Below are 230,686 nucleotides of genomic sequence, written 5' to 3'. Positions count from 1 at the left end.
ACTCTCTGATGGTCTGGAAAACGACTGAACCCATACCGCCACCGAAGTAACTATTGAAGAGGGCAATCTTCCCGATCATGGCCGGATCATAGGGGCCTTCGTTACGGAACCAACGGATTTCAGACTGTACCATGTCGTAATCTGCAAAAAGCACCTGATTGGAGGCTGTATTGGTGTATGTGTACTTTTCTGCAGGGGCCTCAGGCGTAAAGGCAGAAGGCAGTGTATGTAACTTCGCAATGTTCTGCTCGAACTTCACCAGCGGCTGGGGGCCGTAGTAGGTTATTGCATGTTTATAGTTGAAGATGTTATGAATAATATACATCAGCTCAGCAGAGGTAATCTTGTTCACTTCTTCATTGCTAAGCACATTATTCAGGGGGTTTTTCGGTCCATATTGTGCATAGGCAACCAGGCCACCCAGAATCGCGGATTTGTTCATCTTGGTGTTCTGTCTGTTCTTCAGAATGCTCTTTTTCAACTCTTCCAGAGCCGCTTCATTTGGCTTCGAATTCAGAAAGATATGTTCCACCAGACTAACAGCCTTGTCAAAGTTTTCCTGCAGACCGCTGATGTTAATGGTTACAAGTTCATTACCCACATTCATGCTGTAACTACAAGCGATGTTGTAGAACTGCTTACTGATTTCCTCGGCGGTGTATTTATCTGTACCCAGGAAGTTCAGGTATTGTGCCGCATAGGGTAGCAACTTATAGTTGTAAGTGCCCATATCAAAGCGGTAAGACATTTTGAAGATATCATTCTCCACATTCTGAACGCTTACCACTTCTGCGATACCCGATTTACCAAAATTCAGGTCTTTCTTGTAATCCAGGAATTTAGGTGCAACAGGTTTCACCGGCATGTCGACAATGCTTTTGGTAAAGGCTGAAGTTGCATTTGCATTTGGATTGATCGGCGTAATGAGTGGTTTTTCTACTTTAGGTTGATTTTTGTCTTCACCTTTGTATTTGAAGCCAACAATATAATTTTCGCCAAAGAACTGATTTGCAAAACGTACAAGTTCCTGTTTGGAGATCTTGCCCATGGCATCTGCACGCTCCAGGGTTTTATTCCAATCGGTACCCCGGTTCATGATGAACTCATTACTTGCCGCCTCTGCACGATAGCTGTTGCTGTCAAAAGCCTGCAAGAGGCTGAGCTTAGTGTTGGCTACGGTGGCATTGATCAATGACTCGTCAAACTCACCTTTTTTAAGCAGTTCTACTTGTTCCATCAACAGTGCCTTTGCTTCCTGAAGCGTCTGTGCTGCTTTTGGCTGTACACTGAAATAGAACATGCCGTAATCTTTCATCTGCTGATAGCCAGCGGTAGATTTCAGTACCTTTTGCTGTTTGTTCAGGTTGATGTCCAGCAAACCCGCTTTGCCATTCGCGAAGATCCTGGAGATCAGGTGCAGCATCAGACTTTCCTTGCTGTGCTGTGCATAACCGCGATAGTAAAGGTCTACATTCTCTGCACTCGGTCCATAAATTTCAACTGTTTGAACCGCTGTAAGTGGTTTTTCCGGTGCCGGATTATAAAGCTCCAGCGGCTTAGCTTTCATGTATTCAAAAGCTTGGTCAATCTTTTTAACCATTTCATCCGGATTGAAATCGCCGGACATGATCACCGCCATATTATTCGGTACATAATACTTCTGGTAATATTTCCGGATCTCCAGCAGTGAAGGGTTTTTCAGGTGTTCAATAGTACCAATGGTGGTCTGCTGGCCATAGTTGTGGGTAGGGAACAACAAGCTTGACATGGCTTCATCCAGTTTATTGCCGTCACTATCCAGACTGCGGTTCTTTTCTTCGTATACCGCTTCAAGCTCGGTATGGAAAATACGCAGGATAGGATTACGGAAACGTTCTGCCTGTAAGGCTAAAAATTTGTCTGTGGCGTTAGAAGGGAAATCTTCATTGTAAACGGTTTCTTCGTACCAGGTATGGGCATTGGTCGATTGTCCGCCGATACTCATCATCATCTTATCGTATTCATTTGCGATGGAGATGTTGGACGCTTCGTTAGAGGTTTTATCGATCTCCCGGTAAATTGCTTTACGGGCAGCTGAATCTTTGGTCAGGTTGTACTTTTCATACAGTGCATCGATCTTGTCCAAATAAGGCTTCTCCTTGGCGAAATCTGTGGTTCCGAACTTGTCGGTACCTTTAAATAACATGTGCTCCAGGTAGTGTGCCAGTCCGGTGTTGGTACGCGGATCAGTGTTACTGCCCGCGCGGACTGCCATGCGGTACTCAATATTAGGCTCTTTCGTGTTTGGCGAGAGGATTACGGTGAGTCCGTTTTTAAGCGTGTAAAATCTGGTTTTAATTGGGTCGTTGGTTACATACTTAAAGGTATAGCCAGCGGAAGAAGCAGTTTTCCATTGGTACCCGCTTTGTGCCATCAGGCTTGAGCCGGTAAACAGTAGTCCTGCTAAGAGGATTATTTTATGTTTCATTAATATAAGTTATAACCAAATATAACCTCATTCCACATTAATGCTTACACATTGCATTGAATTCTTGTACTTTTGGAGCAACAATAACCATATAACCCTATTACTTTGAAAAAACAAGCCAACAGACCCAATATACTTGTTGTAAATGATGACGGAATTACCGCACCAGGCATCAAAAACCTGATTGAAGTGGCGCAGGAAATCGGAAACGTCGTGGTGGTTGCACCAGATGGACCGCAATCTGGAATGGGCCATGCCATTACCATCGGCAAACCATTGCGCTTTGATAAGGTAGACCTTTACCCGGGTGTAGAGATGTACAAGTGTTCCGGTACCCCGGTAGATTGTGTAAAGCTTGCGGTGAACAAGATCTTCAAAGGCAAAAAGCCTGATCTTTGTGTGTCGGGCATTAACCATGGATTGAACAATTCCATCAATGTGATCTATTCCGGTACCATGTCTGCAGCAGTAGAAGGTGCTATTGAGTCGATCCCTTCCATCGGTTTTTCTCTGGATGACTTTTCGCAGGAAGCTGATTTCAGCCATGCTAAGAAATTCATCAAAGTGATCTGTGAAGAAGTGTTGGCTAATGGCTTGCCGCCTGCAACCTTACTGAACGTAAATTTCCCTAAAGGTGCAGACCTGAAAGGTATTAAAGTATGTCGCCAGGCGAATGCCAAATGGGCGGAGGAGTTTGACGAGCGTAATGACCCTTATCAGCGTCCTTACTACTGGTTAACTGGTGTGTTCCAGAATTTCGACAAAGGGGAAGATACTGATGTCTGGGCGCTGGAGCATAATTATGTGTCCGTTGTTCCGGTGCAGTTTGACCTGACCGCGCATCATGCAATACCAGTACTTAATACCTGGAATTTTAATGTTTAAAGAATTTAAAGATACGGTCTGGACTGGATTTGGCATCGGTATTCTGGCACCTGGAATACTGATCGGTATCACCTGGTACATTATGCACAAGGTTTCCTTCCTTGCCAAAGCAGACCTGCTCCTAATTGGCTGTATCGCTGTGAATGCCGTGATGCTGAAGATTGTGTTCCGGCAAAACAAAGATAATTTCGGCCGTGGCCTCATCAGTGCAACCTTTCTCTGGGCCATGGCGTTCTTTTATTATAAAGTATCCAAAGCATGAAATACTACCTTGTAGCTGGTGAAGCATCCGGAGATTTACACGGCGCCAATCTTATGCGCGCGCTGACAGCGGCAGATCCGGATGCCTCATTCAGGTACTTTGGTGGTGATAAGATGCAGCAGGAGGGTGGAACGTTGGTGAAACACTATGCCGACATGGCTTTTATGGGCTTCACCGAAGTGGTGATGAACCTAAACACCATTCTTCGAAACATGAAGAGCTGCAAGCAGGATCTGCTGGAATATCAGCCAGATATCCTGATCCTGATCGATTTTCCTGGATTTAACCTGAAGATTGCGGAATTTGCAAAGAACAAGGGCATCAAAGTGTGCTACTACATTTCGCCTAAGGTGTGGGCATGGAACCAGAAGCGGGTGTTGAAGATTAAGAAGATTGTGGATAAGATGTTCTGTATCCTGCCTTTTGAAGTGGCGTTCTACAAAGGTTGGGACATGGAGATCGACTATGTCGGCAATCCACTGCTGGATGAAATTGCCCAGTTTAATCCTGATCCAGCGTTTCGGGAAAAACATCAGCTTAGCGGGAAAAAGATCATTGCACTGCTTCCTGGAAGTCGTAAGCAGGAGATCGAGCGATTGCTGCCTGTGATGCTAAGCGCAAAAAGTCAATTTCCGGACTACCAGTTCGTCATTGCTGGTGCACCCAGTTTTGCGCCCGACTATTATGCGCAGTTCAGCGGCGGACATGAGGTGGCCCTTGTATTTGGCCAAACCTATAACCTGTTACACCAGGCGCACGCCGCAATCGTGGCCTCTGGTACGGCAACGCTGGAAACGGCATTGTTCAAGGTGCCCCAAGTGGTGGTTTATAAAGGTGGTGCCATTTCGATCGCCATCGCCCGGATGGTGGTCAAGATAAAATTCATATCCCTGGTTAACTTGATCATGGATAAAAAGGTTGTTACAGAGCTCATTCAGGAAGACTGCAACCCCAAACTGTTGGCCTCCACATTGGGAGGTATCCTGGATGGTCCGGTACGTGAAAGCATGTTGTTGGATTACAAGGCACTGGCAGAAGTTATGGGTACTCCGGGCGCCTCAGAACGAACTGCAGCATTGATCCTAGATTTCCTTAAAAATCCATTGAAAGGCTAAGTAACCTGTTAGTTACGCATGATTTTTTTTGGCTTAATAGGTAATATATTTACATGTACGCAATCAATCTGCCTCCCGCATTGTCCGATTCTTTTACTTTGAAGTAAACCAAGGGTATTGCCTTGTAATATAGGTTTATAAGTGTAAATACTGCCTGATGTTGGAGGCAAAATTGCTGCGATAAATTAACAATCGAACATTCGCAAAGATAACCCTCAATGAAAAGATCTATTCAGCTCGCTTTACTGGTCATTACAGGTGCCCTAATCAGCTCTTGTGGCGGTAAAGATGAAAAGGCTGCAAAGGCCGCTGCTGCGGCAAATCAAGTTAAGGCCTACAAGGTTTTACAAATCCAACAAACAGATGCCACGCTAAATACCGATTTCCCTGCAAGTATCCAGGGTCAGCAGAACATAGAAATTCGTCCTCGCGTAGACGGCTATATCGAACAGATCTATGTGGATGAAGGTGCCGTGGTAAAAGCCGGTCAGCTCTTATTTAAGATCAACGCACCACAGTACGAACAGGAAGTACGCACCGCAACGGCTAGTATTAAAAGCGCTGAAGCTGAAGTTAGCACCGCAAAGATGGCGGTTACTAAAGTTAAACCCCTGGTGGAAAAAGACATCATCAGCAAATACGAGCTTGAATCTGCAACGTATAATTACCAGGCTGCACTGGCCACCCTGGCACAGGCACAGGCTGCACTGGCTAACGCCAGGACAAACCTTGGCTATACTGCGGTAAGAAGCCCGGTTGATGGCGTGGTAGGCTCCATTCCTTTTCGCTTAGGTAGTCTGGTTAGTGGCTCGAATGCAGAACCGCTCACAACGGTTTCCAGCATTGGAAATGTGTATGCCTATTTTGCTTTCAATGAGAAGATGCTGTTGGAATTCAACAAGGATACAAAGGGTTCTTTTGCGGAGCGAATCAAGCAATTGCCTCCAGTTTCACTGGTGCTTGCAGACGGCAGCCTTTATGAACCTAAAGGACGTATTCAGACGGTAAACGGGCTGATCAATACGGCTACTGGTTCGGTGAATGTCCGTGCAAGCTTTCCAAATCCAAATGGCCTGATCCGTAGTGGCAGCAGTGCCACGGTGCGTATCCCTACCCAGGTTAAGAATGGCATACTTGTACCACAAAGTGCAACATTTGAACTGCAGGATAAGCGTTTTGCAGCGGTAGTTGGACCCGATAGCATCACCAGGAATGTTCAGATTACGATCCGTCAGAATACCGCAGGACTTTTCTTTGTGGTGGATAAAGGCTTAAAACCGGGTGACCGGATCGTGCTGGAAGGCGTGTCAAACCTCAAGGATGGGACAAAGATCAAACCAGTAGCCGCCCCTGCGGAGAAGATTTATGCAGATCTAAATAAATAGAGAATGTTTAAGAAATTCATAGAACGCCCGGTATTATCAACGGTAATATCTGTTATCATCGTAATTCTTGGTTTATTAGGGCTCATCGCTTTACCCATCTCCCAATATCCGGATATTGCCCCACCAACCGTGCAGGTAAGTGCCAGCTATTCGGGTGCAAATGCCGATGTAGTGCTGAAGAGCGTGGTTGTTCCCCTGGAAGAGCAGATCAACGGGGTGGAAAACATGACGTATATGACGTCTTCAGCCACCAACGAAGGTACTGCGACGATCAGTATATTTTTCAAGGTGGGTACAGATCCCGATCTTGCTGCAGTAAACGTGCAGAACAGGGTTTCCCGTGCAACAAGTTTACTTCCGCAGGAGGTTACCCGCGCGGGGGTGACCGTAACCAAGAGTCAGAGCACCAACCTGCTTGTATTCTCCATTTACAGCAAGGTGCCTGCATACGACCAGACCTTTCTGCAGAACTATGCCAAGATCAACATCATTCCGCAAATTCAGCGGGTTACCGGTGTGGGCGAGGCAAGAGCCTTCGGTTCGCGGGATTATTCCATGCGCATTTGGCTGAAGCCGGATGTGATGGCCCAATATGGGCTGATTCCTGAAGATGTTTCAGCTGCGCTTGCAGAGCAAAATATTGAAGCTGCGCCAGGTAAATTCGGGGAAAGTGGTGAACAGGCATTTCAGTATGTGATCAAATACAAAGGACGTTTAACGACGGAGCAGGAGTTCCAGAACATCGTCGTTAAAGCTGCGCCAAACGGACAGCTTTTAAGGCTTAAAGACATCGCCCGTGTGGAACTGGGCTCACTGGATTATACGTCCAGTAATACCACCAACGGCTTGCCATCGGTGGGGATTGCGGTTAGTCAGACGCCGGGTTCAAACGCCCGTGATGTGATCAACGAATCTAAGAAGTTGATTGAAGCTGCTGCAAAGAACTTCCCGGCAGGGGTGGAATATACCACACTGGTGGATATCAATGAAAACCTGGATGCCTCTATTGAAAAAGTGGTACATACCCTGGTCGAAGCCTTTATCCTGGTATTCGTTGTGGTGTTCATCTTTCTTCAGGATTTCCGTTCCACGCTGATCCCGGCGATCTCTGTGCCTGTGGCCATCGTCGGAACCTTCTTCTTCCTCAACCTTTTCGGTTTTACCATCAACCTGCTGACGCTGTTTGCGCTAGTCCTTGCTATCGGGATTGTGGTCGATGATGCCATCGTGGTTGTCGAAGCGGTACATGCAAAGCTGGACCATGGGTATAAGTCGGCCAGAAGAGCCACCATTGATGCGATGGATGAAATTTCAGGTGCCATCATCTCCATCACCCTAGTGATGTCGGCCGTGTTCATACCGGTGACTTTCATTACCGGCTCTACCGGAGTTTTCTATAAGCAGTTCGGTATCACCCTGGCTGTGGCGATCATCCTTTCAGCGATCAACGCGTTAACCCTCAGTCCGGCGCTTTGTGCACTACTGCTGAAGCCACATGCCGCGGATGAAAAACATAAAAACTTTCTGGACCGCTTTTACACCGCCTTCAATGTTGGTTTTACAAGAATGACCAACCGGTATAAACGTATGGTACTTTTTCTTACGATTAAAAAGTGGATTGCTGTAGTTTCCATCCTGGTTTTTACCGGAGGATTGTATTATATGATGCAGACTACGCCGACCTCTTTTGTGCCCAAAGAAGATCTTGGAAGTTTATATGCGCACATCAGTCTGCCTCCGGCATCATCCATGGAACGAACCACCATTGTAGCCAATCAGGTGGACAGCATTGCCCATACCTTACCTGAAGTGCGCAATACCTTGCGCATTGTAGGACAAAATCACCTTGCGGGCGCAGGTAGTGCTTATAGTATGGTTATTATCAAGCTTAAACACTGGGATGACCGGAAAGGAAGTGTAGATAAGGTGATCAGTGATCTGACGGAGAAAACCCGCGGCTTCCGGGATGCATCCATCGTTTTCGTCGCACCGCCGACCATCTCCGGATTCGGGCGCAGTGGCGGTTTTGAAGTTCAACTGCAGGATCAGACAGCCCATACCACGGAAGAGTTCTTCGGCGTGAACAACAGGTTCCTGGAGGTTCTCACGAAACGCCCTGAAATACAATTTGCCACTACTTCTTTTAACCCGAACTTTCCCCAGTACATGATGAATGTAAACCTGGAGAAATGCAAGGAGGCGGGTGTAAGTGTGAGCTCCTTGCTGAGCACCATGCAAGGCTATTTTGGTGGTGTTTATGCTTCCAACTATAACCAGTTTGGTAAGCAGTACCGGGTTATGGTACAAGCGGATGCAAAGTTCCGCGCCAACCCGGAGAGTTTAAACAAGATCTTTGTTCGCACGAACAACGGGCAGATGGCGCCGATCACCACGTTTATCCGGATGGATCGTGTTTATGGTCCGGAATCTATTTCCCGCTTTAACCTTTTTAGCTCCATCGGTATTACTGGGAATCCAAATGATGGCTATAGCTCTGGTGATGCGATCAAGGCCATTCAGGAGGTTGCAGCCGAGACCCTGCCGACAGGATATGGTTATGATTTCTCCGGTTTGACCCGGGAAGAACTGCTTTCCGGCGGGCAGACCGTTTTCATATTTATCCTTTGTCTGGTATTCGTTTACTTCCTGTTGAGTGGACAGTATGAAAGTTATATCCTGCCTTTTGCCGTGATTCTTTCCCTGCCATTCGGACTTGCCGGGGCATATTTCTTCTCGATCATCTTTGGTTTGAACAGCAATATTTATCTGCAGATCTCTTTGATCATGCTGATCGGTTTGCTGGCGAAGAACGGTATCTTGATTGTAGAATTTGCCTTGGAAAGAAGGCGTAATGGTTTGCCGATCGTGAAATCGGCAATTGAAGGTGCTGTAGCTCGTTTCAGGCCCATCTTAATGACCTCTTTTGCTTTCATCTTTGGTTTACTGCCCTTAATGTTCTCCAGTGGAGCAGGTGCAGTGGGTAACAGGTCTATAGGCACAGGTGCAGTTGGCGGTATGCTCATTGGAACGGTGCTCGGTGTATTCATCATTCCGGTACTATTCGTGATCTTCCAGACGCTGCAGGAGCGGATCAGTGGTCCGGCCAAAAACCACTATGAAGAAGACGATGAACTTGAAACGGATCGGACAACCTAATACATAACGGAAGCTTTTGTTTAAAGAAGAAATGAATAAAATAAGATATCGCGGTTATAAAAAAGGAGTGTTCGCTGCAGCAGCGGTGCTTACCTTATTTAGCGCCTGCAAGGTTAGCCAGACCTATGAGCGTCCTGATCTGATCAAGGATGGCCTATACAGAAATCAGCAGGGTACAGACAGCTTGAATATGGCGACACGAACCTGGCAAAGCATGTTTAATGATCCTGTGCTAAAAGGTTTCATTCAGGAGGGCTTGCAAAATAATCTGGATCTTAAAAATGCGATCGAGAATATCGTTCAGGCGGAAGCGATCCTGCGGCAACGTCGCTTGGCCTTATTGCCTACGCTGGATGCCAATGCGAGCGTCACGGAGACAAAGACTTCCGAAGCCAGTTTGAACTTTCGCAATGGTGTGAATATCCGGACCATGACCACTACCCACAGGCTGCAGCTCAGTACTTCCTGGGAGGCAGACATCTGGGGAAAACTGAGCAGCGCAAAACGTGCCGCATTAAATAGCTACCTGCAGAGTGATGCAGCCAGACGTGCTGTGCAAACGCAACTCATTGCTGATCTTGCAAATACCTACTATATGTTGGTGGCGCTGGATAGACAGCTTGAGATTACCGAACTCACCCTGAAGAAACGTATCGAGAGTGTGGAAACGCTGCGGGAACTGAAGGAGGGCGCCGTAGTTACCGGTGCTGCGGTTGTACAGGCCGAAGCAAACCGCTATGCAGCTGAGGTGACCATTCCCGACCTTAAATTGAATATCCGGCAGACAGAGAACGCACTATCCGTGCTGCTTGGCAGGGCGCCTGGGACGATAAAACGCAACAAGCTTTCAGACCAGCAGCCTTTCAGCAATATCAGCATTGGTTTACCGGCACAGTTGCTGCAGAACCGGCCTGATGTGCAGGCTGCGGAATATGCCTTGCGTGCTTCGCTGGAAGATGTTAATGTGGCAAGATCATTCTTCTATCCCGCCTTAACACTTACCGCTTCAGGTGGATTCTCAAACCTCAGCTTGCAGGATTTCTTTAAAAATTCTCTTTTTTACAATGTCGTAGGTGGCCTTACACAGCCCATCTTTGCACAAGGGGCGAACAAAGCGCGCTTAACCCGCGCCCAGTCCATACAGGCACAGTCATTAAATAATTTCCAATTTGCGTTGCTTAATGCAGGGCAGGAAGTTTCAAACGCTTTATACGCCTATCAGGCGGCAGGAGAAAAGGAGCTTTCCAGAATTCGTCAGATTGAAGCCCTGCAAAAGTCTGTTTCTTTCACCGAAGAGCTGTTACGTTATAGTTCTGCGACCAATTACACGGATGTGCTGACTTCAGAGCAGGCGCTGCTCCAGGCGGAGCTAAGTGGTGTAAGTGACCGCCTGCAGAAACTACAGGCGGTTGTGGATTTGTATCGTGCTTTGGGAGGCGGCTGGCAGTAATTATTTGCCTGCCTTGATCCAGGTTGAAAGATCATTGATGAAGGTTTCCGCAACGTTAGCCGGATTCTTGTACTGATCGGCGGTCCCTTTCTCGGTTTGTGGCGTCAGCAGGTGGTTCAGCTCAGGATAGAACTTCAGATTAACATTAGATTTCTTAGCTAAAGCAGTGCTCCAAAGCTTATAATCTGCTTCAGACACCTGGAAGTCCATGCCGCCCTGGATGATCATGATCCGCTGAGAGAGCTTCTTCGCGGTTGCGACCTGATCATAGGTGTTCAGATCAACCCAGTAAGATGCTGGTAAACTCAGGATCAGTGAGTCAGGTTTGATGTTGCCCAGTTTGTTCAGTCGGGTAGTCTCAATCATGGCAAGGCCTTTATCGAACCTTTCCTTTGTGGCTTGCGTGGTGTCATTTGCAAGACCGAACATGTATTTGTTCTGATCGATGATCAGATCTGTAAACTTCCTAGCCGGTGCTGCAGCGAGGATGATGCCTTTAAGGTCCGGTGCCAGCGTTGCGATACGCGGCGCAAGCATACCACCAAGGCTTAGGCCGAAGACATAGATCTGCTTTTTATTAATTTCGGGGATGGTCTTAGACAAGTTAATTGCGGCAAGGACATCATTGGTTACTTCTTCTTTTACGGTGAATGCACCAGTATATTCCTGTGGAAAAACCAAAGTGCGCTTCACGTAGCGGATGCTGGCAATGCCTTTAGCTGCAAGGCCAAGCGCAATATCTTTAAAGGGTTTTACTGCGCCGACACTCTGGTCCATGTCGCCGGGGCCTGAGCCATGCACCAGGATCACCACCGGGAAGTTGCTGCCGGTTTTAGGTGTGGTAAGCATGCCAACCAGGTCATTTTTAGTTCCTTTGATTTTAACTTCTGTTTGTTTGATGTTTGCAGTGTCTGCATATGCAGGCAAGGTGTATGCCGTAGCGGCTGCTTTAGGCTGCAGGTAGAAGCCGACCATCTTTTCAGCCTTGTTAAAAGCGAGGACAAAGCGCTGGGTATCTTTTTCGAATTTGCCTTCTACGACAACAACAAAGAACTCGCCTTCGGTTTTACTTTGAATGATCTCTGCAGATTCGTACTTGCCCATTTGGGCGTTTAGCTTTTCCCACAACCCTTGCAGGTGTTCAGCTTTCACTTGTGCCTGCAAGCTAGGGTCGAAAAAGGTTGTTGCAGCTTCGAACTTGCCAGCAGTTAAAGTATCAAAAAAGTCTCCCGAGCGGTTCATCAAAGCAACTACGCCTTGAGCGAAGGCAGCGAATGTAAACAGCAGGAGGGTAAACATTAAAATTAATTTCTTCATGTATGCTTATTGGTATTAGGTTAGTAACTAACCAAAGTTAACATAATTTGAATTCCACGATTATTAATTTCAACTTTGCCCAACAAATGGCCGCCATCAAAAAACTCCCTTCACCGATAACCATCCTGATGTTGGTTATCATCATCGCTGCTACAGCAACCTGGTTAATTCCAGCAGGAAAATATCATACCCTATCTTACCAGGAGGGCTCGACGAGCTTTACGTATAGCAGTCCGGAAGGGGAGCAGCCTTTGCCGCTTACGCAGGAAACGCTGAACGCGATGGAGATTAAGATTTCGCTCGACAAGTTCAAAGATGGCAGCATCCGTAAGCCAGTGTCTATACCTGGTACTTATGAGCGGATTGAGGCGAATAGGGAAGGCCCCGTAGAAATCTTAACGGCACCCATAAAAGGTATCTACGATACCATAGACATTATACTTTTCATTTTGGTTACCGGAGGCTTTATCAGCGTATTTTACGCTACAGGGGCTATGGAAGCCGGGCTGCGAAATCTCTCTGCAAGGATGCATGGACGCGAAGCCTGGTTGATCGTCATTCTTGGATTTCTGTTCTCCTTTGGAGGTGCCTCCTTCGGAATGGCGGAGGAAGCACTCGCGTTCTATCCCATCATGGTGCCTTTGTTTTTAGCTGCAGGTTACGACTTGCTGGTTCCGGTAGCTGTTTTATTTGGAGGTACGCAGCTGGGAACATTATCTTCTTTCAGCAATCCATTTTCGACGATTATCGCTTCGAATGCGGCAGGCATCAACTGGACCGACGGGATCTACGGCAGGCTTGCCATGTTCGTTTTTTCTACAGGATTGTTCATCTGGTATGTGGTGCGGTATGCACAGCGGGTGAAGCTTAACCCACAAGCATCCTATGTTTTTCAATGTGATGGCTTGGTGCAGAGCCCCTTTGCAACGATGAAAGTTGAAGAGGAGGAACAAAGCAAGGCTAGCGGTAAAACCAACTTGCTGCTGCTGATCTTCCTTAGTACTTTTCTGGTGTTGATTGCCGGTGTGGTGTTATTCAACTGGTGGCTTCCAGAGATGTCGGCCTTGTTTCTGGCTTCATCTATTCTGGTGGCGGTGATCACCCGTATGGGCGAGAAGAAGTTCATCAGCCTTTTTATAAAAGGTGCCGAGGAACTGCTTTCTGTCGCCTTTATTATCGGAACCGCGAGAGGCGTGACCATCATGCTGAATGAAGGGAATATCAGCGACAGTATTCTATACTACGCTGCCAACATGGTGGATCAACTGCCGCCGTCTTTGTTTATCGTGATCATGCTTTTTGTTTACATGATCTTCACGCTTTTTATTGCGAGCACTTCCGGCATGGCGGTTGTGACCATGCCGATTATGGGCTCTTTAGCCGTGATCGCTGGGGTGCCAGGTCGCGAGATTGTGAACAGCTATCTTTTCGGCATGGGTATCATGGGCATGGTTACACCAACAGGCTTGTTGCTGCCATCACTGGCGCTGGTAAACGTGAGTCCCAAAGCCTGGTGGAAGTTTATACGTCCGCTGCTGCTGATGTTGCTGCTGCTGTGTATCGTCTTCCTCATTGTTAGTGTGAACTTTAGCTAACGCAGCTTAGAAGTTCGTCAGAATTCTGAACTGTACCAGATCGCGTTCTATATCGCCGGTTCTTCTACGCTGTTGCAAGCGCATGTAACCCATTTCGGCATCCACATGCTTGTTGAAACGGTATCCCAATGCGACTAAGGGTCTATGCTGATCGAAGAAGCTGTCGTTAATGCGTTCCTTGTGCTGTACATTGAACATCACTTCTGATTGTAGCAGCGAATACATCCCCTTGCTGAATTGCTCATTCGCAATGAGCGGAATAACGGCGCCGAGCTGCAGGCGCAGGCGTTGCGAAAAATCTGCATCAGGCCCGCGGAAACGTTGTTCAAAGCGCATGCGGAAGTTCAGGCGAAGTCTTTCTACCACATTTTTATAGATGTACTGCTGAAATAAGCGGTGTTCCAGTGTGCTGATCCTTTCTTCATTGATCATTTCCCAATCTGTGATGTTGCCATAACCCAATGCTACGGAGTGCTGTTTATTGAGATTGTAACTGAATGCACCACGTAGGAGGCGGGTACCTAGATAGTCGAAGTTATTGGCTGACCGGAACTGGAAATCGGTAAGCAGGTCGAACTTAGGAGATAGCTTCTGGGTGTGTGTGAGGTTTAGCCAACCACCGTTTCCAATCTGGGCAAGGGCAATATTAGCAAAGAGCATTAAACTTGTAAATAGGACAGCGTGTCGGATAATGAAATGGATCATGTTGTGAATTAAGTTTAAAATAGCCCTAAGGTATCCAAATTCTGCTACTAAAAGCAGGTTTGGAAGGAGAAAAAGACCAGCAGCTTACATAAACATCCATCTAATGAGAATGGAGGTTTTAGTGATCATCATAATTGTCGCGCTGTTTTCTTAAAAAGAACACGTTTTTATTCTCATGAAATCAATTAGCTAGTGTATGGTTTAGCTTGTAATGTCCAAACCCAAAAGCATGATCAAAATATAGCGTATTTATTCCATCTACCGTGGTGTAAATACCCAGTTCGTAGCGATTTTGCCTTAGGTCTTTTGGGTATTAAAATCCATCACTCGAATTTAAACCCCCTGATAATCAGACGGGAACGTGAAAAAATGTGAAATATTGTGTACTTTTTTCTTTTTGGTCGGGTGCATCAGTCTTTTAATATATAGCTTTGTATCAGTTTGATAGACCTCTATTTGGCACAGATTAGATTTACAAATATGCCTCATGTGAGAAAAATTATCGCTTTAGTTACTGTTTGCCGTTTCTTCCTATGAGACATTGCCCATCCTTTTACGCCTCATCCGACCACAATTTATAGAATACCAATCATGAATAATTTACCAAAGCATTTAGTCATACTGATCTCAATGCTGTTTATGTTTGAAGCCAAAGCTCAAGTGGGTATTGGCACAAATGCTCCAGATGCCAGTGCACAGCTCGAAATCTTATCTACTTCTAAGGGTTTACTAATTCCCAGACTTTCGATCAGTCAAAGAGATGCAATTCCAAATCCGGCAAATGGATTGTTGATTTACCAGGTGGTTAATTCTCCAGGATTTTATTACTACAACAATGGACAATGGATAAAGCTTGTAAATAGCACCGATCTGACTGGTACGGGCACCGGAGGCACGGTAAACACGATACTTAATGGTACGGTTAGCCCTTCTTCGAATTTGGGTAATAATGGTGATTTTTACTTAAACACTGCGAATAACACGCTTTACGGACCGAAAAACGGGGGAAGCTGGCCTTCAACGGGTGTTTTGTTAGTAGGTCCTCAGGGCGTGCCGGGCACCTCCGGGGGAAGTGCTGAACTTCCAAAGTTAAGCTTTGATGCAAACTATAACTTATCCATCTTGGGCAGCAATATGGTAAGTCTTGCAGATCTTAACCAATCTTTAAGCCTTGCAGACGGTATACTATCTATTTCAGGTCCAAGGAACAGTAAGGTAGATCTTAAAGGGCTTTTGGGAACAGGAACTGGAACTGGAACTGGAGGTCTGAGTTCACTATCATTTCTCGGAGGAAACGGATTTTTAGGTACGGTTACAAGTCCAACAACTAACCCGGTGTTATCACTTGGTACTTCCGTGCAAGGTATCCTAGCAGGTAATGCCGGTGCCCTTACTGCAGCTCCAACTACGGGTAGTGGGGCAGTTGTGATGTCTAATTCACCAACACTAATCACACCTGATATTGGGAATGCAAAAGGTAATATTACAGGAACCGCTGGAAATGTGACCGGAATTGTAGCCTTAGCTAACGGTGGTACTGGTGCAAACAATGCTGAAACCGCCAGGATAAACCTTGGTATAGGGAATGTTAATAACACAAGCGATTTAGAAAAACCGGTAAGTAAGGCTACACAAGCTGCTATCGATGCGCTACAGGCGAAAACTGTTCCTGATGCGACAACATCCGAAAAAGGCAAGCTTATGCTTGCCGGGGATCTCAGTGGTACAGCAAGCGCACCTCTAATCGCGAACAATGCAGTTACTTCAGCGAAAATTGCTGATGGAACGATTACAGATTCAGATTTAAATAAGACAGCAATTCCACTTAGTGGTTTTGGAAAGCCAGTTGCAAACATTGCAATGGCGGGAAATAAAATTACAAACCTTAAAGATCCTACGAACAACCAAGATGCGGCGACTAAAAAATATGTAGATGATAAGCTTCTTGGTGTAGGTGGCGGAAGTGCTGAACTTCCAAAATTAAGCTTCGATGCAAATTATAACCTATCCATCCTGGGTAGTAATTTAGTAAGTCTTGCAGATCTTAATCAATCATTAAGCCTCGCAGACGGTATCCTATCCATTTCAGGACCGAGGAACAGTAAGGTAGATCTTAAAGGGCTTTTAGGAACAGGCACTGGAACTGGCTCCGGAGTTGTAGCTCATGACGCCACGCTTACGGGTTCAGGAACAACAGGAAGCCCACTAGGTTTAGCAAACACTAGTGTTCAACCCGGGACCTATACCTCAGCCAATATTACAGTTGATGCTACGGGTAGAATTACTGCAGCTACAAACGGTGCGTCCGGCGGTGGATCCGGGGGTGTAACTGGAGTGATCGGGGTTGCTAACGGCGGTACTGGTGCGAACAATGCGGAAGACGCCAGGCTTAATTTGGGTTTAGGCAACGTTGATAATACCAGCGACGCTATGAAACCTGTAAGTGCAGCGACGCAGACTGCGCTGAACTCAAAAGAAGATAAATCCAATAAAAGTACTAATCTGGTTGCCGACGCCAATTCGGATGAGAAATATCCTTCAGTAAAGGCCGTAAAAACATACATCGATTTACAAAATGGTGTGGAGGATGCAACAACCAGCTCAAAAGGTAAGATTAAGTTGTCAGGCGATTTAGGCGGTACAGCAGACCTTCCCGTGGTGTTAACGGTTGGTGGCGTGACGGTCGAATCAGATAACATTTTAGGAACAATCGTAAAGAGAGATGGCAGCGGTAATATTGCTGTTAACAAAGTGACCGGTGACTTGCTTGGAAATGCAACAACGGCCACCACTGCGGGAACTGTAACCGGAACGGTGATGGTTCCAAACGGCGGAACGGGTATCACGTCTTATACCCCTGGAAACTTCATTAAAGCAGCTACAGAATCTACGCTGCAGCAAATTACACCGACTGAAGTTAAACAGGACCTTGGGCTAAACCTTGTAAATAACACCAGTGATTTAGATAAGCCAATTAGTACGCTTACACAAAATGCTTTAGATAAGAAAGAAGACAAAATCAATAAAAGTACTGACGGGACATTCACCACCAATTCTGATGAGAAATTCCCAACTGAAAAAGCTACAAAAACTTATGTCGATGAAAAAGTAAGAACCGCCGTAATTGCTGCTGGGGGTGTTCCAGATGCAACAGCAACGATCTTGGGTAAGATACAGCTTGCAGGAGATCTGGGTGGAATCGCATCAGCACCAACGGTACCTGGTTTACTCTTGAAAGAAAACCTCATTACAGTACTACCGGTGAGTAAGGGCGGAACGGGAATAGATAAATATACCGCTGGCAGCTTTTTAACCGCATTAAATGCGAACAATTTGCAACAAAGAACCCCAGCCCAGGTGAAGGAAGATTTGGGTCTAAACAACGTTAATAACACGAGCGATTTAGATAAGCCGGTTAGTACAGCTACCCAAACTGCGTTAAACGACAAGATTAGCAAGAGCGAAAAAGCGGCTAATAACGGTGTAGCGACCCTGGATGCCAATGGTAAAATTCCATCCAATCAGATCCCTGCGATATCATTCGCATCAGTTAACGTGGTGAACAGTCAGGCAGCTATGCTTGCCTTAGCAAACCCGCAGGTTGGAAGTACGGTTATCAGATCAGATGAGAATAGAAGTTATGTGTTAGCAGCTACCCCGGGTTCAGATCTCAATAATTGGAAGGAAATTTTAACTCCTGGAAGTGGTGTCCAATCCGTAAATGGGCAGACAGGTATAGTTTCGCTTACCAAGACCGACTTGCAACTGTCGAATGTTGACAATACTTCTGATGCAAACAAGCCGGTAAGTACGTTGACAGCAGCAGCATTAGCCTTGAAGGAAGACAAAGCCAATAAGAGTACAAATGTTTCTGCCGACGCAAATTCGGATTTGAAATATCCAACCGTAAAAGCCATTAAGTCTTATGTGGACAATCTGACATCTTCCGGAGCACCAGATGCGACAACCGCGAATAAAGGTCTTGTACAACTTGCAAATGACCTTGGTGGTACAGCCGCTGCACCAACGGTGATTACAGTCGGGGGATTACCAGCAGCACAGATTAGCGCGGGAGCAAAGCTCGCAAATGAAGCGACAACAGCAAGTACGCCAAACACGATCGTTAAAAGGGATGCCGCAGGTAATATCGTTGGAAATCTGATCGGTAATGCCTCTACAGCAACCTCGATCAGCGGAACGATTAGTCCTGCAAATGGTGGAACTGGTTTAAACAGCTATACACCATTGAACTACCTGCGGGCAGCTTCCGCCACTACTTTAGAACAACGTACTCCTACACAAGTAAGGGCAGACATTGGTTTAGGGAATGTAGATAACACGAGCGATGCTGCAAAGCCGCTTAGTACAGCTACTACCACGGCATTGGCTGGTAAAGAAGATAAGACCAATAAAACCAAAGACATCGCAATCGACGCAGCATCAGACGACAAATATCCAACTGCAAAAGCGGTGAAAACATATGTAGACGCTACGGTAACGCAGGGCGCACCTTTAGCAACAACAACAGCTAGAGGAATTTTAAAGCTTGCAGGTGACTTAGGCGGTACCGCGGATTTACCTGTCGTGAACTCGGTCGGTGGGGTGACCGCGGCAAATATCGCCACGGGAATTGCAACAGCAAATAGCGGTACGAGCGCTAATACAGCAAATACTTTAGTGAAGAGAGACGCTTCGGGTAATTTCTCTGCTGGAACCATTACGGGTACTCTGGCTGGGAACGCAACTTCTGCAACTAAGCTCGCAACAGCAAGAACAATCAACGGCGTAGCATTCGACGGTTCTGCTAACATTACAATTCCTGGTCAGCCAATTACAGGAAGTAATGGTATCACCGTAACGAATGGGTCTGGTAACACTGCGATTGCATTATCGAACACGGCGGTTACTCCAGGTACCTATAGTGCTGCAAACATTACGGTAGATGCTACAGGTAGAATCACATCAGCTTCTAACGGAACCGCCGGAGGTGGGGGAGGTGGTACTGCTACTGATCTAGGATATACAGGAGCTGCTGCGCAGGGTACAATAACTTCGAGCACTGGTGCTGCTGCGGTTATCCCTGGTGCAACAAGCACCGTGGCAGGTTTGATGTCGACAACAGATAAGGTAAAACTGAATAAGATTGGTGATTTCACAACGGCAGACGCCAATAAGGTCTTAACCGTGAATGCTGCGGGTACCGAAGCTGCCTGGGTTACCCCAGCTCCCGCTGCTGGAGGAGGAGGAGGTGGAGCGCTCATGGGCTATCACCCTGGAGGCAATAAAAGCTTTTTTGTAAGGGCAACAGGTCCTGGTGTAACTGCTTCCATTTCTGATGGTCATACTTTAACTGTGAACATCCCTCTTGGCGTTGAACTCAACTACTTCAAGGTATCCACCAGTTATGCAGCTTTGGGAAGTCAAAACTTCTTAGACATCAAAATCATTGACGCGAATAAGAAGTGGAATAACAGTATTGAAGATGTTGTTGTTCCAGATGTCAAGATTGTAGATGTGAACGTCGTAAACCCTGTGATTAATACTATTCATAGCCCCGCAACAACCAATTTCTTGCTCAACGTGACGGGATACTCGAACGGAACCATCTCACTCCAAACAAATAGTTTGGGTAATCATTCTGGAACTAATGGATTTTATATCACGATAAGACCTTAGTAATGGGAAAATACCTTTTCTACGTTCTCAGCTTGGCTTTAGTCCTACTTACAACGATATCAAGTGGGCAAAGTTTGAAACAATTCAATGGCCAGTTCACGATATCCTATATCAATGCAAATGGCGGGACGAATTATGACATTAATGGTACGTTTTCTGACGGGGCAAACACATTTAATGCGAATCAGGTCAAAGTTGGGGATCGTATTATTGATCCTGCTGGAAATACCTTTGAGATATTGACTGTAAGCGTAAATGGAAGTCTGATCAGCACAACCTCCAAGGGGTTCGATCCAACACCTCCAGGCATTGGTATGGGCGTAATATACAGGCCGACGGCAAACGGATTTCCACTTACAACGGTAAACACACCTCCGACGGTCTTAACGACTGCGTTGAATACCGCAATGATTAACATTAACTCGACCATGCCATCTTATGGTTCGGGATCATCGCTCCCTAGTTCTGCAGGGTCGATTGGAGATGTTGTTTTCAATACTGGAGATAACCAAATCTATAAGTTAACAGGTTCAGGCTGGATATCTGTAGCTGCTGGAACTTTACCGACCGACTATTCAAGTCCAGTCACATCAGCACCTCCAGGTACAAAAGGAGATATGCTCCTTTCGTATTGGGACGACAAGGTTTATGTTTTCGATGGATCTACTTGGACTGCTCCACCCAATGTGTCCGCCTTACCAACATCCGCAAAATTTGGCGACGTCTTTTTTGTAACCGGAGAGAAAAAGTTGTACATGATGGGGGATGACTCGAAATGGGCACCCATCAGTTCTGCATCCATTCCGGGCGGCCCAACTACGGAGCTCCCAACATCATCAAAGCCCGGCGATGTATTTTTCAATACCGATGAGAACAAGTTGTATGTCTATAATAACGACCTCAAATGGGTAGAGATTTCAACCAATGGTTCTACCCCTCAGGGCGCTGTAAACCCGGATCCAGCTTCCGAAAAGCTCCTGGAAGGATCGCTATTTTACAACACTTCAGATCATAAATTATACGTTTACAATGGGACCACCTGGATTCCTGTTGAAAATTCACTTCGCAGCGGGAATATCTTTGTAGGGAATCCCTCCAATATAGCGGTTTCTGTGCCGTTATCCGGAGACGCGATCATTTCCAATACTGGAGCCTTAACGATTCAGCCGCTTAAGATCACTGAAGAAAAGCTAGACAAGGCGAACATTACTTTAAATGGGTTTGCGAACCCGAATGACCATGTTTCTTTTGGAGACGGGGTTAACAATTTCAAGATCATAAATCTTGCGAACCCCTCTGCACCTTCCGATGCTACGACCAAAAGTTATGTGGACGCCATGTTTTCAAATCCCGCGGGACTAAGCTTATCAAATAACAGCTTGTTTGTTGGAAATGCTTCGAATAAGGCCGTGGGTATTGCTAAAAATCTAATTCCAATAAGCGGTTTCGACAAAGCCAACGCGAACATCTCTATGGGAACGGGATTGGCCGGTGGAAATTACAAGATAATCAACATGGCGGATCCGGTGGCAGCCCAAGATGCTGCAACCAAGAACTACGTCGACACCAGGGTCGTAAGTGCAGGGAACCTGTCGTTACCTACCGGAAACTTTCTTATTGGTAACACGATCGGGACTGCTGCTCCAATTTTGAAGAATGCTATTCCGCTTAGTGGCTTTGGTCCGGCTACAGCTGATCTTTCTTTCGGCGGCTTCAAATTAAATAACCTCGGAGATCCGGTAACGGACCAGGATGCAGTAACCAAGAAGTATGTAGATACCAAGGTGATTAGTGCAGCAAATATTGCCCTTTCGAAAGGCAACTTGATTATCGGAGATGCTGAGGGTAAGGCTGCAGACGCTACAAAGAACAGTATACCGCTCAGTGGTTTCGCGGCGGCGGCCGAAAACATCTCTATGGGTGGTTTTCAGATCAACCAACTCGCAGCACCTACAACTGATGGGGACGCTTCGACAAAAAAATATGTAGATGATCTTTTTAAAAGTCCTTCAAACGCTTTGACTTTACCTAAAGGCAGCCTGTTTGTTGGAAACACTTCCGGCACTGCGGAGGCTTTAGCAAAGAACCTTATTCCGCTCAGTGGATTTGGGAAGGCTACTGATAACTTGTATTTGGGCGATGCAACAACACAATACAACATCAGCTTTTTAGCGGATCCTTTATTCCCTCAAGACGCAGCCACTAAAAACTACGTCGACAACAAACTTTCAACCCCTGAATCGCTAACCTTGCCAACCGATCACCTGTTGGTTGGCGACCCGCAGAACAAAGCTTATGCTGTAGCCAAAAACGCGCTTTCACTGAGTGATTTCGGGGCTGCAAAGGCGGCGATAGCTTTGGGTGATGGTACCACAAACTTTCCGATTAACAACCTTGCAGATCCAGTAAACGAGCAGGATGCCGCTACAAAGAAATATGTAGATTCAAAATCATCAAAAACACCAACGGGGACCACGGCACCTGCAAACCCAAATGCTGGAGACACTTACTTTAACACTTCGGAAAACCGTCTGTACGTATACAATGGGACAAGCTGGGTACCGCTAGACAACAAACTTTCGGATGGCCATTTGTACATCGGCAATAACGCCAATGTTGCAGTTTCTACCCCAAAAAACGTTGTCCCACTAAGCGGATTCGGATCTGCACAGGCTGATGTTTCCATGGGCAATTTTAAGCTGATCAACCTTTCTGATCCCACTTCGGGACAAGAGGCAGCAACAAAAAACTATGTTGATTTAGGCTTGGCAACGGCAACTGCCGCTGGCAAGGATAACCTTGGTAATCATCAGGCAGATGCAAATCTTAAAATGTCTACTTATTCCATAAGTAATGATGGCCTCGCAGGGAAAGGTCTAAGCTTTGGCCTATCTGGAAATGCGAGTTTCGCTCAGGACGTGACCATCAATGGCAACTTCTATACACCATCAGACTACCGTCTAAAAACCCGGATTGCTACGTTAAGCGGGGTGCTTGAAAAAATCAATCAGATCAGGGGCGTGAAGTTTACGTACAAAGACGAGCACAAATATGCCTCCGGATTAAAGATCGGTGTGATCGCTCAGGAGTTGCAAAAGGTATATCCAGAAATGGTTACCACTGGCAAAGATGGCTATCTGAAAGTTGATTACACGCAGCTTACCGGAATGCTTATTCAGGCAGTAAAAGAACAGCAGGAAGAGCTCGCAGAAATTAAATTGCAGTTGAAAAAGCAACAGGAACAGATCGATGGTATCCTTAGAAAAATGCAGTAAAAACAGTCAATACTGATGAAAAAAATATCACTTTACCTTTTACTAACCATTCTCCTTTTCAATGTCCAGGAATCCAGCGGACAAATGAAGGTTGGTTCAGAAGGGATCTTTATTCAAAAAGAAACCGTGTTTTTCACGGAAGGGCTTATGCTTGTTCCTGCTGATAATTGGGCCATGTCAAACCTGACCATATCGAGAGATTATTCTACCGTGATTTGGCCAAAGTATAACAGTATCCTTCGAAAGTATAGATTCAGCAGCCCTGTAGAATTTCAAGGTGAATTGTCCATAAATTACATGAACACGGAATTAAATGGGAACGAGCCGGAGAAGCTAACCTTAGCATATTCTAAAGCCACAAGCAATAAATATCAGGATTTCCTTTTGATGAAGGAAAGTGTCGCTGATCCAAACCTCAGATTTGTTGGTCAATTCCTTACAAGTCCCCTTACGATTGCTGATCTAACTGCTGTTACCCCCGAGGTAACTCCCGATATCTACAAGGAGTTGGAGATAAACAACATGATTACGCCCAATGGAGACGGAGTAAACGATACCTGGTTGGTGAAAAACATTCATTTGTACAACAATAATGAAGTGAAGATTTATGACCGTGATGGTAGACTGGTCTTTTCTATGATCGGTTACGACAACTCCTGGGACGGCAAACACAACGGCAATCCCCTGCCTGAAGACACCTACTATTACATATTAACCTTCGACTCCGGGAAGTTGGTGAAAAAGGGTTTTATAACCATCGTGAAAGAGCAATAACATATCAAGACAATGACAACATTACCATCCAGGCGTTGTATCCTGCAATACGCGCTTACCATATTCTACATTCTTATCGGACATAGTGTAAGTGCTCAGATAAGATCCGCAGGTATGCAATATTACGACAATCAGTACCTCAGCAATCCCGCTTTCGCAGGCGCCTCCGAAGGCTTTATCTTCAATATGAATTATAGAAACAGATGGCGTTCAATCCCAGGTTCACCTGTTACTGTATCTGCAACTGGCGACTACCGGTATGAAAACATTGGCTTGGGGTTAAATATCTATAATGAAAAAGCTGGCCTGATCGGACGTACACGTATCGTTGGAACATACGCTTACCACTTAACCCTTGATGATTTTGGCCGCAGTTTACACTTCGGTATTTCATTTGGAGCAATGAATCAGAAACTGGATAATGCAAGCATTATTGCAGATCCAACTGATGTGCTTCCCGAGCGGTTCAACGCCCGCAAAACATTTCTTGATGGCGACTTTGGTGTTGCTTTTATAAGTAATGGTTTAACGTTACAGGGTGCCTTGCCTAACCTGAAAAAATTCTTTCAAAAGGACGAGCAAAACACGATCGACGGCTCTACATACTTTGCGGCAATGAGCTATAAGCTGGGCGCAGCAAACGACATGTTTGCTTTCGAGCCTAAAATAAGTGTCAGAGGTGCTAAAGATATCAAGAGCATTGTAGACATTGGAACAAATCTAAGGACCTTCGACAATATTCTCTCCGTGATGGGTATGTACCACAGCGATAAGAGCTCTACACTTGGATTGGGGATTAATGTTGAAAAATATCAATTGAATTTATTTTACACCAGCGAGATGGGAGGTAAACTTCAGTCTACAGGAACAGATATCGAATTGAATTTGAAAATCAACCTGTCCAATACTTACAGACGTAAGCCTACGCTACTCTAAAAGGAAACCTTTAGCCTGATTATTTGTTTTTAGTGTTCATTCAAACTAAAAACGATGTCAGCAGAAGCAAAGAAAAAGACCGTTGTTGTTACCGGAGCAAGCTCTGGTATTGGACAAGGTATCGCCATAGCATTTGGGCAGCAAGGTGCCAATGTGGTCGTCAACTACCATAGCGACGAAGAAGGTGCAAATGAAACCCTGGACCGCATCAAACAAGGTGGTGGCTCAGGGTTTATTCATAAAGCAGACGTTAGTGATGAAGCCGAGGTAGAGGAAATGTACCGCAAGGCAGAAGAAAGCTTCGGGCAAATCCACATTCTGATCAACAATGCTGGTATACAGCAGGACAGCAGCTTTTCGGACATGAGCCTTGAACAATGGAACAAAGTCATACATACCAACCTCACTGGGCAGTTCCTTTGCGCCCGTGCAGCCATCCGGCATTTCGAACAGCAGGCTCAGCCGGGACCAGAGGAAATGGCTAAGGGCAATATCATCTTCATGAGTTCCGTACACGATATCATCCCTTGGGCAGGGCACGTGAATTATGCTTCTTCCAAAGGTGGAATTCTGATGCTCATGAAATCCCTTGCACTCGAAGTAGCGCCCAAAAAGATCCGCGTAAATGCAATATCGCCAGGAGCGATTGCAACAGACATCAATGAGGAAGTCTGGAGCGATGAGGAACAACGGAAAGCATTGCTCAAGCTAATCCCTTACAAAAGGATCGGGAAGCCGGAAGATATTGCCAAGGCTGCACTTTGGCTAGGCTCCGATGATAGTGACTACGTTACCGGAACCACGATCTACGTAGATGGCGGCATGACCTTATATCCCGGTTTTGTAGATAATGGCTAACAGATAAACCAAACATGAACAACATATGGAACAAATGATAATTGATCAGGCGGCAATTCTAGACATTGATTTTACCGCCGCTGATGTAGATAGAACCTTAAAGACCCTGCAACCCGTGGTATTCCAGGAAGGGGAACAGTTTTGCTGTCACCTGGGCCCTAACATGGAGCAGGGCATCCTCGGAAAAGGCGACACGCCTGAAGCCGCCATTGAAGCCTGGAAAGCAGCTTTAAAACAAAGGGTACAAACTGCGACTGAAGATGATGAACTTGCAACTTTCGTTAAAGACTCCCTAAACTTCACTAAAAATGATGTGTGGTAAGTAATGACCTGTACAACAGTGCATTTGCTCGTTTTTGCAGGTAATTAACATCAAAGACAAAGCTAAATACATCAAAATGCCCGAAAAGCCCTTGCGTTAAAATTGCAGGGGCTTTCCTTTTTGCAGGTTTTTATACGGCAACTGCAACTTTTTAAAACCTTCGCTGGTAACTATCTGTAATTTAGGAGATTGTTGGTATAACCCTTGCGGTATTCTCCGAAGGTAATACAACAAATACAGGAGTTTTAGCACGCATATATGTTCGATTATCTGATAGTAGGCGCAGGTTTTTCCGGGAGTGTTTTAGCGGAGCGTATTGCTTCCCAATACAACAAAAAGGTGTTGATTGTAGATAAACGCAATCACATTGGCGGCAATGCCTACGATTATCATAACGAAAATGGCATTTTAATTCATCAGTATGGCCCACATTGGTTCCATACCAACGACCAGAAAGTATTTGATTACCTCTCCAGATTCACCGAATGGCGGTACCATTATCATCGCGTAAGATCCTATGTAGACGGGATGCTGGTACCCATACCGATCAACCGGGATACCTTAAACCTGCTGTATGGACTGGAACTCAATGAACCAGCAGCTGTACAACGCTACTACGACAGTGTGAAAGCCGATATTCCAAATCCAGCAAATGCCGAAGAAATGGTGATCAGCCAGGTAGGTGAGGAGTTGTACAACAAGTTTTTCAAAGGTTATACCCTCAAACAATGGGAGATCCATCCACGTGATCTGGCAGCGAGTGTGACTGCCAGGATACCGGTAAGAACCAACCGCGACGACCGTTACTTTACCGACACTTATCAGGGTATTCCGAAACAGGGCTATACAGCACTTTTTAAGAAGATGCTTGATCATCCAAACATCTCCATCATGCTGCAGACCGACTATCGTTCAATCCTGGATACCGTGTCCTACCGTAAAATGATCTATACCGGGCCAATAGATTCCTTTTTTGATTACAAGTTTGGAAAACTTCCCTACCGCTCACTCCGGTTTGAACATGAAACCTTAGATCAGGAATTCTACCAGCCCTATCAGCAGGTTAATTACCCGAATGAATACGACTTTACGCGCATCGTGGAATGGAAACATGCAACAGGGCAGAAAAGTCACCTGACGACCATTACCCGCGAGTATTCCGTAGCGGCAGGAGCGAATCAGGAAAAGTACTATCCCATTCCACGGGAGGTAAACCATGAGTTGTTCAAAAGATATAAACAGGAAGCTGATCAGCTTGAAGACGTAATCTTCTGCGGGCGGCTTGCAGATTACAAATATTACAATATGGATCAGGTCATTGCCAGAGCCCTGATGATCTCCGAGAAAGAAATTAAAGATTAAAGATTTACCCCTATGCGCGCATCCTTCGTCATCGTAAACTACAACAGAAAAGCTGAGCTGCTGATCACCATCTCCAAAACAAAAGCGCTCATTAAGAACAGTCCCGACTTTGAACTCGTCATTGTCGATAATGCCTCCACAGATGGCAGTGCCGAGGCCGTGAAGGTACATTACCCAGATGTTGTGCTCATTGAAAATCCTGTAAACACGGGAGCACCTGCCTGGAACCTGGGGTTTAAACAAGCCAAAGGCGATTATTTCATCATCCTGGATGATGACAGTCATATCGACTTTGGCTTGGAAGCAGCATTGGAACACCTGGACCGGCACCCCAACATCGGTATTCTCGCCTTGAACGTCGTATCCGGACCTTATACCAGCGAAGGCTGGAAATGGAAAGACGGACAAGAGATCGTGGGTTTTATCGGCTGTGGCGCCATTTTCAGAAAGGCAGCATATGACAAAGTGGGAGGCTATGCAGATTGGATGTTCCTTTATGTTAACGAATGGGATCTTGGCCTGCGAGTTGTTGATGCGGGCTATCAGGTGCAGTATTTCGCCGGCTGTGAGGTTACCCACCGCGTCAGTGCACTGCACCGCAGCAGCAAAAGATTGCGGGTATTTGTAACCCGCCATGAGCTGTCTATCGTCTATAAGTACCTGGCTAAAGATCGCAGTAAGTACCTCTGGCGGGTGGCACTAAATAACCTCAAAGGCATCCGGCAGTTACATTTCAAAGATACCTGGTACAATATCATAGGGATGAAAGAATTCTATAAGCACAGAAAAACACTACGCTACACACCAGTATCACCTTATACGCAGCAGCTGTTCCTGGAACTTTTTGAAGCCACCAGACCAGTCTTCGCCTTCCTGAAAAGAGACCTTTCTAATCTTACCCGCTTATTCAAAAAACCTGCTCAAAGCAGCAGGACAAACTTAAATAAACCTAAACCTGTAGTCAAAAATGAAAATCTCGTTTGTGATCCTGAACTATAACCGGGAAAAAGAACTACTGATCACCATCGCAAAAACCCTGGATCTTATGGCTGGGCGCAGTGACTATGAGATCATTGTGGTAGACAATGCTTCGTCAGACCAGTCGGTCGCATCTGTAAGTACAACTTTTCCGCAGGTCAGCCTCATTCAGCGTAGCAAAAACAACGGCATTGCGGGTTGGAACGATGGCTTTGCAGTAGCTAATGGCGAGTATATGGTGGTGCTTGATGATGACAGCAACATTGTAAGCGGGCTGGATAAGGCCATTGCTGTGCTGGATGACGATCCTAAAATTGGCATTCTGGCGCTCAACGTTACGGGTGGTGCGTTCCCGACAGATTACCTGATCCATATGGAAGACAACATCGACTTCATTGGCTGTGGTGCCATCATCCGAAAAACGTTGTTCGACAAGATCGGTGGCTTCGCCGAATGGTTGTTTATATACACCCACGAATGGGAATATGCCATCCGTTGCCTGGATGCCGGCTACCGGATCCGTTACTTCGCAAACTGCTTTGTAGACCACCGTACCAGTGTGATCAACCGGAGTTCACGAAGATTAAAGGTCTTTTCCGTACGCAATGAGATGGCGATCGTGTACAAGTTTTTCGACAAAAAAGATCGTACAAAGTATGTTGCACGGGTGTACTTGAATAACCTTAAAGGTGTTTACCGGCTCGGCTTAAGGTCCTTACCCTGGTATTTTCAGGCATTAACCGAGTTCTTTAAATTGCGCAAACAACTGGTGCATACGCCTGTTCGGCCGGAAGTGCAGGATTTCTACAGCAAAAGCTGCTGGTCTACCCGACGTTTTCTTAAAATTATATAAAAGCCGTAACTTAAGACCTACCTAACTGTCCAGCCTATATGATGCACGAATCCGATAAGTACTGGGAGATCAAACCGCACACTTCATTGCTTGACGTCAAACTAAAGGAAAACTATGAGTATCGCGATCTACTCTGGCTGTTGGTTAAGCGGGACTTTATATCTTTCTATAAACAGACCATCCTGGGGCCGGTATGGTTCTTTATTCAGCCCATCTTTACGGTACTGATCTATTCGCTCATTTTTGGCAATGTGGCGGGCATCTCAACCGATGGGCTGCCAAAACCCCTGTTTTATCTCGCAGGTGTTGTGACCTGGAACTATTTCTCCGATTGTTTCATCAAAACCTCTTCGGTGTTCAGGGATAATGCTTACATCTTCGGAAAGGTTTATTTTCCCAGGCTGATCATGCCTTTAAGCATCGTTTTCTCCAACCTGGTGAAATTCGGTGTACAGCTGCTGCTCTTCTTTGGCATGATGATCTTTTATGCGCTGAAAGGTGATTACTTTGAGCTTACCTGGTATGTGTTGCTGTTTCCCTTTTTAATGCTGCTGATGGCCTGTCTTGGTCTTGGCTTAGGCATGGTGGTCTCCGCACTAACCACCAAATACCGCGATCTCGCTTTTCTGGTCACCTTTGGTGTGCCTTTGTTGATGTATGCCACCACGGTCGTGTTCCCCTTGTCGGCAGCACCCGAGCGCTTTGTAAATCTTATTAAGTTCAACCCTATGACGCCCATCATTGAAACCTTCCGCAAAGGCTTTCTTGGCACCGGAACCTTTAGCTGGGAAATGCTGGGCTACACCACGTTGGTCACGGTTATTGTCCTGTTCTTCGGCGTGATCATTTTCAATAAGGTACAAAAAAGCTTTGTAGATACCGTTTAAATGGAACTTATGCGTTAATAAACAGGAAGTCCTGTGTCTTTGGATTGTAGTTCTTTTGGCTTACCTCCTTGAAGCCGAATGGAGCAAGAGCTTCTGTAATAGGTTGTAAGCCCATGTGTGCTTCTCCGATGATCACATCCACGCGCTCCAGGAAGGCAGGAAGCGTATTCGTGAGATCCCCCAGGATATCATATTCCGCACCTTCCACATCGATCTTCAGCACAATGCGTTGCGCCGGGTCCATGCCCTCTAAAATCCCTTGCAGCACAGTGCTGACTTTCCGGATGCTGATGGCCTTTTTCACCACCTTATCCAGTTCCTCGGGGGCATAATCTTTAAGGAAATCGTATGACGTTGTGCAGATCCCATCGCGGTGGGGTAGGTAGTAGCATTCCAGCTGTTCGTCTTTGTTGCCCAAACCATAGTTGTAAAGCGAAATATTGCTTGCAAGCTTGGGGTTTAGCTCAACATTCTCCTGGGCCAGTGCAAAGGTATATTCATTCAATTCAAAACCATGAACGGCTTTACACCAGCTTTGTGACGCAAAATAGAGGCTTGCATAACCCCGGTTCATGCCGAAGTCGAACACCACATATTCCTGTGTTTTCAGGTACTTCGGATGGATGAAGTAAATGTGCTGTGCAAAAACCTCTCTTAAGATCCAGGGATAATCCGGCGTGCTGCAGAAACAAAGACCATCTTTCTGTAAATACACCAGGTTAGCGCCGGCGTCATAGTTCAGGATCTCAATATTGTGGCATAGCAGTGTCGGATAGATCCTGCTGAAAGCTGTTCCGCTGAGTTCCGGATAATCTTCAATGTAAAACCTGCCCATCCTGCGGTATAGTGCTTCAAAGACCTTTGTGCTTACACGAGCTTTGATGTTGGTTAACATTTTAGAAAACAGCATCCTCTTTAGCTTTATATGTTAATGATCAGCTTATTAATAATTGTAAAATCTGTAAACAATAGATTAGAATATCCGGTTCCTTTAAATAAACCTTTTTTGTTACAGTTAGTTTTAACGATATTTAAACAATTAGAAAACAAGCATTTAACCTGATTTTATAGAAGGGGAGGATGTTTGCTGCCCCTTATTTTCAGATGCTATGAAGAATATTGGAGTAATACTAGCCGGCGGAGTTGGAAGTAGATTGGGTTTGGAACTGCCCAAACAGTTTTTTAAGGTCGCCGGTAAGACCGTGCTGGAACATACGCTGTGTACCTTTCAGAAGAACGTTAATATTGATGAGATCGCAATCGTCAGCCTGGCCGCTTACATTCCAAGGATTGAAGACAGCGTAAATGAGAATGGTTTCAGTAAGGTAAAAAAGATCCTTGCTGGTGGTGCAGAACGTTACCTTTCCAGCTGGACCGCCATAAAGGCCTATGAAGATCTGGGCGACTGTAACCTGATCTTTCACGATGCTGTTCGGCCCCTGGTTTCCGACCGGATCATTGATGAAGTGATTGCCAATCTCCAGGGGCGCTACCGGGCGATTGATGTGGCCGTGCCGGCTACCGATACCATCATTGCTGTAGATGCCTCAAAGAACGAGATCAGCTCGATCCCTAACCGAGCAGCACTCATGCGCGGACAAACGCCACAAGGCTTCAGGCTGTCGCTGATCCGGGAAGCCTACCTCATCGCTTTTGATGATCCGGACTTTAAATCCACTGACGATTGTGGCGTTGTTAAAAAATACCTGCCGGAAGAACCGATCTTCATCGTCAGGGGGGAGGAAGCAAACATGAAGCTCACCTACAAGGAGGACCTTTACCTGCTGGATAAACTTTTCCAACTGCGCTCTGCTGAAATGAAAGGCAAACGCTCCGCTAACCGGGAAGCCCTACATGGGAAAGTCATGGTGGTTTTTGGCGGCAGCTATGGCATTGGGGAGAGCATTATCGAGCTGGCAATCAGGTATGGGATGAAGGCATATAGCTTCTCCAGGAGCAGCGGCATTGACATTTGTTGCCGGGAACAAGTTGCTGTGGCTATGCAAAGCGTAGCCAGTGTGGAAGGCTCGATAGATTACATCATCAACACCGCGGCGATCTTAAAGAAGGAACCATTGGTCAATATGGAAGCTGCAGATATCGAAGAAAGTATCCGTACTAACTACATAGGTGTCATCAACATTGCGCTGGAGAGCTTTCAGTACCTTAAAGAAAGCCAGGGGCACCTCATTTTTTTCACCTCCAGTTCTTACACCCGCGGCAGAGCCTTTTACAGTCTTTATTCGTCATCCAAGGCTGCAGTGGTCAACTTCGTTCAGGCGATAGCCCAGGAATGGGATAAGTTCGACATCAAGGTAAACTGTATCAACCCGGAACGGACGCGAACGCCTATGCGCAGCCGCAACTTCGGAAACGAAGAAGCGTCAACCTTGTTGAAATCTGAAGAAGTCGCGGAAGTAACACTCTCCACGTTGCAGGCCAGGTTCTCCGGCCAGGTTATCGATGTAAAACTTAACGATCATGGTTTAACCAATCTCTTTGAGGCTTAGCTTATGCGTCAACAGATAAAACTTTGCTTAAACTATCTCTTATACGTCCTCTCTTTTCTTTTCCCACGCAATAAGCGCAAGTGGGTATTTGGAAATTATATCATCGATCAATTTGGTGATAATCCAAAATACCTGTTTCTATATGTACAAAGATACCATCCCGATCTCCGTGCCATTTGGATTACCCAGGATAACCGGATCTATGAGGAACTTCGGCAAAAAGGAATGGAAGTACACAGGAAATGCAGCATCCGCGGATTTTACCATTGCCTCACAGCAGGTGTATATATCTATAATACTTTCCCGCAAGACATCAATTATTTCAGCTCAGGAGGCGCATTGCTGCTTAATATGTGGCACGGGGTGGGCCTCAAAACCATCGAATTCAGCATTACCCGTGGGCTTCTTGCCGCTTGCTATAAAGAAAAAAAGCTGAGCTATCGCCTGCACATGCCATGGCGCTTCAAACGGCCAGATTACCTGCTTTCCTCAAGTCCTTTCCAATCCCTTCCTTTCGCCAAAGCCTTCCGTATCCCTGTAGAACGTTGTCTGAACATTGGATATCCTCGTAATGATGTCATGCTGATGCCCGAGGAGGTACGACTGCAGCTAATCCGCAAATACGAACATCCGGATACGATACCTTATATCGATAAACTGCGTAAGTTCGATCAGGTATATCTTTATATGCCTACCTGGAGGGATTCGCCAACGTTCCTGACTGATCTTGGACTTGAAGTTGCACGGATTAACCAGCTCATGCAAGCTAAGAATGCTGTAATGATTCTGAAAATGCATGTCAATACGGCGAACATTCCCGCAGAAGGCTTGTCTAACGTCTGGATTTTGCCCTGGTGCCTGGATGTTTATACCATCTTTCCCTACACGCACACGCTGATCACAGATTATTCCTCCGTGTTGTACGACTACATACTTCTACCCGCTAAATCAGTCATCCTGTTTGTCTATGATATGGAGAGATATCTGTCTGAACGCGAATTCAACTATCCCTTCCTGCCAAATGTAGCAGGACATCTGGTGAAAGATCTTGAAGCATTTTATGCCGCACTGGCTTCCAGCGAAGCGCTGGACAGTATCAACGATATGGAAGAGATCCGGGAGCGTTTCTGGGGAAATTACAATGGACATGCTGCGAAGGATCTGACGGTCTTTTTGAAGAAAAAACTAGGACTACCTGAATCTGGATTTGAGGAAGTACCGTTAAAACAAATTGACAGTAAATCAGGTATATAGTACATTTAGCAGCAGCCCTTTCCATGAGCAATATTGTAATTAAAGCCGAGAATATATCGAAAGCCTATGAGTTGGGAGAGTTTAGTACTGGCACGATCAGTCGTGATCTGGAACGCTGGTGGGCGCTGATGCGGGGCAAAGAGGATCCCTTCTTAAAGATCGGTGAGGTAAATGACCGAACTAAAAAGTCAGACAGCAAGCTGGTATGGAGTCTTAAAGACATCAATTTTGAAGTGGAAGAAGGTTCTGCGGTAGGCATCATCGGCAGAAACGGCGCTGGCAAGAGTACCCTGTTGAAACTACTCAGCCGTGTAACCTCACCAACCTCGGGCATCATCAAAGGTCGTGGCCGCATTGCCAGCTTGCTGGAGGTCGGTACTGGTTTTCATCCGGAACTTACTGGCCGGGAAAACATCTTCATCAACGGAGCCATCCTGGGCATGCGTAAAGCCGAGATCAAAAAGCGCTTTGATGAGATCGTAGATTTTGCAGGCGTGGAGCGCTATATTGATACCCCGGTGAAAAGGTACAGCTCTGGCATGTATGTACGCCTCGCTTTTGCTGTTGCGGCGCATCTGGAAGCAGAAATATTGATCGTAGACGAGGTGCTCGCGGTGGGAGATGCAGAGTTTCAGAAGAAGTGTATGGGTAAAATGGGGCAGGTGACCAAAGAAAATGGACGCACCGTGCTTTTCGTAAGTCACAACCTGGAATCCGTAAAGGCGCTTTGCAACACCGCAATTTTGCTGGTAAACGGAAGGATGCACGAATGCCGGGATCTCTCGGAAGCTATAAACATTTATTTGCAACAGCGCCAGGGCGATGAAGGTGGCAGGTTTACGAACCGTAACCTAAGTGGTAATAAAGAGGTTTTTCTGGCTTCAGCACATCTGAAGCAAAAAGGGCTGGAGACAAATCATCTATTTAATGATTCAGCGATCGACATACATTGCAGCTTAAAGTGCAATTTTCCAATCAAGATATCGTTAGAAGCGAAGATCAGGAACCAGAATGGCTTGCCTATTCTCTTCGGTCCTGTAGGACTAATGCATAATCGGGAGCATGAACTGGAGGTCGTCGGCACACACAACCTGGTGATCCGCCTGGATCCACCATATCTCGCAAAAGGAAGTTACTTCGTTGATCTGGTTGTTGCCGAAACGGGGAAACGCATTATTGATCTTCACGAAAGTTGTCTATCCTTTGAAATTGAATCCAGTTTTATCGCAAAAACAGGCTATTCCTTTCAGCAAGACAGGGGCGGAGGGGCAATATTGTTGAATGCTTATACCTATTTGGAAGAAGAACTACCATTTGCCCATTGATCGGTGTTTTTGATACCCAATGCTTCCGCATCGAATACCGGATCTTTGCCGGCACGGCGTTGTTCCTGGTAGTCTTTCAGTGCCCTTAACGCCGGTTTACGCAGTAGAAGAATTGCGATTACGTTCAGCCAGGCCATTACACCAACGCCAATGTCTCCCAGCATCCATGCTGCTTCGGCCGTTTTTACGGCACCGAAAATCGTTGCCGCCAGCATCACTACACGCAACAAGTTCAACAGCCATTTATTGCCTTTTTTATCCAGATAACTGAGGTTAGTTTCAGCGATATAGTAGTAAGCCATGATCGTTGTAAACGCAAAGAACAATAAGGATACTGCGACGAAACCACTTCCTATGGAAGGAAAGTGCGCACTCACGGCCAACTGGGTATATTCAGCACCAAGTTTCGCACCAGGCAGATTTTCAACCAAAAAGCCACCTTCCGGGTTCACCACATTATATTGGCCGGTGAACAAGATCATGAAAGCTGTTGCTGTACACACAAACAAGGTATCGATGTAAACGGAAAAGGCTTGTACCAATCCTTGTTTAACCGGGTGGGAAACCTCTGCTGCTGCGGCAGCATGTGGCGCCGTTCCTTGTCCTGCTTCATTGGAGTAAATACCGCGTTTCACGCCCCAGGCGATCGCCATGCCGAATACACCTGCAAATGCGGGCTCCAGATTGAAGGCTGATTTTATGATCAATGAAATCACAGACGGAATCTCAGTAATGTTTAAGGCCATGATGATGATGGCCATTAAGATATAAGCGCCAGCCATAAAAGGGACAACAATTTCAGCGACTTTACCAATGCGTTTAACACCACCAAAAATGATTAAACCCAGAAGGATCGCAACACCTATTCCGGAATAAACAACGGGTACATGAAAAGCATTTTGCATGCTCAATGCAATACTGTTGCTCTGCGTTCCTGGTAACAAAAAAGCCATGCTGATGATGGTTGCTATTGAAAACAGGGTCGCATACCATTTAATGCCTAAACCTTTTTCAATATAATAAGCGGGCCCGCCTCTATATTGTCCATTGTTTACCTGCTTATAGATCTGGCCCAATGTTGCCTCGATGAAGGCAGATGCACTACCTAAAAAGGCGATCAGCCACATCCAGAAAATAGCACCCGGACCACCCATCGCAATGGCAGTAGCTACACCGGCAATGTTACCCGTTCCTACACGACCGGAAATGGCAATGGCAAACGCCTGGAAAGAACTTACACCTTGTTCAGAACTTTTGCCGTCGAAGAGTAATCGCCACATTTCCTTGATGTACCGGATCTGAAGAAACCGTGTGACCACGGAAAAGTAGATCCCTGCTGCCATACATAAAAAAACCAGTGCGTTACTCCAAACGATGTCATTGATTCCCGAAATTATACTTTCCATTATTGCGTTTTAGGTATGAATTGAGCTCCGAAAAGCCTGAAAAAAATGCAATAATAAGGAATTAAAAAAGAAGGAGTGGGTAACAGGCCAGGCTGCTTTAGTAAAAATATCAGTACAACAGGAGCACTATGGCTTTGGGAAGTGTTGGAGGTATTCGTTCCAGGCGGTTATTTTACCGTTGGAAAGTCTGATGTCATTGAAAACTTTTACGCTGTCTTTCTTGCCTTTCCTGTCCTCCCAATACTGGCTGAACCAGACACTTACCCATTCCTCAGACTTGTCTTTGTTGATTACACTTCGCCAATCCTGGGGCACGACTTTAAGGGTTTTTAGGCTGGCAAAAAAGTCCTTATTCAGCTGCATGATCTCTTCACGCGTACCGTTAAATTTCACACCATCTATATTAGATTCGATGCTGTCGGCCGTGTATTTGCCTATGGTTTCATGATCCAGACTTTCCATGGCTTTAAAGACGTTTAATACGATTACCTCATTATTCTTGTCCGGGTTAAACTGCCAGTCGTACTTTGCATTTTTCGTGTAAGGGAGTGATGCTTTGGAAGCGTTGTTGTTGTCGCTGGTAGCGGAAGTGTTGTTGCAGGCTGTGCCAAGGGTGGCAACGAAACCTAAAAGAAGCATAGTGCTAAAGGTTTTCATGAGGTTGGTTCCGGTTTTTTAGTAATTTGGTATGTAGTTGTAAGTTAGTAAATTAACTGAGAAGTAAAATGAAAAAAATCACGTTATTCATTCTTTATAGCTTGATATCGTCCATCAGCATATTTGCAAAAGAGCAAGTACCCGCGGCACTTCTGGGAAACTGGCTTGTTCCGGAAACGAATGCCTGGAAATTTGGTATTACGGAGCACTACGTAGTGGCAGAAGGAGCTTTTTGGGAATATGAAGTATTAAGTAACAAGCCAGACTTGCTCGTGCTGTCCATGTCTGATGGAACCCAGAAAAAAATTTTATATATCACGCCGGCAGGTCCAAAAACCGCACTGATCGGGTATAGCCAAAACACGCGGGCCTTGTTTACAACAACAGTTAACGGCAATCCCAAATACGGAGGAAGTGATCTTGGCTTTGCTAAACCGGTTCTAAAAACCGGAGCGGTACAGCTAAAAGGTGTGTTAAATGGTTATGATCCAAAGCGGACTGGCTACGGATACATCATGATCCTGTATAATCAGTTACTGGCAGATGTACAAAAAATAATTACGGTGAAGGTCGACAGTCTAGGTCGGTTTGAAACAAACTTTCCCCTGTTAAACCCTCAGGAGGTCATGATCAGGTTTGGGGACGAGTTGACAGAACTGCACTTGGGCCCAGGGCAAAAGCTGATGGTAAGTATAGATCTGTTGACCAATCCGCGGGATGATGTAGAACAGCAGCAGTACATGATCACCAAACAAAATCGACTGTACATGGGAGATCAGGCATTGTTTAACACTGCCTTCAATGACTTTCAGTACCGGTTAAGAAGCATGCAGTTTTTGGGCGGTGACAAAGATCCGAAGCAGACGGAGCAGTTCGCGTATAAAAAGAACAAACTAAAGATCATGAATCAGATGCTGGATACTCTGAAAAGTTATAATCATCACCATCATCCAGGCAAAAAGTTTAGTCAATATTTCAACGCCTTTATCAGATATCAGTCGGCTAAAGAATTGTTAAGTTACCGGTGGGCGAATGGCAAACAACAGCTCAAACCTGAATATTTTGATTTTTTGAAAGCATTGCCATTGAACGATGAAGTTAGCCTGGTAACCACTGCATACTCATCAGTGTTAAAGGATCTGGGTAGCGGTTTGTTTGCTGAAGATCTGGTACTTCAGGCACCAACAATTGACTCGGTTATCAAGCTTGCGAAATCCCAAGGAGAAAGCTTTACGCCCGAGCAGGAAGCCATGCTGCGAGATAATGTTGTACTTTTTGTTCATGGGCCGGAATCAATGGGGCACAGCCACAATGCCGACGTGGAGATCAATGATGCAAATGCCATTGAAAGTATGTACGTGGGTTTTAGAAAGCACATCGAGCTGCAGGAGGCAGACTATATGAAGCCTGTTCTTAAACGGTTGGGTGTAATTCCCGGCACCCTAGTGTTTGAACTCATTGCCGCAAGGAAAGCTTTGGTTGAAATCGAGTCTGCAGGTGGCTTTTCCGAAAGTAAGATGAGGGAACTCAAGATCACATTGAAAAATCCAATACTTTATCATTGGCTGGAGCAGTATAATGAGAATCTACAAGTTAATTCAGATGGGACATTGGCTAAGGCCATCTAGCTTCCTGAGCATGTTCATTTAGAAGATATAAAACACGTGGATAGTCTCTGAGGGAGAACCTCAAATGCGACGTCATCGTTGATGATCGCCTGGCGTATTATTACCTGTAAAGGCTCAGCAGGAATAATCAAAATTTACAGTAATATTTCAAGTTCAATGCGCGACAAGTACAGGTATACTGCGTCGGGGAAGCTGCGGGATTTTTTCGCCTCAGCAAGGGACCTTAGACACACCTGATCCAGACCTCGCCCACACCTCACCCACATCGTACACACGAAATGTGTGTGTATGGTCTTTGTCAGGTGTGATTTACTTGTGGCTTGGATCTGGTTGTTTTCCGAGTCTACTTGTAGTGGAAGTATCGGTTTGGCTGAAGCACTTTTTAACTGGTTTCTGACCTTACTTCCTTTTGCTGGGGTAATGGCCTTTGAAAGTCTTTAAGGCTCAAGAACCGAGATTGCGTGTAGAGTGGAAATGAGAAGACCTTAGCTTTCCAGCATGAGGTTAAGAATGCAGATCATGGGGTTAAATAAAAAGGCTTTCAGCATGATGCTAAAAGCCTTTTTTCTATTGGTGGAGAATTGTCGGTGTTTTCATGAACTATCCGATTGAGAACGATAAATCTTGGTCAACGTCCTTACTTAGCAAGTTTATATCTAAAACCACCAAGAGAAATGTCATATGGAGGATTTAGCGTAGGTGCTGAAAAACCTGTTCCAAAGGTGATGGTAATCTCATCAAAAGGTGTTTGACTCTCGCTAGCTCGCAGTGTAGCTCCTCCTGTCATTCCGATCAGTGGCTTAGTAACTGAGCTTTCAGTTAAGTAACTAGTGTAAGATGGTCGTAATTGTTTATTAAGCTTTGAATTCCGAAAAGCCGTAGTTATCCCATATCCAAAACCTTTAAATGGAGAATTAAATTCGAAGCCAAAAGCGGTCACCATTTTTGAAAACTTGATGGTCATGGTGTTTCCCATACTTAACGTGATAATAGGCGCGAACTCATCAGCTACAACTGGTTTATTTCCCCATTTAACTTCTTTATTGTGAGTTTTTCGGGCTTTACTTTCAAACCGAAGTGCTAGATCTTTATTGCAGACGGAATCCAGTAGTTCGCCATTCTTGTATTTCGCCAAGCTTAGCGGTTTGAAAGCAAGATATTTTCTGTTTTCAGCTTGACCGAAACTTGTTACTGAATCTCTGTAATAATAAAGCTCACCATCTTCACTAGGGATATATCCGAAGCCATTCGGATCTAATGGGTTGTATGGGGGCAAGTCATCATTTAGACTTGTCTGTAAGATGTTTTTCTCTTTCGGTTGGATTTCGTCATCTTTGGTACAGGAGTTTAATGTTGTGATCAGACCTACTGCGACAAGAGCTTTAAGGAAATGTTTTTTCATGTTTATATTGGTTTTTGATTCAGCGAAAGTAGGAGATAATCATGTGAGTGATATCAAGGCGTAAATTATTGTTACGTTGCTTGTTACCTGTGAAAATAACTGTGAAAATTATCGTGGAACCACTGCGAGGTGCTGGAACTTACTTTGCCAGCTTGTATCTGAAGTTTGCAAGAGCAATACCTCTTTCCGGAATATCCTACGTTTGAGGATCACCCAGGGTAACCATAACCATAGTAAAAGGCTTTGTTGCTTTTACTGCGATCAGTTGAGCCCCATTCGGACTTCTAGAAACTACTCAAGACCCCCTTCGCATTATCAAACAACCAATCTCCATATTGCGCCGTAATTTCGTGATCGCTGTTTTTGCGATTTGGTGCAACTTCGAAACCAAATTCCGTTGATTAATCGTGTCTGTAAATTATTGTTGCATTGAACGTTACTTTTGGTTGATAGCGAGAAAGATATCGTGAAAGCTTGCGGTTTGCTCTTGGTCCTGGTCGGAAGATACCAGCAATGGTTTCGACTCCTTTAAACACCTAATAGAGTTCAAAGCATGGTATCAGCATTGCCTTGAGCTTAGAGACTCTCGGTTGATCGCTGCAGAAAATGACGAACAATCCTAGGAGAGGTCCCGTTTTCAATCTTGACTGACTAGGACTAATAAAAATAATTTGTGTGTTAAAGTACGTGCAAACGAAAAAAGCACCTACATGTTTAAATGTAAGTGCTTCATAATCAGAGTGGAGAATAGCGGAGTCGAACCGCTGACCTCTTGCCTGCCAGGCAAGCGCTCTAGCCAGCTGAGCTAATCCCCCGATCGGTCGCAAAAGTAGTTAAATTTGGAAGAGTTGCAAATTTATTATGAAAAAGCCGTTGGGAGTTCTTTAAAGATTCTTCAACTCTCCTAAAATATTCGTTAACTGTACGCCAGCGGTAAAGCGATCCATAGCCTCTCACTAACTGAATTCAGGTCAAAAAAAAACCTGCTATTCAGCAGGTTCTTCAATGGTGTACTTCAATTACAATAACAGAAGTACTATATACTTTCCTTATTTGAAGTGCGTAAGATGTTTCCATACATCACGGACGTATTATCTAAGCTTGGTTGATCTTGTAAAATAGCATTTCCGTTTTCTGCAACCTCTAAATAAAATATTCTTTTTTCTTTATTCTTACCAACCTTATACTTCAAGAGCCAGCGGTTATCTTTTTTCTTTGTGGATACCAGTTTGTAGTCTTCCATGGTGTAGGCATGTAGTTCCTCAGACCCGATGTTGAAGAAATTATATTGATCTTCTGCTCCTTTCAGTAACAATTCATCAGGTTGTTGAACCAGAAATATGGAACTTTTAACTTCTTTAGCCCTCGGGTTGTATTCATTTTGTCTGATATTATAAGCTTCGAAATAGCTTCCGCTTCCGAAAGCTAAGCGATAGTATTGATTCAGGAAATATGAACTTACCGGCGCATCAGTTGTCAGCCGTTTACTCGTTTCAATACTTGCCGTACTCGGGTTGATCAGCTCGAAATTAGCAGAATTTGCAAAAGCAGATGTTCCTCTAAATCCTGGCTTGTTTTCCACCTTGGTGACTACAAAGGCAAACTTTCTGGATTTAATAAGATCAGAAATCAGATCTTTTTCTTGAGCGAGGGTGCTGTTTAACAATCCAATCGTTAAACAAGCAATGAGGAAGCGTGTTTTCATGTGTTAACATTTATGTTAGTTCAATATAATTAATTAAATCAATAGATTAATTTTTTAATCTTGAAATTTCGTGTTTGACGACTGTATTTAAGTGCCACCTGCTTGTGATCGAAGTGCTAAAAAGTCGAGTGTTAAACTATGATCCTGTATGCAATAACAGAAAAAGTGATTGACATGTTTCAGCTACAAAAACCAGGAGATATACCTTAAAGCCAGGAGAGATTGTGTGTCCGAGAATAAATCAGCATTCGGAATACGACAAATACCTTTGATAAAGTACCTGCTACATTAAAATCTATAAAAGAAAGTGTACTTGTTGATGGTCAGCAAGAGCAATTTGAGCTCATTGATTTTTGGAGATGGAGCGTCTCAGATCTTCTTAGTAATGAGTTTGCAGGTAGCGAATTGTCGTTTTACATAGCTTTTCCAGTACATCCAGGTTAAGGTCAGCCAACTTCTTGAAGTAAATACAGGCTTTGCCCATCTTATATTTCCCTAATTCATTAAGTAGTTTTTTGTCCTCAGCTTCCGGTGCATACACATATAGTGAAAATTCAGCTTTCCGGGGTGAGAAGCCAATGAGCGGTGCATCACCTTCATGGCCACTAGCGTACTTGTAATGGTAAGTTCCAAAACCCACTATCGTTGAGCCGTACATTCTCGGCTTGAAACCGGACCATTTTTCCATTAGTTCAATGAGCTGCAAGCTATCCTGCTTCTTCTGATCATTATCGACGTAAGCATCTATAAAATCAATAACGCTTAGTTCATTATAGACCGTTTTGTTCTTTGTTGCCATACTACAATCCTCCTTGTGCCACAATCGATCCGGCAAAAACCACTATAGGTAGTTATTGATGGACCCGTGTGTCTTACCTAATTTACTTGCTTAAATTGGAAGGAGCAAATCTGATGAAAAAGCTTATCTACCTGGCGATCTTTTACTTTGCTGCAATTACCAGCTGTGCAAAAAACGATCATGAGTTAGTTCAAACGGATATCAAAACTGCGGCAGTAGAAATCGCTGCAGCAGTTTTGACCATACCTGATGTTCCAGGGTACACCCCTAAACCGGGGATAGAGCCGGGTAATCCGATTCCTTTTCCACCTCCGAAAACTCCGACGGATTTTGATGGATATGCTGTAAGTTGGGGAGGTCCGAGTTCAGATTACATAGATGGTACCTGTTTATTGAAAATCTCTCATTTAGAAGAAGGAAGTACCTATCATCAAATCAATAATAAAAACATCAACATGGCTTTTTATAGTGGCGACGGCGATCATGAGCCCATGTTTATTCGACGCCTGAAGCCGACAACTCCAGCGCCCTATGGTTGGACACCTATTTGGAATACGTTGCCCCTGGTGGAAAATGAGCATCCAGAGGTGCTCTTTACATCTAGATTTGAAAAGTCTATAATTATTGTCTTGTCTAAACCATGTATCAAATTCGGCTTTGAGCTGTCGCCCAACTTGCAAAATGAGGTGCTAAATTGTGTAGTTTACTGGGGGCAATTTGCAGGAGATGGTTCTAGAGGGGCGTTCGACCACCCTGTACAGTCTCCTGACGGCGCAGTGCTCTATAGTTTGCAGCCAATAGGGAAAAATGCTTCCTTTAACGTTGTCACCATCAGTTTTTATCCTAGAGGTGAAGGGAATCCATTGATTAATCCTGAAGGAATAGCCTTAGCAAATATCCGGTACCAACTTGCAGAATAAGTAGTTGTGAAAGGAGCCTGCCATGCTTTAATTCTCCTGAGGGTAATATTAATGGGCTGAAAAAATCCATCCACCTTTATTTCGAAACTGAAGATTCAATAAACAATTCAGAGGGTTTGGCAAGCTCAAACATCAGGTATAAACCGGCTATGATCGTTCATTTAGATATTCTGATAAGTCAAGAAAGGAAAAGCAAGTTGCACATTTCAACGGGTGTGAATCGTAAAAATAATATAGACTTTAATATGAAGTTAACATAGAACCTTCATATTTGCAGCCCTATTTATTTACATCATCCCTCATGAAAAAATTATTACTTTTCTGCAACCTCCTGGTTGTACTTGCCGGCTGTTCAAAGAAAACCACTCAGGATCTTGAACCTGGGCTGCCCCCGGTTACTTATACCATCGTTGAAGATTTTGAAAATTCCGCCGCCAAAACCAGTTATGTTGCAGCTGATGTGAGCATGCCAACGGGAACCTGGAATCTTGACGATGCGCTGGTCGGTAACTTAGATACGGACCTGAAAAACGGGCTAAAGAGTGTAAGACTTAGAGCTGGTAAGCTAACCATGAACTTTGACGTAACTGGTGTCAATATGCTGTATATTAAACATGGTAAGTTTGGAAAAGATGCGAACTCAACCTGGCAATTGTTAATGTCTACCGATGGTGGATCAACCTTCACTCAGGTGGGGTCTGACATTGTTGAAGACAACAGCTCCTTAAAGCTGGATTCATTTAAGGTCTCCACGGATGCGAAAGTTCGCTTTCAGATCAGAAAGGCTGGAACAACAAGGATCAATATCGATGATATTACCTTCAAGGGCACCGGTGATCCTGGAATTTCATTTGAGACACCAACGCCAGCCCCCATAGACTCTACGTCAACGGGTGGAACGCCAAGCGCTGCAAGGGGAATCAATGCAGGGCCAGATGCGCAGCCGGTTGCTGGCGATAATAGCAATTCCTTGTTTGGTAATCCATCCAATGCTACAACACTTACTCCGGAGAATTATCTGCTGGACCAGCGCTATTATGTGGAATCCTATAGCACTTCCCGCAGCACGCCCAACTGGGTTAGCTGGCATTTAGATGCTACTACGATCACAGGCGCCGCTAAACGTCAAGATAACTTTGCAGCTTTTTCAGGTCTTCCATCAGCTGCCTTCGCTGTTCAAAGTACGAGTTATCAGAATTCTGGCTTTGACAGAGGACACAACGTGCCTTCAGGCGATCGTACCAGTTCTACCGAGGCCAATAGTGCGACCTTCTTGATGACAAACATGATTCCTCAGGCACCTCAAAATAATCAGGGTCCTTGGGAACAGTTAGAATCTTATCTGCGTACGAAAGTGCTGGAAGGGAACGAAGTGTATGTGATCATGGGCAGCTATGGATCTGGCGGTGTAGGAAACAACGGCAGTGCTGCAACTATTGCGGGTGGTAAAATTGCGGTGCCGTCAAATATCTGGAAGATTGCCGTAATTATACCTGCAGGTGATGCCGATCTGAGCAGGATCACTTCTACAACCACAGTGGTCGCTATCAACACGCCGAACATCAATGCCGTAGATAAAGATTGGAAAAGATACCGCGTATCGGTTCGTGATATCGAAAAAGCAACTGGATACAACCTGCTTTCTAATCTGCCGCAGTCGGTTCAGGATGTCATTGAAACAAAGGTCGATGCCTTAAATTAAATTATAAACTCAAGGTATAATGCTGCCTACTGACTATTCAGGGGCAGCATCAACTCAGGTTTATTATTGATTACACCTTTAACTGCCGCAGCATTAACGGCAGTACTTACCTGATAGGCATCCATATTTTCGTCGGGATAAGGAACACACAAGCTCAGCAGATCAGCAGGGGAGATGTCTTTAGAAAGCCAAGCCGATTCCGTGTGTTTAGGCAGAATTACAGGCATCCGGTTTTTAGGGTCATGAACCTTGCCAACAGTTTTATTCGCGGCGGTAGTCATGATGGTAAAGGAGCGGTAAACAACTAAGCCGTCAGCACTTTTCCATTGACTCCATAACCCTGCAAATGCAAACACAGGTCTGTCTTTCACAATAAAACGATAGGGGAGAGACTTGCCCGATTTTCTGTCCCATTCATAAAATCCATCGGCAAGGACCAGGCAAGTTTTATGGTTATGGATTAGCGGACGGTAGGTATTCTTTTCCAGAACTTCCTCGCTTTTAGCATTCAAGGTGCTGATGTTGAGTTTGGTGCTTTCAGCCCAGTAAGGCACCAGTCCAAAGTGCATCTTTTGTGCGATACCCGGCTCATCTGCGGTAATCACCAATCCCTCTTGAGTGGGGGCAAGGTTGAAATTCGGTGCAAAGCCCTCTTTTAGCTGTACTTTATACAGCTTCTGAATTTCTTTTTCAGCTCTGGTTAGTGTATATCTTGCGCACATTTCGACAAATTACAAGTTTAAGGCTTTTTAGTTTTGGGATGTTGAAGATAATATAGCTGAATAGATTTATTCGTAGGAAACTCTAGTGGAACGTAAAAATCCTGCGTAAAGTACGTGATATACTCATATTTATTGCGGTCGATGTCATTAGTGTTGAGTTAATTACTAGGAAAAACCCCATATTTGCAGTAAATTACATAAGGCTTACTTGTTGAGCCGGCTACGTATTGAAGATGATAATGCTCAAAATACCCTTACTGTTTACTTCAGAAGTTTACATAAATGCTTTGAATCTCACAGTTGATGCTGAAGATGATGTATCAAAAAAGAATGCTGTCCTGATGATCTAGTCCACCTATGTTGAGTTGTATGCCTCGTACGCTCAATCTTAATCACCTGTATTTACTCTATATAAGACCATCCCAGTAGTCTTGCTGCACCTCTTTTTGAAACATGATCCGAATTTTTCTCAACTGCTTTTTCACACTTCTAATTTTTATTTTTTCTGCTGCCTTCAGCACTCAGGCTCAAACCAGGTATTATGTAAATGCTTCTGCATCGGGGTCTGGCACTGGTACAAGCTGGCAGGATGCTTTTACGTCGCTGACTGATGCGATCACCAAATCTGTAAGCGGCAATGAAATTTGGGTTGCGAAAGGGACCTATGTTTCCGCGGCTACAACTTCCGGAACCTTTACCCTTAAAACAGGTGTTAAGATCTACGGAGGCTTTGCAGGGAATGAAAGTCTACTGAGCCAACGCCTTGTTGCGGGGAACGATCTGTTCACGGTGAATGAAAGTATATTACATGGGCAAGGTGTAAATTATCATGTGGTTACTTCTGCAAACACCAACACTACCTTACTTGACGGATTTACTATAACTGGCGGGCAAACACTTGGTGGAACTACAACGTCTCTCGGCACATCTTATATCGGCGCCGGGATCTATGTGTCCAGTGGTGCGGCAGTATTCCAGAATATCTGGCTCAAAGAAAATACGGCCTTAAACGCCGGAGGGGCAATTTACAATGGAGGAACCTCCGCAGCATTTAAGAATTTACTTGTCGAGAATAACAATCTTCAGCGCCTAAGTGCAGGAGCGGGCATTTACAATGTGGCGGCGGGAGCAACTTTCGAGAAACTTGTTTTTAGAAACAATAAAGGTGCCTCTTTGGGGGGGGGATTTTACAACACAGCCAACAATGTCACACTTACCGATGTCACGTTCGAAAATCATAGTGTTACTACCAACGGAGGAGGGGTATATAACAGTGGCAGTACCTTCACCATGAACCGGGCATCGTTTATTGGCAATGTGGCCGGCCAGCGCGGTGCAGGTATATACAGTGTAACAGGAACCGGGATTATCGTAAGTAACAGTGTGTTTAGCCAGAATGTGATTAGCGTTGTAAATGCTGGCTACCTCGGAGCGGGAATACATTTTGCTTCGGGTACAGGAAATGTATATAATTCAACTTTCAGCAACAACTCCATCGCCTATGCAGTAGACAATGAAACTTCCTACGGCGCTGCGCTCTATTCCGCCGTTACGACCTTTAATGTTTATAACAGCATTTTCTGGAATAATAAACGCGGTGCTGAGGTGCTCGATCAAATTAATGTTTCGACAAGACTGGGCTTATACAATAATATCATTCAAGGCGGAATGGCAAATTCGGAAAATACAATCGACGCTGATCCGGAATTTGAAGATGCCCTGAATCATGATTTTCGTCTTAAAAATGGATCTATAGCGATTGATGCCGGCACAAATGCCCAGGTTAAATTTGCCGAGGATGTCACTGGTGCGACCAGGACGATCAATGGTGTAGTGGATCTTGGCGCCTATGAACACCCGATCGGGGGCCCGGCGTCCATCATACTCGAACCGAAGGCTATCGGTAATATCAGCCGGGGAATACCCTATCATCTACAGCTAACAACAACGGGGACTGGGACAGCAACCTACCAGCGAATCAATGGGAACTTGCCTCCGGGAATCGAATTTAATAGCCAGACAGGGGTGTTAAGTGGAATTCCGATGGTAAGCGGCGACTATACCTTTGTGCTGCGTGCAACAAAATCGGGGCAAACAACCAGTCGGCAGTACACCATGAATGTAATTGCTGCTCCGGCCAGGTTACACGTGTGGGCCGCTTCTACTTCCGGGACAAACACGGGTACGGGATGGGCAAACGCATACCTCAGATTGCAGTCTGCCCTGGAGCTCGCAAAAAGTGGTGATGAGATTTGGGTTGCCAAAGGCACCTACGCGCCTTTTCAGCACCTGGATTCTACCTTTAATATGGTTTCCGGCGTAAAAATCTACGGGGGCTTCGCTGGTACAGAAACCGAGTTAAGTCAACGCGTTGCGGATGCAAAGGGAAGATATACCATCAATGAATCCATTCTGAGTGGTAGTAATGTAAATGCCCACGTGGTGTCCAGCACCCTTGCCCTAACTGTAGAATCAACATTGGATGGCTTTACGATCACAGCTGGATCCGCTAGTTCAACCAGCACCCGCGGATATGGTGCTGGTGTTTATATTGCCGCCGCCGCTGCGAATGGAACGTATAGCAATCTTATAATCAAGAATAATAACGCTAACATTTATGGGGCAGGTATGTATAATGCTTCTGCCGGCATTCGCCTCCGGAATCTGTTGTTTGAAAATAACATAATCGTCACATCTAGCAGAAGTGGTGGCGGACTTTATAATACCGGCGCTAATTTGGACCTGCAGGAGGTGACTTTTAAGGGGAACCAAGCCGTAAACGGTGGCGGGATGTGGAACAATGCTGCTGGTGTCACCATGACCAAAGCTCTTTTTGAAGAGAATGCTGCAACAACAGGAGGTGGACTGTATTCTACTGGTGCAATCAGCATTAACCAGACATCATTCATTAATAACAGTACGATCAGTCATGGTGCTGGTATTTATGGTTCGGGTAATATAACGATCAATAATTCTGTATTTAGTTCAAACCGCATAACAGCTGCATCATCTGGCACGGTAACAAACGGCGCCGGGATGTACTTCAATGGAACTGCAACTATTACCAACTGTACGTTCAGCGATAACAAGATGAACTACATTGTGGCTCCCGGTTCAGCAACGGTTGGTGCGGGCTTATATGCAACGCCAGCTGCGGTCGGGATCTACAACAATATTTTTTGGGGCAACAAACGAGGCAACGACGTCGCCGATCAAATTGGAGGAACGGCAACCAACCTGTCCAATAACCTTATTCAAGATGGTTATGTTTATGGTTCGGACAATCTCATCGGTGACCCTGAATTCGAAAATCCACTAACGCATGATCTCCGTTTGAAAAATGGTTCCGTAGCCATTGATGCCGGGAACAACGCTTATGTCGGTACACAGCATGACCTAGGGGGAAATATCCGGATTATTAATGGCGTTGTTGATCTTGGTGCTCACGAAAATTTAAATGCCAGCGGCGAATCTTTGGCAATATTGCCAATCGCACTGCCTGTATCCCGTCGGGGTGCAGCTTACACCCAACAGCTTAGTACCTCGGCAAACACTGGCGCCATTACCTGGGAGCATACTGCAGGAACAATCCCACTGGGATTGCTCTTTGACAAGCAAACCGGAAAACTTAGCGGCGTGCCAATGCAGTCGGGCGCTTTTTCCTTTGTCATCAAAGCCGTTCAGAATGGAACGATGGCAACAAGACAATATAATCTTCAGGTGAATGAAGGCGCTGCTCGCTGGCATGTTAAAGGTGATGCCGCTGGCGCAAACAATGGTGCCAGCTGGGCCCATGGTTTAACGAAATTGCAATCAGCGCTTGGCATGGCCAGAGATGGTGATGAAATCTGGGTAGCAAAAGGAGTCTATACGCCCGGGCTTCATGCGGATTCTACCTTTAACATGGTGTCGGGCGTGAAATTATATGGTGGCTTTGCCGGAACAGAGACGGTCCTGTCCCAACGTGTTGCAGATGAAAATGGAAAATTCAGCATCAACGATTCAGAACTTCATGGCTCCCTGATAAACAAACGCGTAGTCTCCAGTACGACCTTGATGTCGGTTGAAACACTACTAGACGGCTTCACCATTTCCGGCGCAAATACTACTCTTACCGGCACCTATGGAGGCGGAATTTACATCCTTGCAGCTGCCGTAAATGGGACCTACAAAAACCTGATCATTAAAAATAATACCGGATCAACCCGGGGTGCCGGAATGTACAATCTAGCGACAGCGATCCGGTTGGAAAATGTCCTTTTTGAAAACAATAACGCTTCGCTTTCTAACCGGTATGGCGGAGGTTTGTTTAATGGCGGTGCAAATGCAGTATTAAATAACGTAACCTTCCGCAATAATCAGGCTGTTCAAGGTGGGGGGATGTACAACTCGGGAGCTAATGTAAGCCTCAACAATGTAACTTTTGAGCGCAATACTGCGACTTCCACGGGCGGTGGTCTGATAAACAACAGCACTGGTCTGATCTTGAATAATGTTGTTTTCGAAAGCAATGAATCTGCTGGACTGGGAGGTGGATTTTCTCACTCAGGTGCAGCGAGCTTAACAGATGTGACCTTCCGGTCTAACCGTGCCGGTACGACGGGTGGTGGTATTTCAAGTACCGGTGCGCTTATTATTGACCGTGGAAGATTCATTGCTAATACTTCGGTACAGCATGGTGGGGGAATCTTTACGGGTGGTAATGTTGCATCTACTTTTACAAACCTGGCTTTCAGTCGCAATGCCGTAAGCTCTACGGCTGCTTATTATGGTGGTGGGATGTACATCGGTACCGGCACCATCAATATCATAAATACGACCTTCAGTAATAACAGTGTATCGCAGATCGCTGCGAATGCTGGTGGCGGTTTATATCGCGCGGCAGGTGTAGTAAATGTGGCTAACAGTATTTTCTGGGGTAACAAACGCGGAAATGCAGTTTCCGACCAGCTGAATACCGGTGTCAACGTTGTTGCAAATAGCACGATTGAAGAGGGTTATGCTACAGGGACCGCCATTCTGGTTGGAGATCCTTTATTCACCGATCCGGACAATGATGTTCTGACGCTAAAAACGGGTTCCCTCGCAATTGATAAAGGTGACAACGGCGCGCTTGGAACCAGTCAGGATCTTGAAGGTAACCCCAGAATTTACAATTCCATTGTGGACCATGGCGCCTATGAAAATCAGGGCGGCGCATCGCTCAAGATTAGCCCGACATCCCTTGGTTCAATCACCAGAGGTGCACTGGTTGATATTCCACTGGCGGTTTCAGGCGGAAAAGCACCTTATACATGGAGTGTTTTATCCGGCGAACTTCCTTTAGGATTAGCCCTTAGTCCAGACGGTCGAATTCAGGGCCGGGTAACAAGAGCTACTCCCGGCGGTGATACTTTCGTGATTGCCGTTTCTGATGCAACACTTATCGGAAGTAAGCAGTACACCATTGATGCCGTACCAGGACCAGTTCGTTTCTATGTTAAGCAAGATGCTGCAGGAGCAGCAACTGGAGCAAGTTGGAAAGATGCTTTTCCGGATTTGCAGCCCGCATTGGCCCTAGCACTAGCGGGTGACGAGATCTGGGTAGCGAAAGGTACATACCTCCCGGGGCCGGATGTGGCCAGCACCTTCAATATGAAGTCGGGCGTAAAATGGTTTGGCGGTTTTGCGGGCACGGAGAATGATTTAGCAGAGCGGGTAGCAGATGCGAATAAGTTGTACGCTCTTAATGAAACCATTCTTTCGGGTAACAATAAGAGCTATCACGTAGTGACTAACCTCGAGCAATCTACAAATCAAACCATTCTGGATGGTTTTACGATTACTGGCGGTAGGACGGCAACAGGATCCTCTGGTATTCTGCACAGTGGGGCAGGTATTTATAATGGTGCTGGTGAAGCTGTATTCAGAAATTTATGGATTAGAAACAATAATGCATACTACCATGGTGCTGGTATCTATAACGCCGGACCATCTACCTTCGAGAATATTCGCTTAGAAAAAAACATCGTTGCTGGTGGCCAGGGCTACGGAGGTGGTCTATATAATCGCAACGCTTTTGCCATAATCCGTAATTCCACTTTTGTGGAAAATGAAGCGGTTTACGGTGGTGGAATGTTCAACGCGATCGCCGATCTGACTACAGAAAATCTCAGCTTTTTGAGAAATAAAGCCAGTACGAGTGGCGGCGGGTTATACCAAAATACTGGTATGCTTAATCTGAAAAGAACTACGTTCGATGGGAATATTTCCGTAGGAACTGGGGGCGGTTTAACGGTCGCGACTGGGCTGAATGCGGAAGATCTGGTGTTCAAAAATAATACCTCGACCTCAACTGGTGCCGGGATGATGAACAGCGGAACACTTACCTTGAACCGGGCTTCTTTTGTGAGCAATACTTCTGCGAACTTAGGAGGAGGTCTTTATAACTCGGGAACCATTAGGCTTGACAATGTTGTATTCAGCCGGAATAAAACGACTTCAAATTCAGCCTCCGGGTACGGAGCGGGCTTGTACCATAATGCAGGTACTTCTGTGATCAGCAATACAACATTTAGTAATAATAGTAGTGCCTATACCCATGCTACAGCCACCGCAGGAGCCGGACTGTACTACCGTACAGGCTCTGTTTCCATAAACAACAGTATTTTCTGGGGTAATACCAGGGGCAATGGTGTGTCCGACCAGATCATGGGCGCGGCAGTGGTTGGCAATAGTATCGTTGAAAATGGCTACGCCACCGGGACGAAAATCTCCATCGGCAATCCAATGTTCACAGATGCTGCAGTAGATAACCTAAAGTTAAAAGCAGGATCTCCAGCGATAGATGTGGGTGACAACGCCGCGAGCGGAACCGCGCTCGATCTGGCGAATTTACCAAGGGTTGTTAATGGAACGGTTGACCTGGGTGCTTATGAAAACCAAGGCGGCGAGAGTTTACAAATTACCCCGGCAACCTTGCCAGGTACAATCCGCGGTACAAATACCAATATACAGTTTAGCGCCACTGGGGGCGGCACGTCTCTGCAATGGAGTGTTACTTCTGGAACCTTGCCAACCGGGCTGAGTCTCGGTCCGGATGGACTGCTTTCAGGGAGGGCCATGTTCCCGGGTAGTTATACCTTTGTGATATCTGTAACAGACGGGGAATTTGCAGGTGCAAAACAATTTAACGTTGTGGTGAGCCCGGCTGCAACGAACATCTATGTACGGGAGGGCGCTTCCACAGGAGGTAAGGATGGCAGCAGCTGGACTAATGCTTTTACGGATTTACAACTGGCAATTGCTCAGGCAACGGCAGGAGATCAGATATGGGTAGCCAAAGGCAGTTATAGTCCAGGGCTACTTGCAACTTCCACCTTCTCCTTGAAGGAAAACGTGAAAATTTACGGTGGTTTTGCGGGCACTGAAGAAAACCTTGCGGCAAGAGATACCAGTCTGATACATACCACCAATAAAAGTATTCTCGATGGTAGCCAGGGTGTATCCAGTTACCATGTGGTTTCCAGTACAACTGCCGTTACTGCAGAAACCATTTTGGATGGTTTTACCATTTCCGGAGGACGTACCTTAACCACCACCAGCACCAGCAATTCCAATGTGGGTGATCTGAGCCCTAACTATTACGGGGCCGGCATTTATACCAGTCTTGGAAGACCAATATTTAATAACCTGGTCATCACCGGGAACACGGCTTTATATGGCGGTGGTGCATTTGTATTGTCTGGCCTGGCAACTTTTACCAACACCAGATTTATTGCAAACAGCACCATTGGCAATCTTGGACGAGGTGCCGGGATCTATAACCATACCGGTGGCATTAACATCGATAGGGTGCTTTTTGAAGGAAATGAAATTTCCGCAGGATCCAGCACTTATGGAGCCGCAATTTTCAACAACGGTACAGCTACAATTAGTTATTCTACTTTTAAGAATAACACCACCAACGGTACAGGTTACGCTTATGGTGGAGCACTCTACAGTAATACTGGCGCGGCAGTAAAGATCTCTAATACCAGTTTCATCGGGAACCAGGCGCTTAATGGCGGCGCAGTTTATATTTATTCGGGCGCACCCGAATTCAGGGATGTTACTTTTCGGTCAAACCGCTCCAGGGCAATTGGTGGCGCGGTAATCTCTGCCGGCACTCCGGTCTTTGAACGGGTATATTTTATTGATAATGAATCGGTGCAACATGCCGGAGCATTGCAGACTACCGGTGTCGCGAAGTTGATTAACGTGGTATTCAGCCGCAATCGTATCGTGTCTGCAGCAACTGCAGCGGCATACGGTGGGGCCATGTATGCTGGTACCTCTGCAACACTGACGAATGTAACCTTTAGCAACAATAGCATTTCCCGTACTGCTGCGGGTGGGGGCGCTTTGTACCGTGCTGCCGGTACAGTTGCGATTAGCAACAGTATATTCTGGGGCAATACCAGGGCAGATGGCGTATCCGATCAAATTCAAGGCGTGGTTACCATCGACCGGAGTATTGTACAAAATGGCTTTGCTACTGGAACGAATATCGCCATCGGCAATCCGCTATTTACGGACGCTTCAACAGACAACCTTCGTTTAAAAGGGGGATCTCCGGGCATTGACATGGGGGACAATGCTAAAGTAACTACATCCGTCGATGTTGAAGGAAATCCGAGGATATATAATGATGTTGTTGACATGGGGGCCTTTGAAAATCAGGGTACCGCCAGTCTGAACATCAGTCCGGCAAGTCTTCAGGACTATAAGCGTGGAGACTTGATTGAGCTGCCGTTTACGGTGCTGCCTGCTGCCGGTGATCTTGTTTGGAATGTTACATCAGGCTTGTTGCCCCCAGGGCTTACCTTGGATTCGGCGGGCGTATTAAAAGGCAGGCCCTTGGAAGCCGGGACATTTACTTTCGTGGTGGGTGTTACCGATGGATCGCTTGTGGGTAGAAAGCAATATACGCTTACCATCGAGGCCGCTGCGACTAAGTTATTCGTGAATGCTGCGGCTGTTTCCGGCAGGAATGATGGCAGCAGCTGGGTTAACGGGTATACGGATTTAAAAACAGCCATCACCAAAGCGCTGGCAGGCGATGAGATCTGGGTCGCGAAAGGTATTTACAGCCCCGGTTTGCTTGCCACAAGCTGGTTCACGATGAAAGAGGGCGTAAAAATGTACGGCGGATTCGCTGGCACCGAAGCAACGCTTGGCGATCGCGATATCCTGGGTATGCACACCCTGAATGAGACCGTACTTGATGGTAGTCAAGGTGTGGCCAGCAGACACGTAATCTTCAACAATATTGCATTAAGTAATGCCACATTATTAGATGGATTTACCATCAGCGGAGGTCAGGGACTTGCAGGTTCAGACTCTGATAATAACAGGGGTGCGGGTATCTACAATTATGCCTCGGTAAACGCGATCTTCAGCAACCTGAAAGTCGTAAATAATAAAGCGGAAAGAGGTGCGGGTATCTACAACAGGGGTGGAGCTAGCTATGAAAAGATCTTGTTTGAAGGGAACGTGGCAAACACCATTGGAGGTGGTTTCTTTAATCTGAGTGCAAACATCACGATGACTGACGTGACCTTCCGTGGGAATAGTGCTAAAGTAAACTCCGGTGGACTTTCCCAAAATGGGGGTATCATAAACATCGAACGTGCGTCATTTATCGCCAACACTGCTGGTCAGCAGGCAGGAGGAATGTTCAATAGCTCCGGAACAGCGAACCTGGTCAATGTTATCTTCAGCAGAAATGCAGTCACAAGTGCCGGCTCAGGTTATTATGGCGGCGGGATGTATTCGGCAGCTACAACCAACTTGAATAACGTTACTTTCAGCAATAATACAATTGCATTCACACATACAGCTACCATCGGGGGTGCAGGATTATACCGCTCTGCTGGCGTAACCAGCGTAAACAACAGTATTTTCTGGGGTAATACCCGTGCGAACGGCGTACCCGACCAGGTTAACGCTGGTCAGAATGTTCGTAACTCCATCGTTCAGGGTGGATATGCAACAGGCGTTAACATTTTTATTGGTGATCCTTTGTTTACAAATGCGGAACAAGTTGCGCTACAGCTGAAGGGTGGATCACCAGCGATTGATGCCGGTGATAATTCAGGAAATACCGCCAGCATAGATCTGGCTGGAAATCCAAGGATCACCAATGAAGTTATTGATCTTGGAGCATATGAAAGTTTAGGTGGAAATGGACTGAAGATTCAGCCTGGGGTATTCCCAGCTTCTATGCGGGGCCTTGATCCGGACTTCCAAATGACTGTAACCGGCGGTAGTGGAACCTATACCTGGACTTTGCAGTCGGGCGCATTGCCGACAGGTCTGGTGTTAACAGCCGATGGACTAATAACTGGCAGACCTACGGTTCCTGGAGCTTTTACTTTTGTGGTGTCTGTGACAGATGGGACATTTGTCGGCAGTAAGCAGTTCAGTGTAGTGATTACCGATGGGCCATCACGATTGTATGTTCGACAGGGCGCCACAGGGAATAATAATGGTAGCAGCTGGTTGCATGCTTTCAGGGATCTTCAGGTGGCACTAGCGCAGAGCAAAAGTGGAGATGAGATTTGGGTGGCCAAGGGAACCTACTATACTGGTCCGCTGGCAAGTTCTTACTTCACCTTAAAAGAGGGCGTGAAGATGTACGGCGGGTTTTCCGGATCAGAGGAATCCCTAAGCGAAAGGAATGTGGATAATATACGCTCGCTGAATGAGACTATTCTTGATGGTAGTCAAGGTACCCTGAGTTATCACGTGGTGTATAATACCGCGGCACTGACAAGTGCAACCATACTAGATGGTTTCAGTGTTCAAGGTGGAAGGGCGGCCACAAACAGTACCGGAGCCAGCTACTACGGCGGTGGAATCTACAATACCAACGGTGCTGCGATCTTCCGCCAGTTATGGATCAAAAATAACGTGGCAGCCTATGGCGGTGGATTATACCATTCTGGGGATGCAACATATACAGACATCATCTTCAGCAATAACCAGTCGAAAGGAACAAATGCAAGGGGTGCTGCGGTTTACAATGCTAAAGGCTTCAACTTGACCAAGGGTTTATTTCAGCAAAACTCGTTGGTAGAAATCGGCAGTGGTACTGCATATGGCGCAGCCATATTCAACTCAGGCGCATTGACGCTGAACGACGTGAAGTTCGAAAATAACCTGATAAGCAATGGACAGGGTGGCGCAATTTATTCCAATTCGGGTGCGGTAGTCGACATCAGTAAGGCGGAGTTTACCGGTAACAGGGCCACTTCCGGGGCAGCTGTCTATCTGACAAACGGCACCAGCACTTTTACAGATGTCTCGTTCATGGACAATCAGTCTACGGGTACCGCTGGCGCCATGTATGCTGCAGGAGTTGTGAATATCAACAGGGCTTCTTTTATTAACAACACCTCTGGCCAACATGGTGGCGCATTATGGTCTTCCAGCACCCTGAAGATTGACAACTCCATCTTTAGTCGCAACAGCATTACCGCAGTAGCAGCCTATTATGGTGGCGCAATTTACCTGAGTTCCGGGAATGCAGTGATCAATAACACGAGTTTCAGTAACAACAGTATTGGGTATAATAAAGGTTCTGTCAGCTTAAGTTACGGTGCTGCCCTGTATCGATCAGGCGGTACGGCTACGATCAACAATAGTATCTTCTGGGGTAATAAACGCGGTAATGACATTGCGGATCAGCTAAATTCAGGCAATATTGTCGCTAATTCTATAGTTCAGGGTAACTATGCCGAAGGCATGGGAATTATCATTGGAGATCCTTTATTTGAGGATGCAGGAGCAGATAACCTGCGCTTGAAAGCAGGATCATTGGCGATTGATGCAGGTGATAACAATTGGCAGGTGTTCGATAAAGACTTGTCTGGCAATCCCAGGGTCGTTAATGAGAAGGTTGATCTAGGTGCTTACGAGCAAGACGGTACGGGCCGGTTATTAATCAGCCCGGCTACAATCAATCCTATTGCGAGAGGGACGGCCATGGATCTGCAATTACTTGCTACAGGCAATACCGCGCTTGTTAAATGGACCTTGCAGACAGGTAAGCTACCTTCGGGCATATCCTTTTCAGAAGATGGAAGATTGAAAGGCGTTCCTACAGCAGTGGGTACTTATACCTTTGTCATTAATGCTACGGACGGCCTGCTTCTAAGCAGTAAGCAATACACAGTGACAGTTACCAATGGTGCCAGCCGTCTGTTTGTTCAGGCTTCCGCAACAGGTGAAAACAATGGTAGTAACTGGGTGAACGCCTTTACTGATCTACAATATGCTTTAGAACTTGCAGGAGCAGGAGATGAAATCTGGGTTGCAAAAGGCACCTACTATTCGGGACCATTGGCAACTTCAACATTCAGATTAAAAGAAGGTGTAAAGATATTCGGTGGCTTTGCCGGAACAGAAGCGGCGCTTTCCGATAGGAATATCGCGGACTTACGTACGGTGAATGAAACCATACTGGATGGTAGCCAGGGTGTATCGAGCTACCATGTTGTTTCGAACACGCTGGCATTAAGCGATGCTACAGTGCTTGATGGCTTCAGTATTCAGGGTGGTAGTGCAACACTGATGAGCGGCAACAATTATCAGGGTGGCGGTATTTACAATAGCCTGGGTGCAGTGCAGTTCAGGAACTTGTGGATTAAGAACAATATTGGAACCTACGGTGGGGGTATCTATCACAATGGAGATGCGGCATATACAAACCTGTTGTTCAGCAATAACCAGGCGAAAGGAACCAATGCCAGAGGTGCGGCAGTTTACAATGCCAAGGGCTTTAAGTTGGTTAACGGAATTTTTGAAAACAACAAAATTCTGGAGTCCAGTAGTTATCCTGGTTATGGAGCAGGAATCTTTACTACAGGTCTTCTGGATCTTTCTGAGGTTGAATTTAAAAACAACACGATTTTAAATGGACAAGGTGCTGCCATCTATAGCAATTCCAGTGCTATAATTAATATTAAAAAAGGCGCATTTACCGGGAACAAAGCTACAACAGGTGGTGCATTGTTCATCGCTAGTGGAAGTCCGGTACTTGAGGATGTGACTTTCTCAGAAAATACGGCGACTACAGGTGGTGCAATTTACGCAAGTGGTGTATTGATGCTTAACCGGGCATCGTTCATTCATAACACCGCCCTGCAGCATGGTGGAGCGATTTGGTCGAACAGTAACCTGAAGATTGACAACAGTATTTTTAGTCGCAATGAAGTGACTTCCACTGGCGCATATTATGGTGGTGCCATTTACATCAGCTCCAATGACGTGCTGATCAACAACAGCAGTTTTAGCAAGAACAATATTGGCTATGCGAAAGGCACTGTAACGCTAAGCTATGGCGGCGCGCTTTACCGGAACTCAGGTACAGTTACGATACACAACAGTATACTTTGGGGTAACACCAGAATGGGAACCATTGCAGACCAGCTTAATGCCGGGATCGTGGTAGGCAATACCATTGTACAGCATGACTACGCCACCGGAACAGATGTGAAAATTGGAGATCCTTTATTCCTGGATGCTGCGGGGGATAACCTGCAACTTCAGGGCGGTTCATTGGCTATCGATGGCGGCGAGAACAGTTGGCAAGCTTATGACAAGGATTTAGCAGGCAGCGCAAGGATCATCAACAATACGATTGATCTAGGTGCTTATGAAAATGAAAGTACTGATAGACTTGTAATTACTCCGGTTACGATCGAAGCGTTAACCAGAGGAACGGCTGTAGATCTTCCATTCAGCTACACCGGAACAAATCTACCGGTTACCTGGAGCCTTCAGGCAGGGAAACTTCCACCGGGCGTATTAATGTCTGCCGATGGAAAGCTTACCGGTGTTCCCAATCTTGTCGGTACCTATACTTTTGTCGTTGGTGCTACAGATGGAACTTTAAGTGGCAACAGACAGTACAAAGTAACGGTTCAAAATGGGGTCGGCAGGATGTATGTGCGTCAGAACGCAACAGGTGCTGACAATGGTAGCGATTGGGCAAATGCCTTCAAAGACCTGCAGATGGCTTTAGATCTGGCAAGTGCCGGAGACGAAATCTGGGTAGCTAAAGGGACCTATTACACAGGACCACTTGCAACCTCGACGTTCAAACTAAAGGAGGGATTAAAAATGTATGGTGGTTTTGCAGGTACAGAGAGCAGTCTCGAACAGCGGGATACCTCAAAGATCAGGACTACGCAGGAGTCTATTCTGGATGGTAGTCTGGGCGTTGCAAGTTACCATGTGGTGTACAATAATGCCGCTTTATCCAATGCAACCGTACTGGATGGTTTTAGCATTCAAGGTGGAGGATCCGTTGTAAATACTTCAAATAACAGCGTGAACTATTATGGAGGTGGTATCTACAACTCGCTGGGTGCCGTAACATTCCGTAACCTATGGATCAAGAATAACCTTGGTGTATACGGAGCCGGATTGTATCACAGCGGCGACGCTACTTATACCGATATAATTTTTAGTGGTAACCGGTCTACCGGCTATTATGCACGTGGTTCTGCGGTGTATAATGTCAAAGGTTTTAAACTTAACAAAGGCGTATTCCGAAGTAACAGAATTATTGAGAGCTCAAGCTACCCAGGCTATGGGGCGGCGATGTTTAGTACTGGTCTTTCTGAGTTGAACGACGTGATATTTGAAGATAACACCGTCACCAATGGTCAGGGTGGCGCCATCTATGTCAATTCAGGTGCTATCACTAACTTGACTAATGCAAGTTTTGATGGAAGTAAGGCGACAAACGGCGGCGCTTTATACCTTGCAAATGGAACGGCAACATTAACGAATGTTAACTTCAGCGGCAACAGCGCGACCGCTGCAGGTGGAGCAATCTTCGCTGCGGGAACACTAAATATAGATCGCGCCTCCTTCCTCAACAATACCGCGGTACAACACGGTGGTGCCATCAGAAGCAGTGCAACGCTGAATATCAGCAACACCATCTTCAGCCGGAACACCGTCAGCAGCACCTCAGCGTATTATGGAGGCGCCGTGTATGTATACTCGGGAACAGCAACCTTAAGCAACACTACTTTCAGTAAAAATAGTATTGGTTATTATAAAACCGGTACAGTGAATTATGGCGGTGCCTTGTACAGGAACTCCGGAACAGTGCTATTAAACAACAGTATTCTGTGGGGAAATAGCCGTGGAAGCGGAATTGCCGATCAACTTAATTTAAACATCAAGGCAAGTAATACGCTCATTGGCGGAGGCTATCCTACGGGACTGAATATTCTGAATGCAGATCCGGCGTTTGTGGATGCTGACCGAGATAATCTTGCACTTACCAACTGCTCTCCGGCAATAAACACTGGAGATAATAATCTTGTTATTGGCGGGACCTTAGACAGAATTGGAAACACAAGACTTCAGTCTGAGGTGGTCGATCTTGGGGCGATGGAATACCAGGGGCAAGTGATAAGTTTAACGCCTGCCATCCTGCCACAGGTGCCCCGTGGTGCGGCATTTAACCAGCAGCTACAAGGAACTGGCGGAAATGGGAATTACAGCTTCAAAGTGATTTCTGGTAAGCTCCCTGACGGCTTATCGATGGATGCCTCAGGACTCATTACCGGCAATCCAATTGTACTTGGCAGTTACACGTTCGTGCTGAACATATCCGACGGCACCTTATGCGGAAATCGTGTTTACAACATGGATGTCGTTGCAGGTACAGGTGTTGTTCGAATCTTGGTAAATCAAGCAGCAACAGGCGGTCAGAACAATGGTAGTACCTGGGAGAATGCCTACCTCGATTTGCAGAATGCACTTAAGGTTTCCCTGCCAGGAGACCAAATATGGGTGGCAAAAGGCACATACAGTCCGGGAGCGTTGGTAACTTCCTATTTTACCCTTAAGGAGGGCGTTAAACTTTACGGCGGTTTTGCAGCTACCGAGTCGACGCTTAGTGAAAGGGACTCTCTAAAAGTCAGAACGGATAATGAAACGATCCTGACAGGGAACAATAATAGCAGGCACGTGATTTACAATAGTGCTGCACTAACTGCTGCCACGGTACTTGATGGATTTAGTATAAGTGGTGGACGATCAGTTCCTACTGGTACAAGCACTTCAGAAGCTTATATCGGCGCCGGTATTTACAACAGAACGGGTGCGGCAACCTTCAACCAGCTCTGGATCAAGAATAACAACTCCAACACTTATGGAGGTGGTATGTACAACGGGGGAACCGGGCAACTCAGCAATATCATTTTTGAGAACAATGGAACGTTGAGCAGTGCAGGTTCCTACCGGTATGGTGGTGGACTATACAACATTGGTGCAGCCACACTTCGTGGGCTGAAGTTCATCAACAATACCGCGGCTTATGGTGGTGGAATGTATCAAGCCACGGCTGCAGTAACGATGAATGATGTTGTGTTTAAAGATAATAAGGCGACCCTTGGCGGCGGTTTGTACAGTTATTCTGGCAAGGTTACCCTGAATGATGCGGTATTTACTGGAAACACAGCAACGCAGCATGGGGGTGGTTTATACCAGTGGTCATCAACGCTGACGATCAATGGGGCGAAATTCAGCCGTAATAAGGTCACCAGTACGGCTGCCTATTATGGTGGTGCAATGTATCATTATACCGGCACCGCGACCCTGGTGAACGTAACCATGAGCAACAACAGTATTGCTTACGTCAATGCTAGCCAGAACAAGTATGGCGGAGCCATTTACAGAAATGCAGGAACATTGAATCTTCATAACAGTATTGTTTGGGGTAATAACCGTGGCAATGGGGTAGTAGACGAGCTTAACTTGAATATCAAGGCCGTGAATACCCTGATTCGCGGCGGTTATGCAGCAGGAAAGGTGATCTTAGATGCAGACCCAATGTTCAACCTGAGCGATGAAGATGATCTTTCCCTGTCGGCATGTTCTCCGGCAATCAATATGGGTGATAATTCCCTTTCTACAGCGATCCTGAAAGATCTTTCCGGACAGCCGAGGATCAAGGCTGAAATTGTAGATCTGGGTGCTTATGAAAATCAGCAGGATCGCATCATTGTCGGTCCTGCAATATTGCCCGAAGGTTCAAGGGGGGTGATTTATGAACACCAACTGGTGTCTTCGGGTGGTTCCGGGCAATATACTTACGCGGTAAGTTATGGCTCCCTGCCGGACGGACTTCTCCTTAGCCCTTCTGGGCAGTTGACTGGAAGGCCGGTTAATGAAGGTTTGTACACTTTCAATATCACAGCCAGCGATGGTACTTTATGTGGAAACAGACTGTACACCTTTGAAGTGAAAGCTGGAAATGGAAAGGTGAGAATCTACGTAAACCAGGCCGCAACTTCAGGCATGAACAACAGTGCCAGCTGGGCGCATGCCTTCCTGGATCTGCAAAAGGGGCTTAGCTCCGCAAAGGCGGGAGATACGATCTTCGTGGCTAAGGGTACATACCTGCCTGGTTTGAAGGCTAACAACTACTTCAGCTTAAAAGAGGGGGTTAAGATCTACGGCGGTTTTGCAGGTACGGAGAAAGACCTGGCCGACCGGGATTCAACGGCCATCATGACCACTAACGAAACGATTCTTAGTGGTGCGAACCGTAGCTACCACGTGGTGTTTAACAAGCTAGCCTTAACCGCTGAAACGGTATTGGATGGATTTACCATATCAGGAGGTAAAACAGCTGAGGGTAATAGCACAGCAGATATCTATAATGGTGGAGGTATTTATAATGCACTTGGAAAGGTTGCCTTTAAAAACCTTTGGATTAAAAATAATACAGCCTACTATAGCGGCGGTGGAATCTTTAACAGTGGAGCTGCAACTTTCCACAACATCACGCTCGAAAATAATACGGTAACAAGGTCCGGCGGTGGACTATACAACAATGCTGCAGCCGACTTCAGAAATATTAAATTCATCAGTAATAAAGCAAGTCAGGGCGCTGGTATGTACCACATCACCGCTGCAATGCAGATGACAGACGTGGTATTTAGAAACAATATCGCAACGGCCAGCGGAGCTGCATTCTACAATGCTACCAATGGTAAACCTACCATAACGGGTGCATTGTTTGTAGGTAACAGCGCCGCACAACATGGTGGGGCTATTTACCATTACTCTGGTACTTTTAACCTGAGCAATGTGGCATTTAGCCGGAACAGGACGACTACAAATGGCTATTATGCCGGTGCCTATTACCATTACACGGGAACGACAAACCTAATCAATGCAACATTCAGCAACAATAGTTCTAGTTATGTTAACACCTCATCAACCACCAAATACGGCGGGGCCTTATATCGGAATACAGGAACTGTAAACGTTGCGAACAGCATCTTTTGGGGTAACACACGCGGGAATGCAGTTCCGGATCAGCTTAATGCCGGCATTCTGGTTTCAACAAGTACCGTGCAAAACGGGTATGTTACAGGAACGAAGATTGCAACTAAAGATCCTCAACTGGCCAATGCTGCCGCAGATGATCTTTCACTTGCACCTTGCTCACCTGTAATTAACATGGGTGATAACACTAAAATTGCCGGCATTGCAAAGGACCTTGCAGGTAACGACCGGATAAAACACAACTCAGTTGATCTTGGGGCTTATGAGTTCCAGGGTGTATATCTGGAAAATGCAGAACAAGAACTTCCTGCAGCCGATCAGTGGACAAGTTATAGTCATCAGCTAGCGCTGAAAGAATCTGGATCATATACTTATTTCTTGAGCCAGGGTTTACTGCCTGATGGATTAGGCATAAGCAGTACTGGACTGATCTCCGGTGAACCAACGGTTGCTGGCGACTATGAATTTACGTTAGCCGTTCAGGGTGCTGATGTTTGCGGTTCCCTGCAGGTAAAGATGAAAGTAAATCCAAGGTTACCGTACATCATTGAAGTTTTAAAACCATATCCCGTTCCTGTGAAAAAAGACACCGGGACACCTTTCGAGCAGCTAAATCTGGTAACACAGGTAGAAGTGATCATGAGCGATAACAGCCATGCCATGTTCCCGGTGATCTGGCAGCCGGGGAACTATGATGGTAATACGGAAGGAATATATGATCTTACAGGTATAATAACAGTTCCTGATCTGGAAGTAAACAGGAACAATCTCACAGCAACCGCGAAAGTTGCCGTGATTACACCAATTTATCCGTACATCATCGCTGTTGCGCCACTTGCGCCGGTAAAGGTATTGGCTGGAACCTCCTTTGCAGACCTATTGCCATTGTTGCCTAAACAGGCTCAGGTTACCTACGATGATGGAATTACCAAAGAGATGTTAAACCTAACCTGGAACATCGGAAATTACAGTCCGAAGTTAGGGGTATATCGACTCTACGCTACCTTGGGTATCAAGGAGGAACATGCTAATCCTGCAGGATTTGAAGCAAGTGTAGATGTTTATGCTCAACTCAATATTATCGCAGTCGAGGATCTCGCGGATGTTACGGTCGATCTGAATACCCCAGCAGTTAATTTACCTTTACCGACATCAGTCCGGGTAACCTATCATGATCAGACGACAGGATACCTAAACGTGGATTGGGACCGTACGCCTTACATTCAAGACAAAGGTGGGGAATATGAACTGGTAGGATCACTACAGCTCAAGGATCTTATATCCAATACAAACCTGTTGTCTGCAAACAATAAGGTTATCATTCGTAAGAATATCCTTTCTGTACAGGGAACCTATGTGGCCAGTACAGCGTTTGATACGCCTTTTGACGAAGTAGAACTGCCAGAAACGGTAAAGGTGAATTTCGATGATGGAAGCCAGGATACGGTAGGCGTAGCTTGGGAACCCGGAAGCTATAACAAGCAGAAAAGTGGCGACTATATCCTTACAGGAATCCTTCTTCACAACGAGAGCATTGACAATAAGAACAACGTTAAGGCACAGCTGACACTTACGGTACTTCCAAAACCAAGAAACATTGTAGGTATCGCCCTGCCGGATACGGTTAGGGTAAGCTATGGTACCTTGCTGTCTGCAATTCCTGAATTGAGCGCAGCAGTGATCGTCAATTATGACGATGGTAGCACCGGCAGCCTCAAGGTGTCATGGGACACCGAGGGTTATGATTCCACTAGCCCTGATGTTTACACCTTTTCTGGTATTCCGGAACTTATCCCTGGAGTTATAAATAAAGATGCAATAGCAGCGGAAATCAACATACAGGTTGCCAATAAAAAGGTTGTTAAAGTCCAAAACCCCGAAAGTATTTCTGTGAAATATGGGACACCAGCGGAAGACATTCCATTCCCAGAAACTGTACAGGTGACCTACAACGATCAGTCTGCAGGTACCGAAGGTGTTGTCTGGAGTTCTACCACCTACAACGCACAACTTTCGGGAGTGTATGCATTTAAAGGAACACTGGTTAGCGGTGACGATATTGACAACCCGGATAGCTTGACCGCAACGATCAGCGTGACTGTAGGACCGAAACCACTTGAAGTAGTGCGTGTAGAGGAAAGCACAGCGCTTGTGCCTTTCGGTACGAGCTTCAACGCAGCCCAGTCATCGTTGCCGGCTCAGGTAAACGTAACTTTCGATAATGGCACCACAGGTAAGCTGAACGTGATCTGGGAAGAAGGTGATTATATCGATGATCTACCTGGCGTGTATAAATTGCAAGGGGTTTTACAACTTCCTGAAGACATCCTTAACCCGGACGAGGTAGTACCAGTGCTAAATGTAACAGTGGGCAAACACCTTATTGCTAACTACACCAGCCCGGATACCATTACCGTCGTTTTTGGCACGAGTGCTCAAGCTGTTACCCTGCCAGGGCAGCTAAATGCTCAGTTTGAAGATGGCGGCAATGAAGATTTAGAGGTAAGCTGGGATCTCTCTTCTTATAATGGGACCATGCCTGGATCGTATGTGTTAAATGGAAACTTTACCTTAACGGATGAGGTCGAGAACCCTAAGCCAATTAACCCAACGATCGTAGTTGTCGTATCAGCAAGGGAGAAAGTTATTGTTTCTTTAGCTACAGATACCATTAGTGTCCCATTTGGCACTTCAATAGAAAACATAATTTTTCCTTTTATCAGCAAAGCGACACTTGACGATGATACTCAAATGGATATTACTGTACAGGACACTTCCTTCAGGTCTGCGCTTTATAATGGCGATGTAGCGGGTGCTTATCTTTTTGAAGCGGATATCGTCGTGCCTCAAGGCTTATTGAATACCAATGATCTGAAGGCGCAAGTTGTGGTAGTGGTCGCGCGTAAACAAATTGAAAGCATAGAGGCCTTTCCGGGGATCACGGTGGATTACAACACCGATTTTGATGCACTGACCTTACCGGAAGCTATCAAGGTTACTTATAACGATGACTCGGAGGCCCTGCTTTCGGTAACATGGAGTAAAGGCAGCTACGATGGCTCAACCAGCGGATCGTATACCCTTCAAGGAACCATGGTCATTTCTGATGATGCTGATAATCCGAAAGGGTTACAGCCGACGATCAACGTTACAGTCGCAGAGCGGATCAGAAAGCTTATGTCTATCACAAAGGACACCACTGAGGTTAGTTATCGAACGCTCGTGACAGCGCTATCGCTTCCTAACACTGTAACCGGCCTGTTCGATGATGGCAGTACCATGCAGCTCAATATCAGGACTTGGGAGAATGCAGCATATGACCCGACAAACCCAGGTATGTACGAGTTTAATGCTGAAGTCGAAATGCCTGTGTTGACAGAGAATCCTGATTCTTTGAAGGCAATAATTTACGTGAATGTGGCTCAGCGCTATATTGTTGCTGTAGCGGATCCATTTGCTTTAACTGTTCCTTATGGAACTACCTTCGGAACATTGATGTTGCCTGATACTGTTTTGGTGACCTACAACAACAACGAACAGGAGTCTTTACAGGTAGAATGGGATGGGCAGTCGTATAATGGAATGCTTGCGGGAGATTATATACTGCCTGGCCGGTTGATCCCTGGAATGCCGGATGAAAATAAAGATAATAGGTCTACCGCGATTAAAGTTACCGTGCTGCCTAAGCTGCTGGTGTTGGATTCTATTCTGGTGAATACGCCTTTACACTTTCCATATGGTACCACGGAGGCCCAGGTGCTTGCCAAGCTTGGTACATCGCTAAACGCGATTTTCAACGATGGTTCTACAGGCAGCGTCGTTGTAAATTGGGAATCACCACTGTTCGATGGTAAGAATCCTGGAAGTTATAATTTCACAGGACTACTTGACATGGAGGGGAAGGCTGAAAACCCTGATGATATTACCGCGAAAGTAGAGGTGATCATCGATAATAAAAACGTGGTTGCTATAGAGAAACTTGCTGACTTGATAGACGTGTTTGGTAAATCCTTCTCAACACTAGACTTACCGTCAACTGTGATGGTGACCTTTGACGACCAAACCACTGCCAACCTTCCGGTTTTATGGGATGAAGCAGAATACGACGATAGCAGTTTAAGTCCTCAGCTGCTTCATGGAGAAGTTCAGTTGACTGATGATGTAGGAAATGCATTAAACCTGCAGGCGCAGATCCAGGTAACACTTTGGAAAGATCTGCTTACGGTTGAGGAGATCGCACCGGTAACGGTTACCTATGGAACTCCATTTGCGGATCTGAAATTGCCAACTGCAGTACAGGTAACTTATAATGATGGGACAAAGGCGTTTTTAAACATCGACTGGGATCAGGCAGCATATACGGCAGCCCTGATTGGGGAGCTGGATCTTACAGGTGCGCTTGCTTTATCAGAAAACACCTTTAATACCACTGACCAAGTGGCAAAAGTTAAGATCATTATCGAAAAGGCTGCACAGTCCATCACTTTCCCGCCTATAGCGGATAAGAACTACGGTGATGAACCATTTGCCTTGATCGCTACGGTTTCTTCCGGATTGCCCCTGACGTTTGAACTGCTTGATGGCAAGCTCGATCTCAATGGTACCCTTGCGACGATTGAGGGTGCAGGTGATGTCGTGTTAAAGGTCTCACAGGCTGGTAATGCCTTTTTTGCCCCGGTTGAAGTACAACAGACTTTCAAAATCAACAAGGCAATGCTAACCCTTTCGGGAGATACCTTAGCGAGATACTTCGGAAAAGAGAATCCAAAGTTCAGCTACCAGATCAGTGGATTTAAATACGGTGAAACAGATACTACGGAGCGCGCAGCGGGAACTTTGCAGGGGGAACCGGCTTTCACTACAAGTGCAAACTTAAGCAGCCCAGCGGGAGAATATCCGATAGCATTGAGCACTGGGACCTTGCAAGCTGACAACTATGAATTTACCTTTGCACCGGGGCTGCTAAGGGTGAGCAATCTAAACCATACGGTGACCTTTGAAACCATGGGTGGAACGGCTCTGGCTGCAGTGCAAGTGGCCGATGGTACTAAACTGCCAATGGTAAATACAACTAAAGCTGGAATGGTCTTTTATACCTGGTTCAGCGACCAGCGTATGGAAACAGTATTTGATTTCGACCATGCGATCACCGAGTCCATGACACTATATGCGGACTGGACAATACCTTCACTGCCTGACTCGGGCGGGCTTAGCATGCGTACCATAGCGGACTACATGTTAAACTTAAACGAATTGAGTGCCGCAGAACGTGCAGCACCGTTTTCGCTTTCGCTACTAAACAAAAACAGTCATCTTACCAGAAAGACCGCACCATTTAAGCTCAGCGACTGGTATGGGTATGGACCGTTGAAGAAAGCCTTGCTGAACACTGCTGCGGTAACGTTAAAAAATGAAACCGAGGTGAGCATAGGAATAACAATACTCAATAAAGGTGGTGTAGCGATTACAGGAAGTGGCGTTTGCTGGAGCACAGATCCAAATCCATCAATTGCAGATACAAGAGTTAATGTTGCTACCCCGGGTGACAGCCATGTGCTTGTGGGTGGATTGATTGTGGGCGTAGAATACCATGTAAAGGCCTTCGCGATCAATCAAGCTGGGGTAAGCTATGGCAACGAAGTGGTGTTTAGAATTACCGAAGAGGGTTCGGTGGAAATGATTAAGAAATAAAGACATATGATAATCAAACAAAAATGGAGCAGCCATTTAATCAGGTTTATGGTGCTCGCTTTAAGTACCTGGTGCTTTAATCCGACGGATGCTAAAGCCCAGTTTGTTGGGAATCCCTTGATTCCTAAAGAAGGGAAAGTGATCGTTTATACCAATGACGCTAAAGGTGGGCATCATCAGGTAGCAACAATTGCGGAAAGAAATAACATCAGTATTGACCGGCGTCAACCAGGTATGCTGTGTACCGTTATGGACGATGGTACGGGGAAGGCTAAGACCTTCCAGCTGATCTGCAAGGATGTGCCTGCTGAACTGAATGATAATGCAAACTGGGTCGCTTTTTCGTCGGGAACAGCAGCGGGAAATAATCTGATCTATGGCGCCGCAGTCCCTGATGCAAGCACTGGTAAAACAGGCGACTTCTTTGTCCATACCGCGACCCAAACGCTGTATGGTCCAAAACAAGGAGACGACACCTGGCCGGTGTTACTGCTGCAAGCATCACCTACAGGCCCGGCTGCGGGTGACCTTACTGGTACTTTTCCGAATCCATCAATTGCCGAAAAAGCCGTTACTGTTGAAAAAATCAATCCGGGTACTGCCGATCAGGTACTGGCAACCAACGTGGAAGGCCAGGTAACCTGGATCAATAAATCTGATTTGGGTACTGGGTCGGGCGGTACGGTTGGGACCTTCAATGGTAACCGTCCCATAACCGGTGCTTATTACACAAATATTAATCCTGGTACTGACGATCTGGCGAAATGGATCGAGGCGGTATTTTATCCTTCTGTTGGCCCTTCTGCCTCCCTTTCTGCAACACCATCGGGCGTACAAGAGTTCGGATCTGCTGGAACTACGAGCATTACCCTAGCCTGGACTGCAGGAAGAGCTGCGGCAACAGAGCCTATTACCGGGATTACGGTAAATGGGACCAATGTTTTCACAACTACACCGGCGGCAGGTGCCTCAGTAAATGGAACCCTGGCGGCAACAGCAACGAACAATCAGAAAACGACGTTTTCAATGTCCGTTAAGACGGCAGATAATAAAACAGCTGCCTCAAGCACTACCATTGATTTTCAATCAAAACGCTACTGGGGTTTTGCTACTGGCGGCGAAGACGGCGAGACGTTTGCTCCAACAGACGCACAGATCCTGGCGCTGTCGGGCAGTGCATTTGGAACTTCTGCAGCCGTTTCGAATTTGTCAGCCAGCCCGAGCGGCAGGCAAAAGCTAGTGATCGCCTATCCCGCTGCCTGGGGCGGAAACAAGATTATTGTTGGGGTAAACGATTCTACTGGAGCTTTTGAGCGGACAACGCGATCATTTACCAATGCAAGTGGAGGCACAACAACCTATGTAATTTACGTGCAGCGGGACAACACTGCTGCAGGTCTGACTTTCAGTATTCAATAATCAGGTACAGTAATTCATTTCAAAAAGAAACAAATGTCAATTATAAGAGCTATTCAAATGAAGAATATTCTTTCATCTCTATTGTTAATCGTACTAACAGGTTTCAGCTTCAGCCTCTTCGCGCAGGTGAAGGTGATCGGGGCTGTAGAACCGAATGACCTGACCGATAAATATCCGACGCATAATGAAATTTATGGTAAGGGAGGCTTTCGCTCCGTTGCTGATATTGCTGCGCGGAATGGTATTACTCCGGCAAGAAGAAGTGTTGGTATGTTGGTCTATGTAATTTCGGAGGAAAAGCTGTACCAGCTGAAAGGCGGGGTAGCAGATACAAACTGGGCTGAAATTGCTTTCGGCGCCGGGACAGGGGGAAGCACTGGTGGTGTTGTGACCATCGATAAAGGTGGAACCGGTGCTACCACAATAGAGGAAGCAAGGGTTAACCTTGGACTCGGGACAATGGCAATCCAAAACAAAGACGCCGTGGAAATTACAAAAGGAGCGATAGATGGAACGTTAATTGGTAAGTTGGCACCTGCAGAAGGTATGTTTACCATCCTGGATGTAAATTCAGAACTTCGGGTGACTGGCAAAGTGATGGTTTCTGGTGACATCACCGCAACAGGTGATGTTACTGCAAATTCGGATGTACGATTAAAGAAAAATATTGCGACTATCCCGCCAGTATCTGAGAGCCTCAGAAGACTTCATGCCGTGTCCTATGATCGTAAGGATATGAACCTTCATCAGATTGGATTCATTGCCCAGAATGTGCAAGAATACTTTCCATCTTTAATTCGCGTGGACAACGATGCAAACAAGACCTTATCGCTGAACTATCAGACCATGACTGTACCGCTGTTAAAAGGCTGGCAGGAACATGATGAAGAAATTAGCCAGTTGAAGACGGAAGTTCAACAGCTGAAGCGCGAACTTCAGCAGTTGAAAGAACTCCTGTTGCTAAAGACCAAAGAGTAAAAGTTAGTAGATTAAATTTCGGGCAGGCCGATCAGTGTGCAAACTGCTTGAGGATACATAACCAGAGTAGGGCTTATTTTTTATTTTTTGTTTGTTGTGGATTCAGCTGAAAAGCATCCAGCATCTTCAGCATGAATTTATCAAATTCTTCCTGCGCGTGTCGAAGTTCCTCCAGCTTCTTCGCGATCGCGTACTTTGCATAATGAAGGGTGAAGTTGTTATAATCCTGCATACCCAGCTTCTGCACGGAGACCACCTCATCGGATTCCATAAATTCCCTTGGGGTATAAACTTTTTTGGTATCATGCGAAAAGATCACACAGCCTAAATTGAAAGCTTTCATGGCAATCTCACGCTTGATCTTGTATGCTTCACTGTCCTTGTTGTTGCGGCTTCCTGTCATAAATTTCCTTCTCAGTTGCAAAATTGCTAATAATATTAGTAATTACAAGGCTGCATTTACATTATTGAAGAAAGATTATTACCGTTTGGAACGTCGCAATTCCTGATCGAACTTGCCTCGAAGCTAATTATGGGTCCATTGGTTCATCAAAGTAAACTTCTTAGGTCGCCTTGTCTGACTTATGCCTACAAGTTCTATATTTAGGCATGACGCAAAATTTTAGATTTTACAAGGAACTGAATGGACGATGGTATGTGGAGCTTCCCGGATGGAAAGGCCCCAAGGAAGACCTTGAAATGGTGCAAGGTGCCGACACCATGTTAGACCTGATTAGCGGAACTGCCAATGAATGTTTGCTTAAGTTATCTGATGTGCCCTTTGACCATGCGGAGTTGCTGGATTTGGAGCACGCACGCGAGTTGAACCTTGGTGGGGGAGGCGATTACCTGCTTCACAAATACGAAGGCGAAACAACTTTACTGCGTTTGTGGCTTTGCGAAGTAACCAATTTTGTTTTTAAGGGATTACCGGAGCGCATTTATTTCAAAAAAGTTCAATAAGGGCAGGTTGCAGGCTGAAATTGTTGTCCAAAATTAACAAGTAGATTTGTATCTTGATGGTTCCTAGCCATCTAACCGATATAAACTATGTTACAAACCGTTAAATCAGGCATTGTCTTGCCTATTTTATTTACACTTTTTACTGGAATAGACAGCTTTGCCCAGAAGCCTGACCAGCTCCCGGACTGGGCCATGTCAGGGTTTAAACGGGTGGATCAGAACCCGATCATCTCTCCAGATTCGACAACATCATTCTATTCCGTGCTTGACAACAAGAATGTAGCCTGGGAAAGTAATGACACCTTTAATCCAGCTGCAGTTGTGAAAGATGGTAAGATCGTGGTGCTCTACCGCGCAGAGGATAAGTCTGGCGTCGGCATTGGTTATAGAACCTCCAGGATTGGATATGCTGAAAGTACCGATGGGCTGACCATGAAGCGTCGGGATAAACCCGTGTTCTATCCCGGCAATGATGATCAGAAGGAGAATGACTGGCCTGGAGGCTGTGAGGATCCTAGAGTAGCGGTAGCCGCAGATGGCACCTATGTAATGATGTACACCTCCTGGAACCGTAAAGTAGCCAGACTATCTGTAGCAACTTCCAAAGATTTGCTGACCTGGAAAAAGCATGGTCCCGCATTTGAAAAAGCCTATAACGGCCGGTTCCGTGATATCTTCCACAAGTCTGGGTCTATCGTGACTAAACTTGTTGACGACAAAATACAGATCACCAAAATCAATGGCAAGTACTGGATGTATTGGGGTGAAAACCATGTCTACGCTGCCACCTCTACAAACTTGGTGGACTGGGAGCCACTTTTAAATGACAAAGGAGAGTTATTAGAACTGATTTCTCCCAGAAAGGGATATTTCGATAGTGCACTAACCGAATGCGGGCCTCCAGCCTTACTAACCGATAAGGGCATTTTATTATTGTACAACGGTAAAAATGGGGTAGCAGGTGTGGGAGATCCGGAACTTAAACCTGAAACGTATAGCGCGGGACAAGTGCTCTTCGACGCTCAGGATCCCACAAAAGTTAAAGAAAGACTTGATAAACCATTCTTCAAGCCCGAAATGGACTATGAAAAAGCCGGCCAGTATGCTAATGGAACTGTGTTTATCGAAGGCCTGGTCTACTATAAATCGAAGTGGTTCCTGTATTACGGTTGTGCAGATTCCCGGGTAGCTGTTGCTGTAAGTTCTCTGTAATTCAAACAATTTTAGGGGCTTGCGGGTATATAAAACATGCAGGATTCTAACCAACTAAATATAATCGTTATAGGCGCATCTGCGGGTGGGTTTGCAGCGGTATCACGGCTGCTCGCAACCTTTGATGATGACCTGAATGCAGCCATTTTCATCGTCATTCACATCTCCAGAAACTCTGATGCGGATATCGTTGGCAAGATGCTGCAGAAACAGACCAGACTACACTGCCAGGTTGCGGTTGACGGCCAGACTATCGAAAAGCACGCGGTATATATCGCACCTGCGGATCACCACATGATGGTTGATACCGGTAAGATCCTGGTTCAAAAAGGCGCTTACGAAAACCACTATCGACCCTCCATTGATGTGCTCTTTAGATCTGCTGCAGCGGCCTACGGGGCTTGTGTTACTGGAATTATCCTGACCGGCATGCTCGATGATGGCACCTCAGGCATGTACGCCATAAAAAGAAGCGGCGGAATTTGCATCGTTCAAAGTCCGGAGGAAGCGGAGTTCCCGAACATGCCTTTCAGCGTAATTAACAACATGCAAGTGGACCATCAACTCAATGTTAATGAAATGGGCCCGCTGCTGAATAACCTGCTTATGAAAAGATCTTGTAACATGGGTGAAATTCCTGAAGACGTAAAAATAGAGGCTGAAATCACGAGAAGAATGAGCAGTAGCCCGGAAGACCTTCAGAAACTTGGACCTGCAGTAGACCTGACCTGTCCGGATTGTGGTGGTACGCTACATCAGATTGAACACGATGTGATACCGCGCTTCCGCTGTTTCACAGGGCATGCCTTCACCGCGGCTTGTCTGGAAGATCTTCAGATAAAAAGCCTTGAAGAATCGTTGTGGACAGCCATTCGCATGATGGAAGAGCGACGCAACTTATTAGTGTCAATTCATGATAGCAGTGGACGAAAAACCGAAAGGGCGGAGCAGTTGGAAGTGCATGTAAAACGGCTCAAAGCAATGCTGAAAAACCTCAATCAAGGCGAATAAACTACTATACCGCAGTTTTTTCTAAAACTGCGGTACTTCAAAGCAGAAGATCGTTCCGCCATCAGATTTGCCCTCAAACCATATTTTGCCATCCAAACGGGTGATGATCTGCTTGGAAATATACAAACCAATGCCTATCCCCTGAAATCCTGAATGTTTGTCGTCGATAACCCGGTAAAAGCGCTCAAAAATTTGAGATTCTTTTTCTTTGGGAATACCGATACCGAAATCCTCTACACAGCAGCGTATACACTTCCCATTTAGTTCAAGACTAACCAAAACCTGGTCGGCATTAGGTGAGTATTTTATTGCATTTGTAAGCATGTTTATAATAACCTGACGGATGCGTTCCTTGTCACTGAAACTCTGGATGGTGGCACATTGCTGTAATACAATCTGATGGGTGTTGGTGGTGCGCTGAACATCTGAGATCACCTCTTCAAGCAGTTCATTGAACAAAAAATGATGCTTATTCAACTGGAGTTTACCACCCTCAATTAAGCTGGCATCAAGCAGGTCATGAATTAGATTGGTTAGCCGCTTGATTTGGTTAACGAGTTTATGGATCAGGTCGATAGTGATGCGGTCGCCAAGCGGCTCGAATTTTCGCTCCAGCAGTTGTGCTATGGCTTTAATCGAGGTCACAGGCGTTTTTAATTCATGGCTAACAGTGCTGAGTAACTCATCCTTACGCTGTTCCAGTTCTTTCCGGTCGGTGATGTCCAATGTTGTGCCCACAACACGGATGGGCTGCTCGTTTTCGTCCTTGAGAATGTTTCCGGTCAGCTGAATCCAATGCAGGGATTTGTCTGTCCACACTGCCCGTAAAACCGTGCTGAAATGTGTGTCGGGCCCATTAAGTGCATCATCTAGCTTTTTCCGGTCTTCAGGAATCAGGTGTTCGAGGAATTCGTCAAGCTGGTAAACCGACCGCTCCATTGGAAAACCTGCAATCCAGATGTGGCTTGAAGAGAATACACCCCGTGTTCTCAAATCCAAATCCCAGATACCTAAGCCGGCGGATTCAACCGCTATTTTCATGATCAGCTCGCTTTTCTCCAGCTCCTTTCGCAAGGTAACCTGCTGGGTAGCATCTATACTGACGCCTAGTACGCCCGACATGCTGCCATCGGGTTCATAGTAGGGTACAATGCCAAAGTTCACATACGACCTTTGTATATGCCCGTTTTTGGGGAGGTCCACCGCCAGTTCTACACCGGTGTAAGGCTGCCCGCTTTCCAAAACACTTGTCATAATGGTTTCCCAAAGCAGTTTGGATTCTGGAAAGGTTTCAAATATGGGTTTGCCGATTAAAGAGGCACTGTCACGTTGGTAGAACCGGGCCAAGGCCGGATTGATCATCCGGGTAATAAAGCTGGGTCCCTCCCAAATTCCAATGCCTACAGGAGATTGCATAAACACCGATTCGTAGAAGTCACGCTGAATCTTTGCCGCCCGCTCGAGCTTCATGCCACGATTAAATAGTTCCTGCTTTTCAGTAACATCAACCGGAACGCAAAGCAGGTACTCCACCTTACCTTTTACATTTACGATCGGTGTAGTTGTGATGTTCCAGTATCTACGTGCTGCCGTTCCCGAGTCGGCTACTTTAATGTCCAGTATCAAGGTCCCATGATCTACAGCAAGGCCGGTGTCTAGCGCCTGATGAAAGTAACTGCTCAGTTGCGCTCTGCTATCCCTTGTTTCAGCATCCTCGGGATTACAAAACAGGACATCAAAAAAACCACATCCGATGTAGTTGTCTTTCGGCCACTTCAGAAGATTTGTAAATTGTTTATTAACATCGACAATTGTAAACCTTGGTTGGTCTGGCTTTAGCAGAATACAAGCAGCTGGAATCTGATAAAATACGGCCTTATAGGTATTTAAGGTAGAGGTTGTTTCCATGATGTACCAGATGATTTGGAGGCTAAAAATGTGCGGGGCCGGCAGAGTAGAAAGGGAGAAGCTATTGTATTAAGATAAGATTAAATTCACAATCATTGTTTTATTTTTTTTCTCGTCTAAATACAGGAAAACTTACCAGTAAGATGGATGTTTGTTATGATGGTTGGAGACTAAGCGTTTGTCTTTGAGATACTTTAATTGAAATTATGCTTGCGTTGTAATTTCAATTGTTTAAATTTAAGTAAACCAAAATGTGAAGCGTATGGAACTTATAGCGAAAATCCAAAGATGGGGTGATCGTCATCACCCGAAGTGGCTTGATTATTTTAGGATTCTTCTTGGCCTGATCCTGATGTGGAAAGGAATTCAGTTTGCCACGAATTTAGATGCATTTACCGCATTAATGAAAGATGCCAGCCTCGGTAAAGCTGCAACCATCAGTTTACTGGCACATGTCATCATCGTACTACACATTCTCGGGGGGCTGATGATTGCTGTTGGTACCCAAACCAGAATCGTCTGTCTACTGAACTTGTTGATTCTATTCGGCGCAGTATTCTTTGTCAACTTACGTGAAGATATTGCAAGGCCATATTCAGAAATCTGGCTGTCCAGTTTTGTCTTAATTGGGTTATTATGTTTTCTTATTGAAGGTGATGGCGTAATTTCCATAGAATACTCGAAGCAAGGAGCGGCACAGCACTAAAAGAAAAAAGGCATCTTATTTAGATGCCTTTTTTGATGATTTACCATGTCCTGCAGAAAGATCTGGTGCCTGGTGTACGGACAGGATAGTCTCGATTGTAGACTTGTTAATCTGGTAATCGTTTGAGATCTTTTCCCAGTGGTCTAGCTGCTCCTGCAAGGCCTGAATCTCGTTTCTAATGCTTTCGATTTTTTTCGCAATAGTATCCTCTATTGTTGGTGGGGGTGTTGCTTTAGGACGTGCCATAATTCTTGATTAATGAAACAAAGTTAGTATTTAAACAGGAGGATGCGTTTTAGATTACAAGGTAATTTACTACAAATTAATCAGCTTTTTTTAAATTTATACGTTCAGCAGTTCAACCTCAATATTATTCCTGGTCGCATTGGAATAAGGACAAACCTGATGTGCCTTTTCGGTCAGTGATTTAGCTTGTTCTGGTGTAACGCCTGGTATTGAAACTTCCAGGATTACAGACAATCCAAAGCCACCCTGGCTGTTTTTACCAATGCTGACTTTTGCAGTCACTTTAGTTTCACCTGCGGGTATTTTTTCGGTACGAATAACTAAACTTAAAGCACTGTCGAAACAAGCTGCGTAACCTGCTGCGAAAAGCTGCTCGGGGTTCGTATACGCCCCTCCGCTGCCGCCCAATTCACGTGGCGTTCTTACGTCCAGATCCAACACACCATCTGACGATTTAACATGTCCGTTTCTCCCTCCGGTAGCACTTGCCGTTGCCGTATATAGCTTTTCAATTTTTTCCATTTGTATTTTCTTTAGCAGTTATTCAATCTTCATTCTGCCAGGTAAAAAATACCTGGCTTCTGCTTTTTGTATTCTGATTAAATTCGTTAATATTATAAACGTAAATAAAAACACTTTGTGTTAAATCTTAAAAACTATTCAGGAAACCTGACAAAATCGAATTCATTTGTAACGATATATCTTTTGCAATGTCATAGGTAAACGGATTTAAAGCCATCAAAATCTCAAACTTTTATTATTAATTGGAATTATGAATAAAAACCTACACTTATTTCCTGCACTGGCTGCTGCAATGCTTGTGCTCGGTTCCTGTAACAGCAACAAAACCGCTGATAAACTCGGATCCGGAATCTACCTGAGCAATATGGACACCACCGCCAATCCAGGTGACAATTTCATGCAATATGTGAATGGAAACTGGATTAAGAATACAAAAATTCCAGCAGATAAATCTGCATTCGGAGCGGCCTATATTCTGCATGAAAAAGCACAGGATGATGTTCGTGCAATCATTGAGAATGCGGCCAAAGCACAGGCAAAAGATGGTTCAGACGAACAAAAGATCGGCGATTATTATGCATCATACCTGAACCAGAAAAGCCGCGATTCTATTGGTCTTGCGCCGCTTCAGGAGGAGTTCAAAAAGATTGACGCAATTGCGAATGCAACTGATCTGGCTGCTTATTTTGCCCGCGCTAATAAGCTCGGGTTCAGTGTGCCCTTCAGCCTATCTGTATCTGAGGATTTTAAAGATCCAAAAAACTATATGTTAGGCACCTGGCAGGGCGGCCTGGGCTTACCTGAACGTGAATATTATATGTTGAAGGACGCTAAGTCTGCGGAAATCAGAAGTAAATATCTGACCCATGTAGAAAACATGCTTGGACTTGCAGGTATACCGGATGCAAAGGCCAAAGCTGCCAGGATTATGTCCTTGGAAACAGCACTGGCTTCTAAACACATGAAAAAAGAAGATACCAGGAATATAGTCGCCTTGTACAATAAGTATGCGGTGAATAAACTCAATACTTTAATGCCTGATTTTGATTGGAAAGTGATGCTTGATGAAGCAGGTGTAGGCAAGGCAGACAGCTTGGTGGTAACACAAGTTCAATATACCAAAGATCTGAATGCCATTATCAAAAACACAGCGCTTGAAGATTGGAAAACCTATCTGAAATGGGCTGCTTTAAATGGATCCGCAACATTGCTAACATCGGCTTTGGACAAAGAACATTTTAATTTTTACAGCAAAACACTTAACGGTGTAGAAGAGCAGATGCCGCAATGGCGCCGCGCGGTAAACAGTGTAAATGGTGCATTAGGAGAAATGGTTGGAAAACTTTACGTTGAAAAACATTTCCCGCCTGAAGCAAAAGAAAGAATGCTTGCTCTGGTTGATAATTTATTGAAAGCATATGAGTCCAGCATCAAAGAACTGGATTGGATGAGCCCGGACACTAAAAAGCAAGCCTTAGATAAGATCAGCAAGTTTACGCCTAAAATTGGGTATCCTGATAAATGGAGGGATTACGGCAAACTAGAGGTGAAAAAAAATGACCTGTTCGGAAATGCCATGCGTGCAACGGAGTTTGAGTACAAACGTAACATTGACAAACTTGGTAAACCTGTAGACCGCTCGGAATGGGGCATGACACCACAGACGGTGAATGCCTACTACAATCCACCGATGAATGAAATCGTATTCCCGGCGGCCATTCTTCAACCGCCATTCTTTGATTTAAAAGCGGAAGATGCGGTAAATTATGGTGGTATCGGTGCGGTAATTGGTCATGAGATCGGACATGGTTTTGATGACCAAGGCAGTACTTTCGACGGAAACGGCGTGATGCGTAATTGGTGGACGGAAAAAGACCAATCGGAGTTTAAAAAGCGTACGAATGCACTTGTCGCACAATACAGTTCCTTCAAAGTATTTCCAGATCTAAATGTAAACGGTGCCTTTACCTTGGGAGAAAACATCGGTGACCTTGGTGGTTTAAGCATTGCGCTGAAAGCGTATAAGGCGAGTCTAAATGGAAAACCTGCACCAACGCTTGATGGCTTCACTGGGGAGCAAAGGGTGCTGATCGGATGGGGACAAGTTTGGCAACACAAGGCACGTGCAGAGGCATTGAGAAATCAGGTAAGCACAGATCCACATTCACCGGCAACTTTCCGCGTGAATGGCGTGGTACGTAACGTGCCGGAGTTCTATGCTGCTTTCAATGTTAAGCAAGGTGACTCCCTATATCTTGCACCTGAAAAACGTGTTAAAATCTGGTAATCTGCATGTAGATTGCTGATCAATAGATCACATTTGAAAAAGACCTGCTTAATAAGCGGGTCTTTTCTTTTTAGTGCTTTTTTTGAAATGGATAGTTGTGCAATAAAGACCAGGGACCACTTAAATATTCCCAAACTGCGATCCCTTCCGCCTCAATGGTAAATGGCACAAAGTCTTCCTTTAACTGTGCTGTCAAGCTATTTGCCAGCACAGCTGGAACTTTATTTTGGATGGTGATATGGGGCCAGAGGCGTTGTTGATCCTGGGGGATGAGCAAAGGTTTAAATCTGACCTGCAATTTTGCGTGTAACGCCATTAAAGTGTCACTCTGAATTTTAAATGCAACGCCATTCCCAATGGAACGAACTTCAGAAACTTCCATGGTAAAGCCTTGCTGGTTGCCACAAAACGCCTTAACGGATTCATACACCTCCTTATCTTCGGGCAGGTTATGAAACAAGGTAAGGTGCGCCCGAAGGTAATTTAGATGTTGCGGAAAATGCAGATTTCGCAATGTTGTGAAATATTCATCTGCTTCTTTGTTTATTATCAGCGTTAAAATTAAAGTTTTGGACATAATTGCTTTGCTAAGTAGCCGATTCGGTTTAAGTCGGGTGTAAATTCCGCTCTTTTATAGCAGATAAGAGTCAAATTTGTTTTTTGTTCTGTATTCCCTCCTTAAACTGATAACTTTATTGGCATGAAGCAATTATTAAAGGTCGGCTTAGATTCCGCAGCACCCTTTCCAATGCATACAGATTATCAATCCGAAGTTTTTGAAGGCTTTGAAGTTGATCTGTTGAGAATAATTGCCAAAAGTCTTGATCTGGAGGTTCAGTATGAAGTGTCACTTTGGAAAGATATACTGGAGCAATTGTACAAAGGAGAATTGGACCTGATCTGTTCGGCTGTTTCAGTTACGCCAACCCGGATGCGCATTCTGGAATTTAGCGATCCTTACCTTCAGTTCCGGCTATGTGCCGTGATCAACCAGCGGGATCATCTGGATGATCTGAGCAGACTTAAAAACAAGGTTATTGGTGTAAGGGCTGCGGCAGAAGCAGAGAAATACATGATGAAGCATTATCCTGCTTATACACTTAAGCATTTAGACACCAACCGTGAAATGTACGATGCCCTGCTTGCTGGCGACATTGATCTGCTCATCGATGATTCTCCAATTGCCGGAGGTTTCCTTAAAAAGCACAAAACACTGAAAATTGGAACCTTCCTACCGGAAACAGATACACAGTATGCGATCGCCATGAAGAAAGGGGATCTGAAGTTGAAAAGCAAAATCAATGCAGTACTACATAACATTCGTAAAAACGGGGTCTATCAGCAACTATTTGCAAAATGGTTTGCCCAAATACAACTCTAGCAAGCGACCCTCGCCAGTTCCAACTAGCCAATGATAATCTTCGTGTTATTCGCTGTCGGATGCCCGGTGCAAAGTAACACACGCCCGTTTGCGATCTCCTCATCAGTGAGCACCTCATTGTAGTCCATACGAACACCACCCGACACACAGGTCGAGGTACAAGTGCTACAGATCCCGCCAGTGCAGCTGTATGGAATGTTGATGTTCTGATCTAATGCGACCTCCAGGATTCGTTTATAATAGGGAACCTCTATTTCATACGTGTTTTTGTTCCAGTCCAGGATGACTTTATAGGTGTTTTTATCGGCGATCTTTTTTTCTGTAGTATCATCTTCGTCCAGCTCATCTTCCGGAATATAATAGGTTTCGCGTTTGATCTGGTCAATGCTGTATTTCAAGGATAGCAGCACGATACGGCAATTTACCATGTAGTCGATCGGGCCGCAGGTGTAGAATAGTGCCTGCTGCGGATCATACTCCATATGCTCTACAACGATTTGTTCAATCATGAACTTGTTGAGCCTTGCTTTCATGATATTTTTTGCGTCACTAAAGAAGTAAATGACCTTCAATCGCTCAGGATAGCGGGCCGCCCAGTCCTGAATTTCCTCATAAAACAACGTATCATTTATAGATCGATTACTGTACACAAGGACGATCTTGCTGTCGTTTTCTTCGAGCAGGGCCGTCTTCATGATGGAGAATATCGGGGTGATCCCTACGCCAGCGGCAAAAAGAAACACCGTGCGCTTAATGTTCTGATAAGGAACGTAAGTGAAAATTCCGTTTGGCTCCACCGCGGTCAGCACGTCACCAACACTGGTTTTATGGTGAAGGTGCCTGGAGATCTCTCCATTTTCCACCAGTTTCACCGCAATGCTAAGTGGCTCATCCGTCCCTGGGCTGCTAAATAAGGAGTAAGACCGCCTGATTTCTTTGTCTTTGATGTTGAAAATGAATGTCAGAAACTGCCCGGCCAGATAGTCAATTTTTTCGGCTGTCTTTTCAAATTTCATGACCAGGTTATCTCCTGGCTGCTGGCTGATTTCTGCAATCTTTAACGACAAGTATTTCATCAAGGCAATTTTAGGGAATAAACACAATTATCAACTTAGATTTCTAAAAATAGTTTCCTTGTTAATACAATTTGCGATGGATATCAAGAGATTATTTTTTCAGGCGCCGCTGCTAACCCTTTCATATAAAGCCGTATGTTTGCCTGGTATGGCCAAATTGAAGATTCCTCTTATCCTCTTTTGTATTCTGCTCAACTATATCGCTGCGCAGTCACAAACCCGATTTACAATCAGTGGTTTAGTTAAAGATGCTGCTACCGGCGAAACATTGATCGGCGCTTCGGTTAAACTGGGGGAGGGCAGGGCAAATGGCACCACGACCAATTCCTACGGATTTTACTCCCTTAGTGCTCCGGCAGGTAAATACACCCTGCAGGTTGGCTATGTAGGTTTTGAAACCTTCAGCACGGAGATAGATCTTTCCCAGAACCGGCAGCTTACGGTTTCACTTAAAGGGGGCAATAACTTGGAGGAGGTTGTAATTACTGCAGGCGGTCGTCGTGATGAGAATGTAAGCAGTCCACAAATGGGCCTGGAGAAGTTAAACATGGCTCAGATCAATAGTGTTCCGGTATTATTTGGCGAGAAGGACATGGTGAAAACCTTACAGCTTTTACCAGGGGTGAAAACTGCTGGCGAAGGCAACACTGGCTTTTATGTACGTGGTGGCTCCTCCGATCAGAACCTCATCCTCCTGGATGAAGCGGTGGTTTATAATGCCTCACACTTGTTTGGCTTCTTTTCAACCTTTAATTCAGACGCCATCAAAGATGTTAATTTATACAAAGGTGGCATGCCTGCACAATATGGTGGCCGATTGTCCTCCACGCTGGACATCAGTATGTTAGATGGGAATGCAAAAGACTACACTGTGCAGGGCGGGATTGGTTTAATTGCCTCCCGGTTGAAGGTCGAAGGGCCCATAGATTCGGGAAAAGGATCATTCATGGTCAGCGGCCGGAGAACCTATGCGGACGCTTTTTTAAAGCTTTCATCAGACACCTCTTTGAAGCAGGCATCGCTGTACTTCTATGACCTCAATGCAAAAGTAAATTACCACTTCAACGATAAGAACACCTTGTATTTTTCGGGATATCTTGGAAAGGATGTACTCGGGCTGAAGAACCTGTTCGGTACCAACTGGGGCAACACCACAGCAACATTAAGATTTAACCACATCTTCAACAGTCGTTTATTTTCTAATACCTCGCTGATCTATAGCGATTACGATTATACCGTGCAGAGCTATGATGTGGGAAATGATTTCCGGGTGCTATCCAGGATTCGCGACTTCAATTTCAAGGAAGATCTGCAATACTACATCAGCAGCAATCATACCTTGCGCTTCGGTGTCAACGCTATTCAGCATACCATCACGCCAGGCCGCATCTCCGCTACATCGAACTCAAGCTTCAATCCGAAGGTCCTGGAAGACCGGAAGGGGCTCGAGTCGGCCGCTTATATCTCTGACGAGTGGCGTATTGGAGAAAAGCTAAACTTGCTCTATGGCCTTCGTTTAAGCCGCTTCGACCTGTTCGGTCCTGGAACCTTCAATACCTACAATGCCGCAGGCGATGTTACCAGTTCCAGAACTTACGAATCGGGCAAGGTTGTAAAATCATACATGTACCTGGAGCCTCGGATCTCCGCCAGTTATGTCTTCAATCCCGAAAATTCCGTCAAAGCCTCCTATGGGCGTAACACGCAGAATATACACCTGCTTTCCAACTCCACGGCAAGTTCGCCTTCCGATCTTTACATCATGAGCAGCAACAACCTTAAACCGGAAATTGCGGATCAGGTGTCGGCAGGATATTTCAGGAACTTTAAAGACAATGCATTCGAGTTATCCGTAGAGCTCTATTACAAGTGGCTACAGAACCAAATTGATTATAAGAACGGCGCTCAGCTTTTGGCTAATGAGAACGTAGAATCTCAATTGGTGTATGGTAGCGGTCGCGCGTATGGCATGGAGTTGTTCCTGAAAAAGAAATACGGCCAGTTTAATGGCTGGATCGGCTATACGCTTTCCAGAACTGAAAGGAAGTTCGCTGAAATCAACGAGGGCCGGTACTTTCCATCAAGACAGGATCGCACGCACGACATCTCCCTGGTGGGGATCTACAAGCTTAACGACCGATGGAGTTTCTCCGGTACGTTCATCTATGGCACCGGAAACGCAATTACCTTCCCAACCGGCAAGTACCAGTTGGATGGAGTCACCCGTTTTTATTATTCTGATCGCAATGGCTCCCGGATGCCTGCCACCCACCGCCTGGATATTGGCGCAACGCTTGAAGGCAAGAAACGCAAACGTTATCAGTCCAGCTGGAACTTTGGCCTATATAACGCCTACAACCACAAAAACCCTTATGTAATAAATTTCCGGGATGCTGAAAATGATCCCACCAGAACGGTAGCCGAACAAACGGCGCTATTTGGTATCATCCCATCGGTAACCTACAATTTCAAATTCTAATCACATGAAAAGATTCAGTGCATTTATTCCTGTAATGCTTATCCTGTGCCTCGCGGTTTGCTCCTCTTGTAAGAAAATTCTTGATCTGGACCTGGAAGAGGCAGAGCCACAGCTGGTCATTGAAGGAAATCTTACCAACATCACGGGTGTGCAAACGGTTAAGATTTCCAGAACGGTACCTTTCGACGCTTCTAATGAATTCCCGGCGGTATCCGGTGCCACCGTTAGCCTGCAGGACAGCAAGGGGAATGTAATCTTCTTTACAGAAGCCGGGCCGGGTATTTACGAGGCCTATGATTTAGCAGGGGCAGCAGGGGAGCGGTACACGCTGAAGGTCGCCATTGAAGCACAGGAATATACAGCCAGCTCAACCATGCCCGCCAATGTCCCCTTAGACTCGCTTTCCGCTACAGAACAAACCTTCGGCAGCGAGGTGCGAAAAACTATTGCGGTAAACTTTCAGGATCCCCCACAAGTGAAGAACTTTTACCTTTTCAAGATGGTGCTCAATGGTAAAAAAGTAGGGCAGATCTTTTCAGACAGTGATTTCTTTACCGACGGCCGGTACGTAAAACGGGATCTGTTTCTTTCGGGCTATGAAGATCTGGAGATCGAAAGCGGAGATGCGGTTACTGTAGAAATGCAAAGTATTGATGAACCAATCTACACTTACTGGCGAACTTTGGAACAACAGTATGCCTCAGGTAACCCTAATGATGTTACTACCCCTTCCAATCCGCCAAGCAATTGGAACAACCGTGCGCTGGGTTACTTCAGCGCTCACACGGTGCAAGCAGAAGATGTGGTTGTACGATAAGACCTCCTGAACGACATAAAACATAAAAGCCCGGATCATCAGATCCGGGCTTTTATGTTAAACGGCATTTGGTTCTACATGCCATGTAAGTCTGTGGTGTTTGGCGCATAGTCCTGTTTTGCCTTGTTGGCGAACTGCATCGCTTTATCTTTCCATCCTGGGATGTTTTCCTGGATGTCGTCTAAAAATGACTTTCCATCTTCAACTCTTTTTTTCGTTGCATACTTATACCCAGCTACTACTGCCGCGCCAACAATAATCGTTTTTAATAATCCCATTTTTATAGTTCTTTAGGTTAACATTGTTTTCATACTCAATGCAATAGTTGTTCCAATTTTAGCCTGGCTCATGGTTGCAGAACATCATGGTTTTTTTATATTTGGCTTCAAAAAGTATAACTCTATTATGTCAGAACAGAAAAAAGAAATATTTGACAGCATTGCACAGCGCTTGAATAGCGAAGGGTTCAATGTGGTTAACGTGGATGATACCCGCCCTTGGGGAGGATTTTTTGTCATTGATGAAGCCCAGGCTCAACAGTTCGCCAATGTTTACTTTGATGGCCTAAATGTCGAGGACCTTAAAATCGGTGGTAAGCTTAGCCCGAAAATCCTGGTTGTGGCGCCTAATAAGCGTTTGTCCTGGCAATATCACCACCGTCGTGCAGAAATCTGGCAGGTGGTAAGCGGTACCGTTGGTGTAATAACCAGCCCAAGCGATGAACAAGGTGATATTCAACAACTGAACACTGGAAGCAAGATCAAATTGCAACAAGGTGAAAGACACCGTCTGATCGGTCTTGATGACTGGGGTGTAATCTCTGAGATCTGGCAACATACCGATGCTGCAAACCCTTCTGATGAATCTGATATCGTGCGCGTACAGGACGATTTTGGAAGATAAAGATATCAAAATGACTTAATTTACCGGGGATGTTAGTACTTTTATAATTCGGCACCCTTTTGGATGTCCGATATTTTACAGTACTAACACCCTTTATGATTATTTTATTTTTCTTTTTAGCCCACTGGTTTCTCTCTCTATTTTCACAAACGTTCTTCTTGCACCGATACGCATCCCATAAAATGTTCAAGATGAACATCTTTTGGGAACGGTTCTTCTATACGCTAACTTTTTTGGCGCAGGGATCCTCTTTTCTTAATCCACGTGCTTACGCCATCTTGCATCGTATGCACCATGCCTATAGCGACACCGAAAAAGATCCGCATTCTCCACACTTTGTGAAGGATGTATGGGGCATGATGATCCAAACCAAAAACATCTATTTAAATTATGCCAAGTATAATATAGAGCCTGAAGAACAATTCAGGGACCGTTATCCTTCATGGCCCATCATTGATAAGATTGGCGACTCCTGGATCACGCGCATGGTATTCATAGGCTTTTACATCTGGTTTTATGCAACCTTCGCTACACAATGGTGGATGTTCCTGCTGTTGCCGATTCACTTCCTTATGGGACCCTTACACGGCGCTATTGTGAACTGGTGTGGTCATAAGTATGGCTACTCCAACCATGACAATGATGACCATAGCAAGAACTCACTTCCATTAGACTTCCTGATGCTTGGCGAGTTGTTCCAGAACAATCACCATAAAAAGCCAAACAGCCCGAATTTCGCGAGCAGATGGTTTGAATTTGATCCAACCTATCCGGTTATGAAAGTGCTGCACTGGATGCGCATTATTCGAATCCGGAAAGTTTAAAACCTATAGCTACACCTTAGCTCATGAAAAAAGGCCGTTCATCAGATTGATGACACGGCCTTTTTTCATGAGCAGCAAATGCTGCTATGATGTTTTTTGAATTGATTAAGCTTTTCTTGCAGGTTTTGGACTTCTTTTAGCACCGCTAAGATTAGGTTCACGATCAACTTTACGTTGACCACCATTGCGGTTACCACCGCTTCTTCCGCCAGCACCACCGCGACCTTTAGATTTCGCAGGTGCAGCTGCTTTAGCCATCAGGCCTTGCCAGCTCATTGCGTAAGGGTTATCTTCAGCTACTGGAATCTTCAATGCAATTAATTTCTCGATATCCGCCAGGAACTCACGCTCCTCAGCATCACAGAAAGAATATGCGGTACCACTTAGTCCTGCGCGACCCGTACGGCCAATACGGTGTACATACGTCTCTGGAATGTTTGGCAATTCATAGTTGATCACATGTGCAAGCTCATCCACATCAATACCTCTGGCCGCGATATCCGTTGCTACAAGTACTCTGGTTTCTTTGGATTTGAAGTTCGTTAATGCGCGCTGACGTGCATTCTGGCTTTTATTACCGTGAATAGCTTCCGCTTTGATACGCACTTTAAGTAATTCCTTAACCACCCGGTCTGCACCATGTTTAGTACGTGTAAATACCAAGGCAGTTTCAATGGACTTATCCTGTAACAGGTGAATTAATAGATCCTTTTTATTGTTCTTTTCCACAAAATAGATTGCCTGTTGAATCTTTTCCGCTGTGGAGGATACTGGGGTAACTTCAACCTTCGTCGGGTTGGTTAAGATGGTGTTCGCCAGCTTCTGAATTTCACCAGGCATGGTTGCCGAGAAAAACAGCGTTTGTCTTTTTGCTGGTAGCTTCGCAATAACTTTCTTAACATCATGGATGAAACCCATGTCGAGCATGCGGTCAGCTTCATCCAATACAAAGATTTCAATGTCGCGAAGGTTAACGAAGCCCTGGTTCATCAGATCCAGAAGGCGACCCGGGGTAGCAACAAGAATATCTACACCACGGTGTAGAGCATCTGTCTGCGCTTTTTGACCCACACCACCAAAAATCACCAGGTGGCGTAAGGGCAGGTTCCTGCCGTAAGCTTTGAAGCTTTCTTCGATCTGTATCGCCAGCTCACGCGTAGGTGTAAGTACCAGTGCGCGGATGGGCGTTTTTGGTCCTTTTGCATTCGCGTGCGGATTGTGCAACAACTGCAACATCGGGATCGCAAAAGCTGCGGTTTTTCCGGTGCCAGTTTGTGCACAGCCCAAAAGGTCTTTGCTTTGTAGTATGGTTGGTATAGATTGTTCTTGTATGGGTGTTGGCTGTGTGTAGCCTTCTGTTTGCAGCGCTTTTAGAATTGGCTCAATCAGATTTAATTCGTCGAATAACAATATGTAATGGTTTAAGTATGAAAATGGATAGGCGGGTGCCTGTTCCGCTGCAAATGTACGTATTAGTTTTGGCTTTCAGGTAAGGCCTTCAAAATGACCCAAGTAGCTGACCAATATGTTAATAAGTTGACAGTTTATGTTTGTTGTAGCCGGTAATTGCGCTAAATTTGCGATTATACACACAATACAATATGGCAGAACCGAATTATAATGAAGACAGTATCCGGTCCTTAGACTGGAAAGAACACATCCGACTGCGCCCGGGCATGTATATCGGGAAACTTGGGGATGGTTCGGCACAGGACGACGGTATCTATGTCTTACTGAAGGAGATCTTCGATAATTCTATTGATGAATTTGTGATGGGTTCTGGTAGAACCATCGAGATCAGCGTATCTGAACATAAAGTTAACATCCGTGATTACGGCCGTGGTATTCCATTGGGTAAAGTGATCGACTGTGTATCCAAAATCAATACCGGTGGTAAGTACGACAGCAATGCTTTCCAGAAATCCGTAGGTCTGAATGGGGTCGGTACCAAAGCAGTAAACGCTTTGTCAACCACCTTCATCGTACAATCTTACCGCGACGGTAAAACCAAAAAAGTAGAGTTTTCAAAAGGGGAGATCGTAACTGATCATCCGATTATTGATACCACACAAAGGAATGGTACGGCAATCACTTTCTATCCGGATGAAAGTATCTTCAGAAACTACCACTACATTTCGGAGTTCGTAGAAAGCATGATCTGGAATTATGTGTTCCTCAACACTGGTCTTACCGTTAACTACAACGGCCAGAAGTATTTCTCTGAACGCGGCCTTTATGACCTGTTGAATAAGGTTGCCGATGTAGAACATATACGCTACCCGATTATCCACCTCAAAGGGAACGATATTGAGATCGCGATGACCCATGGCCAGCAGTATGGTGAAGATTACCACTCTTTTGTAAACGGCCAGCATACTACACAGGGGGGTACCCATCAAGCCGCTTTCCGCGAAGCTGTTGTAAAAACAATCCGGGAGTTTTATAAAAAAGAATACGAAGCTTCAGATATCCGCGCGTCTATCATCGCCGCGATTTCCGTACGTGTACAGGAACCCGTATTTGAGTCGCAGACAAAAACAAAACTAGGCTCGCAGAACATGGGTCCCGAAGGACCAACTGTTAGAACCTTCATCAACGATTTCGTAAAGAAAGAACTTGATGATTACCTGCATAAACACCCTGATGTAGCCGAAGCACTTTTAAAGCGTATCCTCCAATCGGAACGTGAGCGTAAAGATATTGCGGGAATCAAAAAACTTGCGAATGACCGTGCTAAAAAGGCCTCGCTACACAATAAAAAACTACGTGACTGCAAAGTCCACTTTAATTCTCCACATGAACGCCGGTATGAAACCACCTTGTTCATTACGGAGGGTGATTCGGCCTCGGGTTCCATCACCAAGTCCAGAGATGTAGAAACGCAAGCTGTATTCAGCTTAAAGGGAAAACCGTTAAACTGCTTTGAACTCACCAAAAAGGTGGTTTATGAAAATGAAGAATTTAATCTGCTGCAACATGCGCTGAACATTGAAGATGGTCTGGAAGGTTTGCATTACAATAATATTGTGATTGCTACCGATGCCGATGTCGATGGTATGCACATCCGCCTGCTGATGATGACTTTCTTCCTGCAGTTCTTCCCGGACCTGGTGCGGGCGGGGCATGTTTATATCCTGCAAACGCCATTGTTCCGCGTGCGTAATAAAAGAGAAACCATTTACTGCTACAGTGATGAGGAGCGTAAGAAAGCCATTGAAAAGCTCGGTACCCGGCCAGAAATTACCCGATTTAAAGGATTGGGTGAAATTTCTCCAGATGAGTTTGGCTTGTTCATCGGTAAAGACATCAGACTCGACCCGGTGATCCTGAAGGAGCAAACCATCAAAAACCTGTTGGAATATTACATGGGCAAAAACACGCCAGACAGGCAAAAACACATCATCAAAAATCTTAGAATAGAAAAAGATACCATTGAAGAACTGATCTCGGCCGATCTTGATGCAGCCACTGCTGCGGTAACCGAGGATATTGTCGAATTAAGCGCTTAGGTTCTTAAGAGCATCCAACAAAAAAGGCTTAGCAAATCGTTGCTAAGCCTTTTCTATGCGGGTCTATTTTGCTTCTTCTTCCTCTTCCGGACTGTCCGTAGTCTCCTCCGGGTGTTGCGCTGGAAGGACGGCTACATCCTTTTCAATCACTACTGTTTTCGTATGCACCGCATACGGTGTTGGTTGAATACCATGATCATACTTTTCGGCATATGCCTGGGTGAATTCCGCACCGAAATAAAGGATGATTGAAGTATAGTAGATCCATACCAAAATCACGATGATGGAACCTGCTGCGCCAAAAGCAGAACCTGGATCACCTTTTTCAATATATATTCCAATCAGGTACTTGCCGATGCTAAACAGTACAGCGGTGAACAATGCACCTACAATCGCGGTACGCCATTTTAAAATCACATCCGGCAGCACTTTGAAAATAATGGTGAAAATTCCCGTCACGACGGCGAGTGTTAAGGCATTTGTTAGCACAAGCACCAACAGCGACGATACTTCCGGAACATAATCTTCCAACCGGTTACCTAAGGCTACAACAATACTGTTGATCACCAATGATACCAGCAGCAGAAATCCCATGGAGGCGATCAAAGAGAAGGACAACAAACGGTTGGTAAGCATTTTAAGCCAGCCTTTTTTAGGTACGGCTTTAACTTTCCAGATGAGGTTGATGCTGTCTTGAATCTCGGTAAAGATGGCCGTAGCACCCACAACAAGCGAAATGATACCAATTGCCAGGGCAATATTACTTTTCCCCGAAAGGCTTGCATGTGCAACAAAATCCTGGATCTGCTTAGCCGCTTCCACACCAACAAACTCATTTATCTCTGCGAACAATTTGTCTTCTGTTGCATCATTCCCCCAAATGATACTGGTTAAAGAGATCAGGATAATGATCAGGGGTGTTATGGAAAATATGGTATAATAAGCCAGCGCTGCGCTTAACTTTGTGACGCGGTCTTCCGCGAAACCTTTACCAGCCGCGACAAACAGCTTACCAAAGCTCTTAAAAAAACGGATAGATTTTTTTACTATACTCATGCGCGCTTTAAAAAGGATAACCTATCCCGATGTTGTAAATGATGTTCTCTTTTCTCCAGGCTTTGTTACCGAAGTTGATCTCGTCAAACACCCAGCGATCACCAGGTGCCAGCCAAGGCTTACGTACCGGGAAGGCCACATCCAGGCGAACCACGAAGATGGAAGCATCAACACGAAGGCCCGCTCCCGCACCCACAGCAAGCTCGCTTAAAGCATTTTTAAACCGGAACCCGGAGCCTGGCCGGCCTGGTATTGCAGGCCGATCTGCTGTAGCTGGCATTCCAACATCCTCTTTACGTAACCACACGTTACCGGCATCTGCAAATAGCGCCCCATGTAAAATACTCACCAGTTTAAAGCGCAGTTCCGAGTTCAGCATGATCTTGATATCTCCTGCCTGGTCAGCAAACCTCGCTGTATCTATCCGGTAAGTTCCCGGACCTAATGATCGTGCTGGAAAAGCTCGGATGTCATTACTACCACCGGCGAAGAATTGTCTTACGAAAGGCAATGATGTGCTGTTGCCATAAGCATGACCATAGCCTACATTGAAACGGTTTGCCCAGGTTACATTTCTAGTAAGTTTATAATAATTCCGCAAATCAGCTTCAAGCCTAACGAACTGTGTTAATGGTGTTTTGAAGATGGTGCGTTCGCCAGCATCATTTTTATCCACAAACAATCCCCAGAGATTACCACCAGTTTCAACGCTACCATAAAAGAACATGTTATTCTTTCTTTCGGTTTCCATCTGGTTGGTGTAGGTGAAATTGTACCTGCTACCAATAATGAACTGCCTTTCTAAAGTGCTTCTTAATCCTGGAATGGAGTCAAACAGACGTTCACGTCTTAAGGAATCAACTGTAGGTCTTACATAGGTTATCGAAATCGGGTTGAAGTTGTGTTCCTTGTACTGATTTTCCTTCCAATTGTAACCAAATTCACCAGTAAAGGAGTTTAGACCGTATAAGGAACCTCTCTGTAAAAGCTGATACTGCAACCTCGCAATGGTTTTCGGAATGAATGCATTGGTGCTGTTAAACTTGAAAAAAGGTGTAATGAATTGTGGAAAGGTTAACTTACCTTCTGCAGTTAGGGAGTAGGAGTTAAGCCCTTTAGAAACGCCACTCACCTGCGTTTCGAAACCACCACTCACACTCACATCGAGCTGTTCCGCACCGCGGAAAACGTTCCGGGTCGTTTGCGTTAAGGTTACCTCCGAACCAACGAAGTTGTTGGATTTACTGGTACCGGTCACTGAAAAAGATAAGGAGTTTTTACGCAGTGGGGTTAGGAATATATTAAGATCCAGCTGGTTGCTTTTCATACTGTCGATGGGTACAAATTCAGCACGAACATCCTGGAAAGCACCAATATTAACCATCCGGTTTAAGGACTGGTTATGATCTCTTCTGTTATATAATTCATCCGGCTTGAAAAATACTAGCCTGTCGAATACCCTTGGTTTAAAGGTATTGCGGTCATCATAAATGTTCATGCCGTTGTATTCCAGCGGTTGCAGCCTTCTTAAGGTGCTGTCACGACGTAAACTGTAGTTTGGATAAACATTAATCTTGTTGATGGTGAAAGGTTTCAGCGCTGCATCTGGTGCCACGTCTTTAACCTTCACCCGAACATCCACCTGACTCTTACCTATGGTGCTGTCTACCTGCAATAACAAGTAATCAGGGTTGAAGTAGAAGAAGCCATTTTCCTTCAGGTCATTATCGATCCGTACCCGTTCGTTCTTGAAAGCGTCCAGATCATAATACTTGCCGGCTTCAAGTAAGGACTTGTCCTTGTTCTGATCGATGATGCTGGTTAAGAAATCTACATCCTCGGGGAACTTTACACTGGCCATTTTGTAGCGGTCGCCAGTATTGGCGGTGTAAATCGCTTCGCCTTTCTTATCCTTGATCACCGTATCACCAGTAACAATAGATTGCAGGTAGCCTTGACTAATCAGGTGGCTGGTTAATACGTCGCTGTTATGCTGTAGGTTTACCTGACTCAGCAGCACAGGCGGTTCGCCCACTTTATTGCGCAGCCAATTGCGAATACCCTTAGGTTTCTTTGGCTCTCCTGCTACATTATAGATCCAGAGTTTAGGTTTCAGGCCGAGAATAGATTTGTTTGGCTTCGGTCTGGTTTTAGTTTCCAGAGCAGACTTAACACCTTTTTGATCCTCTATCTTCTTCGCGGAGTCCGGGTTAACTTCTACTTCTGCGCCAGTGTATAGGATCTGTCCTGGTTTAAGGTACTTTGTATTGCTACAAGCCGACCATACCAGGCAAATCAGGATAAATAAAAAGGGTCTAATTAGTTGTTTCATTTTGTTCGCTCTGTTCTTGTATTCTTGTTCTTTTCTTTCTGCTTTGGAAAATCTGTTTGAATTTATTGTAGTCCACAACTAATGCGAATCCTAAACCAGTCTCCACGATCTGTCCTTCCACAATTGCCTCTGTCTGATTCCGGCGATAGGCCCTCAACCTATATCTACCATCGGCAGACAATGCATACTCCACGTTGACGTTGCCGGCGATATTGCTGGAGTTGGAGCTTTGTGTTTGCGGTCCTTCCAGCCCAAAGGAGCTACCTACCGTAACCGTTAGCCTGTCATTCAGCAGTCGCTTGGATAGGCCAACTTCCAGATCAGTTTTTTGTTCCAGTGAACCGGTCGAGTAATCTTCCGAGGTATTTACGCCGAAGTTCAGTTCCACACCCTGTATCAGGTCAGAGGCAAGGTTGTTCAGCTGTTCGGTAAGCAACTTGCTCACACTCGAGCGTGCCATGGTAGATACCCCACCGCCACCTCCGGCAAGACTCTGGAATGGATTGTTGGCGATGAACCTGTTCAGTGCCAGCAACGCAAATACCTGCTTATTGAGTTCGCTTTCGTCACGATTCACCTGTTGCAGTCTGGTGTACACCGTACCATTTAAGGCACCTCTTTCATTCTCCGGAAGATCCAGACGGAAGGAAATATCTGGTTTCATCAGCTCATTATCCATCATCAGAAAAACCTGAAATGGTAACTTCGTTTTTGCCTGGAAGTTTGAAGCATCACCCAGTAAATCGATCGGCGCTGCATTAACTTCATACAATGCCGTCAGATCAACATTCGCCGACATTGGATCCCCGGTCCATACAATGGTACTTCCTTTAACAAAGGAGAATTGTTTTTGTCCAAGCGGACCAACAGTAAGGTTGTAGGAACCATCAGCTACTTCGTACTTTCCGGTTAAGCTGATCTTACCACTAGGGTCCATCGTTGCGTTTAAGTCAGCCTCACCTTTGATCATCAGGGCGTCGCCATTCGATGGATCAACAATCACGTTGAACTCGGCTTCAGGGTCTACCTTTACCGCGGCGGTGAGATTGATGCCTGTAACCGGCGCCTTCTGAACGCTGTCTGTCGCTAATGCGGTCTGACCATTATACGGTGCGGCATCGGCATCAATAAACTGCACAATACCTTCCTGATCTATAATGGATGGATCTGCTGTAGGCAAGGCAAAAAAGAAGCGGGTGTCCTTTAATATACTAACATCCATGTTAACATCCGGCTGATTCAAGTCGCCTCGAACCTTGATGTTGCTGGTCAGGAACATGGTACCGTACATCATCTCGTTATCCAGAGCCGTTGAATTCATCACGCGGAAGTTGTCTGTACGAATATCCATGTTGAATCTGAAATTGCTGTAATCCGTAGTCAAAACGCCGCCACTTATGGTCGCTTTCCGGTTTAGCGAATCGATGATGGTGAAGTTGTTGAAGTCTACACCACGCTCGGTAAAGCTGATGCGCTCATTAGGCATCCTGAAATAGGAATTCACATAGGTTGCATTGAAGGCAACCTGGTTAAAATTGATGTCACCAAGTACCCTTGGTGCAGCCGGCGTTCCCTTGATACTCAATGCACCGGTAACGGTTCCGGAGCCTCGTCTGATCTGACCCATGGAAAGGCTTTCCAGTGCGGCAAGGTCAATTTTGTCGATGTTTAATGTCAGGTCCATGGCGCTGGTCGGGCCAGTATAGTAAAACCCATTGACACGGAACTCGTGAACGCCTGCTAAGGCTACGTTTACATCAAAGGCATTCTCTGTATTGTTGTTTACCGCAACCCTTAAGGTGCCCAGATTATCTTTCTGGTAGCGTAAGTCGCTGATCGTTAAATTCGCCTCAAACTTTGCTGTAGAAGCCAGGTCCTTCACATCTACCGTTCCATTGATGGAACCTCCTGCAAGTGAACTGTCCTGTTCGGCGAATTTGGTCAATGTCTCAATTCTGAAATCTTTGAACTGCACCTGTAAAGGTGAATTTGGTGTGCTGCTCGTGCTGTTAATGCCAAGCAACTGCGTGCCCTGACTTAAGTTAAAGTTATTAGCCAGAATTCCTGAATTGCCGAACTGGATATAGTTGTCCTGTGCTACCGTCCATTTATCATAGTTCAGCAAAAGTTTAGCAGGATCCATGCTAAAACGGAAGTCCTTATTGATGGACTGGAAGGTTCCTCCCAAAACATACTTGTCGCGGAGTTTACTATCCCGAAGATAGATGTTCAGCCCAAGCAGGTTGTTTGCTGCATCGCCTTTAATCTCGGTATTAAACAGAGAAATAGAAGGGCTTTGAATAGCTTTTACATAAAGGCCATAGTTCAGCTTCGCCTCATTATTATCAACGTTGATCCGGGTGCTGTCTACTTTAAAGTCGCCATATACCACCTGCGGTGCAGCAACCGTCATCAACAGGCTATCTTTCTGCGTGTCTAATAAGCCATACATTCTTGCACCCGAGAAGGTCGTGAGTGTTGGTACAAACTGTTGTAGTAATTTAGAGTTGTAAATGTTCATGGCAAAGCGGAAACGCTGATCGGGGATCTTTGTCACTTCACCAAACTGATAATACTTGTTGATCTGGTTGATCATGGCAGGAGCGATGTTGGTAAGTTGATACTTGCCATCTACCCTGGCACTTAAAACCTCGGAGCGTAAGGTTAAGAGATTCCGTTCTTCAGTAGCCTCAGCATGAACAATGATGCTGTCTACGTTGATCAATGTGCCTTGCTGTGCCAGTTGGAGTCCGGTGACAGCGATGTCCCCATTCAGGTAATCCGGGTCTGCGGTAGGCACATCGGCTTTGATCAGCCCCGCAACGCTAAACGCCGTAGGGCTGAAGTTCAGACGTTGCAGGTCAAGTTTCTTCAGGTTCAGATCCGCTTTAATCGAAGGATATTTTCCGGCAATATTCACCAGTGCTGCCATGTCAAAGTTGGCATTACTATCCGGCATGTTGCCTTTTATATCAAGAGACTGATTCGCAAATGCACCGTTAACGTTGAGGTTCCGGTAAGTATATTTATTGTACGTTGCACTTAGTAGCTTAGCATTGAACCTCGCTTTTGCGGTTTTTGGCTCCAGGCCGGTACCAGCAACATCGGCACGTACCGAGATCTTCCCGATTTGATCCTGTTGTTTTAGCAAGCGGCCCACATTGAAGTTGATCAACTCCACGTGACCAGTATAACTTTCCCTGCCTTTTGCACCTTTCATGCCGGCGAGTAATTTCGCAGAGCCCATGTCGGTATTCACGTTGAAGTTGGTGTTGAAGTTGGTCATGGAGCCTTTGAACTTACCCGTTGCCTGAATACGGTTTGGCAGTTCTATACTGGCGGGCAAAGCTGATTTTGGAATCACTGCAAGCAGGTCGCCCTTGCCCAGCGAAAATTGTTTGATGTTCAGATCGATCACAGCCTTTTCTGCATCCGGCAAGCCTTTCACATTGCCATTAATGTCGATGCGGGTACTTTTCAACCCGGTGATCTGAAAACGTGGGATATTCAGGTTGCTCATGTAACCATTTACATTTGCATTTACGGTAAATTTTTCGTTCCGGTAAGCGGCAGGTATGGCAGGACTGAAGTAGCTTCCATCTCTTAAGCCGATCGTAGTGTTCTTGATGACCATATTCATCTTCACACGCTCCGGATGTTTGGTCAGATCCTCCAAGGAGGTATAGGTAAGCAGCGTATTGTTTTCAATAGAGGTATTCGGAGTCTTAATAACCAGGTTATTTACCTTAATCGCCTTATCAGAGTAAGCCACATCACCTTTTAGGGTGTTCAAGGTAAAGCCACTCTTTTCCCGCATGTTTCCGCTTTGTACTTTAACCTTGATGCCCGCATCGCTATAGGCCAGGGAGTCGGCAACCAGCCCAAGGTTGGAAATTTTCAGGTGATTGAAGTCCATGCCAGCTACCGGCTTCTCCGCAAGGTTGTCAAATTGTATGTTGTTCTCCGCAAGCGAAAGATTATTCGCCAGAAATGCCATTCCCGCCGCCGCCGTCGTATCTGCAGTTTTAGTATCCTCTTTTGCAGGCGCTGCCGCAGGTTTGAAGGCGAAGCGGATATCCGACTTATTCAATGCCGCTTTATCCACCTGGTACTTGCCTTTGTTCAGGTCCGCAAGCAATTTGGTTATCGAAAACTCATTGATGTTTACATTCGCCCTGGTACTTGTGGCGACCTGATTGAAGATGATCCTGGTATTATTGATCTTTGCTTCTTCCGCTTTGTAATTTCCATTGGTAAGGTCCACAAACAGGTCCTCAATATTCAGGTTGTTGAGGTTTACCAAGGCATCCATGCCGGATACTTTATCATTAAAATCGATCTTGATGTTGTTAAAGTTGAAGTCCTGGATTTCCACCAGCGGCAGTTTGCCGGATTCCGTCTTCGTGCTGTCCACCGACGCTTCAATATGATTCGCCAGCTGTGTTAAAGGCTTCTGCTGAAGGTACTTCAACGAAGTGTTCTTCATGCTAAGCTCCTTAATCACATAATGCTGATTCGCCAGATCAAAATCTTTGATCCTCGATTTAAATTCACCCAGGTAGAACACCACATCGTTCCCTGCAACATCATCACGATATTTGATGCCAATATCCTCCAGGCTAATTTTATCCATCGAAAACTTCAGGGTAGAGGTGGTATCTTTCTCCACTTCTTCCTCTGGTTTCGCCTGTTCAGACATGAATGCGTCCATCAGGAAAGAAAAGTTAAAGGTCGTATCCGGATCAATCCGGTGCACATTGGCACGGATGTTTTCCAGTTCAATGTTGTTGATCTCCACTTTATTGTTGATGAGTTTAAGCAAACTGATGTCTACCGCAAGTCGTTGTGCATATAGCAAGGTGTCTTTGTTCAGATCCTCCATATAAAACTTGTTCAACACCACATCTTTTGGAAAAGCGATCTTAATACTCTCCAATCGCACTTCCGTGTGCGTCTTATTCTTTAAGAAGGTGATCGCCTTATCTTTTACAAAATTCTGAACAGCGGGAATGTTCAAAGACAAGGCTACCAGTACAACAAGCATGATTATGCTCGCGATGACCCAAAGAATAACTTTTAAACTCTTGCGTATATATGTATTCAATTGCTTGGTTTGTTTGGTGGATAATGCTGTAAATAAACCAATATCATGCCACTAGCGATGGCACAAGGCTTTGTACTCCTTATTACATAAAATATTGCAAATTGTTTAGTGCAATCTGTTAAATTTTACCGTTCTTGCGAGCCCTTTATTTTTTTAGATAACAATTTATGGTAGAATTAAACTTCAACATCAAATATACCCGTTACGAAAACCTTGATGAGTTGAATGCGCAGGATCGACAGCTTTGTGAGCAGTCCGTAAAAGCGCTGGAGACTTCCTACTCACCGTATTCCAAGTTTAAAGTCGGTACTGCCGTGTTGCTGGACAACGATGAAGTTGTACTCGGCAGCAATCAGGAGAACGTGGCGTATCCGTCCGGACTATGTGCAGAACGCGTGGCTTTATTCTCTATTGGTGTTTCCCGTCCGACGGCTAAAATCAAAAGTATGGCCATCACGGCGAAAACAGACCTTTTCGAAATAACCAAGCCGGTCACCTCTTGTGGAGGCTGTTTGCAGGTGATGGCGGAGGTAGAACAAAAGCAAGGTACGGAGATCGCTGTGCTGTTCTACTGCCTTGGTGGCGAAATCCTTAAGGTTGAAGGCATTCAAAGCCTGCTGCCATTCGTTTTCGTGGAAGACAGACTACTTGGAGCATCGTAAGAACTACATTAAAACGATCGAAATATTTTTTTAAAACCTTATCTTTACGGGATTTAAACCCCTTTTGATGAGTGAAGAAACTGAAGCACAATTAAACGAAGAAAATAAGCATACCGTAATTCCTATTACTGGCCTTTACGAAAACTGGTTCCTCGATTATGCTTCTTATGTGATCCTGGACCGTGCGGTGCCCCATATTAATGATGGGCTTAAACCTGTTCAGCGTAGAATACTGCATTCGCTGAAAGAAATGGACGACGGCCGCTTTAACAAGGCTGCAAATGTTATTGGTAATACCATGAAGTATCACCCGCACGGGGATGCTTCCATCGGTGATGCCATGGTACAGATCGGCCAGAAAGATCTCCTGATCGACTGTCAGGGAAACTGGGGAGATCCAATTACCGGCGACAGCGCTGCTGCGGCCCGGTATATTGAGGCGCGCCTGTCTAAATTCGCAAACGATGTGGTTTTCAATCCTGATACCACAACCTGGCAATTGAGCTACGATGGCCGGAATAATGAACCTTTAACCTTACCCGTAAAATTTCCTTTATTGCTGGCGCAAGGTGCCGAAGGTATTGCTGTAGGTCTTGCTACCAAGGTAATGCCGCACAACTTTGTGGAGTTGCTTGATGCTTCCATCGAAGCACTAAAAGGTATCCGGCCGAACATCCTGCCGGATTTCTTTACCGGTGGTATGGCCGACTTCTCTGCTTACAATGAAGGTATGCGTGGCGGTAAGATCCGCGTGCGCGCTAAGATCACCGAGAAGGATAAAAAGACTTTGGTTATTACGGAAATCCCTTACGGTACCACTACGGGATCTGTGATCGACAGTATCTTATCTGCAAATGAGAAGGGTAAGATCAAAATCAAGAAAATCGAAGACAATACCGCCCAGAACGTGGAGATTGTCATTCAACTTGCACCCGGTATCTCTCCGGATGTCACCATAGATGCGCTGTATGCTTTCACCTCCTGCGAGGTGTCCATATCGCCAAACACCTGTATCATTAAAGATGATAAGCCGCAGTTTCTGAGTGTTAACGATATCCTTATTGAGAATACCAATAACACGAAAGCCTTGCTTAAGCAAGAGCTGGAAATTCGCTTGCATGACTTACAGGAAAAGATCTTCTTCAGTTCGCTGTTAAAGATCTTCATTCAGGAAGGTATGTATAAACATCCTGAATATGAGAACTCGAGTAACTTCGATATGGTTGTACAGGTACTCCATGGATTATTCGATCCTTTTAAACCGCAACTCTACCGGGAAATCCTGCCGGAAGATTTTAAAAAGCTGATCGATAAACCGATGAGCAGTATCACCCGCTTTGATGTGAAGAAAGCGGATGAACAGATGAAGTCGCTTGCGGAAGAGATCAAGGTCGTGAAGAACCACCTGCGTCACCTTACTGATTATGCGATCGCCTGGTTCCAGAAATTAAAGGACAAATATGGCAAAGGCCGCGAACGTAAAACGGAAATCCGTTTGTTTGATAGGGTGGAGGCTTCTAAAGTGGCGCTTGCCAACGTGAAGCTTTACATGAACCGTATCGACGGCTTTATCGGTACCGGTCTGAAAAAAGATGAATACATCACCGACTGCTCCGACCTGGATGAGATCATTGTTTTTCGTGAGGATGGTAAGTGTATCATCACCAAAGTTGCTGACAAGACCTTTGTCGGCAAAGGCATCATCCATGCTGCCGTATTCAAGAAAAACGACGAGCGTACCATTTATAACATGATCTATAAAGATGGTGCAAGCGGTATCGCTTACATCAAACGTTTTGCGGTGATGGGGGTTACCCGTGACAAGGAATATGACCTGACTAAAGGTACCAAGGGCTCTAAGATGCTCTACTTTACTGCTAATCCAAATGGAGAGGCAGAGATTATCAGTGTACAGCTGAAGCCACATTCTAAGCTGAAGAAGGTAAACTTCGACGTTGACTTTGCAGAAACCAGCATTAAGGGTAGAGGCTCACAAGGTAATATCTTATCGAAATACCCGGTTAAAAAAATCGTGCTGAAGAGCAAGGGTGTTTCCACACTATCAGGGTTGAAAATCTGGTATGATGATCTCCTCAGACGATTGAACGTAGATGGCAGGGGAAAATACCTCGGTGAATTTGATGGGGACGATAAGATCCTCCAGGTACACCGGGAGGGCTGGTATGAACTCAGCACTTTTGAGCTCAGCAATCACTTCGATGCAGACCTGATCATCATTCAAAAATATGATCCTGAAAAGCCTTTCGCTGTCGTGCATTACGATGGTAAAGCAAAGAACCAGTTTATCAAACGTTTCGTGTTTGAGCCAATTGCGGTAGGTAAAAAGCAGTCGTTGATCAGCGAGGAGCCTGGATCGAAACTGATCTGTATCACCAGCAATCCGGATGCGAAGCTGGTTGTAGATGTGCTGAAGGGCAAAACGCAGATCCCGGAAACACTGGAAATTGTACTCGCTGAATTTATTGATCTAAAAGGCATCAAAGCGCTTGGCAATCGTATGACACCGCACGAGGTGCAAAACATTGAGATTGTAGATGCAGAAGAAATTGAGCCTGTGATTGAAGAGGCCGCAGAAACAAACGAACCTGTGGAAGGGGAGTTGCCCGCTGGCGTATTGCCCCTCGTGATCCCGCTGAAAGAAGTTTCAAAGGCGGAAGAAGCACCAGCTCCGGAAGTACAAGAAACCGAAGCGCCGGAACTGGAGGAAATGCCTGTTGATGCTGCGCCTGAGCCTTCGGAAGAAGAACCAGAAGAACATCAGACGGAACCGGAAGCCCCAGAGCTTGCGTCAGCAGCGCCTATTGATGCGGTGCCGGAAGTTAGCCCTGATGCTCCTGTGGAAACCGTTGCTGCGCCCGAAGCCTCCAGCAATACAGCGGATGAAGCGCCAAAAAAGCCTAAGGTCAAAAAGCCTTGGGGTAAAAAGAAGATAGATCTGGAAATTACCAATCCGGAGGATATTGATATTGACGACACCGGACAACTGGGCTTGTTTTAGAACAAGCCTGGAATCCTTTCTGCGGCCATCATGAACGAGATACCAAAGATTGCTGCAGAAAGGAAAAACGTCCAATCCCACTTTTTGACCTTCACAATGTTGATTAGAATAAATGCCAGGAGTAGCGTGGCAATTACAATAATCAGCTGACCAAATTCAAGTCCTACATTAAAAGCAAAGAGCTCAGCGACAATGCTGCTGCTCTTACCCAACAGACTTTTCAGGTAATTCGAGAAGCCCATTCCATGTACTAAACCAAAGAACAAAGCGAGCCAGTACTTAAATTGTACACCTTTGGGCTTGCTTTTTTTATTAAACAGGTTTGCTATTGCGGTGATCAATATGGTTACTGGAATTAAAAATTCGATCAGCGCGCTGTTGATCTTGAGGATATCGAGTACACTCAAAGCCAGCGTAATACTATGTCCGATCGTAAAAGCGGTAACTAAAATGAGGACTTTTTTCCATTCGGAAATGGTGTAAGTGCCACAAAGAACCATCACAAACAGGATATGATCATATCCTTGAAAATCTAAAATGTGTTGCCAGCCTAGCTGGAAATAAAGTGGGAAATCTTGCATTTCGGCTCAAAATCGTAATTAAACTTAGAAAATCAAAATGCCCCTTGGTAAGCCCTGAGGTTCAGGCCTGCATTGGATTTGCAAGGTACTTGTGACGTAGTTGCCAGGTGCTTGCTCCGTACTTCGTACGTATGGAGACGTAGCAAACCCCTATCAACTTCGTCTCCACTATGATGCAATACTCGAGTAAATTCTAGGCTGATCGGGAATTTTATGTGTTGCCTAGCCTTGTGGAAAGCCCGATGTACAGGCAAAAAAAAGCAGCCACTTTGGGCTGCTTATAAAAGGATGGTGAATTCTTATTGATACTGAATATAGATCGGTGCCGGTTTAAGTTTAAGCAACTCTTCCGGCGTCATCAAGCGGTTTGGCGCTTGTTTAAGATCATTCTTGTAGAACAGTTTGAATCCGGTGAATTGTACAGGTTCACTTTCGATGAAGTGTCTGTAGGTGCCTTTCTTAAGCTCTGGGCCACCCCAGCCGTCCATATGCATGACCAGTTGCACTTCTGGTCTGAGTTTAATGTTCTTATAGTTCGTTACCATTTTTCTGGTAAACCGGTGTATGGTAAATACTTTTGGCGGCAAGTCATGTTTCTTCACCAGGTCTGCCAGGTAAGTCGAACAGTAGTTGATGTCGGCAGCGTCATAAGTACCGATTCTGCTTCCAGGTCTTGAGCCATCTTTCATGCTAAACTCCGGATCAATACCCAGGTGAACATTTGGCAAGGCCAGGTATTTTTCAATTCGAGGCAGTTCGTCTTTGATGTTACTCAGGGCAACCTGGAGATCAAGAAATACGATGGCATCGTGCATTTTAGCGATTTTCATCACCGAATCGATCTGATTGTTTCCCATGCGGTTGATGTATTTGCCGTCTTTACCAGGAGTACCGCTGGCAACGGCAGCAATATAATGCACGCCTGGCTGTACTGGTGTCGCGGGGTCTGCTTTCTCCCAACGTTTAACTTCCGCATTCAGGCGGCTCCACATCTCTTTGGGTGGATATTCGCCCAGGGCGCCCATTCTCTTAGAATGCAGATTACCATAATAAACCACGATCCGTTTAAAGGGTAGGATTGCACCTGCCAGTGGATAGGGCTGGTTCTTTACCGGCCACTTTCCAGTCGTATCCCCGTTGGCAAGTTTTGTAATCAGTTCATCGTATTTTGCAGTATCCACCGGCGTTCTTTCCACTTCCGGTTCGGCTTCGGTTATTGCCGCAGCATTTGTGACCTTTGCATTTGTGTTGCCATTTGCAGTTGCTTTCTGCTCCGCCGAGCCGCAGGAAGACATTAGCCCAAGGGCCGTCAAACCGAGAAAGAATGACCCGGTCAGGTGAGATTTAATCATATGGGATACATTAGGTGTTAAACTAAACTTACACATCGGTTGCTTTTTAAACGCAGCCGATGTGTTACAAGTATAAGCTTTAATTAGGATTGAAACTTGTTGAATTTACCAAACACGCCAAGTGGCAGCTTAATACCAGAGGTTGCCTGAAGAAACAGTTCGCCAGTTTCCAGGTTTTGAACCTGTGGGAAAGATGTTTTAACGAGGTTTTCTACGATAACGGAAGAAAAACCAAGAGAGTAGGTATTCAGGATCAGGAAGTGTTCTTTTTCATCCAGCAGTTGCACTACTTCCTGCATCATTTCCTGGATATGGTCTTCCAGTTTCCACTTTTCGCCATTTGGACCGTGGCCAAATGCCGGTGGATCTAAGATGATACCGTTGTATTTTTTACCGCGTTTAAGTTCACGTTTAACAAATTTAAGTGCATCTTCGACTACCCAGCGTACATCTTTTAAGTTGGAAAGTTCCTGGTTTTCATTTGCCCAGTTTACCACTTGTTTGATGGAATCTACGTGCGTCGTATCTGCACCCGCAGCTTTAGCGATCAATGAAGCGGCGCCGGTATAAGCAAACAGGTTTAATACTTTCGGATTCGGGGTTTTAAACTTCTTCACGCTGGAAGAAATATAGTCCCAGTTCACAGCTTGCTCAGGAAACACCCCTACATGTTTAAATGACGTTAAGCCAAGTCTCAGGTTGATGGTAACTTCATCATTGGTATAGGAAATATTCCAACGATCCGGAATTTGCGAAGCAGTTTTGATCCACTCTCCGGAAGTCGCTGAACGGCCTTTGAATCGGATATGGGTTTGTTTTTTCCATTCTTGCTCAGAAAGTGTTTTCTTCCAAACAGCCTGTGGCTCTGGTCTTGACAGGATCAGGTTTCCAAAGCGTTCAAGTTTTTCAAAATCCCCGCAATCTATCAGCTCATAATCTTTCCAATGAGTGGGACTTAATAGGCTAATCATAATTATTTTATAAGTGTGTATTAAAAATTCTTCTTTGCGGCTTTCATAAAGCGGCTGGCAAAGACGAAATCGTTTAGTTCTTCGATGTCTGTATGGGCAATTTCCTTATTCGAGCCCTCCCAGAACTTTTTACCCTGGTGCAGGAATAAGATGTAGTCGCCGATACCCATTACAGAGTTCATATCGTGCGTCACCACAATGGTTGTGGTATTATATTCTTCCGTAAGCTCTTTGATCAGTTCATCGATAACGATGGATGTTTTTGGATCTAATCCAGAGTTGGGCTCATCCACAAAAAGGTATTTCGGGTTCATGGCAATGGCACGTGCAATACCAACACGTTTCTTCATACCGCCGGATAGTTCCGCAGGGAAAAGTTTGTTTTTGCCTTCGAGGTTCACACGTTCAAGACAAAAGTTTACACGGTCCATCTTTTCAGATTTAGGTTGATCGGTAAACATGTTTAAGGGGAACATGATGTTTTCCTCAACGGTCATGGAATCAAAGAGGGCAGAACCCTGAAAGAGCATACCAATTTCCTTACGGATCTCGATCCGTTCTTCAAAGCTCATGTTCGTGAATTCCCTGCCGTCGTAGAGTACGCTGCCTTCTTCAGGTTTGTGCAGCCCGATCATACACTTCAGCAAGGTGGTTTTTCCCGAGCCGGACCCCCCGATGATCAGGTTGGTTACCCCTGGTTTAAATGTGCCTGATATGCCCTGGAGCACTTTATTTGGCCCGAAGGACTTGTGAATGTCTTTAACTTCAATCATAATAGCAATTGGGTTACAATATAATCACAGGCGAGGATTGAAATACAGCTTACCACAACAGCTCTTGTACTGGCCTGTGCAACTTCCAGAGCGCCACCCTGCACATAAAAACCTTCGTAGGCGGGCACCGAGGTGATGATAAATCCAAATACAAAGGCCTTAACTAAAGCTACCGTAATGGTATAAGGAATAAAGTCTGTGGTGATCCCCTGAATGTAGTCTGCCGCCGATATCGCTCCTGATAGTGTTCCACCGAAAAAGCCGCCAATGATGCTTAACATCATGGCATAGATTACCAACAGTGGTACCATAGTAATACCCGCCAGAATCTTCGGCAGGATCAGGTATCCGGGCGAGTTTATGCCCATGATCTCCAGGGCATCGATCTGCTCGGTTACCCGCATGGTGCCGATTTCAGAGGATATTGCAGAACCTATTTTTCCGGCAAGTACAATGGCGCTGATGGTTGGACTAAGTTCCAGAATACTCGAGTCGCGGGTTACGGAACCAATAATTGTACGTGGTATAAAGTCGCTAACCAACTGAAAGGCAATCTGCAGCGTCATTACTGCACCGATGAAAGTTGAGATGATGGAGATCAGACCCAGGGAGCCGACGCCGATGAAGTTCATCTGCTGAAAAATCGCTTTCATATAAATAGAGAACTTTTCAGGCCTTCTGAAAACAGCCTTTAACAGCAGAATGTATTTACCAAAGTTTGTAAAATTCATTTAATAGGTTAGCTAAGTACAATTAATATGAATACTACAAAGAAACAATAAAAATTGTTGCATGGTTGGGTAATTTATTAAAAAACAATCATGGTAGCAGTGTGTTTAATTGCAAAAGCACTTTATGGATTCCTTCAATATCACCATTACAATACAAGATCAGCCGATATCGCTAACCCTGCAGCCGGAAAGCCCGGAAGCCTACAAAGTTATTTACCATGATATGTTGGTAGGGGAAATCGTGAAGTCGAAAGATACCGGGAACTGGGAGGAGCTCCCAATAGATCAGGTGAGCCCTGGCATATATAAGATGTATGAACATCATGATAGCAACACGGCTAAAGTGCTGCTTGATGAAAAAACCATCTCCGAAATTGGGACCGAAATTGAACGCCAACAAGCCTCGTAAAAAGGTATTTTTGTTTTTTTATTATAAAAAACATGAATGCGATAATTACGGGTGCTACAAAAGGAATAGGGCGGGCCATTGCTATTAAGCTGGCTGAGGAAGGTTACAATCTTGCGATTTGTGCCAGAAATGAGGCTGAACTCAGCGCCTTGGCTTCAACGTTAGCAGCTTTCGATGTCAAGGTACATTACCGCGCGACAGACTGCGCGAGCAAGTCTTCTGTTTATGAATTTTGCGATTTCTGTTCGACCGTGTTTGAGCAGGTAGACCTGCTGGTAAATAACGCCGGGGTGTTCATTCCTGGGAGTTTCCTGGATGAAGATGATGACAGTTTCGAGCAGCAGCTGCAAATAAATCTCAGCAGCGCCTATTACCTCAGTAAATATATAGGTAGGCAGATGCGTACACAGGCTTCCGGCCATATTATAAACATCTGTTCTACAGCGAGTAAGCAAATTAAGGAAAATGCCGGTAGTTATGCTGTAACTAAATCAGCCTTGCTCAGTCTTAATAATGTATTGAGAGATGAATTGGCAAAACACAATGTAAAGGTTACTGCAATTCTTCCCGGTTCTACGCTCACCGCTTCCTGGGACGGCACGGAGATTCCGAGAGAAAAGTTTGTTCAGCCTGAAGACATTGCCGAAAGCATCAGTCAGCTCCTAAAATTAAGCACTGGAGCGAACGTAGATGAGCTGATCATCAGACCAATAAATTTTTAGGAAAAGGAGGCCCATATTATGGAAAAGCGCTTATATCGAAACGACTTTGAGAAAGTCATCGCTGGTGTATCATCCGGCATTGCAGATTACATGGAGGTAGATGTTACCATTATCAGGCTTCTGTTTGTTTTGTCCACCGTCTTTCTGGTTGGAACCGGGGTACTGGTTTATCTGGTGATGTGGATCGTGGTACCGGTAAACCGGAACCCTGCAGCGAAGTACAACAAGTTTAATGATTTTTTCAGGCAGCAGGGACCCACTACCGGTTACACTGCACCGGAATGGCAAGCACCGGTAGAGCCCGTTGAACCTGCACAACCTGCAGATCCATTTGGCACCACAAATCCGTTTGCTTCAGGTCCAAACTGGACCAGGCCGCAGGACTTCAAAAGCTTTAGCAAGCCGAATGATACCGGCCGGACCGTGGGCGGATTGTTTCTTCTGGTCATCGGCCTTTACTTTCTGATGAACGAATTCGACATTATCCCATATTGGTTTAAGCTGCATAAACTCTGGCCATTGGTGTTTGTTGCAATCGGTCTAAGCTTCATCATGAAATCAAAACGTAATGACAGCTTTCAGGACTGGAAAGATGAGACCCTGAACCAACAGGCGCAGGAGAAAAATGAAACTGATAACACCAAAACTTTGTAGCCATGAAACTAGATAGAATATTATGGGGCATTATCCTGCTGTTTGTAGGTCTGGTACTCCTGCTCGAAAACTTTAATGTCATAGAATTTTACTGGAGAAATGTATGGGGCTTCTGGCCGGTGTTCCTGATCATTGCTGGTGTAAACATACTTTTTAACAAAAATAAGTCGCAGACTGGCAGCATGATCTCAATCGGTGTGCTGGTAATTACGCTAGGATTCCTGTTTTATCGTGGACAACAGCCGCCGGAGCACCGCGGTTTGTTCGGGGGTAACTTTGACAAGGACATTAACATTGACATAGACGATGAGGTGGATGACACTGCTCATATGGAGCGTTTGACCTTCGCAGAGCCCTTTCATCCCGACAGCTCAAAGAAGGTGGTATTGAACATCTCCGGTGGTGGCACATCTTTCAGGCTGGATGGTCCAACAGACAGTCTGATCAATGCAGTTGTCGAAAAATCCAGAGGTACCTTTACCCTGCAGAAGGAGTTTGTTGACTCTGTACAAAAACTGACCTTCAGAATGCAGGAGAAAAAGGGAAAGTGGAACATGGGCGACGGCGGTAATGATGTCGATTTTAAACTGAACACCCAGCCGGAGTGGGAGGTAAATATGAATATGGGTGCGGGGGAGGTAGATTTTGACCTGTCCGCCTACAAGATCAGGACCTTCAAGTTTGAAGGTGGTGCGGCTGCACTGGACATTAAGATGGGTGATTTACTGCCTATTGCAGATGTTGTCGTAAAGACAGGTGTTGCTGATGTAAAAATTAAAGTTCCAACTGGCGCAGGCTGTCGCATCAAGAGCAGTACTGGCCTGTCTGCCAAAGATTTCACGGGATTCACCAAGCTGAACGACGGCTCGTATGAGACGCCAAATTATGCCGGTTCAACCAAAAAGATCTTTATCACACTTGATGGTGGATTAAGTAACTTTGAAGTATCCCGTTACTAAGACGAGAATTACGAAGATGGCAGATTCTGGATCGGTGCAGTACACGGTTGTGATCAACGGCAAGCCGCAGGGCCCGTATCAACTAGCCGAGTTAAAAGGCCTGAATATCAAGTCAGGCACCTTTATCCGTAAACCAGGTATGAATGATTATAAAGAAGCTCAGGAGTTCCCTGAACTGCGTGAGCTTCTTGGTTTCAGATACCAGCAAACCGCGCCCCAATATTTTGCTTCCTTTGATCAGCGTTTACTGGCATCTGTCGTAGACTACTTCTTGATCCTGATGTTCTATGTGTTTGCCTTGCTGCTGAGTTTTCTGATTATTCAGGAGAAAACCATGCGGATCTCGGTGGGCATAACAATGTTGCCAGCGATACCGGTAATTAAGTTTATCTATGGTGTATTTGCTGAAAGTTCCAGGGCCCAGGGTACCCTGGGTAAAAAACTGCTAAATATTAAGGTTACTGATATGTGGGGCAACCGGATAGATTTGATCACGGCCTTTGGTCGTAATGCCGCGAAGATCCTGTCTGTATTGCCGTTCTTTTTTGGATACCTCTATAGTTTTCTCAACAAAAAGCAACAATGCTTTCACGACATGGCTGCAAATACGCTAGTTATTAAAGATCGATTGATATAATCTTTATCTTTGTAACGCATGGAAAACGTAACAACGCCGCAGGTACTTGGCGGCATATATTGCAACAGCTTAACTGATTATTCAAGATTTATAACCCGGGAAGTGTATATCGGTGATGTGCCTATGGGTGGAAACAACCCAATCCGGATTCAGTCTATGACAACCACTGATACCATGAACACCATGGCGACGGTGGAGCAAACCATAAAAATGGTGAATTCTGGTTGTGAATATGTACGGATTACGGCGCCAAGCATGAAAGAGGCGGAAAACCTGGCGAACATCAAAAGGGAGTTGCGAAGTCGTGGCTACAATGTTCCGCTGGTGGCGGATATTCACTTTACGCCGAATGCTGCCGAAGCGGCGGCAAGGATTGTGGAGAAGGTTCGCGTGAATCCGGGAAACTATGCCGATAAGAAACGATTTGAGAATATAGAATATACACAACTTGCCTATCAGGCGGAGCTTGAGCGCATTTACAAGAAGTTTAAGCCCTTGGTGAACATCTGTAAGGAATATGGTACCGCCATGCGTATTGGAACCAATCACGGTTCGCTATCCGACCGGATCATGAGCCACTATGGCGATACACCGAGAGGAATGGTGGAGTCTGCAATGGAGTTTATCCGCATGTGCGAAGATCTGAACTACTATAACCTGGTGATTTCTATGAAAGCCAGTAACACCCAGGTGATGGTACAAGCCTACCGTTTGCTGGTGGAGACCATGGTGAAAGAAGGGATGAACTATCCGCTGCATCTTGGTGTGACAGAAGCAGGTGATGGGGAAGATGGGCGTATTAAGTCGGCGGTAGGTATTGGAACCCTGCTTGAAGACGGCCTTGGTGACACGATCCGTGTGTCACTAACCGAGGATCCGGAATTTGAAGCGCCTGTTGCAAGAAGCCTGGCGGACCGCTATGCTAAGCGCTCAGTGGGCAAGGCTGCTGTGCAGGTTATTGATCCTGGAAATTTAACGTATAGTCCTTTCGAATATAACAGACGACAAACTTCCGTGGTGCAAAACATCGGTGGGCATCATCATCCTGTGGTGATGCTGGATGTGCGTGCGGAGAACCTGAAAGATCCTTATTTTCTAAATGCAGCAGGGTACCGTTACCATGCAGGCTTAGATAAGTATAACCTGGCAGATCAGGCTGCCGATCTTGTCTTCCTAGGTGACGAGCTGCCATCATTCGCCTTTCCTGGAAACCTTCGTCAGGTTTATAACTATAATACCTGGTTGTCGCTTAAAGACAGGACCAACTGTTATCCATTGTTTCTGGCAACTGACTTTATCCAGGCAGAAGTAAAAGACCCTTCCATAAATTTTCTGCTGATTAATGCCCTGCATTTTGATGAGGCTTTTATAAGGTCTTTAGGAGATCATGTGGTGTTGGTGTTAGAAACATCTGCGGAACATGGCATGGCTGAGCAACGCGCGTTCTTCAATAAAATGCAGCAAGCAGGTATTAGCCTGCCGGTAATTATCAGACGCAGCTATAAAGGGATCAGCAATGATGATCTGATGCTTTATGCTGCGACAGACCTTGGTGCTTTGTTAACCGATGGATTTGGTGATGGTATCTGGCTGGTCAAAGAAGAGGATCAGGATCTTGGCCTGGTAAACAGCACAAGCTTCGGGATTCTGCAGGCTACACGCACCAGGATCTCGAAAACAGAATACATTTCCTGCCCGAGTTGCGGCAGAACACTTTTTGATCTGCAGGAAACAACTCAGTTGATCCGCTCCAGGACAGATCATCTTAAAGGGATCAAAATTGGTATTATGGGCTGCATCGTTAACGGTCCGGGCGAAATGGCGGATGCGGATTATGGTTACGTGGGTACTGGTCCGGGTAAGATCACCCTTTATCGTGGCAAGCAGGTGGTGAAGAAAAACGTGAATACAGAACGTGCTTTGGATGACCTGATTGAGCTCATCAAAGAAGACGGAAACTGGGCTGAAAGTGGCCGATAAAATAGAACCTTTCTAAATTATTGTTAATTACAGCCTAATGACAGTGGTACAGCATCCGCTTGTTACTTTTGTTACCTAGAAAATAACACCAGAACCTACCTTGGAATATTTAAAGATTATTGCTTTCACTCACAAACAAATTGATCTAAAAGCTTTAGGTAAATTGGTGATTTGCGAGCAAACACTTGATGACCGACTTAAAAAAATTCAGGATGAATTGAACATAAAGGAGATCTTTTATGTCGGCACTTGTAACAGAGTTGAGTTTATTTTTACGACACCCGAGAAGGTTGACCGTGATTTTACGGTTAAGTTTCTGACAGTTTTGGATATGGGGCTTCCGGAAGAATACATGGAAGCATTTGTGGATAAAGTATCTGTTTACGAGAAGGTGGAGGCCTTCAATCATTTGTTAAGGACATCTTGCTCTTTAGAAAGTCTGGTAGTAGGTGAGAAGGAGATTCTTGCACAGATCAGAAAAGCCTATGAGAACTGCAGGCTGGGCGGCTTTACCGGTGATGGTCTTCGTACCATTATGGACCGTGTAGTGAAAACCGCTAAAGAAGTTTATACCAATACGAACATTTCTAAAAATCCGGTATCTGTTGTTTCTCTTGCTTACCGGAAACTTCGTGATCTAAGTATGTGCGCCAACTCGAGGCTGCTGATCATTGGATCCGGAGAAACCAACAAAAACTTAGCACAGTACCTCAAAAAACATAAATACTCCAATTTTTCTATTTTCAACAGGACCGTGGAGAATGCGGCCTCTATGGCTGCTGACCTTAATGCGCAAGCTTATCCACTTACAGAACTGGAGAACTTTAAAGGCGGCTTTGATGTGATCATTACCTGTACTGGTGCTACAGAGCCAATCATCACAGAGGAGCTTTATAAAAAGCTGCTGAATGGCGAGAGCGACAAGAAGGTTATTGTTGACCTCGCTATCCCCAATGACACCGCAGTGGAAGTGATCAAAAACTATCCTGTCCACTACATCGAAGTGGAATCTCTAAAGGAAATTGCCCGCAAAAACATCCAGGAACGTTACGACGAACTGGTAAACGCGGAAACCATCATTGAGCAGAACATCAAAGAATTTGATCTGGTATTACGTCAGCGCAAAATAGAAATTGCGATGAGCAGTGTACCGAAGAAGATCAAAGAGATCAAGAATACTGCAATCAATGGCGTGTTTGCTGACGAGATCAGCACCATGGACGAAAACTCCAAGCTTATTCTGGAAAGGGTAATGAACTATATGGAGAAAAAATGCATCAGTGTTCCGATGGTTATGGCCAAAGAGATCCTGGTGAATAGTAACGAAATCTAAGCTTCGTCAAGGCAATTACATTATTTCTATAATATTTAAGACTATAACTCTTTTAGGTTAAATTTGTCCTCGATCAGCATGGCAGCGGCATCATCTGGTGCGCATAGATCCATGTTGTTAATGCGTTATATCATATTAAATCTGAATGAAAAGACTTATTATCGGCACTAGAGGTAGTGACCTGGCTTTGTGGCAGGCCAATTATATCAAGGATAGACTTTCTGGTATTGGTGTCGAAGCTGAACTGAAAATAATTAAGACGCAGGGGGACAAGATCTTAAATTTAAGGTTGGATAAACTGGAAGGAAAAGGTTTCTTCACCAAAGAGCTCGAAGAAGAGTTGTTAAGTGGTAAGATTGATCTTGCGGTGCATTCGCATAAGGATCTTCCAACGGTACACCCCGCCGGCTTAGTTATCGCTGCTGTTCCAGAACGGGAAGACCCGTCAGAGCTTCTGCTCATCCTTAAAGATTGTGTCGATGTAACGCAAAAGCTGTCGCTTAAAACCGGCGCGATGGTTGGTACATCATCCAACCGCCGAAAAGCACAGATCCTGGCGGTTAGAACGGATTTAAACATCGAAGATTTACGCGGAAATGTTCCTACCCGGATCCAAAAACTCCGTGATGAAAACTACGATGCCATTCTACTGGCAAAAGCTGGTGTGAACAGGTTAAAGATTGACCTTAGCGAATTTCATGTTGAGGTGATCGAACCAACGGAGTTGATACCTGCACCGGCGCAAGGTGCCTTAGCCATTCAGATCAGAGAAAGTGATACCGCGCTTTATGAGCTCCTGCAACAGATTCATGATCCGGAAACGGCAAGTCAGATTGCGGTAGAACGGAAGGTGCTGAATATGTTTGAGGGTGGCTGCCATATGCCTTTAGGTTGCTACTGTAAAAAAGAAAACGGTAAGTATGAGATCTGGACCTCGAAAGCAGACGATAGTGATGCTTTCCCGGATCGCGTTTTCTTTAGAACGGAAAGCCTTGACGGTATGGCCGAGAAGATTGTAAGTAAATACAACCCCGCCCGTAAAAAGCCAGGGAAGGTGTTTATTTCAAGAGAAATCGGCCCACATAGTTATTTCAGACGTGCTTTAGATAAGCACAACATTCAAATAGAGGACCGCTCATTGATCCGGACATTTCCGATCGTGAACATTCTTGATCCTTTTTACCTGAAAAACATCGACTGGATATTCTTCAGCAGCCGTAATGGTGTCGAATTCTTTTTTAAGCTGAAGCCTGCTTTATCTAAGAAAGTCAAGTTTGGTGTTGTGGGCCGCGGCTCCGAAGATGCCCTGCGCCGTCATGGCCACCTTGCTGATTATGTTGGGGAAAGTGGCGATGTGCAGGATGTAGCTGTGGAATTTGCCGCATTGGTTAAAGGTGAAACGGTGTTGTTCCCAAGGGCACAGGACTCGTTGCTGACGATTCCGAAAGCTTTATCTGCCGACACGAAGGTTGTAGATCTGCCGATCTATGAAACGGTGATCGCTGATGAGACGGACAAGACCTTTGCTGATGTGCTCATATTTACTAGCCCTTCGAATGTGGAGGCATATTTTAAGAATAATTTACTGGATCCGGGACAGAAAGTAATTGCTATCGGCAGTTCAACAGGGAAGAAGCTTGATGAGATGGGTGTTTCCTACATCCTTCCGTTCTCACCTGATGAATTGGGACTTGCCGAAGCTGTGTTTGGATTAGAAATTTAAAAAAGAGAGGTCACAAATGTTAAGCCGTCCTAGAAGATTAAGAAAAAACCCTATTGTCAGAGAAATGGTTGCCGAAACCAGGCTGTCGAAAGATATGTTCATCTATCCTTACTTTATTGTACCGGGAACAGGTGTGAAACATGCGATTGATGCTATGCCTGGTGTTCACCATTTTTCTATCGACACCCTGATCAAGGATGTTGAAAATGGGTTGAAATACGGTATCAACAAAATAATGCTGTTTGGTGTAGGCGATGAGAAAAGTGAAGACGCACGTTCTGCTTATCACGACCATTCGCTGGTACCTACAGCGGTAAGAGCATTGAAAAAACAGTTTGGTGACGATTTGTATGTCGTAACCGACGTATGTGTTTGTTCTTATACAACACACGGGCACTGTGGTATAATGCATGACGATTACGTTCAGAATGATGCAACGGTAGAGTTGATTGCAAAAATGTCGCTTACCCATGCACAAGCTGGTGCAGATTTGCTTGCGCCATCGGATATGATGGACGGGCGCATTTTAGCTATTCGTAATTTACTGGACAGCAATGGCTATGTAAATACCGGTATTATGTCTCACGCTACGAAGTTCGCTTCGGCGTACTATGGTCCTTTCCGCGAAGCCGCAGATTGTGCACCAAGCAAAGGTGACCGTAAAGCCTACCAGATGGACTTCCGGAATGGAAAAGAAGCGGTCAGAGAAGCGTTAATTGATGAAAGTGAAGGTGCTGATATCTTGATGGTAAAGCCAGCATTGGCTTATCTGGATGTTATTGCAGACTTAAAGCAGCAATGTGATGTTCCAATAGCGTGTTATAACGTGTCGGGTGAATTTGCGATGATTAAAGCTGCCGCTGAGAAAGGCTGGATCGATGAGCAGAAGGTCGTAATGGAAACCATGTATGCTTTTGCCAGAGCAGGCGCAAGTGTGATCACCACCTACCATATTAAAGATATTGTTGAAAATAACTGGTTATAATGTTAGAATCCTTTAAGAAAATGTTTTCCGGGAATGAAGGTGATCTGCCTGTAAATACTGGAACAAAGCCAGATATTTCAAGAGAGAAATCGGCTGAGCTGTATGAAAAAGCAAAAACCTACTTCCCTGGTGGGGTAAACTCACCGGTACGTGCATTCAAATCGGTATACGGCACACCATTATTCATTCAAAAGGGTGATGGTTGTTACGTATGGGATGCTGACGGCAACCAGTTTATCGACTTTTGTGCAAGCTGGGGTCCTTTGATCCTGGGGCACAACAATCCGAAAGTTCGTGAGAAGGTGATGGAGGTGATGCAGCATGGCATGAGCTTCGGCGCACCTACGGCCCTGGAGAATGAACTTGCGGAGCTGATTATCAAGAACAACCGTTTTGTAGAGAAGATCCGTTTTACGAGCTCGGGTACCGAAGCGGTAATGTCGGCGATCCGACTTGCAAGGGGGTATACCGGCAGAGATAAGATCCTGAAGTTTGAAGGTTGCTACCATGGGCACAGTGACTCACTGCTGGTAAAAGCCGGCTCTGGTCTGGTAACCTTTGGAGAAACATCTTCCAAAGGGGTACCACATTCATTCGCCCTGGAAACGATCGTTATTCCATTGAATGATGAGCATGCCGTTACGGAGGCTTTAGAACAATTTAAGAACCAGATTGCAGCAGTGATCATTGAAGGTATCCCTGCAAATAATGGTTTGTTAATGCAGGAGAAATCCTTTGTGCAGTTTCTGGAGAAAACCTGCCATGAGCACAAAGCCTTGTTGATTTTTGATGAGGTGATCACCGGATTCAGAATTGGATTCGAAGGTGCTGCAGCATACTATGACGTTAAGCCGGATATCGTGACCTATGGAAAGATCATCGGTGGAGGGTTACCAGTGGGAATGTACGGTGCTTCAGCGGAAATTATGGGGCACATTTCACCCGATGGTGGTGTGTACCAGGCAGGAACACTGTCCGGGAATCCAGTTGCCATGGCTGCAGGTATCGCCCAGCTAACAGAGCTGCTTCGTTCCGGTTTTTACAAGGAGTTGAATGCGAAGACTGCAGAGTTTGCGGAGAGCATACAACGGTTTGCATCTGCAAGGAGCTATAAACTGAAAGTTTTCCATGTAGGTTCCATTTTCTGGTTTGCCTTCACAGATAAAGATAAAATTCAGACTGCCGAGGATATTGATGTGGCCAGCATGGACAAGTTCAAGCAATTCCACCGTGAGTTGCTGAACCGTGGTATCTACATCGGACCATCAGGTTACGAGGTTGGATTTGTTTCGGCAGCACATACCAAGATCGAGCTTGAAAAAGCCAAAAGAGCTATTCTGGACGCCCTGGATATAGTTTTTAGAAATAAGTAAATTAAGTGGTACATTCGTCAGGAAAATAGGTCATCCGTATTGAAAAAGTCGATCATCATATTTTATTTCATGCTGCTGTATGCCTTAGTACAGCTGATCTCCTGGGGTGCCCTGGTTATTAAACTACAGCCTTCCAGAATGGCCATGGTAGTGGGTGAGGGGGCTGTATTCGTGTTCCTGCTTGGCATTGGTGCTTATTTCCTGCACCGTTCCATCCGTAAGGAAGAAAACCTGCATGAACAACAGACGAACTTCCTGCTTTCGGTAACGCATGAGCTCAAATCGCCTTTGGCGGCCATAAAGCTATCGTTGCAGACCATTGTTAAACGTGACCTGGATAAAGCGAGACAAACCATTCTGCTCAGCAATTCTTTAAAGGATATTGAGCGTCTGGATGATCTGGTGGAAAACATGCTGCTGGCAACCAAGATTGAGAATAGATCTTATTCTTTTCCAAAGGAGCAGTTTAGCCTTTCGGATCTTGTTGTAAAGATCACTGACCGTTTACAGATACATTCCTGCGGTTCTGCGCAGATGATCAAAACAAACATTCAACCGGATGTTAAGGTAGTTGGGGACCCATTTGCCTTGTCATCTGTAGTGACCAACCTGATTGAAAATGCAATTAAGTATTCTGGTCCTTGTGCCGAGGTTTCGGTAAACCTCGGGGTCGAGAATGGTAGTCCTTTCTTAAGGGTTGCCGACAAAGGGCCAGGTATTCCCGATAATGAGAAGATGTTGATCTTCGATAAATTTTACCGTGTGGGTGATGAAAGTGTGCGCAAAACCAAGGGTACCGGGCTTGGTTTATTTATAGTTAAAGAAGTTTTGCAAAACCATGACGCTGACATTAGCGTTAAAGATAACGTACCGCAGGGTGCCATTTTTGAAGTAACATTTAGTTAAAGCATATGCCACAGAAATTAAGAATATTATTGGTTGAAGATGAAGACCATTTATTAGATGCAATAAAATTGAACCTTGAACTGGAAGGCTATAAGGTTCATGCAGTAAAAGATGGCAAGACTGCACTAAAGGTTTTCAAAGAGGAGCGTTTTAATCTGATCATCCTGGACGTAATGCTTCCGGAAATGGATGGCTTCCAGGTATGTGAGACCATCAGACTGGAGAATTCAGAAGTTCCAATTTTATTCCTGACAGCGAAAAACACCAGTGAAGATCGTGTGATGGGTTTGAAAAAAGGTGCTGATGATTACTTGGTGAAGCCCTTTAATCTGGAAGAGCTTATCTTAAGGGTTGGTATTCTTGTTAAACGCAGCATGAAGTCTGATGATCTAAAAGAACTGAACTCTTACAAGATCGGTGACAAAACTATTTATTTCAACTCTTTTGAATTAAAGCAGGACGATGGGCATATTGTTCCTTTAACCAAGAAGGAGACGATGTTGTTGAAGCTACTTATTGAGCGTAAGAACGAAGCAGTTTCCAGGGAGCAGATCCTGGAGACAGTTTGGAACTACGATGTATATCCAAGTACCCGCACCATTGACAACTTCATTTTAACTTTCCGTAAGTACTTTGAGCCTGATCAAAAAAATCCGGTTTACTTTCACTCGATCCGCGGGGTTGGCTATAAATTCACAGACAATCAGAATTAATGTATAACGCAAAAGGCAGGTATATCCTGATGGCAGTGTTTTTAATTGCCTCAGCGATATGCCTGGTGTATAAACAAGAAGAACTTGCCGCTGTTGGAGCAATGTTCTTTGGCTTTGTATTGTGGAGCCATTTCAAACAGAGCTCCATCTTGCTTGCTGCGAAGTATTATCATAAGGGAGATTATGATCATGCCGAACGTGTGCTGGCCGAAGTGCCAAATCCGGATAGGCTAGCCAGAAAGCGCAGGGGGTATTACGAGTTTATGATGGGGAATATTGTCCTTAAAAAAGGCATGTTCGACGATGCCGAGCGACATTTCCAGATCGCCAGCCGGTTTCCACTTGGCGGGAAGAACGACAAAGCTTTTGTAATGATCCACCTGGCAAATCTTGCACTCCGGAAAAAAGATAAAGAACGTATGATCGCCTATATTGAGCACGCGAAAACACTCGCCGTTACGCCAAAAGCGCAAGAGATCATTCAAAAATTAGACATAGAAGCAAACAAATTATAAAAACACACAGATTGATGAACACGTTATTTTTAGATGCCGCATTTTCCAAACCTACCGAGCGTCCGCCAGTATGGATGATGCGCCAGGCAGGGAGGTTTATGCCTGAATATTGGGAGATTAAGAACAAATATTCCTTCCTTGAAATGTGCAAAACTCCGGAGCTTGCTGCCGATGTAACGATGTTACCTGTAGATCTGTTGGACATTGACGCCGCCATCTTGTTTTCAGACATCCTGGTTACCGGCGAAGCAATGGGTGGTGACTTGAGTTTTACGCAAGGCGTAGGACCGAAGTTTGCAAACCCTGTTCGTACCGCTCAGGATATTGATAACCTAAATGTAGATTGTTTAGACAACCTGCAATATGTTGCTGATGCGATCAAAGTTATTCAGCAGCGCCTGAATGGTCGTATTCCATTGATTGGTTTTGCGGGCGCACCGTTCACCGTAATGAGCTATCTTGTGGAAGGCGGTTCTTCAAAAGATTTCAAGTTAACTAAACTTCTGATCCATAACCATCCTGAGCTTGCACACCGCTTGTTGGCGAAGATTGCGAAGGTTACTGCCGACTACCTAAACCTGCAAATTGCAGCGGGTGTAAATGCACTTCAGATCTTTGATAGCTGGGCGCTTGCTTTATCCTGGAACGATTACCAGGAATTCTCTCACCGGTACATCCAGGAGATTATTGCCAATCTGAACAGAAAAGATATTCCTGTGATTTCTTTCTGCAAGGGCAGTTCTGTATTCGCGCCGATCATGGCAGAAGCAAAACCTGATGTGGTATCCATTGACTGGAATGCAGATCTGTTGAATATCAAAAAGGCACTACCTGCTGGGATTGCTGTTCAGGGAAATCTTGATCCACATATTTTATATGCGGATAAGCCGGTGATCAAGAAACACATCCTGGCATTGTTTGAGCGTATGCGTGGCGAGGATGGATTTATCTTCAATCTTGGTCACGGTATTATGCCCGACATTCCTTTTGACAACGTTAAGTTTGCGATAGAAACAGTTAAAGCCTTCAAATACTAATGTCAGCATACCTGTCTGTTCAATCTGTTCACATCATATTTGTGGTTAGCTGGATGGCAGGCCTGTTTTACAGTGTCCGCTTGTTTATTTATCATACGGAAGCGAATGAGAAGCCAGCGCTGGAGCGCGACATTCTGCAGCGGGAGTATGAGAAAATTGAGCGCAGACTCTGGAATATTATTACAACACCGGCAATGGTACTCACTGTACTTGCCGGTGTTACCATGCTTATTATGAGGCCAGCTTTGCTTCAGGCACCATGGATGCATGTTAAACTGGCCTTCGTAGCTGGTTTAATTGCTTATCACTTCATTTGCCAAGGTATTATGAATCAGCTTAAAGCTGGTATCTTCAAGCTGAGCTCCTTTAAACTTCGTCTCTGGAATGAAGTTGCTACCATTTTCCTGGTTGCCATTGTGTTTACAGTAGTGCTGAAAAGTGCCGTAAACTGGATCTATGGCCTTGCGGGCTTAATCATTTTTGCAGTCCTGATCATGACAGCTGTGAAATGGTACAAGCGCTATCGCGCAAAACATCAAAAATAATTTCGGTTGCGTGCAACCATCTGCTGGCTTTCATCATCTTTGTGTTATAAGAGATCATGAAGTTGACGCGAACCTATACCATAACCGAATTGATGGAAGGCTGTAAAGCCGGTAATCGTAAGATGCAGGAACTGCTTTATAAGCAGACTGCCTCGAAGATGCTGGCCGTTTGTATGCGTTATGCCAAAGACCGGATGGAAGCTGAGGACTCCCTGCAGCTGGGTTATATTAAGATCTTTCAAAAGGTTACTGAATACCGGGGTGATGGATCGTTTGAAGGTTGGATGCGTCGCATTATGGTAAATACAGCGATTGAAAGTTATCGCCGAAACATCAAGTCGATGAATGTTGTACCTATCGACGATGCGTATGAACAACCAGCTACGGGTTTCGACTTCCATAGACTGGGCATGCAGGATCTGATGAAGCTGATACAGAACCTGGCTGATGGCTACAGACTCGTGTTCAACATGTATGCGATTGAGGGTTATTCGCACAAAGAAATCAGCGAAATGCTTGGAATTTCGGAGGGTGCAAGTAAGTCGCAACTATCAAGAGCCAGAGCAATTTTGAAACAAGAGATTATTAAAATGGAGGGCATAAATTATGCAACATATACCGGATAATGAATTTGATCGCTTATTCAAGGATCGTTTAATGGATGCGGAAGTGCAACCTGGCAATGATCTATGGGAGCGTATCGCACCAGAGCTAAAAACAAAGAAAAAGCGTAACCCCTCTGTATACTGGGCTGCTGCGGCCATGGTGCTGGTAGCACTTTCTGCCGGTTTGCTGTTTAAGCCACAAGAAAAAATCGCCTTACATGCACCTCAGGTATCAGTGCCGGTTGAAGCACCAGCGACAGCTGCTAGTCCGGTTGTGTCCGCAGATCAGCACGCGAATGTTGAAACCCAAATCGCTGCGCCTGAAGATCAGTCCGGTTCTACTGAGGAGATCAATCATGCTTCCCTTGGTGAAAAGGTTGATGTTGCGTCCAACGATTTAATCGAAGAAGAAAAAAGTTTAGTTGCCATGCAACCAGTTCAGGAAGATCTTCATCATACTATTAAAGCGGCTGAGGAACCTGCTTCTGCGATCACAACGGAAGTGGAAACAGCAATCACGGAAACTGCCCTGGCTAATAACAGTAAGCCGGTGGATACGGGACCTGAAATAAGCTCGGCGATTAACGAAACCGCGGAAGTGGAGCAACAGACAAAGCCAAGGATCAGAAATGCAGGGGATCTGGTAAACTTTGTCGTTGATAAACTTGACAAACGTGAACAGAAGTTTGTGGAGTTTAGAACAGACGACGATGAAGGGACCTCGCTTGTAGCGATCAACATTGGACCGCTAAAGATCAACCAAAGAAGAAGTAGATAAAGAAATACACAAATAGACCAACACAAAATGAAACGACTTATTTTAACTGCATTGATGGTAAGCGGACTTGCCGGTGCAATTGCCCAGAATGTTCAGGCACAGCAGGATTCTACAGAAAAGAAGCAACAGGACACCACAGAAAAGAAACGATACAAATTTAGCGTGCAGTTTGGTGATGATGAAAGGCCTGGCCGTCGGAGCAACAGAGATACCATCAGGCACCAGGATGAAACAAAAGGGCGCTTTATGGGCGGTATCACTTTGACCAGGATTGACCTGGGCTTTTCTAAGCTGATCGATGATGGAAGTTTTAGCTTATCGCCGACGAATGATTTTCTGGATTATAAACCAGGTAAGACCAGTACCGTTTCCTTTGATGTACTGCAGTTCGGATACCGTTTCAATCAGAACTTTAAGGTGTATCTAGCAGGTGGTTTCGACTGGACACTGATCCGTTTGAAAAAGGATATTACCTTACAGAATGAACCACAAAACCTTACCTATATCAACGAGGATATCCATTTCGATAAAAACCGTTTTTCTAGCAGCTACGTACATATTCCTTTGAACTTTGAATTACGTACCAAAGAGAACGATAATGGTAAGCGCTTCTACTTTGTTTTTGGCCCGGAGATCGGCTTTTTGTTAAATGGAAAGATCAAGCAGATCAGCGATGAGCGCGGTAAGCAGAAGGTAAAAGATGATTATCACCTGCAGCCCTTCCGTTACGGTGGTACGGTACGCTTAGGTTATGGCAGTCTGGGCGTATTTGCAAAATACTACATGAATGATATGTTCGACAGTCCTGCACAGAAAAACCTTCGCAACATGTCGTTCGGCGTAACTCTTGGCTTAAATTAAGAAACAATAGAACACACAAATACCCTGTAACTCCCGCTGCCTAACGCACAGCGGGATTTTTTATGCTAAAAGCTTATCTTTGTGTAGTGAATACAAGCATTCTTAGCGTAAGAAACATTTCCAAACAATATCAAACCGAACAGCTTTCAGGTATCAGCGATATCAGTTTCGACATTGATGAAGGGGAGATCGTCGCCATTATTGGCGAGAGTGGCAGTGGTAAATCCACCTTGCTGAAGTCAATCTATGGATTACTATCCCTGGATCAGGGGGAAGTCCTTTTTAATGGTAGGCGGGTGCTTGGGCCTGATGAACAACTCATTCCGGGCCACAAGGGCATGAAGATGGTTACCCAGGACTTTTCATTGAACATCTATGCCAAGGTGTATGATAACATCGCCTCCATGCTGTCTAACACCGACGTGAGATCAAAGCATGACAAGACCGTAGAGATGATGAAGCACCTTCACATTGAACATCTCCGGGACAAGCGGATCACCGAACTTAGCGGTGGTGAACAGCAGCGGGTGGCCATTGCAAAAGCGCTGGTAAGTGATACCAGAATGCTGCTACTGGATGAGCCATTTAGCCAGGTGGACGCATTGTTGAAAAACCAGCTGCGTGCGGACTTAAAACGTATTGCCACGGAGACGGGAGTTACGGTTATATTGGTCTCCCATGATCCTGCAGACGGACTTTTCCTTGCCGACAAGCTCTTGTTGGTAAAAGACGGTCAGCTGCTACAACAGGGAAAACCCCATGAACTGTACAATACGCCTGAACATATTTATACCGCAAAGTTGTTGGGCAATGCCAATGTGCTCAGCGCAGCTGAGGCGTTAAAGTTGGGTATTGATACCGAAGGTAAGCAGCTGGTGTTTTACCCGGAATGGGTTGAGCTTGGTACTGGGTCGTTAACTTTTGAAGTTAAAGACGTTTATTACAAAGGGTTCTATGAAGAACTTCAGCTCGAAGCCATGGGCATTAAGCTGCGGAGCATTCAGCTGGCTACAGATTTTGGGCACAAAAAAAACGACCAGGTTCTGTTGAACATTGGCCGTTTTCTTAGTATCGATTAATGTTATTACGTGATGTCAACTGATGGAATAAGTACCACCTTAACCCGAATTGGAACGGTAGGTCGTCCCGGGTTCTGCGTAGAAAATTCTGAACGCTGAATATCTATCGCTATCCCACCATTAAAGTGTTCAAAGGAATAGCTGTTACCGCTGTAAGTGTAAGGTAAGGCGATGTAGCCATTTTCATTTACCGGATGATCCAGATATACCAGAATACCTTCTACATCAACATTAAACTGATCAATTTCGGGAATCTCAAGATCCGTCGTAATGGTCCTTCCTTCATTAGCGATTACCCACTGGTTCGGCTGAATAGTTAGAATAATAGTCCTGTTTGGGGTGTCCTGGATGTAGGTGTCCTTTTTGCAAGATGCCAAGCCAAGCGAAGCAATACATAGCAAGAGTAAAAGTTTGATTTTCATTGGTGTTGGATTTATAAAGGCCTAGCAATTCTTCAGCCATAAACAATTTTATAGTTCCCGGATCCAAATATTTCTGAAACTGATCGGCTCACTTTTATCTCCATGTGATTGTAATTTGATTGGAGATGGACCATGTGCTTTACGGTATGCCGCTTTCCCGATGTACTGCGTAGGACCTTGAAGTTCAAAGTTGTTTTGTACCAGTACGCCGTTAAAAAATACCGTAACTCTAGCTGGTGTTTTCATTGTGCTATCAGCATTGAAAGTCGGCGCAGTCCAGATCACATCATAGGTTTGCCATTCACCTGGTTTTTTACCTGGGTTAACCAAAGGAGTAGTCTGTTTGTAAATACTTCCTGCCTGTCCGTTGGTGTAAGTCTTGTTGTTGTGTGGATCCAGGATCTGTAGTTCGTAGCCGTCATCACCTTTTCCGATGGAAGCCAGAAACAGTCCGCTATTTCCACGCGCTTGTCCTTCACCTGTGATATTTGCAGGAATTTGCCATTCCAGGTGAAGTTGGTAGTTGCCGAATGACTTCTTTGTCTCGATGTTACCTTCACTTTTCACAACGGTAAAGGTGCCATTTGATACCTTCCATTTAGCTGGTTTACTACGGTCGTTCGTAGATACCCATTGAGAAAGGTCCTTACCATCAAACAGAATGGTTGCGTCTGAAGGGGCATCTGTATTGGTTTTTCCGGGCGTAACAGTCGCTGGTACAGGAGTATAGAACTCAGTATCCTGAGGTTTCGCTTTTTCCTGTGCAAAGGTCGTACCCAGGGCAGCAATCATTAAAGAAGTAGTGATAAAAGCGGTTTTGATGTTAAATTGGTTCATAGTTAAATCTTCAATTTGGTTAATGGTCTAAGTTATGATATTTTTTAATTGTGCATTGTAACAATGTTTACTGTACGACTGTGCAAAAGGCAAAAGGTTTATTGCGCTACACGACTGCGTTTTTGAGCACAAGGGCAACAATTAGCCGTTTCTTAAAATGTTTTTAATAATTTAGCAAGACGGGTTTGGTTAAGCGATGTTCGTGTTTATTGCCCGGGAATTTTTCATGAGAGATCAATTATCAGAGCAGGTTTATAAAAATTTATTCTACTCCAGTACATCGGCGCAGCTTATGGTGGGTGTTGACGCACCTATATTTACTATACTGGACGTCAACAATGCTTACCTGAATACAACAAATACAAAGCGTGAGTTAATCATCGGGAGACCTGTTTTTGAGGCTTTTCCGGATAATCCGGACGAGGCTGCTTCTGCAAATGTCGAACGCTCAGCGTATTCGTTTTCACAAGCCATTAAGAACAAGCTGCCACATACCATCAGCAATTATCGGTATGACCTTCCTATTCCGGGAACCGACCGCTTTGAGGAACGCTATTGGACCACCACAAACACGCCGATTTTAGATGATGCCGGAGAGGTAATCCTGATTCTTCATACGCCGGTGGATGTTACCGAAATGGTGAAACTTGTAGGGCGTGATAAAGCCAATCTTCGGGCGCTGAAAGAACAGCGCAAGCAGCTGTACTCTATTTTTATGCAGGCGCCGGTAGGCATAGGTATCTTCAAAGGCAGCGACAATATTGTAGAAATGATCAATCCACAGCTGGCGGAAATCTATGGTACGCCTCAGGAACTTTTAATCGGTCGCCCGGTATTTAGTGTGCTCATCCATGCAAAGGGTCACGGCTTCGAAGAGAAGATGGATCGTGTACGGCGGACCGGGCAGGCATTTAAAGGTCATGAAGTTGCGGTACCGCTTGTTCGGAATGGGGTGCAGGAAGATGTATACATTGATTTGGTATATGAACCTTTCCGCGAAGAAGATGGATCAATATCCGGAGTGATTGCAATTGCACGCGAAATTACAGAGCAGGTGCAGTCCAAACGCAAGCTAGAGGAAGCCGAAGAACGGGCGCGGCTGGCGGTAGATTCGGTCGGGATGGGGACTTTCGACCTGAACCTGATTACCGGTGAAATGGTGACATCGGAAACCTTTGCACGGATTCATGGCTTCGACGGACCGGTGAGCCGCGCTGAGTACGTAGCGTTGTTCCATAAAAATGACCTGGATGCCAGAGCAAAAGCCATAAATGAGTCATTGAAAACTGGGATCTTGTTCTATGAAGCCCGTATAAATCGAAAAGATGGCTCTTTACATTGGGTGCGGGTGGAAGGAAAGGTGTATTTTGAATACGGTGTCGCGGTAAGGATTTTGGGCATCACGCTCGATATCACAGATCAAAAGCAATCACGAGGGGAGCAGACAAAACTGCTATCGCTGGTTGCTAACAGTGTGGATATGATGTCTATTCTTAACCTGAATGGACGGCATTCCTACATCAATGATGCGGGACGCAGGTTATTAGGCTTTACGAATGATGAACAGGTGCGGAATACCCATGTGAAAGCGCTTTACACCCCGGAAGATTACAAGATGATGAAGCTTGAGGTGATGCCGGCGGTAATTCGTGATGGCCGATGGTCAGGGAAGATGTCGATCAGGAACGTGATGACGGGCGAATCTTTTGAAGTTTTTAACAACAGCATACGAATTGATGACCCAGAATCTGGAAGTCCTATAGCTATTGGCGCGGTGGTCAGAGATCTGCGCCCGGAGCATGCATCCAAGCAGGCACTCGAAAAAAGCGAAGCGCTATTAAGAAGTATCACCACTGCTGCGCCGACAGGTCTTTGGCAATCGGATGTAGAAGGCAATATTATCTATGTAAATCAGACCTGGATAGACTGGACCGGTATCCCTTTTGAGGCACAGCTAGGGGAAGGTTGGTTGAAGGCCGTGGTTGAAGAAGACCTGTTACGCTTGGAAAAACACTTTCAGGCGATATTTCAGACCCATGATTCTTTTGAAATCGAATATCGCATTCACCACACCGACGGCACCATACATTGGTGCGTAGCCACCGGCCGTCCGCAATATAATGGAGAGGGTATTTTCGAGGGCTATATTGGTGCTGGCATGGACATCACTGAACAGAAGTTCCTGCAGCAGCAAAAAGATAACTTCATCGGTATTGCAAGCCATGAGCTTAAGACACCTGTAACCAGTATAAAGGCATACACACAGGTGTTGGAGCGTATGCTCCGGAAGAACGGCTCCATGAAAGAAGCGCAGATGATCTCGAAAATGGACGGACAGCTAAACCGATTAACGAGTCTTATTGGCGATTTGCTCGATGTGACTAAGATCAATTCCGGCCGCCTGCAGTTCAATGACCGAACCTTCGAATTCAACTCGCTCGTAGCGGAACTGGTGGAAGACCTTCAACGGACCACTCAAAATCACCTGCTAGCGGTCACATATTCGGATCCAGTCGAAGTCTTCGGGGATGAAGAGCGCATTGGCCAGGTGATTACCAACCTGATTACGAATGCAATTAAATATTCGCCCGGCACAGGCAAGATAGACATCTCTACAACGCGTGTAGCGGATGGCGTTCAGTTCTGTGTGAAGGACTACGGCATCGGCATTGCAAAAGAAAACCTGGACAAGGTGTTTGAGCAGTTCTACCGCGTGACCGGCGATATGCAACATACCTTCCCCGGCTTGGGCCTCGGACTATACATCTCAGCGGAGATCATCAAAAGAGCTGGCGGGGAAATATGGGTTAACAGCATCGAAGGGCAGGGGGCTACCTTCTGCTTTAAACTGCCTTTGCGGAAAGCTACCCAATAAAAAAGGGCCTTCTGGGCCCTTTCTGATAATTTATTTTACGCTGATCGCAAATCCACCTCCAGGTGCCATTTGCTGTTTTATCACCGTCTTAGCATTAACTTTGATTTTTCTAATGGTATAGCTTTGCGGATTTTTGTCAAAGCTCGCATCCTTGCCGTCGGCGTAGATGGTCGCTGTAAAGCTCTTTCCTTTTGGCAGGTACTTAAAGGTTACTGTTGAAGTACGAGCGTTCTCATCGGTGATACCACCGATATACCATTCATCTTTTCCTTTTGCTTTACGTGCAATCGTGATGTAATCGCCAGGCTCTGCTTCCAGAACGTAAGACTCATCCCAGTCTACCGCAACGTCCTTGATAAACTGGAAGGCATCCATAAACTTGTTGTAGGTTTCTGGGAAATCTGCCGCCATTTGCAAAGGACTGTACATGGTAACATATAAAGCCAATTGTTTAGTCAGGGTAGTACGTACATAGGAGTTATTGTCCGGGTTATAAGCGCTGATTTTGGTCTGGAAAATTCCAGGCGTGTAGTCCATCGGTCCACCAACCAAACGGGTGAAAGGAAGGATCGTGGTATGATCCGGGTTGTTTCCACCGAAAGATTCGTATTCGGTTCCTCTGGCAGATTCATTACCGATCAGGTTTGGATAGGTACGGTTTAAACCCGTTGGCCTAACAGCTTCATGCGCATTAACCATAATCTTGTAATCCGCAGCTTTCTTGATGGCATACAGATAATGGTTGTTTAGCCACTGTCCATAATGATACTCGCCACGGGGAATCATGTTACCTACATAGCCACTTTTCACGGAGTTATAGCCATGCTCAACCATGAACTTGTATGCCGTATCCAGATGACGCTCGTAGTTACGAACTGAACCGGAGGTCTCATGGTGCATCATCATTTTTACACCTTTCTCAGCAGCATAACGCTGAAGTTCTTTCACATCGAAATCCGGATAAGGCGTTACAAAATCGAAAACATAGTCCTTGGTTTTTCCAAACCAGTCTTCCCAGCCTTCATTCCAGCCCTCAACGAGTACTGCATCAAATCCATGCTTCGAAGCGAAGTCGATATATTCTTTTACATGAGCGGTGTTTGCGCCATGTTTACCATTGGGCTTGGTTTTCTTGTAATCCGTTACGCCAAATTGGATCTTCTCATCTGTATAAGCCCAGCTGCTTTTTCCGGTAATCATTTCCCACCATACACCAACGTATTTCACCGGCTTAATCCAGGAAACATCTTTGTATTTGGTTGGTTCGTTTAAGTTAAGCACCAGCTTGGATGACAGGATGTCTCCTGCTTTATCACTTACGATAACTGTTCTCCATGGTGTTTGTGTAGGTGCCTGAAGGTAACCCTTGTCGCCGATTGCATCAGGAGTAAGGTGCGATTCAAAGACCATCGTCTTATCATTCAGCTCCAAGGACATGGTTGAGTAATCAACCAATGCTGCCTCGTGAAGGTTGATGTATAAGCCATCGTTACTTTTCAGCATCAATGGTGTTTGAACACCAGTGTCGGAAAATGGAGTTTGGGAAGAGTTTGGAGTAACTGCTGATTTCATCAGTCCTCTGATCTCAGACAGTTTGGAAGTTACCGTGCTGTATTCCTGCGTGTCGTAATCCCCCGGAAGCCAAAAAGCTTTGTGATCTCCAGCCATGGCGAACTCGGTTCTTTCTTCCTTGATGATGAAGTAATTCAGGTTATCCTGTTCCGGGAATTCATACCGGAATCCAAGACCATCATCAAAAAGGCGGAAACGTAACCTGATATAACGATCTTTTTCAGCCTTTTGGCTCAAGGTGACCAAAAGCTCATTGTAGTGATTACGGATGGTTTTCTGCTCACCCCAAACTGGGTTCCAGGATTCGTCAGCAGTTACCTTCTCCGTTTTTACAACCGTAAAGCCGGTTAAAAACGAGGGTACATCTTTGGTTTCAATACCAAGCTTGCTCGTTTTTATAACATCTTTTTTCTTGTATTTAAGCTGATAAGTGGGAGTACCCGAGGCATTTAGTTCAAATTTCAAACTTAAATTTTTGTCGGGCGAACTGATTTCCTGTGCCTGGACCATCCATCCGGAGCCTAGCACTAAAAGGAAAAGTAGTAATGTTTTACGCATGTTTTATTTCATTTATATGCTCCAAAGCTAAGCTAAGTGCCCGGCAAAGCGAAATAAAACCCCAAACAGGTACTATTAATTACATTTTTGTGCAATTCTGGTTATACCAGATATTCAAACAAGGTTTGATCTTTATTCAACTCGATGGTCTCGAACTTAAACTCGGCCATGCGTTGCAAGAGCAAGGGATAGTCACCGCTTTCTTTGAGCTCAATACCCACCAATGCAGGTCCGCTTTCTTTGTTTGTCTTTTTGATAAACTCAAACCTGGTAATGTCATCGTGTGGGCCCAGCACATTATTTACAAACAACTTCAGTGCACCCGGGCGTTGTGGAAAGCGCACAATGAAGTAGTGTTTTAAGCCTTCGTAAAGCAAGGACTTTTCTTTAATCTCCTGCATGCGCTCAATGTCGTTGTTTCCGCCGCTGATGATACAAACGACCTTTTTCCCTTTAATCTCCGCAGCGACCTGATCCAATGCAGCTACCGACAAGGCGCCAGCTGGTTCTACTACAATCGCATCTTCGTTATATAGTTTCAGGATGGTGGTACAGATCTTCCCTTCGGGGACAAGCAGCATGTCGTCTAAGAGTTCACTGCAATACTGATAGTTTAGTGTTCCGACGCGTTTTACGGAGGCGCCGTCTACAAAGCGGTCTACCTGCTCCAGGGTTACTGGCCCGCCATGCTGTAGTGCATGTTTCATCGATGGCGCGCCTTCTGGCTCCACGCCAATCAGCTGAACAGCCGGTGCAATGTTCCTTAGGTAACTGCTTACACCAGAAGCGAGTCCGCCGCCACCAATCGGCATAACCACGTAGTCCACGTCCGGTAGTTCTTCGAACAGTTCTACCCCAACGGTGCCCTGGCCTTCAATGATCTTCGGATTGTCAAAAGGAGGGATGAAGGTCATGCCATGACTTTGTGTATAAACCAAAGCCTCGCGCATACAATCATCGAAGGTATCACCAACGAGTACGATCTCGATGTGGTCACCGCCGAACATCTCCGTTTGTTTTACCTTTTGCTTAGGGGTAATCTCTGGCATAAAGATCACCCCTTTGATGTTCAGCTTCTTACAGGAATAGGCAACGCCCTGGGCGTGGTTGCCGGCGCTGGCGCAAACAACCCCCCTTGAACGTTGATCATCCGCAAGTGTTGATATCATGTTAAATGCGCCCCGCAACTTGTAGGAGCGCACAATTTGTAAATCTTCTCTCTTCAGGTAGACCTCAGCCTGGTATTTAAGCGATAGTCCGGCATTATATTCCAATGGTGTACGGCGTACGGTGCCATGTATCCTGGCTGCAGCAGCCTGGAAATCCAGTGCTATGTTTTTGGTCTTGTTCATGATTATAGGAATTTGTTTACGGCATCCAGGTAAGCATTTGCCGATGCCTGCACGATATCGGTGTTGAAACCGTAGCCCAGGTAAGACTTGCCGTTGTATGAAATACGCATGTTTACTTTGCTCACGTCGTCACTGCCGCCGTGCATGGCTTGTATATTAAACTCTTTCAACTCTACAGCTTTGCCGATGATGCTTTCTATAGCCTTGATCGTGGCATTCACCGGGCCATTGCCACGGGCAAGTGCTTCATGTTCCTGACCTTCGTATTCTAACTTCACCGTCGCAGTTGGACTTAAAGGGTCTCCACACAGTACCTGTAGTAGTTTCAACTTGTAACCGTTTTTAAACGGGTCTTCTTTTCCGTCACTCATCAAGAGCAGCAAGTCATCATCGCTGATATGCTTTTTCTCATCGGCCATCGTAAGGAAAGTCTCATAAACCTGATCCAGCTTGATGCGTTCAATTTCATAACCCAAACGCTCCAGGTGGTGCTTCAAGGCATGGCGACCGCTTCTTGCCGTTAGGATGATATCGGATTTATCGATGCCTACATCCTCAGGGTTAATGATCTCATAGTTCTCCCGGTGTTTCAAAAATCCATCCTGGTGAATACCCGAGCTGTGTGCAAAAGCATTCTGGCCGATAATCGCTTTATTAGGTTGTACCGGCATGCGCATCATGCGGCTAACCATATTGCTGATCTCCGAAAAATGTTTGCTGTTGATGTTCGTATGGAGGTTAAGCGCATGGTGTGTTTTCAGGATCATGGTCACCTCCTCCAGGGCCGTATTTCCTGCACGTTCGCCGATACCATTGATCGTACATTCTACCTGCCTTGCACCATTCACAATACCTGCAAGGGTATTTGCAGTCGCAAGTCCGAGGTCATTGTGGCAATGCACGGAAATGATCGCCTGATCAATATTAGACACATGTTCTTTCAGGTACTTGATCTTTGCGCCATACTGATCCGGAAGGCAGTAGCCATTCGTATCCGGAATATTCACCACGGTTGCACCGGCAGCAATGACGGCTTCAACCATTCGGGCCAGGTATTCATTATCGGCACGGCCGGCATCTTCTGCATAGAACTCGATATCTTCCACAAAACCTTTCGCGTATTTCACCGCTTCCACGGCACGCTCCAGGATCTCCTCACGGGTGCTGTTGAATTTATACTTGATGTGCATGTCGGAAGAGCCGATGCCGGTATGGATTCTTGGCCGTTTGGCATATTGAAGCGAAGCAACTGCAGCGTCGATATCCTTTTTATTTGCGCGGGTAAGTGCACAGATGATGGGCTCGGATACGGCCTTTGATAGTTCAACAACACTCTGGAAGTCGCCCGGACTGGAGATCGGGAATCCCGCCTCAATCACATCAACGCCCAGCGCCTCCAGTGCTTTCGCAATTTCTACCTTTTCTGCGGTGGCAAGCTGACAGCCTGGAACCTGTTCTCCATCTCTAAGGGTGGTGTCAAAAACGTATACTCTGTTCGGATCGTGTAACATAAAATGATGTGATTAAGAAAGTGTGTGTTGATCGATGAATTTTAAAATAAATTTGCCCATGTCCTGTGTACCGAGCACCTTATAAGGGTTGGTGCTGCCATCAGCGATGTCATTGGTCCTGAAACCATCGGCAAGCACCTGCTTTACCACATCTATGATGAGCTTGGATTCGGATTTAAGTCCAAAGGAGATGTCGAGCATCAATGCCACCGAAAGGATGGAGGCCAGTGGATTCGCCAGATCCTTACCTGCAATGTCATGTGCAGAACCGTGGATCGGCTCGAAAAATCCGGTACCATCGCCAACGGAAGCCGAAGCCAGCATACCCATCGAGCCTGCGATCTGCGAAGCTTCATCGGTAAGGATATCGCCAAAAAGATTTGCGGTAAGCACCACATCAAAACGCTTTGGATCTTTGATCAGCTGCATGGCTGCATTGTCGATAAACATGTGTTCGGTTTCTACCTCAGGATACGCTTTGCTTACCTGCTGTACCGTTTCCCGCCATAGTCTGGAGCTCTCCAGTACATTGGCCTTATCCACAGAACACAATCGCTTGCTGCGGGTCATTGCAGCTTCAAAGGCTTTGTGGGCAATACGTTCAATTTCATAGCGCTGATATATCATCAGGTCAGATGCGGTATGGCCATCTTCTGAACGCTTTTTCTCTCCGAAATAAACGTCGCCGGTGAGTTCCCTGAAGAACAGGATATCCGTGCCTTTTAAGATGCTTGGCTTAATGCTTGAAGCATCTAGTAGCTCGTCAAAAAGTAAGATTGGTCTCAGGTTGGCATAGAGCCCCAGTTCTTTTCTAATCTTCAGCAGGCCTTGCTCCGGGCGAACTTTCGCCGAAGGATCGTTGTCATATTTCGCATGCCCAACAGCGCCAAATAAAATGGCGTCGCTCTGTTGTGCTTTTTGTAGTGTCTCGTCAGGAAGTGGATTTCCAGTTGCTTCAATGGCAACATGGCCCATCAATGCTTCCTGGAAACTGAATTCATGGCCATACACTTCAGCGATCTTTTCTAAAACTGCTTTGCCCCAAGTGGTAACCTCAGGACCAATCCCATCTCCGGGTATGACCAATATATTTTTTTTCATGTGTATTCTTTTTCTAAAATGGGTTTATTACGAATTGCAATACCTTGTTCAAGCATCAGCTCATGACTAAGAAAATCAGGCAAGGCATGGTCGAAATGATTCACATAGATCAGGCTGCGATTCGTGTTACATAATAATTCCACCACCTGATTGAACATACTTGTTTGGGCTTCATCCAAGCCCTGACAAGGCTCGTCCAATATGAGTAATGGTGGGTTTTTAATGATCGAACGGGCTAAAAGTGCCAGGCGCTGTTTGCCTAGCGGAAGCTGTGTTAGTAGATCATTTGCTTCGGTGTGCAAACCAAATAGCTTCAGTAGTTCATTTGTCTTTTCTTCTTGCTGCAGACTCAGTTTCCTGAACAATCCGCTGGTGTCGAACAATCCGGAAGCAACCGCCTGAAAAACGGTAGAACCTGGTTCAAAATACCATTGCAGTTCAGGCGAGATAAAACCAATTTGCTTTTTGATGTCCCAGATGCTTTCACCAGTACCGCGCTTTCGGCCGAACAGCTGTATTTCCTGTCCGTAAGCCTGAGGGTTATCTCCGGTCAGCAGGCTGATCAGGGTCGACTTGCCCGAGCCATTATGGCCGTTCAAAAGCCACTTTTCACCTGCTTTGACGCACCAGTTCAAATCTTTCAGAATCTGTTTTTCGCCATAGCGGATGTTCACGTTTCTCATAGAAACGAGTTCCTCTACCGCTAAAACTGGAGCTTGCTGCAGGAAGTAAGGAAGCTGATAATCAAGGTTCGTCTGCTGCTTTACCGCTATTGGTTCGTTACTGGTCACCAGTTTACCATCTAGGAGCGAAGCAAAGCGGTTGATGCATCCAGGTATGGCTGCATCATTACTTACAATTAACAACTGCATACCTCCAGCACAGGCAATTTCTAGCTGTTCATTCAGGCAGGTTCTGGTCTGCACATCCAGTCCGGTATATGGATTGTCCAATATCATGAATTGTGGGCGGTAGAGTAATGCTTTGATCAGCTGCAATTTTTTGTGTTCACCGCTGGAAAGTTGAATGATCGGTGCATCTTTTCTGCTCCAAAGGCCAAAGGTCTCTAAAAGCAGCTGTGCTTTCGCCTCAGAACGATGTATCCTTGTTGCATATTCAAGCAGGCTCTCCCAAACGGTAATGGTATTTTCCGCATCAGCACTATTGAAGCGCTGTTGAAAGTAAAAACTGGAACTGCCTTGTTTATCCTTGAACTGCAACCATTGTGGAACGTACAATGTGGAGGCAGGCAGGGTAGAACCGGCGACATAATGAACCTTAATTTGTCCGCTCACTCGTCCAAGACCAGCTATAGCTTTTGCCAGCATGGTTTTGCCACTTCCACTTGCGCCATTTAAGAGCCATTGCTCTCCTTTAGCAATTTGCCAGGACAGATCAGCCAGGATAACCCGGTTTCTGATTTTTAAGTTTACATGCTCAATCCCGACAAATACTTCCATTAGACGACGGCTTTCTGGTGTTCAAAATGTTCTATTGCCTGACGCTGATTTAAAATGAAATCAATGTCATCATAACCATTAATCAGGCAAGACTTTTTATAAGGGTTTATTTCGAAATCCTCGTACTCCTTGGTGGTTTCAATGGTCACAGTTTGGGCTTCCAAGTCTACCGTAACTTTCGCTTGAGGGTCAGTTTCCACAGCAAGAAAGATCCGCTGTACAAAGCCATCTGAAAGTTGTATTGGCAACAAGCCATTATTCAAGGCATTGCCTTTAAAGATATCCGCAAAGAAACTGCTGATCACCACATCAAATCCATAGTCCTGCAGCGCCCAGGCGGCATGCTCCCTGCTGCTTCCACAGCCGAAGTTTTTGCCTGCTACCAGCACCTTACCGCTATGGGCTGGATTGTTCAGTACGAATTCCGGGCGCGGATTTCTGGAAGCATCGTAACGCCAGTCGCAGAACAGGTTCTCACCAAAACCTTCACGGGTCGTGGCTTTCAAAAATCTCGCTGGTATGATCTGGTCGGTATCCACGTTCTCCATTGGAAGTGGCACCACCGAGGAAGTTAAAGTTGTAAATTTCTTCATCTTAGGCGTAAATATTTTCGGTAAGCATGGAACGTACATCGGTAATGCGACCGGTGATTGCAGCAGCTGCGGCAGTCAGCGGACTAGCCAGGAAAGTTCTGGAGTTCGGGCCCTGACGGCCTTCGAAGTTCCGGTTCGATGTAGACACGCAGTATTTTCCTGCAGGGATCTTATCTTCATTCATACCCAGGCATGCACTGCATCCCGGTTCACGCAATTGGAAACCAGCGGCTTCAAACACTTTGTCCAGCCCTTCCGCAATCGCTTGTTGCTCAATTTGCTTAGAGCCTGGTACAATCCACACGGTAACATTGGGTGCTTTCTGCCGGCCTTTAACAAATTCCGCTACAGCGCGCAAGTCCTCCATTCTGGAGTTGGTGCAGCTTCCAATAAAGACGTAGTCAATCTCTTTCCCGAGCAGCGAAGCATCATCGCCAATGCCCATGTAGTTCAATGCTTTCTCATACGATGGACGCTCAGACAACTCCTGGCTGGCTGTTGTAGGTATCTGCTGACTGATGCCTACACCCATTCCCGGGTTAGTACCATAGGTGATCATCGGTTCAATATCAGCCGCATCAAAGTGCAATTCGGCATCAAAAGCAGCATCAGCATCGCTGTAAAGTGTTTTCCAATAGGCCAGCGCTTTGTCCCATGCAGCACCTTTAGGCGCAAACTCACGACCATTAACATAGTCGAAGGTAATGTCGTCAGGTGCAATCAATCCACCTCTGGCACCCATTTCAATGCTCATGTTGCAGATGGTCATCCTGGCTTCCATGCTCAAGCTACGGATCGTGGAGCCGGCATATTCGATAAAATAGCCTGTTCCTCCGGCCGCTGAGATCTTTGCGATGATGTACAAGATAATGTCCTTTGCACTAACCCCGGTACCGAGCTCACCATCCACGGTAATGCGCATGGTTTTCGGAGGTTGTTGTAATAAACATTGTGTAGCCAATACCTGCTCCACCTGAGAAGTACCGATACCAAATGCAATGGCACCGAAGGCTCCGTGCGTGGAAGTATGACTATCGCCACAAACAATGGTAGAACCTGGTAGGGTAATACCCAGCTCTGGCCCGATTACATGCACTATACCCTGGTAAGGGTGTCCTAAGCCGTAAAGTTCTACGCCAAATTCCGCGCAGTTCTTGGTCAGCATATCTACCTGATAACGTGACAGGGTCTCCTGAATCGGCAGATGCTGGTTCAATGTGGGCACATTATGATCTGCCGTTGCAATGGTTTGTGCAGGGCGAAATACAGGCAAGCCTCTTTTACGAAGTCCGTCAAATGCCTGAGGACTGGTTACCTCATGTATAAAATGCGTATCGATATACAAAATATCAGGAAAGCCCGCGTCGCGTTTTACGACGTGAGCATCCCAGATTTTTTCTACTAAAGTCTTTCCCATGTGGGTATATTTTTATGCTTCTAATTCTTTCTCTGCTGGTTGATTTTCAGGGCGTAAACTGCGCACAGTTTTACCTGCCTGCCATAATTCACTGTCCCTTAATTCTGCCAGTTCAGCGTTTAACTTTTCACGGTAGTCCGGCTGACTGTTACTGTCAATAGATCTTTGTGATTCCTGACCGGAAGCAACGCTTGCATATAGCTCTTCAAATACGGGTTTTGTTGCATCGCGGAACTTCTTCCACCAGTCCAAGGCACCACGTTGTGCGGTAGTGGAACAGTTTGCATACATCCAGTCCATGCCATTTTCTGCTACCAACGGCATTAAGCTTTGGGTAAGCTCCTCAACGGTCTCGTTGAAAGCTTCAGAAGGAGAGTGGCCATTGGCACGTAACACATCATATTGTGCTGCGAAGATGCCCTGGATACAACCCATCAAGGTTCCACGTTCACCAGTCAAATCGCTATATACCTCTTTCTTGAAATCCGTTTCAAACAGGTAACCGCTACCTACAGCGATACCTAAGGCAACCACTCTTTCATAAGCTTTGCCCGTTGCATCCTGGAAAATGGCATAACTTGAGTTCAGTCCACGCCCTTGTAAGAACATCCGGCGTAGGGAAGTACCAGAGCCTTTTGGTGCTACAAGGAACACATCAACGTCTGCAGGTGGTACGATGCCGGTCTGCTCATTGAAGGTAATTCCAAAGCCGTGCGAGAAGTACAATGCCTTACCTGGTGTAAGGTGCTTTTTAACCGTAGGCCATAGTTCAATTTGAGCGGCGTCACTCAACAGGTAGCAAATGATGGTTCCACGCTCCAGCGCTTCTTCAATTTCAAACAGGGTTTCTCCAGGAACAAATCCGTCGGCAATGGCCTTATCCCAGGTTTTTGATTCTTTACGTTGGCCAACAATAACATTGATGCCATTGTCTTTTTGATTAAGCGCCTGTCCTGGACCTTGTACGCCATAACCGATAATTGCTACGGTTTCATTTTTCAGGACCTCCTGTGCTCTTTCCAATGGAAATTCATCACGTGTTACTACATTTTCGTCTTTACCGCCGAAATTTAATACTGCCATAATTTTGGTTTTATAAGTTTTGGTTAATCTATGTTTTAGTCTGTTTAGTTATTTAGCGACCAGCACTACATGGTGAACACATCTTTCTTGGTGTCGGAGTGTTCGAGTTCCACAACATCCTGCCCAGGCTCCTCACGTTCAAACTCCCGGAGTTTCTTGTTGAAGCCCTGGCTGTTTTTGATGATCGCTACTCTGGCACTTCGAACAAATTCAATCAGGCCATAAGGTTGAAGTACTTCAATGAGCTTATCCGTTTCTTCACGATGGCCGGTAGTTTCGAACACCGTGTAGTCTTTCCGGATCACGACCGCTCTTGCCCCATTTTCGCGGAGTAAGCGTTCCACGTACACCTTCTCGGCAATCACATCCGTCGGTACTTTATACAGGGCCATTTCCTGCCAGATGATGTCGTCGTTGGTGTTGAAATATACCTTCAATACTTCAACCTGCTTTTCAATCTGTCTGGCAACTTTGCGAACCGTATCCGGTGTTTCGTTAACAACAATGTTAAAGCGGTGAATATGCTGGATCTCCGAAGGCGATACATTCAAACTTTCGATGTTGATCTTTCTTCTGGAGAAGATTATCGCAATGCGGTTTAACAAACCCACCTGGTTCTCTGTATAAACCGAGATGGTGTATTCCTGCTTTTTATCTATGAATTCTGCGTCTTTCATGTCCATTTATTTAAGTCTGATTTCACTTACGCTGCAACCTTGCGGTACCATCGGAAATACATTAAGTTCTTTTTCAACCATCACTTCCAGCACGAAGGATCCTTGATGCTCAAGCATCTGTGTTAGTGCCGGGATCAACTCCTCGCGTGCAGTAACTTTCTTCCCAGGGATATAATAAGATTCTGCAAGCTTGATAAAGTCAGGACTGGTGATGTCTACAAAAGAGTATCGCTTTTCGTTGAACAGTTGCTGCCATTGGCGCACCATGCCCAGGAACTGATTGTTTAAAATCATAATCTTGACGTCCACACCGCTTTGCATGATGGTTCCAAGCTCCTGCAAGGTCATCTGGAAACCGCCATCGCCAATTACAGCGACTACCGTGCGATCTGGTCTGCCGAATTTAGCACCAATCGCAGCTGGAAGACCAAAGCCCATGGTACCCAATCCACCACTGGTAACGTTGCTGCGGGTATGGTTCAGTTTAGCATAACGGCAGGCAACCATCTGGTGCTGGCCTACATCACTTACAATAATGGCTTCACCTTTGGTAAGCTGATTTAACTGGTGGATCACTTCACCCATGGTCAATTCGCCGCTTTCTGGCTCAAGCTCTTTTTGGATCAGCTCTTCCCGTTCAATCTTATCAAAAACTTTAAACTCAGCAAGCCAATCGGTGTGTGTACGTTCTTCGATAAGCGCTGTCAACAGTGGAAGCGTGTCTTTACAATCACCCCAAACCGGAACATCTGCTTTCACGTTCTTATCGATCTCTGCCGGATCAATGTCCAGGTGAACTACCTTAGCCTGGGTAGCGTATTTATCTAACCTGCCAGTTACGCGGTCATCAAAGCGCATTCCTATAGCAATGAGCACGTCGCAGGAGTTGGTCTGTACGTTAGGACCATAATTTCCGTGCATACCCAGCATACCAACATTTTGCGGGTGATCTGAAGGGATAGCGCCGGCACCTAAAATGGTCCATGCTGCAGGAATACCACTTTTCTCTACAAAGGCCTGGAATTCTTTTTCTGCGCTACCGAGTAGCACACCTTGCCCGAAAAGGATGAAAGGTTTCTTCGCTGCATTGATCATCGCTGCCGCCTGCTCAATATATTCCGTACGGATATTCGGCTTTGGACGATAGCTGCGGATGTGATTACAAGGCGTATAACCTTCGTAAGCGATCTTCTGGATCTGCGCATCCTTGGTGATGTCAATCAGTACCGGACCTGGGCGACCGCTTTTAGCAATGTAAAAGGCTTTTGCCAATACTGCAGGGATCTCATTGGCATCAGTTACCTGATAATTCCATTTGGTTACCGGTGTGGTAATATTGATCACATCTGTTTCCTGGAAGGCATCGGTGCCAAGAAGATGACTGAATACCTGACCCGTAATACACACCAATGGGGTACTATCAATTTGTGCATCAGCGAGGCCAGTGACCAGGTTTGTTGCGCCCGGGCCGCTGGTGGCGAACACCACGCCAACTTTCCCAGATGTTCTTGCAAAGCCTTGCGCCGCATGTGTTGCACCCTGCTCATGACGCACCAGGATATGCTGAAGTCGCTCTTTGAAGTCATATAAGGCGTCATAAATTGGCATGATTGCTCCACCTGGGTAACCAAAGACCACTTCGGTTCCTTCGGTAATTAATCCCTCCAATAATGCCACAGAGCCGCTAACTGTCTTAAGTTCTTTCGGCGCTGCCGGTCTGATTGTTTCTTCAATTGATAATTCCATTTTCTAAGGTATTATGTGCAGATTAATCGGTATACGCATCGGTAACGCAGCCTTCACTGGCATTGCTTACCTGTTTCAAATATTTATAAAGTACACCGCCTTTTACTGGTGGTGGTAACTGCTTCCAGTTTGCGCGGCGCGCCGCAAGTTCTTCATCGGAGATCAGGACGTCGATGGTGTTATTCACCGCATCAATCCGGATGATGTCATTGTCTTGTACTAGTCCGATGTTGCCACCTGACCAGGCTTCTGGCGTGATGTGTCCCACCACAAACCCGTGGGTCCCACCAGAGAAGCGGCCATCGGTTATCAGCGCCACCGACTTACCCAAGCCCGCACCGATGATGGCAGAGGTTGGTTTAAGCATTTCTGGCATTCCAGGTGCGCCCTTCGGACCAACCTGACGGATCACCACCACGTCACCCTGATGAACTCTGCCGCTGGAGATACCTTCAATCAGCTGTTTCTCCCCATCAAATACCCTTGCAGGGCCTTCAAATCTTTCCCCTTCTTTACCACTGATCTTAGCAACAGCACCGAGCTGTGCCAGGTTACCATAAAGCATTTGCAAATGGCCTGTTGCTTTAATTGGGTTTTCTATCGGTAGGATCACCTTCTGCTTTTCAAAATCCAGGTCAACAGCATCAGCTACGTTTTCAGCTAAGGTTTTGCCAGTCACGGTCAGACAATCACCGTGGATCAACCCAACTTTTAACAAATACTTCAATACTGCTGGTATACCGCCAATCGTATGTACATCTTCCATCAGGTACTGACCGCTTGGCTTCAAGTCTGCCAATACCGGGGTATTGTCGCTGATGTGCTGGAAATCTTTAAGCTCCAAGTTCAGACCCACGGACTTCGCCATGGCAATCAGGTGCAGAACCGCATTGGTACTTCCGCCAAGAACCATTACCGTTACTATCGCATTGTGAAATGCTTTCTCAGTCATGATATGAGAGGGCAGGATGTTCTTTTCGAGCAATACTTTGATCGCTTCACCCGCGCTTAAGCATTCTGCTTTTTTCTCCTCGCTAAGGGCAGGGTAGGAGGAACTGTAAGGCAAGCTCATGCCCAATGCCTCGATTGCTGAAGCCATGGTATTTGCGGTGTACATACCACCGCATGCACCTGCACCCGGACAGGTATGTCTGATGATGCCTTGATAATCTTCTTCCGAAATTTTGCCGGCAATCTTCTCACCAAGCGCTTCAAAGGCAGAAACCATGTTCAATGATTTCCCTTTGTAGTTACCCGAGTGGATACTTCCACCGTAAACCATGATGGATGGGCGGTTTAAACGACCCATTGCCATAATGGATCCCGGCATATTTTTATCGCAGCCCGGTAATGCGATCACCGCATCATAATATTGTCCGCCGCAAATGGTTTCTATAGAGTCGGCGATAACGTCCCTGGAAATCAAGGAATATCGCATCCCGTCGGTACCATTAGACATTCCATCACTCACGCCAATGGTGTTGAAGGTTAAGCCTACCATATCATTCTTCCAAACACCCTCTTTCACCAACTTGGCTAAGTCGTTCAGGTGCATGTTGCAGGTGTTGCCATCATAGCCCATGCTGGCTATGCCTACCTGTGCTTTCTGCATATCTGCAGTAGTAAGGCCTATCCCATAAAGCATGGCCTGTGCACCAGCCTGGGTTGGATCCTGTGTAAAAGTTTTACTGTATCTGTTTAATTCTAAAGTATCTGACATGTTGCGGTTCGGAATAATCACTTATATAAAAACTTCGTAGTTCTGTTTCTCTAATACCAGGCATTTGTAGGTGCGCTGTAGGGTGGAACCCAGGCTGTCTGACCATTTAAGCGGGAAGGTGGTCTCATCAATGGATTTCATGCCGATGATTTCTGCTGCGGTACCACATAGAAACGCACTGTCTGCCTGTTTCAGTTCTCTGGCGGTGATCTGCGTTTCAATACATTCGATATCAAGGCTCTTACATAATTGAAGCACCGTTTCACGGGTAATTCCAGGAAGGATATGCCCTAAAGAAGGGGTGTAAAGTTTACCTGATTTTTCAATGAAAATATTGGCACCCGGTGCTTCTGCTACAAACTCATTTTGATCTAATAATACCGCCTCATCGTAACCACGCCCCTTAGCTTCTGTGGTTGCAAGGATGGAGTTTACGTAATGACCGCTTACTTTCGCTTCCATAGGGGTAGACTTCGGATTTGGGCGCTGATAGGATGAAATGCACACCCGTACCTGCTTATCGCCAAGGTATGCTCCCCATTCCCAGGCACAGATCATGATGTTTACGCTTGCCGGTTCAGAAAGTGTCATGTTGGGGCTGCAATACACTAAAGGACGGATGTACGCGTCCCTTAGGTTGTTCAACTCCAGCAACTTATACGTTTGTCGTACCAGGTCGTCTACGTTCCATTCAAATGGAATATGTACCAATTCACACGAACGTTTTAAACGTTCATAATGACGTTTGGCTTTGAAAATCCTGGTGCCATTATGGGTGTTATATGCCCGGATTCCTTCGAATACGGCATAACCATAATGTAGTGACTGACTGTAAAGGTCAGTACTGGCATCCTTTGCGGGAACAAACTCGCCGTTTAAGTAAAGCTGGGTAGATGAATTGTAGTATTGCATGGTTTAGGTTGGGATTTCAAAAAGCTGGTTATTAAAAAAGCGCCTCTTTGCTGGGGCGCTTGTAAATATTCTGGTTTAAATTCTCGTTTACAGCGCCTCGGTCTTCTGAATAATCAGCAGAAGGATATTGTTAATCAGGTTGTTGACGTTGTTGAGAATTGTGGTATTCATGTCCTTTTTATTATCTCTTGTTTCTTGAAATACAATTTAGATTTTGAGGAACGCAACGGCAATAGCAAATGAAAATAAATTGAAAAAAAATTTATAACGTATAATTGATAGACAATCAAAATAAAAATTGGTATAAAAGGGTTTTATGGTACAAATCGCTAGTGTGAGTATACCAAAAGTGTTTTCGGTATTCGGTCTACATACTATGCTTGCATTATAAAAAATGGGAAATTCTGCGTGAAATGCTGGTAAGTCTAAGAAAATGTGTCAAAATCAGGTAGAAATTTCGCGTATAAACCTGTACAACTTTCGTGGATTTAGGTGTGGCATTTGCTGCCTGCAGATTCCAGTAAAGACAGTGCAAAAAAAATCCCCCGAACTTCTTCGGGGGATTTCTAAATCGTTATGGGTTATTTAAAGGGCAACGCCTTCTGCAAGCACCACAATTTTATTTTTCAAAACTTCTACAACGCCACCTTTGATGTTAAAGGTTTGTTCATCTGTTTTGTTTTTAATGATAACCGGACCATCTTCTAAAGTTGAGATGATAGGGGCATGGTCTCTCAGGATCTGAAAAGAACCCATTGTTCCCGGTACAGTAACCGCAGTTACTTCTCCTTCAAAAACTTTTTTATCTGGGGTTAATATTTCTAATGTCATAATTATGCGTTTGCTTCGGCAAGGATTTTCTTACCTTTTTCGATAGCATCATCAATATTACCAACTAAGTTGAAAGCAGCTTCTGGATACTCATCAACTTCACCGTCCATAATCATGTTGAATGCTTTGATGGTGTCTTTAATGTCTACCAATACACCTTTAAGACCAGTAAACTGTTCCGCTACGTGGAAAGGCTGAGAAAGGAAACGCTGAACCCGACGTGCACGGTGAACAACCAATTTATCCTCTTCAGAAAGCTCGTCCATACCAAGGATGGCGATAATATCCTGAAGCTCTTTATAACGTTGAAGAATTTCTTTTACACGTTGAGCGGTGTTATAGTGCTCATCACCTAATACTGCCGGAGATAAGATCCTTGAAGTAGAATCCAATGGATCCACAGCAGGGTAGATACCTAGCTCAGAAATTTTACGTGAAAGTACTGTTGTTGCATCTAAGTGGGCAAACGTAGTCGCCGGAGCCGGGTCAGTTAAATCATCCGCAGGAACGTAAACGGCCTGTACTGAAGTAATTGAACCACGTTTGGTTGAAGTAATACGCTCTTGCATTAAACCCATCTCGGTAGCAAGGGTTGGTTGGTAACCTACCGCTGAAGGCATACGACCTAAAAGTGCCGATACCTCAGAACCAGCCTGCGTGAAACGGAAGATGTTATCAACGAAGAAAAGGATATCTTTTCCAGCGCCTTCACCTTCACCGTCACGGAAGTATTCCGCTACAGTAAGACCAGATAATGCCACACGTGCACGTGCACCAGGAGGCTCGTTCATCTGACCGAATACCAGGGTTGCTTTAGATTCTTTTAATTTCTCTACATCTACCTTGCTCAAATCCCAGCCACCTTTTTCCATGGAGTGAAGGAACTCATCACCATAGTTGATTACACCAGATTCGATAAACTCACGTAAAAGGTCATTACCTTCACGAGTACGCTCACCTACACCGGCAAATACAGAAAGACCTGCATAAGCTTTAGCGATGTTGTTTACCAATTCCATGATAAGAACGGTTTTACCTACACCCGCACCACCGAATAATCCGATTTTACCACCTTTTGCATAAGGCTCTAAAAGGTCGATTACTTTGATACCGGTGAAAAGAACTTCTGTTTCGGTAGAAAGCTCATCAAAACGGGGAGGAGCACTGTGAATTGGCTTGCCGGCAGTTTTATCAATAGCATTGATACCGTCGATGGCTTCACCAACAACATTGAATAAACGACCTTTGATTTGATCACCAACAGGCATTTTAATAGGCGCACCAGTATCTAATGCTTTCATTCCACGAACTAAACCATCTGTAGAGTCCATGGCAATTGCACGAACGCGATCTTCACCTAAGTGTTGTTGAACTTCTAAAATGATCTTCTGTCCGTTTTCTTTTTCAATCTCTAATGCAGAGAAAATCTGAGGTAAATGAGCATCGTCAGCAAAACTCACGTCAACTACCGGTCCTATAATCTGCGCTATTTTTCCAATGTTAGGCATATATTGTTTTGGGTAAATTTATAAATATCAAATTGTTAAAGTCCGGATTTATGGTCCTCAATTCAGTCCGCAAAGTTAAGTTTTTTCTCTTAAAATTCTATATATAAATAAAATGATTTTCCACAAGATTTTAGTAATAAATTCGCTGGTATGAAAACCGTATTAGTGACCGGGAGCAATGGACTACTGGGACAGAAAATTACCGAAAATATATTGTTAAACAAGCAGTATCATTTAATAGCAACCTCAAAGGGCTCAAATCGTTACCCGATCAAAGAGGGTTATGTGTATGCCGAAATGGATATTCTTGATCCCGGACAGGTACGGAACGTTGTAGCACAATACAAGCCCGACGCCATCATCCATACTGCAGCGATGACGAACGTTGATACCTGTCAGGTGGAAAAAAAACTCGCGCATGCACTGAATGTGGAGGCTGTGAAAACCCTGGTGGCCGTATGTGAAACCATGAACATACAACTTATCCATTTATCTACTGATTTCGTTTTCGACGGGGAACAAGGGCCCTATGAAGAATCTGCTGAACCTAATCCACTGAGTTACTACGGGCAGACGAAAGTGGAAGCCGAGGAACTGGTTAAGAATTCCCATTGTCGCTGGTCCATCATCCGGACCATTCTTGTTTACGGTATTGTCAAAGACATGAGCCGGAGCAATATTGTGCTTTGGGCCAAAAATGCGCTCGAAAAGGCTGCACCGCTGAACGTGGTCAATGATCAATGGCGTATGCCGACACTTGCCGAAGACCTCGCCTCGGCATGTCTGGCCGCGGTTGAAAAGGAAGTAACCGGGATCTACCATATTTCCGGAATGGATATGATGAGTGTGTCGGAACTGGTGGGTAGGGTAGCGGACTATTTCAATTTAGATAAAAGTTTGATCACTGAAGTTAGCTCTTCAACTTTAAACCAGTCGGCCGCAAGGCCAAAGCGAACCGGATTTATCCTGGACAAGGCTATACGGGATCTAAACTATCAACCACACAGCTTTGAAGAGGGTATCGAAATATTAGAGCAGCAAATGGCAAATGCTTCACGATAAGCCAATATATTTACATTTCACGATTAAACTTATATTAATTTATGGCATTACAGGTAGGCGATCAAGCCCCAGATTTCAAACTATTCAGTTCAGACCTTAAAGAAGTATCCTTAAAAGCTTTTGCAGGACGTAAAGTGGTGATTCAGTTTTTCCCAATGGCGTTTACCGGAACATGTACCACCCAACTTTGTACGATGCGCGATAGCTTTGGATATTATGAAGGCATCAATGCTGCTGTTCTCGGCATTTCGGTAGATTCTCCATTTACCCTGGCAAAGTTTAAAGAAGATCAATCTTATCAATTTCCTTTATTATCAGATTTCAACAAAGAGGTGTCCCAAGCTTATGGTGCTTTTTACGACGAATTCGTATTTAATCTAAAAGGGGTATCGAAAAGAGCAGCTTTTGTAATCGATGAGACAGGAAAAATCAGCTATGCAGAGGTTCTTGAAAATGCTGGAGACTTGCCTGATTTCGAAGCAATTAAGCAGGTTTTAGGCGCCTAATGCAGGATTGGCGCTGGAATAATTATTAAATTATTTCAAAAAAAGTTGGGAAATATCAAGTGAAGTGCTACTTTTGCAGTCCAATCACACGGAAATGCATTCGTAGCTTAATTGGATAGAGCACCTGACTACGGATCAGGAGGTTAGGGGTTCGACTCCCTTCGAGTGCACGGAAAGCCTTAGAGAAATCTAAGGCTTTTTTTATTGCCTTGATTTTTGAGGGCTGTCCTGAGCAACATTATTTGATGGGTTGTGCTTACAGCAGCAGAATTACAGTGCTTACATGGAAAAACTTAATAAGTAATGCAGATAACGGATTAAAAGTCGGAGATCAACTGCTTACATAAGAAGAGAACATCTTATAGATCGGGGTAAAACCCGTATTTCGAATAGATTTCCACAATCCTCCTTGCAGATCGTTCAATTAGAATGATTTTAGACCGTTTAAGCTGGGCAATTTCTTCCTGGCTCGGATGCTCGTCTTCCATGGCAACAAGGATAAGGTTGTCGATAAACTCCATACGATGCTGGTACCAGGCCTTGAATTCTATCAGGTCAATATGTAAGTTCGAATTCATGGTTTGCCATTTGACCTATTAACACCAAGTTAGCAAATTAGTTTCACAGTTTTTTTCACACATTTCAGCTAAAAGACGCAGCCATTTGGCAACAAATTGTAAAGCTTCACATCCAAGCGATGCCGAGGTGATGTTGTTCATCCAATTCCCAATTTTCTGCACGCTTTTAGGCAAAAGTCACAATTTCGGTAACAGTTGATTACGAGAGGTAATATTCAGGCAGTCAGCGATTATTTTAGTAGTAGAAACCAATGTAAATCTATGAATAGAAAGAATATTTATGTTGCGATTTTAGCTGTAGTCGCAACTGTGACTGCAAGCTGTTCCAAGGACGAAATCATCACTGAAAAAACTGATCAAGTAGCTCAAACATCATCGTCATTTGAGTACCAGGATCTTATTTTGCCGGAGAATACTGAAGCGCCCGCAGGTACAGATGCAACTGGTGGATTGAATTACCCGACCGCGCCACACCTGCAATTTCCCAACGGACCAGATGAAGAACTTCCATATTACCCCTTCGAGGTTGTAAAAAGCCCAACGGCTTCTTATCTGACTGAAACATGTCTGTTTGACGTTTCAAAACTAGAGAACAATAAAACCTATCATAAGTTGCAAAACGGAAGTCTAAGAATAGGCTTCTTTTCCGCCGGTTTTGAGGAACTTAGAATGCTTAAATTGGCCTCCTCAAGTCCAAGTGGCTGGAATGCCCAATGGGGATTTCCGCCAGCAGTTGAAAACGAAAAACCGGATGTATTCTATGCCCACCTTTGGAACTTTCAGTCCATGATCATCTACTTATCAAAGCCGTGTACGGAGTTTGGCTTCGAAATCGCGCCTAATAACAAGATCGGAACCCACCGGTTTTATGTTGATTATGGGGATTGGCTAAATGATGATACCAAAGGCAGTGTAAGCGTTGAAACTCATAGCCCTTCAGGCGCAAGTCTGGTAGCAGTTAAGGCGTCAAAACCGTTCAGACTAATTAGAATACTCAGTACCGGTAGTCCTACACTCCCCGTAGCTGATGGTTTGGCAATCGCGAACATTCGTTACCGTTTGGCCGGTAAGTAGCAGGAGCAGGCAAAAAGCGCTCTAATCCGAAGTTACATACTGCCGCAAGCGCTCCAGGTTCTGGATGGCGCTACCCATCGTGTTATTGAAATAGACATATACGGTCTTGCCTTCTTCAAGCCAGTCTTTAATGTAAGAAGCGTATTCCGCAAGAAATGCTTCGTCGTAACTGCCGCGGTAATTTCCCCCAGGGCCATGAAATCTGAGGTAGATGAAATCCTTGGCCGATTCGGTAAGCGCAGTACCTTCCTGAAGCTTATCATGCAGCACCAGGCCCATGTCCAAAGCATCCAGCATATCATAGGTGTCTGTCTGATACCAGCTCTGATGACGGAATTCTACAGCCACTTCCCAGGCTTGTTCCGGATCTGCCTGCCGGACTTGCAACAGCAACTGTTCCAGTTCCCGCAGGTGTACGGGTTTAATACTCCCGGGAAATTGTATCAGCAAGCTACCTTTTTTATCCCCTGCCGCCGCGATACGTTCAAAAAAATGATGGATATGCTCAGACTGAAATGCCAGCCCTTTGCTATGGGTGATCTCTCTCCAGAGCTTAAAAGTAAACTTGAAGTTTTCAGGGGTATCTGCAGCCCATTTAGCCACGGTAGATGCCATAGGAACTTTATAAAAGGAGCTGTTAATTTCTATGCTGTTAAACAACGAACCATAGTAACAAAGACGGCTTTTGGATTTAAATTCCTCAGGGTAGTATTCCTTATTCGGCACGGGAAGCAATAAGCCGCTTGTGCCAGTATAAAAATTTGATTCATTCATGCTTGTCCATAAACAGCTAGCACACCAAAAAGTTGTGTTTTACAAGTGCGTACTCAGTTAGGGGCTTGATTAAACAGACTCATTCTCCAAATGCTATCCAAAAAGCGACTTCAACAATCAACACCGAGGTTACCGATTACGTCCAGCTTACGATGTCTATGTGCGTAACTAAACGTTGCCAGGCTCATCTTTATCGTTTGTAGCCTCGATCCGCTGCACCTCTTTAATGACGAGCTTATCAATGGTGAGTGTACCAATTCTAAGGTCTTTGACTATGGCCCTTTTCACAATTAATCCGGCGATTGCGACTGCGCCAATCGCAACCGCACCTATGGCGAATGCGCCCAATGCGGAAGCTCCGATTGCGGTCGCGCCAACCGCCGATGCACCAATGGCCTTTGCGCCGGTCGCTACGGCGGCTTCCGCTTTTGCTCCAGTAAGCTTACTTAATGAACTACTCAGTATTTTCATGTCAAATTCGTTTGTATCAGAAAAGCAAAAATGAAACCAAAGCAGGCTTGGGCCAGAAACCCGCCACATGCTTGAAGGCTTCTATGGAAGACGATAACAATCAAAGACTATACGCAAATAAAACGCAGGTGAAACGCACCTGTGATGTGCCTTTGATGTGCGTTTCATGTGGGTCTGATGTGGGTTTGATGTGCGTTTGATCCGAAGCTGTCCTATCCTTGTCCTATCCTAATATAGCTATACGTGTTTAGCTGTTAATACTAAACTGCTTATACACCTGGAATTCTTATTCCTTGTCTGCCTACACACTAAACACCGATTTACGTGTTTTCTAAAAAAACCGCTTGGCCTGCAAGGTGCTTCGTCAAAATTTTGATGCCAGAGGTTTATAAATCTGTGCTTCAAACCCTTATATTGCAACTGTAAAGCATTATTCCGCTTAATTAACCAAATATATTTATGGGGATAAAAAAGCTCATGTTCTTCTTGTTAATCATTGGCCATGCTGCCATCGCTCAAGACAGGGATCCCGCACTGCATGCCTCTGCTAAATATGAGACCATTCTAGACTCAACTTCTTTCGGCAGCGCCAAAGCTTTTGAACAGCATTGGAATAACTTCTATCCCTGGGGAACCGATCATACGGTTCCGCCAGGATGTATAAAAAGCAAATCATTTTGAAAGACGGTGTCCTGGAACTTAAAGCAACCAGGCTGCGTAAAAACGAAGGTAAAAGTAAGCTCGATCCCTATTTGCCGATCAACTACCACGCTGGGGCGGTGCATGCCAAACATCAAATCGCCATAACGAAGGCGTATCCGGAGTACATTGTTTCCGGTGAGTTTAAAGCGCCGATTGCCGCAGGGACATGGCCGGCCTTCTGGTTAACCGCGGTTAATGGCTGGCCACCAGAAACCGACATCCTGGAGTTTAAAGGTGATCAGGTGAACTGGCAGAATACTTTCATAACGCCCAAAGACGTCACCACCATCAAAAAAAGCATTCCCGACGCTGATCAGCAATGGCATTCCTATGCGGCTGTGCTACAGCGTTTAGATGAAGAAAAGACGTTGATCACTTACTACATTGATGGTGAAAAGATGGGCGCGCACGACAGCAATTTTACAAACAAGCCGCTTTGGCTTATCGTTAACTTACAAATGGAAGGATCTTCCGGGCCAAATGGGCCGGAACAGGAAACGAGTTATTACGCTAGAAAAATCACGGTCAAACGTGTAAAGGCAGCACAATAGCGCCGGCGCCAATACTGAAAACCATATCAATTTAGAATTAAAACCTACCTGGAATTTATATATGCGGATGAAAATGAAGTACCTGTTCATGCTCCTTGCGGCTGCTAATCTGATCTCTTGTGCAGATCCTAAAAAAGAGGAGAAAGCTGATAATCTCGACCAGAAAGTTGAGGCCGGCCTTAAACTTGGGGCGATCCAGTATGCATATTTAGGCAGTAGAACGCCAAGCGGCCGTTACCCAAAGACCTACCATGAAAAAACGGACTCCCTGGAAACCAGTGATTCCGGGTGGTGGTGCAGCGGTTTCTACCCGGGTACATTGTTATATCTTAATGAAGCAGCCCCTAACCCGGAACTCAAACAACAGGCTAATGTGGCGCTCGGCGGGCTGGAGAATGAGCAGTTTAATAAGTCAACGCATGACCTGGGATTTATGATGTTCTGTAGCTTCGGTAATGCGAACCGTCTGGAACCAAAACCTGAGTACGACACCATCCTGTTAAACAGCGCAAAGTCTTTGTCCACACGCTATAACGCTAAAGCTAAGAGTATCCAATCCTGGGACAGTGCACCATGGAACAAGGCAGGAGCCAATGAGATGCCGGTGATCATAGACAATATGATGAACCTGGAGCTGCTCTTCTGGGCTACCAAATTTAGTGGGGACAGCAGTTTTTATAAGATTGCCGTTGACCATGCGAACACAACCATGAAGAACCATTTCCGGAAGGATTACAGCTCTTTCCATGTGGTCATTTACGACAAAAACAGCGGCGCGGTAGTTAAACAGATTACCAATCAGGGTGCTGCAGACAGCTCTGCCTGGGCGAGAGGCCAGGCATGGGGGCTATATGGCTATGTGGTGATGTATCGTGAAACTAAAGACAAAAAGTATCTCCAGCAGGCACAACATATTGCCGATTTCCTGCTCAACCATCCCAACTTGCCGGAAGATAAAATTCCTTACTGGGATTTCAATGCACCCAATATCCCGAATGCCTTGCACGATTCCTCGGCCGCTGCCATCATTGCCTCGGCATTGTTTGAACTGAGTACACTTGCTTCGGATGCAAAGGCTGCAGGTTATCGAAAAGACGCAGAATTTATGTTGAACAACTTACTTACGCCTCATTATCTGGCCTCACCGAAAACCAACGGTGGCTTCCTTTTGATGCATGGTGTTGGCAACATGCCGAATCAGACAGAAGTGGATACGCCTTTGAGTTATGGTGATTATTACCTTGTGGAAGCCATGTTACGGTATAAAAAGATGCAGAACAGATGAATAAAGTAAAGCCAGGTATTTTGTTGTTAAGTATGTTTGCCACCCTGCTGTTTTCGTGTAAAACCATGAAGCAACAAACGGAGGTCAGCGTGACGAATGCACTTGATTTCCCAAGAAAAGAAATCACTTCCATCAAGAAAGAACAACTCCCTACTAACCTGAGAAAAAGCGGGGAGCAGGATATCCGGGTTAAAGACAAACGTTCCGGTAAACTTCTGCCGCTGCAGTGGGTAGATAACGATCAGAATGGCACCGTCGACGAGCTGTTGTTTCCTTCGGAGCTTAATGCCAGATCAATTTCTAAATACATCATTTTTTTAGGCGCTGAACTTCCGGTTCCGGTTAGCAAAAGCAGCACCTATTCCCGTTTTGTGCCGGAACGTACCGACGATTATACCTGGGAGAACGATAGGGTTGCTTTCCGCGTTTATGGACCAGATGCGCAACAGCGAACAGAACAAAATCGGGAGAATGGTACACTATCCAGTGGGGTAGATCTCTGGCTGAAAAGAACCGACCAGCCGATCATCAATAAATGGTACAAAGGCTACCTTAGTGATCCTTCCTTTTACCATACCGACCGAGGAGAAGGTTATGACCCCTATCACGTAGGTGCAAGCAGAGGCGTTGGTGGCTCAGGGATCTGGTTGGACGATAGTCTGCATGTTTCCAAGAACTACATCAGCTACAAAACCATAGCCGTCGGGCCCTTGCGAACTGTATTTGAACTGGTTTATGCACCATGGAGCAAGTATGGTCTTCGGGAAACCAAAAGAATCTCGCTCGACCTGGGCAGCAACTTCTCGAAGTTTGAAGTTATGCTCCAGGCGGATCAGCAAATACCAAATTACACGCTCGGCATAACCTTGCACAAGAACGAAGGTGAGGCACAGCTGAATGAGCAGGCAGGTTATTTCCGGCATCAGGAGCTGATCGATGGCGTTTTTCTCGGGGAGGGCATTGTCCTTGATCCCGCAACCATCGAGCGCGCATTTGCACATCAATCTAAAACACCGGATCAAAGTAATCTCTTGATTGTGACCCGTCCGGCTAAGCAGATCACCTATTATGCAGGTTTCGCCTGGGAGAAAAGTGGCCAGGTACGCTCCGGCGCCGACTGGGACGGGATGCTCAGCAAACAGGCGCAAATTGTTGCACATCCTTTAGTTGTTACCATTAAATAAATCCTTACAACCTTCAATCGAAGCTTATGACCAAATCAGAAATCCGGTATGCACATCATCCATCAGACGTAAAAAACTATACGACAGAAGCACTGCGTGCGCATTTCCTGATCCCGACCTTGTTCGAATATGATACCATAAATCTTGTTTATACCATGTACGACAGGTTAATTGTAGGTGGCGTGCTTCCGGTGAGTAAGTCTTTGAATCTGGAGAGCATTGATGAACTGAAAGCTGCGAACTTCCTGGACCGGAGGGAGCTGGGGATCATCAACGTGGGTGGCGCGGGAGCGGTGAGGGTAGATGGAACCGTTTATGAACTGGCAAAAAAAGAGGCACTCTATGTTGGAAGGGGCGCAAAGGAAGTGGTCTTTGAGCGTTCAGGTGAGGAACAACCTTATTTCTACATCAATTCGGCACCTGCACATCATGCTTATCCTACAAAGAAAATTGGAAAGGCAGACGCTGAAGTGATCCAATTGGGTGATCAGCAATATGCGAACCGGCGTACATTGAACAAACTTATAGTGAACAGCATCGTCGAGACTTGTCAGCTGCAGATGGGTTTAACGGAACTACATCCAGGTAATGTCTGGAATACCATGCCTGCGCATACACACAATCGCCGGATGGAAGCATATTTCTATTTTGATCTGGAAGCGGGACAGACCATCAGTCATTTCATGGGTCAGCCGGATGAAACCAGACACCTGTTCATGCAAAACCATCAGGCCATAATTTCGCCCGAATGGTCGATACATTCGGGCGTAGGTACAAGTAATTACAGCTTTATCTGGGGCATGGCCGGCGAAAATCTCGACTATGGGGATATGGATGGTGTTAGTCCGGCTGAGCTGCGGTAAACTGTTTGATCATATCGTCCAGAACAGTCTTCCCTAAGCCTACACGATTTGCATATTCCAGGCAAAGCGCATACTCCTTGTCGTGGATCTCACCGTCTTGTGTCATCATCTGCACCAGGGTTTGCAGCTCCAGGGTCTTCTGCAGGCCGTCTTCGGGAATAACGAAAGTTAAAACCCCGAGGTTATCTGCCATTGGCATAACCTGATCTGAAGTAAGACCAAGGCGGTTTCCGATCGACAATAGGAGGTCGCTCTCGTCTTTTTCCAGGACCCTGTCTGCTGCGGCGATTAACACCAGGTTTTGATAGAAGGCAAGCTTCTTTTGTGGTGTATTCAGCACCTCCTCTAATGATTTTATATTTTGCATAGGAATGTTCGTTGATGTAAGGCCTGCGTATCAAATTCCTTACCATAAAAGCTTTTTCTGGTGTTTGCAAGGCGGGCTTAAGCGGCGGAGAGCGCATAGGAGGGGCTATATTCCATTAAATACAACACAGTTGTGTAAAAGTTACACTTAGGTTTCTTACCTGTAACCGGTGTAGGTTGCTGGTGTGTAAGGTGTTGTAAATGAGTGTGCAAGATGAGAATTGTAATTCTTGTAAATAGCCTGCGCATGTGGTGCCACTTTCAAAAAAATAAGGTTAATAAATTTTTAATTATATATTTGCAAGCGTTGCTGGATCGTGCAATGATGTGCTTATTAATGCATTAAGGCGTTCCATCAGAATACATTGAACAAGCCTTGCTAGAATGGCAAAAAAGGCAATTAAATTTAAAAGACAACCCGAATGCTAAATTTTGTTCTCTTTGGCCCACCGGGTGCAGGTAAAGGCACCCAATCAGAAAAATTGATCGAAAAATATCAATTGATTCACATCTCCACAGGCGATCTTTTCAGATCACACATCAAAAATCAAACGGCTTTAGGACAAAAGGTAAGCGCATTGATCGCAGAAGGTCAGCTGGTTCCAGATGGCATCACCATTGACATGCTGGAAGAAGAAGTGAACAAAACTCCGGACGCTAAAGGTTTTATTTTCGATGGTTTTCCGCGTACCATTCCACAAGCGGTTGCTTTGGATGAGTTTCTGGCGAAAAAAGGCACTTCAATTGCAGCAGTAATTGCCCTTGATGTGGATCAGGAGGAGCTCAAGAAGCGGGTTGCACAACGTCAGAAGGAATCTGGCAGGGTAGATGACCAGGCGGATAAGATTCAAAAACGTATTGAAGAGTATTTCACCAAGATCGTTCATGTACTGCCTTATTACGACGAGCAGAAAAAACTAACAAAAATCAATGGTATTGGCAGCATCGAAGGTATCTTCAATGAAATCAGTGCGGTTGTAGATCAATACTAATAACAAAATACCTTTAAATAGCGGGATAGATTTAATTCGTCCCGCTATTTGCATTTCTTATCTTTGCGCAAATATGCATTAGCGCATGTTGTTACGGCTTTTATTCAAAAGCCATCATTTCCATTAAATATCAAAAAATATGTCACAGGGTTCCAATTTCGTAGATTATGTAAAAATATGCTGCCGTTCAGGTAAAGGTGGACCGGGCTCGGCACATTTGCACCGCGATAAGATGACCTCCACAGGAGGGCCTGATGGTGGTGATGGTGGCCGCGGCGGACACATTATCCTGAAAGGAAATCCACAGTTCTGGACCTTGTTACACTTAAAATACCGTAAGCACATCATCGCTGAAGATGGTATGAGCGGATCCAGCTCAACTTCTACCGGTAAATCTGGGAAAGATGAGGTGCTTGAAGTGCCCCTGGGAACCATTGCCAAAGATGCTGAAACTGGTGAAGTGCTTATCGAGATCACCACAGAAGGGGAGACCAAGATCCTTACCCCTGGTGGACGAGGAGGACTGGGGAACTGGCACTTCAAGTCTTCGACGCTGCAGACGCCACGTTTTGCACAGCCAGGTGAAGCCGGCATTGAACGTTGGGTGGTGCTGGAACTGAAAGTTCTTGCAGATGTCGGTTTGGTAGGTTTTCCAAATGCGGGTAAGTCGACCTTATTATCCGTAGTGTCTGCGGCGAAGCCGGAGATCGCGGACTATGCTTTTACTACATTGGTTCCAAACTTAGGCATTGTCTCTTATCGTGGCGATAAGTCCTTCGTGATGGCAGACATTCCTGGAATTATTGAAGGGGCTTCTAAAGGTAAAGGTTTGGGATACCGCTTCCTGCGTCACATTGAGCGAAACTCCGTGTTGTTGTTCATGGTGCCTGCCGATACAAATAGAAGCATCACAGAAGAATATGAAATCCTGAAAAGGGAACTTAAGGCGTATAATCCGGAGTTGATGCAGAAGCCGCATATCCTTGCGGTGACAAAATCTGACATGCTGGACGAGGAGTTGATGAATGAAATGAAAGCGGATTTACCAGCAAACATTCCATCCATTTTCATCTCTTCTGTAGCACAAAAGGGGCTTACAGAACTGAAAGATATGCTCTGGAGAGCCATTGAAGGTTAATCTAGCTGATCTAGCGCCTCAAGGATAATTATACACACCTTCCTGATCTCAGCCGCTGTAATTACTAAAGGCGGTGCGATGCGCATCGCCGTTTCACAGTGCAGGAACCAGTCGATCACCACACCTTCATGACCGCATAGCTGACTAACTTTCTCGACCTGCTGAAAGCTGTCGAGCTGCATGCCTAACATCAATCCCATACCCCGGATTTCCTTGATCTTCGGATGTACCAGTAGTTCCCGGAACAGCGCCTCTTTCTCGAATACGGTGGCGACCAGTTGCTCTTCCAGGATCACTTCTAAATTGGCAAGCCCTGCTGCGCAGGATACCGGATGACCACCAAAGGTGGTAATATGGCCAAGGATTGGATTTTCCGCAAGTACGCTCATCACCTTTTTATCTGCGATAAATGCACCGATCGGCATACCGCCGCCTAATGCTTTGGCAACAAGCAGCACATCAGGCACGATGCCGTAATGCTCGAAAGCAAAGAGCTTTCCGGTACGTCCAAATGCCGCCTGTATCTCATCTAAGATGAGCAATGCACCCATTTCATCGCAGCGCTGACGAAGCTTTTGCATATACGCCAGATCGGCAACGCGAATACCTGCTTCGCCCTGTAAGGTTTCCATGATCACACAGGCGGTCTCTTCCGTGATTTGCTTCAGGTCTGCTTCGTTATTGAAGTTTATGAAGCTTATATCAGGCAATAAAGGGCGGTATTTCTGTTTAAATTCTTCATTACCCATTACGCTTAAAGCGCCGTGGGTACTACCGTGGTAAGCGTTTTTGCAGGAGATGATCTTAGTCCTGCCGGTATAACGTTTCGCTAGTTTTAAGGCGCCTTCGGTAGCTTCCGCACCGGAGTTTACAAAATACACGTTGTTCAGGCTGGAGGGTAGTACAGAAACGAGCTTCTCCGCAAATTTAACCATCGGCGTTTGCACGTACTCGCCATACACGGTTAGGTGCAGGTATTTGTTGAGCTGCGCCTGAATGGCCTCAAGTACGCGTGGATGGCGGTGCCCGATATTACTTACCGCAAAGCCTGACACCAGGTCGATGTAAGCTTTGCCATTGAAATCATACAGGTAAATGCCCTCGGCACGCTCTATTTCAAGCATTTTGGGCGTGGTAGAGGTTTGTGCGGTATTTAGTAAAAAGAGCTGTTTGTTACTGATCATGGGTATGGAATAGGGCTACAAAATTAGGAAACTATTTAAACTATGGTTTGTTATCCGCATAGATTAAACTTTGCCCAATGTCAAAATTCAATGAACTTATAAAATCCGAGAAACCTGTACTGGTTGATTTTTCTGCGGAATGGTGCGGCCCCTGCAAGATGATGGCACCAATACTACAGCAATTGAAGGGAATGATTGGCGATAGCGCAACCATATTGAAGGTGGATGTGGACCGCAACCCGGACGTATCCAACCTGTACCGTATTCAGGGTGTGCCTACATTGATCTTGTTTAAGAACGGGGAAATTAAATGGCGGCAGTCTGGTGTTGTACAGGCCAGCCAGCTGAAGTCCGTCATTGACGCTGCACTTTGATATTGCTGCTATTTCTGGAACAGAATATCGATTTGGGGCGGCAGAGGAAGCTTAACCAGCCTGTAAAACCTCAGGTAAGTGGAGTAATTAACTTGTTTGTATGGCTTGTTTCTGCCTGTCAAGATCTCTTAACCGGTTTTCCTTCTTGGCAAGCTCAGCTTGAGCATCAGCGAGTTTCTTTTGTGCATCTTCAAGCTTTTGGTTTGCCTCTTTCGCATCTTCTGCGTCATCCTGTGCATCGTCAGCTTTGGATTCTGCTTTTCGGATTTGCTTTAGATTGCCACTGGTGGCTGTAGATGCCTGTCTTCTGCTCTCTTCGAGTGATTCCCTTGATTTCGCTTCCGCCTTTTGCGCTTTAGCCTCGAGAACAGGAATATCGCTTCGTAACTTGTTGATGTCCCCCTGAAGGTTAACAACCTCACGCAAGAGCACCCGGTATTCCTTGTTCAGGTTTACGGTATCTGCGGCCGTAGTGTACGTTTTTGGGGAGCAACTGTAAAAGAATGCACTCAAGAATAGTGCGACAGGTAATAGGTAGATGATTTTCTTCATACCCCTATAAACCAATAACCATGCCTTTTTGAATGAAAGGCATGGTTATAATGGTGTTACATATTTCTGCGGTACTGTCCGCCGACCTCATAGAGGGCATGTGAGATCTGGCCTAGCGAGCAGTATTTACATACTTCCATCAACGCTTCGAAGATGTTCTTTCCCGCAATGGCGCTAAGTTGTAGTTCACGAAGAAGCGTTGCAGCCTGTTCCGCATTACGCGCCTGGAAGTTTTCCAATGCGGCAATCTGGAACTGCTTTTCCGATTCTGTAGCACGGATAACTTCTGCGGGTACAATGGTCGGTGAGCCATTCTTGTTCAGAAAGGTATTTACGCCCACAATAGGGTAGTCGCCATTGTGTTTCAATGTTTCATAATGCAGGCTTTCTTCCTGGATCTTACCACGTTGATACATGGTTTCCATCGCGCCAAGCACGCCGCCACGGTCGTTGATCCGCTTGAATTCCATCAACACGGCTTCTTCAACAAGGTCTGTTAATTCCTCTATGATGAATGCACCTTGTAATGGATTCTCGTTTTTAGCGAGGCCAAGCTCCCGGTTGATGATCAGCTGGATGGCCATCGCTCTTCTTACAGATTCTTCGGTAGGGGTGGTGATGGCTTCATCATAGGCATTGGTATGCAGCGAATTACAGTTGTCATAAATAGCATACAAAGCTTGTAGCGTCGTACGGATATCGTTGAAATCAATTTCCTGCGCATGCAGCGACCGCCCTGAGGTTTGGATGTGGTACTTTAACTTCTGTGAGCGATCATTACCCTTGTATTTGTTTTTGATGGCTTTAGCCCAGATCCTTCTTGCTACCCGGCCAATCACCGCATATTCCGGATCGGTGCCATTAGAGAAGAAGAAGGACAAGTTTGGAGCAAAATCATCAATATGCATACCACGGCTCAGGTAATATTCCACGAAGGTAAAGCCATTGCTCAAGGTAAAGGCAAGCTGTGAGATCGGGTTTGCGCCGGCCTCGGCGATGTGGTAACCAGAGATGGAGACGGAATAGAAATTACGCACCTGCTCATCGATGAAGTACTTTTGAATATCGCCCATCATCCTTAAAGCGAATTCGGTAGAAAAGATGCAGGTGTTCTGCGCCTGATCTTCTTTCAGAATATCCGCCTGTACCGTACCGCGTACAGTGCTGATGGCGTAAGCCTTAATCTTTGCATATACATCTGCAGGCAACACCTGATCACCGGTAACGCCAAGGAGCATCAGTCCAAGTCCGTCATTACCTTTAGGCAGTTCACCCTGGTAAACCGGGCGTTGCATGTTTTTGGCTGCATAGATCTCCTTGATTTTGGCTTCAACTTCTGCTTCCAGGCCATTTTCTTTGATGTATTTTTCGCATTGCTGATCAATTGCGGCATTCATGAAGAAGCCGAGCAACATTGGTGCAGGCCCATTGATGGTCATGGATACTGATGTAGAGGCCTTACAAAGGTCGAAACCGGAGTAGAGCTTCTTCGCATCATCAAGCGTCGCGATACTTACGCCCGAGTTACCGATCTTGCCGTAGATATCCGGGCGGATATGCGGATCTTCCCCGTACAAGGTAACCGAGTCGAAGGCTGTGGACAAGCGGTGTGCAGGTTGACCTAAAGACACGTAGTGGAAGCGCTTATTGGTTCGCTCCGGACCACCTTCACCGGCAAACATACGCGTTGGGTCTTCACCCTCACGTTTCAACGGGAACACGCCAGCCGCATAAGGGAATGCGCCAGGTACATTCTCGGTAAGTAACCATCGCAGTATATCTCCCCAGTCGTTGTACCTTGGTAAGGAAACCTTCGGTACTTTGATGTTTGAAAGCGAGGTGTAAAACAGCGGCTGTTTGATCTCTTTATCACGAACTTTGTAGATGAAGTCATCCTGCTTATACTGCAGCTGCATCTCCGGCCATTCGCGAAGCAACCTTTTGCAGCTGCCATCAAGTTGTTCTTCCAGGTGGTTGTAGACGTCCTGTAGCCCCGCACTCAGATTGTCACTGCCTGCGGGCATGTCTTCGGCAGATAGATCCATTACCCCTTTTAACTGGTACAGTTTTCTGGCGATGTCGCTCTGCTGTTGTACCCATTCATTGTATGCGGCACTGGCTTCGGCAATCTCCGCCAGGTAACGGGTACGGTCTGGTGGGATGATGTAAATCTTCTCCGACTGTGCGGAGGTCGTCAGGTTCTGAGCTTCGTAATCTATTCCGGTGACGGATTTGATCTTCTCCATGAGTGCGCTGAACAGGTTGTTCATGCCTGGATCATTGTACTGCGAGGCCATCGTGCCAAACACCGGGATGCTTTCATCCGCTGCATCAAAGAGGTTGTGGTTACGTTTGTATTGCTTACGAACATCGCGCAAAGCATCCAATGCGCCTCTTTTATCGAACTTGTTGATTGCGACTAAGTCTGCGAAGTCCAGCATGTCAATTTTTTCCAGCTGCGTCGCCGCACCAAACTCCGGTGTCATCACATACAAGGACACATCGCAGTGTTCTGTGATCTCCGTATCTGACTGCCCAATTCCGGAGGTTTCCACGATGATCAGGTCATAACCAGCAGCTTTACAAATGTCAATGCTCTCCTGAACATTTCTGGAAAGCGCCAGGTTTGCCTGCCGGGTTGCAAGAGAACGCATGTATACGCGTGGGTTGTTAATCGCATTCATGCGAATCCGGTCGCCCAGCAATGCGCCGCCAGTCTTTCTCTTGGAAGGGTCGACAGAGATGATGGCGATGGTTTTATCTTTTACTTCCAGCAGGAATCTTCTCACCAGCTCATCTACCAGCGATGATTTACCGGAGCCACCCGTACCGGTAATGCCCAACACAGGTGCTTGTTTAGCGGCACTTAGCTTTTTAAGTTCATCCACGAAGGCTTGTGTGGCTTCAGGGTCATTCTCGGCAATGGTAATTGCTGTGGCGATGCTTTTCACATCTTTGCTTTGTACGCCCTGCAGTTCGTTAGAGATCGTTTTTGCAGTGACAAAGTCCGTTTCCTGGAGCATGTGGTTGATCATTCCCTGCAGGCCCATTTTACGGCCATCATCTGGAGAATAAATCTTGGTAATTCCATATTGCTCCAGTTCAGCAATCTCCTGGGGCAGGATCACACCGCCGCCGCCGCCAAAGATCTTGATGTGTGTGGCACCGCGTTCCTGCAAAAGATCATACATGTATTTGAAGTATTCAAGGTGTCCACCCTGGTAGGAGGTCATGGCAATACCCTGGACATCTTCCTGGATGGCGCAGTTAACAACTTCATCTACGGAGCGGTTGTGACCAAGGTGAATCACTTCGGCTCCAGAGGACTGCAGTATGCGGCGCATGATGTTGATCGTCGCATCGTGCCCGTCGAATAAAGCAGCTGCAGTTACAAAGCGTATCTTATTTTGTGGTTTATAAATTTGAGTTTGTTCCATAAAGGAGATTTATATTTGGCCAGTAAAGTTAATAAAAAAATAAAGCCGCAGATTCTGCGGCTTTATGCTTGATGCGATATTTACCTTATCGTTTTCTGAAGAGACTAATGGTCTGTAAGTTCAGTAATTGCCTGCCCCACCGTGCCATTTGGCATCTGAATTTGCAGCATTGCTGCAATGGTAGGTGCAATATCCGTCATATGATGAGGTTTGTTTGTCTTGCCTGGTTTAACCTTCCAACCCATGAATACCGCCGGGATATGCGCATCATACGGATTCCATGAGCCGTGTGTGGTTCCAGTGCTTCCACCGTCAAACCAGTTTGGGTTTAAAATGAAGTAGATGTCGCCACTGCGGCGTGCATTGTAGCCATTTGCGATACGCTCTTTAAGCAGCGCCGGCAAAGTGGCTTCAGTCAGTTCCGTGATATCAACGGCGTTTAAAATACCCGTTTGTTGCTTAAGGAACTTGATGGTGGTTCTCTTCATATCTTCAAAGTCCAGCTCAGCTTTCTCAATTTCGGGTTTGTTGAAGATTACCTGATTGTTCATCACCGTCAAAACACTTCTCTGAATTTTGAACTCCTGTTCCAATAGTTTATTCAGGCCTGCAGCCAATTGCCGGTTACTAACCACGCCAGCTGGTAACTTGTTTGCTTCCATGAATTTAGGAACGTGCGCTGCGCCATGATCGGCAGAAAGGAAGAAAAGGTAATTTCCTTTACCCAGCGTTTTATCCAGGTAATTGAAAAAAGCTTCTAAGTCCTTGTCCAACCGCAGGTAGGTATCTTCTGCTTCGATTGAGTTTGGTCCAAACTGGTGGCCCACGTAATCTGTTGAGGAACAGCTCACGGCAAGGAAGTCTGTGTTACCCGCCTGACCCAGCTTCTCATGTTCAATTGCCAGCTTTGCCATATCCAGGGTCATCGTATTACCGAAAGGTGTACTTCTTACCAGGTCGTAGTTTTTATTTATGGCGTCTGTTAGCTTATGCGGAAAGGTAGAATTGGCTTCCCCTTTATAGCGGCCCTCAAAGGCATTATCATCTGAAGTACTCTGGGTATAGGTCTCTATCGGGTATAAAGTCTCCCAGTTTTTTTCGTAGAACCTGTTCTGGTGTTTCGCATTGTTATAGGCTTCTACCCAGGCAGGCAACTGCTGCATATAGTAGGTGCTGGTGATGAAATTTCCATTGGAGCCATCGTACCAGTACGCTGCATTTGCCGAATGGCCAGCCGGTAGGATGGAGCCACGATCTTTCATCGAGATACCAATAACTTTACTTTTGAAATTGGTCGCCAACCTGAGTTCATCCGCAATGGTGGTGGTCAGCATGTTCTTTGGCGACATCTCACCAGCATTTGAGGTAGTACCTACAGATTTTACAGACTTATCTTCTGCGCAATAAACATCACGTTGTAGTTCCGGGTCGTACCAGTTATTTCCGATGATGCCGTTAATTGCAGGCACAGATCCGGTGTAGATGGAGGCATGTCCACATGCAGTATAGGTGGGTAGATAAGGGATCATGGTGTTTTCGGCAGAGAAACCTTCGTTTACCAGTCTCTTGAATCCGCCCTTGGTATAACGGTCATAATACCTGTAGAGATAATCCCAGCGCATTTGATCTACGACCAGTCCGACAACTAACTTCGGTCTTTCGATTACCGTACTGCCCGTTTTCTTTCCTGTGGCACTAGCATGCTTTTTCTGCGCATACACTGCTGGATTAAGCAATAGCAGCGCGGTTAATATCAGGTATACCTTTCTCATCATATATAAATTAGGATGCCTAAAGGTATAAACTATGCAGACCTAATAACAGCTATGGAATGTAAAGAATTTATAAAACTTCGGCGACTACAAAGGTACTTCCACCAACAAATACAAGATCATCGGCAGCTGCATGCTGTTTTGCCGCACTTAAAGCTTCGGTAACTGTTTGGAACGCGCTGCCATGCAGCCCATGTGCCTGTGCCTGATCCTGTAAAGCAGCAACAGGAAGCGCACGCTCCAGTTTCGGTTGGCTGAAATAATAGCTTGCTTCTTTTGGAAGCAGCCCAAGGATTTTGGAGATGTCTTTATCTTTCACCATGCCGATCACGAAATGTAACCGCGCGTGCGGCGTCGCTTGGATATTCTTCAGCACCTCGGTGATTCCGCCCACATTATGCCCCGTATCACAGATCACCCGTGGATTAAAACTCAAAGTCTGCCACCTGCCTTGCAAGCCTGTAAGCTTTTTGACCTGCGACAAAGCATCATAAACATGCTCAGGTTCAATTTTAAAGCCCCGGGCATTCAGCTGGTCTACGGCAGCGAGCACTGCTGGGATGTTGTATTGCTGGTAGCTGCCATTCAGATCCAGCGCAAGGTCTTTATACTGAAGTTTCCCGTTTTTCTGAACGGAAAACACAAGTCTATTGTCTTTGCTGCACAGGCCCTCAACCTGGTATTCGCGTGATGCAAACTGCAGGCTTGTACCCACTTCAGCAGCTTTATCGACAAATACAGCCCTGGTTTCCGCTGCTTCTTCACCAACAATCGCGGGCACACCAGCTTTAATGATCCCTGCCTTTTCAAAAGCGATCTTCGGAAGGGTATCGCCAAGGATGTTGATGTGATCAAGACTGATATTGGTAATAAGCGATAGTTCCGGCTGAATAATATTGGTAGAGTCGAGCCTGCCACCCAAACCAACCTCAACTACCGCAACGTCAACCTCTTCAATCGCGAAGTATGAAAATGCCATGGCTACAGTAACTTCAAAGAATGATGGCTGCACGCGTTCAATCACCTTCATTTGTTGTTTTACAAAGGCGGTGACGAAAGCTTTCGGCGCCATCTTCCCATTGATGCGGATACGCTCGCGGAAATCTTTAAGGTGAGGGGAGGTGTATAAGCCGGTTTTATAGCCGGCTTTTTGTAGAATTGCAGCAAGCATGTGTGAGGTCGAACCTTTGCCGTTCGTACCAGCAACATGTATGCTTTTGAAAGTATCCTGAGGGTTCCCCAGACTTTCACAAAGTGCAAGGGTATTGGTTAAATCTTTTTTAAGCGCTGCCTCTCCAATCCTGGTAAACATCGGAAGTTTACTGTATAGGAAATCCAGTGTCTCTGAGTAGTTCATGAAATTATTAATGATGAAGCAAAAAGCCTATTTCACCTTGAAATTAAATATCACCACGCCCACCTGAACGTCCGGTGCATTTTCACTTTGATTAAGGCGTGCACCCATTACCGCTTCTTTACACTTCTGCCAAAGCTCACGGTCGTTCAAGGTGGTGCCTTTCACTCCCGGAACAGCGTTGATGACAATACCTTCACGGTTAATGGAAATCCGTACAGCGATTTTGCCGGTCTTCTGACCATCATCCTGGGGCGTTACCAGGTTGGTAAAACGTCTTAATGCAATTGGCGTTTCGCCGAAGCCTGAACCACCTTCGCCGTAGTTGTTGGATAGTGGGTCGCCATTGATGCTTCCCTGATTACCCGGCGTACTACCAGTACCATCACCTTTGCCGGTTCCGGTGCTCTTCTTGCCTTTGTATAAGGCATTCTGGTTGATGGTTGGCGTGGCAGGCTTTTCTTCAGCAGCAGCCGTAGGCGCTTGTGTGCTGGTTGATTTTTTGGTATTTACCGCAACCGCTTCTTCCGTAGATTGTGTCTGGATGTCTTTTGCACTGGATTCCACCACACTCTTGGTTGGCTCCTGCGGTACCGGAACAACCTTATCCGGGAGTTCATTATTTGCATCAGGATCAGCTGAAGGCTCTTCAAGGCTCGTATAGTCCGTACCCATACCTTCAACAGAGGTACCGTAGTTTACAACAATACCACCCATTCCAGCTTCCACCGGAGGCTCGAAGGTCCCTATCGCTATGAAATAGCTTAATACCAGGAAAAGCGCCATAATCCCGGTAGAGATGGCCAGCGCTTTTGGGTAATTATTTTCTTCCTCGTGGTAAATCATTATTTTTTAGGTTCTACAGCTAAAACAACTTTCAGCTTTAATTGATTTGCAACATCAAAAACCTGCATGGTGTTCTCAATAGAAACACCTCGTGCTACATATAAAACGATGGTTAAGTCTGGCGAAGCCTGTTGGTAGCTTTCTACTGCGGCCTGTAAACCCTCCAGATTAACCTGCTTCTTCTCCACAAAATACTCCAGGTTCTCACTGATCGACACCGTTATGGTCTTTTGTGCGTTCGACTGCTGGCCCGACTCCGATCTTGGCAGCAGCAGTTTCACCACTTGCGGGTTAACCACCGCCGAAGCAAGCAGGAAGAACAACAGCAAGAAGAACATGATGTCATTCAGCGCAGAAGTATGAACTTCAACCGTGGCTTTATTTCTCTTACGTAAATTCATTATTTACCTGGCTCTTCTAATAAGTCAATAAACTCGATGGAATCAGTTTCCATACGCAGGATAATACGTTCCACCATCATGTTCAGGATGTGGTACAACACGTAAGCTACGATACCGATCACCAAACCGCTGGCTGAAGTGATCATCTTAACGTATAAACCGCCTGAAATGGTACCAATCTCAATAGCTCCTTTGATGGAAACATCATGGAAGATCTGGATTACCCCGATGATCGTTCCAACGAATCCAAGCATCGGCGCAATACCAGCAACGATACCAAGGATGTTGATGTTCTTCTCCATTTTGGAAACCTCAAGTTTACCCACGTTCTCAATTGCACCTTCAATCTCTTTAATCGGACGACCGATTCTTCTTAGCCCTTTTTCAAGCATTCTGCTTAAAGGAGAACGATTATTTCTGCATACTGTTATGGCGTGATCTAACTTTCCTTCATGGATATATTGTTTGATCTGCAGCATCAGGTTCGCCTCACTTTTGGAAGCATTTCTGATGGTGATGTAACGTTCAATAAAAATTACCAATCCTAAAAATGCAAGCAATGCAAGTGGGATCATTACCCATCCACCCTGAAATAGCAGGTCAATGAAATGTATCTCCTGAGGCGGTGTTGCAACCACCTGATTGGTCAGGCTTGTGGTATCAGTTAGTTGTGTTGCTGTGTCTACGGTACCTTGTAGCAATGTGATCATATTATTGTGGTTTGTTTTTGTAAATGTATAAGCCTTTGATTTTCAATTTTTCACCCAATCTATCGCGTGCCTCTTTAGCGCTTTGCTCGTCCTTTAACGTGGCGATACTCATTTTTAGTCTCTTACCAGGTGCGTTATGAACCACTTTAGCTTTGATGCCGCTCCTTTTCATCGTCTCGATAAACCAGCTCGCTTCCTTTTCATTCAAAACGGAAGCGCCAATAACCTCATAGGTAACCACGGTATCTGCAGCAGCCTTGGCTACCGGTTGAACCGTTTTCAGGCTATCAACTGAAGGCGCTTTTTCCATTTTCAAGCGCGCTGCAGCAAGGCTGTCGGCCTGTGCCGTGGAGTCTACGATGCTTTGATCCCTTGCAATACGCGCCAGGCTGTCAGCCCTAAGCTTTTCCACCGTAGCGTTCGGAACAGTAGGTTCTTCCGTAAAAGAGCTGGATATTCTTGGATACAGGTAATAGGCGGCAACGCTGAGCAACAAAATCGCCAGCAATATCACCGCAACCTTGGTAAGCAAGGAGCCGCTTTCAGCAGGCGGTTCTTCTTTAATGGTATAGTTGATGCGGTTCTCAATGATCGGGCGCCTGATTTCGTTCAGGATCTCTTCATTGGTTTCCTTGCCTGGATTTTCCTCTTCCAGTAAATTCTCCGTAACGATGGCTTCCTGTTTGGTCATAGGTTCTGCAACAGGTTCCTGCGCTTGTTCCTTTGCAGGTGCTTCTTCCTCCACAACCGTGCTTACTGGAATGGTTACCGGAATAACAGGCGTAACCGGAATAACAGTAACAGCTTCTTCAGGTTGTTTAACCTCTGGCTCCTGCTTTAGAGGCTCCTGAGCCACTGGTTCCTGCGCTACAGGCTCTTCAATCTTTGGCAAACCGAAGAACTCGCGGCCTGGTTTAAAGTCTGCATGCTGTTCCAGTACGGTTTGTCCGTTCACCTGGCGAAGCACCCCGATAGGTCCAAAGTCCGCATAACCCTGATCGGCCAGCTGCTGGCTCAGCAGTATGGCAAACCGGCTGATTGCATCTGCTGCAACCTCCCGGCTTACGTTTTCTTTGGCCACCAGCTCGTTGATTAACAAACTGGAGTCACTGATTTCCTTTTTAAAAGCTGTAGTAGATCCGGGAGGCAGAAAAGAGCGGCTAACGCTGTCGTATCTGCCTGGAGATTTCTTTTTATAAATGGTTCCAAAGCCATCAATTCCGACTTCTTTATGAAACTGAATTAACTCAGCTACGTACTTTACTATCTCCATCGGGGTAAAAATAAATTATAATTCTATAGTAAGCAATTAATAAGCGAAATGCACTAGAATGAGTAGGTGATACCTCCAAATACGTTCAGACCAATGTTGTCATAGTACAAAAAGCGGCGGTTGTTCGAATTCATCAGGTTATTAACCTTCAGGAAAGCACCAAATTGCTTATTGATCTTATAGTCGGCACCCAGACCAAGATCTACAAAACCTTTCATGGTTACGATGTTCTCAATGGAAGGATCAGGAACCGAGTATGGAAGAACTGGCTGTGCGGTATAAACCTTGGCCTTGGTTTCTCCCTGCATATAAACGGCTGCGTTAAAGCTTAGCTGTTCATTGACGTTCAACAGCAAGTTAGAGCTTAAACGTGCCTGAGGCTTAAACCAGCTTTCACTTTCTGAAGCAGGTTTGTACTGTTCCATCGTTAAGCCACCGGTCCAACGTAAGGCATCGCTCACTTGTACGGTAATCTCACCGTTGATCCCGGTCAGCTTCATGTTGCCAAAATCGTAGATCACGTCAAATCTGTTTACTGCGCCAAAGTTGTTTACATACAATGGCATATCGGTGATCTTCTTGTGGTATGCTTTGATCTTGTAACCGAAACCAGGACCACCTGTTCCCTTAATTCCAGCAGTGATACTCATTTTCTCAATAGTATTCTGAATACGGATATCGCTGTTCAGGAAGGGATTTTCATCGGTAAAAGCTTTCATGCTGTTACGGTTTACGTCACCTTTAAGTTCTCCAAAGATCTGCAGGTAATCTGGTACCAGTGTGAAATCTGCCGTAACCAAAGGGAAAATCCTGGTGGTAGAGAATTCGCCAAATTCCTGTACGAAGTTAATCCCCGCATTGATTTTAACGCCACTCGCCTGTAAACGGATGTATGGGTTTAAACGTAAAAGGTTGTTCGAAATCTTAGTCGTTATACTTTTGGTCGATCCAAAATCAAGTCCTGCGGCAAGCCCAAGGTTGAAGCTTTGAATACGTTTATTCAGGTAACCATTAATGGTGATCGCATTTTCCCTGGCGTCATATTTATCACCCCAAAGGTAGCCATTGATTTTAGCCGCATAACTTAAAGCATTCTCATCCGTGCTGTAGCGATTTACCACTTCACCTTCTGCCTCGATAAAGTTAAAAGCCTGCTTTGCAGGATCAAGGTTGAAGTCCGGTTGTGAAGGATCTTGTCCGTAGAAACGAAGACCATTGCGCTGATAGTTTACACGGCCACTAAACGTTGCAAGGTCCGTGATACTTCTTCCAAATACGCTAAGTTCCTGCTGGTTGAATTTCTGTCCTGGTAGTTTACCTTCCTGACCGAAATGCCTGAAGTAACCACCTGCCTGCAAAGCTTCATCCTTGCCGGTGTTAATGTACGCTTCCAGTAGGGTGGTGGTTGCACTGCCAAAGCCGCCTTTTGCATAATTGTTGATGAGCTCTTCTTCTCGAGCGGCTGCAAGCTGTTGTGCCTGCAGTTTATTGATGTCGGAGTTTAACTCCAGCTTTTTATCCGTTAGTGAATAGTTGAACTTAGCTTTATAATCCACTACATCATTCAAATCCGGGCTTCTTCTTAGTTTAACAGCTTCCGCCAGGATGGGCTTATAAGGTCTTACAACTTCAATTTCCTCTGCTATGGTCTTATCGTCTGTTTTCTCGGTATTCTCCGTTTTCTTTACGTCCTGAGCTTGAGCAGCCAAGCCGGCAGAACCAACTAGAACAAGGGTTGTATATATAAATTTGTTGAATTTCATCTTCGCTGTGCTTATTTAATTTTTGCCAATTTCTCTTTTGCCGTAGGTACAATCTCATCGTCACCCTCATAGTTGTCGATCAAACTTAACAGGGTACTTTTTGCCTGCAGGTTGTCTTTCGTTGCCACATAGTTGTCGGCAAGTAAAAGGAAGGATTTTGCAACCCAGTAGTCGTACGATGGCATGTTGTTGATCAGGTCAAAGCAAGTCTTCAATGAAGTCTTGTAGTCACCTTTGGCATATTGAATCGCTGCCAGGTTGTATTTAGATTCTGCGGCAGCAATGGTCTTGGTTTTGGCTACCACGTTGCTGAATGCTTTTACAGCCGAAGTGGTATCCGCTTTTGCTAAATAAGCCTTTCCTGCATACAGGTCTGCACTGTTTTTCTCTTCTTCAGAAGACTTATCAGATTCCTTGATCAGCTGTACATATTTCACGATATCATCTGGCATGTTCAAAGCACTGTATGCTTTAAGCAGATTGTTGATGGCGTAGGTATAATGTGCTTTGTAATCTGCGGTTGTTTCAAGTCGTTTCAAATAAACGATTGCCTCGTTGTATTTTTTCTCTTTCAGGTACAACTCAGAAATACTAATTAAAGAACGCTCCGTGTAATCGCTGGTCCAGTCGTTCAGGATGTATTCATAATCCGGAATAGCATCTGCACTTCTGCCGATCTTCACAAGGGACTCGGCGCGGATAAAGCGTCCTTCTTTATCGTGGATTGGTTTAGGGAACTTATCAAAGTAAGCATTTACAGCCTCAACAGTTCCTTGTGCATCACCTTTCAGGTATCTAACGTTTGCCGCCTGGAATGCGATGTTATCCTGTTCTGCAACGGTGTAATTTCCAATTGGCGTGGTCGCTGCATAGTCTATAAAACCCTGTGAATCACCTTTGTCGATATAGATGTTCTTGATTGATTCTAAGGATTGTTTTGCTTCTTCCGTACTGCCATATTCATTGATGACCTTCTTGAAAGTCTCCGCGGCAGCCTGATCCTGATTTTGGTTGTATTGAACCAATCCAATGGTCACTAATGCTCGTGGAATATAACTGCTGTTTGGATATTTGCTGATTAAAGCAGTTAAGTCGTTCTTGGATTTATCCAGCTCACCTTTGTTAAAATAGGTGTAAGCCATTTCGAATCCGGCATCATCTGCATAGTTCGACCCTGGAAATTGCGTAAGCAAACTCTGCATCGTTGCAATTTTAGCATCATCCTGGCCTTGTAAACCCTGGATCATACCACGCTGAAACAAGGCGTAATCTTCACCGGTGTTCTTCTCAGCGATAATACGGTTGTAGTTTGCCAATGCATTTTCATAGCTTTTACTTACAAAATAAGCATCAGCCAATCTGATCCTGGCATCATTCACCGTTTTCGGATCCTTATCATTACCATTCAGGAAACGTTCGAAGTAGGTAGCTGCTTTGCTGTATTTTTCATCTTCAAATGCCGCATAAGCAAGCGCGTAATTCGCGTAGTTGTACACTTTGGTCTTACTCGCTGCAGGCATCCCAAGGAACTTTTCAAAGTTTCTTACCGATTCACCGAACTTCCGAAGCTCATAACCCGCTTCTGCCATCCAGTATGCCGTTAAAGCGGTGATCTCCGGATCTTCATTAAAGTTCTGCGACCTTAAGAACATCGATAAGGCATTTGGAAATGCACGTTCGTTGTAAAACTCCAGACCTCTGAAATAGGTAACTTTCTGGTAAGCTTCCCTGGCTTCCTGTGTTTTGTTAGGAATAGGTTCCAGGATATCTATTGCAGCCTGATAGTTCTTGCTACTTAGCAGGATTTCACCAAGCAAGGTCTTAGCCTCATTGATGCGTCTTGATTTTGGAAACTGTTTCAGGAAGCTTTGCGTGGATTCCATCGCCTGAGAGTTAAAAGTCAGCTCATAACTCAACTTGGCATAATTTAGCCAGGCATCTTCCTGTACCACTTTGTCAAACTCCAGTCGCGAAGCCCTGAAGAAAGCACTTCTCGCTTTTTCTTTGTTGCCTTGTTCAATAAACAGCTGACCAAGGGTGTACATACCATTCTGCAGGTAAACATCATCTTTGGTAAGCTTCTCCAGCACCGAGATCGCTTCCTTACTTTTCTTTAGTTTGTAAAGCGTGTAGCCATACTGATAGATGAACAAGTTGTTCTGAACGCCATTGGTATTTTTCGCATAGAAATCACGGAAGTAGATCTCTGCGTTCTTGTAGTCATTTTTAGCGAAATACGATGCCGCGATTAAGCTCAGCATCTCTGTTTCATATTCCTGCTTGGTCGACTTCAGAATTGGAACTGCATAAGAAATTACATCATCATATCTTTCATCAAGATAATACATGGAGGTAATGTAGTATGGGTAACTGGACTCATACGTTGGCGAGCCCCTTAGTTTTTCAAAGTTGGCGAGTGCGGTTTTATATTCCTTATTCAGGTAGTTGATGTACGCAAAATAATAGGTCGCACTTTCCTGAAAAGGAGAATCCTCTTTCTTAACAGCTTCAAAAAGTGGCTCTGCACGTTCAATGTCGTTCAGCTGGAAGTAAGCGTATCCCTGTTTAAACTGGTACTCCAATCGCTGTTTCGCAGAAAGCGTTGAAGGATCGGTCTTCTCAAACCATTCCAATGCTTTTTGATATTCCTTCTGATCGAAATAAGACTTACCAACATGGAAGTAGGCAAGCTTCGTGTTCGGATTCAAAGGGTAGTCCTTAATGAAATTCTGGAACAAGGCTTCTGCATCGCCATTGCCCAGCTCCAGTGCACAAACGGCAGCATAAAACTTGGCATTTTCACGAAGCAGGGAGAGCTCCGCATTGCTTTCCTGTTGGGTACCAGGTTTCTGCCTGATCTGTTCAACCAACCTGAATTGTTGGGCGGCAGCAACGTATTTCTCGTTATTAAGCAGCTCTAAGCCAGTCTGGTAATTTTTATTGAGGTTTACTATATTACTGATTTGCGCATATCCGGCGGAAAGGTTTCCAGCCAGTAATAGCGGAATAAAGAGGTATTTCTTCTGCATTGGGGTCAAATATGGTTGCTGCGAATATAGTTATATCTAATAAGTTTGTTAACATTTGTAATAAACATATGTTGATAACTTGTTAAACGGCAAAGTTGCAATTCATGGTATTGCAAGAAAACAGGTAATTATTAATCACGCTGAGCAGCAAGCAGATACAGTACAGCCATACGAACTGCTACACCGTTTTCCACCTGATCAAGAATGATCGACTGCTTACTGTCGGCTACATCACTGGTAATTTCCACACCGCGGTTGATAGGTCCGGGGTGCATTACGATAATTTCTTTGTCCAGGCTGTCGAGAATTTGTTTGTTCAAGCCGTACATCATGGCGTACTCGCGTTGAGAGGGGAAGTATTTAATGTCCTGTCTTTCCAGCTGAATGCGCAACATGTTGGCCACATCACACCAGTTCAAAGCTTTCATCAGGTTATGTTCCACTTTTACACCCAGTTCGTGGATGTGTCTTGGAATTAAGGTCGTTGGTCCACATACCATTACTTCTGCGCCCAGCATCTGTAAGCACAGGATATTGGAGATTGCCACCCGGGAGTGCAGGATGTCACCTACAATCACAACCTTCTTGCCTGCAACGTCGCCCAGTTTCTCGCGGATGGAGAAAGCATCAAGCAGCGCTTGTGTTGGGTGTTCATGGGCGCCATCACCGGCGTTGACGATCTGTGCGTTAATGTGCCTGCTCAGGAATACGCCGGCACCGGCATAAGGATGACGCATTACTACCATGTCCACTTTCATGGCCAGGATGTTGTTTACGGTATCGATCAATGTTTCGCCCTTGCTAACGGAAGAAGAGGATGCTGCGAAGTTCAATACATCAGCAGAAAGCCTTTTCTCAGCAAGTTCAAAGGAAAGTTTGGTTCGGGTAGAGTTTTCAAAAAAGATGTTGGCGATGGTAATGTCACGCAGCGAAGGCACTTTCTTGATGGGGCGATTAATTACCCCTTTAAAATTATCTGCAGTTTCGAAAATGAGTTCAATATCATTCCGGTTAATATCTTTAATACCTAAAAGATGCCGGGTTGATAGTCTGTCTGCTGCCATTTCTTATTTGTTTCTGTCTGATAATAAAATTACTTTGTCCTCTCCGTCTGTCTCTTTCCAGGTTACCCTTACAAGCTGAGAATCTACGCTGTCTACCTGCTGACCGGTATAGTCGGCTTCTACAGGCACATGCCTTGAAAACCTGCGGTCTATAAGCACCATAAGTTCCACTTTCGCGGGCCGTCCAAAAGCAAGTAAGGCATCAAGTGCCGCCCGGATGGTACGTCCGGTCCAGAGCACATCATCGATCAGCACCACATTCTTGCCTTCAATAATGAAGTTGATGGTATTTGAACTTGCATTCACCAGGCCATCTTTCCTTCTGAAGTCATCCCGAAAGAAGGTGATATCCAGATTTCCTTTCAGAATTTTACTGTCCGGTAGGATGGTCGAAAGCTCCTGTTGTACCCGGTCGGCGAAATAACTGCCCCGGGGTTGGATGCCTATTAATACGGTATTTGAAAAGTCGGTGTGGTTCTCAATAAGCTGATGGCACAACCTTTTGATTGTGATCTGAAACTTAGGGCCGTCTAGCAGTGTTCTTTTTTGCATGGACTTAGGGTTGCGCAAATATAAAAAAATTGGATGAAGCACAAAGCGCGCTGCCCAAATATCGGTCATTTAGTACATTTGCGTATGGCACATCCGGTGATATTTTTCGATGGTGTTTGTAACCTCTGCAATGCCGCAGTGCAGTTTATCCTGAAGCACGACAAAGCAGCGGTGTTTAAGCTGGCGGCGCTTCAGAGTGATGCAGCACGCCAGTTGCTCGCAGATCAGCCTGTTAATGCAGCGGCTTCCAACAGCATCCTGCTGCTCGAAGATGGACGGGTCTATAGCCGCTCCACTGCTGCGCTGCGTATAGCGAAACGGCTCAGTGGTGCCTGGCGATTATTGTACGTCTTCATTATAGTACCTGCATTTATTCGGGACTTTCTCTATGACCTGGTGGCAAGGAACCGTTACCGGGTATGGGGTAAGCAGGACAGCTGCATGATCCCGGCACCGGAGCTGCAGGAAAGATTCCTCTGAAATGCTTCCTGACGACCTGTTGAACCCCGGTATAAGCGGGGTCTAAGCGCCCTTGATCCGGCCAGGGGCGAGTCAACCCCGCTTCGAGGGCGGCTCAAGGCCGGGTTGAGGCCGTATTGACCCCCCGGCAGGTGCATAACCGTCCAAAATTGAACAGCTTTGTTGCATAAACGTTGCCGGATTATTTGCTAAATTGTGCTAAGCCTGAAGGGCTATATACCTAACCAAATAAAACCTATATGTTTAACAGAAGATCATTTTTAAAAGCCAGCGGGACGTTGGCGGGCATGGGACTGCTATCTGCTTCCGGATGTTCAAAGCACATTTTTTCAGCTGCCAAATCAAGGTATCCGCCTATAGGTCTGCAGACCTACACCTTGAATTTTCTTTTTAATGCCAAGGCTGCAAACACCGCTGAGGTGTTAAAGCAAATTGCTGCAATCGGGGTAAAGGAACTTGAAACGGCGACTGGCACACCCGACAGTCTTTACTATGGTCACAAACCAAAAGAATTCGCGAAAATGGTGAATGATCATGGACTGAAATGGATCGGGAACCATTATCAGGGCTTGCCGCGCCAGACCGCGAGTACCGGAACAGCGAACCGGCGCATAAACCTTCGTGATGATCTGCAGCAGATTGTTGATGATTCTGCCGCAGGCGGTTGTTCCTGGGTAATATGCTCCAGCTCGGCAGAATCGAATATGGATGAGATTAAACGAACTACGGAGATCTTCGCCCAAGCAGGGGAACTGTCTGCCGCGCAAAAGATGAAGTTTGCTTACCATAATCACCAGTCAGAATTTGACAAAATCGATGGCGTTAGTGCATACGATTATATATTGGGTCAGACCAATAAGGAACAGGTGTTTATGGAAGTGGATCTGGCCTGGGCGACCGAAGCGGGAATGGATCCGGTAGAGATGTTCAAACAATATCCCGGCAGATTTCCTTTATGGCATGTAAAAGATATCGATCGCAGCAGCAAAAAGCCATGTCCCGTGGGCCAGGGTAAGGTAGATTTTAAACGCATATTCGAGCAATCGGCACTTTCAGGTGTACAACATACTTTCATTGAACAGGATGGAGCCAAAACCATTGACGATCCCGCATCAAGCGTAAAGTGGATGCAAGCAAATCTGGTATAATTACCTGAGCCGATAAGTTGATCATTATGCTATCTTTGCGCATTAAATAATTTAAATGGGAGCAAATTTCATTGAGATTCTAAGAAAATCTCACAGTGTTATACTAGAAAAGTGGGTTGATAGCCAGTCAAATATCATGACTTACAATGATGATTTGATTAGTAGTCAGGAGATTAGGGAGCAAGCTGAAGAATTGTTGTCAGCCTTCCTGAAAAACTTAAATGTGGACAATGCCGGTAATGGCGACGCCCCAGAATTCGATGAAGTGGTTGAGGCTTTATCAGATCTTTCCATCAGCCGTGCAAAGCTAGGTTTCAGTCCTAAAGAAACTGGTGTTTTTGTAAATGGTATGAAAAATGCCATTATGGAGGTTCTTGAAGCTGAATTGATTGCAGATCCCGCAACATTATATGCTGCAAGCAAACAGCTGCATACGCTTTTCGACAGCTTCAATATTGTAACCTTTGAAACTTTCATTCGTGGACGTGAAGAGGTGATCATCAGACAGACAGATGAGATCTCAGAAATTTCTACCCCGGTAATCCGCGTATGGGAAGGTATCCTTGCCTTGCCGATCATCGGTACGTTAGACAGTGCCAGAACACAGGTTGTAATGGAAAACCTGTTAGAGGCAATTGTTGAAACCGGAAGTAGTATTGCTATTCTGGATATTTCAGGTGTCCCTGCAGTAGATTCACTGGTGGCACAACACTTGATGAAAACCGTTGCTGCAACGCGTTTGATGGGTGCGGAGTGCGTGATCAGTGGTATACGCCCGGAAATTGCACAAACAATTGTCCACCTGGGTATTGATTTGTCAAACATCATCACCAAAGCTTCTCTTGCCCACGCTTTAAGGTTCTCCTTTCAGTCGCTGAAGCTGGAAGTTAAAAAAGTACAAATTCCGGCAAACCGATAATACCCTATGGAGAAAATTCCAATTTTAAGAATGGGACCATTTCTATTGGTCACCATTCAAGTGGATCTTTATGACCGTCTGGCGTTAAATCTGGAGGCCGACTTAATCAAAACGATCAGCGACACCAACGCAAAGGGTGTGCTGATCGATATCTCTGTTGTTTCTATTGTCGACTCTTTCATGGGCCGTATTATTGGCAACATCGCAAGTATGTCGAAGATTCTAGATGCAGAAACTGTAGTGGTGGGTATGCAGCCGGCAGTAGCAATCACGCTTATTGAGCTTGGTTTGCCACTGACCGGTGTACATACGGCATTAAATGTTGAACGTGGAATGGAACTGCTGAAGTCAAAAGTAGATCTAAGTGACTATTCATCGAACGAAGATGAGGATGAGTATGAGCCAGATGATCAGCGTGATTACTAAACAATCGATGTTGATCCAGCAGGATCACGATGTTGTGCCTTTTCGAAACCGTGTTAAGGAATGTGCCGTAAAGCTAAAAATGGGCTTGGTCAATCAGACCAAACTCATTACTGCGGCGAGTGAACTGGTGCGTAACATGCTCAAGTATGGTCGTGGTGGTCAGGTGTTGATTGAAGGGGTTTCCAAAAGGAACCAATTCGGGGTGCGCCTGGTGTTTATCGACAAAGGCCCGGGTATTCCTGATATCGCGCTTGCCATGAAAGATGGTTACTCCACTGGTAAAAGCCTTGGACTGGGACTTCCCGGAACCAAGCGGCTTGTAAATGAATTTGAAATCGAATCGACAGTTGGCGTAGGCACCAAAGTGTCTATCATTAAATGGTGTAATGGTTAACAAGAACTATACACGTTATGAAGCTTCCGACCGGAGTTATTATGCGCTGCTAAGAAAAGGTATCCATAAACAGGCAGTACAGGCTGATTTTTCCGAGATTAAGATTGCGCACCTGGATCTTATTGTTGCCGAGATTACCTCCAACCTGGACAAATACACCAACGGTGGAGAGGTGCTCTGTGCCGTTCAGGGGCTGGGGAATGACCAATATATGGAGATCATCGCTTTGGACAGCGGACCGGGGTTCAATGACCTGGCCCTTATGATGGGTGATGGTATATCTTCAGGCAGTACTCTGGGCCATGGATTGGGCAGTATCAAAAGGATGTCTGACTTTTTCAGCATCTATTCCCTGAAAGGCTGGGGGACGATCCTAGTATCCAGGCTCTATAAAACAGATGCGCGTACTGAAAACCGCCGGATTGTGGTTCGGGGTATCGTGGTGCCAAAACCGCCGGAGAAAGTTAGCGGTGATGGTTTTACGTATAAGTTTTCAGAACGCTATTTTAAGCTGATGCTGATGGATGGGCTGGGACACGGACCTGAAGCCAACAAAGCTGTAGAAGAAGCATTCAGTGCATTTAAACTTTGTCCTTTACATGATCCTGCAGATATTGTCCGGTACATGCATCCACCACTGAAGAAAACCAGAGGGGGGGTAGGCACTGTATTGGTGTACGATGGACAGAAGGATGTTTATAGCATTCTTGGTGTTGGGAATATTGCATCAAAGATCGTCGGCAATACAGAGTGTAAAAATATTATGCCTTATAACGGTATCATCGGCCATAACATTCCAAACACCATGACCAGCCATGAGATACCAGCTAAGGACTACAAGTTTATTGTGATGTGTTCAGACGGAATTAAAACTCGCTGGGATATTACGAAGTATCCACACATACAGCGTTACGATCCGATCATCATCGCAGCAGCTATTTATAAAGATTTTGCCCGGCATACGGATGATATGTCGGTTGTAATTATAAAAATAAATAAGGTATGATCAAGTTAGCAGAGGTTACCTTAGAAAACGAGATGGATGTGGTATTATCTGGTCAGAAGTTTCTGAAAATAACAGAGCTGCTACACCTTAATTTGTCGACCCGCAGCACCTTTGCGAGTGCGGTTTCGGAGGTTGTACGGGTGATGACCGAACACACCGACCATGGTGTGTTACAGCTTGGGATTGTGGAGCAGGATCGCCGTCAGAAGCTGATATGTAAAATATGTTACCCAGCAGATGAACCGCCTATAGATCCCGACCTGTTCATGTATGCTAAAAAGCTGGTGCCTTTCTTTGATACCCATAAAACTGCCGAAAAAATTATTGTTGAATTTTCGATCGGCTTACCTAAATCATTGAACCTTAACAGGCTTAAAATTCAGCAGATTGCGGAAGCGCTTGAGCAAAACGGTCCGGTGTCACCTTATGAAGTGCTGAAGATCAGTAAGAATGAACTTACGGCGAAGGCTGAACTTCAGGAGGCCGAACTTCGTGCTTCCAAGGTGATGAATGAACTTAAATCAGAGTTCATTTCCATGGCCAGCCATGAGCTTAAAACCCCGATTACCATATTGAAAGCATATGGACAGTTGGCGCTTTCGCCCAAAGTGAAAACAGTAGAGCAAGCACAGTCGATCGTAGCAAAAATGAATGCACAGTGTGTCAAGTTATCTACGCTTGCCTTGCAGTTGCTGGACTCCGCCAAAATTGAAATCGGTCAGTTGGAATACAAAATGACGCCAGTGGATTTTGTGAGCTATCTTCATCAAACCATTGAAGATCTGCGGCACTTGATTCCGCACCATACACTTGTGGTCGATTGTGCTGATACCTATACCATACGGATTGACCAGCTACGTATGGAGCAGGTGCTGAGTAACTTACTCAGCAATGCTGGCAAGTACTCTGAATCCGGTACGAGCATACATCTTTGTACCAAAAATGATTATGAGAACAAACTGTTGATCTTCTCTATCAAAGATGAGGGTATCGGCATTTCGCCGGACGGCATCACGAAGATCTTCCAGAAATTTCACCGTGAACCAGAAGTGCTAAGCAAACATTCCGGACTTGGAATGGGTATGTATATCGCAGCTAAAATTGTGGACGCACATGGTGGTGATATTTGGGTAGAAAGTACCACAGGTGAAGGATCTACCTTCCATATTTCGTTACCTTTCGCATAAAAGACCTTAGAGAAGCGCTGATCTCCCACCGATAAAACACTTAAAAAAGGGCCGCCAGGCCCTTTTTTGCTGTATCCTACGATGTTGATAAATTTTTTGTGGTAGAAAGTGGTAAAAAGTGGTAGAAGTCGTTAATTTTACCCTACATTAAAGGTGTAAATATTATAATGGTTCAACTGCTGGGAGAGTATGATTGTAAATTGGATGCGAAGGGTCGCCTGATGGTGCCTTCCGGTCTGAAGAAGCAATTGCCAAATGTTGACCAAGAGGGACTTGTCATCAACCGTGGGTTCGAAAAGCATCTGGTTATTTATCCGAAGAAAGTTTGGGAACAGAAGATTGAAGAGTTGAGCAAACTTAATCAATACGAAGAAAAACACCGGATCTTTATTCGACTATTTACCCGGGGTGCGACCGAATTGCTGATGGATGCTACTGGAAGGATTAATCTTCCAAAATCGTTGATGGAAGCTGTTGGGATTTCCAGCAACTCAGAACTGGTTTTAGCATGTCAGCTGGATAAGATCGAAGTTTGGAACAAAGGGGCTTACGAAGCTTTGTTTGACGAGGATCCGAAGAGCTTTGCACTTTTAGCGGAAGAAGTAATGGGAAATAAAAACAAGGGGGAGCATGGAAACTAATTACCACGTACCAGTATTGTTGCAGGCCTGTATTGATGGTTTAAACATTAAACCCGATGGTGTTTATGTTGATGTAACCTTCGGTGGGGGCGGCCATTCCCGTGAGATCTTAAAACACCTGGGCGATAAAGGTGTCCTGATTGCTTTTGATCAGGATCCTGATGCACAGCGTAACAAGATTGATGATCCAAGATTCCGTTTCGTAGATCAAAACTTCGCTTTTCTTAAAAACAACCTTCGTTTATTGGGATTTAAAAAAGTAGATGGCATCCTGGCTGATCTAGGCGTGTCCTCACACCAATTTAATGAGCCTGAACGTGGGTTCTCCACACGCTTCGAGTCTACACTGGATATGCGTATGGATAAGCAAGGTGAATTAACTGCAGCGACAGTTTTAAACACCTATTCTGAAGAGCAATTACATCGCATCTTCGGCATTTACGGTGAAGTTAAGAATGCTAAATCACTGGCGAAAGCAGTTGTTACTGCACGTGTGTCGCAGCCGATCAACACGCTTGCCGAGTTTAAGTCCGCAATTGCTTCGCATATCCCAAAGGGTAAAGAACACAAGTATATGGCGCAGGTTTTTCAGGCGCTTCGTATTGAAGTGAACAAGGAGATTGAAGTGTTGGAGCGCTTCCTGGAGCAAACAGCAGAGGTGTTGAATCCGGGTGGTCGCCTCGTGGTGATGTCCTATCACTCGCTGGAAGACAGGCCTGTAAAGAATTTCATTGCCAAAGGCAAGGTCCGCGGAGAAGTAGATAAAGATTTCTATGGTAATCAGCTGAAGCCTTTTAATGTGGTAACGCGAAAGGCTGTTGTCGCTGATGAAAATGAACTGGTGGATAACAGTCGTTCAAGAAGTGCAAAATTAAGGATTGGAGAAAAGATATGAGTAACCAATTCAGAACATATGAGGTCGACGAGCCGGAAATGATGGCTGAACCGATCGTTAAGGTAAAGAAAGCAAAGCCTGTAAAAGATGTGCCTGAAGCCAAAATGGGCGCCAAGACATTTTTTAAGAAGCTTTTTAGTGAGGGTGGTGTGAGTAAGGAAGCTGCAACGGAGATGTTGCCGTTTTTGTTGTTTTTATCCTTTCTGGGGATGTTATACATTGGAAACAGTCACATCGCGATGCAGAACATCAGGAATATTGACAAACTGCAGAAAGAAGTAAAAGAATTAAGTTGGGAATACAAGTCGCTTAAGGCTGACTTGATGTTCAAGAGTAAATTGACCGAAGTTGCAAAGAAGGTAGACACTTTGGGTGTAAAGACTTTAACCGAACCGCCAAAGAAAATTATTGTGAAGAACAATGAACATTAGAGCGAACATATTACTACGTGTTTATCTGGCTTTCGGCCTGATTGTACTGCTTGCCGTGGCGGTATTAATCAGACTTTGCGATGTACAGTTTGTAGAGGGGAGTAAATGGCGTGCCATGGCCGATAGCCTCTCTACAAAGTATGTCAATATAGAGCCTGCGCGTGGAAATATTTATTCTAACGATGGAAGCCTGCTGGCGACTTCGGTTCCGGAGTATGAACTCCGTATTGATATGTTTGCTGGTGGCATCAGTGATAACGAGGTTTTCTACAGCAAGGTAGATTCCCTGGCGATTCGTTTGTCGGGCTTCTTCAGGGATAAGAGTCCTAAGGAATACGCGCGAATGCTGCGCCGTGCCAGACAGGATTCCTCGCGCTATGTGTTGCTTAAACGTAAGGTTAATTACCAGGACCTTAAAGTTGTGCGAAGCTTCCCGCTGTTCAATATCGGGAAATACTCCGGCGGCTTAATTGCCATTCAAAAGAATAAACGCATTCTTCCTTTCCAATTTTTAGCTCAACGTACTATTGGTTACAAGAATGTAAACGTGCAGAATGGGGTAGGTCTGGAAGGTGCCTACGGTAAATATATCGATGGTGAAAGTGGTAAGCGTTTAGTGCAGCGTACGGCGGGTGGTGTTTGGATGCCGGTGAATGAAGAAGCGGAGATCGCTTCTAAAGAAGGGGCGGATATCATTTCCACGATCGATATTAATATGCAGGACCTTTGTCAGAGTGCCTTGGAGAAGCAGCTTATTGCAAGTGATGCACACCATGGTACGGTGATCCTGATGGAAGTTAAAACCGGTGAGGTTCGTGCTATTGCCAACTACACCAAGGTTGCCAAAGGAGAATATAAAGAAACGTTCAACTACGCCATTGCAGGTAACCAGGATCCTGGATCAACATTCAAAGTTGCTTCTTACATGGCGCTGCTGGAAGATGGTCTGGTTGATACAAATACATTGGTTTCAACGGAAAATTACAGAGTGCCAGGGAAGACAATCAAAGATTCGCATGGTAGCATCGGTGTTGTAACCGTGAAGAAAGCTTTTACAGAATCTTCCAATGCTGCGATTGCACAAATGGTAAATACCCATTACCGTAATGATCAGTCCAGGTTCACGGATCATCTGTATCGTTGGGGATTGAATGAGAAACTTGACCTGCAGATCCCAGGTGAAGCACAGCCGGTAGTTAAAAATCCAAAGAATAAAAGCTGGAATAAGAACCTGACTTTACCGCAGATGGCATATGGCTATGAGATGCAGTTAACGCCTTTACACATGCTATCTTTCTATAATGCCATTGCAAACGATGGTAAATTGATCGCACCCATCTTTGTTAAGGAGATCCGTAAATTAGGCAACCCAATAGAGCAATTTGAGGCAAGGGTAATCAACGAGAAAATTGCTTCCGATGAAACCATCGATAAGATGCAGGATCTGCTGGAAGGTGTATTCACACAGGGTACAGGAAAATCGCTGGCTTCTAAATATTTCAAGATCGCCGGAAAGACGGGTACTGCACAGGTAGCGGATGGGAACAAGGGATACCGCGCTAAACGTCAGTATCAAAGTTCCTTCTGTGGCTATTTTCCTGCAGACAATCCAAAATATTCCCTAATTGTGGTGATCAACGATCCTAAAGGTGCTTATTACGCGGCGCTGGTAGCAGGCCCGCCATTCAAAGAAATCGCAGACCGCATTTACGCCTCTGATATGTCCCTGGCCAAAAACTACACCGAACATCTGGTGGGAAATACCAAAGCACCTGAAGCAAAAGCAGGTAAAAGCAAAGCCGTGAAAACCGTTTATCAGTCTTTAGGTATCAAAACATTATATGCTGCCAAAGGTGATTACTTCAACAGCATTGATACCAGCAATGGCCTGGTTTACCAGGAATATACTTCCGTAAAGGGCGTGATGCCGAATGTTACCGGCATGGGCTTAAAGGATGCATTATACCTTTTGGGGAATGCAGGCCTTAAAGCGAAAGTAACAGGTAGTGGAAAAGTAGTAAAACAGTCGATAGCGCCGGGCTCAAAGATCAGCAAGGGCTTAGGCGTACAAATAGAATTGAAATAATATGCAGCTGCAGGATATCCTATATGGCGTAACGATACAGATGCTTGTTGGTGTAACAAACAGGGAGGTTGCCGCACTGGAATTTGATTCCAGAAAAGTTCAGCCTGAAACCGTATTTTTTGCCATTAAAGGCACCTTGGCCGATGGGCATCAGTACATCGGGCAGACCATTGCTGCAGGTGCATCGGTGATTGTCTGTGAAGATATGCCGGAAGTACAGTCGCCGGAGGTGACCTACATCCAGGTGGAAAACGCCCATGTAGCGCTCGGGATTATGGCTGCCAATTTCTATGGCAATCCATCTTCCAAGCTGAAACTCGTTGGGATTACCGGAACAAACGGCAAAACGACCATTGCAACCTTATTATTCAAGCTCTTTACGGAACTTGGATATGCTGTTGGTCTGATCTCAACTGTAGAGAACCAGATTAAAGAAACGGTTATTCCATCTACGCACACCACACCAAACCCGGTTGCACTAAACTTGCTATTAAAGCAAATGGTTGATGCCGGCTGTGTCTATTGCTTTATGGAGGTAAGTTCACATGCGGTGGTGCAACACCGGATTGAAGGATTACACTTCGCAGGGGCGGTGTTCTCTAATATTACACACGATCACCTGGATTTCCATAAAACCTTCGACAACTACATCAAAGCAAAGAAAGCGTTTTTTGATGGTTTGCCAAAGGCAGCCTTCGCCTTGACCAATGCAGACGATAAAAACGGTATGGTGATGCTGCAGAACACGAAAGCGACCAAGAAGAGCTATGCACTTAAACAGATGGCCGACTTCAAAGCCAAGATTATTGAAAACAGCTTCAGTGGCCTGAACCTTGAGATCGATCAGCTTGAAGTGTACTTCAAACTTGTGGGTTCATTTAACGCTTATAACTTACTGGCGGTATATGGAACAGCCATACTACTGGGTGAAGACAAGATGCAGGTGCTTACGGTGCTTAGTGAGCTTAGTGGCGCGGAAGGTCGCTTTGACTATGTTGCAAATAACCAAAAAATCATCGGTATTGTAGATTATGCGCATACACCAGATGCCGTGCAGAATGTATTAAGCACGATCGCGAATATCCGCAAGGGCACAGAGCAAGTGATTACTGTAATTGGCTGCGGCGGTGATCGTGACACCTCAAAACGTCCGGTGATGGCACAGGTAGCCTGCGACTGGAGTGATAAGGTGATCCTGACGTCCGACAATCCAAGGACCGAGGATCCAAACGCCATACTGCGCGATATGGAGGCTGGTGTTTCACCCAGCAATAAACGTAAAACATTAACCATAACAGATAGGAAGGAAGCAATTAAAACAGCATGTCATCTGGCAAAGCCTGGAGACATCATTTTAGTTGCTGGAAAGGGACATGAAAAATATCAGGAGATCAGTGGGGTGAGGTATCATTTTGATGATAAGGAAATTTTAACGGAACAATTAAACTTAATCAGCTAATGTTATATTATCTATTTGATTACCTCCGAGAACATTATGACTTTCCTGGATTAAGATTGTTCCAGTACATCACCTTCCGTACCTCCCTGGCGATCATCATTTCTTTGATCATCACGACTGTTTTCGGACATAACATCATCAGCTATCTGCGAAAAATGCAGGTTGGCGAAACCGTTCGTAATCTTGGGCTCGAAGGCCAGATGCAAAAACAGGGTACACCAACGATGGGTGGTATTATGATCCTGCTTGGTATTCTGGTGCCAACCTTATTGCTGGCAAATTTGTCGAACATCTATGTCATTCTGATGATTGTAACCACCGTTTGGATGGGGGCAGTTGGCTTTTTAGATGATTACATCAAAGTTTTTAAGAAAAATAAAGAAGGCCTTGCTGGTCGTTTCAAAATTGTAGGTCAGGTAGGTCTTGGACTGATCATTGGCTATACCATGTACTTTCACCCGAACATTGTAGCACGTCAGAAAGTTGATGAGGCCAACATCACGAAATCTAAAGCACCGATGGTGTTAAGGCAAAAAGGTGAAACCTACTACTATACACAGGACATCAAGACTACGATTACGAATGTTCCTTTTTACAAGAACAATGAGTTTGATTACGCCAAGGTGCTGAAATTCATTGGTCCAGGATATGAGAAGTATGCTTTCCTGGTGTTTATGGTTTTTGTTGTAGTGATCATCACCGCCGTTTCCAACGGCGCAAACATCACCGATGGGATCGATGGGCTCGCCACGGGTACCTCAGCCATCATCGGGATCACGCTGGGCATTCTGGCTTACGTCTCTGGTAATACCGTCATTGCCGACTACCTCAATATCATGTACATTCCAAATTCTGGAGAGCTGATGATTTTTGCGGGCGCTTTTGTGGGTGCATGTGTCGGCTTCTTATGGTACAACTCTTATCCCGCACAGGTTTTTATGGGCGATACCGGCAGTCTTGCGATCGGTGGAATCATTGCAGCCTTTGCGATCATGATCAGGAAGGAACTGTTAATTCCAATACTTTGTGGCGTGTTCCTGGTAGAGATACTTTCGGTTATGCTGCAGGTTTCTTATTTCAAATACACTAAGAAACGCTTTGGTGAGGGACGGCGTATTTTACTGATGTCTCCCTTACATCACCATTATCAGAAAAAAGGCTACCATGAAGCGAAGATCGTTGTTCGCTTTTGGGTAATTGGAATACTGCTGGCCATCATTACAATCATCACCTTAAAAGTAAGATAATGGAAAAGGGCAGGATTGTAATACTAGGTGCTGGTGAAAGCGGATACGGTGCAGCATTGCTGGCGCAGAAGCAGGGCTTTGAGGTCTTTGTTTCAGACGCGGGCAAGATAGCACCCGGCTATAAAGAGAAATTAACCGCATTGAATGTGCCTTTTGAAGAAGGTCAGCATACCAGTGACTTGATCACCAATGCGACAGAAGTGATTAAGAGTCCTGGTATCCCCGAGACTGCAGCTATGGTGAAGACCTTGCTGGCTGCAAATGTGCCGGTGATTTCGGAAATCGAATTCGCTAAACGTTATACCAAAGCAAAAACGATCTGTATTACAGGTTCAAATGGGAAGACAACGACTTCAACACTGATCTACCATCTGCTGAAAAAAGCAGGTATCAATGCTTCACTGGCAGGAAATATCGGAAAAAGCTTTGCTGCACAGGTCGCTGAAGATCAATACGACTGGTATGTGCTTGAAATTTCAAGTTTCATGCTGGACAACATGTTCGAATTTAAGGCAGATATCGCGGTACTGTTAAACATAACACCGGATCATCTGGACCGCTATGATTACAAAATGGCAAATTATGCAGCATCAAAAATGCGCATTACACAAAATCAAACAGCAGCGGATTATTTCGTTTACTGTGCTGATGATGCCGAAACCATGAAAATGCTGCAGACCATGAAGCTGCAGGCCAGGCAATTTCCATTTTCAATCCTCCATCACGTAGATGAAGGTGCCTGGGTAGAAGACGACCTAATCCACATAAATATAAACTCAAAAGATCAATTTACTATGTCTATAGCAGAGTTAGCCTTACAAGGCAAGCACAATATCTACAATTCAATGGCCTCGGGTATTGTTGCCAAAGTGCTGGATATCCGTAACGCGACCATTCGTGAAGGGATGGGAGATATAAAGAATATTGAACACCGCATGGAGTTTGTTGCCAAGATCTCGGGTGTAACTTACATCAATGATTCTAAAGCGACCAATGTGAATTCAACCTGGTATGCACTGGAGAGTGTAAGTACAGACGTGGTGCTGATCATGGGCGGGGTAGACAAAGGAAACGATTATGAAATGCTTAAGGACCTGGTGAAAGACAAGGTAAAAGCGATCGTTTGCCTGGGTAAAAACAACAAGCGCATTCATGAGGCTTTTGAAGATGATGTGGACATCATTGTAAACACCTTTTCGGCAGATGAAGCGGTACAGGTTGCTTATCATCTGGCAAAGAAAGGTGATACCGTGTTACTTTCACCTGCATGTGCAAGTTTTGACCTTTTCACCAGCTACGAAGACCGTGGCCTCCAGTTTAAAAAAGCTGTAAAAGAACTATAGATATGTCGGTAAGTGCGCTATTGGAAAAAACAAGGGGAGATCGCTGGATATGGCTGATCATTATCCTGTTGTCGTTAATTTCGATCCTTGCAGTATACAGTGCAACGGGCACACTTGCCTATAAACAAGGGAAAGCCGTAGAAAAGATCCTGCTCACCAAGCACATCATCTTTGTGGTGATGGGTATTGCCATGATCTACATCTCGCATTTGCTGGATTATAAGTATTATGCGGGTATTTCGAAGGTGCTGATGATCATCACGGTGCCACTGCTGGTTTATACCCTGGTGTTTGGAACCAGTTTGAACGACGCCTCGCGTTGGGTTAAGATTCCATTTATTGGTTTAACCTTCCAGACATCCGATTTGGCGAAGCTTGCGCTGATCACTTTCCTCGCACGTATGCTGACCAGGAAACAGGAAAATATCAAGGATGTAAAAAAGGCCTTTGTGCCAATTATGGGTTCAGTATGTGTGGTGTTTATCCTTATTGCATTGGCGAACTTGTCTACAGCGCTGATGCTTTTTGGCGTGAGTATTCTGTTGTTAATTATCGGCAGGATCAGCATTAAGCAGATTGGAATAGTTTGTGCAGGTGGGGCGATATTACTGCTCTTTGTGGTGTTCCTTGGACCAAGAAGGGAGACCTATAAATCTAGGATCCAGTCTTTCCTGCATCCCGAGTTGCAGCATTCCGATAAGACCTATCAGGCAGACCACGCGAAGATGGCCCTTGCTAAAGGTGGCGTGTTCGGTACAGGGCCTGGAAACAGCATTGAGCGCAATTTCTTGCCGCACCCGTATTCGGATTTTATCTTTGCAATTATTGTAGAAGAGTATGGTTTTTTTGGTGGCTTGATCATCATTATACTCTATCTTGTGTTGCTCTATCGATGTGTCCGGATCGTAACGCAGAGTCCAAAAGCATTTGGCGCTTTGCTTGCTGCCGGACTAAGTTTTAGTTTAACCATCCAGGCTTTTGCAAACATGGCCGTAGCTGTAGGTTTAGGCCCGGTTACTGGTGTGCCTTTACCATTGGTGAGCATGGGTGGAACCTCGATGATCTTTACCAGTATTGCGTTTGGTATCATTCTGAGTGTAAGTAGAGACGTAGAAGAAAATAATAAGAAAGTTGTCGTTGGTGAAATTCCAGCAATGGCATAAAGTTATAACAATGAGACCAACAAGAATTATCATATCAGGAGGCGGTACCGGCGGACACATATTTCCGGCGATATCCATTGCCAATGCTTTAAAGCGTTTGGAGCCGGGTTGTGAGATCCTGTTTGTTGGTGCATTGGGCAGGATGGAGATGGACATGATCCCTGCCGCCGGGTACAAGATCATTGGGCTGAACATCGCTGGTATCCAGCGGGGTTCCATCGTAAAGAACCTGGCGCTGCCCTATAAAATGTTCGACAGCATGCGTAAGGCATTGAAGCTGATCACGGACTTCAAGCCAGACGCCGCAGTGGGTGTAGGTGGTTACGCTTCGGGGCCGCTGTTACTTGCAGCATCCTGGAAGAATGTGCCGTACCTGATTCAGGAGCAAAACTCGTATGCTGGTGTCACCAATAAAAGGCTGGGCAAGAAAGCTGCGAAGATCTGTGTTGCTTTTGACGGGATGGATCAGTTTTTTCCGGCAGCACGCATCCTGAAGACGGGTAACCCGGTACGCAAGGATGTTGTGGATATCGAGAACAAACACTTTGCTGGTGCAGAGCTGCTGAAACTTGATCCGCTGAAGAAAACGATCCTGGTAACAGGAGGTAGTTTGGGTGCAGGCACGCTGAACAAAAGCCTGGAAAAACATTTAAAAGATATTACAGACCAGGATGTGCAGTTGATCTGGCAAACTGGTAAATACTATTATAAGGGTATCATTGAACGTTTAGGTGCGGAGCCGCATCCAAATGTGCGCATTCTGGAGTTCTTAAACCGGATGGACCTGGCATATGCTGCTGCTGACGTCATTATTTCACGTGCAGGAGCGGGGACCATTGCGGAGCTTTGCCTGATTAAAAAGCCAGTGATCCTGGTGCCTTCCCCGAATGTTGCTGAAGACCACCAAACTAAAAATGCACTGGCCCTGGTGAAGAACCATGCGGCTTTAATGATCGCTGACCGTTCGGCAGAGGACACGCTGGTGAAAGCTGCGCTGGATCTTTTAAACGACAAGTCGAGATGCGAAGCTTTTTCAGAAAATATCGGAAAAATGGCGCTTCCGAATGCGGATGAGATCATCGCCAACGAAGTTTTAAAATTAACCAGGAGGGCATTATAGATGGAGTTGCAGGCAATTAGACGTGTTTACTTTGTAGGTGTTGGCGGCATTGGAATGAGTGCCCTGGCCCGCTACTTTGTGATGCGTGGTTGTTTGGTAAACGGGTACGATAAAACCCGTACACCGCTTTGTGAGGCGCTTGAAGCTGAGGGAATATCCATCAGCTATCAGGACCGTGCAGAAAGTATTGCTCCGGAATTCGTTGCGCCATCTGAAAGTACGCTTGTTGTATATACGCCAGCTATTCCGGCGGATAGTGCCATTTTGCATTACTTCAGACATGCAGGCATTAAGCTGTACAAACGTTCTGAAGTATTGGGTATTATCAGTGCAGGACAGTTTTGCATTGCCGTTGCGGGAACGCATGGAAAAACAACGACTTCTGCAATGATCGCGCATATACTGAAAGCAACAGGCCATGATTGTACGGCCTTCCTTGGTGGCATCGCCAGCAACTATAACAGCAATTTCATTGCGGGCGAGAACAACGTTGTTGTCGTGGAGGCAGATGAATATGACAGATCTTTTTTAACACTTCATCCCGACATTGCAGTGATCACGTCCATGGATGCTGATCACCTGGATATTTATGGTGATGCAACACAATTGGAGGAATCATTCAGGTTATTTGCTGGTCAACTGAAATCTGGGGGAACCTTGTATGTGAAAGCAGGACTACCATTGACAGCTTTGGATACTTATGGCATCGGGCATGAGGGCGGCATTTCGGCGACAAATATCCGCGTAGAAGCAGGCCACTTCGTATTTGACTACGAAAATGGATCTGCATCGATATCGGGCATCCGGATGTTACTTCCCGGGCGGCATAATATTGAGAACGCATTGGCCGCGATCAGTGTGGCATTAAAAGTAGGCGTAGCGGGAGATCAGATTAAGAAAGCACTGGAACTTTTCACAGGGGTTAAACGCCGCTTTGAGTACGTGGTACGGAATGCGGAACAGGTGTATATCGATGATTATGCCCATCATCCTGAGGAGCTGAAAGCATGTTTCAGCGCGGTGCGCGAGCTTTTTCCAGGCAGGAAACTGACCGTGATTTTCCAGCCACATCTATTTACACGCACTCGTGATTTCGCGGAAGCGTTTGCACAAGTGTTGAGTACTGTAGATGATCTGGTGTTACTGGATATCTATCCTGCACGGGAGTTGCCAATTGCAGGCATCAACGCGGAGTACCTGTTGGATAAAGTTACGATACAGGATAAGAAGATCCTGAACAAAACCCAGGTACTGGGTTATATAGAAGCAAAAAATCCTGCCTTGCTGGTAACCGTAGGTGCAGGCGACATCGATACCTTGGTTGAACCTTTAAAAGCCATTTACCATGCTTAAGAGGATTCGCTGGAAACTGGTATTTAAAACAACAGCATGGGTGGTTTCTATGGTGGGTATTGTGATGCTGATGAGTTTCGTGGAGACGAAAAAACAGACCATGAAGTGTTCTAATGTGAAGATCCTCATTCCTGGTGCGGACAACTTCATTGAGCGTGAAGAGATCGATGACATTCTAAAGAAGAACCAAGGCATCCTGATTGGGAAGTCCATGGAGCAGATTAACCTGGATGACATTGAGCGAAATATCAAATCCAATCCATACATCGCATCGGCGAAGGTTTTTGGTGATATGAATGGTGTAATCCATATTGAAATTGAACAGCGGGAGCCCGTGTTGCGTATTATCAACGCAGGTGGACAGGATTTTTATGTAGACCGTGAGGGTTTGAAAATGCCGGTCTCGTCGAACTTCACGGCGAATGTTCTTGTGGCAAACGGAAACATTTCGGAGTTCTTCAACGGACGGCTGGATACCCTGCGCAATCCGCTTGCAAATGATCTGTATGAAACGGCGTTGTTTATCCGTGCAGATACGCTGTGGGACGCGCAAATTGAGCAGCTGTATGTTGCAGAAAATAAAGACATTGAGCTGATTCCGAGAGTTGGAAATCAGCGTATAATACTTGGTGACGCAGATTCACTGAACGTGAAAATGCGAAACCTCCGGGAGTTCTATAAGCAAGCCATGCCGACAGTTGGCTGGGACGCTTACAAAACGATCAACATCAAATACACCAACCAGGTGGTTTGTGAAAGAAACAAGGTTGATTCCGTTTATAGAGCCGCACCGGTAGTGGTTAAAAGCCCGGTAGACAGTATTAAAAGCAATCGGAAGGTTGTGGATTCTATTGTCAAGGATGAGATCCTTAAACAGATCAGAAATAATTAACAGATACCAGAAAAACAAACAAAATACAAAACGCAGCAAATTGATATAGTTATGGGCAAAGAAAAATTTACGGTTCAATCACCTATTGTTGTTGGATTAGATATTGGTACCACTAAGATCTGTGTCATTGTTGGACGCAGAACGCAACACAACAAAATAGAAGTACTCGGCATTGGCAAAGCAGAGTCGGCGGGGGTTACCCGTGGTGTAGTATCCAATATTCAGAAAACCGTCCAGGGCATTCAGCAGGCCGTGGAAATTGCCAGTGGACAGTCGAACGTAGAAGTTCGGGTTGTTAATGTTGGTATTGCGGGCCAGCACATTAAAAGCCTGCAGCACCGTGGGATTTTGACCAGAAGGGAGCTAAACAACGAGATTTCGAAGAAGGATATTGACAAATTAATAGATGATATGTTCAAACTGGTTATGCCCCCAGGAGAAGAAATCATCCATGTGTTGCCTCAGGAATTCACCGTAGACAGCGAGCCAGGAATCAAAGACCCGATTGGTATGGCTGGTGTACGTCTTGAAGCGAATTTCCACATTATCTCCGGACAGGTTACCGCTGTAAAAAACATTATGCGTTGTGTAAGCAATGCAGGACTACAAACACAAGAGTTAATTCTTGAGCCGCTGGCTTCCTCTGAATCGGTTTTAAGTGAGGAAGAAAAAGAAGCCGGTATTGCCTTGGTTGATATTGGTGGTGGTACAACCGATATTGCTATTTTCCACGAAGGAATTATCCGTCACACTGCTGTGATTCCGTTTGGCGGTAACAGCGTGACAGAAGATATCCGTGAAGGTTGTTCTGTAATGCGCAACCAGGCGGAGTTATTGAAGACAAGATTCGGTTCTGCCCTGGCCGAAGAAAATAAAGAGAACGAGATCATTTGCGTACCTGGATTGAGAGGTCGTGAGCCGAAAGAGATATCTGTGAAAAACCTGGCCTATGTAATTCAGGCGAGGATGGAAGAAATCATCGAGCACATCTACTATGAAATTAAATCTTCCGGTTATGAGAAAAAACTGATCGGCGGTATTGTGATCACTGGTGGTGGTTCTTTATTGAAACATCTGCCACAGTTGGTAGAATATGTAACCGGATTGGACTGCAGGGTAGGGTATCCTAATGAGCACCTAGCGAAGTATGAGGATATGCCCAAGTCTATTTACGACGATTTGAAGAGTCCGATGTATGCAACCAGTGTTGGTTTGTTGATTAAGGGAATTCAAAAAGCAGAAGAGCTGGTTGAGGAAATGAAGCAGCCTGGTGTGTTTGTGGAAAAGCCTAAGGAAAGCAAGGAAAAAGCAAAGAAAAGTGGAAGTGGTTTGTTTGATAAATTACTTGCAAAAACAAAAGATTTCATCAAAGACGATATGAACGTAAGTGATGAGGATTACATAAAACCTTAATAATTTTCAACATGTAAATAGTTTTCCACATTATTAACACATGTGGAAAACGTATGTTAAAAAGTGTTAATATTACATTTGGAGATGAACAGGTATAACCTATTTTTAATCTACTGATTCTGAAAGATATGCAATTCGAAATGTTAAAAGATAAATCGTCGATCATCAAGGTTATTGGTGTTGGCGGTGGTGGTGGTAATGCGGTAAACCATATGTACCGTCAGGGGATAACAGGTGTTGATTTCATCATCTGTAATACAGATGCACAAGCCTTGGAGTCAAGTCCGATCCCGAACAAGGTGCAACTGGGTGCGAGCTTAACAGAAGGAATGGGCGCAGGTTCAATTCCGGAGGTAGGAAAGAACTCTGCCATTGAGAATATAGAAGATATTAAAGTTATGCTCGGTAACACAACAAAGATGTTGTTTATCACTGCCGGTATGGGTGGTGGTACCGGAACCGGAGCAAGTCCCATTATAGCGCAAGCTGCAAAAGAGCTTGATATCTTAACCGTAGCGATCATTACAACGCCTTTCTCCTTCGAAGGAAAGCGCAGGAAGATGCAAGCTGAAGATGGTTTGGATGAGCTGAAGAAATATGTAGACTCTTACCTGGTAATTTCGAATGACAGGTTGAGAGAAATTTTTGGTAACCTGACCCTTGGTTCTGCATTTGCGCAGGCCGATGATATTTTAACCACCGCGGCAAAAGGAATTGCAGAGATCATCACCGTACCTGGTTATATCAACGTAGACTTTAAAGATGTACGCACCGTGATGAAAGACAGCGGTGTTTCTATTATGGGTAGCTATTCGGCGAGTGGTGAAAACCGTGCCTTGGTTGCCGTTGAAGGCGCACTAGCTTCTCCATTGTTGAAAGATAACGAGATTGAAGGTGCAAGGTACATCTTGTTAAACATCAGCTCTGGTGTGAACGAGGTTACCATGGATGAAGTTGCTATTATTACAGACTACATTCAGGACAAAGCAGGTTTATCTGCAGACTTGATCTGGGGTAACTGTATCGATGAGAACCTGGAAGATCGCCTTTCTGTAACGATCATTGCAACTGGCTTTCAGACCACGGAACAACGGGCGCAGGACAGAAAGAACGTTAAGAAGATCTCTTTGTTGACGCCTGAAGAAGCACCTTTAGTAAAACCGATTGAGCCTGTAAATACCTTTATGGCACCAAAGCCACAGGTACATAGCAGCACTGAGCCGGTAATGAAAGCAAAGGAAGCACAATCTGATATGTTTGGCGACATGATGAATGCACCAAAAAACAGAAGAGCAGATGATCAGGACTCTAATGTGATCAAACACACCTTAATTGAGGAGGAAATCTATCCTAATGAGGCACAGCCTGAGCCCGGCTTCGAATTCGAAGTGAAAGTTGCTGAAACAGACTTCACCTTTGAAAAGCCTGTCGCAGACTTTAATTCAAACCAGCAACAAACCAGCAGACCTGAAGTTGAGCCGGCAGGAGCTGATGACAATAAGACCGATGAGTCGATGGAAGATCAGCTTAGAAAATCCAAAGAAAGGATTTTAAGGTTAAAGGACCTGAGCATGAAACTTCGTACCGCTAACGGTTTACAGGAACTGGAAAATGAGCCTGCATATAAAAGAAAACAAATGCAATTGCAGCAGGTACAGCATTCTTCGGAGTCTCAAGTATCCAGATTTACGCTAAGCAGCGATGAAGATGGATCGACAGAAATTCGCCCGAATAATTCATTCTTGCACGACAATGTGGATTAAATAATTGTTAACATCATTAAAAGCCTTAAGGAATAAACCCTTTAAGGCTTTTTTGCTGAAATATAATGCTGATCGTACTGACGCTCTTGAAAGTACATAGTTGTAAATAAGGCTTATAAACCTTAAATTTGCGACAATAGAATAACCTTAAAAACATAATACATTGGATATTTTTGAAAAGATTACAAAACATATGGGGCCGCTTGGCCAGCACCAGAAATGGTCTCATGGATATTTCTCCTTCCCCAAATTAGAAGGAGAATTAGGGCCTCATATGACTTTCCGTGGTAAGGAGCACCTGGTTTGGAGCTTGAACAATTACCTAGGATTGGCTAACCACCCGGAAGTTAGGGCTGCTGACTTACAGGGTGCTTCAGATTTCGGTATGGCATACCCAATGGGTGCCAGAATGATGTCTGGAAACACCAAGTATCATGAGCAGCTGGAACGTGAGCTTGCTGCCTTTGTAGGTAAGCCTGATGCATTCCTGCTTAACTATGGTTACCAGGGGATGGTATCAATCATTGATGCCTTGGTAGACCGGAATGATGTGATCGTATATGATGGTGAATCGCATGCCTGCATTATCGATGGCTTGAGATTACATATGGGTAAACGCTTTGTTTACCAGCACAATGATATTGATAGCGCCGCTAAACAACTTGCACGTGCTTCAAAGTTGGTTGAGCAGAGTGGTGGTGGTATCCTGCTTATCACCGAAGGTGTATTCGGTATGTCTGGTGCACAAGGTAAACTGAAAGAACTGATTGAACTTAAAAAGCAATTTAACTTCCGTTTACTGATTGATGACGCACATGGTTTCGGTACAATGGGTCCTACCGGTGCGGGAACGCACGAAGCGCAGGACTGCATTGAAGGTGTGGATGTTTATTTCGGTACCTTTGCGAAATCCATGGCTGGCATTGGTGCTTTTGTGGCCTCTACTGAGGAAATCACCAACTTCCTGCGTTACAACATGCGTTCACAAACATTCGCGAAAGCGCTTCCTATGCCAATGGTAATTGGTTTGCTTAAACGTCTGGAGCTTCTTAAGAACAACGATGAGCTAAGAGAGAACCTTTGGAATATTGCGACAAATCTTCAGAATGGATTAAGGGCAAGAGGATTTGATCTTGGTCTAACCAATACCATGGTAACCCCTGTATTCCTGAAAGGTGAATTACAGGAAGCAACAGCTTTAACCATGGACCTTCGTGAGAATTACGGTATATTCTGTTCAATCGTTGTTTATCCAGTAATTCCTAAGGGTCTGATCGAGCTTCGATTGATTCCTACTGCGGTTCATACGCTTGAAGACGTTCAGCGTACGCTGGATGCTTTCAGTGAAGTGTCGGATAAACTGAAAAGTGGTTACTACAAAGACAATAAATTTGTAGAAGCATAATATAATTAAACATAAAAAAGGCCCTTCAGATTAGCTGAAGGGCCTTTTTTATGTTTAATGCTTTTCAGCAATGCCGCTTGTGGTCTGTAGACTTAAGCGCGTATGCCGGCAATCTGTGCAGCAATTTTTTGCGCCAGATCTGCAGATGCAGGTACCAGTGGTAAACGAACCGCATCGCCACAGATGCCCAGGTGTTTCAAGGCAGCTTTAATACCTGCTGGATTTCCCTCGGCGAAAATCAAGCGGGTAAATTCAATCAGACTGAAATGCATTGGCAGCGCCTTTTTAAATTCGCCTTTTAGCGACAGCCGGATCATCTCAGACAGTTCTGCAGGTAATGCATTACCGACAACGGATATTACCCCAACTGCTCCAAGGGAAATCATCGGCAGCGCAACAGGATCATCTCCGGAGATTAACATGAAATCTGTGGGTTTATCTCTCAGGATCTGATTGAACTGATCAAAACTTCCGGAAGCTTCTTTGGTGCCAATGATGTTCTTGAAATCGTGTGCCAGCCTGCAGGTGGTTTCAGGACTCATGTTGCTTGCTGTTCTGCCCGGAACGTTGTAAAGCAGTATAGGAAGCTGCGCAGCTTCACTGATGGCTTTATAATGCTGATAAATACCTTCCTGAGTAGGTTTGTTGTAATTTGGACTTGCTGAAAGAATGGCATCGTAACCTTCGTGTGCAAAAGCTTTAATGCTTTCGATCACCGCCGCGGTATCGTTACCACCAATGCCCGCAACCAAAGGTAATCTGCCATTATTTACCTCAGCGGTAAACGACCAAACTTCTGATTTTTCCTTTTTATTTAAGGTCGACGATTCGCCGGTAGTACCCAGGGAAACCAGGTAATCCACGCCGCCATCTACCATGTGATTGATGAGCCTCCTCAGGCCCTCAAAATCAACCGATCCATCTTCTTTAAATGGTGTAACCAGTGCTACACCCGTGCCATGAAATTTTTCCATTATTTTTACTTCAACATCTCTAGTAGTTCCTGCTGACTGATCATCGGAATTTTTAATTTTTGTGCTTTTTCCAGTTTGGAAGGACCCATATTGTCGCCTGCGACAAGGAAGTTCAATTTCGCAGAGATGCTGCTTAGAATTTTACCACCATTACCTTCAATAAGATCTTTCAACTCGTCTCTGCTAATACCCTCAAAGACGCCCGAAATTACAAATGTTTTTCCAGTTAATTTATCGCTCTGCAGCTTTATTGTTGTTTCTGCGGCTTCAAACTGCAATCCATGAGATCGCAGCAGTGCGATTTGCCGCATATGTTCCGGTTTACGGAAATAGTCTACGATGCTTTCTGCGATGCGCAAGCCTATTTCATCAATCGCCGTGAGTTCCTCGAGGCTGGCGTTGATCAGCCGGTCTATGTTCTTAATTGCGTAGGCAAGTTTACGGGCAACGGTTTCGCCTACATAGCGGATTCCAAGTCCGAAGAGTACTTTCTCGAAGGGCATTTCCTTCGACTTCTCAATGCCGTTCAGCATGTTTACAATGGACTTTTCTCCGAATCGATCCAGGTTTTTAAGTTCGCTTGCACGGTCTTTTAGCGTGTATAGATCACTGATGTGACGAACAAGACCCTGGCGATAGAAGGTTTCTATCGTTTCATCGCCCAGGCCATCGATGTTCATGGCTTTGCGCCCAATGAAGTGCTGCATTTTACCAACGATCTGGGGAGGGCATCCCTCATCATTTGGGCAGTAAAAAGCCACTTCACCGGCATTACGGATCAAGGGGATTCCGCATTCCGGGCAGGCTGTAGGGTAGATGATTCGTTGTGCATCCTGGGAACGTTTTTCAAGATTCACATTGATGATCTTCGGGATGATCTCGCCGCCTTTTTCCACAAACACCGTATCGCCTTCATGTAAGTCAAGGCGTTCAATCTCATTTGCATTATGCAGGGTAGCACGTTTAACGGTTGTCCCAGCTAGCTGCACCGGTTTGAGGTTGGCAACGGGGGTTACGGCGCCGGTTCTGCCGACCTGATAAGTAACTTTCTGCAGTATCGTCTCTACTTCCTGGGCCTTGTACTTGTATGATATTGCCCAACGTGGAGATTTTGCGGTAAAGCCGAGCTCCTGTTGTTGCCCATAACTGTTTACCTTGATGACAATACCATCAATGTCGTAGCCAATTTTAAACCGCTCCTGTTCCCAGTATTTGATAAATTCGAGGACCTCATTCATATTCGAGGCAAGTCTGGAATGTTCACTGACATGGAAGCCCCAGGATTTTATCGCCTGTAGGCTTTCCCAATGGGTTTGGAAGATTGTTCTATCTGTGTTCAGGGAATAGAAGAAAGCGTCCAAAGGCCTTTTAGCGACCTCTGCAGAGTCCTGCATTTTTATGGTGCCTGCTGCAAAATTTCTCGGATTGGCGTATGTTACTTCGCCAAGTTCCTCCCGTTCCTTATTAAGCCGTTCGAAAGCAGCACGGTGCATGAAGATCTCGCCACGGATTTCGAAGACCTCTGGATTATCGGTGCTTTTAAGGTGGTGTGGTATATTCCTGATGGTCTTTACGTTGGTGGTCACATCATCACCTTGCGTGCCGTCCCCACGCGTAACGGCCCTTACAAGTTGATTATGCTCGTAAGTGAGACTTATGGAAAGACCATCGAACTTCAGTTCACATACATATTGGAAATCGTCGCCCAAGGCTTTCCTGATGCGATCATCGAAATCACGCAGGTCCTGCTCGTTATAGGTATTTCCAAGCGAGAGCATTGGCCACTTGTGTTTGACGGTAACGAAGTTCTTCGTAAGGTCACCACCTACACGTTTGGTAGGTGAATTGGGGTCTGCAAATTCTGGATGTTCTTTTTCGAGCTTTGCCAGTGTTTCCAGCTTTTTATCGAATTCATAGTCAGCAATGGTGGGCATTGCCAGGACATAGTAGTTGTAAGTGTGCTGATTAAGTTCCTTAACCAGTTCATCCATGGTATTTTTAATGCTCGCTGTGGACATGCAACGAAGATACAAATACTATTTAAAATGCGCTTATAGCCGGATTTTGTTCCAGTTCGTTAAAGATGGTTATAAACCTTGACTCGAGTTCAGGGCAGTATTCATCAAGTTTATGCGTGAGTAAATCGAGCTGTGCTTCTGTGAATGGATTATTCCAAACGCGCATACAGATCCGGTTTAATGCATAGCTGATACTTGCGAGCTTTTGATAGCTGAAAAGGTAGCGACTATCGAGAAAGTCATGGAGAAAAGCATCGAATATGGCATGGTCAGGAAGTTCCGCTTTTCTTAAAAATGTCTCCAGCTGGGCGGTATTTGCCTGTTGCAGTTGTTGGTAGAAGGTTTCGATATTGATCATGCCGGAGTGCAAAAGCAGATGGTCAAGCATGAGCTCCAAACCGATATGTGCGAGGAAGAACGGCTTTACCGGACCGGCAGTGACACAAGGAAGGATGATCTTCTTCAGATTTGCCGTTTCAGTTTTGAAAAATTCGGAAGTGTGGAAGTAGTTATCCACCTCAAGGTGTTTTTGCCAGCCCCGAAGAATGGATTGAAGCGCTGTTTTATCCTGGTATAAGTCAGGCGTTTTCTGTGGATGAATGTTCCAGTACTTGTCCGCATTTTTGACCAGATCGGGCAGCACGACACCCATGACCACATAATGGTCGGGGTTATTGCGCTCGAAGTAGTAATGGGAGAGGAAGTTCATCCCCTAAAAGTAGAAAATTTTTAAGCAGGCTTTTCCTATATTTGCCGCAAAAGTTATGATAATGACCAATTTTGTAGAAGAATTACGCTGGAGGGGTATGCTGCATGACATCATGCCGAATACTGAAGAGAAATTGAATGAAGGCATGTGTGCCGGTTATATCGGCTTCGATCCGACAGCAGATTCGCTCCATGTTGGCCATTTAACACAGATTATGACGCTGATTCATTTTCAGCGTGCGGGGCATAAACCTTATGCATTGGTTGGCGGTGCTACCGGAATGGTGGGCGATCCTTCGGGCAAATCTGCCGAGCGCAACCTGCTTACCGAAGAAAGTCTTGAACATAACCTCAATGGGATTAAAGCACAGTTGAGCAAATTTCTTGTATTTGGCGAGGAGAGCAATGATGCGGTAATGGTGAACAATGCCGATTGGTTCAAGAACTTTAGCTTTCTGGATTTCATCCGTGACGTAGGTAAACACATTACGGTTAACTACATGATGGCGAAAGACAGCGTCAAAAAGCGTCTCAATGGCGAAGCTGGTGCCGGTCTTTCCTTTACGGAATTCAGCTACCAGTTGATTCAGGGATACGATTTCTATTACTTGTGGAAGAACCACAATTGTATTCTTCAAATGGGCGGTTCTGACCAGTGGGGAAACATTGTTACTGGCACCGAGTTTATCCGTCGCAAAGACAATGGGACTGCGTATGCCTTGACAACACAGCTGATTAAGAAAGCTGATGGTACCAAATTTGGAAAGACTGAAAGTGGTGCTGTGTGGTTGGATGCCTCGAAAACGTCGCCTTACCGTTTTTACCAGTTCTGGTTAAATGCTTCTGATGAGGATGTTAAGAAATGGATTCGCATTTTCACATTAAAATCAAAGGAGGAAATTGAGCGTTTGGAGCAGGAGCACGATCAGGCACCACATATGAGGATTCTTCAAAAAGCTTTAGCCGAAGACATTACCCTGCGTACCCACTCCGAGGCTGCACTTGAGACCGCAATTAAAACTTCAGGCTTTTTATTTGGTAACGGCTCACTTGACTTTTTCGCAACGTTAAATGATGAACAGGTACTGGAAATTTTCGATGGCGTTCCACAATTTAACATTGCTAAGGCTGAGTTGGAGCAAGGGCTAGACCTTGGTACCTTACTCGCAGAGAAAACAAACATATTCCCTTCCAAGGGCGAGGTTAAAAAAACGATTCAGGGTGGTGGCTTAAGCATTAATAAAGCTAAACCAGCCGATGCTGGTCAACAGTATAATACTTCCGATCTGTTGAATGATAAATTTATCATTGTTCAAAAAGGCAAGAAGAACTACTTCCTAATCACAGCGGAGGGTTAATCTTTACCATATATCATAAAAAAACGCAGTAATCTACTTACCGCGTTTTTTTTTGTTCTTTGACAGCCCTTGTTATGGTATGTTTGATTTCTTAATGGCTTATTGCACAAGAAGGTTACAACCCCGGATATCGGCATTGTCAAACCGCCCAAGTACTTCGAAAGAGCCATCGGGATGGATTTTGCCCAGATCTTGTGTAGCGATGAAACTGCAGGAGTGCAGGTTAGCCAGGTCAATGACATTGATACCGCCTGTTTGTTTGTTTTTCAGCAAACTAAGTGGGTCATTCGTATCGCGAAGTACAATGCGCATCCAGGCTGGGCAATTAAAGATGCCATGACCAGAGGAATAGCCTTGCGACAACAATTCAGTCATGCCATATTCGCTATGAATAGCAGGGACTCCAAACCCAGAGGTAAGCAGTTCGTGCAGTTCCTCACGTACCATTTCTTTTCGTTTACCTTTCATGCCACCGGTTTCCATGACGATCAATTCGGGGAACTCCAGCTTGTATGCTTCTATGAAATCCAATAAGGCGTAGGTCACGCCAATAAGGATGGTTCGTTGTCCTTGTTGCTTGAGCTCCACCAAAGTTTGATATAAACCTTCATTGTCATGCAGAAAATAGCCACTTTTAGGATGTTGGCTTTGCGCGATCAATGCGTCGACCATATAAATCAATGAAGAGCCTTCGCGTTCCTGATATGATGGTAGCAGCGCAAGAATACAGCTGTTGGCCGGATCACCATAGAAGTGTTGGAAAGCTCGGTTAAAGCTCTCTTCATACAGCGTTAGATCCGTGACGATATGTTTGCTTTGTGTTTGGCCGGTAGTTCCGGAACTGGAGAACACAATTTGTGCTGGTGTTGCCGCGCTTTTTACCTCATGAGATTTAAAAAACGCGATGGGTAAATAAGGGATTTCTGCGGTGCTTGTAACCTGGTCAGGTTGCACTTTCAGATGGTGTAGAAAGGACCTGTAGACTTCGCAATTTGCAGCTTGATACCGGAAGATGGTTAAGGCTGTTTCCTCAAATGCCGCTGGAGTGCTGATGTTGAAAATTTGTTCTTTGATATTCTCCACGGCACAAAAATACGGAACAATTTAACAGATTAACGATTGCTTTTTTCCCGAATCATGGCCTTTCGGAAGTGATAACCACAAAATCCACTAACGCCGGCAACAAACCCGCCGAGTAAAGCGGTAATCAATAAGACCAATAACCAGCTGTCCAAACCAAGCATCTCTGCTACACGCCCCGCCATAAGGTGCTGATTGGGGATGCTGCTATAAAGCGCCATTGCAGTCCATAGTACGAGTATCGCTAAGAAGGGCGACCATAAGGCAATCTTTGCAGTTTTTCCGAGTAGCGCACAGGTTAGGAATGAGATGATGACGATAACCCACCAGGGTAAAATAAGTTGTAGCAGAAATGCGGCTATTAAAACAATAAGGAATACCATTTTATTTCTTTGAGATTTTTAAACGTTTAAGTGCTTTAACAGCAGGATCATCGGTGTTATGCATGAGGTATAAGTCGTACAGCTTACCTTCTGCCCAGGTACTGATCATGTTGTCGTAAAACGGACTCCCAGGATTTCCGGACTGGCCTCCGGGGAATACGCCATGGCCTTTAGGGGTATCACCAAGCTCGACCACCATTCGCCAGGAGGGACCGTTTGACTCGCTCAATGCGTTGATTGTACTTTTTGAGCCGCCGATCATTAAGGTTTTGGAGCCAAAGCCTGGTATTGCGGCAAGGTGTGGTACGTGGCTATGCTTGACATTTGCCCAAGCCCAGTTTTTTCCGATCACTCCATACTTGCGCTCCAGGCTATCGCATGCATATTTGAAGGACTGGTTTACGAGATCTTTAAGGCTTTCTTTTTCAGGGGTGTTCACATTGTCGAACCAGGGTGCGTTAGGCTCTTTGGTGATCATTTGAACGGTACGGTCGCGCGAAGGGTGACGCATAGGTACTTCAGCTACTTCAAACTCATCATCCCAGATCAACTTGTTCAATTTAAACATCCAGAGGTCGAAGATTCCAGGTGCGATCTCCTTTGCATCATAGAACCTGTTCCATTTATGAATGGTGATCAAGGCTTCTTTTTGTGTCGCATTAAGTTCTGCCCGGTTAACCAATGGGAGCAGGGTAGGAAGTACATGCTCCGGGAAAATGCCATAGGAATCACTTTGCATGATACGCATACTATCCGCGGTGATGTTCTCCATGGTAGCTAACTTGTCATTAATGCGTTTTCCACGTTCATAAGGTGAAAATTCCCAGTTGATATAATACGGGTAGCTCGGATCTGTGGAAGATTGATTAGCGGAGCTCACAAAGTGGCGTTCCGGATTTTTCACCGTTGGATTTTGCGCTGCCGGGATCCAGCCTTGCCAGTCATTTTTCGGATCAGTGCCGTCCAGAATGAACTTTCCCTGGTTCTTATATTTAAGCGGGAACTTTCCGTTCGCGGTGATGGCAATGTCGTTATCTGCAGAAGCAAATATGAAGTTCTGTGCAGGTGCGGTGTAATAGGTAAGTGCCTTACGGTAGTCGTCGTAATTTTTTCCCCTGTTCAAATGGTAAAAAGTCATGAGGTCGTTGGAACGTTCATGAGCAATCCACCGCAATGCATTCCCGACCGGAACCGGCTTTGCCAGACTTAGTGCAGGCTTTTGAAAATATACAACCGGACCATGGTGAGTATAGATCACGGTGTCTGTAGTCGTTTTTTCACCGCGTATCTTGATCTGTTCAAGGCGTTTATTGGTGTTCTTCCAGGCATTATCATACCAATATTGTTGATGTGTGTCATCCTTGAATTTAATTTGATAGTAATCAAGTACATCTGCTGCAACGTTGGTTACACCCCAGGCAATCTTTTGGTTGAAACCTATAATTACACTTGGTGAACCCGGCAGTGAAACGCCGTAGACATTGATTCCTGGTGCATGAAGTTGTATCTGATACCAGATGGAAGGCAGGGTTAGATTCAAATGGGGATCATTGGCGAGAATAGGTTTCCCACTTACAGTCTTCTCCCCCGAAACTGCCCAGTTGTTGCTGCCAATACCTTCTACACGACGTGTGGTGTTGATGTTGCTGCTGCTCATCTGATTGAAGCTGCCTGGAGGCAATGGAACAGGTAGCGGCTTAAAGTCCCATTTGGTGCCTTCTGGTATTATGGGATCTTCTTTGTGTGGATAATCGGGGAACAGGTTAGCTGTGACTTCAGGTCCGAACTTGTTTAGGATGTTGGTCATATAGAATTCGTCGGATCCCATGGCCAGGACAGCCGACATTTGTTTGAGCAACAAAGCGCATTTTAATGGTGTCCAGTCTTCGGGTTTAAAATCAAGTATCTTGTATTCTATAGGAAGATCTTTCTGGGAGAGATTATGAATAAAGTCGTTGATACCTTCCGTATAAGCTAGAAGCATCTTTTTAGAAACTGGATCCTCCATCATGCCCTTAAGTGAGTTTTCTGCACCATAGACCATGCCCATACGGCGCTGATAGCGGTCCAGTTCAATGGCTTTTTTTCCAACAACCTCAGACAAACGGCCGGCTGCATACCTGGTTTGAAAATCCATCTGCCACAGTCGATGCATGGCGGTAACATAGCCCTGCGCATAGTAGAGGTCATGTTCATTCTGCGCGAAAATATGTGGGATCATTCGATCATCAAAGATGATATCCACGTCAGCTGTGGTATGTTTAAGCAGGAGCTTTTGCCTGGGGCTGACGCGCATGCTTTCAGCGTTCTGCCAAAAGCCTTTGAATGGATCCAGAAACCTGATAATGGGCGGGAGATCCCCGAATTTCGTATTGAAACAGTAAATCAATAGTATCGGAATGATCAAACAGATCAGGGCTTTAATTTTATTCATCTGCTGAATGATTAAGCTGGTAAGGTGATGGCATAGGTGGCTTGTGCAGCAATTTAAATTATTGTGAGAAGATAACAAAAATCTCTGCCCTGAATTTCGTAAGAATTAAATATTTCAGCTTAATTAATTGTTAAGCCTATTTTGACTGCCAAAGTGCTGGTACATAGATCACTAGTGAATTTGCCCTTTCTGAAGTGGTAGAATATTCCATTAACATAAGCTTGGCGGGAGGAATAGGCTGCGGTAATACATTGTAGCACAGCCGGAAAATACATATTTATTGTGTGAAAGTTTTTTATATTAGATATAAAACCAAATAACCTATTGTATGACGAGGAAAATTACCAGGGCATTCTGTATGCTTTTAATGGTCTTTGGCACAGCTATGCTTGCAAAGGCTCAAGACATTGTGATAAGTGGTACAGTAACGGACAAATCGACGAGGGCTCCACTGGCGGGGGTCAGCATTACTGTTAAAGGTACGGCCAACGGGGCCGCCTCTGTTCAAAACGGGTCATTCTCGCTAAATGTCCGACAGGCGCCGGCAACATTAGTATTCTCGTATGTGGGGTATGGCACAGTAGAGCGGCAGGTTAGCAGCTCGAGTACTAATCTTTCTGTTGAATTGGAGGAGACTACGTTTTTAGGACAGGAAGTTGTGATTTCTGCATCCCGGACACCGGAGCGGATTCTGGAATCTCCAGTTTCTATTGAACGGATCAGTGCATCTGCAGTGCGGGATTTGCCTGCAGCGACATTCTATGATGCCTTGGCCAACTTGAAGGGCGTGGAGATGAGCGCCCAGAGTTTAACCTTTAAATCTGTGAACACAAGAGGTTTTAATTCTAATGGTAACACTAGATTTAACCAGTTTGTTGATGGAATGGACAATCAGGCACCAGGATTAAACTTCTCTGTAGGCAACATTGTAGGACTTTCCGAACTGGATGTAGACAATGTAGAGCTCCTTCCGGGAGCGGCTTCAGCTTTATATGGGGCTGGCGGAATTAATGGTACGCTATTGATGACTTCCAAAAATCCCTTTGATTATCAAGGAGCAAGCTTTGCTTTCAAGACAGGCGTCAATCACGTGAACGATGATAACGCGGGCACACAGCAGTTCAACCAGCTTGATGTCCGTTTGGCAAAAGCCTGGAACAATAAGTTCGGTATCAAAACGGCTTTTTCATTTTTGCAGGCAAAAGATTGGGGCGCAACAGACACCAGGAACTTTGACAGGACAGCGCGGCAGCTTAAGGGCGGTGACCGGAATACCGATCCCAACTATGATGGGGTGAATGTTTATGGTGATGAGATCAGTCAGAACATGCTCAACGTGGCCCGGAGTGTGGAAAACCAAACCGTGGCAGGTGTGCTGCAAGCTACAGGCGGAACACTAAACATAAAACAGCTCATGGATGCCCGATTACCGCAGAACGCTACACCAGGGCAACAAGCGCAGTTCCTGGGCAGTTTGCCGGAAGCTTTAAGGCCTGCGATTCAAAACTACCTGCCTTTTTACTTTGGATTGAGGAATGACCTGATTCCTAATCAAGCGGTTTCCAGAACCGGTTATGCGGAGCAGGACTTGGTAGACTATGATACCAAATCATTGAAGGCAAACACTTCCTTGCATTACCGTTTCACGGACAAAGTTGAAGCTGTAGCACAGGTAAACTGGGGAACGGGAACATCGGTATATACCGGAACAGACCGGTACTCGTTACGGAATTTCTCTATCGGGCAGTTCAAGCTTGAACTTAAGGGTTCGGACTTCTTTTTGCGTGCATATACGACGCAGGAACGATCTGGGGACGCTTACAATGCAACGATTCTTGGAACGTTCATCAATGAGGCATGGAAGCCTTCCACCACCTGGTTTCCGCAGTACATCGGAAACTATATTGGCGCGATCGCAGCGGGGCAGCCAGATGCTACGGCTCAGCAATTTGCCCGCTCACAGGCTGACGTTGGCCGTTTGATCCCTGGTACACCGGGCTTTGAAAGTGCGAAGATCGCGATCACCGAACGCTCAATAGGTCCTCAAAATGGCGCTAAGTTCAATGATAAGACCAACCTGTACCACTATGAAGGTATGTACAACTTTTCTAACATCTTCAATAATGTGGTGGAATTTCAGGTTGGCGCATCTTACCGGAACTATTTTCTACATTCCGATGGTACCATCTTTGATGATGCCACCCGTGACATCACGATAGAGGAATATGGCGCGTTTGGGCAAATTGGAAAGAAGTTGTTGAATGATAAGCTTAAACTTACTTTCGCTGGCCGGTATGATAAAAGCCAGAACTTCGAAGGACGCTTTACCCCAAGGATTACCGGCGTATTGACGGTTGCACCAAATAATAACATCCGTGCTTCCTACCAAACCGGTTATCGAAACCCAACCACTCAAGACCAGTATATTGACCTTGCTGTGGGTGGGGGAGCGACACGCCTGATTGGTGGATTGCCGGAGCTGCTTAGCAAATATAACCTGATTGGCAACCCTGCAGTAACGTCTGAAAGTTACCGGGCTTTGCTGGCCTCTGCTGCGGCAGGCACACCAAATCCCGGTGTGCTGGAAACGTATACCTTTGATGCCAGGGGGGTACGTCCGGAAAGTGTACAATCCTATGAGTTGGGTTATAAAGGACTTCTAGGTTCTAAGCTGTTGATCGATACCTATGGTTATTATAGCATTTACAGTGATTTCATCAGTGCTGTGGAAATTTACCAGAATCCTTTGGCTACGGCAGTGAAATTCAATGTGCCGGTAAACCTGACTGAAGATGTGAAAACCTACGGTGGCGCGTTCGGGCTGGACTATATTCTAGGAAAATACAATTTGAGCGGTAATGTTTCTTACAACAAGATCAGCGATATTCCGGCTAACTTCATCAACACCTTTAATACACCGGAACTACGATACAATTTTGGATTTGGTAATCGTGAGATCATCAAGAATGTAGGTTTCAACTTACAATACAGATGGCAGGAGAAATTTACCTGGAACTCTACATTCGGCTCGGGCGATGTACCAGCATTTGGTACACTTGACGGGCAGGTTAGCTTTAAAATTCCGTCGATCAACTCTACCCTTAAATTTGGGGGATCGAACCTGCTGAACAAATATTATAGTACATCATTCGGAAACCCATTAGTTGGTGCAGTCTACTACACCTCGATCACCTTTAACCCATAAAAGCTTATTTTATCAACTTTGAAGCCTGGAATTTATTCCGGGCTTTTTTATTTTTAATTATTAGACAAAAACCATCTTACTGATTTTAATGTTGATCTTTAGCTTAGTTCAGCGGGAAACCTGTTCTTCTTAGAAATCAAAAAACCTTCTAGAAGTTTTGGTATACCACTAAACTTGTAATTACACCATAATGGATAGCTCAGAAACTAATATATCTTCCACAAAGACATCCTTCAATCAGGCGCTGCAAGGTGCTGGCGCCAATAACACCGTTTGGGTTCACAGCTTATTTACCGATTTTGATGTGGCTCTGTTTGTTTCAGGCAAGCATTTTCGCTTGTATGAAAAGTTGGGCGCTCAGGTCTTGAAGTTAAATGGCACCGAGGGTACCTACTTTGCGGTCTGGGCACCCAATGCAAAACAGGTGAATGTTGCGGGAACATTTAATGAATGGAGCAAAACTAGTCATCAACTCTACAAACGTTGGGATGCTTCGGGGATCTGGGAGGGTTTTATCCCAGGCGTAAAGCACGGCAGCTTGTATAAGTATGCGATTCATAGCTTTGAGGGAAACTGGCTGGAAAAGGGAGATCCTTTCGCAAGGCGCTGGGAGCTTCCACCTGGAACGGCATCTGTAGTTTGGGATACAAATTATAAGTGGAAGGATAAAAACTGGTTGAAAAAGCGGGTAAAAATCAATGCGCTTGATCAGCCGATTTCGGTCTATGAGGTGCATTTAGGCTCTTGGAAACGCGATCCTTCTGAACCTTCAAGGATTCTGACCTATAAGGAAGTTGCAGATACCCTGGTGTCGTATGTTCTGGAAATGGGATTCACGCATGTCGAGTTGATGCCCGTAATGGAGTATCCATATTTTCCCTCCTGGGGATATCAGATCACAGGTTATTATGCTGCAAGTTCGATGCATGGTACGCCAGAGGAGTTGATGTATTTGATAGAAGCACTGCACAAAGCCAATATCGCAGTGATCATGGATTGGGTACCTTCTCATTTTCCGGGTGATGCCCATGGGCTGTATAAGTTCGACGGTACCCATCTTTATGAACATGCTGACATGCGCAAGGGCTTTCATCCGGATTGGAAATCCTATATTTTCAATTATGATCGTAATGAAGTTCGCTCGTTCCTGATCAGCAATGCGATGTTTTGGATAGATCAGTATCATGCCGACGGGCTGCGGGTGGATGCGGTTGCATCAATGTTGTACTATACGTTTTCGAGAAAGCCGGAAGATGCAGGTACCAACATTCATGGGGGACCCGAAAACCTTGGGGCAATCCAGTTCTTGCAGGATATGAATGAAGCAATTTACTCGAATTTTGAGGGCGTACAAACCATTGCTGAAGAAAGCAGCACCTATCCAGGTGTGACGCGGCCAGTTTCTGAAAATGGCCTTGGCTTCGGCATGAAGTGGATGATGGGCTGGATGAACGATACGCTGAAGTATTTCAAACTCGATCCCATCAATCGAAGCTACCATCACCATAGACTTACGTTTTCCATTACTTATGCCTTCACCGAGCGTTTTATGCTGCCCTTCTCACATGATGAGGTGGTACATGGTAAATCTTCGATGATCTATAAGATGCCAGGTAATGAATGGGAGAAGTTCGCAAACCTGCGTGCATTGTACTTATATATGTTTACCCAGCCAGGTACAAAACTGTTGTTCATGGGGAATGAATTCGCACAAAATAGTGAGTGGAACTTCAAAAAGTCTTTGGATTGGCACCTGCTGCAATATGAATCCCATGCCGGAATGCAGCGTACCGTACAAGCCTTGAATGCCTTTTACAGATCGGAACCGGCGCTATACGAGAAGAGCTTCTCTTATGATGGTTTTGAATGGATCAATGCGGATGATGTACAACATTCGGTGTACATCTATATGCGAAAAGGTAAAAAAGAGAAGGACACCCTTGTTGTTCTAATCAACCTGACACCGGTGCCTAGAAATCATTACAAGATTGGTGTGCCTGGTAAGTCCAAGTGGAAACAGGTGTTTAACACCGATGATGAAACGTTTTTTGGGGCAGGCCGAACGGTGACCACTCCATATGTTCCGACGGCAGATGTCTGCTATGGTCTACCATATTCGATCTATATTGATCTTCCGCCGCTTACAGGGATCGTGCTGAAACAAACGAAATAAAAAAAGGGATGTTCTTACGAGCATCCCTTTTTCATGTTATTAATATTTTAGATGGTTGCATAGTGCTCAACGAATTTAGCTAAAGCAGCAGAATAGCCCATTTCGTTATCATACCATGAAACAACTTTTACAAAGTTTTCATTCAATGCGATACCTGCATCAGCATCAAAAATAGATGCATGCTCATCACCGATGAAATCAGATGAAACAACCTGATCTTCAGTGTAACCAAGAACACCCTTCAAGTAGCCTTCAGAAGCTTCTTTCATTGCATTTTTGATGTCTTCGTAAGTAGCTGGTTTTTCCAAACGTACCGTTAAATCAACAACAGAAACGTCAGCTACAGGAACACGGAAAGCCATACCCGTAAGTTTACCCTTTAATTCAGGGATAACTTTAGTAACAGCTTTAGCTGCGCCAGTTGCAGAAGGAATGATGTTAGAGTAAGCACCACGACCACCTCTCCAGTCTTTAGCAGAAGGTCCGTCAACAGTTTTCTGCGTTGCAGTTACCGCGTGAACTGTGCTCATTAAACCTTCAACAATACCGAACTTATCGTTAAGTACTTTTGCGATTGGGGCAAGACAGTTTGTTGTACAAGATGCGTTGGAAACAATCGTCTGGTCAGCCGTTAATTTATCATGGTTAACGCCCATTACGTAAGTTGGGATAGAATCATCTTTTGCTGGAGCAGAAAGAACAACTTTCTTAGCACCTGCCTGGATGTGTTTCTTAGCATCAGCTTCCGTTAAGAATAAACCAGTTGACTCGATTACTACGTCAACACCAACTTCATCCCATTTAAGGTTTGCAGGATCTTTTTCAGCAGTGATACGGATGGTTTTACCATTTACCACTAAGTGTCCGTTTTCAACCTCAATGGTGCCATCAAAACGGCCGTGTGTTGAATCATATTTCAACATATAAGCCATGTAAGTTGGTTCTACAAGATCGTTTATCGCAACAACATCTAATCCTCTTTTAAGTGCAGCCCTGAAAACCAGTCTGCCAATACGACCAAAGCCGTTTATTCCAATTTTGCTCATTGTACTAATTTGAATAATAGTTTAATAAATTATATATAGGTTCTTTTATAATTGTGGTGATGTTGATGTTATGTTTCTCTGCGACGGTTAGAAGGCGATCTTCAAACTGTCCGGCAACACTACCAATAAAATGTATTTCTTGTTCAGGATATGCCTTTATTGTAGGTAACAAGTAGGTCTTCATAAATTGATCAAATCCTTGATCGATCATTTCCTGTATTGCAGGATGAGACCTGTGTTCTACAAAAAAGTCGAAGAATGAGCTTAAGAATTGCTCGGGCATCGGCTTTCTATATATTTTTTCAAGAATCAGTGGCCGGTCTAAGTTTGACTTCTGCGTAAAAGCTTTGTGCAGGTCCTTTGGTAGTTTGCCCTGGATAAACTTTTTCAGCAGCGTCTTGCCTAAATGGATCGAGGAGCCCTCGTCACCAAGGATAAAACCTAATCCAAAATTGTTTTGTTTTGGAATAGTTCCATTAAAATAGGCACAATTTGAACCGCTTCCGAGCACCGCTACGATTCCACTGTTGTTATAGCATGCTGCAACTGCAGCACCATACAGATCATCCTTAACGGTGATCTCACTATACTTGAAGAACTTTGAAAGAATCAATGCAAGCTCCCTGCTACGTGCTTCGCTGCTTGCACCAGAAGCAAAGACATAGATCTTCTTGATGCGTTCCGCATTATTTATGAGGATCGATTTTTTATTCAGGGCATCTAAGATCGTCTTCTCATTGTTATGGCATGGATTGATACCGGGCATCGTACATTCTGCAACTGTCTTGCCCTCGCGGGCGATTTTCCAATGTGCAGCTTTCGAGCCACTGTATACCACTGCTACCATATCAGATCGATAATACCTTAGTCATTTCTAACAGATCGTCCTCGAGCTTAAAGGAATGTTCGGTAAGTGCTTCGTCAAGGCTAGTCACTTTTACATCATTACCGCGAAGTCCAACCATCGCTGCGGTCGTTCCTTTGAAGAGTTCATTCACCGCTGCAAAGCCTAATCGACTGCCTAAAATCCGGTCGGCACTGCTCGGGCTACCACCACGTTGTAAGTGGCCAAGGATGGTAACTTTGGTGTCGTAATGATTGAAGCGCTCCTTTACTTTTTTGGCGATATCATAGGCGCCACCAGCTTTATGACCTTCGGCAACGATTACAATACTGGAGGATTTCTTTGTCAAAGCACCAATTTCAAGTTGATTTACCAACTCGTCGATACTGGTTTGTTTTTCAGGAAGTAGTACAGCTTCTGCACCCGAAGCAATGCCGCTTCTTAGTGCAATGCATCCAGAATCACGGCCCATAACTTCAATAAAAAAGAGCCGGTCGTGTGCGTCTGCAGTATCCCGTATCTTATCAATGGCTTCGATCACCGTATTCATAGCGGTGTCGTATCCAAGTGTGAAGTCAGATCCAAATAGGTCATTGTCAATCGTTCCAGGAACACCCATCACCTTTACACCAAATTTTTCAGAGAAAATCTTGGCTCCGGTGAAGGTTCCATCCCCCCCAATTACAACTAATCCGTCGATATTACGTGCTTTTAAGTTATTGTATGCCGTTTGCATGCCTTCTTCTGTCATGAAAGGTTTGCAACGTGCTGTTTTAAGAATTGTGCCACCTAAATGGATGATATTGCTTACGGAACGGGCATCCATTGGAATGATGTTATCATCAATAAGTCCTTGATATCCCTGTTTAACACCAAACATGTTAGCTCCGTTGAATATACCGGTACGAACAACTGCCCTTATACAGGCATTCATACCGGGAGCGTCTCCTCCAGAGGTTAGTACGGCAATATTATTTATATTTTGGTTCATATTTTAATTAAACGAATATAACGTGTATTTACTACACTAAGTAATTTATCTTGTTTTTTTTACATTAACTTGAACTTGCACTTAAAGAATAAATCGTCTGAATTTGGTATTTGCATTTGTGAAATACACTACTATTTATCTCCTGCGTAAATCTATCAGGAGCAAGATGTAAAAAATATTATAAAAACGGGAATAGAGTGGGGATAAATGGAATTCCGGGAAACACTTTTTGTTAGGCAAAGCGCAAAATATATTTACATTTACTGTGTTATTTACACTAACCCTGGTTTATAACGGAAATAATTAACTTTATATATTAACAAACTCAATTAATTTGAATTGCCGGATATAATTTCGGGATTTCAGGTTAAGATCAAACTTATTTATTTTGAAAGAAGAACTACCTCAATTTAATTCTACCTTTTCGATTGACTGCGTGATTTTCGGATTTGATGGTGGTGAACTGAAAATACTGTTAATTGAGCGTAATGAAGAGCCCTTTAAAGATTGGTGGGCACTACCTGGAAACCTGGTAAGAGCAAACGAAAGTCTTGATCAATCAGCATCCCGAATCTTGAACGAACTTACGGGACTGGGTGATATCTACATGGAACAATATTATACTTTCGGTGATCCGGACCGTCACCCGCAAGGTAGGGTGGTTAGTATTGCCTATTACGCATTATTACGCTTAGGTGGTGATAAGGCACTTAAGCCAATCAGCACTTATGCTAAACAGGCCCACTGGGTGAATGTTAAAGATCTTCCCAAACTCGCGTTCGACCACCAACAGATCTTTGATAAAGGATTGGAAAAGATTAAACGCCGGATTAAACATCAGCCGATTGCATTCGAATTGCTGCCCGAAAAGTTCACCCTCACGCAATTGCAAAACGTTTATGAGTTAATCCTCGGAAAAAAGCTTGATAAACGGAACTTCAGGAAGAAAATGTTGAGCTTTGGTGTGCTGAGAGATCTGGAGGAAAAGCAAAAGGGCGTTTCTTTCAGAGCTGCTACCTTATATCGCTTTGACAAGCGAAAGTATGCGAAGCTTTTCGGCAAAGAAATATCGTTTTAGCGAGCTGGTAAGGGCGGCATATAGGCACTTGAGGCAACAGCCTGGTAGCTAAGGAACTTTAAACTCCGTTACTACACGACTTATAACAAAAACGCCGGACATGATTCATGTCCGGCGTTTTTGTTATATCAAATTGCGAATTACAGTTTAGTCATTTTTGACGTTCTTAAATGGTAGTCAACCAAATCATCTATAGGGGAGCGAATGATTTTTCCGATACCCATTTCATATTTGTCTGCAACAACGCTTAAGATATCTCTAAAGCTGTAACCAACAGATCCAATTACGTTTAACTTATAGTCTTTGTAGTTTGGATAGTGAATTACCAGATTTTCAAAAAATGCACTGAATGCGTAGTTAACGGTATTAAATGTATACTCTTCGTAGCTGTCTTTAAAATCGTACAAGAATTTGCTAAAGCTTGCACAAAAACGGTTAGGAAGTGGTTTGTTGTAGATGTTGTCGAATATATCCTCGTTAGTTAATGCGAAATTATCGTAGAAAGCTTCTCTCAATCCTTTTGGCATGTAGCCTTTCATGTAGTCAGCAAGTATTCTTTTGCCGATAAAACATCCGCTACCTTCATCACCTAAGAAGTAGCCAAGCGAATCGATGTTTAAAGAGATGTCTTTACCATCATAAAGGCAGGTGTTTGTTCCTGTACCCAAGATTGCTGCAAATCCTGCTTCGTCACCCAATAGTGCTCTGCAAGAAGCCAACAGATCGTGGCCGATATTGATCTCCGCATTTGGGAAGATTTGTTGCATGGCGTCAGCAACTATTTTTTTGTTCGCGTCTGTTGAACAGCCGGCACCATAATAGTAAACTTCAGTAAGTTTTTCGGTTTCTAAATGGTCAGGTAAACCTACTTTTAGTGAACCTACTATATATTCTGTATTGGAGAAATATGGATTGTACCCTTCTGTATTAAATAGAATTTTTCTTCCGGCTTCGTTAATTAAACACCAATTGGTTTTGGTGGAACCTCCATCTGCAATAACTATCATGTTAATTTAAATTTTTCGGGATAAATGTAGAAATTCTTAATTCGTTGAGATTAGTTTTTTTCATAATTTATTTTTTTCAGTGTTTCTAAAAGTTAGACATTAGGTTAAAAGTAGGTTATGATTTGGTTAAGGGAGGACCAAAAAGTATTAAATAATTGATGGTTCGGCCCTAAAATTACGTTTGTTATTCTCATTTCCAAATTTTACGGGGCGATTGAGACACATTTTGTTACGTTTTATCTCATCTATTGCGCCTGCTTTTAGGTACTATAGCGCTGTAAATAAATCAGGTGTAATACATTGTATGCAGAAATCCGGCACATGCGTGTATGGATCTTCAAAAATTGAAGTGTAAAATTTTAAATGCTTAATGTAATGCAGTGTTACATTTTCAATATTTGTGATAAACCACATCAATTATTTAACAAGTAGACGATATGATCAACAAAATAGATTTCCGAAGTGATACCGTTACCAAGCCGACAGCCGAAATGCGGGAAGCCATGATGCAGGCGAAGGTGGGGGATGATGTTTTTGAGGAAGATGAAACAGTGAATGCGCTAGAAGCTAAACTCAGCCGGATGTTTAATATGGAAGCTGGACTATTCTGTCCCTCAGGCACCATGACCAATCAGATCGCGATCAAATGTTTCACAAATCCAATGGACGAGGTCATTTGCGACCAGACCGCTCACGTGTACCGCTATGAGGGAGGCGGAATTGCCTACAACTCACTTGCTTCCGTACGGCTCCTGCATGGCGAGCGCGGTATACTGACTACTGACCTGATAGAACCTGAAATCAACGAGGAGAATATACACTATCCAAATTCTACATTGGTTGTGCTTGAAAACACGGTGAACAAAGGTGGCGGAGCATGTTATACATTGGATCAGATTGCACCCATACACAACCTTTGTAAGATCAAGGGGCTAAAACTGCACCTGGATGGTGCACGCTTATTTAATGCGTTGATTGCAACTGGCGACAAGGCAGAAGACTATGGGCAGTATTTTGATGGGATATCGATCTGTTTGTCGAAAGGCCTTGGCGCGCCAGTCGGGTCGGTGCTACTTGGCTCAAAGGAGACGATTAATAAAGCAAAGAAAATCCGGAAGGTCTTTGGCGGCGGAATGCGGCAGGCAGGCTTTTTAGCCGCTGCAGGGATTTACGCCCTTGACCATCATGTGCATAGGTTAAAAACCGACCATTCCAGGGCCAAAGCGATCGCGAAAACCTTGTCTGAACTGAGCTGGGTAAATGCTGTCATGCCCGTTGAAACAAACATCATTATTTTTCAGGTTAAGCCCAAGTATGCCGCAATCGACGTGGTGCGTAAACTGACGGAGAAAGGAATCTTGTGCAATACGACGAATAGAGATACCATCCGCTTTGTACTGCATCTTGATATTTCGTCTGAGATGGTTGACCGCGCAATTGAAATCCTGTTACATTTGTATCCATAAACAAGAAACCTGTTCATGAAGAAAATTCTGATTGCCAATAGGGGTGAGATCGCCCTGAGGATCATGCGTTCAGCGAAAGAAATGGGCATCGCCACGGTTGCTGTTTATTCGGAAGCCGATCGGACCGCTTTGCATGTCCAATATGCGGACGAAGCCATCTGTATCGGCCCTGCAGCTTCTAATCAATCGTATCTGCTCAGGCATAAAATTATTGAAGCCTGCAAAGTCAGCGGTGCGGATGCAATCCACCCGGGATATGGATTTCTTTCTGAAAACGCAGAGTTTGCAAGGCAGGTGGTTGCTGCCGGAATAACGTTCATCGGGCCTACACCAGAGGCTATGGAAGTCATGGGTAACAAGTTGTCTGCAAAAGCTGCAGCGTTGAAGTACAACATCCCGATGGTTCCCGGTACGGAGGAAGCAATTACCGATGTGGAAGAAGCCAAAAATCGGGCAGTGGAAGTCGGATTTCCAATTCTGATCAAGGCGGCCGCTGGAGGTGGCGGTAAAGGAATGCGTATAGTCGATAAGGTGGAGGATTTTCTGGAGCAGATGCAGCTTGCAGTCAGTGAAGCTACTTCGGCTTTCGGCGATGGTGCCGTTTTCATAGAGCGTTACGTTTCCTCTCCAAGGCACATTGAAATACAGGTGCTTGGAGATATGCATGGCAACATTGTTCATCTATTTGAACGTGAGTGCTCCGTCCAACGGAGGCATCAGAAGGTCATTGAAGAAGCCCCCTCATCGGTGCTTACGCCTGAAATCCGTGCAAAGATGGGCAAGTGTGCCGTGGATGTTGCCCGGGCGGTCAATTATGTTGGCGCTGGTACAGTGGAATTTATCCTTGATGAAAATCTCGACTTCTTTTTCCTGGAGATGAATACAAGGCTGCAGGTTGAACACCCGGTTACGGAGATGATCACCGGGCTCGATCTTGTTAAAGAACAGATTAAGATCGCCAGGGCCGAAGCACTAAGTTTCACTCAGGAGGATCTGAAGATAAATGGACATGCAATAGAACTTCGGGTGTATGCTGAAGACCCGGCGAATAACTTTTTGCCCGATATTGGTACATTGGCAACGTACAAGACGCCGAAAGGTAATGGTGTTCGTGTTGATGATGGATTTGAACAAGGTATGGAAATACCCATCTACTATGATCCGATGATTGCCAAGCTAATCACCTTTGGCGCCACAAGAACAGAAGCGATCGAGCGGATGGTTCGAGCAATCTCAGAATATGAGATTACCGGGATACAGACTACACTTGGCTTCGGTAAGTTCGTAATGTTACACGAAGCATTTCGTTCGGGAAATTTCGATACACATTTTGTAAGCAAGTACTACCAGCCCAAATCGGAAATAGCCATGGACGAGTATGAAGCCTTGATTGCTGCAGTTATTGCAGTACAAGCATTAAACAAACAAACAGCATCCTCAATTGCAGTTGAAAGCTTATCTGCTAATCATTGGAGAAAAAACAGATTATATAAATAACATGTTTACAGGAATAATCGAAACACTTGGAACCGTCGAGGCCGTGCGAAAGGAACAGGACAATGTACACTTCACCGTAACCTCCGAGATTGGCCAGGAACTGAAAATAGATCAAAGTGTGTCTCACAATGGTGTGTGTCTTACGGTAGTTGCTCTTGATGCTGATACCCATACCGTGACCGCTATTCAAGAGACATTAGATAAAACTAATCTTGGGGAGCTTGAAGTTGGTTCAAGAGTTAACCTGGAACGTTGCATGCAAATGAATGGCCGTTTGGATGGCCATATCGTGCAAGGCCATGTTGATCAGACAGCGGTGTGTGTGAAAAAAGAAGAACTAGAGGGTAGCTGGGAATACCGTTTCAAATATGATGCTGCGGGCGGCAATGTGACGGTTGAAAAAGGTTCCATCTGTGTAAACGGCATTAGCTTAACTGTCGTTAACTCATCAGCTGATGAGTTTTCTGTTTTTATAATCCCTTATACGCATGAACATACCAACCTGAATTCGGTTGAAGTAGGTTCTACGGTGAACCTGGAATTTGATATTATCGGAAAATATGTCGCCCGCCTATTAAATAAGTAGCAGCATTATTTACTTAGTACTTTAATTCTGTCTTTAACATAGCTAATGTTTTCAGTGGATTGCTTTTCATCCAGATTGCCTTCCATGTATTTCTTGTAGTAGCGCAGTGCTGCAGCTTTGTTTTTGATTTTGAAGTCATTAAGCAAGCCCAGGCTATAGTAAACATTGCTGCTTGGACTATATTGAAGGCTTCTTAAATAGGCGCTCTGCGCGGATCTGTAAAATCCGGAACGCTCTTGTAAATACGCCAGCATAGCGTAATAGCTTCCCGTGTTCGGTGAAATAGAAGCTACAATTGTTGCATTCGTATATGCACGGGCATTCTTCAGGTCATTTAACTTTTCGTAGCATATGGCGGTGTAGTATAAACTGGATTCAGTAGCCTCAACTCTTCTTTCCAGTACTTTAAATAGGCTAATTGCCTTTTTGAAGTCCTTTTTTTCCATGGCGAGTTTACCCATGCTATTGATCACGAAGGATGAACTGTCGCCATTTAGCAGCAACATTTCTCCAGCTTCCTGCGCCTCGTCCAATTTCTTTAACGATACACAGAGTGGAAGCCTGGCCTTTAGCAGCAGATAATTGCTCGTGTCTGCCTCCCATGCATGCTTCAGAACCTGATATGCTACGGTTAGTTGCTTTTGTTTGCTCAATTCGGTGGCCAGCTCATAGGCAACATCGCCATCTGTCGGCTTAATTTGATTGGCTTTGGTAAGATATTGCATCTTTTCAATAGGGTCATCTAAACTGTTCGCCAGCAGCTTAAGTGCCCTGAAATTGTTGCTGTCTACAGCCAGCACCTGCCTGTAAAATCCTCTGGCTTTTTCTTCATTTCCTCTCTTGGCGTAAATGCTTGCGAGGCTAAATAGTACAGCTATGTTTTTGGCATCCGCCTGGCTTAGCTTTATATACTGCGCCTCGGCAACCTTGAGGTCACCAGCCATATTACTGGCATAGGCGAGCATTGCAGTTGCTTTTAGGTCCTCGGGATCCGCGCCAAATACATGTTTGAGCAATTTGGCAGCCTCGTCATACCGTTGAGACTGATAATATTCCAGTAATTGTTCCTGCTCGGTAGTTTTCAATGCTTGTGCAATTGAGAAAGAGGAACAAAAAAATAACAGAACAAGCGTGCATATGTATTTCATAGAGCCATATGTTAATTATATAACTAATATATTAGTTATACTTTGAAATACAAAGCGTTTCTGGTCTGAATATTAACGGACGTGTGTCCCGTTGAACATGGCGGCAGGGAAAGCGGCACAATTTATAGCTCACACCCTTTTTGGTATGATTTTTTCTAAGCATGCACAAAAGGGTAGAAGTCCATTTAATCTGAAAATTATCTTAGTTTTACACGCAAACAAAACGTTCATATATGAAGAAAATATTATTATCAGTAGCAGTATTAATCGGAATTAGTTCTGCAGCCTTTAGCCAGGTATTGCCCAGTGTACAGGTGGGTTTGCGCGGTGGTGCTAACCTGTCGAATTTTAGCACAAACAATACTTTCAGCAGTGAAAATACAGCCGGATATTTCATAGGGCTTTATTCAAGATTTGGCGCTGGTGGTATTCATGCGCAACCGGAGATATATGTTGCTGGTAAAAATGCCGATCTCAAGAGTGCCGATGGTACAGAAGTTAATGAGGTTCGCTTTACCAGTATTGATGTTCCCGTTCTGATTGGAACCAAGATCGGCGCGGCAGGTGTTGGTGTACGCCTACAAACCGGACCAATGGTTTCATTTGTGTTGGATCAGTCGCAGTCTGCAAATCAAGCGACAAGTAAGATCTTTAATGGAAATTTCAAAGATCAAAACTTCGCATGGCAATTCGGCCTTGGTCTGGATGTCGGTAAATTAGGTGCCGATCTTCGCTACGAACTAGGCTTGAGCGATGTCGCAAAAGAAGGGTACCAAGACAGTAAAATGAGCTTGTTTACGCTTGGGCTTTCATATAGATTATTTTAAGTTTAATGTACGACACAAAAAAAGAGGCATTTAACAGCCTCTTTTTTTGTGTCTAAACTTTTGCAGGTCTAATTAATTAGATTTTTCAATTTCTTTAAGTTCATAGATAAATGCGCCTTTTATTGGTCTGATTGGTGATTCGTGGGCAATACTCAGTACTCTTACGAAGCATGCCCCAAAGTAAAAGATCATTGATGAGTAGAAAATAAAGAGCATAATTAAAATAACGGAACCGGAGGTCCCATAAATGCTTCCAATATTGCTAAGCGGCAGCATTATTCTCAGGATATACTTGCCGAGCGTAAATAGCACCCCGGTGAGTAGTCCTCCAATCATGGAATCTTTCCAGGTAGGGCGGCCATTCGTTAAAAATCGAAACATTACCGTGAACCAGGTCGACACAATTGCAATGAATACCAGCTGGTTCAATGCCGCATTAAGAACGCGGCTAAAGTTTGGCGAAGAGTCATTCAGGTACGATCCGATGAAGGCCTGGATACCATCTGTAAGCAGACCCACCGTAAAAAGGAAGCCTGCCAGGATGATGATAACCATAGACCGGGCACGCAGCTTCAACTTAAACATAAAACTGGAATGCGGTTTTATTCCAATCGACCATATCTGATCCATGGAGCCTTTAATCACGCTAAAAAGGGTGGTGGCGACAAACAGGAAGAATACAAAACTAATCATCGTTGCGATCCAGTTCTGGTCCACCGCTCTGATGTTTTCAAGCGTATTCCGGATTTGGTCGATGCTACTTTTATCCAGAATGTTTTCCAGCCGTTCAAACAACCGTTGAGCAAAGGTTTTTCGATCCATAAAGAAGCCGAAAAGCCGGATAAGGATAATCAAAATCGGGGGCAGTGCAAAGTTGGCGAAGAAGGCCGTCGCTCCCGCAAGTCGCAGCGGATCATTCTTCTGTAGCAAAGCGAAGGCTGCTTTGAATTGCAATAAAAATGTTCTTACGAAAGTAAACGTCATCTATTTTGGCCAGAATTGTTTTCGAATGTAATTAATTAATTTAAAACGAGCCTAAGATCCTTTTTAATTCCTTTGCATTGTAAACCGCGTGGGTATTGATGTCATTATTGAAATAAACGAAGGCTCGCTTTATATTTTTGGTGCTTAGTAGAATCTTAGAGAAACGCGTTAAAGCTTCATCGGTATAGCTGCTGGCGTAAACTTGTTCATCTCCATGAAAACGATAATATAGTAGGGCTGAGGTGTTAATTAGCTCGGCCGGAAAGTTTGGATGGCTCATGCCGCAGAAGCTTATGTTGTGTGCTTCAAACGCTTCAAATACCTCTTCGTTCCACCAACTCGGATGCCTGAACTCCATCACATTATTCATGCAAGGATCAAGGCTGTTTACAACTCTTTGAAGCTTTTCTCCTGAATACTGAAAATTTGGAGGCATTTGGAAAAGGCAACATGCGCATTTGTCCTGAAGCCCCGCTTTTACTGCGGTATAAAAATCCTGGAGCATCCCTTGGGTGCCAATGAACTTTTTGAACTGCGTGATCGCTCTCGGTGCTTTTACCGCAAATTGGAAGCCTGGTGGGCTTGTGTTGTACCATTGCTGCAAGTTCTCGACTCTGGGAAAGCGATAGAATGTGACGTTAAGTTCCAAGGTGTTGAAATGTTCACAATAGTAGCTGAACCAGTATTTCTGTGCGAGTTTATCGGGGTAGAACGAGCCTCTCCAATGTTTATAGTGGAATCCCGAACAGCCAATATGCGTAATAACCATGGGCATTTTACAGAAAAACAAGAAGCACTGGGCTGATGTTTGCAGTTTCCTAACCTGTTTTAGGAGGAAAATGGCGAATATTGCTTTTCAATATATAGCGAATATGAAAAGTAGTAAAATAAGATTCAGGGCTGCATGTTTGTTCGTTCTTCCGTTGATGTTACTTTCATCGTCGATTTTTGCGCAGGTGGAACGGATTGAGAACAAGTATAGCGCCTCCAGGTTTAAAGACTTCTTCAACCGAAATCATATAGATAGTATCTACAATCTATTTTCGCCGGACATGCAGGCAGCATTACCTAGGGAAAAAGCACATGAATTTCTTGGCGCATTGAAAGCGCAGGCTGGAGTCATCCGGCGTATGGATTTTAAAAGATATGATGGACCATATGCCTCCTATAAAACATCTTTCGGTAAAGGCACTTTTGCCGTGAATATCGCGCTGGATGCTAATCACCGGATAAACGGTTTTTTTGTTAAGCCATATGAAGACGATAGTCTGATTAAACCTGAGCGTACAACAACCTCGCTAAATCTTCCATTTAAGGGAGAATGGACCGTTGTTTGGGGTGGGGACACGAAAGAACTGAACTACCATGTAGAAGATACTGCACAGAAGAACGCCTTCGATTTTGTAATTACTGATGCAAAAGGAAAATCCTTCAAATCAACCGGGAAAACCAATGCGGATTATTATGCATTTGGACAGCCAATTTTTGCGCCTTGTGATGCGGAGGTGATTGATGTTATCGACGGGGTTATAGATAATAAACCTGGAGAGATGAACAAACTTGATATCACCGGAAATACGGTGGTGCTTAGAACCTCGAAGGATGAATACCTCTTCTTTGCGCATTTCAAACAACATTCTATTAAAGTGAAAAAGGGCATGCAAGTTAGCGCAGGTACCCTGCTGGGATTGTGCGGTAATTCTGGACATTCTTCTGAGCCACACCTACACTTCCATATTCAGAATACAAACGATTTGTTTTCTGGTACAGGGATTAAAGCTTATTTCGAATCAATAAAAGTAAATGGATCGGTTAGGAAAGATTACTCGCCGATTCAAAAGGATAAAATTAGCCCCGTAAAGTAACGGGCTGATCTTGAAAATTATGTATATGAATAACGTAGAAATCATTGAATACCAACCTGAATACCAAACAAGCTTTGAGCGTCTGAATAAGGCCTGGCTTGAAATGTATTTTACCCTCGAGCCGATCGACCGCTATGTGCTGGAACAACCTGAAGAAGCTATCCTCAAACCCGGGGGCATCATCTTGCTGGCGCGTTATGATGGCAAGATAATTGGTACTGTGGCCCTGAAGGTTATTGAGCCCGGGGTTTATGAGATGACAAAGATGTCTGTTGATCAAGCATACCAGGGAATTGGCGCAGGAAAGAAGTTATGCGCAGCTGCTATTGACAGAGCAAAGCAAATTAATGCCAAACGTTTGTTGCTTTATACAACAAGTATTCTCGAGACGGCCATCTCCATTTACAGGAAGCAAGGTTTTGTAGACGTACCACTTGAACCAGGTGTCTATGAACGTGCTAATGTAAAAATGGAATATCCACTTCATTAGCAGCGGAAATTAACCACATGGATTTGATGCCGGCTTTATGCCGGCATTTTTTGTGGCCAGTACTTTCAGGCATTGGGTGGAATAGAATTCTCAATTTGTATTATGCGAAAAATCCCCATACCGGAGCAGTATTTTCCCAATTTTCCTCATTTTACGCGTTTTTCACGCAGGATTTAGTTTTGGACAGTGCTAAAATAGGGTTGAAATTCCTTGTTTTTGGCTGTTTTTAGGTCCTTTTCTTAGGCTAGTAAAAATATTTTTAAATTTTTTCCGCTGGATGATAGTGTAGTCCTGCGTTAAACCACATGCGAGTTGGTTGTGATCTCCGCGGCCTTTGATCATGGGGTGTGTAGGTTAATCTATTAATTTTTAGTTAGTTGTGTGATGAATTTGGAGGCTTTTAGTTAAGGGTGCTTAACCATAAGTATTGGTTTTTATGGATGATGTTTGGTTGTTGTGTGCTGCTTTGCGGGGGGCTGTTGGGTGCTTAGTGTATTTTTTAGGGGCCTACTGTATTCAAATACGTAGCCAAAAAGTGTATATACCGTATAAATATTTTCAAATATGGTATAAATCCCAAAATGTTGCGTAATATTGCATTGTCAAACAACAACAAAAACATCACCCTATAAAATCACACAAAATGAGGTCTACCAGCCCAATCACAAACAACAAATTCAAAGCAGCAGCATTAGCATTAGCTTTATTCGCAACCACTTTCACCGCATGTAAGAAATCCGCAGATGAGGATTTTGCACCACAGG

Annotated in this window: 173 protein-coding genes and 2 tRNA genes (1 of these 175 cut by a window edge); 102 read left to right on the top strand and 73 right to left on the bottom strand. The window is 45.1% G+C overall.

Annotation, left to right across the window (positions count from 1 at the left end):
* On the bottom strand, positions 1 to 2,467 hold the 5' portion of the coding sequence (locus ACTHQF_RS14825; protein ID WP_440431325.1) for a M16 family metallopeptidase. The gene continues 467 nt to the left of window position 1, outside the view; the window shows 2,467 of its 2,934 coding nt (coding positions 1-2,467); its start codon is at positions 2,465 to 2,467; its stop codon lies beyond the left edge, outside the window.
* A 105-nt stretch (positions 2,468 to 2,572) separates the two neighbouring features.
* On the opposite strand from ACTHQF_RS14825, the gene surE reads away from it, so the two are divergent.
* From surE to ACTHQF_RS14795, 6 genes are all read left to right on the top strand, one after another.
* Positions 2,573 to 3,352: a 5'/3'-nucleotidase SurE gene (gene surE, locus ACTHQF_RS14820; protein WP_440431323.1), complete on the top strand. Its 780-nt coding sequence runs from the start codon at positions 2,573 to 2,575 to the stop codon at positions 3,350 to 3,352.
* Entirely contained in the window at positions 3,345 to 3,614 is a 270-nt protein-coding gene (locus ACTHQF_RS14815; RefSeq protein WP_440431322.1) for a stationary phase survival protein SurE, read from the top strand. The genes surE and ACTHQF_RS14815 overlap by 8 nt, the downstream gene beginning before the upstream one ends.
* Positions 3,611 to 4,729 carry a lipid-A-disaccharide synthase gene (gene lpxB, locus ACTHQF_RS14810; protein ID WP_440431320.1) on the top strand — a complete coding sequence of 373 codons (1,119 nt, stop codon included), beginning with the start codon at positions 3,611 to 3,613 and terminating at the stop codon, positions 4,727 to 4,729. The genes ACTHQF_RS14815 and lpxB overlap by 4 nt, the downstream gene beginning before the upstream one ends.
* 218 nt (positions 4,730 to 4,947) lie before the next feature.
* Positions 4,948 to 6,114, top strand: coding sequence for an efflux RND transporter periplasmic adaptor subunit (locus ACTHQF_RS14805; protein WP_440431318.1), 1,167 nt, complete (start codon positions 4,948 to 4,950; stop codon positions 6,112 to 6,114).
* Between the two features lie 3 nt (positions 6,115 to 6,117).
* Positions 6,118 to 9,270: an efflux RND transporter permease subunit gene (locus ACTHQF_RS14800; protein WP_440431316.1), complete on the top strand. Its 3,153-nt coding sequence runs from the start codon at positions 6,118 to 6,120 to the stop codon at positions 9,268 to 9,270.
* Between the two features lie 31 nt (positions 9,271 to 9,301).
* Positions 9,302 to 10,720, top strand: a complete 1,419-nt coding sequence (locus ACTHQF_RS14795; RefSeq protein WP_440431314.1) for an efflux transporter outer membrane subunit — start codon at positions 9,302 to 9,304, stop codon at positions 10,718 to 10,720.
* Here the strand turns inward: ACTHQF_RS14795 and ACTHQF_RS14790 are convergent, their stop codons facing one another.
* A complete protein-coding gene (locus ACTHQF_RS14790) occupies positions 10,721 to 12,037 on the bottom strand; it encodes an alpha/beta hydrolase (protein ID WP_440431312.1) in 1,317 nt (438 codons plus the stop codon).
* A 47-nt stretch (positions 12,038 to 12,084) separates the two neighbouring features.
* Here ACTHQF_RS14790 and ACTHQF_RS14785 point away from each other — a divergent pair, with 47 nt between their 5' ends.
* On the top strand, positions 12,085 to 13,632 hold the full coding sequence (locus ACTHQF_RS14785; RefSeq protein ID WP_440431310.1) for a YfcC family protein: 1,548 nt from the start codon (positions 12,085 to 12,087) through the stop codon (positions 13,630 to 13,632).
* 6 nt (positions 13,633 to 13,638) lie between these two features.
* Here ACTHQF_RS14785 and ACTHQF_RS14780 read toward each other — a convergent pair whose 3' ends face one another.
* A complete protein-coding gene (locus tag ACTHQF_RS14780) occupies positions 13,639 to 14,337 on the bottom strand; it encodes a DUF2490 domain-containing protein (protein WP_440431308.1) in 699 nt (232 codons plus the stop codon).
* Positions 14,338 to 14,928: 591 nt separating this feature from the next.
* Here ACTHQF_RS14780 and ACTHQF_RS14775 point away from each other — a divergent pair.
* The 10 genes from ACTHQF_RS14775 to ACTHQF_RS14730 all read left to right on the top strand — a co-directional run bounded on the left by ACTHQF_RS14775 (position 14,929) and on the right by ACTHQF_RS14730 (position 30,258).
* Positions 14,929 to 20,013 carry a beta strand repeat-containing protein gene (locus ACTHQF_RS14775; protein WP_440431306.1) on the top strand — a complete coding sequence of 1,695 codons (5,085 nt, stop codon included), beginning with the start codon at positions 14,929 to 14,931 and terminating at the stop codon, positions 20,011 to 20,013.
* Between the two features lie 74 nt (positions 20,014 to 20,087).
* The gene (locus ACTHQF_RS14770; protein ID WP_440431304.1) at positions 20,088 to 23,288 is read left to right on the top strand and encodes a tail fiber domain-containing protein; all 3,201 of its coding nucleotides are present in this window, start codon (positions 20,088 to 20,090) and stop codon (positions 23,286 to 23,288) included.
* A gap of 15 nt (positions 23,289 to 23,303) precedes the next feature.
* Positions 23,304 to 24,062, top strand: a complete 759-nt coding sequence (locus ACTHQF_RS14765) for a gliding motility-associated C-terminal domain-containing protein (protein WP_440431302.1) — start codon at positions 23,304 to 23,306, stop codon at positions 24,060 to 24,062.
* Positions 24,063 to 24,074: 12 nt separating this feature from the next.
* Positions 24,075 to 24,998 (top strand): PorP/SprF family type IX secretion system membrane protein, encoded by a 924-nt coding sequence (locus tag ACTHQF_RS14760; RefSeq protein ID WP_440431300.1) that lies wholly within the window; start codon positions 24,075 to 24,077, stop codon positions 24,996 to 24,998.
* 54 nt (positions 24,999 to 25,052) lie between these two features.
* The gene (locus tag ACTHQF_RS14755; protein WP_440431298.1) at positions 25,053 to 25,856 is read left to right on the top strand and encodes an SDR family oxidoreductase; all 804 of its coding nucleotides are present in this window, start codon (positions 25,053 to 25,055) and stop codon (positions 25,854 to 25,856) included.
* A gap of 25 nt (positions 25,857 to 25,881) precedes the next feature.
* Entirely contained in the window at positions 25,882 to 26,178 is a 297-nt protein-coding gene (locus tag ACTHQF_RS14750) for a hypothetical protein (RefSeq protein ID WP_440431296.1), read from the top strand.
* Between the two features lie 258 nt (positions 26,179 to 26,436).
* Positions 26,437 to 27,540: a UDP-galactopyranose mutase gene (gene glf, locus ACTHQF_RS14745; RefSeq protein WP_440431294.1), complete on the top strand. Its 1,104-nt coding sequence runs from the start codon at positions 26,437 to 26,439 to the stop codon at positions 27,538 to 27,540.
* 12 nt (positions 27,541 to 27,552) lie between these two features.
* Positions 27,553 to 28,539 carry a glycosyltransferase family 2 protein gene (locus tag ACTHQF_RS14740; protein ID WP_440431292.1) on the top strand — a complete coding sequence of 329 codons (987 nt, stop codon included), beginning with the start codon at positions 27,553 to 27,555 and terminating at the stop codon, positions 28,537 to 28,539.
* Positions 28,508 to 29,371 carry a glycosyltransferase family 2 protein gene (locus ACTHQF_RS14735; protein WP_440431290.1) on the top strand — a complete coding sequence of 288 codons (864 nt, stop codon included), beginning with the start codon at positions 28,508 to 28,510 and terminating at the stop codon, positions 29,369 to 29,371. The genes ACTHQF_RS14740 and ACTHQF_RS14735 overlap by 32 nt, the downstream gene beginning before the upstream one ends.
* A gap of 38 nt (positions 29,372 to 29,409) precedes the next feature.
* Complete coding sequence (locus ACTHQF_RS14730; RefSeq protein ID WP_440431288.1) at positions 29,410 to 30,258, top strand: ABC transporter permease; 849 nt, start codon at positions 29,410 to 29,412, stop codon at positions 30,256 to 30,258.
* Positions 30,259 to 30,265: 7 nt separating this feature from the next.
* Here ACTHQF_RS14730 and ACTHQF_RS14725 read toward each other — a convergent pair whose 3' ends face one another.
* Complete coding sequence (locus ACTHQF_RS14725; protein WP_440431286.1) at positions 30,266 to 31,168, bottom strand: FkbM family methyltransferase; 903 nt, start codon at positions 31,166 to 31,168, stop codon at positions 30,266 to 30,268.
* 199 nt (positions 31,169 to 31,367) lie between these two features.
* Between ACTHQF_RS14725 and ACTHQF_RS14720 the strand changes: the two genes are divergently transcribed.
* The 3 genes from ACTHQF_RS14720 to ACTHQF_RS14710 are packed head-to-tail and all read left to right on the top strand — an operon-like array spanning position 31,368 to position 35,347.
* Positions 31,368 to 32,768 (top strand): SDR family NAD(P)-dependent oxidoreductase, encoded by a 1,401-nt coding sequence (locus tag ACTHQF_RS14720; RefSeq protein ID WP_440431284.1) that lies wholly within the window; start codon positions 31,368 to 31,370, stop codon positions 32,766 to 32,768.
* 3 nt (positions 32,769 to 32,771) lie between these two features.
* A complete protein-coding gene (locus ACTHQF_RS14715; RefSeq protein WP_440431282.1) occupies positions 32,772 to 34,022 on the top strand; it encodes a CDP-glycerol glycerophosphotransferase family protein in 1,251 nt (416 codons plus the stop codon).
* Positions 34,023 to 34,045: 23 nt separating this feature from the next.
* The gene (locus ACTHQF_RS14710) at positions 34,046 to 35,347 is read left to right on the top strand and encodes an ABC transporter ATP-binding protein (protein ID WP_440431280.1); all 1,302 of its coding nucleotides are present in this window, start codon (positions 34,046 to 34,048) and stop codon (positions 35,345 to 35,347) included.
* Here ACTHQF_RS14710 and ACTHQF_RS14705 read toward each other — a convergent pair.
* Positions 35,314 to 36,753 (bottom strand): alanine/glycine:cation symporter family protein, encoded by a 1,440-nt coding sequence (locus ACTHQF_RS14705; protein ID WP_440431278.1) that lies wholly within the window; start codon positions 36,751 to 36,753, stop codon positions 35,314 to 35,316. The two genes, ACTHQF_RS14710 and ACTHQF_RS14705, sit on opposite strands and share 34 nt — an antisense overlap.
* Positions 36,754 to 36,879: 126 nt before the next feature.
* The gene (locus tag ACTHQF_RS14700) at positions 36,880 to 37,410 is read right to left on the bottom strand and encodes a hypothetical protein (RefSeq protein ID WP_440431276.1); all 531 of its coding nucleotides are present in this window, start codon (positions 37,408 to 37,410) and stop codon (positions 36,880 to 36,882) included.
* Between the two features lie 68 nt (positions 37,411 to 37,478).
* On the opposite strand from ACTHQF_RS14700, the gene ACTHQF_RS14695 reads away from it, so the two are divergent.
* A complete protein-coding gene (locus tag ACTHQF_RS14695) occupies positions 37,479 to 39,038 on the top strand; it encodes a hypothetical protein (protein WP_440431274.1) in 1,560 nt (519 codons plus the stop codon).
* 637 nt (positions 39,039 to 39,675) lie between these two features.
* On the opposite strand, the gene ACTHQF_RS14690 is transcribed toward ACTHQF_RS14695, so the two are convergent.
* The 4 genes from ACTHQF_RS14690 to ACTHQF_RS14675 form a co-directional block, all read right to left on the bottom strand.
* Entirely contained in the window at positions 39,676 to 40,440 is a 765-nt protein-coding gene (locus ACTHQF_RS14690; protein ID WP_440431273.1) for a hypothetical protein, read from the bottom strand.
* A 741-nt stretch (positions 40,441 to 41,181) separates the two neighbouring features.
* Positions 41,182 to 41,255: transfer RNA gene (locus ACTHQF_RS14685), tRNA-Ala, on the bottom strand.
* A gap of 221 nt (positions 41,256 to 41,476) precedes the next feature.
* Positions 41,477 to 42,145 (bottom strand): hypothetical protein, encoded by a 669-nt coding sequence (locus tag ACTHQF_RS14680; RefSeq protein WP_440431271.1) that lies wholly within the window; start codon positions 42,143 to 42,145, stop codon positions 41,477 to 41,479.
* A gap of 379 nt (positions 42,146 to 42,524) precedes the next feature.
* Positions 42,525 to 42,944, bottom strand: a complete 420-nt coding sequence (locus tag ACTHQF_RS14675; RefSeq protein WP_440431269.1) for a DUF1801 domain-containing protein — start codon at positions 42,942 to 42,944, stop codon at positions 42,525 to 42,527.
* 113 nt (positions 42,945 to 43,057) lie between these two features.
* On the opposite strand from ACTHQF_RS14675, the gene ACTHQF_RS14670 reads away from it, so the two are divergent.
* Together ACTHQF_RS14670 and ACTHQF_RS14665 are read left to right on the top strand one after the other, a co-directional pair.
* Positions 43,058 to 43,864, top strand: a complete 807-nt coding sequence (locus ACTHQF_RS14670; RefSeq protein WP_440431267.1) for a hypothetical protein — start codon at positions 43,058 to 43,060, stop codon at positions 43,862 to 43,864.
* 301 nt (positions 43,865 to 44,165) lie between these two features.
* Positions 44,166 to 45,566, top strand: a complete 1,401-nt coding sequence (locus ACTHQF_RS14665; RefSeq protein WP_440431265.1) for a DNA/RNA non-specific endonuclease — start codon at positions 44,166 to 44,168, stop codon at positions 45,564 to 45,566.
* Between the two features lie 26 nt (positions 45,567 to 45,592).
* Here the strand turns inward: ACTHQF_RS14665 and ACTHQF_RS14660 are convergent, their stop codons facing one another.
* Positions 45,593 to 46,288, bottom strand: a complete 696-nt coding sequence (locus ACTHQF_RS14660) for an SOS response-associated peptidase (protein ID WP_440431263.1) — start codon at positions 46,286 to 46,288, stop codon at positions 45,593 to 45,595.
* Positions 46,289 to 46,741: 453 nt separating this feature from the next.
* Between ACTHQF_RS14660 and ACTHQF_RS14655 the strand changes: the two genes are divergently transcribed.
* The 3 genes from ACTHQF_RS14655 to ACTHQF_RS14645 are packed head-to-tail and all read left to right on the top strand — an operon-like array spanning position 46,742 to position 72,718.
* The gene (locus ACTHQF_RS14655; protein WP_440431261.1) at positions 46,742 to 70,321 is read left to right on the top strand and encodes an Ig-like domain-containing protein; all 23,580 of its coding nucleotides are present in this window, start codon (positions 46,742 to 46,744) and stop codon (positions 70,319 to 70,321) included.
* Between the two features lie 6 nt (positions 70,322 to 70,327).
* Positions 70,328 to 71,740 carry a hypothetical protein gene (locus tag ACTHQF_RS14650; protein ID WP_440431259.1) on the top strand — a complete coding sequence of 471 codons (1,413 nt, stop codon included), beginning with the start codon at positions 70,328 to 70,330 and terminating at the stop codon, positions 71,738 to 71,740.
* A gap of 33 nt (positions 71,741 to 71,773) precedes the next feature.
* On the top strand, positions 71,774 to 72,718 hold the full coding sequence (locus ACTHQF_RS14645; RefSeq protein ID WP_440431258.1) for a tail fiber domain-containing protein: 945 nt from the start codon (positions 71,774 to 71,776) through the stop codon (positions 72,716 to 72,718).
* Between the two features lie 73 nt (positions 72,719 to 72,791).
* Here the strand turns inward: ACTHQF_RS14645 and ACTHQF_RS14640 are convergent, their stop codons facing one another.
* Positions 72,792 to 73,121 (bottom strand): hypothetical protein, encoded by a 330-nt coding sequence (locus ACTHQF_RS14640; protein WP_440431256.1) that lies wholly within the window; start codon positions 73,119 to 73,121, stop codon positions 72,792 to 72,794.
* Between the two features lie 206 nt (positions 73,122 to 73,327).
* Between ACTHQF_RS14640 and ACTHQF_RS14635 the strand changes: the two genes are divergently transcribed.
* The 3 genes from ACTHQF_RS14635 to ACTHQF_RS14625 all read left to right on the top strand — a co-directional run bounded on the left by ACTHQF_RS14635 (position 73,328) and on the right by ACTHQF_RS14625 (position 75,904).
* Positions 73,328 to 73,681: a DUF6717 family protein gene (locus tag ACTHQF_RS14635; protein ID WP_440431254.1), complete on the top strand. Its 354-nt coding sequence runs from the start codon at positions 73,328 to 73,330 to the stop codon at positions 73,679 to 73,681.
* 87 nt (positions 73,682 to 73,768) lie between these two features.
* Positions 73,769 to 74,893: a glycoside hydrolase family 130 protein gene (locus ACTHQF_RS14630; RefSeq protein ID WP_440431253.1), complete on the top strand. Its 1,125-nt coding sequence runs from the start codon at positions 73,769 to 73,771 to the stop codon at positions 74,891 to 74,893.
* A 36-nt stretch (positions 74,894 to 74,929) separates the two neighbouring features.
* The gene (locus ACTHQF_RS14625; RefSeq protein ID WP_440431251.1) at positions 74,930 to 75,904 is read left to right on the top strand and encodes a chemotaxis protein CheB; all 975 of its coding nucleotides are present in this window, start codon (positions 74,930 to 74,932) and stop codon (positions 75,902 to 75,904) included.
* Positions 75,905 to 75,925: 21 nt separating this feature from the next.
* Here the strand turns inward: ACTHQF_RS14625 and ACTHQF_RS14620 are convergent, their stop codons facing one another.
* Positions 75,926 to 77,812, bottom strand: a complete 1,887-nt coding sequence (locus tag ACTHQF_RS14620) for an ATP-binding protein (protein WP_440431249.1) — start codon at positions 77,810 to 77,812, stop codon at positions 75,926 to 75,928.
* 262 nt (positions 77,813 to 78,074) lie between these two features.
* Here ACTHQF_RS14620 and ACTHQF_RS14615 point away from each other — a divergent pair, with 262 nt between their 5' ends.
* Positions 78,075 to 78,518 carry a DoxX family protein gene (locus tag ACTHQF_RS14615; protein ID WP_440431247.1) on the top strand — a complete coding sequence of 148 codons (444 nt, stop codon included), beginning with the start codon at positions 78,075 to 78,077 and terminating at the stop codon, positions 78,516 to 78,518.
* A gap of 15 nt (positions 78,519 to 78,533) precedes the next feature.
* On the opposite strand, the gene ACTHQF_RS14610 is transcribed toward ACTHQF_RS14615, so the two are convergent.
* Together ACTHQF_RS14610 and ACTHQF_RS14605 are read right to left on the bottom strand one after the other, a co-directional pair.
* Positions 78,534 to 78,764, bottom strand: a complete 231-nt coding sequence (locus tag ACTHQF_RS14610; RefSeq protein ID WP_440431245.1) for a hypothetical protein — start codon at positions 78,762 to 78,764, stop codon at positions 78,534 to 78,536.
* Positions 78,765 to 78,860: 96 nt separating this feature from the next.
* A complete protein-coding gene (locus ACTHQF_RS14605) occupies positions 78,861 to 79,286 on the bottom strand; it encodes an organic hydroperoxide resistance protein (RefSeq protein WP_440431243.1) in 426 nt (141 codons plus the stop codon).
* Between the two features lie 250 nt (positions 79,287 to 79,536).
* Between ACTHQF_RS14605 and ACTHQF_RS14600 the strand changes: the two genes are divergently transcribed.
* The gene (locus tag ACTHQF_RS14600; RefSeq protein ID WP_440431241.1) at positions 79,537 to 81,573 is read left to right on the top strand and encodes a M13 family metallopeptidase; all 2,037 of its coding nucleotides are present in this window, start codon (positions 79,537 to 79,539) and stop codon (positions 81,571 to 81,573) included.
* A gap of 70 nt (positions 81,574 to 81,643) precedes the next feature.
* Here ACTHQF_RS14600 and ACTHQF_RS14595 read toward each other — a convergent pair whose 3' ends face one another.
* Positions 81,644 to 82,150 (bottom strand): 2'-5' RNA ligase family protein, encoded by a 507-nt coding sequence (locus ACTHQF_RS14595; RefSeq protein WP_440431239.1) that lies wholly within the window; start codon positions 82,148 to 82,150, stop codon positions 81,644 to 81,646.
* A gap of 123 nt (positions 82,151 to 82,273) precedes the next feature.
* Here ACTHQF_RS14595 and ACTHQF_RS14590 point away from each other — a divergent pair, with 123 nt between their 5' ends.
* The gene (locus tag ACTHQF_RS14590) at positions 82,274 to 82,954 is read left to right on the top strand and encodes a substrate-binding periplasmic protein (protein WP_440431237.1); all 681 of its coding nucleotides are present in this window, start codon (positions 82,274 to 82,276) and stop codon (positions 82,952 to 82,954) included.
* Positions 82,955 to 82,977: 23 nt separating this feature from the next.
* On the opposite strand, the gene ACTHQF_RS14585 is transcribed toward ACTHQF_RS14590, so the two are convergent.
* The gene (locus tag ACTHQF_RS14585; RefSeq protein ID WP_440431235.1) at positions 82,978 to 84,030 is read right to left on the bottom strand and encodes a 2Fe-2S iron-sulfur cluster-binding protein; all 1,053 of its coding nucleotides are present in this window, start codon (positions 84,028 to 84,030) and stop codon (positions 82,978 to 82,980) included.
* Between the two features lie 148 nt (positions 84,031 to 84,178).
* On the opposite strand from ACTHQF_RS14585, the gene ACTHQF_RS14580 reads away from it, so the two are divergent.
* Together ACTHQF_RS14580 and ACTHQF_RS14575 are read left to right on the top strand one after the other, a co-directional pair.
* Complete coding sequence (locus ACTHQF_RS14580) at positions 84,179 to 86,509, top strand: TonB-dependent receptor (RefSeq protein WP_440431404.1); 2,331 nt, start codon at positions 84,179 to 84,181, stop codon at positions 86,507 to 86,509.
* A 4-nt stretch (positions 86,510 to 86,513) separates the two neighbouring features.
* Positions 86,514 to 87,326, top strand: a complete 813-nt coding sequence (locus ACTHQF_RS14575) for a DUF4249 domain-containing protein (protein ID WP_440431234.1) — start codon at positions 86,514 to 86,516, stop codon at positions 87,324 to 87,326.
* Positions 87,327 to 87,400: 74 nt separating this feature from the next.
* Here ACTHQF_RS14575 and ACTHQF_RS14570 read toward each other — a convergent pair whose 3' ends face one another.
* Positions 87,401 to 87,604 (bottom strand): YtxH domain-containing protein, encoded by a 204-nt coding sequence (locus ACTHQF_RS14570; protein ID WP_440431232.1) that lies wholly within the window; start codon positions 87,602 to 87,604, stop codon positions 87,401 to 87,403.
* 127 nt (positions 87,605 to 87,731) lie between these two features.
* Here ACTHQF_RS14570 and ACTHQF_RS14565 point away from each other — a divergent pair, with 127 nt between their 5' ends.
* Both ACTHQF_RS14565 and ACTHQF_RS14560 read left to right on the top strand, forming a co-directional pair.
* A complete protein-coding gene (locus ACTHQF_RS14565; protein WP_440431230.1) occupies positions 87,732 to 88,229 on the top strand; it encodes a phosphoheptose isomerase in 498 nt (165 codons plus the stop codon).
* Between the two features lie 95 nt (positions 88,230 to 88,324).
* A complete protein-coding gene (locus tag ACTHQF_RS14560) occupies positions 88,325 to 89,053 on the top strand; it encodes an acyl-CoA desaturase (protein ID WP_440431228.1) in 729 nt (242 codons plus the stop codon).
* Between the two features lie 105 nt (positions 89,054 to 89,158).
* Here the strand turns inward: ACTHQF_RS14560 and ACTHQF_RS14555 are convergent, their stop codons facing one another.
* Positions 89,159 to 90,463: a DEAD/DEAH box helicase gene (locus tag ACTHQF_RS14555; protein WP_440431226.1), complete on the bottom strand. Its 1,305-nt coding sequence runs from the start codon at positions 90,461 to 90,463 to the stop codon at positions 89,159 to 89,161.
* A gap of 191 nt (positions 90,464 to 90,654) precedes the next feature.
* Here ACTHQF_RS14555 and ACTHQF_RS14550 point away from each other — a divergent pair, with 191 nt between their 5' ends.
* A complete protein-coding gene (locus ACTHQF_RS14550) occupies positions 90,655 to 92,562 on the top strand; it encodes a DNA topoisomerase IV subunit B (protein WP_440431224.1) in 1,908 nt (635 codons plus the stop codon).
* 63 nt (positions 92,563 to 92,625) lie between these two features.
* On the opposite strand, the gene ACTHQF_RS14545 is transcribed toward ACTHQF_RS14550, so the two are convergent.
* The 3 genes from ACTHQF_RS14545 to ACTHQF_RS14535 are packed head-to-tail and all read right to left on the bottom strand — an operon-like array spanning position 92,626 to position 101,054.
* Positions 92,626 to 93,618: a YihY/virulence factor BrkB family protein gene (locus ACTHQF_RS14545; RefSeq protein ID WP_440431222.1), complete on the bottom strand. Its 993-nt coding sequence runs from the start codon at positions 93,616 to 93,618 to the stop codon at positions 92,626 to 92,628.
* Positions 93,619 to 93,625: 7 nt separating this feature from the next.
* The gene (gene tamL, locus ACTHQF_RS14540; protein ID WP_440431220.1) at positions 93,626 to 95,950 is read right to left on the bottom strand and encodes a translocation and assembly module lipoprotein TamL; all 2,325 of its coding nucleotides are present in this window, start codon (positions 95,948 to 95,950) and stop codon (positions 93,626 to 93,628) included.
* A complete protein-coding gene (locus ACTHQF_RS14535; RefSeq protein ID WP_440431218.1) occupies positions 95,934 to 101,054 on the bottom strand; it encodes a translocation/assembly module TamB domain-containing protein in 5,121 nt (1,706 codons plus the stop codon). Before ACTHQF_RS14535 ends, tamL begins: the two co-directional genes overlap by 17 nt.
* 167 nt (positions 101,055 to 101,221) lie before the next feature.
* On the opposite strand from ACTHQF_RS14535, the gene ACTHQF_RS14530 reads away from it, so the two are divergent.
* Together ACTHQF_RS14530 and ACTHQF_RS14525 are read left to right on the top strand one after the other, a co-directional pair.
* The gene (locus tag ACTHQF_RS14530) at positions 101,222 to 101,716 is read left to right on the top strand and encodes a cytidine deaminase (protein ID WP_440431216.1); all 495 of its coding nucleotides are present in this window, start codon (positions 101,222 to 101,224) and stop codon (positions 101,714 to 101,716) included.
* A 67-nt stretch (positions 101,717 to 101,783) separates the two neighbouring features.
* On the top strand, positions 101,784 to 104,735 hold the full coding sequence (locus ACTHQF_RS14525; RefSeq protein ID WP_440431215.1) for a DNA gyrase/topoisomerase IV subunit A: 2,952 nt from the start codon (positions 101,784 to 101,786) through the stop codon (positions 104,733 to 104,735).
* On the opposite strand, the gene ACTHQF_RS14520 is transcribed toward ACTHQF_RS14525, so the two are convergent.
* From ACTHQF_RS14520 to ACTHQF_RS14500, 5 genes are all read right to left on the bottom strand, one after another.
* Positions 104,732 to 105,316 (bottom strand): HupE/UreJ family protein, encoded by a 585-nt coding sequence (locus ACTHQF_RS14520; protein ID WP_440431213.1) that lies wholly within the window; start codon positions 105,314 to 105,316, stop codon positions 104,732 to 104,734. The genes ACTHQF_RS14525 and ACTHQF_RS14520 overlap by 4 nt on opposite strands.
* A 299-nt stretch (positions 105,317 to 105,615) precedes the next feature.
* The gene (locus ACTHQF_RS14515) at positions 105,616 to 106,668 is read right to left on the bottom strand and encodes a hypothetical protein (RefSeq protein WP_440431211.1); all 1,053 of its coding nucleotides are present in this window, start codon (positions 106,666 to 106,668) and stop codon (positions 105,616 to 105,618) included.
* An 83-nt stretch (positions 106,669 to 106,751) separates the two neighbouring features.
* The gene (locus tag ACTHQF_RS14510; RefSeq protein WP_440431209.1) at positions 106,752 to 107,639 is read right to left on the bottom strand and encodes a class I SAM-dependent methyltransferase; all 888 of its coding nucleotides are present in this window, start codon (positions 107,637 to 107,639) and stop codon (positions 106,752 to 106,754) included.
* Positions 107,640 to 107,659: 20 nt separating this feature from the next.
* Positions 107,660 to 108,412: an ABC transporter ATP-binding protein gene (locus ACTHQF_RS14505; protein WP_440431208.1), complete on the bottom strand. Its 753-nt coding sequence runs from the start codon at positions 108,410 to 108,412 to the stop codon at positions 107,660 to 107,662.
* Positions 108,409 to 109,143: an MlaE family ABC transporter permease gene (locus ACTHQF_RS14500; protein ID WP_440431206.1), complete on the bottom strand. Its 735-nt coding sequence runs from the start codon at positions 109,141 to 109,143 to the stop codon at positions 108,409 to 108,411. Before ACTHQF_RS14500 ends, ACTHQF_RS14505 begins: the two co-directional genes overlap by 4 nt.
* A 124-nt stretch (positions 109,144 to 109,267) precedes the next feature.
* Here ACTHQF_RS14500 and ACTHQF_RS14495 point away from each other — a divergent pair, with 124 nt between their 5' ends.
* From ACTHQF_RS14495 to ACTHQF_RS14405, 19 genes are all read left to right on the top strand, one after another.
* Positions 109,268 to 109,552 carry a hypothetical protein gene (locus ACTHQF_RS14495; protein ID WP_440431204.1) on the top strand — a complete coding sequence of 95 codons (285 nt, stop codon included), beginning with the start codon at positions 109,268 to 109,270 and terminating at the stop codon, positions 109,550 to 109,552.
* Between the two features lie 32 nt (positions 109,553 to 109,584).
* A complete protein-coding gene (locus tag ACTHQF_RS14490) occupies positions 109,585 to 110,274 on the top strand; it encodes an SDR family oxidoreductase (RefSeq protein WP_440431202.1) in 690 nt (229 codons plus the stop codon).
* 18 nt (positions 110,275 to 110,292) lie between these two features.
* Positions 110,293 to 110,928 (top strand): PspC domain-containing protein, encoded by a 636-nt coding sequence (locus ACTHQF_RS14485; protein WP_440431200.1) that lies wholly within the window; start codon positions 110,293 to 110,295, stop codon positions 110,926 to 110,928.
* Between the two features lie 2 nt (positions 110,929 to 110,930).
* Positions 110,931 to 111,887, top strand: coding sequence for a LiaF transmembrane domain-containing protein (locus ACTHQF_RS14480; protein WP_440431198.1), 957 nt, complete (start codon positions 110,931 to 110,933; stop codon positions 111,885 to 111,887).
* Between the two features lie 16 nt (positions 111,888 to 111,903).
* Complete coding sequence (locus tag ACTHQF_RS14475; protein WP_440431196.1) at positions 111,904 to 112,524, top strand: RDD family protein; 621 nt, start codon at positions 111,904 to 111,906, stop codon at positions 112,522 to 112,524.
* Between the two features lie 18 nt (positions 112,525 to 112,542).
* Complete coding sequence (gene ispG / locus ACTHQF_RS14470; protein WP_440431195.1) at positions 112,543 to 114,504, top strand: (E)-4-hydroxy-3-methylbut-2-enyl-diphosphate synthase; 1,962 nt, start codon at positions 112,543 to 112,545, stop codon at positions 114,502 to 114,504.
* 100 nt (positions 114,505 to 114,604) lie between these two features.
* The gene (gene hemA / locus ACTHQF_RS14465) at positions 114,605 to 115,837 is read left to right on the top strand and encodes a glutamyl-tRNA reductase (RefSeq protein ID WP_440431193.1); all 1,233 of its coding nucleotides are present in this window, start codon (positions 114,605 to 114,607) and stop codon (positions 115,835 to 115,837) included.
* 145 nt (positions 115,838 to 115,982) lie between these two features.
* Positions 115,983 to 117,560 (top strand): hydroxymethylbilane synthase, encoded by a 1,578-nt coding sequence (gene hemC, locus ACTHQF_RS14460; protein ID WP_440431191.1) that lies wholly within the window; start codon positions 115,983 to 115,985, stop codon positions 117,558 to 117,560.
* A 16-nt stretch (positions 117,561 to 117,576) separates the two neighbouring features.
* Positions 117,577 to 118,545 (top strand): porphobilinogen synthase, encoded by a 969-nt coding sequence (hemB, locus tag ACTHQF_RS14455; protein ID WP_440431189.1) that lies wholly within the window; start codon positions 117,577 to 117,579, stop codon positions 118,543 to 118,545.
* Positions 118,545 to 119,918, top strand: coding sequence for a glutamate-1-semialdehyde 2,1-aminomutase (gene hemL / locus ACTHQF_RS14450; protein WP_440431188.1), 1,374 nt, complete (start codon positions 118,545 to 118,547; stop codon positions 119,916 to 119,918). Before hemB ends, hemL begins: the two co-directional genes overlap by 1 nt.
* Positions 119,919 to 119,957: 39 nt before the next feature.
* Positions 119,958 to 120,824, top strand: a complete 867-nt coding sequence (locus ACTHQF_RS14445) for a sensor histidine kinase (protein WP_440431186.1) — start codon at positions 119,958 to 119,960, stop codon at positions 120,822 to 120,824.
* Between the two features lie 5 nt (positions 120,825 to 120,829).
* Positions 120,830 to 121,537 carry a response regulator transcription factor gene (locus ACTHQF_RS14440; protein ID WP_440431184.1) on the top strand — a complete coding sequence of 236 codons (708 nt, stop codon included), beginning with the start codon at positions 120,830 to 120,832 and terminating at the stop codon, positions 121,535 to 121,537.
* Entirely contained in the window at positions 121,537 to 122,052 is a 516-nt protein-coding gene (locus ACTHQF_RS14435; RefSeq protein WP_440431182.1) for a hypothetical protein, read from the top strand. The genes ACTHQF_RS14440 and ACTHQF_RS14435 overlap by 1 nt, the downstream gene beginning before the upstream one ends.
* 14 nt (positions 122,053 to 122,066) lie before the next feature.
* On the top strand, positions 122,067 to 123,089 hold the full coding sequence (gene hemE, locus ACTHQF_RS14430) for a uroporphyrinogen decarboxylase (protein ID WP_440431180.1): 1,023 nt from the start codon (positions 122,067 to 122,069) through the stop codon (positions 123,087 to 123,089).
* Positions 123,089 to 123,634: a CopD family protein gene (locus tag ACTHQF_RS14425; protein WP_440431178.1), complete on the top strand. Its 546-nt coding sequence runs from the start codon at positions 123,089 to 123,091 to the stop codon at positions 123,632 to 123,634. The genes hemE and ACTHQF_RS14425 overlap by 1 nt, the downstream gene beginning before the upstream one ends.
* 56 nt (positions 123,635 to 123,690) lie before the next feature.
* Positions 123,691 to 124,260, top strand: coding sequence for an RNA polymerase sigma factor (locus tag ACTHQF_RS14420; protein WP_440431176.1), 570 nt, complete (start codon positions 123,691 to 123,693; stop codon positions 124,258 to 124,260).
* Positions 124,241 to 125,017, top strand: coding sequence for a hypothetical protein (locus tag ACTHQF_RS14415; protein WP_440431174.1), 777 nt, complete (start codon positions 124,241 to 124,243; stop codon positions 125,015 to 125,017). The genes ACTHQF_RS14420 and ACTHQF_RS14415 overlap by 20 nt, the downstream gene beginning before the upstream one ends.
* A gap of 27 nt (positions 125,018 to 125,044) precedes the next feature.
* Positions 125,045 to 125,878: an outer membrane beta-barrel protein gene (locus ACTHQF_RS14410; RefSeq protein WP_440431173.1), complete on the top strand. Its 834-nt coding sequence runs from the start codon at positions 125,045 to 125,047 to the stop codon at positions 125,876 to 125,878.
* A gap of 86 nt (positions 125,879 to 125,964) precedes the next feature.
* On the top strand, positions 125,965 to 126,957 hold the full coding sequence (locus ACTHQF_RS14405) for an ABC transporter ATP-binding protein (RefSeq protein WP_440431171.1): 993 nt from the start codon (positions 125,965 to 125,967) through the stop codon (positions 126,955 to 126,957).
* Positions 126,958 to 126,962: 5 nt separating this feature from the next.
* Here the strand turns inward: ACTHQF_RS14405 and ACTHQF_RS14400 are convergent, their stop codons facing one another.
* Positions 126,963 to 127,379, bottom strand: a complete 417-nt coding sequence (locus ACTHQF_RS14400; protein ID WP_440431169.1) for a hypothetical protein — start codon at positions 127,377 to 127,379, stop codon at positions 126,963 to 126,965.
* A gap of 48 nt (positions 127,380 to 127,427) precedes the next feature.
* Positions 127,428 to 128,216: a 3-keto-disaccharide hydrolase gene (locus ACTHQF_RS14395; RefSeq protein WP_440431167.1), complete on the bottom strand. Its 789-nt coding sequence runs from the start codon at positions 128,214 to 128,216 to the stop codon at positions 127,428 to 127,430.
* 226 nt (positions 128,217 to 128,442) lie between these two features.
* Here ACTHQF_RS14395 and ACTHQF_RS14390 point away from each other — a divergent pair, with 226 nt between their 5' ends.
* Positions 128,443 to 131,091: a PAS domain S-box protein gene (locus ACTHQF_RS14390; RefSeq protein WP_440431165.1), complete on the top strand. Its 2,649-nt coding sequence runs from the start codon at positions 128,443 to 128,445 to the stop codon at positions 131,089 to 131,091.
* 30 nt (positions 131,092 to 131,121) lie between these two features.
* On the opposite strand, the gene ACTHQF_RS14385 is transcribed toward ACTHQF_RS14390, so the two are convergent.
* The 14 genes from ACTHQF_RS14385 to atpD form a co-directional block, all read right to left on the bottom strand.
* On the bottom strand, positions 131,122 to 133,221 hold the full coding sequence (locus ACTHQF_RS14385) for a glycoside hydrolase family 97 protein (protein ID WP_440431163.1): 2,100 nt from the start codon (positions 133,219 to 133,221) through the stop codon (positions 131,122 to 131,124).
* 101 nt (positions 133,222 to 133,322) lie between these two features.
* Positions 133,323 to 134,573, bottom strand: coding sequence for a threonine ammonia-lyase IlvA (gene ilvA / locus ACTHQF_RS14380; protein ID WP_440431162.1), 1,251 nt, complete (start codon positions 134,571 to 134,573; stop codon positions 133,323 to 133,325).
* 2 nt (positions 134,574 to 134,575) lie between these two features.
* A complete protein-coding gene (locus tag ACTHQF_RS14375; RefSeq protein ID WP_440431160.1) occupies positions 134,576 to 136,084 on the bottom strand; it encodes a 2-isopropylmalate synthase in 1,509 nt (502 codons plus the stop codon).
* Between the two features lie 12 nt (positions 136,085 to 136,096).
* A complete protein-coding gene (leuB, locus tag ACTHQF_RS14370) occupies positions 136,097 to 137,185 on the bottom strand; it encodes a 3-isopropylmalate dehydrogenase (RefSeq protein WP_440431158.1) in 1,089 nt (362 codons plus the stop codon).
* Complete coding sequence (locus tag ACTHQF_RS14365; RefSeq protein ID WP_440431156.1) at positions 137,182 to 138,645, bottom strand: ATP-binding cassette domain-containing protein; 1,464 nt, start codon at positions 138,643 to 138,645, stop codon at positions 137,182 to 137,184. The genes leuB and ACTHQF_RS14365 overlap by 4 nt, the downstream gene beginning before the upstream one ends.
* On the bottom strand, positions 138,645 to 139,238 hold the full coding sequence (gene leuD / locus ACTHQF_RS14360; RefSeq protein WP_440431154.1) for a 3-isopropylmalate dehydratase small subunit: 594 nt from the start codon (positions 139,236 to 139,238) through the stop codon (positions 138,645 to 138,647). The genes ACTHQF_RS14365 and leuD overlap by 1 nt, the downstream gene beginning before the upstream one ends.
* 1 nt (position 139,239) lies before the next feature.
* A complete protein-coding gene (gene leuC, locus ACTHQF_RS14355; protein WP_440431152.1) occupies positions 139,240 to 140,655 on the bottom strand; it encodes a 3-isopropylmalate dehydratase large subunit in 1,416 nt (471 codons plus the stop codon).
* A 12-nt stretch (positions 140,656 to 140,667) separates the two neighbouring features.
* Positions 140,668 to 141,738 (bottom strand): ketol-acid reductoisomerase, encoded by a 1,071-nt coding sequence (gene ilvC / locus ACTHQF_RS14350; RefSeq protein ID WP_440431151.1) that lies wholly within the window; start codon positions 141,736 to 141,738, stop codon positions 140,668 to 140,670.
* A 65-nt stretch (positions 141,739 to 141,803) separates the two neighbouring features.
* Positions 141,804 to 142,415, bottom strand: coding sequence for an acetolactate synthase small subunit (gene ilvN / locus ACTHQF_RS14345; RefSeq protein ID WP_440431149.1), 612 nt, complete (start codon positions 142,413 to 142,415; stop codon positions 141,804 to 141,806).
* Between the two features lie 6 nt (positions 142,416 to 142,421).
* Entirely contained in the window at positions 142,422 to 144,161 is a 1,740-nt protein-coding gene (gene ilvB / locus ACTHQF_RS14340) for a biosynthetic-type acetolactate synthase large subunit (protein WP_440431147.1), read from the bottom strand.
* Positions 144,162 to 144,183: 22 nt separating this feature from the next.
* Complete coding sequence (gene ilvD, locus ACTHQF_RS14335; protein WP_440431145.1) at positions 144,184 to 145,881, bottom strand: dihydroxy-acid dehydratase; 1,698 nt, start codon at positions 145,879 to 145,881, stop codon at positions 144,184 to 144,186.
* 21 nt (positions 145,882 to 145,902) lie between these two features.
* Positions 145,903 to 146,793 (bottom strand): branched-chain amino acid transaminase, encoded by an 891-nt coding sequence (locus tag ACTHQF_RS14330; RefSeq protein WP_440431143.1) that lies wholly within the window; start codon positions 146,791 to 146,793, stop codon positions 145,903 to 145,905.
* A 585-nt stretch (positions 146,794 to 147,378) separates the two neighbouring features.
* Positions 147,379 to 147,624 carry an ATP synthase F1 subunit epsilon gene (atpC, locus tag ACTHQF_RS14325; RefSeq protein WP_440431141.1) on the bottom strand — a complete coding sequence of 82 codons (246 nt, stop codon included), beginning with the start codon at positions 147,622 to 147,624 and terminating at the stop codon, positions 147,379 to 147,381.
* Between the two features lie 2 nt (positions 147,625 to 147,626).
* Positions 147,627 to 149,132 (bottom strand): F0F1 ATP synthase subunit beta, encoded by a 1,506-nt coding sequence (gene atpD, locus ACTHQF_RS14320; RefSeq protein WP_440431139.1) that lies wholly within the window; start codon positions 149,130 to 149,132, stop codon positions 147,627 to 147,629.
* Between the two features lie 150 nt (positions 149,133 to 149,282).
* Here atpD and ACTHQF_RS14315 point away from each other — a divergent pair, with 150 nt between their 5' ends.
* From ACTHQF_RS14315 to ACTHQF_RS14305, 3 genes are all read left to right on the top strand, one after another.
* Entirely contained in the window at positions 149,283 to 150,194 is a 912-nt protein-coding gene (locus tag ACTHQF_RS14315; protein ID WP_440431138.1) for an SDR family oxidoreductase, read from the top strand.
* A gap of 41 nt (positions 150,195 to 150,235) precedes the next feature.
* A complete protein-coding gene (locus ACTHQF_RS14310) occupies positions 150,236 to 150,700 on the top strand; it encodes a redoxin domain-containing protein (RefSeq protein WP_440431136.1) in 465 nt (154 codons plus the stop codon).
* Between the two features lie 96 nt (positions 150,701 to 150,796).
* Positions 150,797 to 150,870: transfer RNA gene (locus ACTHQF_RS14305), tRNA-Arg, on the top strand.
* 189 nt (positions 150,871 to 151,059) lie between these two features.
* Here the strand turns inward: ACTHQF_RS14305 and ACTHQF_RS14300 are convergent.
* Positions 151,060 to 151,278, bottom strand: a complete 219-nt coding sequence (locus tag ACTHQF_RS14300) for a hypothetical protein (RefSeq protein ID WP_440431134.1) — start codon at positions 151,276 to 151,278, stop codon at positions 151,060 to 151,062.
* 261 nt (positions 151,279 to 151,539) lie between these two features.
* Between ACTHQF_RS14300 and ACTHQF_RS14295 the strand changes: the two genes are divergently transcribed.
* Positions 151,540 to 152,352 carry a hypothetical protein gene (locus tag ACTHQF_RS14295; protein WP_440431133.1) on the top strand — a complete coding sequence of 271 codons (813 nt, stop codon included), beginning with the start codon at positions 151,540 to 151,542 and terminating at the stop codon, positions 152,350 to 152,352.
* Positions 152,353 to 152,373: 21 nt separating this feature from the next.
* Here ACTHQF_RS14295 and ACTHQF_RS14290 read toward each other — a convergent pair whose 3' ends face one another.
* Both ACTHQF_RS14290 and ACTHQF_RS14285 read right to left on the bottom strand, forming a co-directional pair.
* Complete coding sequence (locus tag ACTHQF_RS14290) at positions 152,374 to 153,126, bottom strand: DUF72 domain-containing protein (RefSeq protein WP_440431131.1); 753 nt, start codon at positions 153,124 to 153,126, stop codon at positions 152,374 to 152,376.
* A 168-nt stretch (positions 153,127 to 153,294) separates the two neighbouring features.
* Positions 153,295 to 153,597, bottom strand: coding sequence for a hypothetical protein (locus tag ACTHQF_RS14285; RefSeq protein ID WP_440431130.1), 303 nt, complete (start codon positions 153,595 to 153,597; stop codon positions 153,295 to 153,297).
* A 459-nt stretch (positions 153,598 to 154,056) separates the two neighbouring features.
* Here ACTHQF_RS14285 and ACTHQF_RS14280 point away from each other — a divergent pair, with 459 nt between their 5' ends.
* The 5 genes from ACTHQF_RS14280 (at position 154,057) to kduI (ending at position 158,182) form a co-directional block, all read left to right on the top strand.
* The gene (locus ACTHQF_RS14280) at positions 154,057 to 154,278 is read left to right on the top strand and encodes a hypothetical protein (protein ID WP_440431128.1); all 222 of its coding nucleotides are present in this window, start codon (positions 154,057 to 154,059) and stop codon (positions 154,276 to 154,278) included.
* Positions 154,275 to 154,850: a glycoside hydrolase family 16 protein gene (locus ACTHQF_RS14275; protein ID WP_440431126.1), complete on the top strand. Its 576-nt coding sequence runs from the start codon at positions 154,275 to 154,277 to the stop codon at positions 154,848 to 154,850. Before ACTHQF_RS14280 ends, ACTHQF_RS14275 begins: the two co-directional genes overlap by 4 nt.
* A 73-nt stretch (positions 154,851 to 154,923) precedes the next feature.
* Positions 154,924 to 156,135: a glucuronyl hydrolase gene (locus tag ACTHQF_RS14270; RefSeq protein WP_440431124.1), complete on the top strand. Its 1,212-nt coding sequence runs from the start codon at positions 154,924 to 154,926 to the stop codon at positions 156,133 to 156,135.
* Positions 156,136 to 156,200: 65 nt separating this feature from the next.
* Positions 156,201 to 157,319 carry a DUF4861 family protein gene (locus ACTHQF_RS14265; protein WP_440431122.1) on the top strand — a complete coding sequence of 373 codons (1,119 nt, stop codon included), beginning with the start codon at positions 156,201 to 156,203 and terminating at the stop codon, positions 157,317 to 157,319.
* 26 nt (positions 157,320 to 157,345) lie between these two features.
* Positions 157,346 to 158,182, top strand: coding sequence for a 5-dehydro-4-deoxy-D-glucuronate isomerase (kduI, locus tag ACTHQF_RS14260; RefSeq protein ID WP_440431120.1), 837 nt, complete (start codon positions 157,346 to 157,348; stop codon positions 158,180 to 158,182).
* Here kduI and ACTHQF_RS14255 read toward each other — a convergent pair.
* The gene (locus ACTHQF_RS14255) at positions 158,160 to 158,549 is read right to left on the bottom strand and encodes a hypothetical protein (protein ID WP_440431118.1); all 390 of its coding nucleotides are present in this window, start codon (positions 158,547 to 158,549) and stop codon (positions 158,160 to 158,162) included. The genes kduI and ACTHQF_RS14255 overlap by 23 nt on opposite strands.
* Positions 158,550 to 158,970: 421 nt before the next feature.
* Between ACTHQF_RS14255 and ACTHQF_RS14250 the strand changes: the two genes are divergently transcribed.
* Positions 158,971 to 159,540 carry an adenylate kinase gene (locus ACTHQF_RS14250; protein WP_440431116.1) on the top strand — a complete coding sequence of 190 codons (570 nt, stop codon included), beginning with the start codon at positions 158,971 to 158,973 and terminating at the stop codon, positions 159,538 to 159,540.
* A gap of 139 nt (positions 159,541 to 159,679) precedes the next feature.
* A complete protein-coding gene (obgE, locus tag ACTHQF_RS14245) occupies positions 159,680 to 160,678 on the top strand; it encodes a GTPase ObgE (RefSeq protein WP_440431115.1) in 999 nt (332 codons plus the stop codon).
* On the opposite strand, the gene ACTHQF_RS14240 is transcribed toward obgE, so the two are convergent.
* On the bottom strand, positions 160,675 to 161,862 hold the full coding sequence (locus tag ACTHQF_RS14240; RefSeq protein ID WP_440431113.1) for an aspartate aminotransferase family protein: 1,188 nt from the start codon (positions 161,860 to 161,862) through the stop codon (positions 160,675 to 160,677). The genes obgE and ACTHQF_RS14240 overlap by 4 nt on opposite strands.
* Positions 161,863 to 161,939: 77 nt before the next feature.
* Here ACTHQF_RS14240 and trxA point away from each other — a divergent pair, with 77 nt between their 5' ends.
* Complete coding sequence (gene trxA, locus ACTHQF_RS14235) at positions 161,940 to 162,236, top strand: thioredoxin (protein ID WP_440431111.1); 297 nt, start codon at positions 161,940 to 161,942, stop codon at positions 162,234 to 162,236.
* An 87-nt stretch (positions 162,237 to 162,323) separates the two neighbouring features.
* Here the strand turns inward: trxA and ACTHQF_RS14230 are convergent, their stop codons facing one another.
* From ACTHQF_RS14230 to pyrR, 12 genes are all read right to left on the bottom strand, one after another.
* Positions 162,324 to 162,788 (bottom strand): hypothetical protein, encoded by a 465-nt coding sequence (locus tag ACTHQF_RS14230; RefSeq protein WP_440431109.1) that lies wholly within the window; start codon positions 162,786 to 162,788, stop codon positions 162,324 to 162,326.
* Between the two features lie 56 nt (positions 162,789 to 162,844).
* Positions 162,845 to 166,225 carry a methylmalonyl-CoA mutase family protein gene (locus ACTHQF_RS14225; protein ID WP_440431108.1) on the bottom strand — a complete coding sequence of 1,127 codons (3,381 nt, stop codon included), beginning with the start codon at positions 166,223 to 166,225 and terminating at the stop codon, positions 162,845 to 162,847.
* Positions 166,226 to 166,329: 104 nt separating this feature from the next.
* Positions 166,330 to 168,000 (bottom strand): alkaline phosphatase PafA, encoded by a 1,671-nt coding sequence (gene pafA / locus ACTHQF_RS14220; RefSeq protein WP_440431106.1) that lies wholly within the window; start codon positions 167,998 to 168,000, stop codon positions 166,330 to 166,332.
* A 67-nt stretch (positions 168,001 to 168,067) separates the two neighbouring features.
* Positions 168,068 to 169,354: a bifunctional folylpolyglutamate synthase/dihydrofolate synthase gene (locus tag ACTHQF_RS14215; protein WP_440431104.1), complete on the bottom strand. Its 1,287-nt coding sequence runs from the start codon at positions 169,352 to 169,354 to the stop codon at positions 168,068 to 168,070.
* Positions 169,355 to 169,381: 27 nt separating this feature from the next.
* A complete protein-coding gene (locus tag ACTHQF_RS14210; RefSeq protein WP_440431102.1) occupies positions 169,382 to 170,197 on the bottom strand; it encodes an energy transducer TonB in 816 nt (271 codons plus the stop codon).
* Complete coding sequence (locus tag ACTHQF_RS14205; RefSeq protein WP_440431100.1) at positions 170,197 to 170,598, bottom strand: ExbD/TolR family protein; 402 nt, start codon at positions 170,596 to 170,598, stop codon at positions 170,197 to 170,199. The genes ACTHQF_RS14210 and ACTHQF_RS14205 overlap by 1 nt, the downstream gene beginning before the upstream one ends.
* Positions 170,598 to 171,308 carry a MotA/TolQ/ExbB proton channel family protein gene (locus ACTHQF_RS14200; RefSeq protein WP_440431098.1) on the bottom strand — a complete coding sequence of 237 codons (711 nt, stop codon included), beginning with the start codon at positions 171,306 to 171,308 and terminating at the stop codon, positions 170,598 to 170,600. Before ACTHQF_RS14200 ends, ACTHQF_RS14205 begins: the two co-directional genes overlap by 1 nt.
* A 1-nt stretch (position 171,309) precedes the next feature.
* Positions 171,310 to 172,581, bottom strand: a complete 1,272-nt coding sequence (locus ACTHQF_RS14195; protein WP_440431097.1) for a hypothetical protein — start codon at positions 172,579 to 172,581, stop codon at positions 171,310 to 171,312.
* A 53-nt stretch (positions 172,582 to 172,634) separates the two neighbouring features.
* Positions 172,635 to 174,344 (bottom strand): hypothetical protein, encoded by a 1,710-nt coding sequence (locus ACTHQF_RS14190; RefSeq protein WP_440431095.1) that lies wholly within the window; start codon positions 174,342 to 174,344, stop codon positions 172,635 to 172,637.
* Between the two features lie 11 nt (positions 174,345 to 174,355).
* Complete coding sequence (locus ACTHQF_RS14185; protein WP_440431093.1) at positions 174,356 to 177,373, bottom strand: tetratricopeptide repeat protein; 3,018 nt, start codon at positions 177,371 to 177,373, stop codon at positions 174,356 to 174,358.
* A gap of 131 nt (positions 177,374 to 177,504) precedes the next feature.
* A complete protein-coding gene (locus ACTHQF_RS14180) occupies positions 177,505 to 178,437 on the bottom strand; it encodes an aspartate carbamoyltransferase catalytic subunit (RefSeq protein ID WP_440431091.1) in 933 nt (310 codons plus the stop codon).
* Between the two features lie 3 nt (positions 178,438 to 178,440).
* Complete coding sequence (gene pyrR / locus ACTHQF_RS14175) at positions 178,441 to 178,989, bottom strand: bifunctional pyr operon transcriptional regulator/uracil phosphoribosyltransferase PyrR (protein ID WP_440431089.1); 549 nt, start codon at positions 178,987 to 178,989, stop codon at positions 178,441 to 178,443.
* A gap of 33 nt (positions 178,990 to 179,022) precedes the next feature.
* On the opposite strand from pyrR, the gene ACTHQF_RS14170 reads away from it, so the two are divergent.
* From ACTHQF_RS14170 to ACTHQF_RS14070, 21 genes are all read left to right on the top strand, one after another.
* A complete protein-coding gene (locus ACTHQF_RS14170; protein WP_440431087.1) occupies positions 179,023 to 179,469 on the top strand; it encodes a thiol-disulfide oxidoreductase DCC family protein in 447 nt (148 codons plus the stop codon).
* A 239-nt stretch (positions 179,470 to 179,708) separates the two neighbouring features.
* Complete coding sequence (locus tag ACTHQF_RS14165; RefSeq protein ID WP_440431085.1) at positions 179,709 to 180,617, top strand: TIM barrel protein; 909 nt, start codon at positions 179,709 to 179,711, stop codon at positions 180,615 to 180,617.
* 55 nt (positions 180,618 to 180,672) lie between these two features.
* The gene (locus ACTHQF_RS14160) at positions 180,673 to 181,536 is read left to right on the top strand and encodes an STAS domain-containing protein (RefSeq protein WP_440431083.1); all 864 of its coding nucleotides are present in this window, start codon (positions 180,673 to 180,675) and stop codon (positions 181,534 to 181,536) included.
* 6 nt (positions 181,537 to 181,542) lie between these two features.
* A complete protein-coding gene (locus ACTHQF_RS14155; protein ID WP_440431081.1) occupies positions 181,543 to 181,962 on the top strand; it encodes an STAS domain-containing protein in 420 nt (139 codons plus the stop codon).
* Positions 181,922 to 182,356 carry an anti-sigma regulatory factor gene (locus ACTHQF_RS14150; RefSeq protein WP_440431079.1) on the top strand — a complete coding sequence of 145 codons (435 nt, stop codon included), beginning with the start codon at positions 181,922 to 181,924 and terminating at the stop codon, positions 182,354 to 182,356. The genes ACTHQF_RS14155 and ACTHQF_RS14150 overlap by 41 nt, the downstream gene beginning before the upstream one ends.
* On the top strand, positions 182,349 to 183,362 hold the full coding sequence (locus ACTHQF_RS14145; protein WP_440431077.1) for a serine/threonine protein kinase: 1,014 nt from the start codon (positions 182,349 to 182,351) through the stop codon (positions 183,360 to 183,362). The genes ACTHQF_RS14150 and ACTHQF_RS14145 overlap by 8 nt, the downstream gene beginning before the upstream one ends.
* On the top strand, positions 183,359 to 184,549 hold the full coding sequence (locus tag ACTHQF_RS14140; RefSeq protein ID WP_440431075.1) for a sensor histidine kinase: 1,191 nt from the start codon (positions 183,359 to 183,361) through the stop codon (positions 184,547 to 184,549). Before ACTHQF_RS14145 ends, ACTHQF_RS14140 begins: the two co-directional genes overlap by 4 nt.
* Positions 184,550 to 184,716: 167 nt before the next feature.
* Positions 184,717 to 185,190 (top strand): division/cell wall cluster transcriptional repressor MraZ, encoded by a 474-nt coding sequence (gene mraZ / locus ACTHQF_RS14135; RefSeq protein ID WP_440431073.1) that lies wholly within the window; start codon positions 184,717 to 184,719, stop codon positions 185,188 to 185,190.
* On the top strand, positions 185,180 to 186,085 hold the full coding sequence (rsmH, locus tag ACTHQF_RS14130; protein WP_440431072.1) for a 16S rRNA (cytosine(1402)-N(4))-methyltransferase RsmH: 906 nt from the start codon (positions 185,180 to 185,182) through the stop codon (positions 186,083 to 186,085). The genes mraZ and rsmH overlap by 11 nt, the downstream gene beginning before the upstream one ends.
* Positions 186,082 to 186,516: an FtsL-like putative cell division protein gene (locus ACTHQF_RS14125; protein ID WP_440431070.1), complete on the top strand. Its 435-nt coding sequence runs from the start codon at positions 186,082 to 186,084 to the stop codon at positions 186,514 to 186,516. Before rsmH ends, ACTHQF_RS14125 begins: the two co-directional genes overlap by 4 nt.
* On the top strand, positions 186,506 to 188,602 hold the full coding sequence (locus ACTHQF_RS14120; protein ID WP_440431068.1) for a penicillin-binding protein: 2,097 nt from the start codon (positions 186,506 to 186,508) through the stop codon (positions 188,600 to 188,602). Before ACTHQF_RS14125 ends, ACTHQF_RS14120 begins: the two co-directional genes overlap by 11 nt.
* A 1-nt stretch (position 188,603) precedes the next feature.
* Positions 188,604 to 190,061, top strand: coding sequence for a UDP-N-acetylmuramoyl-L-alanyl-D-glutamate--2,6-diaminopimelate ligase (locus ACTHQF_RS14115; protein ID WP_440431066.1), 1,458 nt, complete (start codon positions 188,604 to 188,606; stop codon positions 190,059 to 190,061).
* Positions 190,061 to 191,308 carry a phospho-N-acetylmuramoyl-pentapeptide-transferase gene (mraY, locus tag ACTHQF_RS14110; protein ID WP_440431064.1) on the top strand — a complete coding sequence of 416 codons (1,248 nt, stop codon included), beginning with the start codon at positions 190,061 to 190,063 and terminating at the stop codon, positions 191,306 to 191,308. Before ACTHQF_RS14115 ends, mraY begins: the two co-directional genes overlap by 1 nt.
* Complete coding sequence (gene murD, locus ACTHQF_RS14105; protein ID WP_440431062.1) at positions 191,308 to 192,651, top strand: UDP-N-acetylmuramoyl-L-alanine--D-glutamate ligase; 1,344 nt, start codon at positions 191,308 to 191,310, stop codon at positions 192,649 to 192,651. Before mraY ends, murD begins: the two co-directional genes overlap by 1 nt.
* Before the next feature lie 2 nt (positions 192,652 to 192,653).
* On the top strand, positions 192,654 to 193,814 hold the full coding sequence (locus tag ACTHQF_RS14100) for an FtsW/RodA/SpoVE family cell cycle protein (protein WP_440431060.1): 1,161 nt from the start codon (positions 192,654 to 192,656) through the stop codon (positions 193,812 to 193,814).
* Positions 193,815 to 193,824: 10 nt separating this feature from the next.
* Positions 193,825 to 194,934, top strand: a complete 1,110-nt coding sequence (murG, locus tag ACTHQF_RS14095; protein ID WP_440431058.1) for an undecaprenyldiphospho-muramoylpentapeptide beta-N-acetylglucosaminyltransferase — start codon at positions 193,825 to 193,827, stop codon at positions 194,932 to 194,934.
* A complete protein-coding gene (gene murC, locus ACTHQF_RS14090) occupies positions 194,935 to 196,287 on the top strand; it encodes a UDP-N-acetylmuramate--L-alanine ligase (protein ID WP_440431056.1) in 1,353 nt (450 codons plus the stop codon). It abuts the gene before it with no gap.
* Positions 196,280 to 197,179: a cell division protein FtsQ/DivIB gene (locus tag ACTHQF_RS14085; RefSeq protein WP_440431055.1), complete on the top strand. Its 900-nt coding sequence runs from the start codon at positions 196,280 to 196,282 to the stop codon at positions 197,177 to 197,179. The genes murC and ACTHQF_RS14085 overlap by 8 nt, the downstream gene beginning before the upstream one ends.
* Positions 197,180 to 197,230: 51 nt before the next feature.
* Complete coding sequence (gene ftsA, locus ACTHQF_RS14080) at positions 197,231 to 198,592, top strand: cell division protein FtsA (RefSeq protein WP_440431053.1); 1,362 nt, start codon at positions 197,231 to 197,233, stop codon at positions 198,590 to 198,592.
* Positions 198,593 to 198,720: 128 nt separating this feature from the next.
* On the top strand, positions 198,721 to 200,355 hold the full coding sequence (gene ftsZ, locus ACTHQF_RS14075) for a cell division protein FtsZ (protein WP_440431051.1): 1,635 nt from the start codon (positions 198,721 to 198,723) through the stop codon (positions 200,353 to 200,355).
* A gap of 163 nt (positions 200,356 to 200,518) precedes the next feature.
* Entirely contained in the window at positions 200,519 to 201,760 is a 1,242-nt protein-coding gene (locus ACTHQF_RS14070; RefSeq protein ID WP_440431049.1) for an aminotransferase class I/II-fold pyridoxal phosphate-dependent enzyme, read from the top strand.
* 92 nt (positions 201,761 to 201,852) lie between these two features.
* Here the strand turns inward: ACTHQF_RS14070 and dapA are convergent, their stop codons facing one another.
* From dapA to ACTHQF_RS14055, 3 genes are read right to left on the bottom strand one after another with little or no spacing between them, the layout of a single operon-like run.
* Positions 201,853 to 202,734 (bottom strand): 4-hydroxy-tetrahydrodipicolinate synthase, encoded by an 882-nt coding sequence (gene dapA, locus ACTHQF_RS14065; RefSeq protein ID WP_440431047.1) that lies wholly within the window; start codon positions 202,732 to 202,734, stop codon positions 201,853 to 201,855.
* Positions 202,735 to 202,739: 5 nt separating this feature from the next.
* Entirely contained in the window at positions 202,740 to 204,752 is a 2,013-nt protein-coding gene (ligA, locus tag ACTHQF_RS14060) for an NAD-dependent DNA ligase LigA (RefSeq protein WP_440431045.1), read from the bottom strand.
* Positions 204,753 to 204,774: 22 nt separating this feature from the next.
* Positions 204,775 to 205,461, bottom strand: a complete 687-nt coding sequence (locus ACTHQF_RS14055; RefSeq protein ID WP_440431043.1) for an ACP phosphodiesterase — start codon at positions 205,459 to 205,461, stop codon at positions 204,775 to 204,777.
* A gap of 61 nt (positions 205,462 to 205,522) precedes the next feature.
* Here ACTHQF_RS14055 and tyrS point away from each other — a divergent pair, with 61 nt between their 5' ends.
* A complete protein-coding gene (gene tyrS, locus ACTHQF_RS14050) occupies positions 205,523 to 206,818 on the top strand; it encodes a tyrosine--tRNA ligase (protein ID WP_440431041.1) in 1,296 nt (431 codons plus the stop codon).
* A 99-nt stretch (positions 206,819 to 206,917) separates the two neighbouring features.
* Here the strand turns inward: tyrS and ACTHQF_RS14045 are convergent, their stop codons facing one another.
* The 3 genes from ACTHQF_RS14045 to ACTHQF_RS14035 are packed head-to-tail and all read right to left on the bottom strand — an operon-like array spanning position 206,918 to position 210,715.
* A complete protein-coding gene (locus ACTHQF_RS14045; RefSeq protein ID WP_440431039.1) occupies positions 206,918 to 207,901 on the bottom strand; it encodes a LuxE/PaaK family acyltransferase in 984 nt (327 codons plus the stop codon).
* A gap of 29 nt (positions 207,902 to 207,930) precedes the next feature.
* Positions 207,931 to 208,281 (bottom strand): hypothetical protein, encoded by a 351-nt coding sequence (locus tag ACTHQF_RS14040; RefSeq protein WP_440431037.1) that lies wholly within the window; start codon positions 208,279 to 208,281, stop codon positions 207,931 to 207,933.
* A 1-nt stretch (position 208,282) separates the two neighbouring features.
* The gene (locus ACTHQF_RS14035; protein WP_440431035.1) at positions 208,283 to 210,715 is read right to left on the bottom strand and encodes a penicillin acylase family protein; all 2,433 of its coding nucleotides are present in this window, start codon (positions 210,713 to 210,715) and stop codon (positions 208,283 to 208,285) included.
* A gap of 328 nt (positions 210,716 to 211,043) precedes the next feature.
* Here ACTHQF_RS14035 and ACTHQF_RS14030 point away from each other — a divergent pair, with 328 nt between their 5' ends.
* Positions 211,044 to 213,920 carry a TonB-dependent receptor domain-containing protein gene (locus tag ACTHQF_RS14030; protein ID WP_440431033.1) on the top strand — a complete coding sequence of 959 codons (2,877 nt, stop codon included), beginning with the start codon at positions 211,044 to 211,046 and terminating at the stop codon, positions 213,918 to 213,920.
* Positions 213,921 to 214,110: 190 nt separating this feature from the next.
* The gene (gene glgB / locus ACTHQF_RS14025) at positions 214,111 to 216,093 is read left to right on the top strand and encodes a 1,4-alpha-glucan branching protein GlgB (RefSeq protein ID WP_440431032.1); all 1,983 of its coding nucleotides are present in this window, start codon (positions 214,111 to 214,113) and stop codon (positions 216,091 to 216,093) included.
* A gap of 47 nt (positions 216,094 to 216,140) precedes the next feature.
* Here glgB and gap read toward each other — a convergent pair whose 3' ends face one another.
* From gap to pfkA, 3 genes are read right to left on the bottom strand one after another with little or no spacing between them, the layout of a single operon-like run.
* A complete protein-coding gene (gene gap, locus ACTHQF_RS14020) occupies positions 216,141 to 217,139 on the bottom strand; it encodes a type I glyceraldehyde-3-phosphate dehydrogenase (protein WP_440431030.1) in 999 nt (332 codons plus the stop codon).
* Between the two features lie 4 nt (positions 217,140 to 217,143).
* Positions 217,144 to 217,986 carry a hypothetical protein gene (locus ACTHQF_RS14015; protein WP_440431028.1) on the bottom strand — a complete coding sequence of 281 codons (843 nt, stop codon included), beginning with the start codon at positions 217,984 to 217,986 and terminating at the stop codon, positions 217,144 to 217,146.
* Between the two features lies 1 nt (position 217,987).
* Positions 217,988 to 218,974, bottom strand: coding sequence for a 6-phosphofructokinase (pfkA, locus tag ACTHQF_RS14010; protein ID WP_440431026.1), 987 nt, complete (start codon positions 218,972 to 218,974; stop codon positions 217,988 to 217,990).
* Between the two features lie 388 nt (positions 218,975 to 219,362).
* On the opposite strand from pfkA, the gene ACTHQF_RS14005 reads away from it, so the two are divergent.
* A complete protein-coding gene (locus tag ACTHQF_RS14005; protein WP_440431024.1) occupies positions 219,363 to 220,052 on the top strand; it encodes an NUDIX hydrolase in 690 nt (229 codons plus the stop codon).
* A gap of 140 nt (positions 220,053 to 220,192) precedes the next feature.
* Here the strand turns inward: ACTHQF_RS14005 and ACTHQF_RS14000 are convergent, their stop codons facing one another.
* Positions 220,193 to 221,059, bottom strand: coding sequence for an N-acetylglucosamine kinase (locus ACTHQF_RS14000; RefSeq protein ID WP_440431022.1), 867 nt, complete (start codon positions 221,057 to 221,059; stop codon positions 220,193 to 220,195).
* Between the two features lie 437 nt (positions 221,060 to 221,496).
* Between ACTHQF_RS14000 and ACTHQF_RS13995 the strand changes: the two genes are divergently transcribed.
* From ACTHQF_RS13995 to ACTHQF_RS13985, 3 genes are read left to right on the top strand one after another with little or no spacing between them, the layout of a single operon-like run.
* A complete protein-coding gene (locus tag ACTHQF_RS13995) occupies positions 221,497 to 222,525 on the top strand; it encodes a threonine aldolase family protein (RefSeq protein WP_440431021.1) in 1,029 nt (342 codons plus the stop codon).
* Between the two features lie 15 nt (positions 222,526 to 222,540).
* Positions 222,541 to 224,022 carry an acetyl-CoA carboxylase biotin carboxylase subunit gene (gene accC, locus ACTHQF_RS13990; RefSeq protein WP_440431019.1) on the top strand — a complete coding sequence of 494 codons (1,482 nt, stop codon included), beginning with the start codon at positions 222,541 to 222,543 and terminating at the stop codon, positions 224,020 to 224,022.
* Between the two features lies 1 nt (position 224,023).
* Positions 224,024 to 224,608 carry a riboflavin synthase gene (locus ACTHQF_RS13985; protein ID WP_440431018.1) on the top strand — a complete coding sequence of 195 codons (585 nt, stop codon included), beginning with the start codon at positions 224,024 to 224,026 and terminating at the stop codon, positions 224,606 to 224,608.
* Positions 224,609 to 224,613: 5 nt separating this feature from the next.
* Here the strand turns inward: ACTHQF_RS13985 and ACTHQF_RS13980 are convergent, their stop codons facing one another.
* The gene (locus tag ACTHQF_RS13980; protein WP_440431017.1) at positions 224,614 to 225,693 is read right to left on the bottom strand and encodes a tetratricopeptide repeat protein; all 1,080 of its coding nucleotides are present in this window, start codon (positions 225,691 to 225,693) and stop codon (positions 224,614 to 224,616) included.
* Between the two features lie 296 nt (positions 225,694 to 225,989).
* Between ACTHQF_RS13980 and ACTHQF_RS13975 the strand changes: the two genes are divergently transcribed.
* On the top strand, positions 225,990 to 226,583 hold the full coding sequence (locus tag ACTHQF_RS13975) for a porin family protein (protein WP_440431015.1): 594 nt from the start codon (positions 225,990 to 225,992) through the stop codon (positions 226,581 to 226,583).
* Between the two features lie 72 nt (positions 226,584 to 226,655).
* Here ACTHQF_RS13975 and ACTHQF_RS13970 read toward each other — a convergent pair whose 3' ends face one another.
* Both ACTHQF_RS13970 and ACTHQF_RS13965 read right to left on the bottom strand, forming a co-directional pair.
* The gene (locus tag ACTHQF_RS13970) at positions 226,656 to 227,567 is read right to left on the bottom strand and encodes a YihY/virulence factor BrkB family protein (protein ID WP_440431014.1); all 912 of its coding nucleotides are present in this window, start codon (positions 227,565 to 227,567) and stop codon (positions 226,656 to 226,658) included.
* Between the two features lie 40 nt (positions 227,568 to 227,607).
* Positions 227,608 to 228,336 (bottom strand): DUF72 domain-containing protein, encoded by a 729-nt coding sequence (locus tag ACTHQF_RS13965; protein WP_440431012.1) that lies wholly within the window; start codon positions 228,334 to 228,336, stop codon positions 227,608 to 227,610.
* Between the two features lie 103 nt (positions 228,337 to 228,439).
* Between ACTHQF_RS13965 and ACTHQF_RS13960 the strand changes: the two genes are divergently transcribed.
* Both ACTHQF_RS13960 and ACTHQF_RS13955 read left to right on the top strand, forming a co-directional pair.
* Positions 228,440 to 229,432, top strand: a complete 993-nt coding sequence (locus ACTHQF_RS13960; protein WP_440431011.1) for a peptidoglycan DD-metalloendopeptidase family protein — start codon at positions 228,440 to 228,442, stop codon at positions 229,430 to 229,432.
* A 25-nt stretch (positions 229,433 to 229,457) separates the two neighbouring features.
* Positions 229,458 to 229,922, top strand: a complete 465-nt coding sequence (locus ACTHQF_RS13955) for a GNAT family N-acetyltransferase (RefSeq protein ID WP_440431009.1) — start codon at positions 229,458 to 229,460, stop codon at positions 229,920 to 229,922.
* The last annotated feature ends 764 nt before the right edge of the window (positions 229,923 to 230,686 follow it).

The organism is Pedobacter sp. SAFR-022 (genome assembly GCF_051965375.1).
Taxonomy (GTDB): Bacteria; Bacteroidota; Bacteroidia; order Sphingobacteriales; family Sphingobacteriaceae; genus Pedobacter.
This window is presented reverse-complemented; position numbering and strand designations above follow the sequence as displayed.

Excerpts from the sequence above, each read along its gene's own strand:
- ACTHQF_RS14390 (WP_440431165.1), top strand. The coding sequence starts at position 128,443 with ATGAGAGATCAATTATCAGAGCAGGTTTATAAAAATTTATTCTACTCC.
- pafA (WP_440431106.1), bottom strand. The coding sequence starts at position 168,000 with ATGATGAGAAAGGTATACCTGATATTAACCGCGCTGCTATTGCTTAAT.
- ACTHQF_RS14760 (WP_440431300.1), top strand. The coding sequence starts at position 24,075 with ATGACAACATTACCATCCAGGCGTTGTATCCTGCAATACGCGCTTACC.
- ACTHQF_RS14800 (WP_440431316.1), top strand. The coding sequence starts at position 6,118 with ATGTTTAAGAAATTCATAGAACGCCCGGTATTATCAACGGTAATATCT.
- mraZ (WP_440431073.1), top strand. The coding sequence starts at position 184,717 with ATGGTTCAACTGCTGGGAGAGTATGATTGTAAATTGGATGCGAAGGGT.
- tamL (WP_440431220.1), bottom strand. The coding sequence starts at position 95,950 with ATGAAACAACTAATTAGACCCTTTTTATTTATCCTGATTTGCCTGGTA.
- atpC (WP_440431141.1), bottom strand. The coding sequence starts at position 147,624 with ATGACATTAGAAATATTAACCCCAGATAAAAAAGTTTTTGAAGGAGAA.
- ACTHQF_RS14550 (WP_440431224.1), top strand. The coding sequence starts at position 90,655 with ATGGCAGAACCGAATTATAATGAAGACAGTATCCGGTCCTTAGACTGG.
- ACTHQF_RS14315 (WP_440431138.1), top strand. The coding sequence starts at position 149,283 with ATGAAAACCGTATTAGTGACCGGGAGCAATGGACTACTGGGACAGAAA.
- ACTHQF_RS14575 (WP_440431234.1), top strand. The coding sequence starts at position 86,514 with ATGAAAAGATTCAGTGCATTTATTCCTGTAATGCTTATCCTGTGCCTC.
- ACTHQF_RS13970 (WP_440431014.1), bottom strand. The coding sequence starts at position 227,567 with ATGACGTTTACTTTCGTAAGAACATTTTTATTGCAATTCAAAGCAGCC.
- ispG (WP_440431195.1), top strand. The coding sequence starts at position 112,543 with ATGGAAAACGTAACAACGCCGCAGGTACTTGGCGGCATATATTGCAAC.
- ftsA (WP_440431053.1), top strand. The coding sequence starts at position 197,231 with ATGGGCAAAGAAAAATTTACGGTTCAATCACCTATTGTTGTTGGATTA.
- ACTHQF_RS14240 (WP_440431113.1), bottom strand. The coding sequence starts at position 161,862 with ATGATCAGTAACAAACAGCTCTTTTTACTAAATACCGCACAAACCTCT.
- ACTHQF_RS14280 (WP_440431128.1), top strand. The coding sequence starts at position 154,057 with ATGGGGATAAAAAAGCTCATGTTCTTCTTGTTAATCATTGGCCATGCT.
- ACTHQF_RS14675 (WP_440431269.1), bottom strand. The coding sequence starts at position 42,944 with ATGGCAACAAAGAACAAAACGGTCTATAATGAACTAAGCGTTATTGAT.
- murD (WP_440431062.1), top strand. The coding sequence starts at position 191,308 with ATGGAAAAGGGCAGGATTGTAATACTAGGTGCTGGTGAAAGCGGATAC.
- ACTHQF_RS14415 (WP_440431174.1), top strand. The coding sequence starts at position 124,241 with ATGCAACATATACCGGATAATGAATTTGATCGCTTATTCAAGGATCGT.
- ACTHQF_RS14815 (WP_440431322.1), top strand. The coding sequence starts at position 3,345 with ATGTTTAAAGAATTTAAAGATACGGTCTGGACTGGATTTGGCATCGGT.
- ACTHQF_RS14680 (WP_440431271.1), bottom strand. The coding sequence starts at position 42,145 with ATGAAAACACGCTTCCTCATTGCTTGTTTAACGATTGGATTGTTAAAC.
- leuD (WP_440431154.1), bottom strand. The coding sequence starts at position 139,238 with ATGAAGAAATTTACAACTTTAACTTCCTCGGTGGTGCCACTTCCAATG.
- ACTHQF_RS14290 (WP_440431131.1), bottom strand. The coding sequence starts at position 153,126 with ATGAATGAATCAAATTTTTATACTGGCACAAGCGGCTTATTGCTTCCC.
- ACTHQF_RS14410 (WP_440431173.1), top strand. The coding sequence starts at position 125,045 with ATGAAACGACTTATTTTAACTGCATTGATGGTAAGCGGACTTGCCGGT.
- ACTHQF_RS14385 (WP_440431163.1), bottom strand. The coding sequence starts at position 133,221 with ATGCGTAAAACATTACTACTTTTCCTTTTAGTGCTAGGCTCCGGATGG.
- ilvB (WP_440431147.1), bottom strand. The coding sequence starts at position 144,161 with ATGGAATTATCAATTGAAGAAACAATCAGACCGGCAGCGCCGAAAGAA.
- ACTHQF_RS14590 (WP_440431237.1), top strand. The coding sequence starts at position 82,274 with ATGAAGCAATTATTAAAGGTCGGCTTAGATTCCGCAGCACCCTTTCCA.
- ACTHQF_RS14125 (WP_440431070.1), top strand. The coding sequence starts at position 186,082 with ATGAGTAACCAATTCAGAACATATGAGGTCGACGAGCCGGAAATGATG.
- ACTHQF_RS14525 (WP_440431215.1), top strand. The coding sequence starts at position 101,784 with ATGAGTGAAGAAACTGAAGCACAATTAAACGAAGAAAATAAGCATACC.
- ACTHQF_RS14635 (WP_440431254.1), top strand. The coding sequence starts at position 73,328 with ATGACGCAAAATTTTAGATTTTACAAGGAACTGAATGGACGATGGTAT.
- ACTHQF_RS14270 (WP_440431124.1), top strand. The coding sequence starts at position 154,924 with ATGAAGTACCTGTTCATGCTCCTTGCGGCTGCTAATCTGATCTCTTGT.
- ACTHQF_RS14300 (WP_440431134.1), bottom strand. The coding sequence starts at position 151,278 with ATGAATTCGAACTTACATATTGACCTGATAGAATTCAAGGCCTGGTAC.
- ACTHQF_RS14780 (WP_440431308.1), bottom strand. The coding sequence starts at position 14,337 with ATGATCCATTTCATTATCCGACACGCTGTCCTATTTACAAGTTTAATG.
- ACTHQF_RS14200 (WP_440431098.1), bottom strand. The coding sequence starts at position 171,308 with ATGATCACATTGCTACAAGGTACCGTAGACACAGCAACACAACTAACT.
- hemB (WP_440431189.1), top strand. The coding sequence starts at position 117,577 with ATGTTAAGCCGTCCTAGAAGATTAAGAAAAAACCCTATTGTCAGAGAA.
- ACTHQF_RS14755 (WP_440431298.1), top strand. The coding sequence starts at position 25,053 with ATGTCAGCAGAAGCAAAGAAAAAGACCGTTGTTGTTACCGGAGCAAGC.
- murC (WP_440431056.1), top strand. The coding sequence starts at position 194,935 with ATGGAGTTGCAGGCAATTAGACGTGTTTACTTTGTAGGTGTTGGCGGC.
- ACTHQF_RS14225 (WP_440431108.1), bottom strand. The coding sequence starts at position 166,225 with ATGGAACAAACTCAAATTTATAAACCACAAAATAAGATACGCTTTGTA.
- ACTHQF_RS14805 (WP_440431318.1), top strand. The coding sequence starts at position 4,948 with ATGAAAAGATCTATTCAGCTCGCTTTACTGGTCATTACAGGTGCCCTA.
- glgB (WP_440431032.1), top strand. The coding sequence starts at position 214,111 with ATGGATAGCTCAGAAACTAATATATCTTCCACAAAGACATCCTTCAAT.
- ACTHQF_RS14665 (WP_440431265.1), top strand. The coding sequence starts at position 44,166 with ATGAAAAAATTATTACTTTTCTGCAACCTCCTGGTTGTACTTGCCGGC.
- ACTHQF_RS14195 (WP_440431097.1), bottom strand. The coding sequence starts at position 172,581 with ATGGAGATAGTAAAGTACGTAGCTGAGTTAATTCAGTTTCATAAAGAA.
- ACTHQF_RS14160 (WP_440431083.1), top strand. The coding sequence starts at position 180,673 with ATGGGAGCAAATTTCATTGAGATTCTAAGAAAATCTCACAGTGTTATA.
- ACTHQF_RS14795 (WP_440431314.1), top strand. The coding sequence starts at position 9,302 with ATGAATAAAATAAGATATCGCGGTTATAAAAAAGGAGTGTTCGCTGCA.
- ACTHQF_RS13995 (WP_440431021.1), top strand. The coding sequence starts at position 221,497 with ATGATCAACAAAATAGATTTCCGAAGTGATACCGTTACCAAGCCGACA.
- ACTHQF_RS14730 (WP_440431288.1), top strand. The coding sequence starts at position 29,410 with ATGATGCACGAATCCGATAAGTACTGGGAGATCAAACCGCACACTTCA.
- ACTHQF_RS14040 (WP_440431037.1), bottom strand. The coding sequence starts at position 208,281 with ATGGTATTCCTTATTGTTTTAATAGCCGCATTTCTGCTACAACTTATT.
- ACTHQF_RS13985 (WP_440431018.1), top strand. The coding sequence starts at position 224,024 with ATGTTTACAGGAATAATCGAAACACTTGGAACCGTCGAGGCCGTGCGA.
- ACTHQF_RS14035 (WP_440431035.1), bottom strand. The coding sequence starts at position 210,715 with ATGAATAAAATTAAAGCCCTGATCTGTTTGATCATTCCGATACTATTG.
- ACTHQF_RS14255 (WP_440431118.1), bottom strand. The coding sequence starts at position 158,549 with ATGCAAAATATAAAATCATTAGAGGAGGTGCTGAATACACCACAAAAG.
- ACTHQF_RS14140 (WP_440431075.1), top strand. The coding sequence starts at position 183,359 with ATGATCAAGTTAGCAGAGGTTACCTTAGAAAACGAGATGGATGTGGTA.
- hemC (WP_440431191.1), top strand. The coding sequence starts at position 115,983 with ATGAAAAGACTTATTATCGGCACTAGAGGTAGTGACCTGGCTTTGTGG.
- ACTHQF_RS14670 (WP_440431267.1), top strand. The coding sequence starts at position 43,058 with ATGAAAAAGCTTATCTACCTGGCGATCTTTTACTTTGCTGCAATTACC.
- atpD (WP_440431139.1), bottom strand. The coding sequence starts at position 149,132 with ATGCCTAACATTGGAAAAATAGCGCAGATTATAGGACCGGTAGTTGAC.
- ilvD (WP_440431145.1), bottom strand. The coding sequence starts at position 145,881 with ATGTCAGATACTTTAGAATTAAACAGATACAGTAAAACTTTTACACAG.
- kduI (WP_440431120.1), top strand. The coding sequence starts at position 157,346 with ATGACCAAATCAGAAATCCGGTATGCACATCATCCATCAGACGTAAAA.
- ACTHQF_RS14420 (WP_440431176.1), top strand. The coding sequence starts at position 123,691 with ATGAAGTTGACGCGAACCTATACCATAACCGAATTGATGGAAGGCTGT.
- hemL (WP_440431188.1), top strand. The coding sequence starts at position 118,545 with ATGTTAGAATCCTTTAAGAAAATGTTTTCCGGGAATGAAGGTGATCTG.
- ACTHQF_RS14595 (WP_440431239.1), bottom strand. The coding sequence starts at position 82,150 with ATGTCCAAAACTTTAATTTTAACGCTGATAATAAACAAAGAAGCAGAT.
- ACTHQF_RS14150 (WP_440431079.1), top strand. The coding sequence starts at position 181,922 with ATGAGGATGAGTATGAGCCAGATGATCAGCGTGATTACTAAACAATCG.
- leuC (WP_440431152.1), bottom strand. The coding sequence starts at position 140,655 with ATGGGAAAGACTTTAGTAGAAAAAATCTGGGATGCTCACGTCGTAAAA.
- ACTHQF_RS14530 (WP_440431216.1), top strand. The coding sequence starts at position 101,222 with ATGGTAGAATTAAACTTCAACATCAAATATACCCGTTACGAAAACCTT.
- ACTHQF_RS14425 (WP_440431178.1), top strand. The coding sequence starts at position 123,089 with ATGTCAGCATACCTGTCTGTTCAATCTGTTCACATCATATTTGTGGTT.
- ACTHQF_RS14480 (WP_440431198.1), top strand. The coding sequence starts at position 110,931 with ATGAAACTAGATAGAATATTATGGGGCATTATCCTGCTGTTTGTAGGT.
- ACTHQF_RS14085 (WP_440431055.1), top strand. The coding sequence starts at position 196,280 with ATGCTTAAGAGGATTCGCTGGAAACTGGTATTTAAAACAACAGCATGG.
- ilvC (WP_440431151.1), bottom strand. The coding sequence starts at position 141,738 with ATGGCAGTATTAAATTTCGGCGGTAAAGACGAAAATGTAGTAACACGT.
- ACTHQF_RS14100 (WP_440431060.1), top strand. The coding sequence starts at position 192,654 with ATGTCGGTAAGTGCGCTATTGGAAAAAACAAGGGGAGATCGCTGGATA.
- ACTHQF_RS14185 (WP_440431093.1), bottom strand. The coding sequence starts at position 177,373 with ATGCAGAAGAAATACCTCTTTATTCCGCTATTACTGGCTGGAAACCTT.
- gap (WP_440431030.1), bottom strand. The coding sequence starts at position 217,139 with ATGAGCAAAATTGGAATAAACGGCTTTGGTCGTATTGGCAGACTGGTT.
- ACTHQF_RS14295 (WP_440431133.1), top strand. The coding sequence starts at position 151,540 with ATGAATAGAAAGAATATTTATGTTGCGATTTTAGCTGTAGTCGCAACT.
- ACTHQF_RS14365 (WP_440431156.1), bottom strand. The coding sequence starts at position 138,645 with ATGGAAGTATTTGTCGGGATTGAGCATGTAAACTTAAAAATCAGAAAC.
- ACTHQF_RS14180 (WP_440431091.1), bottom strand. The coding sequence starts at position 178,437 with ATGGCAGCAGACAGACTATCAACCCGGCATCTTTTAGGTATTAAAGAT.
- ACTHQF_RS14165 (WP_440431085.1), top strand. The coding sequence starts at position 179,709 with ATGTTTAACAGAAGATCATTTTTAAAAGCCAGCGGGACGTTGGCGGGC.
- ACTHQF_RS14000 (WP_440431022.1), bottom strand. The coding sequence starts at position 221,059 with ATGATAGTTATTGCAGATGGAGGTTCCACCAAAACCAATTGGTGTTTA.
- ACTHQF_RS14690 (WP_440431273.1), bottom strand. The coding sequence starts at position 40,440 with ATGAAAAAACATTTCCTTAAAGCTCTTGTCGCAGTAGGTCTGATCACA.
- leuB (WP_440431158.1), bottom strand. The coding sequence starts at position 137,185 with ATGAAAAAAAATATATTGGTCATACCCGGAGATGGGATTGGTCCTGAG.
- ACTHQF_RS14205 (WP_440431100.1), bottom strand. The coding sequence starts at position 170,598 with ATGAATTTACGTAAGAGAAATAAAGCCACGGTTGAAGTTCATACTTCT.
- ACTHQF_RS14210 (WP_440431102.1), bottom strand. The coding sequence starts at position 170,197 with ATGATTTACCACGAGGAAGAAAATAATTACCCAAAAGCGCTGGCCATC.
- tyrS (WP_440431041.1), top strand. The coding sequence starts at position 205,523 with ATGACCAATTTTGTAGAAGAATTACGCTGGAGGGGTATGCTGCATGAC.
- ACTHQF_RS14720 (WP_440431284.1), top strand. The coding sequence starts at position 31,368 with ATGAAGAATATTGGAGTAATACTAGCCGGCGGAGTTGGAAGTAGATTG.
- ACTHQF_RS14700 (WP_440431276.1), bottom strand. The coding sequence starts at position 37,410 with ATGAAAACCTTTAGCACTATGCTTCTTTTAGGTTTCGTTGCCACCCTT.
- ACTHQF_RS13955 (WP_440431009.1), top strand. The coding sequence starts at position 229,458 with ATGAATAACGTAGAAATCATTGAATACCAACCTGAATACCAAACAAGC.
- ACTHQF_RS14310 (WP_440431136.1), top strand. The coding sequence starts at position 150,236 with ATGGCATTACAGGTAGGCGATCAAGCCCCAGATTTCAAACTATTCAGT.
- ACTHQF_RS14545 (WP_440431222.1), bottom strand. The coding sequence starts at position 93,618 with ATGAGTATAGTAAAAAAATCTATCCGTTTTTTTAAGAGCTTTGGTAAG.
- ACTHQF_RS14605 (WP_440431243.1), bottom strand. The coding sequence starts at position 79,286 with ATGGAAAAAATTGAAAAGCTATATACGGCAACGGCAAGTGCTACCGGA.
- ACTHQF_RS14170 (WP_440431087.1), top strand. The coding sequence starts at position 179,023 with ATGAAGCACAAAGCGCGCTGCCCAAATATCGGTCATTTAGTACATTTG.
- ACTHQF_RS14765 (WP_440431302.1), top strand. The coding sequence starts at position 23,304 with ATGAAAAAAATATCACTTTACCTTTTACTAACCATTCTCCTTTTCAAT.
- hemE (WP_440431180.1), top strand. The coding sequence starts at position 122,067 with ATGAACACGTTATTTTTAGATGCCGCATTTTCCAAACCTACCGAGCGT.
- ilvN (WP_440431149.1), bottom strand. The coding sequence starts at position 142,415 with ATGAAAGACGCAGAATTCATAGATAAAAAGCAGGAATACACCATCTCG.
- ACTHQF_RS14030 (WP_440431033.1), top strand. The coding sequence starts at position 211,044 with ATGACGAGGAAAATTACCAGGGCATTCTGTATGCTTTTAATGGTCTTT.
- ACTHQF_RS14740 (WP_440431292.1), top strand. The coding sequence starts at position 27,553 with ATGCGCGCATCCTTCGTCATCGTAAACTACAACAGAAAAGCTGAGCTG.
- ACTHQF_RS14490 (WP_440431202.1), top strand. The coding sequence starts at position 109,585 with ATGAATGCGATAATTACGGGTGCTACAAAAGGAATAGGGCGGGCCATT.
- ACTHQF_RS14775 (WP_440431306.1), top strand. The coding sequence starts at position 14,929 with ATGAATAATTTACCAAAGCATTTAGTCATACTGATCTCAATGCTGTTT.
- ACTHQF_RS14715 (WP_440431282.1), top strand. The coding sequence starts at position 32,772 with ATGCGTCAACAGATAAAACTTTGCTTAAACTATCTCTTATACGTCCTC.
- ACTHQF_RS14400 (WP_440431169.1), bottom strand. The coding sequence starts at position 127,379 with ATGAAAATCAAACTTTTACTCTTGCTATGTATTGCTTCGCTTGGCTTG.
- ACTHQF_RS14520 (WP_440431213.1), bottom strand. The coding sequence starts at position 105,316 with ATGCAAGATTTCCCACTTTATTTCCAGCTAGGCTGGCAACACATTTTA.
- pyrR (WP_440431089.1), bottom strand. The coding sequence starts at position 178,989 with ATGCAAAAAAGAACACTGCTAGACGGCCCTAAGTTTCAGATCACAATC.
- ACTHQF_RS14250 (WP_440431116.1), top strand. The coding sequence starts at position 158,971 with ATGCTAAATTTTGTTCTCTTTGGCCCACCGGGTGCAGGTAAAGGCACC.
- ACTHQF_RS14695 (WP_440431274.1), top strand. The coding sequence starts at position 37,479 with ATGAAAAAAATCACGTTATTCATTCTTTATAGCTTGATATCGTCCATC.
- ACTHQF_RS14625 (WP_440431251.1), top strand. The coding sequence starts at position 74,930 with ATGCAGGATTCTAACCAACTAAATATAATCGTTATAGGCGCATCTGCG.
- ACTHQF_RS14515 (WP_440431211.1), bottom strand. The coding sequence starts at position 106,668 with ATGATTAAATCTCACCTGACCGGGTCATTCTTTCTCGGTTTGACGGCC.
- ACTHQF_RS14215 (WP_440431104.1), bottom strand. The coding sequence starts at position 169,354 with ATGAACTACTCAGAGACACTGGATTTCCTATACAGTAAACTTCCGATG.
- ACTHQF_RS14570 (WP_440431232.1), bottom strand. The coding sequence starts at position 87,604 with ATGGGATTATTAAAAACGATTATTGTTGGCGCGGCAGTAGTAGCTGGG.
- ACTHQF_RS14505 (WP_440431208.1), bottom strand. The coding sequence starts at position 108,412 with ATGATTGAAGTTAAAGACATTCACAAGTCCTTCGGGCCAAATAAAGTG.
- ACTHQF_RS14265 (WP_440431122.1), top strand. The coding sequence starts at position 156,201 with ATGAAGCAACAAACGGAGGTCAGCGTGACGAATGCACTTGATTTCCCA.
- glf (WP_440431294.1), top strand. The coding sequence starts at position 26,437 with ATGTTCGATTATCTGATAGTAGGCGCAGGTTTTTCCGGGAGTGTTTTA.
- ACTHQF_RS14725 (WP_440431286.1), bottom strand. The coding sequence starts at position 31,168 with ATGCTGTTTTCTAAAATGTTAACCAACATCAAAGCTCGTGTAAGCACA.
- murG (WP_440431058.1), top strand. The coding sequence starts at position 193,825 with ATGAGACCAACAAGAATTATCATATCAGGAGGCGGTACCGGCGGACAC.
- ACTHQF_RS14620 (WP_440431249.1), bottom strand. The coding sequence starts at position 77,812 with ATGGAAACAACCTCTACCTTAAATACCTATAAGGCCGTATTTTATCAG.
- ACTHQF_RS14330 (WP_440431143.1), bottom strand. The coding sequence starts at position 146,793 with ATGCAATACTACAATTCATCTACCCAGCTTTACTTAAACGGCGAGTTT.
- lpxB (WP_440431320.1), top strand. The coding sequence starts at position 3,611 with ATGAAATACTACCTTGTAGCTGGTGAAGCATCCGGAGATTTACACGGC.
- ACTHQF_RS14395 (WP_440431167.1), bottom strand. The coding sequence starts at position 128,216 with ATGAACCAATTTAACATCAAAACCGCTTTTATCACTACTTCTTTAATG.
- ACTHQF_RS14710 (WP_440431280.1), top strand. The coding sequence starts at position 34,046 with ATGAGCAATATTGTAATTAAAGCCGAGAATATATCGAAAGCCTATGAG.
- obgE (WP_440431115.1), top strand. The coding sequence starts at position 159,680 with ATGTCACAGGGTTCCAATTTCGTAGATTATGTAAAAATATGCTGCCGT.
- ACTHQF_RS14120 (WP_440431068.1), top strand. The coding sequence starts at position 186,506 with ATGAACATTAGAGCGAACATATTACTACGTGTTTATCTGGCTTTCGGC.
- ACTHQF_RS14735 (WP_440431290.1), top strand. The coding sequence starts at position 28,508 with ATGAAAATCTCGTTTGTGATCCTGAACTATAACCGGGAAAAAGAACTA.
- ACTHQF_RS14440 (WP_440431184.1), top strand. The coding sequence starts at position 120,830 with ATGCCACAGAAATTAAGAATATTATTGGTTGAAGATGAAGACCATTTA.
- ACTHQF_RS14055 (WP_440431043.1), bottom strand. The coding sequence starts at position 205,461 with ATGAACTTCCTCTCCCATTACTACTTCGAGCGCAATAACCCCGACCAT.
- ACTHQF_RS14155 (WP_440431081.1), top strand. The coding sequence starts at position 181,543 with ATGGAGAAAATTCCAATTTTAAGAATGGGACCATTTCTATTGGTCACC.
- ftsZ (WP_440431051.1), top strand. The coding sequence starts at position 198,721 with ATGCAATTCGAAATGTTAAAAGATAAATCGTCGATCATCAAGGTTATT.
- ACTHQF_RS13960 (WP_440431011.1), top strand. The coding sequence starts at position 228,440 with ATGAAAAGTAGTAAAATAAGATTCAGGGCTGCATGTTTGTTCGTTCTT.
- mraY (WP_440431064.1), top strand. The coding sequence starts at position 190,061 with ATGTTATATTATCTATTTGATTACCTCCGAGAACATTATGACTTTCCT.
- ACTHQF_RS14565 (WP_440431230.1), top strand. The coding sequence starts at position 87,732 with ATGTCAGAACAGAAAAAAGAAATATTTGACAGCATTGCACAGCGCTTG.
- ACTHQF_RS14145 (WP_440431077.1), top strand. The coding sequence starts at position 182,349 with ATGGTTAACAAGAACTATACACGTTATGAAGCTTCCGACCGGAGTTAT.
- ACTHQF_RS14655 (WP_440431261.1), top strand. The coding sequence starts at position 46,742 with ATGATCCGAATTTTTCTCAACTGCTTTTTCACACTTCTAATTTTTATT.
- ilvA (WP_440431162.1), bottom strand. The coding sequence starts at position 134,573 with ATGAACAAGACCAAAAACATAGCACTGGATTTCCAGGCTGCTGCAGCC.
- trxA (WP_440431111.1), top strand. The coding sequence starts at position 161,940 with ATGTCAAAATTCAATGAACTTATAAAATCCGAGAAACCTGTACTGGTT.
- ligA (WP_440431045.1), bottom strand. The coding sequence starts at position 204,752 with ATGTCCACAGCGAGCATTAAAAATACCATGGATGAACTGGTTAAGGAA.
- ACTHQF_RS14615 (WP_440431247.1), top strand. The coding sequence starts at position 78,075 with ATGGAACTTATAGCGAAAATCCAAAGATGGGGTGATCGTCATCACCCG.
- ACTHQF_RS14285 (WP_440431130.1), bottom strand. The coding sequence starts at position 153,597 with ATGAAAATACTGAGTAGTTCATTAAGTAAGCTTACTGGAGCAAAAGCG.
- ACTHQF_RS14705 (WP_440431278.1), bottom strand. The coding sequence starts at position 36,753 with ATGGAAAGTATAATTTCGGGAATCAATGACATCGTTTGGAGTAACGCA.
- ACTHQF_RS14510 (WP_440431209.1), bottom strand. The coding sequence starts at position 107,639 with ATGATTAGCCTATTAAGTCCCACTCATTGGAAAGATTATGAGCTGATA.
- ACTHQF_RS14015 (WP_440431028.1), bottom strand. The coding sequence starts at position 217,986 with ATGGTAGCAGTGGTATACAGTGGCTCGAAAGCTGCACATTGGAAAATC.
- ACTHQF_RS13965 (WP_440431012.1), bottom strand. The coding sequence starts at position 228,336 with ATGGTTATTACGCATATTGGCTGTTCGGGATTCCACTATAAACATTGG.
- ACTHQF_RS14375 (WP_440431160.1), bottom strand. The coding sequence starts at position 136,084 with ATGTTACACGATCCGAACAGAGTATACGTTTTTGACACCACCCTTAGA.
- ACTHQF_RS14115 (WP_440431066.1), top strand. The coding sequence starts at position 188,604 with ATGCAGCTGCAGGATATCCTATATGGCGTAACGATACAGATGCTTGTT.
- dapA (WP_440431047.1), bottom strand. The coding sequence starts at position 202,734 with ATGGAAAAATTTCATGGCACGGGTGTAGCACTGGTTACACCATTTAAA.
- ACTHQF_RS14645 (WP_440431258.1), top strand. The coding sequence starts at position 71,774 with ATGTCAATTATAAGAGCTATTCAAATGAAGAATATTCTTTCATCTCTA.
- ACTHQF_RS14500 (WP_440431206.1), bottom strand. The coding sequence starts at position 109,143 with ATGAATTTTACAAACTTTGGTAAATACATTCTGCTGTTAAAGGCTGTT.
- ACTHQF_RS14190 (WP_440431095.1), bottom strand. The coding sequence starts at position 174,344 with ATGAAATTCAACAAATTTATATATACAACCCTTGTTCTAGTTGGTTCT.
- rsmH (WP_440431072.1), top strand. The coding sequence starts at position 185,180 with ATGGAAACTAATTACCACGTACCAGTATTGTTGCAGGCCTGTATTGAT.
- ACTHQF_RS14435 (WP_440431182.1), top strand. The coding sequence starts at position 121,537 with ATGTATAACGCAAAAGGCAGGTATATCCTGATGGCAGTGTTTTTAATT.
- pfkA (WP_440431026.1), bottom strand. The coding sequence starts at position 218,974 with ATGAACCAAAATATAAATAATATTGCCGTACTAACCTCTGGAGGAGAC.
- ACTHQF_RS14485 (WP_440431200.1), top strand. The coding sequence starts at position 110,293 with ATGGAAAAGCGCTTATATCGAAACGACTTTGAGAAAGTCATCGCTGGT.
- ACTHQF_RS14475 (WP_440431196.1), top strand. The coding sequence starts at position 111,904 with ATGGCAGATTCTGGATCGGTGCAGTACACGGTTGTGATCAACGGCAAG.
- ACTHQF_RS14790 (WP_440431312.1), bottom strand. The coding sequence starts at position 12,037 with ATGAAGAAATTAATTTTAATGTTTACCCTCCTGCTGTTTACATTCGCT.
- ACTHQF_RS14560 (WP_440431228.1), top strand. The coding sequence starts at position 88,325 with ATGATTATTTTATTTTTCTTTTTAGCCCACTGGTTTCTCTCTCTATTT.
- ACTHQF_RS14495 (WP_440431204.1), top strand. The coding sequence starts at position 109,268 with ATGGATTCCTTCAATATCACCATTACAATACAAGATCAGCCGATATCG.
- ACTHQF_RS14630 (WP_440431253.1), top strand. The coding sequence starts at position 73,769 with ATGTTACAAACCGTTAAATCAGGCATTGTCTTGCCTATTTTATTTACA.
- ACTHQF_RS14640 (WP_440431256.1), bottom strand. The coding sequence starts at position 73,121 with ATGACAGGAAGCCGCAACAACAAGGACAGTGAAGCATACAAGATCAAG.
- ACTHQF_RS14660 (WP_440431263.1), bottom strand. The coding sequence starts at position 46,288 with ATGTGCGCAAGATATACACTAACCAGAGCTGAAAAAGAAATTCAGAAG.
- ACTHQF_RS14600 (WP_440431241.1), top strand. The coding sequence starts at position 79,537 with ATGAATAAAAACCTACACTTATTTCCTGCACTGGCTGCTGCAATGCTT.
- ACTHQF_RS14580 (WP_440431404.1), top strand. The coding sequence starts at position 84,179 with ATGGCCAAATTGAAGATTCCTCTTATCCTCTTTTGTATTCTGCTCAAC.
- accC (WP_440431019.1), top strand. The coding sequence starts at position 222,541 with ATGAAGAAAATTCTGATTGCCAATAGGGGTGAGATCGCCCTGAGGATC.
- ACTHQF_RS14750 (WP_440431296.1), top strand. The coding sequence starts at position 25,882 with ATGGAACAAATGATAATTGATCAGGCGGCAATTCTAGACATTGATTTT.
- ACTHQF_RS13975 (WP_440431015.1), top strand. The coding sequence starts at position 225,990 with ATGAAGAAAATATTATTATCAGTAGCAGTATTAATCGGAATTAGTTCT.
- ACTHQF_RS14230 (WP_440431109.1), bottom strand. The coding sequence starts at position 162,788 with ATGAAGAAAATCATCTACCTATTACCTGTCGCACTATTCTTGAGTGCA.
- ACTHQF_RS14650 (WP_440431259.1), top strand. The coding sequence starts at position 70,328 with ATGATAATCAAACAAAAATGGAGCAGCCATTTAATCAGGTTTATGGTG.
- ACTHQF_RS14585 (WP_440431235.1), bottom strand. The coding sequence starts at position 84,030 with ATGAAATACTTGTCGTTAAAGATTGCAGAAATCAGCCAGCAGCCAGGA.
- ACTHQF_RS14610 (WP_440431245.1), bottom strand. The coding sequence starts at position 78,764 with ATGGCACGTCCTAAAGCAACACCCCCACCAACAATAGAGGATACTATT.